Source organism: Exiguobacterium flavidum (genome assembly GCF_003344535.1).
Classification (GTDB): domain Bacteria; phylum Bacillota; class Bacilli; order Exiguobacteriales; family Exiguobacteriaceae; genus Exiguobacterium_A; species Exiguobacterium_A flavidum.
On the sequence record NZ_QPKS01000001.1, the window covers coordinates 1 to 230686 of the forward strand.

Sequence of the window (230686 nt, forward strand, 5' to 3'; positions counted from 1 at the left end):
CCGCGGCCGGACCGCACTCCCTGCGGCCGTGCCGGGTCTCGCCTGTCCCTGACTGAAGCGCTGATCGCGCTTCATCTTCCCGTCGGAGTCGAGCGGCGACTATGCCTGCCCTGTCTGAACAAAAAAATCCGACCGTCCCGATTTATTTCTCGGGACGGTCGGATTTTTCTATGCTCTGCCATCTCTTCCGAGACACTCTGCCGCGCACCTTTGGCGCGCATGAAAAAAGCCCTCATCCCTTGTACAATGGAGCTGCGAAACAACCATGAAAGGAATGAGGACCATGCGAGAGCAGACCGGAGCCGCCCTCTACCGTCACTATAATACGAACCGCCGTCAGAGCGCAATCACGCTCGACGAGTATGTACCAAAAGAGCATATGGCCCGGCTCGTCGACGCCGTCATCGAGGGGATGGACGCGGACCTTTTCCTCGCCCACTGCAAGACGATGGGCCGACCGCGCTATCACCCGAAAATGATGACGAAGGTCGTCGTCTACAGCTACGCCGTCGGCGTCTATTCCGGGCGACGGATGGAGCGCCTTCTCCACGAGCACCTCCCGATGATGTGGCTCGCCGCGCTCGAGAGCCCGGACGCGAACACGATCAACCGGTTCCGGACGGGACCGATGGCCGCGCTGCTCGGGGAGGTGTTCCGCGCCGTCCTCGGCCTCCTGATCGATCGTGGCGAGGTGAAGTTCGAGGACTACTTCGTCGACGGGACGAAGATCGAGTCCCGCGCGAACCGCTACACGTTCACCTGGAAACGAGGCGTCCAATCTCACCAGCGCAAGATGGAGGAGAAGTTCGACGGCTTGATGCGCCAGATCCTCGAGGAAGGCAACGAGAGCGTGGAGATGCCGGAGACGCTCGAGGAGAAACTCGGGCTCGGACGCGCACTGATCGGCGAGCGCCTCGCCGAGGCGCCGAAGGACCGGGAACTGAAGAAGGCCGCCAAGCAGGTCGACGGGTGGATCGAGCGGCAAGCGCGCTACGCCACGCAGCTCGCGACCTGTGGAGACGACCGGAACAGCTACAGCAAGACGGACCCCGACGCCACGTTCATGCGGATGAAGGATGATCATATGAGGAACGGCCAGCTCAAGCCCGCGTACAACGTCCAGATGGCGACCGAGAACCAGGTCGTCCTCTTCTACAGCGTCCATCAGCGTCCGACGGACGCCCGTTGCCTCGTCCCACACCTCGAGGGGATGGAACGTTTCTTCGCACCGCTCGGCCGACGGCCGAAACGGATCATCGCGGACGCCGGATACGGGTCCGAGGAGAACTTTCTCGCGCTGAATGAGCTAAGATATGATGCCCTCGTCAAGTACAACAACTATGCCAAGGAACAGAAACGGAGCTACGCGAAGGACGCGTTCGTGACGGAGAAATGGCCACACGACGAAACGACCGACACGCTGACCTGCCCTGCCGGCAAACTACTCCGACGCTCCGGAACCCGTCGCCAACAGACCGGTTCCGGGTTTGTCATCGAGCAAGCGGTGTACGTGTGCGACGAGTGTGTCGGCTGCCCGTTCCTCGATGACTGCATCCGCCATCGCCGTTCCGAGCGTTCCTTCGAGAAGCCCCGGAAGACGGTGCGCCGTTCCTCGAGATGGCTTCGGCTCAAACGCGCCATGAAGGAGAAGTTGGAATCCGGGACCGGGAGGGCCATCGCAGCAAGACGCAAGATCGAGGTCGAGCCCGTGTTCGGCTCGATCAAGTCCAATTGGGGCTTCCGGCGATTTCGGCTCCTTGGCCTCGAAGGGGCCTCTCTGGAGTTCGGACTGGCAGCCACCGCACATAACCTCCGGAAACTAGTTAATACAACCGTAGCGATGAGGTAAATCGATTGAAAAAGAGGCAAGGCAAGGAAAAAGACAGCGCGTTTTCGAGAAAAATCCTCGAAAACGCGCTGTCTTTCATTCATTAGAGAGAGGTGATCGTTCTACTTTTGAGTCACCCTCAATGAGAAATGCATTCAATTCGGCCAGAACGTGTGGAAGAAATCGAGTATGTACTCTTCGACATACTGGACGACCGGGCGATGGTGGATATGTTCGACGTGGCAGAGCGAGACATCCCAAGTCATCGGCGGTTCGAACGGCAGTATACAGATGTCTTCCGCGTGATGGAAAGTCAAGATCGGTTCCGGGAGAATCGAGACGACGTCGAGCTCCTGAACCATACCGATCAGCAAGTCCCAGGCTCCCGACGTAAAGAAGATCCGCGGATCGATTTCCGCCTTCCTGAAATGGTTGAGTATTTGATGATGAAGCATGAATGAATCGTTCAGGATGACGAGCGGCTGCTCTGCGAGCGCCTTCCAGGTCACCGTCTTTCCTTTTGCGAGCGGATGGGTCGGACGCACTGCCACGACGACTTCGTCCGCGACAAGCCGGTGCTGCTCGAGGCCGAACACCTTTTCAGGTTCGATCAGGACGGCGAGGTCAAGCTCCTCCGCGAGCAGCCGTTTCTTCAATTCATACGCACCTTCCTCTACGATTTCCAGGTCGATTCCCGGATGTTCGCGCATCAGCTTCGGAATGAGCGTCGAGAACAATGCCGGAAGGATGACCGGCGGAATGCCGAGCCGGACCTTCCCCCTGATCAACTGCGTCTCCTCACGTATGTGTCGCATCATCAAACTATGCATCGTCATCACTTGCCTTGCGTCCTCATAGAACTGGCTGCCGGCATCGGTCAGTCCGACGAGACGGCCATTCTTGCGCCGAAACAATTCGACCCGCTCACTCTCTTCGAACTCCCGGATCATCTGGCTGAGAGCCGGTTGCGAGACATGGAGGTGCCGCGAAGCCCTCGAGAGATTGTATCCATTCTCGACGACGGCCAAAAAGTAGTTGATTTGCCTGATCTCCATTCGCTTCCCCCTATTCCTCGAACCAGCGCTTCTTCTTGAACCAGATGCCCATCGAAACACCGATCAGCAGCATGGCACCGAGCGTCAGGAAGTAGCCGTACTTCCAGCGAAGTTCCGGCATGTTCTCGAAGTTCATCCCGTAAACCCCTGCGATGAACGTCAGCGGCATGAAAATCGTCGTGATGACGGTGAGCGTCTTCATGATGTTGTTCATCCGGTAGGAGTTGAGTGAGACGAAGTTCTCCCGGAGCTCTGACGTCATCTCTCGATTGTATTCGATCATCCCGCTGAGCTTGATCAGATGGTCATAGATGTCCTGGAAGAAGGCTTTTCGGTGTTCTTGGATCGACAGGCGCTTCGACTCGAGGACCCGGTACAGCAAGTCACGCATCGGGATGACGGTGCGGGCGAGTTCGAGCAGGTCGGAGCGGATGTCGAAAATGTCCTCGATGATCCCCTTATCGCCACCCTTGTTCTCATAGCGCCCCTCTAACGCGAAGATTTGATCCTCGAGCGAGTGGACGATCGGGAAGTAGGCATCGACGATTTTATCCATGATCTTATGCGTGATCTCAAGTGACAGGTGCGGGCGATGCTGATTCGTCTTCGAGAAGAGCTTCCAGACGGTATCGAGTTCGTTCACCATGTGTTCATGGTAGGAGACGAGGAAGCTGTTCGATACGAACAGGTTCACTTCAAGACTGTCGAGCGTCTCCTCCTCGATCGCATGCAGGACGAAGAAGCTGTGATCCTCGTAGTATTCAAGCTTTGGCCGCTGCAAGAAATGAAAACAATCCTCGATCTCGAGCGGATGGAAGTTGAATCTCGTCGCAAGCAGCTGGCGTTCCTCTTCCGTCGGCTGATTGAAATCGACCCAGTACCACTTCACGTCAGGCGCGAATATCCGGTCGAAGGAAGGGTCGAGGATCACCTCGTCAGCATCTGTGATCAGTAAAGTTCGAATCATTTATGTATGCTCCTTCATTTTTCTTTCATTATCCCATGATTCAAGAAAAAAGCCACGTCCCGTTATACGGGACGCGACTCGCTGGAGAGAAGCGCCATTCAACCCTTCTCGAAATAGAATCCGCTCCAGTAGACATGGCGGTACGTGTATTCCCGGCCGCTCTTCGTCGTGACGAGCATCTCGTCCTCCCCGACGACCGAAATCTTGGTCGGCGTCTCCCCTTGCTCCGTCAAGTATCCGAGTATCTCGATGTGACGACTGAGCCAGAGGCGATTGCGGAACCAGCGGAACCGGCTGAACGCTGCGGTCATGTGCAGGATCGACAAAAGGATGATGATCATGCCGAACGGGATCGGAATCTGGAAGTACCAGATCAAGTAGAAGTCAGCGATGATCAAAAAGACGGCGAGCCCCATCTCCGTCGCCTCCATGAATGATGCCTTGTTGCTGGCGAAATACGTCATGATGCGGAATGCGGCGATGATGAGCAGATACGGCACGAAGTAAAGACTGAACACATGATTTTCCGTGTTCGGCGAGAAAGCGAGCAGGGGCAGGAAGAAGAGCAACTTCCAAATCAGGATGGCAGAATAGAACAGAGAGTGATCCGTGTACCGTTTGCGTACGATGGCTTTTCCGATGTTCATTGCTTTCCCCTCCTTCAAAGTAGTTGAAGCTCGCCTGGAAAAATTTTTTCTATGCCTGTAAGGGTATGATTCCACTGGGTGAAACATTCTAACCATTTTAATTGTGTGAAATGCGCGTACCGAAACTCCATAGGACTTCCTCACTTTCCGGACATTGTAGTTTCTCCGGGCGTCCTATAATATGGATTACAGCACTTTAACATGAAAGGTTTGATTCTTTTGAAAAAAATCATCATCGTCGGCGCCGGCATTCTCGGCGCGTCGACTGCCTATCATCTCGCAAGGGACGGAGCGGACGTCACGTTGATCGACCGGGAAGAACCGGGCCGCGCGACCGATGCCGCTGCCGGCATCATCTGTCCGTGGATGACACAGCGCAGAAACAAGGCGTGGTATTTCCTCGCGAACAAGGGGGCTCACTTCTATCCATCTTTGATCGAGGAACTCGCTTCGCTCGGTGAGACACAGACAGGATACGCCAAGGTCGGCGCCCTCGCCATCCAGGACGCGGGTAAAATCGATAAGATGGAGGCGATGACCGAGTCGAGGATGGCAGAAGCACCGGGCATGGGACAAGTCGAGCGCCTTTCTCTCGCGGAATCAATGCGACGCTTTCCGTTGATCGAGACCGAGGAGATGGAAGGGTTGCACGTCGCAGGAGGAGCGCGCGTCGACGGACGCGCCTTGCGCGTTGCGCTCGTGCGCCAGGCGATTTCGCTAGGAACGCGCTACATCACGTCCGACGCGACTCTCGTCCAGGAAAACGGATGCATCACAGGTGTTCTCATCGGTGAGGAGATCTTCGATGCTGACCGTATCATCTTGACAGCAGGGGCATGGTTGCCTTCACTGCTCGCCCCTGCCGGAATAGAGATCGATGTCCGCTTCGAGAAGGCGCAGCTGCTCGAGTTGTCGATGCCTGAAGCCAGCGAGACCTCAAGTCCGGTACTGATCGCTCCCCACGCACTCTATGTCCTGCCGACCCAGAATGGGATCACGCTCGGCTCGACCCATGAAAAGACGACGAATTTCGACACCCGCCCGACGATCAAGGGGCAGGTCGAGCTGCTGCAGAAGGCGATCGCCCTGATGCCGAAGGCTGGCGATGCTGAACTGACTGCGACTCGCGTCGGCTTCCGTCCCTACACACCGGACTCCTTGCCGATCATCGGCCACCTGCCCGATCAGGAACATGTCATCGTCGCGAACGGGCTCGGCGCCTCCGGTCTGACGATCGGTCCGTTTCTCGGCCGGGAACTGTCCCGCCTCGCTCTCGGAGAAGAGCTTGAGATCGATTTATCGCTCTATCCTGTCGACCGTGCTATCTCTGCTCAGTGAGCAGACAGATTTTTTTCTCCTCCTCCGCCTTCTTGCGCGGAGGTTTTTTCATATCTGTCCTGGACGATAAGTTCGTAAGAGGAATTGAGACATTATTGTCAAATATTAGTATTATGAACTCTTATAAGAGGAGGACGTACATATGAAAAGGAACATGTTCACGCTTCTGATGGCAATCAGCACCCTGCTGCTCACTGGATGCGCAAGCTCCCCTGCCGCACTCAAACTGGAAGTCGACCCGAAGCTTTGGCGGGCGGAACATTTCGGAGACATGAACGAAACGGATTCCCGTCCCGCACTCGGTGAAAAATCGATCGCCTATCTGGTCGAGGCTTGCACTTCGAAAAAGGAATCGATCAAGTTGCCGGACGACCACCGTGTCCTCGACAGCTATTATCTCACAAGAAAACCGAGTCTGATGATGATGACTGATTACAGTTATTCCATGGTCACGTTCTTTGGCGCGGGAGAGAATTTCTATGTTTACTGCCGGGAGCGACAAAAAGATGGCTTCTATAAACGGATCGACCCGGATAAAATCAGCGGATTAAGAAGAGGTGAGCAGAAGGATGATCAGCTTTCACCGAACAAGGTCACCCTGCTACCGGTCAAGCCTGAGGCCAAACGTGAACTTGTAGAGCAAAACCGCTTCATGAAAGAGGACGAAATCAATCAGATCTTCGAAATAGACACGATGACTCGTTTCTCCCTGCCGGCTGAAGGACACTTGCTGATGACGGCAGAAGTCATCGAGAGCGCGGACGGTTTGATCAACAAGCCGGAATACGTCTATCACGTCCCACTTGCACCGACACTGAACGAGTTGACGCTTTGGCTTCGTTCAGATGGTGACGGCGTCAACGGGCTCACCGTCGAATCAGGGGGGTTCTATCCGGACGAACGGACGATCATGACGAATCCGGTCGCTTACTTCGATGAAGGGATCAACAAGAAGATCAAGCTTCTTCCGCTTCCCCCATCGCTGAACGCCGACGATGAGGTCGTATTCGCCGAGGTCACCTTGAAGAAGGATGGGGACATGGTACAGAAAATACAAGTGCGATTGCGCTACTCGCTTGAACTGCCTGAAGGTACAGTGACTGAACAACCTTCCTTCCCGGAGCGAAAGGTGGGGGTATACGCAGCTGCCCACAAGACGTCGCTCTCGACAGATGGACAACTCGTCTATCCGGACATCAACATCGTCACGACCGAGACGGCGAAGAAGCTTTATGTCGCCTTGAAGAAGGACGCGACAGAGGCTGATCGTCTCGGCGAACTTGCGGAGTTGCCTTATCTGACGATCGGGGACGGAGCCAAGACGCAGCAATTCGAGGTCTATTTGCATCCTCGAATGAAAAAGACCGACGTCTATCTGTATGATCGAAAGCGGGACTTGACGTTCAAGCTGGGCGGAGAAGACATGAAGTCGATCACCGATGAATTGTGGCCAGAAGGTCGATGATCACGAAAATGAGCACCATTACATCATCGGAGGGGTTACGAACGATGAAACCATTGAACGGCATGATTGCCGTCGTTACCGGCGCATCTCGCGGAGCAGGCAGAGGCATCGCCCTCGAACTCGGCAGTGCTGGCGCGACGGTATACGTAACGGGTCGAAGCATCACCGGCGCTACGACCGATGACCGGTCTGAAACGATCGAGGAGACTGCAGAAGGCGTCTCCTTGCGAGGGGGAAGGGGGATCGCGATCCGATGTGACCATACGGACGAGGATGACGTCAAAGACCTGTTTGATCAAATCGAGAGCGCGCACGGCCGCATCGATATTCTGGTCAACAGCGTCTTTGGCGGATCCGAGAGCTCCCTTCCGCCTGGATCCGGGCGACGCTTCTGGGAACGGCCGCCTGAGCACTGGGACGCGATGATGGTCGCCGGACCGAAGGCATACCTGATGACGGCTCGATACGCCGTCCCCTTGTTGAGACGAAGCGAACGTGGCCTGATCGTGAATATCACGTTCTTCATCAAGGATCAGATTTCAGGCAATCTCTATTATGATTTGGCCATGAACGGGATTAACCGCATGACACTCGGAATGGCGAGTGAGCTGAAAGAATTCGGGGTTTCCGCCGTAGCGGTCTGTCCGGGATGGATGAGGACGGAGCGCGTCGCCGACGCGGGGTATGGACCAAAGGACGGAACGACGGAGACGACCGCCTATGTGGGCCGGGCGGTAGTCGGACTGGCTGCAGACGCGGCAGTATCAGAGCTTACCGGAAGCGTGATGATGGTGGCTGATTTAGCGATGAAGTACGATTTCACCGACATGGACGGAACTAGGCCAATGCCGTTCGAGGGATGAATTCCTGCTTCATGACACGGACGATCTTTCCTGACGAGAAGAGGCTGCCCTTGACCGTTTGGTCTTTGGGCAGCCTCTTCTCGTTCATACTTTCACGACGATCGTCTCCGCATATTCATCCTGCGGCAGCCTTGCCCCCGCTTCCATGTAGCGTGAGCGGTCCTTGAAGAGCTTGAGCGGTGCGACCGTCTCCCGGTAGAGGATCCGTTTGACGATCTGCTCCGTCGTCAAAGGCAAACCGTTCGTGCTCTGCACACGAAGCTTGAGTGCCCGGTCACCGAGCGTCTGTCCGTTCATCAGTTTCAGCTGGACACCTTCGATGACCCAGCTGACGACGGTCTTCGTGACGAGCGCATGGAAAGTCTTGCTTTTGATTCGTTTCAGTACGACCTGCTCGACGACTTCAGAAGCGACATTATTGACCACCTCATCGATCACACCTGCCATCATTCGGCGTTTCATCACATCATCCATAGCTCTTCCTCCTCCACATGTTCAGCCTCGTAATGCATTCTTGAAGAACAGCACCGTCTCCAGTTCATCTTCCCGGTCTCGGAATAAACGAAGCGCCTTACTGACCTCGATCGCGAATTCGACGTAGGCATTCCCCTCCGAAGTGATGACTTTGCGGTCGATCGTCACGTCGCCTGCGCTGCGTCTTTCCCGCTCGAAGAAGGCGAGATGTTCGTCACTGTCGATGGACGTCGAATAGGGCCGGCCTTCAAGGATACCGGCTGCAGCGAGATATACCGTCCCGCCGCAGATGCCCGCCACCAGCTTGTCTTGCTGATGGAATGCTTGGATCAACGCTTTGATGTTCCCTTCTTTCGCGAGCGGCAACGGCTCCCCTCCAGGTATGATCAAGGCGTCGTATTGTGACGGGTCGACGTCGGCCAGCAGGTGATCGACCTCGACCTTGAAACCGCCGACGTGACGGACGTGCCGCGTGACGGCTACCGTATCGGCTTCCATCTGCGTCATCTTGAATATTCCACTCAGGACACTGATTTCCCAGTCTACGTACCCTTCGTACAGCAAAAACAGTGCTTTCATCCTGTTCCCCCTCCTGTCGCGCTCCATTCCTTCTTGAAGAAGATATCGCGCACCCTACTATACTTCCCGAAAATCAGGAAATATTCCTCCGTCTGCTCACGCCCTTTCTTCCACCTTTTCCTTTCTCTTCCGGATTCGGTACAATGAGATGAATGATCTCATGAAAAGGAAGTGTCGCCATGTATCTCCCATCATTTCGACTAGACGGCAAAACCGCCCTCGTCACGGGCGCAGGAAGAGGAATCGGCAGAGCGATCGCGATCGGCATGGCTGAAGCCGGAGCGGACGTGGTCTTGATTGCCCGCACGGAAAGCAACCTGCTCGAGACGGCAGAGCGCATCGAAACCCTCGGCAAAAAGGCATTCGTCATCAAAACCGACGTGACGGACCGCGTGCAAGTCGAACACGCCGTCAGCGAGGCGATTCGCCTGACGGGCAAGATCGACATTCTCGTCAACAACGCGGGCATGAACATCCGATCGAGTGCACTTGACGCGACGGATGAGGAATGGTCCCGCATCATGGACACGAACTTGAAGTCCGCCTTCATGTTCTCGCAGGCAGTCGGTCGCCATATGGTCGAGGCGAAGGCCGGCAAGATCGTCACCATCTCGTCCGTCGCCGGTCACGTCGCGCTTCGGACGGGTGTCGTCTATGCAGCCTCTAAGGCCGGCTTGATCCAGATGACGAAGGTGCTTGCGCTCGAATGGGGCAAGCATGGCATCAACGTCAACGCGATCGGTCCATGGTATTTCAAGACACCGTTGACCGAGAAGTTGCTTCAGGATCCGGACTACCTGGCGGAGATCCATGCCGTCACGCCGATGAAGCGTGTCGGCGAGCTCTCAGAACTCGTCGGTCCTGCCGTCTTCCTCGCCTCCGACGCGAGCAGCTACATGAACGGCCAGACGCTGTTCGTCGACGGCGGGATGACGATTCAAGGATTTTGAAATGAAAAAATAAGGACAGCCGGCTTGACGGGCTGTCCTTATTTTCTGCAGCGAGGCTCGACCTTTTTCTGCTTCTCATCCTCATTGCGCCCACTTCCCGGCTTCCTGATCCTTGACGTCTTTGACCACCGGAGATTGAATCGTTTGTCTCCCGGACCGTAGTGAGTTATCCTCATGAGACATGCAAACGAGATGGAGAGATGGAACGATGAGGACAGAATGGTTAGAGGCCTTTCACGCCACGGCTGAAACGAACAGTCTGACGAAAGCGAGCGAGCTGTTGCACATGACGCAACCCGCTCTCAGCAAACAGATCAAGAATCTTGAACAGTACTTCGATGCCCCGCTCTTGAACCGCTCGACGACAGGCGTCACGCTGACGCCTGCAGGTGAGCTGGTCTTTCAGGAAGGTGCGGTCCTGCTCAATCAGCTGCAATCGATTCATCGGAGGATTCAGTCGTCGAAGGAGCGGCATTCGCTTACGCTCGGTTCCTGGCCGAGCGTCGCCATGTCCTATCTGCCCCATCGATTCGCTGCTCGAACCTCTGCCGAATCAGCACCCGAGCTCAAAATCAAGACCGCGCATACGTACCAGGAGCTGATGGCAGGCCTTGAGCAGCATCTCTACGATGCCGTCCTGCTTGATGATCGACAAATCGAGCACCCCTATCCGTCGACCCACCTGTTCACGGAACGCTTCCTGCTGTTCCATCATCAGGATGACGACCGGTTCAGCGGCTGTTCGGATGTCGGCTTCGAACAGATCAAGGACGTTCCATTCCTGTCGCTCCCGGTCGACTGCGACTCGACGAACATCTTGCGAAGCGCGTTCGCTGAACGCGGCGCTTCCTATACCGCCGCTGCCGAGATGGAGTTCGGATCGAGCGTTCTCGGGTTCATTCGCGAGCAGCTCGGAATCGCCATCCTGCCGGAAATCTTCCAGAACGGGATGCCTTCAGAAATCAAGACGCTTTCGATCACGGGCTTTGAGGTCGACCGTGAAATCTCGCTCGTCACGCGTGATCAGACGCATCATGCGAGCTTGCTCGAACTGATCGGCTGACCCGCCATTCCATTTCGTTACCGCGACCGATCGAAATGGAAGTACACAACCCCAGTCCAAAGGTGTTTACTTAACGAGTAACGAAATCCTTGGAGGTGCTTGACATGATTGAACGTAATGTAGTGAATGGGGTCTGGTATGAGACGGAAGCGACGATTCCGGTCTATGATCCGGCGACGAAGGAATTGCTCGGACAGGTGCCGAGCAGCACGGAGACGGACGCACGACGTGCCGTCGACGCGGCAAGCGAGGCGTTCATCAGCTGGTCCGCTCAGACGGCAGACGAACGCGCGGATAAGATCGACGCGTGGTATCGCTTGATCACCCAACACCGGGAGGAGCTCGCGACCATCATGACGCGCGAACAAGGGAAACCTTACGCCGAGGCACTCGGTGAGATCGATTACGGGAACCACTACGTCCGCTGGTACGCGGAAGAGGCGCGGCGGATCTACGGGGAGACGATTCCGGCATCCGTGCCCGGGAAGCGGCTGTTCGTCGAAAAAGAACCGGTCGGCGTCGTCGCGGCCATCACACCCTGGAACTTCCCCGCTGCGATGATCACCCGCAAGCTCGCCCCCGCGCTTGCAGCCGGCTGTACGGTCGTCCTGAAGCCGTCGGAAGAGACGCCGTTCACGGCGCTCCGTCTCGTCGAGCTCGCGCACGAAGCCGGCATCCCCCCTGGTGCGGTCAATGTCCTGACCGGAGACGCCCAAACGATCAGCGGTATCTGGCAAGCCGACCGGCGCGTCCGGAAGATCACGTTCACAGGGTCGACGGCCGTCGGGAAGCTCATCATGCGCCAGGCGGCGGACACGATGAAGAAATTGTCCCTTGAACTCGGGGGTCACGCGCCCTTCATCGTCACGGAGCATGCGGACATCGAGAAGGCCGTCGCAGGCGCGATTCGCTCGAAATTCCGCAATGGCGGCCAAGCATGCGTCGCGACGAACCGGTTCTACGTCCAGGAATCCGTCCTCGATGCCTTCACGGAACGGTTCGTCGCCGAGGTCGAGCAGCTGAAGACGGGGAACGGCCTCGACGCGACGTCGACGATCGGACCGTTGATCAACGCGAAAGCCGTCGCGAAGGTCAAAGCCCATATCGACGACGCCGTCGCGAAGGGGGCGACGATCTTGACCGGCGGAACGATCGATGAATCGGTCGGTCACTTCGTTGCGCCGACCGTCCTCACCGGTGTGACTGAGGACATGCTGTGCATGCAGGAAGAGACGTTCGGACCGCTTGCGCCGATCTCCGTCTTCAAGACGATCGACGAAGTGATCGAACGCGCGAACGATACACCTTATGGGCTTGCCGCTTACGCGTTCTCGGAACGGATCGACGAGGCACTCCTGCTCGGGAAGAAGCTCGAATATGGCATCATCGGTCTGAACGACGGTGCGCCGTCCGCTGCGCAGGCACCGTTCGGCGGCTATAAGGAGAGTGGTCTCGGCCGGGAGGGCGGCGTCTACGGCATCGAGGACTACCTCGAGGTCAAATACCTGTCGCTCGGCTGAGCGGACCCGCTTCGCCATCTAGATAACGAACAAGAGAAGGTCCGGAACCCGACATGCACGCGGGTTCCGGACCTTCTCTTTGTCTGGTGCTCTTCGATATTCGAATCTCGTGAAGATGAACGCCTCCGCTCAATCCATCCAGCGGGAGACGATCCGCTCGGCCGAACGCAGCGCCCCTTCGATATGCCCGCCGAACTCGCCGTTCGTCTCCGTTCCAGCAAACGCAATCCTGTCTTGCCAAGAGTCATCACCCTCGATCGGTCGAAAGACAGGGAAGTCAGTCAAGGGCAGTGCATCTTCCGCTGTCGCCGTCGCAATGTCGGCCGACCAGTCATAGTAGAGAAACGCAATAGGATGATTCGCTTGCGTCCCATACAGTTGCACGAGTTGTTCAAGGACACGAGCCTTGACACCCGCTTCACCCACTCGCTGCCGCTCTTCTGGCGAGAGGCGGAGAAAACCGAACAAGGCGCCTGGTCCTTCGGTTGGGGAAGCATCATGGATTTCCTGAAGCGGTCCGACCCAACTGATGCCGAAGCCGGATTGCCCCTCCTCCCGCCAAAAAGGCGTCTCATAGACGGCGATCGCTTTCGCCTGTCCGGCCATCCATGTCGGCGTCTCATTCAACTTTGCGCGTAGTGTTCCGCTCAAGGCAGGTTCAAACGCGATGTGATCGACAAGACGTGGAGGCAGCGCTAAGACGACCCGGTCGTACAGTTCTGTCAAGGTGCCCTGCTCATCCGTATACGTGACGGCAACCCGGTCCTCAGCTTGTCGAATCGCAGTGACCTTCGTTCCGAGAAGAATCGTCCCGGGCGGCAACTGGCGCGCCAGTGCTTCGACGAGCGTCGTCATCCCCCCTTCGAGACGGTTCGAAGGGACAATGCTTTCCTTTGGCAATACATGGTGCTCGACCCTTCCCGCCTGACGCTCGAGTACCATTGCGCCTGCCGTCGGCTGCGAAAACGCCGTCAAGCCGTATTCGTCTACCAGTCTTGAGATCGTGTGCTCAGACTCCGGCCAGTACCAGGTCGGTCCAAGGTCGAACAGATGTGTTCCTCGGGCGCTTGAGACCGGTTCACTCAGGATACGCCCGCCGATCCGTTGCCTGGTCTCGAACACGGTGACGGCTTGTCCGCTTTTGTTCAACAAAGAGGCTGCGTACAATCCGCTCACCCCGGCTCCGATGATCGCAGTTGAAATTTTCATCTAATCATTCCTTTCGTTCTTGTTTCATGGCAATCGGCCCGCCGAATCATTGGATCTAGTTCACGGCCAACCCGGCAGCGCGTGCGATCAGCGCATATGATGTCAGGCGTGCCTCTTGACCGTGTGCGTTGTTGATCAACAGGAACTCGTCTGTCTCGTATTTCGCCGCGAGTGCTTCGAGTCCGCGGACGACGTCCTCGCCCGTCCCGACGAGCATCCGCCGCCTCTCCCGCGCCATCTGCCGCTCCTCACTGTCTGAACGCGTTACACCTGCCTTCTCAGGCGTCGGGACGATGGAATGGCCGAGCTTGATGTTCTGGACCCAGCTGTCTTGCGTACGCGCAAGCCGCTCCGCCTCCTCCTGCGTATCCGCTGCGACCGCGAAGACGCAGACGAGGACGCGCGGCGTCTCGAACAGACCTGCCTTGAAATGCGTGCGGTACGCGGAAAGCGTCGCTTCCCATTTGTCCGGATTGATGAAGTGGCCGAAGACAAGTCCGATTCCAAGTTCTCCCGCGAGCTTGCCGCTTTCGGGCGAAAGACCGAGCAGCCAGACCGGCGGCACTTCCTGCCCGCGTGGCGTCGTCTTGACCGTCCGGTAGCGATGCGTAAAGGACAGCGTATCCCCCAGGTAGCCGATCACGTCTGAAAGCTGACGCGGGAATTTTTCGAAGTCGTTCGGTGCACCGTCCGTCAGTGCGAGCCGGGTCCGTTCACTGCCACCGGGCGAGCGTCCGACGCCGAGGTCGATTCGTCCGGGGAAAAACGCGCAAAGCGTCGAGAACGTCTCTGCGACCTTGAGCGGATTGTATTGCGGGAGCAAAATGCCGCCCGCCCCTAGACGGATCGTCGACGTCTCCGCTCCGGCGCGTGCGATGAACAGCTCGGGTGCTGCGCTGAGCAATCCGTTCGTATTATGATGCTCCGCGAACCAATATCTCGAATAGCCGAGACGCTCCGCCTCCTTGACGAGCCGCAGTGTCGCTTCGACCGTCTCCTTGACATCCATCCCTTCATGCAACGGCACCTGATCTAGTATTCCAATCTTCACATCGTCACCCCATCCTTGCCTTATTCAATCATCATAGCTCGGCGAGCACGCGAAAGAAAAGCGCCCAGCTTGCGCTGGACGCTATCCGTTCAGTTCGCGGTTGCGAGCAGCTCGTCCAACCGGCGGAGCTGGCTGCTGAAGCCTTCGACGACCCCCATGTCAAGCACTTGCCGCAAGCCCTCCTCCGTCTTGAAGTCGGAGCGGAAGATGACGAGCGTCCCGCCATCCTTCTCTTCGAAATCGATTTCGATCTCGCTGCTTGGCAGCTCATCTGAAAGCGTTCCAGACGCGTCCGAGAAGTAGTCGGTATAGGCGAGGAATGTCGGCGCATCGATTTTCCGGAACACCGCTTTCCCCCACGATTCCATCCCGAAGAACTCTCCTTGCGTCTCGTCGACGCAACGCATGCAATAGTGCCAGATGCCACCAGGTCTGAATTCGAACTGGTGAATATCCGTCTCCCATCCTTCCGGACCCCACCACCGTTCGAGATGGTCTTGATTCGAATAGGCTTCGAATACAAGGTCGCGCGGCGCTTCGAACATCCGTTCAAGAATCAGGACCGCGCCTTCCGTTCGTGTGTTCAATTGCATCTCCTTCATCCTCCATTCCCCTCTCCCTCTTGATTTCCTTCAGGTAGTCATCGAGTCGGTCCAACCTGCCGCCCGCCACGTCCTTGAATCCACTCGCCCATGCCTCGAGCAGCCGGAACGGAAGCGGCGACAGATGGTAACGCCGCCGATTCCCGAGGATCTCCATCCCGACGATTCCTGCTTCGTTGAGCACTTTCAAATGCTTTGACGTCTGCGGTTGACGTATGTCCAGTGCCTCTGCGATTTCGTTGACCGTACGCGGTCTTTCCTTGAGCAATTCGACGATTCGCAAGCGAGTCGGGTCGGATAAGGCGCTCAGTGTCGTAAGCATCATGTCTGTCATTGGCCCTCTTCCCTTCCTTAACTATATACCCGATTCAGAATATTCTAATCAAGGAATATAAAACACATCGCTCAAACAAATCATTGGAGTCTCCACCTCACCTCCCCTACTATGATAGGTAGAGGCAAATCGCCGCAAATTCCATCGACGAGGAGTGTATGAGATGACTTCCATCCACGATTTCGAAGTACTGACAACCGGACACGAAACGGTTTCACTGAGACGTTATGAAAACCAAGTCGTCCTGATCGTCAACACGGCGACCGAGTGCGGTCTAGCCAACCAATTCGACAGTCTGGAGATGATCCACCAGCGATTCAAGGACCGGGGCGTTGCCGTACTCGGTTTCCCGAGCAACCAGTTCAACAATCAGGAACCGGTCGAGGACAAGGACATGACGAGCGTCTGTAAGCTCAATCACGGCGTGACGTTCCCGCTGTTCGCGAAGATCGACGTCAAAGGCGCTAATATCCATCCGTTGTTCGACTACTTGACGAACGCCAAGAAGGGTCTGCTCGGAAGTGTGATCAAGTGGAACTTCACGAAGTTCTTGATCGGCAAGGACGGTCAGGTCGTCAAGCGGTACGCCCCGACGACGAAACCGGAAGCGATCATCCCGGACATCGAGAAGCTGCTAGCGTCCCAGTCGAACGCCGCCGCGAACTGATGCAAGCACAAAAAAACATCGCCACTCTCTTCTGCTGACGGACAGCCGGAGAGGGTGGCGATGTTTTTCATTGGCCCGTCACGTACCGTTGCAGGAAAGCAAGTACCGCCATGAGCAGGAAGAGAACGATTGAGATCCGGCCAAATGACCGCCCGGCGAGTGACGCGACGCCGATCATCCCGCCAGTCCCGGCGAAGAACAGCATCACGTAGAGAATCACGATCGGCAAGTCGCTCCGAAAGTCGCTTTGCAAGCGGAAATCGAGGATGTACTCCATCAAGAGCCAGGCAAGCATCAGGCTGACTTGCAGGACATACAGCGTTGACCGATGAAACACGCGGCTCGTCCCGACTAACAACAGGAGCGGAAGGGCTAGACACAACTCGAACACGCCTAGCCAGTATTCGAGACGCGTCCCGCCGGACAGCCGGGCGAGGAAGACGAGAATCGCGGAGAGATAGATTGCCAGTGCGACATATGCACCGAGAAGGTCGAGTCGTTTTTTAGACAGCATCGGATTCCCTCCTTTGATCGCCTTACCGCCTCATCGCGGCAAAAATGTTTCTTATCATGTTGCCCCCGACGTCAGATCACCGGTTCACCCCGACATACGGAAAGAGCGGTCCGCGCAGTTCAAACGAATAATCTTCCGGGTTGACGATCCCGACGATCGCATCACTTTCGAGCAATTGATCGAGAAAGCCAGCCATCTCAGCAGCCGTATGATATTTCGCAACATTCTTGCTGTAATCGAAGCCGGACTGACCGCGAGATCTGTCGGCAAATTCCGTTTCCGTGGCAGCAGGCGCCAAGACTTTTGCCCGCAGCTTCGCACCGGACTGCATCAATTCTTGGGCGAGCCCTTCCGTATAGGCGCTGACGAAGAATTTCGTCGCGCAGTACGTGACGGCATTCGGCACGATTTGGTAGCCTCCGCCTGACGAGATGTTCAGGAGCGTCGTCCCCTCGACATCATGATGATCCCGCACGTAGAGGCTCGTCAGCACCGTCAAAGCCTCGATGTTCAGGCGCAACATCTTTTCGATTTTCGGGACGGAGACGTCCTTGACCTGATTGAAGTCCCCGAACCCGGCGTTGTTGATCCACGTCTCGATATCGAGCTCCTTCAGGGAGTCATAGAGGTCATGGACCTGTTTCGATTCGGTCAGGTCGACCGAGCGGATGATGACATCGCTGTCATCGGAAAGTGCCTTGACTTCATCACGCAACTTCTCCAGTTCGTCCGTTCTCCGGGCGACGAGGACCAACGATTTCCCTTTCGCCGCGAGCACTTTCGCCGTCTCATATCCGATTCCTGAACTTGCTCCTGTGATGACCGTGTATCGCATCGGCTATCCCTCATCTCTTTTTTGATTTGGTGAACCCTCGAAAGTGGTAGAGAGACTAGCGGACGACTGCCGGTTCACATCAGCCGATCGAGCTCCGTGAACAGATGATCGATGGCCGGGCCGTCAAGTTCGCGGTACGCGTCCCCCAGGCTGAGTTCTGTCGAACAATACCCGTTTTTTTCGACGAGGTAACCCGCCACGCCGATTCCGGTCGATCGCTGGAGTTCTGCGAGCTTCGTCGCAATCTCTTCCTTCGAACCGGTGATGTGCAGATGGAACATGTTCGACACCGGCACGTTCGGCATCGTCCGAATTCCCGGGACGGCGTTGAACCGTTCTGCGAGCTGCTTCGCGTCCTCATAGTACGATGCCATCCTGTCCTTACGCTTTTCATAATAATGGTCAGCGGACAGAATGTAGGGATAGAGGCTGATCAAATCGCCGCCGTGGCGCCGCTTCCACACTTTCGAGCGTTCCGTGAACCCTTCGCTCCCGGCAAGGATCGCCCCGGCGATGCCGCCGATCCCTTTGTAGAACGACAAATAGACACTGTCGAACAATTCGCAGACTTCACTCGCCGACTTACCGTAGTACGGGAGAATTTCGAGCAGTCGAGCCCCGTCGAGGTGGAGCTTGATGCCGCGTGCCTTACAGTGGGAGGCGATCGCCTCGAGCGTCTCGAAACTCGGCAACTGGCCGCCGATCTCACGCTGCGGGAGCTCGAGCAAGAGGCAGGAGACGTCCTCCATGGCGACGACATCCGCCAGCTCGACGAGACGCGTCTCGTCCGCGAGCAGCACCGTCTCGATGCCATGGAGCTCCTTCAGTCCGTCCTCCTCGTGGATCTCGAGGTGCGCGAGCGGGTGATAGGCGACCTTTTTCGTTCCCAACTCATCGCACCAGATTCGAAGCGCGATCTGTTGCGCCATCGTCCCGCTCGGAAAGAAGACGGTCGATTCCTTGCCGAGCAGTTGCGCCATCTTCCGCTCGAACGCTTCGATGACTTCGCCCTTGCCATACATGTCGCTCGACGTCTCCCCATCGACGTTGGCGAACGCTTCCTTCAACACGGAGACATTCCGTCTCCCGTGTCCGCTGAGCTGATGTTTCGTTCCGTTGAACGATTCTCTGAGTAGCTTCCCGTGATCCAACTTCACCGCCTCCTCCAAATATGTATGAAAAAAGCCTACCTCGCCAAAGGTAGGCCTGTCCGGCTCGAAAGCCGGGCGTAGGAAGGCGAAAGTGGCGACTCGCGTCTCCTGCGTCTTCCTGATTCCATTATACTACACAATGTGAATCATCACCATCAAAAGCGTTTTGCGATGATCCTACCCGCCCAAGTGATCCATAAAAAAAGAACCGCTCCACAGAGCGGTTCATGAGTTCCGGCAGAAAAAAATAAAAAGTGGGAACTGAGTGGGAACTGGTCACTTTGTAATCTCTAGAAATGGCTTAAGACTGCGGTCTTTTCCGGCGGAGACCATAATACTGGTAGAACTGGACCTCGATGTTCCCGTTATAGAGCTTACGGCGCTTCGTCGCAGGCAAGCCGTACGCCTTCTCGAACTCGGCGTAGGACGTGATCATATAGACGCTGTAGTAAGGATACTCCTTGTAGGCGTTGCCGAGGCGGCGATAGAGCTGACGGACTTCCCGCTCATCCTCGAGCCGCTCACCGTACGGCGGGTTCCCCATGATGACGCCGAAATCCTCTTTCGGTTTGAAGTCCGCGGCGTCGCGCAGTGAGACGTTGATCGCGTCACGTACTTCTGCGAGCTCCGCGTTCTTCTTCGCGAGCTTGACCATCTCAGGGTCCGCGTCGCTCGCATAGATCTTGAGCGGCTTGTCCCATTCCGCCTTCTCGTTCGCTTCCTTGATCGCATTCGTCCACGCTTGCTTCGGGATGCACTTCCACTCCTGCGAGACGAACTCTCGGCTGATCCCCGGTGCGATGTTGCGGCCGATCAACGCTGCTTCGATCGCGATCGTACCTGATCCGGTGAAGACGTCATAGAACGGCATGTCCGGCTTCCAATTCGACAGCATGATCATCGCAGCCGCCATCGTCTCCTTGAGCGGCGCCGCCGAATGGAACTCGCGGTAGCCGCGCTTATGGAGCGCTTCTCCTGACGTATCGATCGTCAAAGTCGCGATGTCCTTGAGGAGTGCGACCTCTACAGGGAATGAGGCGCCGGTCTTCGGCAACCACTCGTCCCCCTTGTTATAGGCAGCCTGCATGTGCGAGACGATCGCCTTTTCCGTGATCTTTTGGCAGTCGCGGATCGAGAACAGCTTCGATTTGACTGAACGGCCGTTGACGATGTAGTTCGCGTCCCATGGCATCAATTCGCTCCATGGCAGTGCTTTGACGCGGTCGAACAGTTGCTCGAACGTCGTCGCCTTGAATTCCGCGACGACGAGCTTGATCCGGTCTGCGGTACGCAGCCACATGTTCAAGCGCGGGATGTCCTCCATCTCGCAGTCGATATAGACTTTCCCGTCCTCGACCGTACATTCATATCCGAGCGCGCGCACTTCCTTTGCGACAAGCGCCTCGATTCCCATAGCAGCAGTCGCGATCACCAGCCGTTTAGCCATTGTCTGACACTCTCCTTCGTCAATTACCTTATCATTGAATTTCATCAAAAAAGGAGCCCAGTAGGACCTGGACTCCCGTTCATGTTTAAAAAACTGCCTATGTGGTCCTGTAAGCCATGTTCTGTTCCCTAGTGTTGCAAACGGTTTGAACCTCACACGCGGGCGACAATCATCTATCTCCGTACGAAAACTCGTACGCTCTCCTCGGCGTTCAGTTCCGCCTTGGAAATTCCCCTACCTAATTTGGGTTTCTCGCTCGTGGGGTTTACCTCGTTCCACCCTTACTGTTTCCAATAAGGCTCCGTCACTGTGGCACTTTCAAGAGGTTTCGGCCATATCCAAAGACTTAGGCGTTCCCTCTGCCGTCAGCACGACGCTGCCTGCACTTATCTTTTCGTGCAGCACGATCACTACAGCCATCGCAGGCTGTGCGAGCATGGACTTTCCTCAAAGTGTCGAAACACCCCGCGATTGTCCGAACCAACATAGTCACTGTTACACAGTTTACCCTATTTTATGAAAACAGGCAAGTGTTCTTCCTGGAATCATACAAGGAATCGGAACATTTGCGTTCATCCGGTCTACGCGGTATAGTACAATGGTTTAGAAGGGGGTCTGTTATTATGAAAAAACGACGTTCGAGCACGGATCGACGCGTTGTCAAACGACTGACGTTCTTGATCGAGATTGACGAGATCAAGGCACTGCATCTCCGGAACGGAATATTCGCCTTTTACCGGCAGGACGCGCTTATTCAAGCGTTCGAGCCGTTCAATGTCAAAACTCCAGATGAGCTGTCGAAACGCAGTTATCATTTCGACCAGCACGATATCGCACTGATGAACGAGCGCTTCCCGGAGTACATCCCACTCTATGACGAGGCGATGACGCTTCGCTCATGGGCGGATCAAGTACGATATGGCATGTTCGCATTGATCGAGGCTGGCAGACTGTCTTTCGTCCACGAGGATGACAACGGCTATAAGATGGAAGCGAAGATCACCTGGACAGGTCCGGTGATTGAAAATCCTGAAATCATCTATAAAAAAGGAAAAGGCCCAGCCGAGCGCTGAGCCTTTTCTCGTGGCCGCCTATATATAGGTGGTCATTTTTAAATTAGTTGACGATGACATCCCGAGCTGTCGTACGCACGTGACGTCCGAGTTTCGACGTAAACTCGATGCGATAAGTGCCTTTCGCTTGAGGTGTATAGGTGTGACTGTAGACCCCGTCTCTAATTTTTCTCTCGACGAATGTATTCAACAACTTTGAATCCTTGTAGATGCGGACGTACGAGACTGCCGTCGACCATTCTGAATAACTGAACTTGAAGCTCTGTTTTGCTTGTGCGGTCTTAGGGACGATGATTTTCGAGATCGGTGCAGGCACGGTCGCGATGACACCGGCGTTCAATCGGCCATTACCGTAACGTAACACGGTATCACCTGATTTCTTAGTCGCAGTCGCGTTCACCTTGCTGACGACTGTCGCGTTCGTCATGAACGGATTGATCGACTTCATGAGGGCGATCACGCCTGAAACGACCGGTGTCGCCATCGACGTACCGTCCATGAAGCCATAACGATTCCCGACGATCGAGGAGTACATGCCTTCCCCCGGAGCCATCAGATCGAGTCCGATTCCGTAATTGGAGAAGGCAGAGATGCTGCCGAACGTATTGATCGATCCGACGGCGATCGCTTCTTTCATCGTCGCCGGAAAGAGGAGACCCTTCTTGCCGTCGTTTCCAGCAGCCGCTACGACCGGGATGTTCCGGGCTTCGGCTTTCTTGACGGCACTTTCGATGTATTTATCATGCTCATATTGGCCGAGCGACAAATTGATGACATCAGCGCCGTTGTTGATCGCATACAAGATGCCGTTACCGACGTCGATCGAGCTCGCGTAATCGCCATCGAAAACATCGATGCCAATCAGTCGCACGCCAGGAGCGACACCGACGATACCTTTTCCGTCAGCCCGCGCTCCGATGATACCAGCGACATGAGTCCCATGGTCGTCAGCCTTCTTCGGACCAGAAAGCGTGGTCGTCTTGTAAATGGCGTTCTTGAACTCGTGGTGAGTCGTATCGATCGCATCATCGATGACAGCCACCCTGATGTCTGACTTGCCCTTCGTATATTTCCAATTCATCGGAATATGTGCTTGGTCCAAATATTTCTGTTTTAACTGACTCGTATCCATCGATTTCTCGACGGTCTTGATTTCAATCAATTCAGGATTATTCTTGCCGAACGGCTTGATCGGTTCGACGAGGCTGAATCCAGCCTGTTCGAGCGGCCGCACTTCCTGCAAGCCTTCAGAGGCCATCCACGCCTTCTTTTCTTCGTTCGTAAAGGACGCATCATACTTCACATAATATGAATTCGCGAGTGCTGAGGTCGGCATGCTGACGGCGAGTGTTAGCGTGAGTAGTGCGAGATGTTTTTTCATGGTGTCCCTACCCTTTCTCTCATTGATCAGTTCGATGGTGTGATGGAAGCACGCCGCAAGCTACATCAAAAAGGGACAGTGCCTTCCGATTCACCGCTCACTTGAAAAGGTATGATCCGACCAATCGTGACATAGGAATAATAACGAGCAAGCACGGCCCGCCACCGGGTGGCGTCAATCCCTTCGAGATCCTCTCCGAGGGGCGAACCGTCAAACGTCTCGAACTGTTGGCAGAAAAAAGCCTCTTCGTCCGGATCCCAGACGACGGCCTCACCGATGAAGCCTGTCGCAAAACGTACGAAATCCGCGATCGAAGGGCCAATCACCTCCGCCGGCAATCTCTCACTCATTCGACCCACCAATTCATAGCGTTCCCGAGGAGCCTTGTCTGCCTCGTCCAATGACTGGCAAAGCAAGACTTCCTTATTGATTTCAACGAGAACGACGTAATCCCCAGTCGGCAAATTGACGTGTACCATTCACTACACCCCTTGTCGCAAATTCGTGTAGTCACATGATGTCAAAAAACCTCTTTCAAGTCACAGCGTCCATTTCCGATCAAACATCAATTCAATCGGCTGATTCCTCTTTGACTCTAACATAAAGACGCGCGTCGTTTCAATTTGATCGAGTAATTTCGGATCTCTGATCGACCGGATGGAAGCGTCTTCCGTCTGGTCGATCCGCTCGAGGTATGGGCTGAGCAAATCCTGTTGGCCACTCGCCATCGCATACCAGGCAAGGCGGGCAAAAGCCTTGTCTTTCGCGGTCTCGATCGCATAGCTCTCGAAGATGTCCGGCAGATAGCTCGAGAACTGTTCGAGCGAGTCGACCCGCTCGGCGTAATCAAATATCGTCAGCCAACTTTGAAGTGACAATAGAGATTCACTTGACCACCAATCAATCAAATCGACATGTTCCTTGAATAATTGTTGTGCCTCCACCTCATCGATGAAGTGCGCAAGTGTCCGAATCAATTCGTTCCATGCGATCGTCCATGACTCTTCGGACGGGTTTGCAGTAATGAAAAACTGGCGAATGACGGTCGCAAGTTCACCGAACTCGTTCAGCTTTTCTGTCTCAAGACGCTGATTCGTCCGGTTGACAGCTTTCGTGAAGTATTCCGGTTCGAGTGTGAGTGCTGTATATAAGAACTTCGGGATTGTTCCGATTTCTCCTTTGTCGAGCGTCCAAAATAATTCTTGTATCCAATCAGGTTGTTGTTTAGTCATTATCATAACTCTCCTCTGCACAGTAAACTGATTTACTATACCCGAAAAGGATTTAAGTTAATCCTCTATTTTTACTTTCCACCCAGTTTTTTTGCTGTATCTGAGTGACACAATACAAACAAGGAAGAATTTGGAGGTATTTTTTCTAATAGTCGTTGATTAAGGTCGAGATGTTTTCCGTCTGAGATGAGTGTTGCGCCTTCATCAAGCAAGGCGATGAACGCATCACGGTACGTCAGCCATTCACGCCGAGCCTCGATCATGAACAGACCTTCACCGTCTTTCGTCAACATGTTCTGAATGACGCCGGTCATCCCGGGATGATGTGCGGCAAGGATGGCCATCCTTGAGATCGTCTCGTCACCGAGGAGCACCTCGTCGACTTTGACTTGTTCGAAACTGTCGAGGTGCTCCTCGAGCATCATTTCGACGATCGTATAGATCGACGGATTGGCCCGTTCGATGCTTGCTGCGATCAGCAACGTACGACCGTCGGCAAGCGCCGGATTCATGTCATGCTTAGCGAGGACGATCGCCCGTTTCGCTTCCTTGATGTTGGCGCGCGTAAGCGTCGACTCTAGCGCCGGGTCCCCGCAAACATAGTGGAAGTTCGGATGACTGAACGGCTCCCGCTCCAAGTCGTCGATCAGGACGACCTCCTCCTTCTCCAGCAGCGCGTCGATCACTTGACGTGACCTGCGTCCATATCCGAACACGATCGTATGGTTCGTTTCCTTCACATCCAACATCCCTTTCTCCTTTTTTTCACGAACGAGCTGCACTCCGTCGACGAGCTTTGAGATGAGTCCGCCGACGATTCCGATTCCGACGATATAGATGAAGATCGTCATGAATCTTCCTGTATCGGTTTTCGGGAAGAAATCCCCGTACCCGACCGTGACGACGGTCGTCATCGTCCAATAAAGTGCTCTGAAGTATGTAGTGAACGTTTCCGGTTCGACTGCGTACATGAACAGTGAAGCAAGTCCTACGAACAGGAGTGAAAGGATACCAAGCGTCCTCATCCTGACGAATGAGATCCTTCTTAAAAATCGAAGCCAAATCATTTTCCGTCCCCTTTCGAACATATTATTCCCAAGCCCTGTCAATAGGGGCGAAGGAGGTGATACACATGATGCAAAAAGAATTGAAGGCAAGTCTCGTCGTCGCTTACGAGCGACTTGACAAAGTGACGGCTAACGGTGACCAGGTCGTCGCGAAGCGCCGCTTTGCAGGTCTGCGGTCCGACCTTGCGCAAGATGTGATGGCTGCGATCGGCGCCGCGATCGGCAACGTCATCGAAGGTGCTTATCTGCACACGGAAGTCAGCCGAGAATACATCGTACTTAACTAAGGAGGAAGACCATGGAACATACTATTCTGCTAAGCTTCGACACCGCCGCAAAAAAACCATATCGATTACGGATCACAGGTGCGGACAAGGATGCCTCCCTCGAAGAAATTCAGGCACTCGGCTCATTGTTCGTCACCCATGACCCGTTCACGGGCGGAATCACGGCGCTCGTGTCGGCCGAGCTCCAAAACAGCATCGAGACGCCTTACGCCATCTGAGTACCATCGCCTATGCCGCACTGTTCCCTTCTCAGGAAGGAAGCAGTGCGCTTTTTTTGGTATACTGAGAACATCATAGCTAGAAAGGAAGTCACTCATGGCCAAACGCCCTTTAACGCCGCGTGAATGCGAGCTGATCGTATGCAGCCTCTACTGTATGGAGCTGATCCCTTTTGAAGGAATCATGGATCGGCTCGAGTCGATCACCTTGCGAGACATCATCGGACCCCTCGCTGAAAACAAGAAGACACGAGAGGAGGCAGCTGGTGAACTTGAGCAGTATATCAAAGTCCGCCGGCGCCGGTTCCGAAACGTCCCTCCCGAACATCTGTGGTCTCTGGACGACAGGATGGAGCAGGAGGCGCTCCGGATGATTCGGAAGCGTTCCCCTATCCCTGCCGGCGAAAAGCTTCAACCAAAAGCCATCCCGTACGAGATGGGCGACGTAGTCGAGAGCAAGATCACCGAAATCCAAGAAAGAAACGGGAAAGTCACCGTCTTCGGGAAAGTTGACGGCGTGACGACGAAGCTGCCGATCGGCAATCGCCAGCAACTGGCGTCAGATACGACGATCAACGCCTGGGTGACCGGTGTCGAAAAGAAACCGCCACTTCTTCACCTGTCGATTTCGGATTACGGTAAGCATCAGCCTTCAGACGACGTGCTCGCTGCCTATGCGACCTCCCTTTCGAAGCTGCTCGCCTATTTCGAAAGCGGTGAGTCACCGACTGCAGATGAGGCCGACCTGGCCCGTTCACTCTTCCAGCGTATCGTCCGCAGGGACCAGAATGACTGGTTCACGGTCTATCTCGCGATGGGCAAACCGCAACTCGACCATGTAAGGCGCTGGGTCAAGATACTACAGATGCTGACACGCTCGCTGCGCGGTGACGAGGAATCATCGAAACAGCTCGCCATCCAGGAAGATCGCTTCTTCAAGGATGCCCTGCTTCGTGCGTGCCGCACCGGGAAAGCGACTTGGGGGCAAGGTTGACCACTTCCCTCTCTATTCGACACCGTGGCCATCTTCTCCTCGCATCCCCTCACAGGTACACGAAAGGCAATGATCCGGATCGTCGGATCATTGCCTTTTTTAATGTTTCTTATGCCGCTTCGTCCGCCGCCCCCTTATACCGCTTTTTCCATTGAAGACGGAAATAGAGGTACAGGAAGAGGAGCGAGCCGATCGAGTAGAGGCCGAGCACAGCGTATGCTGAATGCAGGAAGCTTGCCGCGTCCCCCGAGATGATCGTCTTATATCCCGCTACTGAATAGGTCATCGGGAGAAGCGTGTTGAAAATTTTCAGTTCTGCCGGTACGAGCTCCACCGGGAACGTCCCAGCTGAAGATGTCAGTTGCAAAATCAGCAGCAGTACCGCGATGAATCGCCCTGGGTTGCCGAACGCCGTCACGAGGAACTGGATCATCAGCAGGAACGTCAGGCTGACGAGGAACGTGAACAGGTAGAAAGTAACCGGCTGTACGACCTCGATGCCTAGTCCATGTCGCATCAGTACCGCGACGAGGATCGATTGGATCACACCGACGAGAGCGAGCACGCCGCTCTTAGAGAGGAGCCAGCTCAGCGTCCGTTTCGGACGGCCGGCCGGGTCGAACATCGGATAGACGATCGACAGCATGAGTGCCCCGACGTAGAGACCGAGTGAGATGAAGTAAGGTGCGAATCCGGTGCCATAGTTCGGCACTTTCGTCACCGGTGCGTCGACGACTTTCACCGGTTTAGCGAACATCTCCTTCGTCGCATCCGTCGTCTTCAGCGTCGATTCATCGGCTCCTTCGACCAGCTTAGTAGCGAGGGTCGACGCACCGCCCTCGAGCTTCGTCAAACCGGAATCAAGACGCTTCGTCCCTGAAGCGACATCTTGTGCTCCGTCAGCCAACTTGCCTGCCCCGGCATCGACTTGTTCCGTCGCCTGAGCGAGCTTGCTGTTGCCGTCTGATACTTCATTTGCGCCGTCAGCGAGCTTCGCACTGCCATTCGACGCCTCGTTCAATCCGGAAGAAAGCTGGTTCGCTCCATCTGCAAGCTGAAGAGTCGCTCCGCTCGCCTTGCCGAGACCAGAAGCAAGCTCCCCGCTGCCGGATTCGAGTTTCGTCACACCAGAGACGAGTTCATCCGCTCCGGCGAGCAGACGGTCCGTTCCGGCAGATGCACTTTTCGCGCCCGCATCGACCTGCTTTGCGCCGCCGGCGAGCTGCCCGGCACCATCCGCCAGTTGACCTGCTCCGACATCGAGTTGACCGGCAGCGACAGCGAGCTGTCCAAGTGCACTCGACAACTTTTCGTTCCCTTGATCAAGTTGTCCGGCAATCGCCTGCAGGATGGCCGGATCGACCGGTTCTCCTTTTTTGATCAGCGCGTCAAGTTGCGCAGCCAACGCTTTCCGGTTATTCGCGACCTCTGTCTCGACAGCCGCGAGTCCTCCGGACAACTGGTGGTTCCCCGCCTGAAGCTTGAGTGCACCATCCTTCAAATTAGCGGCACCTTGTGCTACACCACTCGTCCCTTCCGTGAGTTGTGCCTGCCCTTTCGCGAGCGTTGCAATCCCGTCGCGGAGCTGTGTCGCGCCGCCTTTCGCGGTCGAAAGTCCGTCGTTCAGTCGCGCAGCACCTGAATTCAATGATTCCTGCCCGGCTGCGAGCTGGCCAAGTCCTCCGGAAAGGGACTGTGAACCGTCAGACAGCTTACCAAGTCCATCAGACAGCTCGCCTGATTTTTGCGCAAGCGTCGATGAACCGGTGGCCAGTGCCTCTGCCCCTGATTTCATCTCCGATGTCCCTGACTTCATCTCTTGTTGTTTCGAGGCAAGCAACGATGCGCCTGCCGACAGTTCGTTCGTCCCTTCCTTTGCAGCTGACAGACCGTCAGACAACTCACCCGCACCTTCTCCCGCTTTCGCAAGACCTTCAGATGCCTTGTTGATGCCTTCGAACATCGCGTCTGCATACGTCTTCGTGATTTCAGAAGCGACTTCCGATTTCACACGATCGACTGCCGTTCCACCGATTTGTCCGGCGAGGAAGTTGAAGCTTTCGTTCGGAAGGAAGTACATCTCGAGCTTTTCAGGATTTTCGTCAAGTAAAGTCGTCGCCTTCTTCGAGAACGACTTCGGAATTTCGACCGCGATATAGTAGTCGTGATTCTTCAGTCCATCGACCGCCTCTTTCTTCGAGACGAAATGGAAATCGAATTGATCCGATTTCTTCAGCTTCGTACTGAGCTCTCCTCCGATATCGAGCGGCGTGCCTTCCATTTCCGCACCCTCGTCTTCATTGACGATCGCGACAGGCAGATGCTCCATCTTTCCGTATGGATCCCAAAACGCCCAGAGAAACATCCCTGCATACAGCAAAGGAATGAATGCGACCGCGATGATCGGAACGAGCAGACGCCTGTTCGACAGGATCGCCTTCATCTCCGCCTTCAATAGTTGTAATCCGTTCATCCTTACCATCCTTCTTTCCAAATTATGACCAAAAAACTAAATTGGTCATTTATTCTTATGTCATCTTACCTATCTTTGTTAACAAACGCAACAGTAAAGATGAAATAAAAAAACCTCCGCTTTCGCGAAGGTTGGAAAGTCAAGGCTCAGATGACGATGATGTGGGATTCGAGCGCTCTACAGGTTCTTCTGATGGTCGGGAGGAAGTCAGTCCGCTTTGAGATGCCGCCTTCGACCTGGAAACGGTCGCCGCCGTGTTCGAGCTGGATCGCTGTCAAGACCGTGACGAGCTCAATGAACCACTTCGAGATCAAATCGACGACTTGTTCGTCAAACGCAGCTGCTCCGTAGACATCGTAACCGTTGTTGCATGTCTGATTAGGGAAAGCCTCCTTGAACCGTTTGATCAGCGTGTCGGTCGTCGGGATGTGATGGACTCCAAAGGCGAGTCGGCTCCACTCGTCGGTCTCTGTTCGAGCCACCTCATTTACGATCAGCTTAGGGCTACTTCCGATATCGAGCACCCAACTCGTCTTTTTTCGTTGGCCAGTGGAAGTGATCGTTCGCATGATACAGTCCATCTCCTTTTCCTTGTAAGCGTTTACCTGATTTCATTTTACTTGCCCCCGCTTTTTCCTGACAAGGGCTTTCTCGAGATTGTTCGAACCGGGCAGAGATTTTTCATTGATTCGTAGTTTTCTCATTATGCACGAATGTCGGCAACAGGTCGAGCAGGGCATGCAGAAGCATCAGCGGCCAGAGGATCTGCAACTTCACATAAAGGAAACCAAAACCGATCCCCATCGCCCCAGTAACGAAAATTGCAGACTTCCCTTGGTAGGCATGGGCCATTCCAAAAACGATCCCCATCAGGATCAGATGAATCGCAGAGGGCGCCGGCAAAAGCAAAGGTGCGGCGTAGAGCCAAAATCCCCTGTAGATCGCTTCCTCTGTCACTCCGGCTGTCCAGGCGACGGCACGCCACGAACGACGTTCGTCTTCGTTTCGAGGAAGCAATGCCCTCTCCGCTTCGGAGGAGAAGAGCGGGCGCAACATTTTTTTGATCCGATCAGATTTTCGCGACCTGATGAACAGGAAATAGAGCAGGATATTCGCTCCCATCACACAGCCGAACGTCAGCAAGTCCGTCTCCGTGCTCCAAAAGACGAGGCCAAGCTCCGCCGGACGTGTGCCGAACAGGAGTGACGTCAGAACGACACCGAACATGAGGATCCAACTCGATTTGACCATCTCAAGATAGAGCTGCGGGCGGCCGATCCGGATGAGCTCAGGCATCATGACACGGCTGGACAGGTATGGCAACGCAGCGAGGATGAGCAGGATGAGCCCATAGATCGCCTTTTCCATGTCGCACCTCCTCATATTTCTTGCTTCAAGGCTATCTCTAAATATGATACCATTCAGTGGAATGATAGTTGAGGAGGATTTTATGCGAAAAGCTCTATTCATCAGCAGTTTGCTGCTACTCTTCCTCGTGGCGTCCATGTTGTATTGGTCGAATCGTGACCGTGTCCAAAATGAGCTCTACCGGAACTACTACGGGGCGAACGGAATCCCATCCGCTCACATGCCGGTCTATAAGGAAGCAGCGGAGGCATACGACGTCGATTGGCGCCTGCTCGCGTCGATCCATCGTGTCGAGACGATCTTCTCGAAATCCTCTAACATGGAATCTTCGGTCGGTGCGCTCGGACCCTTCCAGTTCATGCCGAAGACATGGGTCGGATGGAAGTATGAAGGCGGTTCTTCGCTCGGCGACATCGAAAAGAATGGGATCGATTTGACGGATCCTTCTCTGATCGAGAAGTACGGCGGTCTTGGCACGGATGCGAATGCTGACGGAAAAGCCGATCCGCTCGATCTTGAGGACAGCGCACATACGGCGGCAAAATATTTGCGGCAACACGATGTCAGGACCACCTCCGAGGTCGGTACGCTCGAACAGGCTCTCTACGAATACAACCGCAGCAATCAATATGTCGACGACGTACTGAATCAATACGATCTGTATAAGCAGAAGGTCGTGAGCGTCGACGAGACAGACGTCCCTCTCGCGAAGATGCCGATTCATATGATGATCCAATTGAGCGAAAGATTGACGAGGAACGAGTGAACTACTCACCACTTTTTTGCTTCGCAAATGGAAGTGGGAACTTCTTGGGAAGACCGTGCTTCTGCCAGCCACGATTATTGACCAAGCTCGCCGGGCAGTCCCTGCCGTGAAGGGCCGTCAGTCGGCAAGCATCAACAGGTTGATGCTGGCATTGATGTCACGGTCATGATGCGCGCCGCAGGTACACGCCCATTCCCGGACGTTCAGCTTCTTCTTCTCGCCCTTTTCTCCGCACGAAGAACACGTCTGCGTCGACGCGAACCATTGGTCGGCCTTGATGAGCGTCCGGCCGTAGAACGTGGACTTGTATTCCAGCTTTCGGACGAACTCGTACCAGCCCACGTCTCCGACGGACTTGGCCAGCCGGTGGTTTTTCATCATGTTCTTCGATATCAGCGTCTCGACGACGATGACTTGGTTCTCGTCAACGATTCGTCGCGACGTCTGATGCAGGAAGTCGAGGCGCTGGTTCTTGACCTTCTGATGCCTCTTGGCGAGGATGATCCGTGCCTTCTCGCGGTTCTTGCTGCCGATCTTCTTGCGGGACAATGCTCTCTGCGCTTTCTTGATCTTCTCTTCTGATTTACGAAGAAAACGAGGGTTCGGGATCTTCTCCGAGACCTTCTCATCGTTCGTCATGACAGCGAAGTGCTCGAGACCGAGGTCGATCCCGATCTTGTGCTGTGCGGGAACCCACTTCTCTTCAGGCTGATTGACAAGGATCGAGATGAAGAACTTGCCCGTCTTCGTCATCGACACGGTCGCGGACTTGATTCGGCCATCGAATTTCCGATGTTGCTTCAATCGGACGAATCCAATCTTCGGGAGCCGGACCTTGCCGCCCTCTATACGAACGGTTCCATTCTGATTGTTCGTCGTGTAGGAGGGGCGGTCCTTGTGCTTCGACTTGAACTTCGGGAATCCGATCGACGTGTCGCGGAAGAAGTTGGCGTACGCCTTGTTCAAGTCCATCTGGGCGTTGGCGAGGGCGAGGCTGTCCACCTCTTTCAGGAAAGGGAATTCCGGCTTGTATTTTGCGGGGGTCGGGAGTTTCTGCTTCGCGCCAGGATTCAGTTTCGATTCTTCGTACAGACGGATCCGTTCTTCGAGCATCTTGTTGTAGACGAAGCGCACGCAACCGAACGTTTTCAGGAAATAGTCGCGTTGCGATTTCGTCGGGTACAGCCGAAAGTGGTATCCCTTCAGCACGAAGGTCACTCCTCTCCTTGTTTGTTTAATGTGTTGTTTGATGGCATCGTTGTCACTTTACTTCTATGAACGACCACCAGAACAAGATGGATGGCTCAGAAGGGAGACGGAATACTCGTTTGGATCGGTTTCACGGATACACCGTTACTTTGAATCGTTATACTGATTACATCGAACATTTGTTCTATTTTCAAGAATGGGATTCATCTCCCACCTACACTGGGCTTCGCCCCGAGCGTTGAGAGGTGGGAGAATTCTCGCCTAGTTTAGTTAAATAAGGAGGAAGATCGATGCAACATCCTAACCCATCAGAAGTCGAAATCGAAGAGACACGCATCGAGGTGGACACGGTCTTCGACAAATCCCGGACGAAACGCTACTTGCGGAGTTACGTCTTCACGGATATCATGGACGGCACACATGTCGCGGCGATGATCTATACCCCTCGCACCTCTGATGCCTTCTTGTCAGGGACGACGACTCAGCGTGCCTACAACCTGCTCAAAAAGCATGTCGATAAGCCGATTGCACGCTATGACATCATCAGCCTGATGCCCGATTTGGCAGCGAGTGATGACTTGCCGTTCGCCCAGGCCAAGTTCGATGAAACCAATTTCCACTACGTCGCAAGCGTCCTTGAGGACGTCAAGGCGCATGGCGGAATCGTCCTGTGCGGCTGGGGTTCGCCCGGTCGCCTGATGCACCACCTGCCGCAGTACGAAGAGTTGTTCGCGAAGTACGCAGACATCCTGTTCTGCACCGGTGTCACAGCTAAAGGTGAACCGAACCACCTGCGCCTCTCGATCGAGGACAGTCCGATGATCACCTATGCCGAACTCAATGCAAAAGCAAAAAAGCTGCGCAGGCACTAAAAGCAGCCGCATCCCGAGACAAGGGACCGCGGCTGCTTTTTTGTTCAGAGCAACATCAGCTCGAGCATCGCGTCGACGAGATCCTTCTCGATCGGCATCGCCTGAAGCTGGTGCATCAACGTCACTGGGTCCGGCTGCTTTTCGAGCATCCGGTAGAGGTCATCCTTCAAACCGAAGGAAATCTCTGCCTTGTCGAGGAAATAGTAGAGCCGCTCGAGGCGATTCTCGTTCTTCGTCACATCGACACCTAGTTCAAGGACGATTTCCTCTTCATAAGAGATTCGACCGACCTCGACCTCGAGCGTCAGCGTCTCCTCATCATAGTGGGTGATCAACCGGTTGCCGTTCGCCGTCACGCTTCCATCGGTCACTCCCCGCAAGTACAGGGTGAGGTAGCGGGATTCCGGCAAAAGGTCTTGATGCCCGGTCGGCGGGACGAGCGTCAAGCGCCGCTCCTCCCAGTCGAGCGCGAACGTCGTCAGCGCGTTCTCCCCTTCGCGGTGCGTTACATCGACGTTGTTGTCCTCGTAAAGTGTGAACGAATTATCCGCACCCGGGAAGACGACGAGTTCGAGATGATCCGGGGTCATCACGTCGTTCGAATGTTCGAGGTGACGCGCCATCGGGACGATCGCCCCGGCTTTCGCGAGGACCGCTTGCTCGGACAACCTGCGGAACATCCGGACATGCTTGTCGCCGTGGTACTTGTGGCCGCTGAAGAAATCGAACCACTCGCCTTCAGGCAGCCAGACCGTAGTCGCCGCGACGTGAAGCTTGTCGTTCATCTGTTCGACGATTGGCGAGACAACGAGCTCCGTTCCGAAGAAGTATTGATTCGGTACGTTATAGGCACGCTCATCGTCCGGATATTCGTAGTACATCGGCAGGACGAGCGGAAGACCATCGAAGTGATTTCGCGCGTTCATCGTGTACAGATAAGGGACGAGGCGGTGTCTCAAGCGCAAGTACTCCTTCATGACGACCTCCGCCTCGAGCGAATAGCGCCACGGCTCCTTGCCGTTGAAGATGCTGAAAGTGCTGTGAAGTCGCATGATCGGACTGAAGACACCGTACTGAAGCCAACGGGTCGCAAGCTCATCGTCCTTGACGCCACGGTGATGCCCCCCGATATCATGACTCCACCAGCCGTATCCGATGTTCGAGGCCGTCGCCGTGAAGTATGGCTGGAACTTAAGTGATGCCCACGAGATGATCGTGTCCCCCGAGAAGCCGATCGGATAGCGATGGCTGCCCGGTCCGGCGTAGCGAGAGAAGATGAGCGGACGTTTCCCTTCACGCGCGATGTCGATCGCATGATAGTGATTCAGCATCCAGAGCGGATCGAGACCCTTGATTTTCGAGGTCGCACCCTGCTGCCAGTCGATCCACCAGAAATCGACCCCGTCCGCCTCGTGCGGATGATGAAGATGGACGAAGTAGTTCTCGATGAACTCCCGGTCGGAGAAATCGAATGGGATCCGGTCACCGGACTCGGGATCGACTCCCATCGCTACTGCCATCGCCTCGTAGCTCTCTTCGAAAGCGCGGACGCCGTCAGCCGGGTGGAGGTTGAGCGTCACCATCCGGTTGTCCTTCTTCAGCCAGTCAAGAAAACCTTTTGGATCCGGGAACAGCTCACGGTTCCACGTGTACCCTGTCCACCCGCTTCCGTACTGTTCCGGAATGTTCGTCACGTGCCAATCCATGTCGATGACGCTTACTGAGAAGGGCACGTCTTCCTCCTTGAAACGGGTCATCAATTCCTTGTATTCCTTCTCATTGTATGACCAGTAACGGCTCCACCAGTTCCCGAGTACTTGACGCGGAAGCATCGGCGTCGGGCCAGTCAGATGGTAAAAGTCCTTGATCGCCTGCTTATAGTCATGACCATATCCAAAGTAGTAGACATCGCATTGCCCAGCCCGTCTCGGTTCAACGAAATGATCCTCGGTCATGATGAAGGAGGACGAGTCATCGATCGAGGCGTATCCTTGTTTCGATACGATTCCCTCTTCGAGCTCGATCGCTCCGTCAGCGTGGTCGAGCGTCCGTGCCGTCCCTTTGAGTGTCCGCTTCGGACCGCCGAACGTGTAGCGGCTGTAATAGGTACTGAAGTTCCCTTTGACGTCGACGTAGAGCGTGTTCTCTGCGAACGGCTCCTTCGAATAGTGAAGATGGACGTGTTCGGTGATGATTTGAAGCTCGTCCGCTTCATCGACGACGCGGAAATCGGGGACCGGAAAATCACGGTTCCAGACGGTTTGGGTCGGTCTGTCCTCGAACACGCCGTCTTCCGCATACTCCATCCGGATCATGCGGCTCGTCAAAACAGTGAAACGATAACGGTCGCCTTGGACGATCGCTTCCGCCCTCGCCTCGGGTTTGATATCACGTACGAAAAAGTGTGATTCATTCAAAGTGCGCATCGGAAAAGGGCAATAGCCCCGTCACATCCTTCCTGACAATTGAGTGCAAACGTTTACACGAACAGTGTATCGAACTTTAAGACACTAGTACAAGGCTAAACGGTTCCAATCGACCGATTCAATCAGACCGGAGCGACAAGTCCGCCTGATTTCCCATGATTTCCCCGTGACCAGCCAAACGAAACGGCTGTTGCCTGATAAAAACAAAAAGCAGCCCCATCAGACATGGGACCGCTCGGTATCAAAGCAATGGTGAAATCAGACGTGACAGCGACTCGAAAATCCGGAAGCGGAAGGAACGTTTGACGTAGTCTTGCGACGAAAGCTGGATCGACACCTCGAAATCATCGATGAAATCACGCTCAAGTTCCTTTGCGCTCTCCGTATCATAGAGGAAAGCCATCAGTTCATAGTTGAGGACAAAGCTCCGTATATCCATGTTCGCAGTTCCGACGACACCGATCTTCCCGTCGACGAGCACGATCTTCGCATGCATGAAGTGACGATTATACGTATAGATCTTCACGCCGTCCTTCAGAAGCGGCCCGAAATAGGATCTCGTCGCATAATAGGAAGTGAAGCTGTCTCCCTTGCCGGGCGTCAGGATGCGGACATCGAGCCCGGCCCGTGCAGCGAGTCGCAGCAGCGTCAACGTCTCGTTATCAGGGACGAGGTACGGAGTCGCGATCCAAATCGAGCGTTGCGCCGTGATGATCGCCGCGATCAAGGCGTTCCGAATCGCGGGATCCTTCGAAGTCGGGCCGCTCGTGACGATTTGGACGGCTCCATCGGTCTCGACGTCATGCGCCGGGAAGTAGAGAGGCAAGTTCGTCTCATTCGCGAACGTCTCCCACGTGTCATCCTTTTCGATTTGCCCGTAGAGCCAGTCATCGATGAACGTCGCTTGAAGTTCCTTGACGGCGCGGCCCTCGAGACGCAGATGGGTGTCACGCCAAAAACCGAACTTCGGATCCTTCCCGTCATATTCATTTCCGACGTTCAGCCCGCCAGTGAATCCGACCTTTCCATCGACGACGACGATCTTACGGTGGTTGCGGAAATTCGCGGTGAAGATGAAGAGCGGGCTTGAAATCGGATCGAAGGCGACGACCTTCCCGCCCGCCTCCTTGAGAGGACGAAGGAACGATTCGTTGAGACCGTAACTTCCGAGCCCGTCATACATGAAGCGCACTTCGACGCCTGACTTCGCCCGCTCGATCAGTGCGTCACGAATCGCAGTCGAGAGCTCGTCCGTCCGGTAGATGTAGTACTGGATATGGACGTGGTTCTCAGCAGACCGGATCGCCTCCAAGATGGCAGGGAACGTCTCGCCCCCGTTCGTCAACACCTGGCTCGACGTATGCACATCGACTCCACCGCCGCCGAAGTTACGTATCGTGTTCGCGAGCTTCAAATGGTCCGGCGAGAGGTCCGTGACTGCGAGGCTCCTGATCGGCCGGACTGCCTGTCGGAATAATTGTCTTTCTTCATGGGACCTTCTGCTACGGCGGCGACGGCGGGGATTACGGCCGAACATGGCCCAGATGACGACACCGATGATCGGCAGGAAGACGAGGACGAGAAACCAGGCGATCGTCGATTCGGCCGTCCTGTTCTCGATGAAGATGATCATGATGACGACGAGCGGGACGACGATCCCCGAGACCGTCAACACGTACCAGAGATATCCGAAATAGTGAAGTGCCCAGATGATGGACCCTGTGATCAGTAGGACGAGGGCAAATTGCAAAATCCTGTTCCGCAAATGAAAGCCTCCTTAACAGTACAATTGATGAACGATTCCCGTTCTCCTAAAAAAATATACCAAAAAAGGAACTCAAAAGCCTTCATTCATCAGATGTTGACTCATCTTTTGAAAAAAACAACTTCCTTTCAATCGCGTAGCTGACGGACCTTGCCCCCTCATCCGAAAAGCCGGCAATCGTGTAGTGGTTCAATCCTTCCATGACCTCGAATTGTCCGTTTGGCATGCTTTTCGCGAACGATCGGTGTGCTTCCTGGATATGTTCCCCGAGCCTCGCCTTGATCCAGTGTTCAGGAAGCCCGCCAGCCCATTCGCCGGCAGACAGGACGAGGACCGGCGTCTTGACGGAAGACGTCTTGCTGTCGATAAGCGCATTGTTCTCCTCGACCGTACGCCATTCATCGAGCGTCCCCCTCCAGTGAGAGGGCCGCGACAACGCGTGCCAGAACGGGATTCGCTCTTCGAGCGGCAGTTCGGAGAACAGTCTCGCCCCGATTTGATCCGGGACGATCCAGGCGATCGGCCTGACGTGCGTCAACAGGTACAGAAAACCATTCCAAATCTCCTGCATCCGCTCATACCAGTCCGGCAGATGTGCGTCGACGTCCGGATGGGAAGGGTCGAGCAGGACCGTCAGCTTCGTCTCGTCCTCGTATCGAAGCGACATCTCCAGGGCGATATATGCACCGAGCGAGTGACCGACGAAGACGAAGGGTCCAGACATTTCGAGAAAAGACAACAAACGCTGAAGCTCATCCGCCTGATTCACAAACAGCCGTTTCGTTCTGCCCCTGCTTGAGCGTCCATAGCCGAGGCGTGTATATTCGAACACCCTCCCGATTTTCGCCAGGCGTCTGCTCAGCCACCCCCATTGATGGTGGCAGGACATCATCCCGTGATCGAGCACGAATGTGACATCTCCTTCTCCGCTCATGCGCACATGAAATCTTCCGTCGGTCGTCTCTACGACTTTTTCCACAATTCATCCCCCTCATTCGAACAATTGAAAATCGATCACGTGACCGAGCAAAACGAGCTGGTCGAAGAATTGCGCACGGTGATGATAGAAATGACCTACCATCTCGATGCACCAACCGGCGTCCGTATCATGAACACCCCAATACGTCTGTCTCGTCTCAAATCCATTTCGCAGCGCTTCCTCGAATAGGACTGCCGAGGCTGACATGCGGTCCGACAGATCGGCAATCGGCACGTCCTGGTCATAAAATCGTCTCATTTCCTCGGCCGTCGCACCTTTTGCGATCATCAGATCAGCCTCGAACAGCAGTGCGAGATGTTTTGCGATTTCGTAAGGCGTACGTTTTCCGTCGATCACCTTTTTATGCCAATCCTCTTCATTTGGTATTTGAAATAAAATATGTGTCGTTTCGACTCCCTGACGGACATGTCGTGTTACTGCTTTCTTGAAATCCATTCGCCCCGCCCCTTTTACTCCATTCTAAACTAAAACAAGGAGCAGCGTCGCCGCTGCTCCTTCAAATCCTTATTTGACTGAAAGGAAATGTTCGTTTCCAGTGTGCACATGTTCTTTCGAATAGGACTTGATGACGTATGTTCCGTCAACGAGCATTTTTCTCAATTGCAGCGAGTAGTTGCCTTTCGCGTCCGCTTGATCAGTCGCGAGATGGACATATCCTGAAGCCGTCTTCACATAGAGACGGACGAATCCGCGCTTTGCCGTCTTCCCGCTGATCCGCTTCTTCCCGCTCTATTTCTTGAGCGGATGATTCGCCTTGAGGACGAACGTATCCGATTTGCTGACTTTCCCGGTGACATCGCTCGATTTCACCGTATAGTTACCGAATGAAAGTCCTTTCGCGAACTCGAATCGGAAACCGTTCTTCGCCGCGAACGTACAAACTTCGAGAACCGGTGTGACCATCGGTGCGATCAGCGTGGTCGCAATGACAAGCTTCGTCCATTTCTTCATATAAAACCCCATTTTTTTGATTTATAACATAATTTAACATAATTATTCGAGAATTCACCTACCACTAAACGCTCAATGCGAAGCCCAGTGCAAGTGGGAGATGAATCGCCCGTCTTGAAAACAGAACAAATGTTCTATATAATCAGTGTAATTAATAAAAGACTGGTAAATGAGTGTAATTAAATGCACCCAAACATTCCGTCTTCCTTCTGAATGACCACCTTGTTCTGGCGGTCAAATATAAAGGCTAGGTGAGAGACGGCGCTATCTCAGCGTTCGCGAGACCTGCGTTCGAACGAAACGGTGAATCCTATCACATCATAGTCACCGAGTGGAATCATGGGGGAGACCCCATCCATGTGTCGTTCAAAGCGCTTCCGGACACAAGGATGTCGAAATTCTTGAACGCCTACAAGAGCGCGAGCGGCCGATTGATAAACGAGCCGTTCCACACGTCAAAAAACAACTCTGGAAAGAAATGTTCTGGTCTTTCAGCTATTCCCTCATCACGATAGGTGGCGTGACGGTCGACGCCATCAAACGACACATTGAGAAGCAAGGAGAGGAGTGATCATCTTGCTGAAGGCGTACAAGTTTCGACTCTACCCGACTAAAGCGCAACGAGAGTCTTTCCTGAAGACATTCGGCTGTGTGCGTTTCGTCTACAACAAGATGCTCGAGGAGCGGATCCGTCTGTACGAAGAATCGAAGCTGAACCCTGTCGTAAAACAGAGGCTCCCGACCCCTGCGAAGTACAAGCTGGAATTCCCTTTCCTGAAGGATGTCGACAGCCTCGCCCTCGCGAACGCCCAGATGGACTTGAACAAGGCGTACGCCAACTTCTTCCGCGACAAGTCGGTCGGCTTCCCGAAGTTCAAATCGAAGCACAGGGACCGTCCTTCCTACACCACGAACAACCAGAACGGCAGCGTCCGCATCGAAGGCAGGAAGGTGCGGCTTCCCAAAATCGGTTTTATCCGCTTCAGACAGCACCGTTCTTTCGAAGGCGTCATCAAGTCCGTGACCGTGTCGATGACCAAGACGGGCAAGTTCTTCATCTCGATCCTTGTCAATCAGTCTGAAGAGAAATGGATCCCCGCAAAAAGCAAGGTCGGGATCGACCTCGGCCTCGAGCACTTCGCCATCATGACGAACGACGAGATGGTCTCGGAGAAGATCCCGAACCCTCGCTTCCTGCGTAAATCAGAGGAGAAAATCAAAAAAGCTCAGAGAGCATTGTCTCGCAAGAAAATTGGCAGCAAGAACCGTGAAAAGGCACGAATCATCCTCGCCAAGAGGCATGAGAAGATCAAGAACCAGCGCACCGACTTCCTCCATCGGACGTCGCGACGGATCGTTGACGAGAACCAAGTCATCGTCGTCGAGACGCTGAAATCGAAGAACATGATGAAGAACCGCCGTTTGGCGAAGTCCGTCGGCGACGTGAGCTGGTACGAGTTCGTCCGCCAACTGGAATACAAGGCTAGATTCTATGGCCGGACGTTCATCAAGGCCGACCAATGGTTCGCATCGACGCAGACATGTTCTTCTTGCGGTCAAAAAGGCGAGAAGAAGAAGCTGAACGTCCGGGAATGGACGTGTGCCTGCGGCGCGCATCATGACCGTGACGTCAACGCCAGCATCAACCTGTTGAAGCTGGCGTACTGACGATTCTTCAGGGTGGGGACCACCCGGCGAGCTTGGTCAACAATCGTGGCTAGCAGAAGCACGATCTTCCCAAGAAGCTCCCGCTTCAAGTTGCGAAGCAAATAAGCGGTGAGTAGTCCACCATGGTTAGGAAGTTGCTTGAAGTCTCTCCCAAGAAGTCCGACATCTGTCTTTAATCGAACTGAATCCCTCTGTCCCAAAATGGAATGAAAAATGAAAAACGCCCGGGAATCTTCTCCCGGGCGTCACTTCGTTACGTTAGTCAAACTCCTTCGTATGCGCTGATCATGATGTCGCGCAAGTCTGTGACAAGCGGCATTTTCGGGTTGGCCGTCGTACACTGGTCTTCGAACGCGTCGACCGACATCTTGTCGAGTTTCGCTTCGAACTCTGCCTTATCGATGCCCTGTGCCTTGAAGGACATCTTGATGTTGAGGCGTTGACCGAGTTCCGTCACTGCCTGGATGAGCGATTCGACCCCTTGTTCCGTCGTTTTCGCAGGAAGTCCGAGGTAGCGTGCGATCTCTGCGTATCTCTCGTCCGCGATGAACGATTCATATTTCGGGAACGAAGCGAGCTTCGTCGGACGTGATGCGTTGTAGCGGATGACGTGCGGCATCAGGATCGCGTTCGTCCGACCGTGCGGCGTGTGGAACTCCCCGCCGATCTTGTGTGCGATCGAGTGGTTGATCCCAAGGAAGGCATTCGCGAACGCCATACCTGCCATCGTCGATGCGTTGTGGACCTTCTCGCGTGCTTCAGCGTCGCTGCCGTTGTCGAATGCGCGCGGGAGGTAGTCGAAGATCATCTTGATCGCCTTAAGCGCCAGGCCGTCCGTATAGTCATTCGCCATGACGGAGACGAAGGCTTCAGTCGCGTGTGTCAGGACGTCCATCCCAGTGTCGGCCGTGATCGATGCAGGCACCGTCATGACGAATTCCGGGTCGACGATCGCGACGTCAGGTGTGAGCGAGTAGTCAGCGATCGGGTATTTCACGTTCTTCTCTTTGTCCGTGATGACCGTGAACGGAGTCACTTCTGATCCCGTACCGGAAGTCGTCGGAATCGCGACGAACTTCGCTTTGCGGCCGAGCTCAGGGAACTTGTAGGCACGCTTACGGATGTCGAGGAACTTCTGGCGCAAGTTCGAGAACGTTTCGTTCGGCTGTTCGTAGAAGAGCCACATTCCTTTCGCAGCATCCATCGCAGACCCTCCGCCTAGCGCGACGATCAGATCCGGATTGAAGTCGCGCATCGCCTGTGCACCGTTTTCGACCGTCGTCGTCGATGGATCCGGTTCGACCTGGTCGAAGATGCGGTAACTGACGCCTTGCGGCAGGTTCTTGATGACTTTGTCGGCATATCCGAACTCGACCATCGTCGGATCGGTGACGATGATGACGCGCGAGACGTCTTTCATCGATTTGAGGTACTGGACAGAGTTCTTTTCAAAGAAGATTTTCTCAGGTACTTTGAACCATTGCATGTTCACGCGTCGTTTCGCCACCTTCTTGACGTTGAGTAGATGTTTCGCCGTCACGTTCTCCGAGACGGAGTTCTTACCGTAAGAGCCGCAACCGAGTGTGAGCGATGGAGTCAATTCGTTATAGAGATCACCGATTCCACCATGTGCCGACGGGCTGTTGACGAGGATCCGGCATGCCTTCATCCGCAAACCAAACGCTGTCATCATGTCATCGTTCGTCGTGTGGATGACCGCCGTATGGCCGAGACCGCCGATCTCAAGCATCGTCTCAGCGACTTTGAACGCCTCTTCCGTCGACTGGACGCAGTAGGCACCGAGGACCGGGCTGAGTTTTTCATGAGAGAGCGGTTCCTCTTTGCCGACGCCTGTCAATTCAGCGACGAGCATGACCGTGCTTGATGGTACAGTGATACCGGCACGTTCCGCGATCCAGGTAGCAGGCTTACCGACGATGTCGGCGTTGACCGCGCATGTGTCCGTGCGGATGACGAGTTGTTCGAGCAGCTTTTTCTCTTCCGGCGTACAGAAGTAGCAGCCGAGTGCTTCCATCTCTTCACGCACCTCTTGATAGCGTTCCTGGTCGACGATGACGGCCTGTTCAGACGCACAGATCATGCCGTTGTCGAACGTCTTCGAGAGGACGAGGTCGCTGACTGCGCGTTTGATCTTCGCTGTCTTCTCGATGTAGCAAGGTACGTTACCAGGACCTACGCCTAGAGCCGGTTTCCCTGTCGAGTAGGCCGATTTGACCATTCCGGCGCCGCCAGTCGCGAGCACCATCGCGATGCCTTCATGGTTCATCAGTACTTTCGTCGCCTCGAGTGACGGTTCTTCGACCCATTGGATACAGTTTTCAGGAGCACCTGCACGTACCGCCGCGTCCCGCAGCGTCTTCGCTGCCGCGACCGAACATTGTTGGGCTGACGGATGGAAGGCGAAGATGATCGGGTTACGTGTCTTGATCGCGATGATCGCCTTGAACATCGTCGTCGATGTCGGGTTCGTGACAGGTGTAACCCCGCAGACGACACCGACAGGCTCAGCGATGTATGTGATGCCGTTCTGGACGTCCTCTTCGAGAACTCCGACTGTCTTCTCGCCGCGCAGGCTGTTGAAGATGTATTCAGTAGAGAAGATGTTCTTGATCATTTTATCTTCGAAGACCCCGCGACCTGTCTCCGTTACAGCGAGACGGGCGAGTTCGACGTGTTTTTCGAGACCTGCGAGCGCCATGTCGCGAACGATCGTATCGATTTTTTCCTGATCGAAAGTAAGGAGCGTCCGGAGTGCGCTTTGTCCGCCTGCGACGAGTTCGTTGATTGATTGCTCGACAGGTGTTGCTTCGACTTTAGTTTTTTCTTTGACGGCCATTGTTGGTTTCCTCCCTGTTTTTGAACACTTTTAAGTGAATGACAACAAGATGAATGCAGGAATGCCAGTCTTGAATCGAATAGTTTGTGCTTTCCTTCACAAATCAATCATAACCTGTTTTCATCGTTTTGTGCGTGAATAACTTGTGAACAATTTCACAATAATGTAAACGCTTTCTCCTGTTCAGGGCGTTGCGCTGTTTTCACCTGTCGGCCGACCAGTATCCCGTGATGTTTCTCACATCTTTTTCCTTCAATGCGTGTCAAACAGTTGTCTGTCCTCCCACTCTTCTTGTACGCTAAACTTAGAGTAATGAAAAACTTATCCGTTCGAGGGGGAAATGATATGTCAGTCGTAAAAGAAATTCTGTCCTTCAATGAAAAGTTCGTCGAGGAGAAGCAATATGAGAAGTTCGTCTCGGACAAGTTCCCCGACAAGAAAATCGTCATCCTGACGTGTATGGATGCCCGCTTGACGGAACTCCTGCCGAACGCGCTCGGATTGAAGAACGGGGACGCAAAGATCATCAAGAACGCAGGAGCCGTCCTGTCACATCCATTCGGTTCAGCGATGCGGTCGATTCTCGTCGCCCTATATGCACTCGGTGCCGAAGAGGTCGTCGTGATCGGTCACCACGATTGCGGGATGAGTGCGATCGATCCGGCGAAGATGATTCATGACATGGAAGAACGCGGCATCGAGCAGCAGACGCTCAAGACGCTCGAAGCGGCAGGTGTCGACTTGAAGAGCTGGCTCCGCGGATTTGATTCCGTCGAATCGAACGTCAGCCATTCGGTCGACCTGATCAAAAACCATCCATTGCTTCCGCCAGGTACGAAGGTACACGGTTTCGTCATCGATCCCGGTACCGGCAGACTCGACACGGTCGCACTCGCGGATTGAATGCAACCTGGGTCTATCAACTTCATGAGAGCCACATTCCAGGCACATCCCGTTTGAAAACGGGATGTGCTTTCCTCATTCAAAAGAATCCAACGTTCATCGATTCACCAGCTTGAGAAAAAATGACTGTCTAAAGGGTTGACAGGACAAGTCTCTGCTTGTATTATTCTTTAGTATATTAAAGTGATACCAAAAGAAAGTGTGGTCTTATTCATGTTCAATGCTGTCATCATCGCTGTGTTACTTCTATTCATCCTCGCGCTCAGCCGCGTCCATATCGTGCTCGCCATGGTTCTGAGCGCCCTCGCTGGCGGACTCGTCAGCGGACTCGGTTATGCGAAGACCGTCGAAGCATTCGTCGGCGGACTCGGAGCAGGCGCTGAGATTGCCCTCAGCTACGCATTGCTCGGCGCGTTCGCCGTCGCCCTTTCGAAGACGGGACTCCCTGACGCACTCGCACATGCGCTGCTTACGAAATCTAAGGGATCTGCGACAGGAAAACAAGTTCGGCAATTGAAGGGATTCGTCATCTTCGCCATCTTGCTCCTGTCGATCAGTTCACAAAACGTCCTGCCGATCCACATCGCCTTCATCCCGATCATCATTCCGCCGCTCCTCGGCCTGTTCACTGAGCTTCGGATCGATCGCCGGTTGATCGCTACCGTCATCACGTTCGGCCTCGTCACGCCGTACATGTTCCTCCCTGTCGGATTCGGTAACATCTACCTGAACGAGATTCTGTTGCCGAACCTCTCGAACAACGGGATGGATACAGCAGGCGGATCGGTCGTCAAGGCGATGGCGCTTCCGGCGCTCGGCATGGTCATCGGGCTGTTGACTGCGATTTGGCACTACCGCAAGCCGCGTCAGTATGATTTGATCGATATCGCTCCGGAAGACTACGAAATTCCGGTGATCACGAAGACGAAACTCGCCTTAAGCGGCGTCGTCGTCCTCGTAACGCTGCTCGTCCAGCTGCAGACGGAATCGATGATCATCGCTGCGACGACTGGCCTCGTCCTCTTCCTCCTGCTTCGTCTCGTCCGCTTCTCAGAGGCAGACGACGTCATCACTCGCGGTATGCGGATGATGTCCTTCATCGGATTCGTCATGATTTCAGCGAACGGCTTCTCGAACGTCCTTCGCGAGACAGGTGACATCGAGCCGCTCGTCGAGAACTCGAAGGCGCTGATGGGTGACTCACAGCTCATCGCGGCTTTCGTCATGCTGATGATCGGTCTGCTCGTCACGATGGGGATCGGATCGAGCTTCTCGACCGTCCCGATCATCGCAGCGATTTTCGTTCCGCTCTGCATCCAGTACGGTTTCAGTCTCGAAGCGACGATCGCCATCATCGGTACGGCCGGTGCGCTCGGGGATGCCGGCAGTCCGGCTTCCGACTCGACACTCGGACCGACAAGCGGACTCAATGCCGACGGTCAGCACGATCACATGCGTGAGACTGTCATCCCGACGTTCCTCCACTACAACATTCCGTTGCTCGTGTTCGGGACGATCGCGGCGCTCGTCCTTTGATCGTCAATCACCTCACCTCGCGTGGGGTGATTTTTTTCTTTCTTTTTTACAGCGACTTCTCTACACTGAATAAATGAATGTAATGGAAAGGTGTGTCCTAATTGATTTCATCACTCATCAATGATGTACTGTTGTTTCTGTCTGACTTTGGTTACCTAGGGATCGCTCTCGGCCTGATGATCGAGGTCATCCCGAGTGAGATCGTCCTCTCCTACGGGGGCTATATGATCTCGCAAGGGGTGATCGACTGGCCACTCGCGCTTGTAGCTGCGGTCATCGGGGGGCTCTTCTCCCAGCTCTTCCTCTACTGGTTCGCCCGCTATGGCGGTCGCCCGCTCATCCTGCGCTATGGTAAATACCTCCTGATTCGGGAGCATCATCTCGTCCTCGCGGAGCGCTGGTTCGAGAAGTACGGACAAGGCGTCATCTTCGGTGCCCGCTTCATCCCCGTCGTTCGTCACGCCATCTCGATTCCGGCCGGCCTCGCGAAGATGGACCAGGGCAAGTTCTCTTTCTACACGGTCCTTGCGATCATCCCTTGGTCGATCCTCTTCCTTTACCTCGGCGATTCGCTTGGTTCGAATTGGCGAGCGATCAAGGAGACAGCCGCGCCATACACGAATGTCGTGTTGGTCGCAGCAGCCATCCTGACGGTCCTGTACGTCATCGTCAAGAAGCGAAAGCGCCCAGCCGACGATCCGAGTAACCTCTGATCCGTTCTACAAAAAAAGACTCCTTGAGCCGTCGAATTCCGACAGCCCAGGGAGTCCTTTTTTCGTTCAATTCATTCCCGTCCAGCGAGGCGATAGAGCAGGTCGATCATCTCGATATAGAGCCAGACGATCGTCACGATGATTCCGAACGCCGCGATCCACTCCATCTTTTTCGGTGCACCAGCGCGGATCTGTTGGCTGATGAAATCGAAGTCGATGACGAGCGACAGTGAAGCGACGATGACGATGACGAACTGGACGACGATCGCGACCGTCGAGCTTCCCGTCATGAACGGAATGCTCGTTCCAAACAGCGCCATCAACAGGTTGACCGCATAAAGGATCAGGATTGCGAGGATCGCAGCCGAGACCGCAGCCCGGAAACGTTTCGTCACTTTGACGAGCCCGGTCGAATAGACGAACCACATCGCGAAGGCGACGGCGAACGTCGCAAGTACCGCCTTGCCGACGATGCCCGGATAGATCGACTCGAACAAGAGGGAGATCCCTCCGACCGCAAGCCCTTCAGCCAGGGCATAGAGCGGTGCGAGGACCGGTGCCGTCTTCGGCTTGAACGTGATGATCAAGGCGAGAATCAAACCGACTACAAGACCGCCGATCATCGCCGGGTAGACGAGCGCCCCGGATATCGTCAGTGCCGCGTACCACGTCGCGACGGCTGACGCCGTGACGAGCAGGAGCATCATAAAAATCTTGCTTGTCGTCCCGGCTAGCGTCATCGGCCGCTCGCCCGGTACGCTCGTTTCGAATCCGCGTCTGAGTGCGGGGTTGACTTTGAATCTTGATGCCATGATATAACTCCTCCAATATCTTTTTTCTTTCATACGCGGCGAAACTCAAAAAGGTTTCAGCCGATCAGCCAATTCCGCATGCTGTTCAGTTGAAGCATCACTTCCGGCATCGATTTCCGAGCAGATACGAGATGGATGTCCGCATTCCCGAGTCTACCTGAATTCACGTAGTCCTTCCCGTTGAGCGACGCGCCGATCGGTCCGAACATCTCACTGTCGATGTCGAGGTGACTGAACGTCTTGAAGACACGCTCACCGTCTTCGATCATCGCACAGCCATACTCGATTTCCTTGCCCTCGATCCCGTACTCGGCGTAATGCCAGACGGTAGTCGAATCCCAAGGCGATCCGAGATGCAGGACATGGCCGTCCCGGTCAAGGAACTTATCGATCGGCGAACCGGGGCCGAATCCGGCTTCGAGCGTATGGTCCGAGACGACCTCAGCAGCACCTTTCCCCCACGCCGAGACAGACCACATCGGATGTGCGCTCCGATGTACACCCGGGTAAGTGCGGAACAGCTCAGGGACGACACCGATCCCCCGGGTCACCGTCCTTGCCGGATCGTACGCCGGAAGCTCGTCCCGGATCGTCTGCCACCATTCCTCTGGCACAGGAGGGTTCATCCAGTTCTTCGGATCAGAATTATCCGTCGACTGGGCAGCCATCATGATCAGCCCCTCCTCACCGACCGTCTCCATCAGGGCAGTGATGAGCGTCTGTGCACCTCCAGGAATCCAGCCGATCTGTTTAAGGGATGTATGGACGAATAGTGACATCCCTTCCGTCACTCCCAGCTGTTTGAGCGACTCCTTGATCATGTCCTTCGTTACGAGCGGTCCTTTCAGCTCCATGGTCATCTCCCCTTATGTCAGGACGACTTCGATCGTCGACCCCGTTTTTTCCTGGCGTACTTCGATTCGCGCGTCGACACGCGATTTCAATTCAGCGACGTGGCTGATCACGCCGACCATCCGTCCGCTTGCCTGGACGGACAACAGCGTCTCGATCGCCTGTTCGAGAGACTCGGGATCGAGTGTCCCGAACCCTTCGTCGATGAACATCGTCTCGAGCGAGACCCCACCGCTTGCCTCCTGGACTACTTCGGACAAACCGAGCGCAAGCGCAAGCGATGCCTTGAAGCTCTCTCCTCCTGACAGCGTCTTGACGTGACGCGTCTGCGACGTATACGCATCGAAGACGTCGAGGTCGAGTCCGTGCGTCTTCTTCCTGTTTCCTGCTTCCTTCTTCCGCTCGAGCTGGAAGCGGCCCGATGTCATGCGGACGAGATGACGGTTCGCGGCATGCAGGATTTCATCGAAGTATGCCGTCTGGACATACGTCTCGAATGTCATTCGTTGCGCATTGCCCCCCATCCCGGCGTCCGCGAGGTCACCAAGCACGGCGTAGCGTGCATCCTCCGCGTCGATTTCCTGCTGAAGCGCCTCCCATGCGCGGATCAACTGTAGGATTTGATCGTACTCCTTTTCTGCACCTGCCCGCAGATTCGTCGCTTGAGCCGTGTTCGCCCGGACAGTCGAAAGTTCCATCCGTAGCGAGTCGAGCGCTGGTCGCCCTTCCTTCAACGCGATTTTCCCGAGACGATCGACCTCCCGGGTCAAGGCATTGAGCTGTTCATCATAGGCTTTCAAGTCCCGCTCTATTTTTTCCCGTTCCGCACGCGGAACGAGCGCAGTAAGAAACGCGGTTTCGTCCGCAAACCCTTCTGATTCGAGCGCTTCCGTGAACATCCGTCCACTCGTTTCCGCCTTCGACCGGGCTTGTGCCATTTCCTCAGCGATCATTTGCGCCTGACCGTTCACTAACTGAAGTTCGCGAGTGACCTTTTCATGTGCTTTCTTCGCCTCTACACTCGCTTCCGTGTGCTCCGAGATTTCCGATCGCAACCGCGCCAGTTCAGCCTTCATCGCATCGACCGGGAGCATCTCCTCACCAGGACGATTCATCGCGACAAGTCTCGCCTCGAGACGACTGACTTCAAGCAACGCCTCCTGATGCTGCGTCTCAGTGGCCGCGATTTTTTGCTCAAGTTCTGCTGTCTGCCGCTCTGCTTCCTCGACCAGCCGCTCAAGCTTCTCGCGCTCGGCTGCCTGTTCCAGCAAACTTTTTTCCGCTTCGTTCAAACGATTCGCTTGTTCCCTCAATGCTTTGGCATCCTTCGGCAATCCCCGAGCCGAGTCGTCGAATTCGCGTTCAAGGTCTTGCAGTTGTGCCGACAACGACCGGTAGTTCGTCTGCAGTTCCTGATGGGCCGAATGCTTCTCGAGATAGACTTGCTGCAGCGCGTCAGCAGGAGGCTTGGCTCGCGAAGACGCTTGAGCTTTGTGGGGGTGGTCAAGACTGCCGCATACCGGGCAGGCGTCGCCTAGCTTCATCGATTCGGCAAGCGTCACGGCGAGATGCGCACGCTCCGCTTGGATCGCCTCATTGTATGCCTTCTCTGCCTCCTGCTTCTCGTTGCGGACCTGTTTCCCGCGCGCGACGAGCCGTGAAAGCTCCCCTTCTGTCGCCTCCATCCTCTGTGCTATCCGTTCTGCCTGTTTGACGGTAAAGCCCTCCTCCTTCAAAAGGAGCAGTTGATGCTGGACATCACGGTGCGTCGCAAGCGCCTTCTTCCATTCAAGGATCTGTTGCTGCAGCACCCCTTTTTTCGCTTTGAACGGGGCAGGATCAAGTCGTTGCCCGTCATTTTTCAGGCGCGTCAGTTCTTCGTTCATGCGAATTCGGCTGTCTTCCTCTTCGATCAGCTCGGCGAGGCGTTCGATGCGCTGTTCTTTCGGTTTGATTGCGAGACCGGCTTCTTCGAAGAATCGGACGGATGCAGAGAGGCTGCGTTCGTCGGATGCGAGACGTTCCAGCTCCTTCGCCAAAGCGGAATGACGCGTCGTCAGCCGTTCGACCGTCGCCATGTCATCCTTCGAGCGGCCGTGGCTCGCCTCGAGACGAACCGCTTTGAGTGCCGCTTCGAGCTTGAGACGTCGCCGATCGACATCAGGACGCATGTCATTCAAGGAACGGATATCCGCCTCGGCCTGCTCGAGCTCGACGAACATGGCTTCGATCGTCTCGGCCGTTCTGAGCGTCTCTTCCGTTTTGCGCAAAACTTCAAGAGATGCCGCTTCATCTGTCCTCAGTTCACCGAGTTTCGCCGTCCATTCCGCCTGAAGTTGAACGAACCGTTCCAGGATATCCTCCTTCGTCAGTTCTTCCCAAGAGGCTTGTAGCGGCAGCTCCTCGAGCTTCGCGAGCTGTTTCGTCTTCGTTTCTTGGATTTTCGCCTTCAAGTCGAGTGCCTTCCGGTTCAGCCGAAACTGGAAATCACCGTATTGCTCCGTCTTGAAGAGCTGCTTCAGGATCTTCAGCTTGTCCTTCGATTCGGCAATCAGCAGTTCACGGAACTTGTTCTGAGGAAGCAACAGGATTTGTGAGAACTGTTTATGGTCGAGCTGCAGCAGTTCGCCGATCACCGCCTTGATTTCTGGAATCTTCGTCGCGAGCGGCTTCCAATCCGAACCGTCGTACCTCGAGAGGACGGCTTCATGTGCGATTCCCGTCTTGTTCTTCGGATGCGGTTGGGTCGGCTGCCGCCAAATCAAATAGCGTTCGCCTTTCAGGCTGAATTCGAGCTCAACTTCCGTTTTCAGCGTCTCAGCAGCGAAATGACTGCGTAAATCATTCATCTCGCGCTCTCCCCCGGACGTCTCCCCATAGAGCGCGAAGGTGAGGGCATCGAAGATCGTCGTCTTGCCCGCCCCGGTGTTACCCGAGATGACGAACATCGTCCTTCCTTCAAGCTTCATGAAGTCGATCGTCTCGCGGTCCGAGAACGGACCGAAAGCCTGCATCGTCAGTCGTTCTGGCCGCATGTCGCTTCCTCCTCCAGTATGTCTTTCATCTTCGATGTCGGTTCCTTCTCACGGACGTCCGCATAGAACTCGAGGAACAGGTCAGAGATCGATGCGGCCTGAACCTGATCCCGGGTCGCCTGAACCGCCCGACTCGCCTCGCGGACAAGACCTGTCCGCTCGAGGTGTAGAATGTTCGGATAAATCCGCTTGAGGGTGCCCATCGGATCGATCAAGGCTTCCGTATCGGTCAGATTGATCTTCAAATAGTCCTCGCGTGCCTGCTCCGCGTAGAAGAGCGGATCCGTCAATTCCAGCAGCGTCCCCGTCAACTCACGCAAATCACGTGCTGGTGCGATCGGTTCGAATCGTCTTGAAAAGACGCGCCCGTTCCATTCGAGGACGTCGACTCCCTTGACATGCGTCGCTTCTGAAAAAGAATATTTGAGCAGTGAACCGCTATAGCGGACCTTCTCCGAACGAAAGGCGAGCGGATTGTGCAGATGGCCGAGTGCCGTGTAGTCGAAGCGCTCAAACAGCGAGGCGCTCACTTGTCCGGCCGTCCCGATGGATAATTGTCGTTCTGAGTCCGTCTCAAGTCCACCCGTGACGAAGGCGTGCCCGACCAAAACGTTCGGACCTGTCGCGAATTCGATTTGCTTGATGATGCGCCGCATCGCGTCCTCATGCGTCCGAATGTCCGGGTCCCCGTATACGTAACGGGCGATTGACGGTTCAGCGAACGGGACGAGATGGAACGTCACGCCTTTGATTTCGACCGCGTCGATCCGCTCAGACAACTTTCCTGCCAGGTGGAGACCGGAACGCTTCAAAAGGGACGTCGCGAATTGGAGGCGTTCCGCCGAATCATGGTTGCCACTCACCGCGAGCACTGGAATTTTTCGTTCGAGAATCAGTTCTCCAAGTACTTCGTCGAGCAGTTCTACCGCCTCTGTCGGCGGGATGGCACGATCGTATAGATCGCCTGCGATGACGATCGCATCCGGCTTCTCCGCGTCCACGAGGGATAGGAAGGCTTCGAGCGCCTTTCGCTGGTTCGAGAGCATCGATTCGCCGTGGACGATTTTGCCGAGATGCCAGTCTGCCGTATGGATCCACTTCATTAAGTCACCCTCATTTCTTGAATTAGTATCGTGCCATTATTTTACCATTCTTTCTTATTCCGCGTCTTTTTCAGACGAATCGCCTCACATATGTTGCACTCGACGACGGCAATCGGTAAACTGTAAGAAAATTTCTAATATTTTAAGGGGGATTCCATTCATGAAGACTGCATTATTCGGTGGAGGTTGTTTTTGGGAGGTCGAAGAAGTGTTTCGCGCTCTTGACGGTGTGATCGATACGGAGGTCGGTTTCGCAGGCGGGGATGTCGACGCCCCGAGCTATGAGCTCGTCTATACGGACTCGACTGGCCATGCGGAAGTCGTCAAGATCGATTTCGACGAGGAGAAGGTCTCATATGAGGCGTTGCTCGAAATCTTTTTCTCGAACCACAATCCGACTGAACTCAACCGGCAAGGCGAGGATGTCGGTACCCGTTACCGCTCAGTCGTCTTCTTCTATGATGAAGAACAGCGTACAAAAGCGCAGGAAGCGAAGGATGCGCTCGCAAACAGCGGTCGTTTCAAACGTCCGATCGTCACATTGATCGAGCCTGCAGCCCCGTTCTTCAAGGCCGAGGAATATCACCAGAAATACTTCCATAAAAAAGGCATCAACTCGTGCTCCATCTGATATCAATTTGACCGGCCTTCTCGCCTGGCTGAATTCCAGACATCCAGTCTGGTTTTTCGGACAGGCCGAAGTGCCGGTTTTTTTTCATTTCCTCTTGCAATGAAGGTCAGATAGGTATAGGTTTTAGGTGTCAACAATTGCCAGGTTCATATAATCGAAGGAGGAAGTGTCATGAGACGTCGTCATCTGTTGTTCCTCATCCCAGTCCTTGGCCTGATACTTTTTTACCGCTCGATTCGCATGCCTGTCTGCCGATGTTTCCAAAAAACGGTCGACTCACGGATCCGTGACGCCGCGATCACGGATCGCACGATCGAGGAAACTGATCTAGAGGATTTGCCCAAAGTCGTAAAGCGCTATTTTCATGCCAATCATTATGTCGGTGCCCAGTTCTTTCAATATTCCCACACCCTCTACTTTCCGGTCTCGTTCATCCTCAACGGGGATAAACGAATCAAGATGGATTACGAGCATTACAACTTCATCGCCGGTCCTGAACGCTTTGCCCGGATGACCACCTCGCTTTACGGATTGCCGTTCGAGGGAGTGGATGCTTATCAGGCGGGCATTGGTGAAATGGTCGGTCGCCTTGGTGGAGTCATCCCGATGTTCGATGTGAAGGGCCGGGAAATGGACCAGTCGGCCCTCGTGACGTGTCTTGCGGAGTCGATTTTCCTTCCATCTTTCCTGCTCAGCCCGAACATCACCTGGACCGAGCTTGACGATCATCGTGCAAGAGCGGAACTTACGCAGGACGGGCTATCCGTCAAGGGGACATTCACCTTCAATGAGCATCATGAACTAATCCGCTTCGAAACCGAGGACCGTTACATGGAGAAAAATGGTGAGTTCCTGAAAATACCATGGGTCGTGTCGGTTACCAATCACCGTGCAGTAAAAGGATTGAAGTTCCCGACCCGTGTCACTGCCGCGTGGATTACACCAGACGGACGACAGACCTACTTCGACGGCAGGATTCGTAAGCTGACTTTACAGTAAGGCTCGTCATACTGCAAAACAGAAGAGGAGAGCGTCCGAAGTTATTGGACGCTCTCCTCTTTCTGTTTTCATCCCGTTTTTTTGTATTATTTTCTTGCATGTTTATTCGTATCGGTCTTTGGATGGTTCCGGTGTCTAAGCCTGTTCAATGAACCAATCAATGAGACCGATCCACCAATCAATGCTCCGACAAGCATCCCTTTTTTGAATGTTCTATTGCCTTGAGGAGTCTCTCCCTCATTATGATCAAAGAGCAGTTCAATAGGAGCGACTTTCGCTTCCACCTCTTCATAGCGTTTAGCCGTCTCATGCGAGGTGGCATCCCTGCTCTCGACACTGCAGGGAGAAAGAAAGAACGGATTCAGGTTCGTCCGGTATCGATCTGGATTCCAGTTCTGTCTCGGTTCTTGGACCGCACTTGTATCCTGTTCTCCTTCATCGACCTTGGCTACGGTAAGGAGCTCATCTTCTCGATCCATATCGGGATTGATGTTCATCGCTATCACTCCTTTTTCTGTGCAGATTCAAACAAACCCCAAAATCCCTCTTGATTATCCATTTACCTCTTTTTCAATAATAATAAACATCTATTGATCATTTCTTCATACAGAACAGGATTTGTAATTAAAATTACTTTAAAGAGAAATTTCCTTATTGCATTCAACAGTAATTTTGATTACTCTTTAAGGTAAGGGGGGGATGATGAATGGATGACCTTCAATTGAATGTCCGCTTACTCAGATCACGTGTACCAAATCTAACGGTAGCTGCCAAGGGGGCTGGACTCCGCCCGGCCACTGTCTCGAATCTTTGCACGGGAAAGATACCTGTCGGACGGGCAGAGGTAAGAACGATCGTCACACTCGCGACGCTCGCTAAATGCAGTCTTGACGAACTGATCATCAGAGGGGAGAAGAAGGATATGATACAAACCAACATCAAAACGCTTGATTTGTTTGCGCCTATCGTAAAAGGGGGCACGGTCGGCTTGATTGCCCGACCGAAGATGGGACAGCTTGTCGTCCTGATCGAACTATTCCATCGCCTGAAAAAAGAAGGCCTCCGTACGATCTTACTCTCGCCGGAAAATCATCACCCAGAAATCGAGGATCTTGTAGATCTTTCAGACATAACGGCCCGTTCCATCGATGAGGCTATCCGTGCCCTCTCCGATCTTTCGCGCGAAAATGATGTCCTGTTCGTCGCCGACCGTTCTCACGTCGTATCGGGAGATTTATATGATCTCGAGGCCGCTCTTCCGGAACACAGCAAGGATAGGATCACGACCTTCCTGCTCGACTTGACTGGCGGCGCAATGGATGAAGAGCTGCCTTACGGACCGCTAGACACCGTTTGGCATTTCGATCCTGACTTGAGCGCACGTCACCTCTATCCGGCCGTCAATCCGGTCCTGTCGACTTCCTCGTTGCTCGAAGGCGGACTTCTCGACCCGCAGCATGTCACTTTGAAGCTCGAGGCGCAAAAGTTGCTCCGCCGTTACCGGGAGCTCCGCTCAATCGTACAAGTACGTGGAATAGATGGTATTCCGTCGTCAGATCAATCAGTCTACGCCCGCGGCGAACGACTTGAAGCCTATCTGACCCAGCCATTCTATGTCGCGGAAGACTTCACGGGAATCAAGGGAGAGTCCGTCTCGTTCGACGAGACCGCCCGCGATGTCCGGAAAATCCTTGACGGCAGTGCGGACAGCCTTCCCGTCAAGTCGCTTGCATTCACTGGACAGCTCAGCATATGACACAAAGAGGCGGCATCCGGGTGGGTGCCGCCTCTTTTCGCCGTTATCTCGTTCTTCCGATCAGTTGCTCGGTCTGTTCGACAAGTGTCGAAGCCGCCTCCGTCGAAGCCGCCTCCGTCAAATCATACTTCTGTTTGACGCGGATGATCCGGAGCACCTTCTCGTCCAGTTCGCTCGCAGGGAGTTCCCCGTTTTCGACCGATTCCTTGATGGAGTGGATGAGCGACTCTCTGCTCTCGCTCGAAGCGTTCGAGAACATGACCATGTCCGTCCCGGCAAGCAGAGAGGTCAGTGCTGCTTCTTCCGTCCCGTACGATTCCGAAATCGCCCCCATCGCAAGGTCGTCCGTGATGACTACCCCATCGAATCCGAGGTCGTCGCGCAACAATCCGCCGACGATTTTCTTCGACAGAGAGGACGGCTTCTCAGGATCGAGGACCGGATAGAGGATATGGGCGACCATCACGACGTCCGCCCCGGCAGAAATCGCCTTTCGAAATGGTACGAGTTCCATTTCTTCGATCTGTTTTCGCGACTTCGATATTTTCGGCAGGCTCACGTGCGAGTCGACCGTCGTATCGCCGTGCCCCGGGAAATGCTTGACGACCGGAACGACGTCCGCTTCAGCAAGTCCTCGCATCCAGGCGATGCCGAGCCTTGCAACGGCCTCTGGATCCGAACTGAGCGCGCGGTCCCCGATGATCGGATTACCGGGATTGCTGTTGACATCGAGCACCGGGGCGAAGTCCATGTTGAATCCGAAGTGGCTCGTCGTCGTAGCGAGACCTGATCCGATGTCATATGCCAGCCGTTCGTCATTTTTCGCCCCGACGACTGCCGCTGCCGGAAACTTCGGTATAGGGGCAGGCAACCGCGTCACTCTGCCCCCCTCTTCATCGACACCGACGAATAACGGGAAGGGAGCTTCGTTCGCCTGATGGATCGCATTGACGAGTTGTTTCAATTGCCGTTCGTCCGACACGTTGCCCCCAAGCACGAGGACGCCGCCGACACCATTTCGAATCATCTCCGTATCCTCGGGCGTCAATTTCGTCCCGTCGACCCCGACATAAAGCAGCTGTTCGATTTTTTCTTCCTGATCCATCCTGCTGAGTGCTTCTTCGGCAGGATCTTTTGTTTCTTCTGTCTCCTTCGCTCGTTCGACTGTCGGCTCTCTTTTCTTCGTCCCGTTGTTCTCACTCTTCTTCTCGTTCACTTGTTCATTCCCGCAAGCCGCTAGCAACAGCATGCTGAAGATCAGTATGATTCGTTTCACCTTTTCACCATTCCTTCACTGGATTTCTCCAGCTATCATACCATTTCAGAGCTTGCGTTCACTCTTGATTCCATTGATCGAGTAGAAGGCGGTGATTTCGGCGTTCAACGAGTGGGCGACGGAGCAATACTTCTCCTTCGAGAGCTCGATCGCGCGGATGACCTTCTCTTCAGGCAAGTCGCCTTCGAACCGGTAGTGGAGTGAAATTTCCGTAAAACGTTTCGGGTGCTCAGCAGCGCGTTCCCCCTCTATGTCCATCTCGAACGAGGTCGGCTCAAGGCGCATCTTCTTCAAGATCGAGATGATGTCCATCCCCGTACATCCGGCTACGGCGTGAAGGACCAGCTCCGTCGGTCTCGGACCCGTATTCATCCCTCCGAACTCAGGTGCGGAATCCATTTTGAGTAGATGTCCGGTAGCCGTCTCTCCTGAAAATGCCATGTTCTTATCCCATCTCACTGTCGCTTGCATCACTCACACTCCCTTTCGTGTATATCCCTTCCTATTCCCGAAACACCATCTTCTTCACCGTATCTCGATTATTTCTGATTTTTCGGACTGTTGTTTCCCGAATTGCTCGGAGTTTCCTTCCCCGATAGATTCATGCTACTCTGAAAGGCGTGAATCTAACGCATGGGGACATGCCTTTTAAGAAGTGGGGAATCATCTTGAACCAATTACAACATCATACAGAACAAGGACAGGAACGCTTGACGCGTGCACATTGGTTTTTGATCGCGACGCTGTCGATGCTGACCTTCGTCCTCGGTACGAGCGAATTCGTCATCGTCGGCATCCTGAACGAGATTGCCGGCAGCCTGAACATCACGATTCCGAAAGCCGGTACGCTCGTTTCCGGATTCGCCCTCTCGTTTGCGATCGGGACGCCGATCGTCATGTCACTGACCGGACGGCTTCAAAAACGTAAACTGATGCTCGGCTTGATCAGTCTGTTCATCGTACTTAATCTGTTAAGCGCGTTATCCGGCGGCTATGCACTGCTTCTTGCGACACGACTGATGACTGCAATCGTCACAGGCGTCTTGATCTCACTCGCGATGCTCGTCGCAAGCGAGAGCGTACCACTCTCTAAGCGCGGCGTCGCGGTGTCGTTCATCTTCGGAGGATTTACGATGGCGAACGTCTTCGGCGTGCCGCTAGGGACGTTGATCGGTCAGACGGCCGGTTGGCAATCCACCTTCCTGTTGACGACAGCTCTCGGTGCAGTCGCGTTCGCAGGAGTCTACAGAGTCGTACCTTACGGGCTCTCTTCAGGTTCGAGTTCCCTCAAGGATCAGCTGATGCTGCTCGCGCACCCTCGGATCCTGATCGCCTTCTTCATCCCGGCACTCGGCTTCGGCGCGACTTATGCCGTCTTCACCTATCTCGTTCCGATTCTCTCGGGAAAGATCGGTCTTGCGGATGAATGGATCAGCCCTGCACTCTTCCTATACGGGATCGTCTCGATCTTCAGCAACCTGCTTGCCGGGAAGATCGCGTCAAGAAATGCAATCGGACGTCTGCGCTTCGTCTTCCTCATCCAGGGAATCGTCTTAGCAGCCCTATACTTCTCTTCCCGTGATTTCACGTTCGGCTTGATCAATATCGCACTCATGTCGCTGATGGCGATACTGCTGACGACATCGACGCAGCTTTATCTGATCGACTTGGCCGATAAGTTCAATCCGGATGCGAAAGGACTTGCCGCCTCGCTCATGCCTGTCGCAAGCAATGTCGGCATCGCCTTCGGTTCTGCGCTTGGCGGTTTCGTCGTCGCAAATGGACCGTTGATGAACGTCGCCTGGGTCGGCGGTCTCGTAGCTTTCGCTGCCGCAGCTTTGACAGCGATCAGTTATCGCCTCGACCGGAAGTGATTTTTTCTGAAATACTGCAAGAAGATCGAAGCCACCCGGCTCCGATCTTCTTTTTTTGTTCAATACGGATTCGGATCTTCCTGCGGAGTGTCCGGAATCTCATTCGGTTCTTTGAACGGATTGATGTCCGGATCACGGACCGGATCCTCCTGCGGAAAATCAGGAATTTCTGTAGGAGTTCCCGGAATCTCGTTCGGTTCCTGCTCTGGTACCTCATTCGGATTCTTCTTCATCTCAGTTCCTCCTCGCTTAGGAAGTCATGTAGTCCCCGCCGTTGACATGCAGCGTCTGGCCAGTGACGTACGTCGAGTCGTTCGACGCGAGATAGACGAACGCCGGAGCATTCTCAGAAGGTTGCCCACGCCGTTTCATCGGCGTATCGAGCCCATGTTTCGCGACTTTCTCCTTCGTGAACGTCGCCGGGATGAGCGGCGTCCAGATCGGACCTGGTGCGACCGCGTTGACACGGATCCCTTTCCCGACGAGGTTCGTCGCAAGTGAACGGGTGAACGTCGTGATCGCCCCTTTTGTCGCGGAGTAGTCGATCAAGGATTCAGCGCCCCGGTACGCCGTGACGGACGACGTATTGATGATCGTGTCGCCTTCTTCCATATGCGGAAGAGCTGCTTGCGTCAGGTAGAACATGGCGAAGATGTTCGTCTCGAACGTCCGTTTCAGCTGTTCCGGCGTGATGTCGAGGAAGTCGTCCTGCGGATACTGGACGCCTGCATTATTGACGAGGATGTCGATGCCGCCGAGTTTGCTGACGACCTCTTCGACGATTTGCTTGCAGTTCTCCGGATCGCTGACGTCCTTTGCGATCGTGACCGCCTTTCCACCGTACCCTTCGATGATCTCTGCCGTCTTCTGCGCGTCCCCGTGTTCATTCAGATAGACGATCGCGACGTTCGCGCCTTCCTTCGCATAAGCGATCGCGACGGCACGTCCGATTCCGCTGTCGCCGCCCGTGATGAGCGCGACGCGCCCTGTCAGCTTGCCGGAACCGCGATATTCAGGGTCATCGTAAACCGGCTCCGGATCCATCTTCGCTTCGATGCCGGGCTGGTGACTTTGTGTCTGTCCAGGTGTCTGTTCATGAATTTCCTCATATTGCTGTTCCTTCATAGCTGATCTCCCCTTTTGTATGATGGTCATTCTAGAAAAATATTCCCTGCATGATGATTGATAAACACGAAAAGAGACTAAAGTTAGGTAAATCAGGAAATACAAGGAGGAAGAGACTCATGAACCGGAAAGGGGACATATCGATGACCGAACAAAATAAAATCGCCTACGAAGTGAACGAGACGATCGAGACGCGGATGGGGCGCCATCCTGGATACCGTCGTGCCCACGCGCGAGGAATCCTTTTCAAGGCCCGTTTCATACCGAACGGGAAAGCCGCTGCCTTCACGAAGGCGGAACCTCTGCTGAAGGACACGGAAGCCATCGTCCGCTTCTCGCACAGTTCACCGGATCCGTCGATGACTGACGCCGCCTCTCCGATCAAAGGGATGGCTGTTCGCCTTCTGTCACAGTCCGGTCCGTTGAACCTCGTCATGGCGACCGTTCCCGTCTTCATCGCAAAACAGCCGGAGACGTTCCATAACATCATGAACGGTCTCGCACTCAAGGACGGGAAGATTCGTCCGTTGAACGCACTCAAACTGTTCATCAAAAAACCTGAGGCGCGTGCGTTCTTGCGCATACTTCAAAACAGCAGGCTTCCGGAGAGCTTCGCGACAGTCCCGTATCACGCGATCCATGCTTTCTGGTTGGTCGATGAGACAGGCAAACGGCAAGCCGTCCGTTTCCGATTCGTCCCTGAGAGGATCAGTTACGACAAGCCGAAAATCATCCCGCAAGAAGAAGAATTGAAACAGCGTGTCGCGCGCGGCCCTGTCCGTTTCCACCTTCAAGTCCAGCTTGCTGATGAGACAGACGCCGTAGACGACCCGACCGTCGAATGGCCAAACGACAGACCCCTGATCGAAGTCGGGACGTTGACGCTTGAGGAAGAAATAAAGGAGCAGGAGGACCTCATGTTCGATCCGACGCTTTTGCCTACTGGAATCGAGGCGACCGGAGATCCGATCTTCGCCTTCCGCAAACTCGTCTATGAAGAATCGATGCGGCGCAGACACCAAGAAGCAAAAAGAAATCGTCACGGCGATTGAACGCCAAGAAGCGGGACAGGCATGCCGATGCCTAACCCGCTTTCGTTGTATCGATTCAAGAGAGCAAATCCATCATCCCGATGATCAGCGCGACGACGAGCAGACTCGGCAACATGTTTGCGACACGAATCTTCGTGATGCCGACGAGGTTCAAGCCGATCGCGATGATCATGACGCCTCCTGTCGCCGTCATCTCGAGAATGAACTGATTCATCACGGCGTCCGGGACGAACTTCGTGATCTGCACGGCAAGCAACGCAATCGCCCCCTGATAGAGAAGGACTGGAAGCGCCGAGAACAATACACCGATTCCGAGGGTCGAGCTAAGGACGAGCGCAGTGAAGCCGTCGATCAGACCTTTCGTATACAGGACCTCATGATTCAACCGCAGTCCACTGTCAAGCGCGCCGACGACTCCCATCGCCCCGATGACAAAGATGAGCGTCGCGACGATGAACCCTTCCGCGACGTTCGATTCCCCGCCGATCCGGCGTTCGAGACGGTAACCGACGCCGTTCAGCTTCTCGTCAAGCCGGAGCCATTCCCCTACTGCTGAGCCGATGACGAGACTGCCGATGACGATCAGGAAGTTTTCGCTCTTCAGTCCCATCTGAACACCGAGCACGAGCACGGCGAGTCCGATACCGGCCGTGACCGTCTCCTTGACTCGTTCCGGGATTTTATGGAACAGCAGCCCGAGCAGCGTCCCGATGACGATCAGCACGGCGTTAACGATCGTACCTGTCAAAACCATTCAACATTCCTCATTTCAAGTGTTAGTCCATTTTCCGTGCGCAGACATCAGGAGACGTCAGCAGTGACACGGTTTCTTCCGTGTTCCTTCGACCGGTAGAGTGCTTGATCGGCCATTTCGATCAGCACGCTCTCTTTTTCGGCACCGGGAGTCAAGACCGCCACACCGGCGCTGATGCTGACTTTACGGAGCGGCAAGGAGGTTTCGTGCAGGATATCGAGTCGGATCACTGCTTGACGGAGCCGTTCTCCGATCATGACGGCTTGTTCCGTTCTTTTGTGATCAAGCAGGACGGCGAACTCTTCCCCGCCGTAACGGTAGACCATACCGTCATCCTGAAGTTCCTTCTTCAGCGTCCTTGCCACCGCGATGAGGCAGGAATCCCCGGACAGATGTCCGTAAGTATCATTATATGCCTTGAACGAATCGACATCGATCAAGATCAGGGCAGCTCGATACTGCTCAGTTCTTGCGACGCGCCACCTCACCTCCATATCCTCGTCGAACGCCCGCCGGTTCGCGATCTTCGTCAGCGGGTCGGTGAGTGAGCGCTGGACGAGGACACGTTTGCTGCGCTCCAGCTGGAACGAGTGGACAAATGCCATCAGGATGACGACTGCGACGCCACCGACGATCAAGATCATCCATTTTGCGGAATCGGACGCCTTCTTCCCCCGTTCCGAAGCTTCGCGAATGATTTTCGCGATGTCTGACCGGATTTTTTTGTCGACTTCTCGAAATTCATTGATGTTGCCGACACCGTCGTACCGTCTCACGTTCGCCTGCCCAAAATCGCCTTCCATGACGAGAGCGACCTGACTGTCATAAAACACTTTCATCTGATCGATCAGCGGCAACGCCTCCTGCCGGATGATCTGTTGCATGATCGGGTGGTTTCGGTCGAGCCGCTCAATTTGTCCGATTGCCTGATCGAGTGTCTTCTGTGATTGCTGGTACTGCAGGAGAGAACGAGGATCTTGATCATTTGTGTAGCTGCGCACCGTCAACTCCTGATCGAGGAGGATCGGAAACAGTTCCGATGCAGCATTCGAGATTGGAATCGCTTCTTCGACGATTCGCCTGTTTTCCTGTTCCATGTCCATGAAGGCACCATAACTCCAGACGCTCGTGATGAAGAGCGACAGCAGTGCGAGGAGCAGATAAAATTGTATAGCCGACAACCGTTTGTCCATTGCAACATCTTCCTTTTCCGTGTCTCTTCCTTTCAAGTTTAGGTGATGGAGAAAGTGAAGTCATCTCCGCAATGCGCCCTTCCCCTTCTTTACAAAAAAGAGCCTGAACCGATCCATGGGACCGGAACAGGCATCTTCACCCTCTCATCGCCTCTCCGAGCGAATCGATTTGTTGATGAATCAGCTCCCCGTTCGACTTCAGCATCCTCTGACTTTCTAAGCTGTGTTGAATGTTGGACGCGAGGGATTCACTATACACTTTCAGCTCTCGCAGCGATTCATGGATCGTCCCGAAGTGGTCGATCGCTGATTCGCTCAGCCGGTTCACTTTCTCCCTTTCTCGCATGACATCATTGATCGAGACTGCGATTTCCTCAGCACCTGTCACCATTCCGGTCACCCCATCTAGCGCAGCATCGAGCTGTACAGCAATCGCCGACAGCTGACCATTCACCATGGAGATCTCCTGGCCGACCCGGTTGGTACTTTCTGAAAGCTCTCGGTTCGCATTGCCGATTTCCTGCGTGATGCTTGCAATCTCGATGGCAAGACGCTGTACTTCATTCGCGACGACGCTGAATCCTTTTCCGGCTTCTCCTGCCCTTGACGCCTCGATCAGTGCATTGAGGGAAAGACGCCTTGTTGATTCAGCGACTTGATGGATCCGGTGAATCGACTTCTCCATGAATTGGCTCTTCACTCCAGTTTCCTTCAGTCGGAGCATGATTCTTCCCGATGCGCGCCTCATCTCATCGGTTCCTTCCGATAGATGCCGAAACACTTCATGTTGGCCAGATATTCCAGTAGAGAAATCGAGAGTGTTCTTGTGACTAGTCAGAAGGAAGCCATTCATCGCTTCGAGCGAGATACTGCTGTTGAGGAGCACCTTTTGTGAGTCCTCGAGCACATCTTCGAGCCGTTGCGAATCATCCGCAAGGGAGACGGCGACATGACTAAGGGCTTCAACCGACTTATCCGTCGAGATGAGCTGGGCCGAAAAATCCGGTTGGATCTTTGCAAGCTGTATGCTCGTCTGATTGATGTTACTTGTCAGCGCAGCGATTTGTCCTATCAGTTGATTGTAATGAAAAGCAAGTTTTTGAAGTTCAAAAACCCGACTCGTGAGTGCAATCGGTTCGTATCGTCTTGTCTCATGTGCATATTCCATCTGACGTGCAAGTTGCGAAAGCGTCCTCAGCTGCTTTCTTAGCAAAAGATGTATACCGAGGCTCGAAGCCAACAATAATGTACAACTCATCAGGACAAGCTGAAGGGCAAGCTCTTTTGCCGGTCCGACAATCGTCTCCTGACCGACCGACAGAAACAGGATGTCGTTCAACTCCTGACTAGACAACGCGATTATGTATCTCCCCTCTAGTCGAAGTGTCGTCGTTCTTGATGTCTTCAATTCTTGATCTAGTTTTTTCGCATCTTCTTCTGGCAAATCGAGCTTTCGAATCGCAGGCGTCGAAGCATTTTTGCTTTCGAACTTCGCATCATACCCGTCCCGTGCCATCTCTGAAATCTGCTGATTCTTCAAACGTTTAACGGCACGGTCCCGTTCCTTCGATTCACCCGGATAGGCGAGCGAGAGTGTTTTGACGTTCGCGTCGAACATCGACATCTCGCGTTCAAGCCTCTCTGATACTCCTTTTACCGATGATTGGTACAACTGTTGCACGCTCAGCGCGCTCAGCAGCACCAAACCTATTCCAAACATCGGGATCAACCATCTGTTCAATTGTTTCGCAAGCGAGATTTCCTGCGTCCTCTTCCTGGTCAATGCCAACATCCCCTCTCAATCTGCATATCGGACTTTTCGACGATTAATGTATGAAGGACATGTAAGGCTTGTGTAAATTTCCCTTTTCGGTAGCGCCCTGGCTAATCGAGCACGAAAAACACGGTCGATGCGAGAACTTTCTTCTCCCATCGACCGTGTCTGTTTGAGTTCATGATTCAGTTCTCTCTCCATCGTCTGACGACAGTCGCGACTCCTTGTCCGCCGCCGATGCAGAGCGTCGCAAGACCGTGATCCGCCTGTTCACGGAGCATTTCATGGATCAGCGTGACGAGTATCCGAGTACCGCTCGCACCGATCGGATGACCGAGGGCGATCGCCCCGCCGTTCTTGTTCAACTTGGCCGGGTCGAACTTCAACTCCCGGTCGACCGCGAGCGATTGAGCAGCGAATGCCTCGTTCGCTTCGATGACATCCATCTGTGAAAGTGTCAGATTCGTCTTCTTCATCACGTTCTCGACGGCTTGGACCGGCCCGATCCCCATGATGCTCGGATCGACGCCGGCGTTCGCGTTGCCGACGATCGTCACGAGCGGGGCGATCCCAAGCTCCTTCGCCTTCGATTCGCGCATGACGATGACAGCGGCAGCCCCGTCGTTGATGCCTGAAGCATTTCCCGCCGTGACCGTCCCGTCCTTTTTGAAGGCAGGTCGCAACTTCGCGAGCTTCTCTTGTGTCGAAAGACGCGGGAATTCATCCGTGTCGAAGACGATGGGGTCACCTTTTCGCTGCGGAATTTCGACAGGCGTGATCTCTTCCTTGAATTTCCCTTCTGCGATTGCGCGATGGGCTTTTTCCTGACTCGACGCGGCGAAAGCGTCCTGCTCTTCGCGCGATAGGTCGTACTTGGCAGCCAAGTTCTCCGCCGTGATGCCCATATGATACTCGTTGAAGGCACAGGCAAGTCCGTCGTGGATGATCGAATCGGTCATCTTCTGGTCTCCCATTCTCATCCCGTCGCGTGTACCGGACAACAGGAACGGTGCCTGGCTCATATTCTCCATCCCGCCTGCGACGATGACGTCGGCGTCGCCCGACTTGATTGCCTGATAGGCGAGATGGACGGCTTTCAATCCTGAACCGCATACCTTATTGATCGTCATGGCAGGGCACGAATCCGGGAGGCCGGCGTGAATCGAGGCTTGACGGGCCGGGTTCTGACCGAGCCCCGCCTGAAGGACGTTCCCCATGATGACCTCATCGACTTCTTTCGGGTCAAGGCCGATTTTCGCCATTGCATCGCGGATGACCGTCGCGCCGAGTTCTGTCGCCTTGACGTTTTTGAGACTGCCGTTGAAGCTCCCGATCGCCGTGCGGACCGCACTGACGATGACTACGTTGTCTTGCATGAATGAATCCCCCTTATTGGACGGTGTATCCGCCGTCGAGCACGTTCGCCTGTCCTGTTACGCCCTTAGCTTTCGGACTTGCGACGAACAAGGCGTAGTCCGCGATTTCTTCGACGGCAAGCAATCGTTTTTGCGGAACGAGCGGATAGATGACTTCTTCAAGTACTGATTCGAGCGGCACGTTCCGTGTCGTCGCGAGGTCCTGCAATTGTCCTCGGACGAGCGGCGTGTCGACGTATCCCGGGCAGAGTGCATTGACCGTGATGCCGTGCGTCGCGCCTTCAAGCGCAGCGACCTTCGTCAGACCAAGCAATCCGTGCTTCGCCGAGTTGTATGCGGCCTTGCCCGCGAATCCGATCAAGCCGTTGATCGAGGCCATGTTGATGATGCGGCCGTATCCTTGCTTCTTCATGATCGGGAAAGCGTGCTTGATCGCCATGAACGGCGCCGTCAGCATGATCTTGATCATCAGTTCGAACTTCTCCGTCGGGAAATCCTCGATTGGCGAGACGTGCTGGAGCCCGGCGTTGTTGATCAAGACGTCGAGCCGTCCATATGCTGCGATCGTCTTCTCGAACGCTTCGATGACGTGTTGCTCGTTCGTGACGTCTAGCTTCAGGCCGAGTACTTCGAACCCTTCCGCTTTAAGCAAGTCCGCTGCAGCAAGTGCCGTCTCCTCGTTGACGTCCGTGATGACGACCTTTGCCCCTTCCTTTGCGAACTCCTTCGATATTTCGAGTCCGATTCCACTGCCCGCTCCCGTGACGAGAACGACATGGTCCTTGATCATTGTCATCTGTCTCACTCTCCTACCGTTGTCTCAAGTTGCTTGCTGACCGTGAAGTTCGCTTCCGTCAGCTCCCGTACTTCTTCGATCGTCGCTTCGCCGACCGTCTCGACGAGCACCATCCCGTCCGGCGTGAAGTCGAACACGGCCTTATCGGTGATCAGGCGGTCGACGACCTTGCCGCCGGTCAGCGGCAACGTACATGCCCGCTTGACCTTCGATTCACCGTGTTTGTTGACATGTTCCATGATGATGACGACGCGTTTCGCCCCGTTGACGAGATCCATCGCGCCTCCCATCCCTTTGACCATCTTACCCGGGATCATCCAGTTCGCGAGATCGCCATCTTCAGACACTTCCATCCCGCCGAGGATCGCGAGGTCGATGTGACCGCCGCGGATCATCGCGAACGATTCCGCGCTGTCGAAATAGGAGGCACCTTTGACGGATGTGACCGTCTCCTTTCCGGCGTTGATCTCATCAGGGTCCGCCTCACCGGCGAGTGGATATGGTCCGATCCCGAGCAGTCCGTTCTCCGACTGGAGCATGACGGTGATATCGTCAGGGATTTCGTTCGCGATCAGCGTCGGCATGCCGATGCCAAGGTTGACGTACATCCCGTCCTCGACTTCCTGCAGCGCGCGTTTGATGATCAGTTCTCGTGTCGTTGCCATGATGTTTCCCCCTTATGCTTCCCGAACGGTCAGGCGTTCGATGCGTTTTTCATAGTCCGATGCGACGAGGACACGCTGGACATAGACGCCCGGCGTATGGATCTCGTTCGGATCGAGTTCGCCGACCTCGACGAGCTCCTCGACTTCCGCGATCGTGATCTTTCCTGCCGTCGCGACGACAGGATTGAAGTTACGCGACGTCTTCCGGAAGACGAGGTTACCCATCTTGTCCGCTTTCCATGCCTTGACGAGCGCGAAGTCCCCTTTGATGCCCTCTTCGAGGATGAACATCTTGCCGTCGAATTCCTTATGTTCCTTGCCTTGCGCGACAGGCGTGCCTACTCCAGTCGGCGTATAGAAGCCCGGGATCCCGGCACCGCCTGCACGGAGGCGTTCAGCGAGCGTGCCTTGAGGTACGAGATCGACCTCGATCTCGCCACTCAAGTATTGACGCTCGAAATTCTTGTTCTCTCCGACATAGGACGAGACCATCTTCTTGATCTGTTTCGTCTGGAGCAATAGGCCAAGCCCGAAATCATCGACACCACAGTTATTGCTGACGACGGTCAAATCTTTGACTCCGCTCTCTTGGATGGCTTCGATCGCCTTTTCCGGAATCCCGCAAAGTCCGAACCCCCCGACGACGAGCGTAGCGCCATCCTGGATGTCTGCTGTAGCTTCTTGGAATGAGTCATAAACTTTCCCTTGTTTCATATCTGTGTTCCCCTTTCGATGATGCGTAGCTTTTTTCATGAACTCAGTAGAGACCAGTCAGGCTGTAGAGACCGATCATCAAGAAGACCGTCACCGTCTTCAGGATCGTGATGACGAAGATATCCTTGTATGACTGGCGGTGTGTAAGACCGGTGACCGCGAGTAGTGTGATGACGGCACCGTTGTGTGGCAAAGTGTCCATACCCCCGGACGCCATCGACACGACACGGTGCATGACTTCAGGCGGGATGTTGTATTTCGCGATCGCTTCGACGTATTTATCAGACATCGCACTGAGTGCGATCCCCATACCGCCTGACGCGGAACCGGTGACCCCGGCGAGCGTCGTCGTCGTGACAGCACCATTGACGAGCGGATTCGTGAACGTCTCCGAGATGCTGCCCGAGACGACCTTGAAACCTGGAAGGGCAGCGATGACACCGCCGAATCCGTACTCGGCACCTGTGTTCATGACGGCGAGAAGCGCTCCACCGATGCTCAAGTTGAGACCGTCCTGGAAGTTCGTCTTCACTTTGTTCCAGTCATAGAGGATCGCAGCGATGATTCCGATCAAAAGTGCCATCTGGACGGACCAGATCGCGAGAACAGCTGGCGTCTCGATCTTTCCGAACGCTGGCAGACCAATCGCTTCGAAATCGAACCCTTGCGGATACCACTGCGGAATCGACATCGTGAAGAACTTGTTCATCACGGCGACGAGGATCAGCGGCACGAACGCGAGGATTTGACGATAGACCGGCTGTTCGCCTGCATCGAGCGCAGTCGTCGGTTCGTTCTTCAACTCCCACTGCGGTTCAGCTGAAGCGGCAGTCGCTTCGAATCCTGCGTATCCTTCGCCGTCACGTGCCGCTGCACGCTTACGAGACTCGAGATAGAGCAATCCGACGATCAGGATGATGATACCGCCGACCGTCCCGAGGATCGGTGCAGCATAGATATCCGTCTTGAAGAACGTCGTCGGGATGACGTTCTGGATTTGAGGTGTCCCTGGCAATGCGTCCATCGTGAACGTGAACGCGCCGAGCGCGATTGTTCCAGGAATGAGACGTTTCGGGATGTTCGCCTCGCGGAACAGGTTCGCAGCGAATGGATAGACCGCGAACACGACGACGAACAGGCTGACGCCACTGTAAGTAAGGATGGCTCCGAGCAACACGATGGCGAGAATCGCCCGTTTCGCCCCGATGAGCTTGATGATCGTCTTCGCGATCGATTCCGCGATCCCTGACATCTCGACGACCTTACCGAAGATCGCACCGAGCAGGAAGACCGGGAAGTAGGCCTTGATGAAGCCGACCATCTTCTCCATGAAGACGTTCGAGAAGAACGGAAGGACCCAGTCCGGGTTCGTCAGCAGCACTGCGAACAAAGCACAGATCGGTGCGAACAGGATGACTGAGAATCCTCGGTAGGCCACGAACATGAGAAGAGATAGAGATAATAGGATGATGACGAGTTCCATGTTGTTGACACTCCTTTGGATAGTTAGTAAGCGCTTTCAAAAATCTTCAAAAAAATTTTATCCGGCATCTTCTCTTCTCATTTAAACCGTCCGCTTATGAAGGGTCAAGGAAAATCATTAAATCTATAATCTATGCTTATAGTTATTATAAGTTCACATTATGGACACATTTTCGAAGAAAAAGAAGAACAAGGATATTATTACAAGTTTCTGTTTGTTGTTGTGACCTATGAAGAGGAAACGGGAAAAGACTAAGGTAGGCATATTCAGCGTGTCGGCACCCTGAATGGAGGGAACTATCATGAAGAAGAAATGGATCGCCTCTGGATCAGCCGCCCTTATCGTTTTGACGCTGGCTGCGCCAGTCAGTGCGACGTCAACTGCCGCCATCGGTTTTTATGATGCCCGACTCGACAATATGATCGAAGCCTCACGGTTCATGCAGGCCCGCAACTACATCTATGACGACCGGACATACAGCGTCTCCTTGCAGCTCGTCGTCTCGGACACGCTCCGTGAGGACGCCAATCGATATGCGAACGTCAATACGATAAATCGCCTCTACGCGATCGCGAGACCGGGTGACGTCAAGGATCAGCTTCTCGCCGTCCGCAATGCGCAACAGCGTCTGTCCCGCGAGATGACGGCTGTCGCGAATGAATTGACGAGAAATGCCGAGCTCGGCAAGACGATGTCTTACGCGACGATCAATTCGAAAGTTGGCCGGATCGACCCTTACTTCGATCGCGTCGAACGGCTTCTCGTCGCCCTCAAACCGACGAAGTATTATGCGGACCTGGAATTGATGCTCCTTGCCCCTGTCTCGAAATACAACTACGACAGCATCCTCAAAGCCGCGCTCAAGGACAAGGTCTTCTCGGCGACCGAGAAGACGAACCTCTTGAATGCCCTTGAAGCGATCAGTTCGAGCAGTTCGGCGAACAACGACACATATGTGCGTGCCGGTAAGATCTACCCTGCCTATGTGAACCTGCAAGCCTACAAGGACTCACTCAGTTTGAAAAAGGCGGCAGATGCCCGGTATGTCTCGATCAAGAAGGCACCACTCAACACACGCATCTATCTGAATACGACGGAGGAAAAGAGGTTGAATGACGCCTACCTGAAAAGTAAAGCATCGACCGCCTCCCTGCTCACGAAGACAGAGAGTGCGATCAATGCGTTCAAAACGGATTTCTATAAAAATTTCAGATGACCCGTCTACTGCCTTCGTAACGAAGGCAGTTTTTTCTTTCCAACTTTTTAGGAGATGGTAAGATAGACATATGTCTAACTTACAGGAGCTTCTATGTCCGAATTCCTTTTCGATGTCTTGAACAACATGACACTGATCTTGACCGGTTTGTATCTGTGCGGAAAAATCTCGAAACATCCCATCACCCCGCAATCCGAGCTTAAAACACGTATCTTTTACGGTTTCTGTCTCGGATTGATCAGCATGCTCTTGATGCAGATGACGATCCATCCGGCCGACGGGGTACTCGTCGACTTGCGCCACCTGCCCGTCATGATCGCCGCCTATTTCGGCGGACCGCTTCCGACCGTCATCGCGACGATGATCGTCGTTGTTTATCGTTTCACAATCGGCTTCTCCTATGCCTCATGGGTCGCCTTCAGCTTCATCTGCCTCGTTGCGATCGGCACCTCGTTGCTCGTCAAATACCGAGATCCTTACTCGCTCAGGACTTACTTCCTCGCGAACCTCTGGGGATCCTCGCTTCAGGGGATCGTCCTCTTCCTCGTACTTCCTGCGGAATTGTTCATGCGGACACTGCTGATCGTTTTACCGATTTCATTTACGACCGGGTGGCTCTCGCTTCTGATGATTCGCGACTTACGGATGACAAAGATCATGCTGCAGACGTATAAAGGTCGTGCCGCGCTCGATTATTTGACCGGGTTGCAGAATTTGCGGAGCTTTAATGATCTGTTCGAGAGCATGAAACATGCTACGATGCTGAACGATTCACGTCTTGCGGTAATCGTTCTCGATATCGATCACTTCAAGCGGGTCAACGATACGTACGGCCACGATGCAGGCGATGAGGTGCTCCGTCAATTCGCGACTCGTCTCTCTGAAGGTGTCGGGACGCAAGGAATCGTATCACGTAACGGCGGGGAGGAGTTCACCGTCCTCCTCGATGATCCTCATCCGGATACATTGTGGCCGCTCGCCGAGTCACTGCGTGAGCGAATCAAGCGGGATCCATTCATCTTGCCGGATGGAAATGACCTATCAGTCACCGCTTCGCTCGGTATCTCCTGTTTTCCGGAGACGACAAAACACGTCGACCGTTTGCTGAAGGATGCGGATACCGCCGTCTATACCGCCAAGCTTTCCGGTCGCGACCGGGTCGTTTTGTTCGATGCAAAAGAAGAAGTCGCCGTTTCGAACCACCCGTGAAAAAAGGGTGGTTTTTGATACTGCGGATGAAATTTCGGGAATAGGATATTGAAATCGATCAGGAGAGGGGAGATATGCATGACCCATTATGCCATCCAATTGCTCGATTACAATCGCTGGGCGATGAACCGCTATTTTGAACACTTGAAATCGTTGCCGGCCGAGACGCCTCTGCTCGAGGTGAATAGTGTCTTCCCTACCCTGTTCGACGTACTCGTCCACGTCTACATCATCGATCATGGTTGGCTGTCCGCCTTGAAGCACGAGGTGATCGAGGACGTCGCGGAATCCGTCGATCTGTTGTCGAAGAAGACGCAAGGAAAATCGATCCCCGAGATGGAACTGCTGTTCAATTCGCTCTGGGACAACTATTCGGCCTTCATTCTCCATCACCCCGATCTAGACGAGAAGGACGTCTTCTATGGCACGCTGCTCTGTTCGTACGGGGAAGTCATTCAACACATCGTCAATCATGCGAGTTACCACCGCGGGAACATGACTGCCATGCTGAGGCAACTTGGCTACACGGGAATCATGACTGATTTTTCACTGTATCTGTATCACAAAAATCAAAAAAATTGACGATTTCTCTCTCCTTCATGAGAAATCGCCTTTTTTATATGGACGGATGGAGACGGATGCGGTAGCGTTTAGATGAAGTGAGGTGGTAACGTTTGAAACTTGCAAAAGGTCCCTACATCATCATCGGCCTGCTGTTCGGCCTGATTTTCGGCTTGATTGGCGACAACATCCTGCTCTATATCTCTGCCGGCATCCTTGTCGGGGCGATCATGGAATGGGTCGTCGCGTACCAGGCGAAAAAAAAGACGGACAATCACTGATTTTCTGTCTGAGAAGGAAATTCCGACAAAACAGTCGAAATCAATTACATATCATTTGAAGGAGTTGTACCCATGGCTTTCAGTGAACTATTTTTATCTACGCTTACCTATATCGGCGTAGCTTCCGTGTTGCTGGCAATCGGCATCGTCCTGTTCGAGGTCACGACGAAATCAAAGGAGATGGAGTTGATCCGTCAAGGCAAGAAGGCAGCAGTCTATGCGTTCGGTGGCCGTATCCTGGGACTTGCGATCGTTCTATACTCGAGCATCACTAACTCCGTCAGCATCCTCGACATGGTGATTTGGGGGGCGATCGCGATCGTCATCCAGATCGCGCTCTTCTACTTGGCTGACTTGCTGATCCCGCGCCTCAGCATGACGCGCGAGATCGATGCGAACAACGAAGCAGTCGGATTGTTGCTGTTGTTCCTGTCCGTCTCGATCGGGTTAGTCATCGCAGGATCATTGACATATTGACTTGCATCAAAAATAAGGAAGGCATCTACGGATGCCTTCCTTATTTTTCGAGTTCTTCCAGCTCTTTTTGTGAACGCGGGAACCCGTTCGCTTGCCAATCCGCACGGTAGATTGAATCAAGCTGCGTCAGACCGACTTCATCGATGTCCTTGTCCGCGTCTTGACTCTCGCGCTTGTCAAGAAGGTTCAGATAATTCTCGAGCGGGCGCTCTTTTTTCGAATCCGCGATTTTTTTAGCCAGAATAACACCGGTCCCTGCGAGAAGGGACGCACCGAACAAATGACGTTTCTTCAACCTCTTCATCGTCATCAGCCCTTTCATTCAAGACATGCGACGGACTGTATTATCCTATTCCCGCTTTCAGGAAAATCATGTTCACCGGTTCGGTGATGTTGCCATCCTTATATACGTATGCCGTCGTCCACGGATCGCGATTGAAAGTGCCATGACGTTCTCCGGCACTGCTATGCCGGTGTAGCCTGCGTCCCCGATATGAAACGCATCCACGCCTGCCCGTTTTGCGCTGAGGGCGATCTGCCGGACCGTCTCGACATCGGCTCCCTCCTGACTCGTTCCGATAGCTGCGAGCGCAAGGACTCCTTTTTTCTTCGCGATGCTGACTGCTTCGGCAAGCGTCCTCTCCCTGACGCCAGGAACCGTCCCTGGAGCAGGAAGGAGAATGATGTCTGCACCAGCTTCGCAAAACGCAGAGACAGCCTCAAGGTCAAGGACGGATTCCGACACTCCCGCGCCGTGCATCTTCCCTGCGATGATCAGTCCGGTGAAATGCTGCTTCGCCATTCGCACGGCAGCCTCGATTCCTTCATTCGACACGCCCGTCTTCGGATTACCTGTCAGGCAGATGAAATCGAACCCGAGCTTACTTGCTTCTTCTAAAGTCTTTCTGGTGGGCGTTCTGCCCTCTTCGATTTGCAAGAGGTCTTCTCCCCCGTCACTCGGGACCGGTTCGAGGTTGATCCCGATCGGGACGCCGGTCATCCTCTTCAACTCATTGATGACCGAAAGTGATTCTCCTCCGCTCTTTGCTTGATTCAGTTCAAGACCTGCGACTTTCGGATTGAACACGTCGAACATGTTCAGCAAGATCATATCCGCACCGAATGCTTTCAGCAACTCAGCGTTCGTCACTTCGGGAAAGAGCGGCTGAACGGAACTAATCGTCTCACCGATCACGGTTCTTCCTTCTGTTTTCTCGATGGCATCTCTCAGCCCCTTTTTATCCATCCCCCTGAAGTCGGAGGCTCGGCAGTCGAGCAACCGCTTCATACCGGTCCGCCTCCCCGGCGCAGCGACGGATGCACCATCTCGACGATCTCACCATCGCGATAGGTGACGACGAGATCCGGTTGCCGCTCGAAATAACCAGTCTCGATCACACCGGTCGCAAGTTTCATCTCCCTGCTGAAATGCCGCACGTCCGGAATGTTCTGCAGGGAGACATCGATGATCCAGTTTCCGCCGTCGGTGATGAACGGCTTTCCGTCCGTATGCCGAATCTCCCCCTTCACCCCCCGGGCATGTAGCATATCAAGTAACCTCCGGTATCCGAACGGCTCGATTTCGACTGGAAGAATGTGCGGTTGCAAGCGTGCCACGAACTTCGATTCATCTGCCATATAGATGACTTCCCTGGCATAGAGTGCGACGATTTTCTCCCGGAAGAGCGCACCTCCTCCGCCTTTTAATATCGAGAAACCAGGATCGATCTGATCGATCCCGTCGATGATCAAGTCAAGGTGCTTGACTTCCTCGAGCGAAATCAAGGGAATACCGAGATTCTCTGCGAGACGTTCCGTTTTGATCGAGGTGGCGACCGCCTGTATGGCCAGTCCCTCTCTGACACGTTTCCCGAGCTCTTCGACCATCAATTCCGATGTGCTTCCTGTCCCAAGGCCGACAATCATGCCGTCTTTGACATGACGTACGGCCTCCTGTGCGATTTTACGTTTGATTTCGCTCGTCCCCATATTCTCACCTCATCGGTCACAGATTGTTTTTCGTCTTGTCTTCTGAAAGATGTTCGCGCTTGACGACCCGGTCACCGTTCTTCAGCATGAAACGGTGGAAGAACAGCAATTCGACAAGGAAGACTGCTAAAGCGCACAGCAACGCAATCAAACCCCGGTTCGAATCCTCTGGCACATCGACCATCATCAAAAGGAGCCAAGTCAGGAAATAGACGACGACGAGGTCAGCAGCAGCCGCGGGATAGGTGCCGACTTTAGGAAGAACGAATAAATCGAGAGCGACATATGTGACGAGACCGATCACAGCCGCGATCCATAGCGGATGATACCATGTGATTTCGTACAGGACGCTCTGAATCAGGAAGAACAGCAACATCATGATCGGCAATTTCAGCAACAACGCTTTTCCATGGTTTATATTCATAAAAATATCCCCTTTCCAGTCGGTTGATGGTTTTAGAGCGTGATAGCGATTCGTCAGTCTTTTTTCTCTCCTGGATGGTGTGGTGTTCCGATTTCGATTTCGACACTCGGTGTGAAAGGAATTGACAAGGCATCCTTCATGATGCCGACGGCGTGATCGTTCGCCTCCTTCGTTTCAGCCGCGATGCAGTCGATCGGGATGATCAACTCATACTCCCGCATATATGCATCGTTCGCCGTGAACAGGATACACATGTCGCTCGCCACCCCGGTAAGTACAAGTCGCTCTATGCGAAGTTGCTTCAGCAGAATCTCAAGCTGCGTCCCGAAAAAGCCTGAATGCTTAGGCTTGACGATGAAATAATCATCGTCATCCGGTCGCACGCGCTCTACGATTTCTTTCCCTACTCCCTTCAGGCAGGTCGTGATGACGTCCTCTGCACTTTCGTGCCACAGTCCAAAATTGTCATTCACATAAATGACTGGATGATCCCTTTCCTTGAATCGTCGCTTCAGCGAAAGAACCGGATCAATGATCGGACGCGTATTTTCAAGCAGCTCCTCCCCCCCGTCAAAATCGAAGTGATTGAGCAAATCAACGATCAGTAAGGCCGTCTTATCGTCATTCATGCTCTCCCCCCTTTCAGTACTGTAAAAAATACCCTCATCTATCGCTGCTAAACACTGCGTGACGGCGATTCGGATGAATGTACAGGGGGTATCGATAATTGAGGTGAAGGAGGGAGAACGATGAAGCCGAAACGGTTTTGGCTACTCGGATGGGATGAACATTACCCTAAGGGAGGAACTGATCAAGTCGAGATCAAGTTCGACACTATCGATGAGCTCGAGGACTGGAATCCGGTCGATTATACGTTTTCAGACTGGGTGGAACTGCTCGATTTGTCGACCGGCATGACATATCGCAGGGAGCTCGACGGCGGGACTACACGGGAACAACGCGCTGAAATCATCGACTGGATCCACAGTCTGCCGATTGACTGAAAAAAGCACTGATTCTTTGAGAACCAGTGCTTTTTTTTATTTATTTTGCTGTTCTTCGTCAGAATCTCCGACATCCGAATAGCCGGCCTCCTGGTCGGCTTCGTGCGAAAGATCAGGCTGTTCCTCCTTCGAGACCTCATCTTCAGGACGATTTTGATTCTTTTGGCCGTCCTTGCTCTCAACCGGCTCGTCCGAACCCATATTATTGCCCGAAGTGATCGGGTCCGTCTTCTTTGATTCTTCCGTCATTCGAATCTCCCCCTCTGAACTTTTAGAACGGCACCCCGTAAATATGACCGGTGCACATAGTTCAATAGTTCCCGCTGTCAGCGGGGCGAAACATCCTTTCCCATCTCTGACGTCATTTTCTGCCGATGCCTTCCCTCAGAAAGTGAATCAGCAGGTTCCGGATGATGCAGATGGAAGCCTTGGACGTAGAGACCATTCCCTTGTTCTCGAATCGTCTTCAACTGGTAAGAAGTCTCGACCTCCTGAATCACGAGATTCAGGCTGAACAGATTCGTCAAGGAATAAACGGAAGCAAGAATCGACTGATCCAGCTTGTTCCGCTCGATGCGACGGGTGAACAACGGATCAAGCTTGACCGTGTCGACCGGGAGTCTTCCTAAGCGGTTCAAGGATGCGTACCTGCTGCCGAAGTGATCGATCGTCAATCCGAATCCTGCTGAACGAAGGCGATTGAGTGTATCAATCGAGCGCGTCATGTCCTCGATCAGGGAATCTTCTCTAATCTCAAGAATGATCCGGCGTTCGGAAAGGCCTGACGAGATGTATTTTTGACAAATCAGGCCAACGAACGAATCGTTAGCGAAGACTGTCGAACCTAAGTTGATTGCGAGCGGTACTGAAAGCCTGCTGTCAGTGGACCAACTCCTGCTCTGCCCGACTACTTGGTCGAACACGAACAGAGTGATCGTCTCGAGTAATCCCAGCTTCTCAGCGACCGGCAAAAAATCGTTCGGAGGGACGAACCCGAGGATCGGATGATTCCAGCGCAACAGCGTCTCGAAAGCGACCACTTCTAATGTAGCGCCATCATGGACCGCCTGGTAGTGCAGCTCGAACTGGTTGCGCTCGAGAGCGAGCGGCAACTCTTTTTGCAGGATGAGGGCGAACGGATTCCGCTCCTTCTCGTTCTCCCCGTTGACGAACTGAACGCCGTTCTTTCCGCCCATCTTCACTTGGTACATCAAGGATTCTGCTGCGTATATTTGGCGCTCACGGTCAATCCTGTCTGGTGACAGGTAGCTCACCCCGGAGGAGGCCGTCAAGCTGATCGCGTCGGATGTGATGCCTTCAATCGGCTGGTTGATACATTCGATCACGCGTTTTGCAAGTTCTCGTCCGGTCTTCGTCACATCCTGATCATGGACTGGTACGAGAACGACGAACTCGTTGCCATCCGTTCTGCCGGTCGATTGTCCCGGAAGATCGAGCGCTGACAACCGTTTCGCTACCGTCTGCAGCACGATGTTCCCGACACGATATCCATAGGACGCGTTGATTTGATGGAAGTTATCGAGGTTGAGCACCATCAAGAAAGCAGGGACTTCGCCTGGCATCGCGATAAGCCGGTTCATGTAGCGCTCGTTGTAGAGATCCGTCAAGGCATCCTTTATGGCATAAGTCTCGACACTGATCGATTTGCTGATGATTTCGCCGAAATGACGGATTTCTTCGATTTGGTGCTCATCGAACTGGTATGGCTTGGAATCAAAAGCGCAGAGCGTACCGATCGTCTCATTGTCAGCATTCTTGACGGAGACGCCGAGAAACGCTCCGTCCCCAAGCGCGACCGTGATGGGATGTTCTTTGGTACCCGGATTGTTACGTAAGTCATCGATCACGAACACTTCCGATGATTCCTCGACGACCAGTTGGCATAGTACGTATTGGAAGACGTGAGTCGAGCCTTCCTCGATCAGCGTCTCGGATTTGTTGAGGGCTTTTATGATGAAGTTATGTTTCATATCGTTCAGCGCAAAGAAAATGCTGTTGACGCCTATCCGCTCCCCCAGCTGTTGAAGCGCATCCTCGACGAGAGGGTGCAGCGGTTCGTATCGCTCAAAATACTCTTTCATTGCAATGCCCTCCTCAAGCTTTACCTTTAGGTGCGAGTGGTAACAGGACTGTGAACGTCGTTCCTTCTCCGATTCGTGAATCGACCGTGATCGAGCCTTCGTGTTCCTCGACGATCATCTTGCAAATCGCCAAACCAAGTCCCGTGCCTCCGATTTTCCTCGTGTCGGAGTTGTCAGCGCGATAAAACTTGTCGAAGATGTAGGGAATGGATTTTTCCGAAATTCCGATCCCTTCATCTGCTACCTTCAACTCGATCGAGTCGGCAAGACGATCGATGGTGACCTTGATCGTCCCGCCATCCGGTGAATACTTGATCGCATTCATGATCAGATTGTTGAGCAGCTGCCGCATCTTTTCTTCATGGGCGATGATCGTACACGGGGAGCTTGGGACGTCGAACGTGATCGTATGCAGCTCACTCGACAGCGTGAATAGCGTCTCGACTTCGGCCAGCGTCTGTTTCATGTCAACTTCCGTCGCTACGTCCTGATAGTCCGACGTCTCATTACGCTGTATGTCCAAGATATCGTTGATCAGTTGGGACAAACGGACGGTCTCTGCGTGAATCGTCGACAGATACTTTCGCGTCCGCTCCGGGTCGATCTCCCGTTTAAGCAACAACTCCGTAAAGCCCATGATGGACGAGAGCGGCGTTCGCAATTCGTGTGAGACGATCGAGACGAACTCGGACTGTTTCCGGTCGAGTTCCTTCTCCTTCGTGACGTCGCGGAGCACGAGCATCATCCCCCACTCGACGTTTTGAATCGCGATGCGTTCCGCGTAGATGCGAAGGATCAAGTTTCCCCGGAAGGCCGTCAGCTCAATCGTCTCGCCTGGCAATTCGCCATTCATGAGACGGCCGATATAATCATGCAACTCTTCCGGTTGGTCAATGTGTTCGAACAGCGAAGTGGCCCGTTCGTAAGCGTGGCGGAACCCTTGTGCGCTGCTGAGCAGGATTGGCGGGAACATCTTTAAAAGTGCCTCGTTCGCGTAGACGTTTTCTCCACTGCTTTCGATATATAGAACAGACTCCCTGATCGAATCCAGCAGCTGATAGATTTTGATTTTTTCATATTGCATCTGGTCGAACAGCAAGTGACGTTCAAGCGTCATGCCGAGCTTCCGGGACAAATCGAGTATGTCACCGAACTGGTCGACCTCAAGCGCTTCTTCATGCAGGAGATAGACCATCCCGACGACGTCATCCGTGCTTGGCGCTTGAATCGGGACCGCCGTCTCGAATAATGGCTCTTTTGTCTCAAGCGGCAATTGAACGGATTTCCTCATGATCCGGGCGCGCCGGATGACACCATGTGGTTCGTGGACGGCATTCACCAATTGATTTTCCTCGAGTTGGACGAGGGCGACCTGTCTCGGTTCATCACCTTTGAAGGTCACGATGGCTCCTCTTTCGAGTCCGATCATCATCAGAAGCTTCTCGAGCGACGTCATGAGCGCCATCTCGAGTGGTTGTGTGGCAAGCGCCTCCATGATTTCATTGCGGCAACGCATCTGATTGGCTGCGCGGACGAGCTCAGCGTTGAACCCCGCCTTGCGATCATCGATCGTCGCCGTCATCTCGCTGGCTGACCGCAATCGATCAGACTCGATGGCTCGTCTTCTTTTATTCAAATGCGCCATCGGTCTTCTTTTGTAGTGGCGATGTTGCTTGATCACTTTGGTCAACGCTGGTTCCTCCTTGCCTACCTTCACATATTTCTGAAAATAATTTCGGTTATTTGAAATTATAGCATGTCTGAATTCATAATAAATGGCTAGCGTCTTCGTTTGCATGGGATTTCTCAGGATTTCGAATCACCTTTTTATCAAAATCAGGCAAGAATACTCCCACTTCTACACGAAGTGGAAGTGGGAGATGAATCGCTAGCTCTCCTTCAGGGTATGTTCCCTTCTGAGGAGGTGAGAACCATGTTGAAGCATAAGGCGTACAGATTCAGGTTGTATCCCACGAAAGAGCAGGAGATCCTGATCGCCAGGACGATCGGATGTTCACGCTTCGTCTTCAATGCAGCATCACCGCGAGCTGAGCAAGGCCATCTCGGACGTGGGCTGGTCAGCATTCCACCGGATGCTCGAATACAAGGCCGACTGGTAAGGGAAGACCGTCGTCAAGGTCGGCAAGGCCTCCGCCTCGAGCCAGCTCTGTTCGAGTTGCGGACATCAGTAAAAAGACGTGAAGCATCTCGCGCTACGTGAATGGAAATGTCCACGTTGCGGCGTCCATCACGACCGGGACGTGAACGCAGGAATGAGCCTCAAACAAGAAGCGGAACGCATCATAGATTCATCAACCGTCGGGACGACGGGGTTAGCCTGATCAGGTTTCGGCCGACCGGTCGGATCACTCAGGAATCCTCCACCTCCAAGCGAAGCGTAGGTGGGGGTAGGTGGGGGTAGTTCAACCGTGCTAGTCTTTCCAGGTAGGAATGAGTGTGTTCAAAGGTGTGCATGCAAGTTTCCTAACCACAAAAAAAGCGCCGCATGGACGCTTTTGCTGTCACTTAAGAGAACGGAGTCTTTCTAGCTCCTTCATACCTTTTTCCGTCAAACCGTGGAAGCGATAGGTAGGGAACTCCCCCTCACCGATATCCATCTTCGTCGCGTCGAGGAGCCCCTCTTCATACAGGTGGTGTGCACACTGCATCACTTCATTGCGACTGTAGTCTTCTAATCCGATCAGTGTCCGATCACTCGAATGCTGATTAGCAAGCGTTCCGGACTGAACATGCTCAAGCAGTCTTTTTTCAATCAATTCCATGAATTCTCCGCCTTTCACGCAGCTAATGTCTTACAGACTTCCAAGCAGTCGAAACATGCCTTGGCACACCGTTTGCAGTGGTCATGATCGTGACGGTCACATTCGTTGCCGCAAGCTTCACAAAGTTCCGCAGCAGCTGCCGCGTACACGGCGACGTTCTCCGATTTCCTTGCGACCGCACCCGCGAGGAGTCCACAGATTTCGGCGCACTCACGGTCCAGACGGATACATCCGCGCATCATCGAGATATCCTCTTCTTCCAGACAGGCGGCAAAACAAGCGTTGCACGCAGCAACACACTCTTCGATCGTTCGCAGTACAGCATCTGAATTCGTCAAGATGATTCCTCCTCACGTTTTTTCGTTCTGAGAACTAGTTCCCTGACCGCGCCCGTTTGAATCCTTCTTTCCTCTGAGAGACATCGAAGCTTATCCGCCGCTCTGCTTTTTTGATATAGTTAGAAACGAAAGGGGACAGGCCGACATGAGATTCAGAACTATTTTTTTTGCCTCGATGACGCTCTCAACGATTTTGCTCGGGGCATGTTCAAGTGAGGAGAAGACAGAGCATGCGACACATGCTGATTCACATACGGTCAAGGATTTGCGTGAGAGGACGGCAGCCCGCGATATCGCACCTGCTTTCTTGAAACAGCATGACACCTCGATGACGACGATCTATCTGGCAGCAGCTCAGCACCAGGAACTTCTGGAACAAATGCCGTGCTATTGCGGGTGTGGTGAATCAGCTGGACATACGAGCAACTACGATTGCTTCATCTATGAGAACGATCAGGACGGGGCGACGACGTGGGACGACCACGGCACGCGTTGCGGAACTTGCCTCGAAATCGCTGCCGAGTCGATCAATGCCTACTCTGCAGGAAAATCCGTCAAGGAGATCCGTAAGATGATTGACGAGAAGTATGCGGAAGGATATGCCGAACCTACTCCGACACCATCCATCTGAAAATACCCACTCGGTGGCCGAAGGGCCTACCTGAAAAAATCTATCTGTGAATGAAAGAGGATGACTCAAAAGTCGATCAGTAAACGAAAACCGGGAGTGGACTTCGAATCCACTCCCGGTTTCTCGTTCAGCCGACATCACTCGTTCCACTCGACTCCTGCAGGAAAAAGCGCGATAGTTCGCGCTGTCAGAGACAGACAAGCCTGAGGAAAGCGAGTGGAGGACGAGTGATGACTTTTGAGTCACCCTCTTCTCGTCAGGACGACCTTACTCGATTCACGCGGCCTCCCGAAGGAAACGCATGCTGTCAGAGAGAGACGGAAGCGTGAGTGATTTTCAGGCACCCTCTTAGTCGTCCTATCCTCTCATTTTGATTTTGCGGATCAGTTCGAACGTTCGATTCCAAGCAAATTTGACAGTCCTTCCTTGAACGTGAGATCGTCCGCCTTCGTTCGCTTCCGTGGACCTTTCGTTCGTCCTCCAGCCCTTCTGATCTTCTGTCCGAGATGTCTCGCGAACAGGAGTTGGTCCATATTATCTTCAGTGAAGGCCCGTCCGTTCTGGTCGATCGCGAGTCCGCGTTTCGCGAGTACCATCGCACCCAATCCGAAATCCTGCGTGACGACGATGTCGCCGGGAGCGACCTGGTTGACGAGCGCGTAATCGACCGCATCCGCTCCTTGGCCGACCGTGATCGTTCTTGCACCATCACGGTTCATCTCATGAGCCGTATCGCATACGAGAATCACCTCGAGCCCATTTTCCTTCGCAATGCTTATCGTTAAATCGACGACGGGGCACCCGTCTGCATCAATCAATATTTTCAATTCAACCTCACTCCTTCATCGGGTCTTCAAGATTCATCCTAAATGATTTCATGTTCATGCTTCTCGTTTGACTTTCTGGCGGCTTAAGCGAAAATAGAGGAAGAAAGGGCGTGATGCCATGCAGGAAGGCACGTGGAGATCCTTCATCAGACTGCTCAAGAAATCCAATCCGCCCCGAAAACTCATGGCGGCGGCTTTTTCGGTCTCTGTCATCCAGGCAATCGCCGCACTGGCCATCCCTTGGCTGCTCAAATCGCTCATCGACGGTTTTACCGTCGAGCAGTTGACGCCTCGTCTTATCGGCCTGTTCATCTTCATCTTCTTCGTCCAGGTCGTCACGAATGCGTTGTCGATCTATTGGCTCCATCTTTCCGGCCAGCGAATCGTCGCAAACCTTCGTCAGTCGCTTTGGAACCACCTGCTCCTGCTTCCCGTCCCGTTCTACGATGAGACGAAGACTGGTGAACTCGTCTCCCGTCTCAGCAACGACGCGACGACGCTGCAGCAGTTGTTGTCTGAGCAACTCGTACGGCTCGTCACCTCGGTCGTCTCCATCACGGGTGCGATCTCCATCCTGTTCCTTCTCGATTGGCAGATGACGCTCGTCATGGTGACTTCCGTGCCGCTGACGCTTCTCATCATCATCCCGCTCTCTCGCAAGCTGCATGCCATCTCCCGTGAGAATCAGAAGGAACTCGCCGGTCTTGCCGGCTTCTTCGCCGAGATGCTCAGTGAGATTCGGCTGATCAAAGCGCAGGCGACGGAGCAGCAGGAAGAGCGAAACGGTAAACTCCGGATCGAGAAGCTGTACGGATTCGGCGTAAAGGAAGGACGAATCCAGGCGATCCTCCTTCCGTTATTCAACGTCACCGTCACCTCGATGCTCATCCTGATCATCGGGTTCGGGGCATATCGAGTCTCGACGGAGCAAATCACGGCGGGCGAGCTCGTCGCGTTCTCCCTCTACCTGTTTCAAATCATCACTCCTCTCGTCTCGATGACTGAATTCGTCACGAAGCTGCAGAAGGCACGCGGCGCGACGGAACGTATCAGCGAACTGCTCGGAGTGGAAACGGAGACCGAACGCTCAAGACCCGTCCCATCACCGCTCGGAGACGTCCATTTCGAGAACGTATCGTTCAAATACGGCGAGACACCAGTACTTTCGGAATTGACGTTCTCGATCCCGAGAGGCAAGACGACGGCAATCGTCGGTCCGAGTGGCGCAGGCAAGACGACACTCTTCTCGCTTGTCGAACAGTTCTATTTGCCGACTGCCGGGCGCATCCTGCTAGGTGAAGCTCCGATTGATTCCTACTCGCTCAACTCTTGGCGCAGCGCGATCGGATACGTGGCGCAGGATTCTCCTGTCCTCTCGGGAACGGTTCGGGAGAACCTCGTCTACGGACTTGAAACTCCGCCGGCAGAAGAGACGATCAGACGAGCTGCGCAAATGGCGAATGCGGACGCCTTCATCGATCAGTTCGAAAAAGGGTATGAAACAGAGATCGGTGAGCGTGGCGTCAAGCTGTCCGGCGGGCAACGCCAACGCATCGCAATCGGGCGTGCGCTTCTCCGAGATCCGGAGCTCCTGCTCCTCGATGAGGCGACATCGAGCCTCGATTCCGAGTCGGAACATGTCGTCAAGGAAGCTCTCGAACGATTGATGGAGGGCCGGACGACGCTCGTCATCGCGCACAGGCTCGCCACCGTCAAGCATGCAGACCAGATCATCGTCCTTGAGAACGGACGCATCTCAGGTACAGGAACTCATGAATCGCTCATCCGGACGAACACGCTCTATCAAAAACTCGTGCAGCGCCAATTATTACAGCCTGCACCAATCGGGGGTAATCAATCATGAAAAAACAAATCGCATTCATCGGCCTTGGGGTCATGGGGCAAGGAATGGCCCGCAATCTCTTGAAAGCCGGCTATGCCGTCTCAGGCTTCAACCGGACGAAGAAAAAGGCGCTTCCGCTCGAAGCAGATGGAGCCGTCATCAAGGACACGGTCAAAGAGGCCGTCAAGGACGCGGATTTCGTCATCACCATCGTCGGCTATCCAAAAGACGTCGAGGAGGTCTACTTCGGCGACGAGGGCATCATCGCGAACGCGAAGAAAGGCGCCATCCTGATCGATATGACGACGTCCGCTCCTTCCCTTGCAGAGAAAATCGCGGCTAAGGCAACGGAGAACGGCATGTCAGCACTCGACGCTCCTGTGACCGGCGGGGATCTCGGTGCCCGTAACGGCACACTCTCGATCCTTGTCGGCGGCCAAAAGGACAGCTATGACGAAGCACTACCGTTGTTCGAAGTGATGGGCAAGTCGATCGCCCGCTTCGGCGAAGCCGGAAAAGGACAATCAGCAAAGCTCGCCAACCAGATCGCGATCGCAGGATCAATGATCGGTTCGTCCGAGATGCTGCTTTATGCGATCCGCTCCGGTCTCGACCCGGTGCTGTTCGTCGAGACGGTCAAAGGCGGTGCGGCGGGAAGCTGGTCGCTTGAGAACTTGATCCCTCGCGTCATCCGGGAGGATTACTCGCCAGGTTTCTTCATCAAACATTTCATCAAGGACATGCGCCTCGCGCTCGAGAGCGCAGAGGAGATGGGCCTCGCAACCCCGGGTCTCCGACTCGTCAAAGAGCTTTATGAAGAACTGGCCGCGCAAGGACACGAAGACAAAGGGACGCAGGCGCTCTACCTCCTCCTCGAACAAAAAGCAAAAGCAGCGAAGACATCTTGAATGTCCTGCTGCCTTGACGGACGAAGCTCAAACGGGCTTCGTCTTTTCTTGTCTGACGCGTTCGTAAAATGAGGCGATCGCCGTCTCGACGTACGGCGTGAGAAAGACGATGCCGATTTGACTGAGGAAAGCGATCACTCCCCAGAGGATGAACCCGGCGTACACCTTGATCAGCCGCATCTTCTCACCGCGCATCATCCGCCGGCTCTCAGCCATCACCTTGAAGACGGAGAGGTCCGGCCGGTCATGCAACAGGTACGGGACGAACCGGTAGGCCAGGAAGAAATAGATTCCCGGCAGGACCAGCAACATGCCGACGTTGACAAGCAGGATGACGATCCCGTAGGCGACGACGATCCGCAAGTATCCGCGAATCGAGCCGAACCCTTCGAATAGTACGCTGACACGTGTGACTTCCTCACGGCAGATCCGCAGGAATGCCCATGAACGACCGACTGATACCGGGGCGAGCACGATCGTCGCGATCGTGTTCGTCAGCGCGAACATCGCGACGCTTTCCGTGTCATCGATGTCGAGGATGAGGCGTGACGAGATGAAACCGAAGATCATGAAGTAGACGAGCGAGATCCAAAGCCCCGTCATCCACCGTCCCTTCAAGCGGGCAAGTGCGATTTCCTTATAAAATTTACTCTCCATATCTCTCTCCCTCTGCTCTATGTATACAGAGGAATTGTACCGCAAGGAAGTCGGAATTGACAGTCCGAGTCAAGCGCGTACCCAACTCGAATCGATTTCTATGCCGGCCGCGTGCAATGTCATATAGACAGGGCAACGCTGATCGGTCTTTTCTTTCAATTCTGCGATCCGTTCGTCCGGCTCGTCCGTCTTTACGCGGACTACGATCGAGACGTGTTCGAATTGCGGTTTTACCCCTTCGACGCCCATGAAACCTCGTGCGTCGAGCGTCCCTTTGATATCAAAGTCGAGACCATCGAACTTGAACCCGATCTCCTGAGCGACCAGGTTCGCGACGACGTTCTCGCATCCGGCAAGCGAAGAGAGCAGGACGATCAGCGGGTTCGGTCCCGTATCCTCTCCGCCGAGTTGCGGGGGTTCATCGATCGTGATCGAGTGCTTTCCAGCGGTCGAGACGGACTGCATCCCTTTTCCGGCTGCCTCAACATGTATGACTGTTTTTGCAGACATCAAAATCCCTCCTTTTCTCTTCCTATTCACCTTTTTATGAGAAATCAATCCCGCACTTGCTCCAAGGTTTGCGCAAACAAAAAAGGCCTTATCCCGAACTTGAGATAAGACCTGCCGATTTCGTGTTCATCAGTTGCCGCCAACAAGCTTTTTGAATGAGGCGATTGCTGCCTCGTCGAGCGTTCCGTTCGTACGAGCTCCCGTCCCTACGTGCAATTCATGCGCAGCAGTCAGGCGGAGCAACTCCCCTGCGTTCTCGAGCGTGATGCCGGCGCCAGGGAGAACCGTCAGCTCCGGATGCGCCTCGATCAATCGCTTGATCATCTCAGCCCCTTCTAACGCCGTCCGGGCGCCGCCTGACGTCAAGATGCGGTCGATTTCCGGGAAATCCGCGAGTACTTCGGCTGCTTCCATCAGATCAGCACTCGCGTCGAACGCCCGGTGGAATGTAAACGACAGATCGCCTTTATGTTTGATGACTTCCCCGATGAATCCTTCATCGATTCGACCGGCGTCCGTCAATGCGCCGACGACCACTCCGGCAGCCCCGAGCTCCCGGACGAGATCGATATCGCTGATGATCGTCTCCTTGTCCGTATCCGAATACGTGAACGACCGATCGTGCGGCCGGATAAGGACATGGACCGGTATCTCGACCGATGCGAGCACCGAGCGGATCAAACCGTAGCTTGGAGTCAATCCACCTAGCGGTAAAGCCGAGACGAGTTCAATCCGGTCCGCTCCCGCCCGTTCTGCTAAACGTGCCTCTTCTGTCGTCGTTGCGATGATTTCTAGCATGCTGATCCCTCCCAACGTCAGTCTATCACGAGACGACGGTCCAGTTCACATGTTCATTGAACAACTTCATCTCCCATGACGGCGGATAGGACGCGGGGCTCATGATGACCTTCGCCTGCTTGAACTCAGCTACCTTATATTTGCGACTACCCTCGAATTCGTCCGTCGCAAGGAAGGCATATACATCACGGGTGCAACGGATGACCGCTTTTTGGATCAAGGAAGATTCGATGTCATCACTGACGAATCCGCGTTCGATCTCCGCGCCTTCGAACGAGAGGAAACAGGCATCGAAAGCGTAACTGTCGAGTGCCTGCAACACTTCCGCGCCTGTCGTCTGCCCATGGGCATCGACCGTGCCGCCGAGCAGCCGGATTTCGCCCTTGAACGGGCCTGTCTCGCGAAACTGCTCAAGCAGTGTAGCGACGGTCAATGAATTCGTGACGACCGTCTCCTGACTCGTCAGAAAAGGGACGAGCTGTTCGACCGGCTCACCGCCACCGAGAAAAATGCACGAGTAGTTGTCGAGCCATCCCTTCGCATACCGTGCGAGACGCCTTGAAAGCTGGTCCGACCTGCGTGAAGGTACATGTACTTTCGGTCCTTGAGGAATGGCACCGCCGTACACACGCTTCAAATGCCGCTCCCGCTCAAGTTCCTCGAGATATCGCCTGACGGTCTCCCCGGAGACGTCGAGCCGCTCGATCAAATCCTTCGTCATCACCTTGCCCTCTTCTTCCAGCCACTTCATGATTTGTCGTTTACGCTCTTCACCTAGTAAGGACACACTTCATAACTCCCTTCACAGCCGATTACTTCTTCCTTCAGTTTAGCGAATCCATGTAAAGGTCTTGTAAATCAGATGTAAAAAAACGTGTATTTCTAGTGGAATGTCGTTGAGTTCCTCCAACTTTCTGAATCCAGACGAAAAAAAAGCATCCGGATTTCTCCGGATGCCGTCAGGTCAAGAAGTCGGGTGCTTCTCGAACATTTTGATTTTAGACTCAGTCCCGTTTCGAATCCGCTTGATGTTCTCACGGTGTTTGAAGATGACGAAGAAAGCCAGGATGCTGAAGAATATCGTCAGTATCCAGTCCTCTGTCCACCATCCGATGCCGATCGAGACGAAGATGCCAACGGCTGCCGCGACGATCGAGCCGAGGGAAACCATCCGGCTCAAGCGAAGGGTCAGCAGGAATGTCAGCAACAGAACGAGGAACAATACAGGGCTTGCTACGAGCAGCATGCCGCCCGACGTCGCCACGGCCTTTCCGCCCTTGAACTTCGCGAAGATCGGATATGAATGACCGATGACCGCCGCAATTCCGGCAAAAATCGGATGCAGGTCGACCGAAAGAAGAAGCGGCAACAGACTGGCGACCGCTCCCTTCCCGAGATCCCCGATGAATACGAGTGTACCCGCCTTCTTTCCGAGTACGCGAAACGTGTTCGTCGTTCCTAGGTTGCCGCTTCCGAGCTTGCGGATATCAATCCCATGGCCCCATTTTCCGACAAGTAAAGCGAATGGTATCGACCCGAGCAGATAGCCTAGAATCAGAATCCCAATGATTTCAATCATGATCGACCTCCAAGAATCAATGACCGACTTTCAAGTATTCCTCGAGCGTCTGTCCATTATTTGTGATTGTTTGAGCCGGCCCCACTCCGACGTAACGGATGTGCCATGGCTCATACATGTAACCGGTTCTTGCCTGCATGCCAGGACCGTAACGAAGAATGAAGCCGTATTTCGGTGCGTTCGCTGCGATCCATTTGCCTTCCTTCGTGTTGCCGAGTGCCTGTGTCAGACCGTTCCCGACGCTTCGTGCCGAGATGTCCATCGCGAGTCCCGTCTGATGTTCACTGTGGCCAGGGCGAGCAGAGTACGTATCCGCGGCCTTTTGTCCATCACGGGCGACATATCCGTCATAGAGCGTCTTTTGCCGTTCCCCGGAGCGGAATCCGCTGACTGCGAACAGTTCGATCCCGTCCTTGTCCGCCGCGTTGAACATCGCTTCGAGTCCACGTGCGGCAGATGCGCGCAAATAGCTCTGTTCGAGGGTTCCTGCGTAGGAGAAGCGGACTTTCGGAACCGTCAAATCAGGTGGGCGGTAACCGATTGGTAACGCGTACTTCTTGTTCGCGACGACGAGCAGCCCTTTTCCGAGGTCAGCGCTTTCCGCCTGCCCCTTCGTATCCGGAGTCTCGGTTTGCGGTTCTTCTTCCTTCTTCGGCTCAGGCTCCTGAGAAGAAGGCTTTTGCTCTTCTTGTTTCTGTTCTTCTGTCGTCTTCTTTTCAGTCTTCTCCTCTTCAGGGGTCGACTCCTCTTTTTCTTTTTCTGGAGGCGTCTTTTCCTGTTCTTCCTTCGCTTCTTCTTTTTCTTCTTCTGCCGGCGTTTCAGGTTTTTTCTCTTCTTCCGGTTTCTTAGTCTCTTGTTCTGAAGGTTTTTGCTCGCTTACTTTCTCGTCCTTCTCAACTGGCTCAGACGATTTCTCGTCCGTCTGGCATCCAGCCAGGACGAGTGCGAGGACGCTTGCTGTAAGTACTTTTTTCATGAATAATCCCCTCTTCCTGTATGCCTCTCTATGTTACATCGTATCGGGCAAAGTGAAAAGCCCCCGTCCGCCGGAGGCTTTGATATTCTTACTGACCGGTCAGCCGTGTGCAGTTTCCTGATTAAGCCTTTCATAGATAGAATGCCATTCGGGGAACACCTTTGGCAGACGGATCGGCCGGAAGTTCTCCTTCTTGACGACGACGTGCGTCGTCTCGGCACTCGCGGCAACCTTCCCTTCGGCATTCGTGACTTCATAGGCATAGATCGTCCGAAGTCCGTCATAGTACTTGACCCATACGGAGACGAACGCAGTATCGCCGTATGTCAGCGAACGTTTATAGTCGACGTTCGCGTTCGTCACGGGCGAGACATATCCTGCGTCCTCCATCTCCTTGTAGTCAAGCCCGATCGATTTGATCATCGAAGTGCGGGCCATTTCGAGATAGATCAGATAGTTCGCATGATAGACGACACCCATCATGTCCGTTTCAGCATACCTTACCGGCACTTCGATCATATGTTTCTTCACTGTGCATCTCCCCCTAAGAAATCCTCTTTTTCAAGGTACGTCCACCTTGAGCTGTCCTCTGCCCCGCTCCCGATCAGGCGGAGCGACTGACGTGCGATCGCCTGTTCGACGATCGTGATCGCTGAACGGGCGTTCCCGTTCTGTACGACACCGACCCTCTCGTTCAATTCAGTCAGCGCCTCACCCGAAATCGTATACCCGTACCGCTCCGCATATTGCGCGATAATCGTCAGCAGTTCCTCCCTCGAATAATCAGGGAAGTGGAACGTCCTCTTGAAGCGGGAGCGCAATCCCGGATTGCTGGCAAGAAGCGCGTTGATCTGTGTTTCATATCCTGCAAGTACGACGACGAGGTTTTCTGCGTGTTTCGTCATCTCATCGACGAGTGTATCGATCGCCTCTTTGCCGTAATCGTTCGCAGAACCGTTGAGCGAATAGGCTTCGTCGATGAACAAGACCCCTCCTAGTGCGTCCTGGATTGCCGCCCGGGTCTTCTCAGCTGTCTGTCCGACGTATCCAGAGACGAGATCCGCTCTGCTGACGACCTTCAAATGACCACGTTTAAGGTAACCGCACTGCTTGAGTACGTCTGAGTAAAGAGCAGCGACCGTCGTCTTCCCGGTACCGCTGTTTCCCGTGAAGACCGCGTGCAGCTCGACCGGCAGGACCGGAAAACCGGCTGCACGTCTTCTTTTCTGCATCGAGAGCAATGCTTTGATCTGGTTCAATTCTGCCTTCAGTTCATCGAGACCGACGAGAGCGTTCAGCCGTTCCTCGATCGAAGGATCAGCGGGCGTCGCGATCTCGAAATCGGAAGAATGGAGGAGGGCGAAATCCTCATGGCTTGCACTTTCTCCGAGCAACGCGCCTTTCTTGAATATCGCATCCATGACGATGTTCCGAACCGCCCGTCCGTTACCGAACGACGCATCGACACGTTCCCGCTCGAGACGAGCAAGCAATGCCCGCTCTGCGTCATCCGTCATGACGTAATCATTCTTCGACGCTATGAGGCGACCGATCGAAAGCAGTTCAGCGTCCGTATAATCGGCAAGCGTATAATGGTTCGCCTCCGGGAAACGACTTCGCAGACCGGGATTCGCCTTCAGGAAATCCCGCATCTCTTCCGGATAGCCGGCTAGGATGATCGCGAATTTCCCAGCGTACTCGCCGCTCGTCATCGCAGCGACGAGCGTGTCGATTGCTGCCTGTCCATAATCGTTTCCGCTCTGGCCTGCCCGCTTCAACGCATAGGCCTCATCGATGAACAAGACACCTCCGACGGCTTCCCTCACCTTGTTCATGACCTGCTCCTCGGTCTGACCGACATATGCTCCGATCAGCGAAGACCGATCCGTTTCGACGACTTCCGGACGTTCGAGCAACCCGAGTTCGAAATAGATTTTTGCGATCAGACGGGCAAGAGTCGTCTTGCCCGTTCCAGGATTGCCCATGAAAATCATGTGGAGAGCCGGCTGATCACTCGACCGGTATCCGTCAGCAGCCCGCTTCTGCTGATATTTCAGGAAACGGTAGAGCTGATGGACACGCGACTTGATATCATCGAGACCGATCATCTCGTCGAGCTCCTCCAGCGCAGAGCGTTCCTGCTTGATTTCTGCCGGCAGCAGCTGAAGGACGCGGCGCAAGTCTTTCGTCGCGCTCTCCTTCGCCTCCGTCATGCCGTGGAACGCTTCTCTCGAGTAGAACCGTTCCTGCAGACTGTCGAGGAACTCGGTCGCGATCGTCTCGAGCGTCGCCGTCGATAACAACAGTTCCTTGCTTGCCTCGAACAGGTCGTTCCACCTTTTAGGATCAGCTTTTCGAAGACGCTCCGTCACCTCGACGATCCCATCCACTTCCCCGAGAATTTGTTGGGCGTGCTTCAACAATTCTTCTGTCGCAGCACGCTTCGCTCCCGCATGATCCGTCTCGCGAATCGTCGGGTAGCTGTTCGCGACGAGCAGTTGATACGCACCTTGCAGCTCCTGCTCCGCGAGCAGCTCTTCGACCCGTTCCGGAAGTCTCCCATGCTGCTTGATTTCCTGGATCCAGCTTTGAGACAGGTTGTCGACCCGGCCAGTCGTGATGAAACGATGTTCGACGAGCAGGGCAAGTATCCGGACGAGTACGTCCGTCTCACCGATCATCCGGCTGCTCTTCGCAAAACGGAGCGCTTTTGCCTCCTCGACGCGTTCACCGCTCTCCCAGCGCTCGACCTCGTGTTTCATCTGCTCCTTCGAAAATGACTCCATTCCAATACCTCCTGTGATAGTGACACGAAAAAGACTCGACCCCGCTGAACGCGCGACGATCGAGTCGGTCCTTATTGCTTCGCTTCGAGCCACTCTTGATCGAATTCCTCAAGCGTTTCGATTTTTTTCATTTTGACTGAATAGAACAACTTCCCATTGTTGCGTGATTCTGCGCCGAGCACTTTCGAGCGGTCTGCAGCCACGTAATAGGTCGCCTGTTCCTCATTCCCTTCTTCAGAGAAGATGGATGGGTATTTCTCGATCCACTCGTCGGGCACGGTGCTTGAAGGTTCACGTTTGATGTAGACCTCGGTCGCGACGCCCGCAAGCTTCGCCTCTCCTTCGACTTGACCGAAGTCTCCTTGGTCGATGAAGCGCATGATCTGTTCGTTGAATCCTCTAGAGAGGAACGGGCGCGGTGCGCTTACGCTTTCGGCCGACTTCGTCTCGCTGACGAGCTTACCGTTCTCGTCATATTCACGGAACGTCTTGCCGTCCCAGATCGCCATCGTCCCTTCATTCGGTCCGTCGATGACTTCTGTCCGGAAGCGTCCGTCACCATCATAGATGACCTCGTACGTCCGAGCCTCGAGCTCATCCCTTGTCGTCGATAGTTTCTTCTCTTCGTATTGAAGACGCGTCATCGTGTAGAACGGTTTGACTGTCTGCGCTTTCTCTTCTTTCGCTGATTGGGTCTGGTTGAGCAAGTAAAAGTTGTACGCGAGAAGCATCGCCATCGCGACGATCGCCACTGCGATCCACGTACTTGTCCGTTTCGTCATACGTTGTACACCATCCTAAAAAGACTTCTTTCCCCTATTATCCTAGCTTTTTTCAAGGAAGAATACAAAGAGTTTGTTCAGTCCAGCGCAATCATGAGAGAAAATATGGCGAACTCTTGAAGAGAAGATTGCTTAGATGTCTTTCGGTTCCAGCGAGACGATCAGCGACTCGTCGACGAGATAGTACGGACGCTGCGGCAAATCACGAAGAAACCCCTCCTGCTGAAGCGCGGACAAATCGATCTGCATGTTTTTCGTGAAAGACTTGAGCGGCAACTTGCGTTTTTTCTCGAAGTAACGATCAAGCGCGACTTGGACGTGATCCAGCTCGTATGCGAGCTCCCGATCCTTCTCCTCGAGGATGGCGAACGTCTCCTGCGACATGTAGAACACCTGATCCGTTCTCGCTCCAAGATATTGGGCGAGCTGATTCATGTCGAGCCGCTGGTCCGCGTCGAGCAGGACGGTGCGGTTCGCTCCTTTAGGCAGACGTTTTTCGAACTCATGGGCTGCCGTCTTGACTTCCGCTAAGGTCACTTCGCGTATTGGCAAGACGTTCTCTTCCTTCTTCTTCCCGAACATCTTCTTGAACCGGTCCATGGCGAGCGCCTCCTTATAAAAATCCACCAAAAAAGGTGGGTTTCCCCACCTTTAACGGTAATGTAAACGTTTTATTTTTGCAAGCGTTCCCGAAGGACCATCGGCAGGATGCCGCCGTGGCGGTAGTAGTCGATATCGACTTCAGAGTCGAAGCGAGCGATCGCCTCGAATTCAGTCACCTTGCCGTCTTTTGCCGTCGCCGTCACTTTGACGAGGTCGCGCGGACGGACCGATTCGTCGACTTGGATGCTGATCGCCTCTTCGCCCGTCAGACCGAGCGACTCAGCAGATGCCCCGTTCGCATATTGGAGCGGGAGGACACCCATCATGACGAGGTTCGAACGGTGAATCCGTTCGAAGCTCTCCGCGATGACCGCTTTGACGCCGAGGAGGTTCGTCCCCTTCGCTGCCCAGTCACGTGAAGAACCCATGCCGTAATCCTTACCGGCGAGGATGATCAGGCCCGTGCCTTCTTCTTTATACTTCATCGCCGCATCATACATCGTCATCGTCTCGCCAGTCGGCCAGTATGTCGTGAATCCGCCTTCCGTACCCGGAGCGACCTGGTTACGGATCCGGATGTTCGCGAACGTCCCGCGCATCATGATCTCATGGTTACCGCGACGTGAGCCGTACGAGTTGAAATCGACCGGTGAGACACCTTTCGATACGAGGTACTGTCCAGCTGGGGTCGTTTTCGAGAACGATCCCGCAGGCGAGATGTGGTCAGTCGTGACCGAATCACCGAATTTCCCGAAGACACGAAGATCGTTCAACGGTTGGACCGTGCCTGCTTCCTTCGCCAAGTTCTCGAAGAACGGCGGGTTCTGGATGTACGTCGACTCTTCGTCGAAGTCATACTGATCGCCAGTCGGTACATTGAGATCGTTCCAGCGCTGGTTTCCTGTGAAGACTGAATCGTACTCCGCACGGAAGCTCTCCGGTGTGACGACCGTGTTGATGATTGTCTGGATCTCATCACGTGACGGCCAGATGTCAGCGAAGAAGACGTCTTGTCCGTCCTTACCTTTGCCGATCGGTGCGTTCATGATGTCGACGTCGACCGTACCCGCGAGCGCATAAGCGACGACGAGCGGCGGCGACGCGAGGAAGTTCGCCTTGACGAGCGGATGGACGCGTCCTTCGAAGTTACGGTTACCTGAGAGGACAGATGATACGAGCAAATCAGAACCCGTGATGGCTGCTTCGACTTCACGGTCGAGCGGACCTGAGTTACCGATACATGTCGTACAGCCGTAACCGACCGTGTTGAATCCAAGCTGATCGAGGTACGGCTGGAGTCCTGATTTCTCAAGGTAGTCCGTGACGACCTTCGATCCCGGAGCGAGCGACGTCTTGACGTAGCGCGGCACCTCGAGACCTTGCTCGATCGCTTTCTTCGCGACGAGTCCGGCACCGATCATGACGTACGGGTTCGATGTGTTCGTACAGCTCGTGATCGCAGCGATCGCGACGTCACCTGTACGCATCTCGACCGCTTCATCCTCGAACTGGACGACCGCGACTTTGTCCTTCTCATCTGCCGAGAGACCGAATCCAGCGTTCCCTTGCGGAGCTGTCAGTGATTTCTCGAAAGCAGTGTGGACGTCCGTCAGGTTGATCCGGTCTTGCGGACGTTTCGGACCAGCGAGTGCCGGTACGATCGTCGCGAGGTCGAGTTCGATGACCTTCGTGAATGTCGGGTCTTCGTTTTGCGGCGTGTAGAAGAGGCCGTTCGCCTTCGAGTAGTTCTCGACCTTCTCGATCAATTCCTCATCGCGGCCTGTCAGGCGGAGATAGTTGAGCGTCTCCGTGTCGACCGGGAAGAATCCGCAAGTCGCGCCGTATTCAGGTGCCATGTTGGCGATCGTCGCACGGTCAGACAGTGACATCGTATGGAGCGAAGGACCGAAGAACTCGACGAACTTGCCGACGACGTTCTCTTGGCGAAGCATCTCCGTGACGCGAAGCGCGACGTCTGTCGCAGTCGTTCCAGGATGCATCTCGCCCGTGATTTTGACACCGATGACTTCAGGGACAGGGAAGAATGAAGGCTGACCGAGCATGCCGGCTTCCGCTTCGATTCCGCCGACGCCCCAGCCGAGTACACCGAGTCCGTTGATCATCGTCGTATGCGAGTCCGTACCGACGAGCGTGTCCGGGAAGACGTCGACTGTACCGTCAGCTGCAGCCTTCTCAAGGACGACAGAAGCAAGATACTCGAGGTTAACCTGGTGGACGATACCTGTCGCAGGCGGTACTGCACGGTAGTTGTCAAACGCCGTAGTTGCCCAGCGGAGCAACTTGTAACGCTCTTCGTTTCGCTCGAACTCAAGATCCATGTTCTTCTCGAGTGCTCCGGCGAATCCGTAAGCGTCGACTTGGACCGAATGGTCGACGACGAGGTCGACTGGTACTTCAGGGTTGATGACCGATGGGTCCCCGCCAAGGTCCTGCATTGCCTTACGAAGTGACGCGAGGTCGACGACCGTAGGAACTCCCGTGAAGTCCTGAAGGATGACGCGTGAAGGTTTGAACGGAACGTCGATATCCGTCGAAACTTGCGCAGTACCCCATTTTGCCAAGTTCTCAACATGCTCTTTCGTGATCGAACGTCCGTCCTGCTGACGCAGTACTGACTCGAGCAGTACGCGAATCGAGTATGGAAGACGGTTGACGTCAGTCATACCCAATTCTTCGAGTTTTTGTAAGCTGTAGTAGTTGTAACTTTTCCCGTTCGCTTCGAAGGTACGGCGCGCGCCGAACACGTCTTGCGTAGTTCCAGTTTGTTTCATGCGATTTCCCCCTTGCAGATGTTGACGATATCAAGCCCCTGATACCGCTTACTTGTTCTGTTCTATCATAGTATAATATGCCGCTCGCGACAATTTGAAAGAACGAAACACCTTCAATAAGTTTTTATTATCACTAATCTTTTTCTAAATGATCATCGTTCTCAACGGATGCGCCTCATGTTTTCCGAAAGCCTGATTCGGGAAAAACTGTCATGAGCTTAAGAAAGACAGGAGGAATAGTACCATGCCGGATAGCAGACATTCACACATCGTCACCACCCTCATCTTCAATGAGGAGGAACAGGCACGCAACGCATTCGCGCTGATCGACGACCTCCAGAAAATCAAGGAAGTCGACCTCGAACAGATGGCTCTCGTCCACCGGGAAGAGGACGGAGAGTTTTCCTTTAAGGACGCAGTAGACTTCTCCGGGCAGGATCAGTCCTTCAAAGGTTCGCTGATTGGCATGGCCGTCGGTGTGGTAGGTGGGCCGTTCGGAATGCTTGTCGGTTCCGTGGCCGGCTACTTGATCGGTGCAAACCGGGACGAGAGACAGGAACGGGAGTCGTTCGACCTGTTCAATCGCACGCTCAATCAGGTGGACGGGACGAAATATGGTGTCATCCTGATCAGCGAGACGGACGAAGATCATAAAGCCATCGACGCGATTGCTCTGGAACTCGGTGGGACGATCCGGCGTTCCGGTGAGCAGCTCGTCGATACTTCAACAGATTGAACAGCGGAAAATCCGCTGTTTTTTTATTTGACGTCGCGCCACCAGTGTCTTCGCGGCGGAGGTGCATCCAGTTCGACCGACTCCCCGATCCGTGGTGTAGCGACCTCTGTTCTGCCTGCCGCCGCCGCGAGCGCCCGTTCGACCGGTTCGTGCCATGGATGAAAAGCAAGCGTGAACGCAGACCAGTGGACAGGCACCAGTAATTTTCCTTTGACATCAAGGTGCGCCTGCACCGTCTCTTCCGGCAACATATGCGAATCCTGCCAACGCGGATCATATTGTCCGCACTCCATCAGTGTCAAATCGAACGGGCCATACCGTTCACCTATCTCCTTGAAATGCGGTCCGTATCCGCTGTCCCCGCTGTAGAAGACGCTCCTGTCCTTCCCTTTGACGACCCAGGAAGACCAGAGCGTCGAGTACTGATCGAACCCTCTTCTTCCCGAATAATGCCGTGCAGGGGTACAGACGAAGCGGAGACCGTTTACTTCCGTTGTCCCGTGCCAATCGAGTTCGACCACCTTTTCAGGGGCGACGCCCCAGCCGATCAGCCGGCTGCCGACACCGAGCGGGACGATGAATCGACTTGCGCGGTCCTTGAGCAGCCTGATCGAGTGACGATCGAGATGGTCGTAGTGGTCATGGGAAAAGACGACGGCATCGAGCATCGGCAGTTTTTCGACGGCAAAAGGCTCGCCGAGTTCGAACCGGTTTCGCCCGATCTTCGGGAACGGAGACGGCGCTGTGCCAAGCATCGGATCAAAAAACACCCGGACTCCTTCAAGTTCGAGCAGGAACGCCGAATGTCCGAACCACGTCACCCTGTCGCCTTCTCCACCCGTATAAGCGAGTACAGGGAGCTTGTCTGCCGGTCGCAGCTGCGAGAGTCCTTGGAACTGATCCTTCAGGATTGAACGGAACGTCTTTGCGTCCGCGATTAGTTTGAACGGTTGTTCATTCACGAACCGGTCGTTCTTGAATTGTTTCGATTGACGGAATCTCGCTTTCTCTCTACGTCCCGGCGACTTGCCGAATTCAGGATAATATCTCATGAACAATGCGACGCCTGACACTGCACAAGCAAGTGTCATCAAACTTTTTTTCATACGAATCCCCACCTTCTGACTCTCTTTCTCTCAATCGACTTCGACGCGAAAAAGGAATGACCTTTTTTTCAGCTGAAAGGTCATTCCATATCTCTTCGATCAACGCTCAAGTTCGTCAGCATCCCACTTCGCCCGGTCACTGCGTTTTGCGCTCTCGCCGTCTTCCGGGAGCTGATCGGCATCCCATTTAGCCCGATCCGACTTGTCGATCGTATCGTGATTCTCGTAAGCATTCACTCCTGGACTCTCGACCTTCTTTCCATGATCCTCGGAGCGAGATGCACGCGTATGGAGATGATCACCTTTCTTATTGACGAAAAGGGCGAGACCGCCTTGTTCGATTTCCTTGTAGTGCCGCTCCGCCTCGTCCTCTGAATGGCCGACACGTTTCAGCGTCTCGCGGAGTGGCGATTCCTTAGTGAACTTCGCCTTCATCCGGTCCATCCACGACTCGTCCGTCGTCTTGACATCCGTATGCCCAAACGACTGCTCATCCCGTCCGACGACCGTGATATCCTTTTCGTCATGCCCCTCCGCCTTCAGTTCTTCTACCTTGCGAAGCAAATGCGACTCTTCATGATAAATGCCGATGAATTTCTTCTCCATTCTCGTCACCATCCTTTGATTATTTGACAATCCTGCTTGCGCTCATTTTTTACCCTCCTCCCAATGAGCTTAAACAGAAGACTTGAAATCATGATCCGAGCTGTTTTTCGTTCATCGCTCCAGACATCAATAAAGGTCCCCTCAAGACGTCAGCGACGGCTCAAGGAGACCTTTGTACTTCTCTTTACTTCAACTGTTGCGGCGAGTCGACGAGTGTGACGTCCTCGTTCTTTTGGACGAAACGCTCGTAGACGAAATCGTTCGCGAACAACAGCACCGGGTTCTCCCAGCGGTCGAATACGAGAACCGTCCGCGAGTCCGTCAACGACTTCGCACGGCCGAGATCCTCCGGCTTCACCCATTTCGCGACCTGGAAGTTCGCAGCATCCTTCAGGATATCGACACCGTACTCGCCTTTGAGGCGATGTTCGAATACCTCGAATTGAAGTTGCCCGATCGCACCGAGGATGATCTCGTTGTATTCGTTCCGGTAGACTTGGATCGCGCCTTCCTGTGCGAGCTGCTCGACCCCTTTTTGGAACTGCTTCGATTTCAGGGCGTTCTTCGTGTAGACCTTGAGGAACAGTTCCGGAGCGAACGTAGGCAGCGCCTCGTATTGAAGCGATGGGTCGCCGTTCGTGATCGTGTCTCCGATTTGATAGTTACCGGAATCGTACAGACCGATGACGTCTCCTGCGAACGCTTCGTTGACCGTCTCCCGCTCGTCCGCCATGAACTGTGTCGATTGGGACAGCTTCATCTTCTTGCCTGTCCGCGTCAGGACGACATCCATCCCGCGGTCGAACTTGCCGGTACAAATCCGGACGAACGCGATCCGGTCACGGTGATTCGGATTCATGTTCGCCTGGATTTTGAAGACGAAGCCGCTGAAGAAGTCCTGGGCCGGCTCGACCTTGCCTTTGTTCGACTCACGAGGCGTCGGTGACGGCGAGAGGTTCAGGTAATGCTCAAGGAGCGGCGTGATCCCGAAGTCGACGAGCGCTGAACCGAAGAAGACAGGTGTCAATTCGCCTTTTGCGATCAGTTCCTCATCATAGGCATTTCCTGCTCCGTCGAGCAGGTCGATCTCGTCCATCAGTTGTTCGTGCATCTCCGAGTTGATCGACTCGGAAAGCTCTTCTGAATGGAGTCCTTCCTCGCCGAGCTCGATCGTCTTCCGATCGTTCTTGAAGCAGTGGAACTGTTCCTTGATCCGGTCGTAGACTCCCTCGAACTGCATGCCTGAACCGGCCGGCCATGTGACGGCGACCGACGGGATACCGAGCACCTCTTCGAGTTCTTCCATCAATTCGAGCGGGTCGCGCGCCTGACGGTCCATCTTGTTCACGAACGTAAAGATCGGGATCCCGCGCATGCGGCAGACTTGGAAGAGCTTCTTCGTCTGTGCCTCGATCCCTTTCGCGGCATCGATCACCATGATGGCAGAGTCGACGGCAGTCAAAATCCGGTAAGTGTCCTCACCGAAATCAGAGTGACCTGGCGTATCCATGATTGAAACGATCTTTCCATCATATTCGAACTGCATGACTGATGACGTGACCGAGATGCCGCGTTGCTTCTCGATTTCCATCCAGTCGGATTTCGCGAACTTCGAGTTTTTACGGGCCTTGACCGATCCCGCTTCGCGGATCGCGCCTCCATGCAGGAGGAGCTTTTCCGTCAATGTCGTCTTACCAGCATCCGGGTGGGAGATGATGCCGAAGATTCGGCGTTTCTCCACTTCATTGAGTAATGTCTTATTCATATATCTACGTTCCCTTCACGTTTAAAGATTCGTATCACAACTAATCTATCATACCGAATCCCGCTTCATTCGTCCACGACGTCCATTGACCAAATCTTCAGAATGCAATTTGACATCTCCTTCCGGTGTCTTGTAATCTGACGAAGAAGTTAAACCATGAAAAGGAGGAGACGTACAATGAACCAGCAAATCATCGCACGACAGCAAAGCTCTGCATTTTCAAACACAATCGAAGTACGTCGACCTGCTGTTTAATGTAACCGTTAATCAGGGGTGTGCGTACGTGGTTACGCACATGCCTGCCCTTATACAGAGACGGGTATGCCCATTTATGTGCGTACCCGTCTTTTCGTATTTAAAAAATACAGCACGTCTAAGGGGAAATCTTCATGTTCAAAAAAGTAAGACAGCTCGATCGCAACATTTGGATCCGGTTCGGCGGGGAAACGATCACCGGTATCATGATGTTCATGATTGCACCATTCCTTGTCCTTTATTATGCGGATAAGCTCGACTCGTACATGCTCGTTGGAATCATCATGGCGACTGGCCCGATCGCCGCATTGCTCGGTTCGATGATCGGCGGCCGTCTCTCCGACATCTACGGGCGAAAACCGCTCATGGTCATCGCGATCGTCGGTGACGCAGCGGTGCTGATCGGCTTCGCCTTCGCCGAGTCGTTCTGGCCGCTCCTGCTGCTCAATGCGGCGCTCGGTCTGACCAATTCTCTTTTTCACCCTGCAGCAAGCGCGATGGTCGCTGATGTCACGGAGCCGGAGCAGCTGAACGAAGCGTTCGGCTTGCTCCGGATGGGGCACAACGTCGGCGCCGCATTCGGTCCGCTGCTCGGCAGTGCAGTCCTCTTCATCGACCGTTCCATCATCTTCTTCTCTGCTTCCGCTTTGTTCGTCGTCTATGCGATCATCCTCCTCGTCTTCATCGTCGAGACGAAGCCTGAGAATATCGAACGGAATCCCGAGGAAAAGCTAGTCTCTCCTTTCGTCATCCTGAGCAAGGATAAGGTGTTCCTCGCCTTCGTCGGCGCAGGCATCTTCATCTCGATGGGCTTCTCGCTCGTCGAGAGCATGCTGCCCGTCTTCTTGAAGGAGTCGTTGCCGGGACTTCCAGACTCACAAAACCCGTTCCCTTACCTGATGGGTCTGAATGGTCTGATGGTCGTCTTGCTTCAATTCCCGATCGCAGCAAAGCTTTCAGGAAAACCGTTCGGCAAGGTGATGCTCGCAGGCGCGACAGTGTTCGGAATCGGCATGATCCTGCTCGCCATCGTACCTGCCTTCCTGTTCGAACTTGGCACGAACTATTTCGCGCTCGTAGCGATCCTGCTTGTCATCTACGCTCTTTACACGTTCGGCGAGATGATCATGTCACCGGTCCAGATGACGTTCATCGCGCTCATCGCACCGGAAGATATGCGGGGAACCTACAACGGCGCGGCAAGCATCCAGTGGCTGATCGGCAGCGTGACAGCCCCGCTCCTAGGAAGCTTCTTCCTTGAAGGCGGAAGCGGAGGATATGTCCTCGCCGCTGTCGGTCTCGCCTGCATCGTGTCCGGCTTCGTCTATCTCGCTCTCGATCGAGCGATCCAGAAGACCGCTCGTATGAAGAAGACAGCTTGATCACAATTCAAAAAAGACACGCCCGGAATTCGACATCTTGACGAGTTCCGGGCGTGTTCATTGTGTTCTTAACAAATCAATGGGACTTCAGCAGTAAACGGACCGAAGATGACCGGAAGAGGCTCAAGCGCATCGCGAACGAAGTCGATGAATGCGATCGTACCGCTGACGAAGATGATCGGGTCATCGCTCGACAGCTCCTGCATGAAGTTCATCAGTTCGAGCGACAATACTTCCTCGCTGAACATATGGACGACTGCCCCTTTTTCGGCGAGACCTTCGAGGATCGAAGTATCGTACTCCTCCTCCTCGCTTCTGCGGATATGCAAGACCGTGATTTCCCTGCCTGTCTCGAATGCGTATTTCGACTCTTCGAGAACCGGCAGCAGATTTTCTCCTTCTGCAATCAACAAAAGCGGACGTTGCCGGTGAAGATGCCCTTGATCCGACTTGCTGAAATGGATGCACGTCTCGACGAGCTGATCATGGACGATCGACCAAGCCACGATGACGTCATCATCCTGCGCGCAGGACAGCCCTTCAGCCAGAGCGTTCAGCAGCTCTTCCCGGATGATTTCCGGGCTTCTGAGCAGAAACGATCCATTCTGATTGATTTCCCCCATCAAGATCGTCTTGAAGAGCTCACTCGGCTCGTTCTGGCTCGCGACGCGATACATCAGCTGTTCGAGACCACGAATCGCCTGTTCAAGGTGTTCGAGCGAGTACTTCAGTTCCACTGCATGCTCGGGATATTTTTGATGAAGCTTTCTATAGAAGGAAGTGGCGATCTCCTCGCCCTTCTCATGGATTTCAGGGGCGATCGTCTGGATCTTTTTTAATGCCTGATTGAAGTGCATACACCAACCTACCTTTCTCACTCGTCCATTATGGGTGATAGGCTGGATAAAAACAATATTCAACATGCATGTTTTCAAAATTCAAAGGTTACAGTTAGAATTTGAAATCGAAGTCAATATTCCTTAAAATGTCTTACCAAGAGGTGAAGTACTATGCGAATGACCCGCCATACAGACTATGCCATCCGTACTCTACTCTTCGCGAGCGTCCATCCGGACAGGCTCGTGCGCATCCAGGAGGTCGCGGATTGCTATGGCATCTCGAAAAATCATTTGACGAAGGTCGTCTACCGCTTGGCACAGCTTGGGTTCATCTCTTCCCAGCGCGGAAGAGGCGGAGGTTTTCGCCTCGCTGCTCCGGCGCGCGACATCTCGATCGGTCAAGTCGTCAGAACGTTCGAGCCGGCGAATCCTCTCCTGCGACCGAAAGAAGGATGCGAGGAACCGTCCCTCGATCCCGTCCGGCACGCTTTCGACCATGCGTTGACAGCATTTCACGAAACGCTTGATCCCTATTCACTTGAGGATCTAATCTCAGAGACTGCCTTGAAGGACGCACTCCTGGTTTCCCGTTGAAGGAACCGGGAGTTTTTCCGTTCCCGTTGGCTCATCACGCATTGTTCGAATCACAGCATGGTATAATGAATGATATATTAGAAAGGAGGGCTTGAGATGAACCCTCATGAGTTAGAAAGCCTGTATCAGAAGCTAAAAGAGGAGGACCCGAGTCAAAGACGGGGTGAGTCTCTCTGGGACATCTTTGAACAGGCCATCGATACGGACCTTCGTCCACTTGCCCTTTGGACCTTTTCACAAAATCAATTCGACCTCGGTCACTTCCGTTCGTTTCTTACCTCTTTTTCGATGTTGACGGAATGGATCCGGAAGGACGCGATTCAATTACCGGAAAAGGAGATGCTCGATCTCTTCTGGAACTTCAAGTCCTATCTGATTTTCTCAGCCGAACAATTCGACATGCCTGTCGCGACCATCGAACAAGATTTCAAGGTGTTCAGCGATTTTTGCGAAGAGCGAGGTTTCTTGAGAACGAAAGATTATGTCGGTTTCGTCATGTACAGCAAACTCGGTGACGAGGAACAGGCGGACGCCTTGCTAGAGTCGTGGGTCGACCTCGATTCTGACGAATTGAGTGATTGTCCGTCCTGTGAAGCGTTCAGCCGGATGACCTATGCGATCGAGCGCGGATATGACCAGCGTGCCCTCTTCATTTACGCCGCTCTTCGGCATGAAAAAGGCTGTTCAAGGATGCCGGAGCAGGCACACCCTTATATCTTGCCCCTCTTCATGTCAGAACTGCGCCATCAAGAAAACTGGACGGCGAAGCTGATCGAGGAAGTAAAGGCCGCGAAACCTGATTTTACGGGCGGTGACGCCCCTTATCACCTGTATGCGGAACTTTATTATGTCGAAAAACCGTTCTGGTCGATGCAGGAGATGCAATCGCTCATCCCTTTCTTGACGGACCGAGGCTATTTGCAGTTGCTGATAGCGCACTACCTGTTCACGTATCGGACGACTCGCCGCCAGGAAGTCGCCTACTTGACCGCTTTGCGGGCAAACGCATTCGAAGTCGCGAAAAAACTCGATCAGCGAGTCGAAAATTCATATTATGTCAAAATGACGGAACGGGAAATCGAGCGGATCCATCTTTTCGTCGCCTGATCCTGATCCGATTGAGGAGTGAGAGGTAGATGCTTGATCATGTCCAACTGGCTGCACCAGCCGGTAGCGAAGAGAAATGCCTTCGATTCTACCGCGATTTACTCGGTTTGAAGGAAATACGAAAACCCGACTCCCTCTCATCAAACGGCGGTGTCTGGTTCGACTCCGGAACGACCAGTCTTCATATCGGAATCGAGGAAGGCTTCTCGCCTCAGTCGAAGGCACATCCTGCCTTCACCGTCCCGGATCTGGATTTGATTGCCGGGCGTCTCGCAGACTCGGGACATGCGGTCATGTTCGACGAACGGCTCGCACCAATCCGTCGGCTTTATACGAAGGACCCGTTCGGCAACCGGATCGAACTGATCGAGGCACAGCTCAAAGCCCTTCATCCTGACAGACTGAAACCCGGTGACCATATCCGCCTGCTCGCTCCCGCCTCAAGCCTGTCCCTCGTCGAGGAACAAGTCGTCAGCGAGGGCATCCACGCGTTGGAGAGGCTCGGTTTCCACGTGTCGATCAGTTGTCATGCACGAAAGAAGAACGTGCTCGGGTCGAGCGATGTCGCACACCGGGTGAGCGATCTGCACCAGGCCTTCGGCGACCAATCCGTACAGGGGATCATGGCCGTTCGTGGCGGCTTCAACTCGAATGAGCTGTTACCCCATCTTGATTATGAGCTGATCCGCAGTAATCCGAAGGTGCTGATCGGCTTTTCCGACATCACAGCGCTCGCAAACGCCATCTTCAAAAAGACGGGACTCGTCACATACTCCGGTCCGATGCTGCGCGGTATCGGAATGAATCATGCCTATACGAAGAAACATTTCATCAAGGCACTGATGGAGAGCGCGGATTTCGAAATCGAAACCAGCGCCAATTGGTTCGATGACGGCATCACACGGCCGAATCAAGGTCCTGTCGTCCTGCAGCACGGGGAAGCGGACGGACGTATCGTCGGCGGCAACCTCTGCACCTTGAATCTACTTCAAGGGACGGCCTTCATGCCTGACTTGCGCGGTGCGGTCCTCTTCCTCGAAGACGATTATGAGGTCCATCCGGCGACCGTCGCACGCGATTTCCATTCGTTGATGCAACAGCCTGGTGCTGAACAGATCGCTGCAATCGTCTTCGGACGGTTCCAGGCGGCGAGCGGTCTTGAACTGGAACAACTCCGTTACATGATCAGCTATTACCCGTCCCTTTCAGGAGTTCCCGTCATCGCGAACCTCGATTTCGGACATACGCTTCCGATGTTCACCTTCCCGATTGGCGGGACGGCAAGCGTGTCGACCGAGCCGCCGCTACTCAAAATCCACTCGTCTTGATGTCCGCAACTTCAAGACGAATAAGAGGATGACTCAAAAGTAATCACTTCCCTTCACACGCTTTCCTCAGGCGAAACACGAGCCGTGACCCCTGTCCGAAAATGGACAGGGGTCCGGGGCTCATCGGTCTCTGACAGCGCGGTTCCACCGCGCTTTTTGCTGTAGGAGTCGCGNGGGGGCGGATTCCGAATCCGCCCCCGTATTTCGTTTATGGATCGACTTTTGAGTCAGCCTCTTACTTATTTACGTTCATCCTGTTTTCTCTTTTGAATACGATGAGCACGAAAGCAATCAATTGGGCAGAAATCAGTGCCGACAGCATCGGTGAGACGTCACCTGCCGCCGTATAGTTGAACACCGCATGAAACAGGATGGCGGGAATGATGCTGAAGCTCGCCTTTTCCGTCAGCCACCCGAGGAAATACGAACCGAACACGAGACCGATCGTCCACCCTGCTGTACCGAAAACCCCAATGGTGCTGAAATCGGGGTCGTACAAAAAGACCGGAGCATGCCAAAATGCCCAGAAGACGGATACAGTCAGCGCGGCATGATGACAGGACATTCGTTTCCGGAGTTCCGGAAAGAGATAGCCCCGCCAGCCTCCTTCCTCGCCGATTCCGTAAAACAGCAGCCACGTCAGAAAAATCATCGGTGCAGACTGGAGCGGCAACTTGTCGTCACGACCGATGTCCGACAACGGCACGGAATCATCCGAAAACAAGCGGACGACGATCAAACCGATGCCCATGAACATCAGCGGCAGAATCACCGCGAGCAACGCATATCGTTTTTTGAAAGGTTTCAGGAAGCGATCTTTGAAATACGCAAAAAGACCGTTCTTTCCGTCAATCACATACGTCGCAGCAAGCGCCCCGAGGAACGGCCCGAGACCACCTGCAAGATGCAGGAGCGGAATCGGCTCATGCAGCAGCAGATTCGGCAGCCATATCGCCCAGGAGATGACGTACGTGAAACCGACGAAATACGAAAGCCGCTTCTCCACCGCTCATCCCCCCTCAGATCAGAACGTCAATAATCGAGCAGCCGCGAGGCATCGATGCGCCGAATCGACTGATCGTCGAACATCTCGAGCGTCGCATAGATTTTGTCTCCATCGAGTTCATACCCGAGCAACAGGAAGTCCTCGAGCGTCGAAACGGTCTTGAACGTCTTCTCTGTCGTGAACGCCCGTTTACGGCTCGCGTCGAGAGAAGGCTTCGTGATCAGCACGACCGTGATGTTCTCTCCAGCCTTGTCATAGTAGAATTCGACGACGCGACCGTCTTCAGTCTGAGGCAGCGTCCCTTTGAGCGGACGACCATCGTCGTCCAGTTGCACATATGGTTTTAACATGTATATTCCCTCACTTTCTCCGTTTTTCATCATAGCATGCCCTTCTCGATTTGTGCTAAAGTTAATGGTGCGAAAGGGGGTTTTGGATGATGATGGATTGGTTCATGAACGGGATCGTCCTTTGGGGATTCATCATGGTGACGCTGATGGCGATCGGCGGTTTTTTCATGTTCCGCAAGTTTTTGAAGAAATTGCCGAAAGCTGACGGGAAATCGATGATGGACTGGGAGGATGAATACATCGACAGGACGCGTCATCTGTGGACGGAAGAGACGCTCGAACTGCTGAATGCCCTCGTACTGCCTGTACCGGCTGCGTTTCGTGATGTCGCCCGTCGTAAGATCGCCGGAAAGATTGGCGAGTTCGCGCTCAAGGAGCGTGCTCGCGTGATGACACCGGAGCTCGTCGTCAAGGGCTATATCTCAGCCACACCGAAACGGGATCATAAATTCTTGAAGAAGGCGCTGAAAGAACAGTCGATCGACTGGACGGAATATGCACCTTACTTCAATTGAGGAGCGTCTCACAACGCTTCTTTTTTTCGTCTTTTTTCCAAAAAGAAAAGGAACGGATGTCGTCCGCTCCTTTCTATCATGGCAAATGTCCGACCTGTAGAATACCGTCCCGCACCTGCTTATACTTCATATACATCGCGACTCGCCATGGCACGATCATCCCCCAGGCGACGAGATAGAACAGGCTTCCGGTTTTAAAGAGGTGGAATTCTCCGCCGATATAGAACTTAGCCGCCGTCCGGATGAACAACAAGCCAAACAAGACGATGAAGAAGGCTTTCGAGCGTTGAAGATAGACTTCGCCGCCTTCCTCATAGAAATTCGATGTCTTGATCAAAAAGATGCTGAAGATCATACCGATCAACAGTGCTTCCCCCACTTCGAGCCACGGAAGACGCGAAGGTTCATATAAAAATTGGAGCATTCCGGTCGTCATCATGACGGGCGGAATCAGAATTTTTTTTGCGTCCGTCGGTTTCGCCGACGCCTTGACACGGACGAAACTGATGAGCACGCCCATCACGATCGCAAAGATCGTCGTCAACCAAATCATTTCATCACTTCCTCGTTAAAATCCGGTGAATCCTACCAAGTCGCTCATCCACGCCGCGACTTTGCTGAGACCGTCGAAATAGAGCATGATTCCGAACATGACCATCAACGCGCCGCCGACTTTCGTCAACTTCATGCTGTATTTGACGAGGAGGCGCGAACGCCCGACATAAAATGCCATGATCAGGAATGGAATCGAGAATCCGAGTACATACGCCAGCATATAGAACATGCCTAGAGAAGGATTGGTCGCCGCGAGTGCTATCACAGATGCAAGGATCGGTCCGGTACACGGTGTCCATCCGGCCGCAAAACCGATACCGATCAGCACAGTCCCGAAAAAACCGCCCTTTCGTTCACCGAGATCAAGACGCTTCTCCCGCATGAGGAAGGTCGGCTGCCATACGCCGAGCAGGATGATACCGAATACGAAGATGACGAGTGCCCCGGTCATTCTCAAGACATCCTTATACGTGATGAAGAAGTCCGCGAACAGCGAGGTCGAAAGTCCGAGAACGAGAAAGACGATCGAGAACCCGACCAAAAAAGCAACGGTATGCATCAACGAGCGTTTTTCGCGAACCCCTTTTTCCTGCAGGTCCGTTACCGAGACACCCGTAATGTAGGATAAGAAGACCGGATAAAGCGGCAGCGTGCATGGTGAGACGAAGGACAGAAATCCCGCACCGAACGCGAGCCACAAGGTGAGCTCCATCAAAGCAGCCCCTTTCTATTATGAATTAAGTAGAAGTTCCTTCTCTATTTTGCCAAACTACTGACCATTTGTAACGAAGAATCTCTTATCCCCATTATTTTTTTCGTTTACAGTAAAATTACAGTTGGGTGAACTATCCGATTTTCCATTGCATCCCATAATCACTGTTGCTAGAATATGGTTACTATCACATCTGAAGGAGAACGGCATGACGAACCAGCAAGTCTTAACTTTAGAAATCGAATCGAAGCGAACTGAATTGTACAGGGAAGCTGAACGACTGAGCTTCACTTCGCCTACCGTCCTCCGATTGAGCCATGAGCTGGATCAGCTGTTACTGGAGTATGCACTGGCTTATGAATCACGTATATCACGCTATCCCCGAATCTCACCATCATGACGTCATCCGTTCAAACCGAGCGGATGACGTTTTTCTATTTTTTGGATTCATTGTGTCGAACCCATATCATCTGCATCAGTTCTGATACATAACCTCCGTTTCTCGCAACATGTGAAACACTAATGAAACATTGACCTGTTTTGTCACAATAATGCAATTGACTTGTAAACGCACGCCCCCCATTCGCCGTGTAGAGTAGGAACAGTAAACACAGCAAATGTCAGGAGGACATCAATAATGAAAAAAGCAGTTTTCGCTGCAGGTATCGCAGCAACAGCTCTATCAGTAGGATTTGCCCAAGAGACACAAGCTGCCTCAGAGACGGTAACGGTTAATACAGCAGTACTTAACGTACGGACAGCACCAACGACGGCATCGGCTGACGTCGGTAACCTATACAAAGGTCAGAAGGTATCTGTCGAAAAACGTCATGGCGCATGGATTGAAACGAACTTGAACGGCAAGAAGCGTTTCGTCCACGGTGCATATACTTCTTCGGCATCTTCTATTAAAACAGTATCAGTTACGACAGAGGTACTGAACATCCGTACGGCTCCGACAACGAAGTCGAAAGATGTCGGCAACCTTTACAAAGGCGATAAAGTACGCGTAGAAGGTAAAGTAGGCGCATGGATCAAGACGACGATCAACGGTGATGTCCGTTACGTTCACGGCGCTTACACTTCGTTGAACAACGGTGACAAGAAAGCCGCTCCGAAAGCTGCCGCAGCCAAGCCTGCAGCAGTGAAATCAGGAGTCTCTAAAGCGTCGACTTCAAGCCAAGCAGGCACTAAAGTCACGATGAACGTCAGCGCCTATACGAATGACCCGAGCGAGAATGGTTCATATGGCGGTCGCGTCCTTACAGCGAGCGGTTATGACGTCACGAACAAGACGACGTACAATGGTCTTCGCATCATCGCTGCACCACCGCAGTACCCAATCGGAACACGCATGTTCATCCCGGGAATCGGTGAAGCGATCGTACTCGACCGTGGAGGCGCGATCCAAGGAAACAAACTCGATCTTCTCGTCGAGACACGCTCTGAAGCACTCAACTGGGGCCGCCAAAATGTGACGGTCACTGTCTACTAATAAAAAAGAGCACACGAAAAACCTGCTGGGGCGGCGATCGCCCCAGCAGGCTTTTTTTGTTCATCTTTCGATTTTCGTGACTGCAGATTCGAAATGTCCGGACTGCAGCTCATACATTTTTTTGTAAAGTCCGCCTTTTTGGATCAGCTCGAGATGGTTTCCTCTCTCGACGACTTCCCCTTTGTGCAAGACAAGAATGAGGTCCGCGTCCTGGATCGTCGACAGACGGTGGGCAATCGCTATCGTCGTCCTCCCTGCCCGCATGCGCCGAAGCGCTTCCTGAACCTTCTCTTCCGTCTCCGTGTCGATCGAGCTCGTCGCTTCGTCCAGAATCAGGATTTTCGGATTGCGGGCCATCGTCCGTGCGAACGACACGAGCTGGCGCTCACCAGCTGAGAATGTCGCCCCGCGCTCAGCGACCGGACTGTCATATCCTTCCGCAAGCTGCTCGATGAAAGGTGCAGCCTGAACGAATTCAGCGGCTTGCTCGACTGTCTCGAACGGAATCGATTCATCGAACAGTCTGATGTTGTCGGTGACGCTCCCCGTGAAGAGGAAGGAGTCCTGTAAAACAAGTCCGACATGCTGTCGCAGCTTCTCCTCCGGAATCTTCTCCAGCGGCTCCCCATCGATCAGTATGCGCCCGCTTTGATAGTCATAAAAGCGCATCAAGATGTTGATGATCGATGACTTCCCGCTTCCTGTCTGACCGACGAGGGCAACCGTCTGTCCTTTTTTCGCCTCGAAGCTGATTCCTTTCAGGATTTCAGTCTTGCCGTCGTAGCTGAATCGGACATCCTCGAAGGTGATCGTCCCTTCCTCGATGTCGGCTTCTCCCGGCATCGACTTCGTCGGCTCAGGTTCGTCCGTATCGAGCACCTTGAAGACCCGGTCCGCCGAGACGACAGCTTGCTGAAACTCCGACAGGCGCTGCATGATCTGCTGGACCGGCTGGAAAATCCGTTCGAGGTAGCTGATGAATGCATACACGACACCGACTTGAACAGATTCAGAGAAAGAGAGCAGCCCGAAGTACGTCAGCAGTGTAACGATCGAGATGGCAAGGAGCAGCTCGATGACGGGACGCAGGAGCCAGATGTCGAGCTTAAGGTTTTTGTAGCGTCCATTCTGATGAGCCTCGTTCGTCTCTTCGAACTGGGCGATCAGACGTTTTTCTTGGCGGAACTGCTGAATGATCGCCATCCCGTTGATCGATTCATTCAACTGTGCGTTCAGCTTCGATAGCAGGTCCCGCACCTCCGCATAGTAGCGCGTCGAGTATCGGCGGTATACCCAGATGATCATCCAGAACACCGGCAGCAGCAGAAGCGCGATCGTCGCGAGCCTCGGCTCGAGCAGGTAAAGGAAGACGTATGTCCCGAGCAACTGCACCCCGCTCTGGACGAACGTCGATAGCACTCCGACATAGAGCTCCTTGACCGCTTCCGTATCATTCGTGATCCGTGAGACGAGTACACCGGCTGGCGTCCGGTCGAAGTAGCCGAGACGCAGATGCATCACATGGCGAAATACATCGATCCGCAACCGTTGGATGATTTGAAGCGCGATTTTTTGAAACTCATACGCCTGGAAGTAATCCACGATGATGCCTGTAATGTGAAGAATCAGATAGGCCGCGAATAACAGCAGTACCTGATTAATCGGATAGTCGTTCTTCGTGACGAACTCATCAATGAAGATCTTGACGAGATACGGCCCTCCAAGTTTTGCTGCGGTCGTGACCAGAAGCAGCATGAACGCGAACATCACTTGGCGTTTGAACGGTTTGACGAAACTGATCAGACGCTTTAGCACCGCTTTTTCATTCACATCATGATTCATTCGTTCCACCCCCTTGTTCGACGAGTGTCTCGAGCTGTTGCCGGTCATACGTCTCTTTATACCAGCCACCCCGTTCGAGCAGCTGATGATGTGTCCCGCGCTCGCTTATTCTCCCATCCTCGAGCACGATGATTTCATCCGCATGGGAGACGGCTGACAACCTGTGAGCCACGATGACCTGCGCTTGATTGTTAGAGGCCGTCCGGAAGTGCTCGATGATGCGCTCTTCCGTCTTCGCGTCGACCGCTGACAAGGCGTCATCAAGTATTAGGACAGGACAATCCGCGAGCAGTGCCCGGGCAATCGAAATCCTCTGTTTTTGCCCGCCAGACAACGTCACGCCGCGCTCCCCGACGACAGTCGCATACCCTTCCGGAAATCCGAGAATATCATCATGGACAGCTGCGGTCTTCGCCGCCTCCATGATTTCTTCCATCGTCGCTTCAGGGCAGGCGAATGCTATGTTGTCAGCGATTGATTCTGAAAACAGGAAGTGGTCCTGCGGCACGACCGCAACCTGCTCACGGACCGCTCGTCTTTTCAATTGTTTCAAGTTTCGTCCTCCGAGAGTGATCCTTCCCTTCGTGACGTCGTATTCACGGGAGAGCAATCGGACGAGCGTCGACTTTCCTGCGCCTGTCCGGCCGACGATTCCGAGCGAGCGTCCCGGCAAAATCTGGAGCGCGATGTCTGACAGTACCGGCTTCTCCTCATAACTGAATCGTTCGATCGCGATGTCGATTTCAGACGAGGCGACTGTGTCACCTGCGTGCAGAGCATCCTGAATTTCCGGTTCGATGGCGAGCATGTGCTCAATCCGGTCGTATGATGCCCGTCCCCGTTCTACGATGTTGAAGAGCCATCCGAACGCGAGCATAGGCCACGTCAACAATCCGAGGTAGGCCGTGAATGACACGATGTCCCCGATACTGATTTCCCCCTGGCGAAGCAGGTAGGCACCGTATCCGACTGCAATGATGTAGGATAGGCCGACGACCCCGAATATCGTTGGGTCGAACAAGGCATCTATCTTCGCGACACGCTTGTTCTTTTGAACGACATCACTCGACAAGTCCGTGAACGTCTCGACATCCGCCTCGACTTGCCCCGTCGCTTTCAGAACACGGATACCGCTGACGCTCTCTGCGACCTTGTCGTTCAAATCCGAAAACGCAGACTGAGCATCATGAAACCTTGTATGTAGCATCTTACCGTAACGCGATGTCAGGTAGACCATGATCGGCATCGGCAGCAGCGAGAAGAATGTCAACTTCCAGCTGATCGTCGTAACCATCGTGATGATGACGAAACTCCCCATCGTCACGGAGTCGACAAGCGTAAGGATTCCGGCCCCCGCCGTCATCGAGACCGCTTGCACATCATTCGTCGCATGTGCCATCAGATCGCCGCTTCGATTCTTTTTATAAAACGATTGGTCGAGTTCGGTAAAATGCGCATAGAGCTGACTCCGCAGCAAGCGACCGAGCCGAATCGAAGCTCCGAATATGTAGAATCTCCAAAAATAACGGATGACATAGTTCGCTATACCGACTGCGAGCAATGCACCGGCCAACTGCAACAACAATTCCTTCGTCAGCGTACCTTCGTTGATGCCGTTGACGGTCGCACCGATTAATTTCGGCGGGATGAGTTCAAGTGCAGCAACGAATATCAAAAATATGATTCCGAGACTATACGCCTTCCATTCCAGTTTGAAAAACCAGCTTAATTTTCTAAAGACTGCCATTCGCAATCCCCCATTCTCAAAATTATTCAAATTATCTCACATTTGAAAGTATCTCACTTAATGTCATAAAAAGAAAACAAAAAGGAGACCAATTGGTCTCCTTTTTGGAAAAAGTTAGTTTTTCGGGTTTTTCATCGAGCCACTCATCGAACGCATCACTTGGTTGACTTTCTTCTGTGACGGCTTTTGGCCCATTTGCATCATTAAAGTCTTGATCATGTCTTCGTTGATCGGTGGGTTTTGCTCCAAGTAGTTCATCATGTACCGACGCGCGATATAGAACCCAAGTGCAACACCAGCCACCAAGCAAAGTACAGCAATCAAAATCCAGATCCATGTGGTCAAGGTGCTTCCTCCTCTAACTTAAAACGTCGCTTTTTACTATACTATAATTTTAAGTTTTTGCATAGGTCAACCTTCGTCAATCGAAGGCTACCTAAGAAAAAGGCCGGATCATGAAGATCCAGCCCACTTCATTACATGTTTTTCAACGTCTCGAGGACGTTTTCGACGGACATGCCGTATTCCTTAAGAAGAAGGTCTCCAGGAGCCGATGCACCGAAGCGATCGATTCCGATGACTTGTCCTTCTGTCCCGACATATTTATACCAGCCGAGTGTCGCCCCAGCTTCGATCGCAAGACGTTTCGTGATGCGTTTCGGAAGAACCGATTCCTTATATTCTTTCGATTGCATCTCGAACACTTCCCATGATGGAAGGGATACGACCGCGACTTTCTCACCTTGTTCAGCAAGTTGCCTTTGCGCCTCGACGAGAAGGTGTACTTCTGAACCTGTACCGAGCAAGAGCGTGTCGCTCGTCTCGATATCCCCTGCGATGACGTATCCGCCTTTCGCAGCGCCTTCAGCAGAAGTGCCTTCAAGCTCAGGCAACCCTTGGCGCGTAAGAACGAGCAGCGTCGGTTTGTCCTTCGCTTGGACAGCTGTCTTCCAAGCTGCGATCGTCTCTTTGCCGTCAGCCGGACGGTAGATGTTGACATTCGGCATCGCGCGGAAGCTCATCAAATGCTCGACAGGCTCATGAGTCGGACCATCCTCACCGACTGCGATCGAGTCATGCGTCAAGACGAAGATAGACGGGAGACCCATCAACGCAGCGAGACGGACTGCCGGACGAAGGTAATCGGAGAAGACGAAGAACGTCGCACCGTAAGGAATGACTCCACCGTGCAATGCCATACCGTTGACAGCGGCAGCCATCGCGAATTCACGCACGCCGAACCAGATATTGCGGCCGCTCGGATCGATATCGAAGTCCGCCTCACCCTTCAAGAGCGTGTTGTTCGAACCCGCGAGGTCGGCAGATCCTCCGAACAGTGTCGGAACCTTCTTCGCAAGCGCGTTCAGCACTTCACCGCTCGTCTGGCGTGTCGCTTTCTTCGAAGTCAGATCGTATGTCGGCAGTTCACTTTCCCAGTCGCTTGGCAACTCATTGGCAATCGCACGTACGAGCTCTTGGTGAAGTTCAGGATGAGCAGATGCATACTTCTCCATCATCTCGTTCCATTTCGCCTCAGTATCGGCTCCGCGTTTCTCGATACGCTCCTCGAACAATTCCTTGACTTGATCCGGTACGTAGAATTCTTCGTGATCCCAAACGTAGCTTGCTTTCGTCAACTTGATTTCAGCCTCACCAAGCGGTGCTCCGTGAGAAGCAGATTTACCTGACTTGTTCGGTGAACCGAATCCGATGACCGTCTTCACCTCGATCAAAGTCGGTTTAGATGCTTCCGCTTTCGCTGCCGCAATCGCCTTCGAAATCGAATCGATATCCGTTCCGTCCTCGACCCGGATGACTTGCCAGTTATAAGCCTCGAAACGGGCTTGGACGTTTTCTGAGAACGATTTGTCGAGATCGCCGTCAAGTGAGATATCGTTCGAGTCATAAAGGACGACGAGCTTATTCAGACCGAGGTGACCTGCAAGCGAAGCCGCTTCAGCAGACACGCCTTCCATCAAATCGCCGTCGCCGCAAATCCCGTAAGTGAAATGATCGACGACATTCAAGTCATCTCTGTTGTACTTGGCTGCAAGGTGACGTTCGGCCATCGCCATACCGACCGCCATCGCAATTCCTTGTCCGAGTGGACCTGTCGTCGCGTCGACACCTGCTGTGTGACGATATTCCGGATGCCCTGGAGTCTTTGATCCCGCTTGACGGAATGCCTTCAAGTCATCCATTGAAAGATCATATCCTGATAGATGGAGGAGTGAGTAGAGCAACATCGAACCGTGGCCTGCCGACAAAACGAAGCGGTCTCGGTTGAACCATTCCGGATTTTTCGGGTTATGATTCATATGCTCCGTCCAAAGGGAAAACGCCATTGGAGCGGCACCCATCGGCATACCTGGGTGACCAGAGTTCGCTTTTTGGATGGCATCGATCGATAGGGTACGAATCGTGTTGATCGCTAGAAGTTCTACAGTTGTATTCGTCAAAACATTCATCCTCTCTTCATTCACAAATTCGTCCCTATTTTAGCATATCCCTTATTGTGATACAACTTTTCTAAATAGTATGTCACAATCAAACAAATACGCTCTCCAATGCTCAATTTGAACTGATACAGGACGTCAGATTAAGTGGCGAACCGCACAAAAAAGCACCGCTTCATCGAAATGAGCGATGCGAATGAGTCATTGCTTGCGGCGTTCGGCATCTTGAGCGTCTTTCAACTTCTGAGGGGTGACATCCGTTCCTTCCTCATCGACGATCTTCATGCCCATCAACTGGTTCTTGAACGAACCGCGGAACGCAGTCAGATATTCTTGGCGAAGTTCCTTTTGTTCTTGTATTTCTGCCTCGTCGAGACCTTCAGCCTTCGATTTGTTCGCAAGAGCATTGATACGGTCAAGCTTATCTGGTGTTAACATGGTATTCCCTTCTTTCTTACAGAGCCTAGACTAGTCTGACCCGTTGAATCGTACCCCTACTTTAATGGAAGGAGGCACAAAAAAGCAAGCTGAGCGCTTTTGCGCGCTTAGCTTGCAGATCAAGCTTGATTTTTACCTTGCACGTCTCGATATTCCAGGTAGCGTCGATTCACAGTAGCTTTTGAGATATCATGTCCCATCCCGCGAAGCGTGACGGAGATTTCAGCAAACGTCATTCCACGTTCGCGCAAGCGGACGATCTCTTCTACCGGGACCTCTATCCTGCTGCGTCCAGCATTTTCGCCTTGCCGATTGAGGTTACGTTCCGGGCGGAAACCATTTTCTACAGCCCTCCGCATTCCTCTGGCAATTTTTGCATTGTGCAACTTTCGTTGGTATTCCTCTACGAGAGCGACGATCTCAAGGACCATCGCTTCAGCATCAGCAAGCCGGTACTCTCCATCCTCCTCAAGCGTCATGAGCGACACTCCGTGTTTTCTCAACGTATGCAGAATGGCGATTTTCGCGTTACCCCTGCCGATCCTCGTGTCGTCAGTGACGAGCACTGCCTCGATACGTTCGTTCGTAGCTAGATCGAGAACCTGTAACATTCCTTCACGGTCGATATCGTATCCGCTGGCACGTTCAGATATCACTTCTGTTATTTCAATCCCCTTATCCCCAGCGAGCCGGGTCAATTCTTGACGCTGACGTTCAAGCGAACTGTCTTGCGCCTCCTTTTCAGTCGAAACCCTACAATAAATAGCGACCTTCACACACATCACACCTTTTCAATGTTCACGATTCCTCGTTCCCATTTTGTCACTGTTGCGCGATCGGGACAACGATTTTGTCTGTTTCCACTACATGACTTGGATCCAGTCCGTTTTCTTCGATGATCCAGTCAACATACTCCTCGTTCGTCATCGTGCCGTCATTATAGATTTCCGCAATTTGTTCGATCGTCGTCGACTCGTCGACTGTGACGGACGTCGTGATCACACTTTCCTCGCTCGCCTCTCCTTGAGGCATCATGAAGAAGATGAATGCTGCCAGACATAATGTATAGAAGATAATAGGAAAAGCTTGGTTACGGATCTGTTTGACCATGTGTAAACCCCTCCAAGTAATAGAATGGACGTTCCCGGAACAACTGTTCGTTATAATCAATAATAAACACAGAACTTCTGTTCGGTCAACACAAAAATGTCGAACAATTGTTTGTACGCTCATTTGTTCTATGTTATAGTGATTGTAGAAACAACTCGTTCAATTTTAAAGAATCCATTACAGAAAGAGGTGGCGATTCGAATGCGGAAAATGTCAAAACGTCAACAAGAAATTCTCGATTTCATCGTGTCTGAAGTGAAGGCGAAAGGTTATCCGCCGTCGGTCCGAGAAATCGGTGAAGCGGTCGGTCTTGCGTCGAGCTCTACTGTACATGGTCATCTCGACCGCCTTGAGAAACGCGGACTTATTCGCCGTGACCCTACAAAACCACGTGCGATTGAAATATTGCTCGATAAGCCGGAGGAAATCGACGAGCCTATCGTCCACGTCCCGGTGATAGGTAAAGTCACTGCCGGCCTGCCAATTACAGCAATCGAAAATGTGGAAGAACACTTTCCTCTCCCTGCACATTATGTCGGGAATGAAACAGTGTTCATGCTGACGATCGATGGTGAATCGATGATCAACGCGGGTATTCTTGACGGTGACCGCGTCATCGTTCGCCAACAGAACATCGCGGAAAACGGCGAAATCGTCGTCGCGATGACTGAAGACAGCGAAGCTACAGTAAAACGTTTCTTCTTAGAAAATCAACATGTGCGCCTACAGCCAGAAAACGACTCGATGGAACCGATGTATTTCGATAATGTCTCGATTCTAGGCAAGGTCATTGGCGTATATCGTACGATCCACTGATGGAGGGACCAGTTCAACTGGTCTTTTTCTATGCCTTCTGGAAATGTTCATGACACCGTCAACACAATCGTATTATCAGGATATGTCGCTTATGCGGTAGCGAGTGACCAACCGGAATGGTTTCCTGCCGCTGTCGGAATCGCAGTCGGAACACTCTGGCTCTCTCCGGATCTTGACTTGAAGTCTGAGCCTTACTATCGTTGGGGTCCATTTCGCGTCCTGTGGATACCATATGTAAAAGCGATGCCGCACCGGTCGATCTGGTCACATGGATTGCTGATCGGGGATGTCATTCGACTGCTCTATTTCTTCGCGCTACTCTTTCCATTCATCTTTTTCGGGATGTATGCCGAAGTGATTCATGCAGCCGATTTGGATCGTTATATCGAACAACTGCCACAGTTCATGACTGGCGTCGTCGTCGCGAGCACTATACACATCCTGCTCGATCACTTGAGCAGCATCAAGCGAACGAAACGCAGACGCGCCAGATGATACGACCTTTTAGAAAGCCTCCTTCACTCGGAGGCTTTTTTTCTTGGGGCGAGATGACAAGAGAAAGATTGATTTATCCATTTATCGCAAAATTAAACATAATTATTGAAAATTTTATATTTTTTATTTGGTGGATTTTTCTTGAAAACGTTATCAGTAGAAGGTAATTTAAAGTAGAAAGGCAATTATTCACTTTATAAAAGGAGGGTTTTTGCATGAGCAATTTTGTAAGTGAGCTCGTAGGTACGATGATCTTGATTTTGCTCGGTGACGGAGTCGTTGCGGGTGTCGTCTTGAGGAAGACGAAATCGGAGAACAGCGGCTGGATCGTAATCACGTTTGCGTGGGGTCTTGCCGTCATGACCGCAGTTTATGTCGCAGCCGCCAGTGGCGCACATCTTAATCCAGCCGTCACACTCTCACTAGCCTTGAACGATTCACTTGATTGGGCTCAAGTACCGGTGTACATCGGGGCACAACTGCTCGGAGCTTTCATTGGAGCCATTCTCGTCTATCTGCATTACATGAAACACTTCGCAGCTACTGAGGACCAAGCAGCAAAACTCGGTGTCTTCGCGACTGGTCCTGCAATCCGCCATACTCCTTCCAATCTGATTTCTGAGATCATCGGGACATTCGTCCTCGTCTTCGGAATCCTTTCACTCGGTGCCACGCAGTTCGCCGACGGATTGAATCCTCTCATCGTCGGTTTGCTCGTCGTCGTTATCGGTCTCTCTCTTGGCGGAACGACGGGATATGCCATCAACCCCGCTCGGGACCTTGGCCCACGTATCGCTCATGCAATCCTGCCGATTCCAGGAAAAGGCTCGTCCGACTGGGGATATTCTTGGATTCCGGTCGTCGGTCCTTTCATCGGAGGAGCAATCGCCGTCTTCTTCCACCAGTTGATCAACTGATTTCATCTTTTCTCACACACCACAACTAAGGGGGATCCACTATGGAAAAGAAATACATTCTAGCACTCGACCAAGGTACCACAAGCTCGCGCGCGATCGTGTTCGATCATGACGGGAAGATCGTCAACTCTGCCCAGCGGGAGTTCAAGCAATACTTCCCTAATCCAGGCTGGGTCGAGCATGATGCAAATGAGATCTGGGGTTCCATCCTTGCAGTAATGGCAGAGGTGTTAGGAACTGCAGACATCCGTCCCGAGGAGATCGCCGGTATCGGCATCACGAACCAGCGGGAGACAGCAGTCGTCTGGAACAAGGAGACTGGAAAACCAGTCTATCATGCGATTGTATGGCAATCTAGACAAACTGCTGATATTTGTGACGACCTGAAGGAGCGCGGTCTCAATCAAAAGTTCCGTGATAAGACAGGACTTTTGATCGACGCCTATTTCTCTGGCACTAAAGTCAAATGGATTCTCGATAACGTCGAAGGTGCTCGTGAGCAAGCTGAGAAAGGCGAGTTGCTTTTCGGTACGATCGATACTTGGCTCGTCTGGAAACTGTCAGGCGGCCATGCCCACATCACCGATTATACGAATGCCTCCCGTACACTTATGTACAATATCTATGAGCAGAAGTGGGATGATGAGCTCCTCGAGTTGCTGAGCGTCCCAAAATCAATGTTGCCGGAAGTTCGCCAATCAAGTGAGGTGTACGCACACACTGTTCCTTATCATTTCTTCGGCTTCGAGGTCCCACTCGCCGGTATCGCCGGCGACCAACAGGCTGCGCTGTTCGGACAGACTTGCTTTGAACCCGGTGAAGGAAAAAACACCTATGGCACTGGTTGCTTCATGCTCATGAATACAGGCGAGAAGGCCGTCGCTTCTGAACACGGACTTCTTACGACGATTGCCTGGGGCGTGGATGGAAAGGTCGAATACGCTCTGGAAGGTTCAATCTTCGTTGCCGGTTCTGCTATCCAGTGGCTGCGGGATGGCCTCCGGATGTTGAAAAATGCTAAAGATTCCGAAGGATATGCTTTGAAAGTCGATTCAACAGACGGCGTCTATGTCGTCCCTGCATTCGTCGGTCTCGGTGCCCCATACTGGGATTCCGATGTCCGCGGCGCAATCTTCGGCCTGACTCGCGGAACGGACAAGGAACATTTCGTCCGTGCAACACTCGAATCCCTTGCCTATCAGACACGGGACGTTCTAACGGCCATGGAACAGGATTCAGGAATCGAACTGAAGACGCTACGGGTTGACGGCGGTGCAGTGATGAACAACTTCCTGATGCAATTCCAGGCTGATATCTTAGGAGTTCCAGTCGACCGACCGGAAATCAACGAGACGACCGCTCTCGGCGCTGCATATTTAGCCGGTCTTGCTGTAGGTTTCTGGAAAGATAAATCAGAAATCAAAGCACAGTGGAAGCTCGATAAACAATTCAAGCCTGAGATGAAAGAAGAGGATCGTGAAGGACGATATGCCGGTTGGCAAAAAGCCGTCGAAGCGACGATGGCTTTTAAACCTCAAAAAAAATCGTCTGAAGTCAACGCGTGACTTCAGACGTCCCCTTGATGTAATGCATCATGGGGTTTTTCTTTTGTGGATGATTGGATATTGTTCGATTTCTTTAACGCTCAAGCCGCCGTCCGTCTCGATGACACGTATGAGCACGACTTCGACCGGCCTCACCTCGAACGGATCGATATCAAGGCAGAGACGAAATACCTCTGCCATCGACTCCCCTAGTCGACTTGCAACCGTCACATGTGGAACCCAGTGTTCCGGTGCATAGTGCGAATGAGGATTGCTGTTCCGCCCCAGCAAAAGATGCAGTTTCGAATGCCAGTCAAGCAATCTTTTACTCGGCACCGGTCCGATGAATAATGTTTGAGTCCCGCTAAAAGTTCCGACCGTCTTGCATGTTAGTTTGGATGGGAAAGGCGGCATATGCCTCATGACATGGTGAAGGGAAAAACCTTCTATATTCGTCATGTTGGCGAGCGTCAAATGCGGTCTTCTCCCCTCCACTTCGGAACCATATCTCGAAAGACCAAGCCTTTCCAAGTGATTCCACAATTCTTGGAAGCGGTAGTCTGTCTCTTCATCAAATTGTACAACCAATCCGTACATCGCACATCCTCCTCTATCTCTCCTGTCCTTAGACTTCTCCTCCAGTCGCCAGATGCCCTGCAAAAAAAAGCAGTCCTTCGAGTAAAGGACCGCGCGGAATTAATATTCGATTTTCATGTCATTCGGCTTGATTCTATTCCACTTCACGAGAATGCGGTAGACGATATAACTAAGTACCGCTGGTGCAAGAAATAGGAAGATGATGATCAGCACACCGATATTCCAGTCAAACCCCATCGTTTTCAACATCATCAGTGGCCCAACGAAACCGCTCGTCCCCATTCCGGCACCTTGAGCATTGTTCTGCAAGTCGAAGATGGTGATCGCGATTGGAGCGAGGACGACTGCACTGACTGTAGGGGGAATGATGATCCATGGGTTGCGTACGACGTTCCCAAATTGAAGTTTCGATGTTCCGATTCCTTGGGCGAACGCTCCACCAATTCCATTATCACGGTAACTCGTGACTGCGAATCCGATCATCTGTGCAGCACAGCCGACTGTCGCAGCCCCTGCTGCCAGACCACTCAACCCCAGCATGATTGACAGTGCCGCGCTTGAAATTGGTCCGGTCAGGGCAAATCCAAGAACGACGGCAACCAGAATTCCCATCAGGATTGGTTGCTGGGAAGTTCCCCATTCGATTGCATCCCCGAGCTTTTCCATAAAAATGCCGATATACTTCCCGACGAATCGCGCACTGAAATATCCGACAATCACGGTCGTGAACGGAGTGAGGATGATATCGAGTTTCGTCGATTTCGATACGAGCTTTCCAAATTCGATGGCAATCAACGCGGCGACATAACTTCCTGCCGGGCCTCCGAATTGATATCCGAATCCCCCGACGACGATGGAAGCGAACAAAATGAGCGGTGGCGCCTCGAGCGCAAATCCTACCGCGACTGCGATTGCCGGCCCGGTCAGACTGATTGCCATCTTACCGATTTCGATAAGTGTATCAATTTTCAATTGTTCACCGAGCGTGCTCATCATGACACCAATCACTAATGTACTGAAAAGTCCTAAAGCCATGTAACTGAGTGCGGTTATGAAGTAGAGTGACGGACTTAATGAAATACCTTTTTTCTTGAACACATGCTTCTCCCCTTACTGTCTTTACACCTGTATATGTATATGTAATCACAATATGTACAGTATAGCTTCTTTCATCAAATTTGCAAACCGGAATTCCGATTCGGAAGATGCCTTTTTTCATCACCACAAATCAAATGAAGTTTACCGATGCTAAAACCAAGTAATATAATAGGAGTTAATATTTGATATAAGTAATGGAAAGGACCGTATCCGAAAAAATTGGATACGGTCCTTTGATCGTTGACCATCACAGAGTCTGTCTGATCACTTCTTGAATTCAGCTTCAAGCGCTGTGATGATTTCATCGAGCGATTTCCCTTGACCGCTAAGAACAGCCGCGAGAAACCCTCCTTCGACGAGCGGAACATCGACGAACCGGATATCGCGGTCTCCCGCATACAGCTCGAGTGCGAGCTCCGCATTCATCGTCGCAGAGCCGATGTCCGTCAGAATCAAGGCATCATCTGAAATGTTCCCGAATGCCTGCTCGATACGTCCGACATCCGTTCCGATTTTCCCGTCAGCGAGCCCTGCTGCAAGCAAAATCGGTGTCTCAGCCGCCATTTCTCTAAGCAAGTCCTTCAATCCCTCGGCAAGCTTTCCGCTATGGGATACAAGAATCAAATTAATCATGCAGTGCCTCCTTCAGCTCATTCAGCAAGAGCGAGCTCGAAAGTGCTCCTGGATCCTGCACCCCTTTCGTCGCTTCGCCGAAATAGGATGCGCGGCCCTTCGTTGCCATGATCGTCTTCGAATGAGCGAGTCCTTCATCGATGGCATGTGACAGGTCGCCTTCTGACTTGAGGGCGTTGATGAATGGTGTCCAGACATCGATCATCGTCTTTTCGCCCGCATCGGCTTTCCCGCGCGTCTTGATGCCTTCAAGCGCTTCCTCGAAACCACTGACGAGTGCATCCCCTTCCGCCTCGCCGACCCCCTTCCACGTATTCGCGAACTTGACGAAAATCGTTCCGTAGAGCGGTCCTGATGCCCCGCCTACCGTTTTGATCAACGTCATGCCGACGAGTTTCGAAAGTTCTCCGAGGTCCGCGAAGTCCTGTTTCGCTTCAAGTTCCTTCTTTACTGCCTGGAAGCCGCGCGACATATTGATACCGTGATCCCCGTCGCCTATTTCCCGGTCGAGGTCAGTCAGCTCATCTTTATGTTCTTCCATCTTATCGGCCGCGTTCAAAAGTGCGGTCCGCAAATCATTCGTCGTCAGCTTCATCTAAATCACCTCATCATGAATGGAATCCAATCGCCTTCGTCGGTGCGTCGAGCAGACCGAGAATTTCGTCGTCGACAGGCAGAAGCGTCAACGAGAACCCGTGCATCTCGAGTGACGTCATATAGTTTCCGACATACGGCCGGACGATATCGTATCCTTTCGCAATCAATTGTTCATGCACATATTTGTACGTTAAATACAGTTCGGATATCGGCGTACCGCCCATCCCATTCAACATCAATGCAATTTTTTTGTCCGTCACTTCGTTCGTCAGACGATCCACGAGTTCACGGACGATGTCTTCGACCGGTGCGATTGCTTTTCGCTCGACGCCTTTCTCTCCATGGATCCCGATTCCGATCTCCATCTCATCCGGATGAAGCTCAAAGCCCGGTTTGCCGCTTTCAGGCATGTAGCATGGTGATAAGGCCATTCCCATCGAACGGACGCGGCTGATCACCTTCTCCGCCACCGCCTTCACTTCAGATAGCGAGCGGCCCTCCTGAGCAGCGGCTCCTGCGACCTTATGGACGAATACGGTTCCCGCAACTCCGCGACGGTCGCTTTCCTTTTTGATCGCAATGTCATCGTTGACGACGACCGTATCGACCTCGATACCTTCCATTTCAGCAAGTTCTTTTGCCATGTCGAAGTTCATCACGTCACCGGCGTAGTTCTTGACGACGAGCAGGACGCCTTTCCCTCCGTCCGCCGCCTTGATTCCTTCTAGCACCATGTCAGGCGTCGGCGATGTGAAAACTTCCCCGCATACGGCCGCCGACAACATCCCTTCGCCGATGAATCCTGCATGTGCCGGTTCATGTCCGCTTCCGCCGCCGGAGACAAGCCCGACCTTCCCTGATACCCCGTCCTTACGCTTGACGACGTTCACTCCCTCGACCTTCTCATAAAAATCCGGATGGGCAAGTACGAGCCCCTCTACCATGTCTGATACGAATCGGTTGGCGTCCTGCATCAATTTGTCCATTATTCGCGCTCCTCCACACATAGATTTTGGCAATACCTTGCATTTTGTTTATACCACCAACGCTCTCCTAATATGTCTATAAGGAACGGAAAAGAATGGCGATTTTCATCCGGCATGATATAGTTTGAGAACATATTGAAAAAAGGAGGCTTCGACTTTGACAGATTCATTCCGTTCCGGAGTCAAGGCATGCATCCCGACGATCTTCGGATATGTCGGAATCGGAATCTCAGCCGGCGTCATCGGGCGGGCATCCGGTCTCTCCCCTGCCGAGGTCGCCTTGATGTCGATTCTGATCTATGCCGGTGCAGCACAATTCATCATCACGAGTCTTTTGCTGACCGGGACACCCGCTTCCGCCATCATCCTGACGACGTTCGTCGTCAACTCGCGGCACCTGCTGATGAGCATGGCTACTGCCCCCCATGTCGAACGGGCGACTCTGTTACATAAAATCGGCATCGGCTCCCTTCTGACGGACGAATCATTCGCCGTCGCGATGACACGTGCTTCCGGCGGCGACAAGATTCCAGCGAACTGGTTCCATGGCTTGAACATAACGGCCTATCTGACATGGATCGCTTCGACGGTCCTCGGCGCCGTCCTTGGGGGACAGCTCGCGAATCCGGACAGGTTCGGTCTCGACTTCGCTCTGAGCGCGATGTTCATCGGTCTTCTCTATCTGCAGATCGAGAGCGAGCGGGCGAAGCGTCTTCTTCTTAACGGTGCTTTGATCGTGCTCGTCGGAGGCATGTTCGTCCTCTTATCGAAATTTACGTCGCCTGAGATGGCCGTGCTATGCGCGACGCTGCTCGGGTCGACGGCTGGGGTGGTGATTTCCCGATGGATATCCGTCAAGACGTCCTCATCCTGATCCTGCTCGCAGGGCTCGTGACCTGGATTCCGCGCGTCCTCCCCTTCATCGTGCTGCACCGTCTGAAGGTCCCGCAAGTAGTGGCGGAGTTCCTGTCGTTCGTACCAGTCTGCCTGCTTGGAGCACTCTCCATCCAGAGCTTGTTCGTCCACGAAGCAGGACAGTTTTCTCTTTCCAGTGAACACATCCTCGCGGCTGTCCCTACCATCCTGACCGCCATCTTCTCGAGGAGTCTCGTCTCGACCGTGATCGTCGGTGTTCTTTCAATGGCGCTCGTTCGCTATTTTTCTTAAGAAAAGGCTCCTCGCCCTGTCGATCATCGACGGGACAAGGGGCCTTTTTTTGTCGCGTGACTCATTGAAAGCTTAAGCATTCCATGTGGAAAGAGAGCCTGATTTCAAATGAGACAAGTCGTGCCGCTTCAACAAAATCAGCTGGAGGACGACAGAAACGGCGACGAATGATTGAACGATCAGCAGCGGAATAGTCAACTCGATATCGATTATGTCACCCCCTAAGCTGACGAAATCCCAAAAACCGTGCAGGATGATCAACGGCCATAAATTGTTCAGCTTGAGTGCGAGAAGTCCGAAGAAGAGTCCGAAGACGAACGTATTGCCGAGTTGATAAAGCATACTCGACAGAGGAATAAAGGCGAACAGATTCAACAGATGGAATGCAGAAAAGAAGGTTGCGCTAACGAACAGCGCCTTGAACGGGTGCGACTCTGGATGAAACGCCCGAATCAACACGCCGCGAAAAATCGTCTCTTCATTAAACCCGACGAGCATCGCGGTCACTAAGGCAATCCCGAGCAATTGAGTGGTTGAAGCAGACAGTTCGACAGAGGAAACGATGAATTCCCTGGCGATGAGCCCGACGGATAACAGAACGACCAGAAGAACCGGCACATACCAGACGAGTCCGCGAGACTTCAATTTCGAAAAGCCTACACTCTCAAACTTACTTTGCCTTCTGACCCATACAACGATCAAGAGCGTCATGAGCACTTCACCGAAAATAGCGACTCGCAGAATGTCCGGATTGCTGTACTCGAATTTGAAACCGAAACCGGCCGTCGCCATCGTGATACCCATGATCAAAAAAATGACTGCTGTCAGCATGAAAGATTGTCTTCGTGTCATTTTTCATTCCTCCCTTGCCTTATCGCACCGAACTCACTCGCTTCATACAGAGATATACCACGTGCTAGAGAAGCTTATTCCGATAGATATTCAGTCAAAAGAATCATGACGTTGCAAATCATCGCCAAAAAGCGGCCTTCCCCGGCTGCTGCCGGACGAAGACCGCCTATAGACAATTCGATTTACTGTTGACTTAGAAGAGAACCATGTACTGGTCGCGTTCCCATTCCGTGACTTGCGTACGGAACATATCCCACTCGATTTCCTTCAATTCGACGAAGTGCTCTGCGATGTGGTCGCCGAGGGCGTTCATGACGACTTCATCCGCCTTGAGGACTTCAAGCGCATGGCTCAGTGTCGACGGAAGATCGTCGATTCCGTTCGCGACGCGCTCCGGCTTGTCCATCACGTAGATGTTGCGGTCGATTGGAGCAGGCGCCTTCATGTTGTTCTTGATTCCGTCGAGACCTGACGCGAGGAGCGTCGCAAGCGCGAGATACGGGTTCGCTGCCGGGTCGACCGAGCGAACTTCGATCCGTGTCGAGAGACCGCGTGCTGCTGGTACGCGTACGAGCGGCGAACGGTTGCGTGCCGACCATGCCACGTAGCAAGGTGCTTCGTAACCTGGGACGAGGCGCTTGTATGAGTTGACTGTCGGGTTACAGACGGCCGTGAAAGCACGTGCGTGCTTCAAGATGCCCGCCGTGAAGGCACGCGCATCATCAGACAATTGCATCTCACCGTTCTCTTCGAAGAAGACGTTCTTGTCCCCTTTGAAGAGTGACATGTTCGCATGCATACCTGAACCGTTGACACCGAAGAGCGGCTTCGGCATGAATGTCGCGTGCAGGTTATGCTTCGCAGCGATCGTCTTGACGACGAGCTTGAACGTCTGGATGTTGTCAGCCGTCGTGATCGCGTCCGCATATTTGAAGTCGATTTCATGCTGACCAGGAGCTACCTCGTGGTGGGAAGCTTCGATCTCGAAGCCCATGTTCTCGAGCTCGATGACGATCTCCTTACGGCAGTTCTCGCCGAGATCGACCGGCGCGAGGTCGAAGTAACCACCTTGGTCGTTGAGTTCAAGCGTCGGACGGCCATTCGCGTCCTTTTTGAAGAGGAAGAATTCCGGTTCTGGACCGACGTTGAAAGCCGTGAAGCCGAGTTCTTCCATCTCACCGAGTACACGTTTCAGCTGACCGCGCGGATCTCCTGAGAACGGTGTACCGTCTGGATTGTAGATGTCACAGATGAGGCGAGCAACTTTCCCCGTTCCGTCTTCTGTCCACGGGAAAACGACCCATGTATTGAGGTCCGGGAAGAGATACATATCCGATTCCTCGATCCGGACGAATCCTTCGATCGAAGAACCGTCGAACATCATCTTGTTGTCGAGTGCCTTTTCGAGCTGACTCACCGGAATCTCGACGTTCTTGATCGTCCCCAGGATGTCAGTGAACTGAAGCCGGATGAAGCGGACGTCTTCCGCTTTAGCGATCTTCATAATGTCTTCTCGTGTGATGTTGCGTCGTGTCATGTGTAAAATCCCCTCTCCAAATTCTGTGTGTTGTGTATGGTAACAGGCCTTACTTGAAGAAACGACCGAGCTCACCTTGGATGAGCGACGTCTTTCCAGGTCGACCCGCTTCCTTCAATTGATTTTTCAGAAGCTTGTAGAGCTCCCCGTCCGTCATGTCTTTCTTGTCGATCTCCGGTACGACTGCCTCCCGAACGACTGTCTCGTCGAGAAGATGTCTGATTCCTGCGATGTTGAGCCCTTTATCGAGGTATTCCTTGGTCGTCAGCAGACGATCGACATCATTGAACGAGTAGAGTCTCCGCTTCGTCTCTGTTCGTTCCGGCTTGATCAAGCCTTGGTCTTCATAGTAACGGATTTGCCGCGCAGAAAGTTCTGTCAACTCCTGGACGACCCCGATCGGAAAGAGCGGCTTGGACTGTCGAGATAAGTCTGCCATGATGTTCCCCTTTCATCTTACTTCATGAGAATAACCCTCTGTCACACAAGATGTCAAGACATGTAAGAAAAGTTAACATCAACTTTACTCAAGTCAGACTTCTTGTCATCAGAGGGTCATTTTGTCATGCGATTGTCATGCAAGTTCCCGTTTGATCAGTCCCTTTTCAAAGAGAGTGTCGAGGGCCGTGATGATGGCGATCTTGACATGGCTGTAAGTCAATCCGCCTTGTACATAAGCCGTATATGGCGCCCGGATAGGACCGTCCGCAGAGAGCTCGATCGACGACCCTTGGACGAACGTCCCAGCCGCCATGATCACGTCGTCGGCATATCCCGGCATGTAGTCTGGAATCGGCAACGCATGCGCGTTGACCGGAGACGCTGCCTGGATCGCCTGGCAGAAGGCGATCATCTTCTCGGGGTCGAAGAACGAGACGCTCTGGATGAGATCGGTCCGCTCTGCCTCAAAGTGCGGAGATGTCGCAAAACCGAACTGCTCGAGCATGCTCGACGTGAACATCGCACCCATCAAGGCTTGACTGACCGTATGCGGTGCCATGTAGAACCCTTGATACATCTCGTGGAGCGAATAGAGTGAAGGACCAGCTTCAGCACCGATTCCTGGAGTCGTCATCCGGAATGAGGCACGTTCGATCAGATCCTTGCGACCGACGAGGTAGCCTCCCGTCTTCGCGAGTCCCCCACCCGGGTTCTTGATCAGTGAGCCTGCCATCAAGTCTGCTCCGACGTGGGTCGGTTCGATCGTCTCGACGAATTCACCGTAACAGTTGTCGACGAAGACGATGACGTCTGGACGAACCGCTTTGATGCGCGCGATCGCCTCTCCGATTTCCCTGACCGGGATGCTTCGCCGGTCCGCATAACCTTTCGAACGTTGGATACCGACGACTTTCGTCCTGTCATTCATACGCTCGAGCACAGCGTCGATGTCGATCGTCTTTTCGTTCTTCAATTCCACTTTGTCGTACGTGATCCCGAGCTCAGCGAGCGATCCGCGTCCGTCTCCGCGGATGCCGACGATCTCTTCGAGCGTATCGTAAGGCTTGCCTGTGATATAGAGCAGCTCGTCTCCGGGCAGGAGCGTGCCGAACAACGCGATCCCGATCGCGTGGGTCCCGCTGATGATCTGGGCGCGGCAAAGCCCTGCCTCCGCGCCGAACACGTCTGCGTAAATCCGTTCGAGCGTATCACGGCCTTCATCGTTGTAACCGTAACCGGTCGACGGCATGAAGTGGAAGTCGCTCACCTTGTGCTTCCTAAACGAGTTCAATACCCGGAACTGATTGATTTCAGCCGTCTCCCGCACTCGTCTGAATCCCTGTTCGATTCTCGCCTCGGCCGTCTCGATGAACGGCTTAAGCGTTTCGTAATGGTTCAATTGTTCAAACATCCTTACACCTCGTACTGTTTTAATGTCGCAAAGAGGCGCGTGTCGTTCCGCAAATATCCGCGCAACGTCACTGAGCCGTCCTCTTCATAGTTCTCCTTCAGGTTGATCATCGCTTCCTTTGCCGGATTGTAGTGGACGAACGCCTCTACCGGAATCCGGATCTCAAGGTATTCGAGGATCGTCGAGATCTCTTTTTCGATTTCTGCCGTCAGGCGTTCGATGTCTGCCGGATCGAGTGCCGAGATCAAAAGTTTCCCGCCAGTGAAATGCTCTGTCAGCCGGTCCTTCTTGTTGAAGACCTCGAGCTGCGGAATATCGCCTGCTCCGAGGTCGTCGAGGACTTTGTTCGTCGTCGCCATCTGTTCCCGGTAGTGGTCGCTCGATGCATCGACGACATGAAGAATCAGATCGGCTTCAAGCACCTCTTCAAGCGTCGAGCGGAAGGCTGCGATCAGCTGCGTCGGCAAGTCCTGGATGAATCCGACCGTGTCCGTCAGCAGCACTTGACCGCCTGACGGCAAGTCGAGCTGGCGCGTCAGCGGATCGAGCGTCGCGAACAGTTCATTCTTCTCATAGGTGTCGGCATTCGTCAGTCGATTGAAAATCGTCGACTTACCGGCATTCGTGTACCCGACGAGCGCGATTTGGAAGGCCTGGTTCTCCTTGCGCCGTTCACGGTAGCGGGCGCGGTGGGCGACCGACGTCTCGAGCTGCTTCTTGATCTCGTCGACGCGGCGCCGGATATGACGGCGATCAGTCTCAAGCTTCGATTCACCAGGACCCCTCGTCCCGATTCCGCCGCCGAGGCGCGACAGCTGCGTGCCTTGGCCGCTCAGGCGCGGCAGGAGATAGCTCATCTGTGCCAGTTCGACTTGAAGCTTCCCTTCACGCGACTGGGCTCGACCGGCAAAGATGTCAAGGATCAGCTGGGTCCGGTCGATCAACTTGATATCTTCCGGGTCACCGAGCGCGATCCGGATGTTCTTCAATTGTCCCGGTGTCATCTCCGCGTTGAAGATGATCAAATCCGGCGTAAGCTCTTCCGCGAGCGCGACGAGCTCCTCGACCTTTCCTTTACCGATATACGTCCGGCGGTCGACCGCCTGCCGTTTTTGGTCCAATCGGCCGATCACCTCTCCGTGCGCCGTCTCGACAAGCGCCTCTAATTCTGAAACGGATTCCTCATAGATATGTTCCGGGACGTTCGGAAGCTGACATCCGACGACGATTACGCGTTCTGCCATCTCATCATTCCTTTCTGAATTGCGTTCTGCGTCCTCTATCATACCATATTAAGGTGTGACATTCTTTGGACAGAAACGAACGTTCGGTTTACACTTGAGGCATAGACAGATTGAGGAGGAACAGCCATGGCGAAAGAGCGGACCGTCTACGTCTTACCTGAGTATATCGAGCGCTATCTCTATTTTCTCGAGGCAAGCGGCCGGCAGTCCTCGACTATCCGGCGTTACCGATACGACCTGATCGAGATCCACCGGTACATGACAGACGTCGATCAGCCCATTGATACGATCGAGGAATTCAAATCCGTGCCGGTCGAGACATGGAAGGCGTTCATCAATGAATACCTGATCGAGGAGAAGCTGTATAAGCAAGCGACAGTCGCCCGGATCGTCACGGTGCTCAATCAGCTGAACTATCAGCTACGCGCGACGAAGTCGAAATTGATCGAATACGCTCAACCGTCACATGAGCTGACGGCGAAACAGGTCGCTTCTGAAGAGGAGTTCGAACGGCTGATCAAGACGAACCGTTCAGACCGCGGGCTGACGGATCACCAGCTGCAGGCCCGTCCGTTCCTGATCGGGCGCAACGAATTGATCCTGCGCCTGTTCTACTCGTACGGACTGAGGATTCATCACATCATCGGACTGAGGATGGAAGACCTCAACTTCGCCCAGCATGAAATGCGTGTCCATGACCGGCTCGGCAATACGTACACGATTTCAATCAAGCATGAGGACCAGCTCCTGATGCTTGATTATCTCAAGACGATTCCGGAACCGGTCCGTCCGAGATACCATACGGCGGATCCGTTCTTCGTCGCCTTCGACTTCGCCCGGATGACATTCCGATGGCTGTACAGCAAGAATCAGCCGAAAGGGTTGTCGATCGTGATGATCACGAAGATGATGCGCGAATTGAACCTGCGCGTCGAAGGCGGCCGCGTCGTCACTCCCTCGATGCTCAGGAACGCATTCATCTTGAAGACGTACGCAACCGAATTGTCGAAGGAGGAACGCTTGAATAAGACCTGCCTCTATAAAGAAGCTTCACTCCGCCGCTATGCCGAAGCGTACGAGGAGCTGAAGGATCGCCTCTGACCCGTACGAAAAAAAGACCGCACGCCTTGCCGGAACGCCTTTTCAACAGGCGTGCGGCAGGTGTGCGGTCTTGTTCATCAGCGCGTGACTTCCGTCTCGGCTTCCTGTTCGTAGAGCGCCACGTTTCGCGCAGGCGCGAACGTCGAGATGGCGTGTTTGTAGATCAATTGCTGCTTGCCTTCCGACTCCAGGATGACCGTGAAGTTGTCGAATGACTTGATCAGTCCCCGAAGCTGATAGCCGCTGATCAAGAAGACTGTCGTCGGTACTGCATCCTTACGCAATTGATTCAAAAAGTAATCCTGAATGTTATACGATGCTTTCATCTGACCCGTTCCCCCTCCATATGATTCTGTTTCTGTCTTGAAACATCCGCAATGTCCCCTAGCCCTGATTTAGAAACCCTGCAACTCTATCATAGATTTTTTTGAAGTTTTGTTCAAATGAAAGCCTTCCCATTTCGACCCAAACTCCGTCGAATTGATGACGGAACCACGTCAATTGGCGTTTCGCGAACCTTCGTGTATTTCTCTTGAGCGCATCCGAAGCCTCGCTCAAGTCAGCTTGTCCCCGCACGACTGGTACCAGTTCCTTGTATCCGATTGCCTGCATCGCCTTCGTCTCCGCGTATCCTCTCGAGACGAGCGTCTCCACTTCGTCGAGCAACCCCTCTTCCATCATCTGATCGACGCGCAGATCGATTCGTTCATATAACTGATCGCGGTCCTCCATATGAAGGACGAAGATCAGACTGTCGTAATGAGAAGTCGGTTCGCTCGCCTGGGTCTGCTCCATCCCGGAGGAAGCGACCTCGATCGCCCGGATGACGCGCTGGACGTTGTTCGGATGGATTTGTGCCGCCCGTTCCGGTGAAAGGTGCGCAAGACGGTCATGCAGCGCGTCAACGCCCGCCTCAGCCGCGAAGCGTTCAAGCTCCGCACGCAGTTCCTTATCCTCCGCTTGCTCCGTGAACTGGTAGTCATAGAGGACGGAGCGAATATAAAGCCCTGTCCCGCCGACGATGATCGGTAATTTCCCGCGGGCAGCGATGTCGTCGATCGCGGCGCGTGCGAGCGTCTGGAAACGGGCGACGCTCATCTCCTCATCCGGCTCCTGGATGTCGATCAAGTGGTGCGGGATGCCTTCCGTCTCATCCTCACGCACCTTCGCCGATCCGATGTCCATTCCCCGGTAGACCTGGACCGAATCGCCCGAGATGATTTCTCCATTCAATCGTTTCGCAAGTTCTATCCCTGTCTTCGTCTTACCGACCGCTGTCGGTCCGACGATGACGATCACTGGTTGTTTCACATTCATCACCATACCTAAATCATTTCGGCATGCGCCGTTTGTCGTATAGTGTATCACAGCACACGAGAGCTTCGCGATGCAGAGCGGACATCTAAATGAATCTATTGTTCGCCGATTCCGCTCCACCCATGAAAAATACCGCTCAATCACTTGAGCGGCAAGAATCAGACCCTGCGAATGAAATCATCATAGATCGCGCTGAACATACACCAGAGACAAATCACGAGCCCGATCGCCGTGATGCCCCACTCTCCTGCAACAGACACCGTCATTCCTCCTCCCGATTTCGCCGTTACTGAGTTTATCGCACAGTTCAGGGAGCTTTAAACGCTTCCGTGTGCGTTTGACACCAATTAATGGAATCGCTATGATGGAAGTACGATCGTTACATAGTGCAAAGACCGGCCTGCATCGGTCTTGATCGGACGTTTGGCCATCCCGTACCAGCGTCTGACAGAGAAAATCCCCCGACCTTTTCCGGTCGGGGGATTTTTTCGTTTCAATAGATATCCTTCTGTGTGAAGTTCCAGAAGGCGACGATGAGCGCTCCAATCGTCCAGCAAGCGAGGACCGCAAGCGAGAACGCGAGTGTCATCCCTTCGATCGGTGGTGCCTGACCATCAAGGTAGCTGATCAGATTGAAGTTGACGTTTACGAGGTATTTCGAGCTCGTCCAGCTGGAACCGAGTGACGACAACAACGTTCCTGAGATCAGGACGGCCATCATGATACCGATGCCGGTCGCCGTGTTTTTGACGAGAACGGACACCATCAAGGCGATCGTACCGACGACTGCCGTGACGATCCATGCGAGTCCGACAGCCATCAACAAGTACTCCCACATCGGCAGCGTATGGACGAACTCCGTCGAGAACGCGCCTGAAGGTGAGGCTTGGAATCCTGTAAGAATCGGTGCCGTCCATCCATCGTATCCGAGGACGATGCCAGAGATCGCGTAACAGACGATCGCCGTAGTCGCCATCAAGACGGACGTATAGAGCAGCACCGTCAGCCATTTCGCGAGCAGAATCTTCCATCGTTTGACAGGACGGGACAACAGCGTCTTGATCGTTCCGTCATTTTGCTCCCCGCTGACGATGTCAGCCATGATCACGATGATGAACAGCGGCAAGACGAGCGTCAAACCTTGCGAGAAGAAAATCCGGATGAACGTCGGGGCTCCCGGATAGTTCGGGTTGATGTCGTTATCGAGATAATATTGGTTCTGCTTCAGGTCGAACTCGAGGAACTGCCTGAATTCATCCTGGATGCTGCTCGAGGCAAGACGGTTCTGCGTGTCGACGATGTCCTGCTGCAATTCCACCCGCCAGTCGAGCGTCCCCTGCTTTTCAAGCTGCTCCTCGATCTGCCGGTACTGGGCGTACGTGAACATCGAGACGAGGATGACGAGAATGATCGAGACGACCGCGAAGCGTCGCTTCGAACCGATTTTCATGACCTCGTTTCGGACGAGGCCGAGCAAATTCGGATTACGCAATATGATCGCCCCCAGTCAATTGGATGAACAGGTCCTCAAGCGTCTGGACGCGCCGTTCGACCGTCCAGACCTCGATTCCGCTGTCGAGGAGGGCCCGGTTCAATCCGCCGGTCTTCCGGATGTCCATCAAAGTATGGACCGTATGTTCATCCTTCACCTCGGCGAGCTGGACGTCGGGTGAGGAGGCGAGCAGTTTTTGAGCCGCGAATGCATCGCTGACACGCCAATCGACGCCAGGCGAGAGCGAATCGACGAGTTCTCTGACAGTGCCGACCTGTACGATCTTTCCATAGCTCATGATAGCGACGCGATCGGCGAGCAGCTCGATCTCACTAAGTATATGGCTCGAGACGAGGACCGAAAGATTCGTCTCCTCCACGAGTTTTCGGATGAATAGGCGAAGGTCGCGAATGCCCATCGGGTCAAGGCCGTTCGTCGGTTCGTCGAGGATGAGGACGTCCGGGCGTCCGAGCAACGCCTGTGCGATGCCGAGCCGTTGCCGCATCCCGAGCGAATATGTGCGAACCTGATCGTCGACCCTTGCCGTCAGGTCGACGAGATCGATCACTTCCTGAATGCGCGCCGCGTCGACGTCAGGCAACATACGGGCGAACACCTCGAGATTCTCCCGGCCCGTCAGATATTTATAGAGTTCCGGGTTTTCGACGATCGACCCGATGTGCTCCATCGCCTTGACGAACTGTTTGCGCACGTCATGTCCGCAAATCGTGATTTTTCCTGATGTCGGTTTGATGAGACCGACGAGCATACGGATCGTCGTCGTCTTTCCCGCACCGTTCGGTCCTAAAAATCCGAACACTTCCCCGGGCTGAATCTCAAACGAGATATTATCGATGATCGTCTTCTTCCCGATCACTTTCGAGACTGATTCCAGTTTTACTGTTGGTTCCATGTTTTCACCTCTTTCTATCATCTTAACCAATCGGCACCCGAATTGACGCTTTCGAACACTTCATTTCGGCACATTCATCCTGATTTTGCTACAATTCAGCTATATAAGAAGGGAGCATGATTTATGAAACGATTGAAATGGCCGTTCTTTCTGACGGTTTCCGTCCTTCTTACGGCGTTATTCGGCTACGGTTTCACTTCAGCCTACCAGGACGTCGTCAATCCGCCTAAGAGAGCGGTCCTGACACCGACGAAAGAGGAGCCGGCTGCAGACGGAAGCACGTACGTCGCGCTCGGTGACTCGTTGACGCGCGGCGTCGGTGCCTCTTCCGGAAACAGCTACGCTGCAATCGTCAGCAAGGAATTGAAGAAAGACGATGAAATCGAACGATTCCAAAACCTTGCCGTCAGCGGCGCACGGACGGAAGACCTCCTGAAACAGCTCGAGCAGAAGGAAGTACGGCGTTCCTTATCAGAAGCGAAAGTCATCTCGCTGACGATCGGCGGCAATGACCTGTTCAACCGCGGTGAAGGCGTTTCGAACTTTGATCCGAAGAAGACGGCGAAGACGATCGTCGCCGCCCAAAAGAACATCGACCGGACGTTCTCCCTCATCCGGAAAGAGAACGAAGATGCCGTCATCTTCTATGTCGGGCTATACAATCCGTTCCGTGCGAATCCGAATGGCGAGGCATTCGATGAAATCGTCCAGGAATGGAATGCCTCGATCAGACAGCTCGGTCTCGCATACGACATTGAAGTCATCGACACGTTCAATCTCGTAACGGACGTCAAACGCGATTTGTCGAGCGACCAATTCCACCCGAACGACAGCACGTATGAACAAATCGCCGAGCAGTCTTTGCTGGCAGTCAACAAGAATCTCTGATTCCTGCTTCACGCCGAAATACCCGGTGACTTCCTCCGTTGAAGTCTGCCGGGTATTTTTTCGTGTCATTTCAAACGCCGTGCCCAAGCAATCAGCACGCCTTGCAGCGGCAAGCGAGCGACAAGGAGCCATTTCGGCAACAGCTTCCCATTGATCGGTTTCGGGTGGGTCAACATGTTGACGTTCGCCGGGAAGACGGCGACGAGGAAAGCTGGCAAGAACTTGCGCACGGACGCGACGCCCCTCCCCGTCAACAGCTGTAAGCCGAACACGACCTCGATCATGCCGGTCAAACGGACGATTCCCCGTTTGAAAGGGATGATTTCGGGCATGATAGTTGTAAAACCTTTCTCGTTCTTGAAATGGCCGATTCCAGCCACCGTCATCAAAATCCCGTACGCGATTCGTGACACCTTTTCCATTATGTACACCCCCATCTTTTCCTCAGTGTACGAGAAGCGAATCGTATACTCAAGTAATGCACGATTGTGGGGAATGATGAGTTATTTTGAGAAACGCACCGCAATCGATTGTTTCATAAACGCTTTTGATATAGTAAAGATATAAATATGTTCAGCGAAAGGATGTATGTGTCGTGAAGAAACAGATTCTTCCTGGAATCACCGGGGGCATTCTCGGATCCGTATTGACAGGAATGCTCGCGTTCCCTTTTTTGGCCAGCGACCTCTCTCCCGTCGCAGATACGCCGCTTCTGAACGGTATGCCGAAACAAGTGTCCTCGACGTCGAACGATCCCTTGACGAACACGGTCGCGACCGCTCAAAAATCCGTCGTGACCGTGACGAGCTTTTCGAACAATGGCACGTTCAACACATCTGACGAGGCATCGGGTTCCGGTTCCGGCGTCATCTATAAGAAATCATCCGGAAAAGCGTACATCGTCTCGAACCACCACGTCGTCGATGGCGCGGACAAACTCGAAATCACGACGAACGACGGCACAAAGCTTGAGGCGAAGCTGCTCGGGAGCGATGCGACCTATGATTTGGCCGTCCTCGAGGTCGACGGCTCAGCGGTAAAGGATGTCATCAAGATCGGTGAATCGAGCGAGCTGAAGCAGGGGCAGACCGTCTTCGCGATCGGCAACCCGCTCGGCGAATTCCAGAACTCGGTCACGCGGGGCATCATCTCGTCCGTCGATCGAACAGTCCCGGTCGATACGAACGAGGACGGACAAAACGATTTCAACACGGAAGTCCTCCAGACCGACGCAGCAATCAATCCAGGCAACTCGGGAGGAGCCCTGATTGACGCAAAAGGCAGACTTATCGGAATCAATTCGATGAAAATCGCCGAGACCGGCGTCGAGGGGGTCGGTTTCAGCATCCCGATCGATGAGGCGTTCCCGATCATCAAACAGTTGGAGGAGAACGGGAAGGTCGCACATCCGACGCTCGGTGTCTCCCTTCAGGACGTCAGTGCATTTCCGTCCGGCTACCTCGAAGAGCAGATCAACCTGCCGAATAGTCAAACGACAGGGGTCGTCATCCTCGCAGTCGAGCCGGACAGCCCAGCAGCGGACGCGGGGCTTCAATCAGGTGACGTCATCATCTCGATCGACGGCAAGAAGGTCGAGAGCTTTGCGGACGTAAAGACCGCACTCGTCAAATCGGACGGGACAGTCGATGTCGAGTTCCTGCGAAACGGGAAGGCTCGTACCGTCACAGCTACCGTCTCTTCGACCAATCAGCTCTGAACAAACTGTATGCCCGAAGTTTGAATCGCCTCCTTGCATGGGTATTGTTTTAGAACAATATCATTTAACAGGAGGCTTCTTCATGTATGACATCATAGGCGTAGGCATCGGACCGATGAATCTCGGACTTAGCGCGCTCGCCCATCCGACTGAGCTAAAGACAGCATTCTTCGATGAGCGCCAACAATTTTCATGGCACCCGGGCATGATGATTCGTGACACGATGATGCAGACGAGCTTCATCTCCGACCTCGTCACGCTCGCCGACCCGACGAGCACGTTCACCTACTTGAATTTTCTTCACTCCGAAGGGCGGCTCCATGCCTTTTATTTTTATGAGAAATTATTGATCTCACGCCGGGAATATAACGCTTACCTCACCTGGGTGACGAAGCAGCTCCCTGACCTGCATTTCCACTCACGTGTCGTCGATGTGTTCGATACCGGCGATAGTTACGAAGTCGTCGTCGAGTCGACGGCGAGCGGTGAGCGGACTACTTATGAGACGAAGCATCTCGTGATCGGTACCGGTTCCGTCCCATCGATTCCGGACTCGTTCGAAGATGTTCTTCATAACACGGAGTACTTGACCAACAAACAGGAATTGCTCAAGCAGGACCGCATCACGATCATCGGTTCCGGCCAGAGTGCAGCTGAGATTTTCCTCGACTTGCTCGTCGAGCAAAAGACTGCCGCGTTCGAACTCGAATGGATCGCACGGTCGACGCTGTTTGAGACGCTCGAGACGGGAAAACTCGGCGAGGAGATTTTCTCCCCGAATTACATCGAATACTTCAACCGGCTTCCGCTCGAAGTCAGAAAGGACAGCGTCAGCGATTTCGCCCGTTCTCAGAACGGCATCAGTCCGGAGACGCTCCAAACGATCTACGAACAGCTCTACAACCTGGACCCGGAACAGCAGGAACGGATCAAGATCCGAACGAACCTTGAAGTCGACGCCGTTCGCAGAGGGGACGGCTATGATATCGAGGTCACCCATACGCAACTTGGTGACCGGCGCGTCCTGCACACAGACGCCGTCATCGCTGCGACCGGCTTCAAGCCGTCCCTCCCCTCCTTCACACAACACCTTGATATCGTCTTCGAGACGGATACGGGGTGGAAAGTGAACGATGCCTACCGAATCGAGCGGAAGAAGGGCGGGAGCCATCATCTGTATGCGACAGCGAACCTTGAATTGTCACACGGTCCAGCCGCAGACAATCTCGGGATGTCGGTCTCGCGGAATCAGGCGATCCTGAACGACGTCGCACAAAAAGAGCTCTATCCGATCGAGCGGCGATCGACTTTCACGATTTTCGACTGATCAGACACATGAAAGGGATGGAGCACCGGTCTGGTCCGGCGTCCCATCCCTTTTTCAATCGCACCATCATTCCGTCATCGCTTCATAGACTGCAGTCGCTGCCGCGAGCAACGCGACATGTTGTGCTTCGAGCAGCAAATCCCCTCTTTCATGGTATGCGAGCTGATCCGCGTCCTTCAACAATCTTCGCGCGATCAACAGGTGGAGTGCGATCGCAAGATCCTGCGGTTTGCTAAAGCGACGCCGGGAGTTCTCCCGATCGGCGAAGATTTTGACTGCGTTCATATCCCGTTCGAATGAATCCTCGACTGTCGCGGCGAGTGCGAGCAACGGCAGATGCGCGAGCGTCAAACCGATTTTTTCACGTTTCAGGCGAGCCTGCCATGTCCCGATCCGCTCGACTGCCGTCTCAGGTGAAAGTTTCGTCAAGGCAAGGAGCTGAGCGGCGAGCTGAAGGTCGTTCGTCCGTGTCTGCCCTGCCCGTCGCAGTGCCTCGTGGAAGGATTCGACCCGGTCGATCGTCAGCGTCTCCGGCTCATCCAGATCCCCGAGCAGCAACGCCGCGATCCTGTCATCCCCGTTCGTCAGCCACGGATGTGCCTTCCGAAACGCCAGATAGATCGCTTCGCCCTTCTCGAGCGCACCTTCTTGCGTCCTCGTCAGCGTCAGTGCGAGGAATGGGCGCCGCGCAAGATGCCGGTACGGTCTCCGGTCGAGCCGCTTGTCAGCCGCGAGCAACTGCTTCAGCTCGTCCTCGGCATTTCCCGTCCGACCGACCCGCGACAGGATCAAGGCTCCGAACATACCGCGAAACGGCGAGAAGACAGACGTTTGTTTCTTCAACGAGCGGACGAGCCGGCCGAACTCTTCCGGGTCGAACGTCCGGTCCTGAACCGTGTAGGACAAGGCGAGAAAGCGATTGAAATCGTATGTCAGCTTATGTTTGAGGGCCGGGCTGATCGAATCGAAGTTGTCACAGAACAAGTCATACATGCCGCCATCCCCTTTCTTTGAATCCACTCTTCTATCCATTTCCCGTTTCCGCCGAGACAAACGCAGATACTAGAGAGCTCCGCCGTTTTTTTCGGCGGAGCTCTCTTATTCATTCGGTTCGCGAGCCATTCATACGCGTTGACGCTCAAGCAGTCCGGCGAAGAAGCCGCCTCTTTCGACAAGTTCCTCGTGCGTCCCGTCCTCGACGACCCCGTCCTTCGTCACGACGAGGATGCGGTCCGCTTTTCGAATCGTCGCGAGGCGGTGCGCGATGATGAGCGTCGTCCGGTCCTTCGACAGCTCCTGCAGCGACTCCTGGATGATCGACTCCGTTTCTGTATCGAGCGCGGAAGTCGCCTCGTCAAGAATCAGGATCGGCGGATTCTTCAAGAACATCCGGGCAATGGCGAGGCGCTGTTTCTGACCGCCTGACAGCTTCAGCCCCCGCTCACCGATCTCGGTGTCGTAGCCGTGCGGCAGACCTTCGATCATCTCGCTGAGATGCGCCCGTTCGGCCGCCAGCTCGATTTCTTTCTGCGTCGCGTCGAGCTTCCCGTAAGCGATGTTCTCCCCGACCGTTCCAGCGAACAGGAAGACATCCTGCTGCACGATACCGATCTGCGAACGGAGCGAGCGCTTCGTCATTTGACGCACGTCGAGCCCGTCGATCGTGATCGCACCGTCCGTGACGTCATAGAAGCGAGGGATGAGCGAACAAATCGTCGTCTTGCCGGCACCTGACGTCCCGACGAAGGCAACCGTCTGACCGGGCTCGATCGTCAGGCTGAGCTGATCGAGAATGAGCTGGTGCGCATCATAGCCGAAGCTGACGTCTTCGAAGACGATTCGTCCGCTCAACTTCGTGACGTCGATCGCGTCCGGTTGCTCCTTGAGATCTGGCTCCTGGTCAAGCAGCTCCGCGAAGCGCTTGAATCCGGCCATCCCTTTCGGATAAAGCTCGAGCAGTGCCGTGATCTTGTCGATCGGTTTGAGCAGAATGTTCATGTAGAGGATGAATCCGACAAGCTCACCGTAGCTGAGCTGTCCCATGAAACTGAGATAGGCGCCATAAACGAGGACAGCTAGTGTCATCAGCCGCGTCATGATGTAGATGCCGGCGTGCCCCTTGCTCATCACCTGATAGGCGCGCAGTTTCGACTTGCGGAACGTCCGGTTGTCTTTTCGGAAACGAGCGATCTCATGCTCCTCGTTCGTAAACGACTGGACGACGCGCACACCTGATACGCTGTCTTCGACGCGGGCATTGACTTCCGCGATGTCTCCGTACATCCGGTCCCAGGAGCGGTTCATCCTCGAGTTCGCATAACTGATGACGGCGATGAGGAACGGGACGAAGACCACCGTGACGAGTGCGAGCTTGACGTTGATCGTCATCATGATCCCGAATGCACCAAGCAGCGTCATGACAGCGATGAACGCATCCTCCGGTCCGTGATGGGCAAGTTCGCCGATGTCGAACAAATCGTTCGTCACCCGGCTCATGATGTGTCCCGTCTTCGTGTTGTCGAAGAAGCGGAACGACTGACGTTGAACGTGGGTGAACAGTTCCTCACGCATGTCCGTCTCGATGTTGATCCCAAGCTTGTGGCCGTAGTAGTTGACGACGTACTGCATCGCCATGCTCATCAAGTAGAGGGCGAGGAGCCCTGAACTGACGATGAAGATCAGCTTCATGTCCCCTTCGGGAAGGAGAGAGTCGATGAACCACTGGACGGCCAGCGGAAAACCGAGTTCGAGCAGTCCGACGAAGAAGGCGCTCGCGAAGTCGATCGCGAACAATTTCCGGTGCGGCAAATAATAACGGAAAAATCGTTTAATCATATGTATCCCCCTTTTCTTCCATGATTTCCATTGTACGACATCAATGTGAAAAATCGTAAGAAATCGCCTTGAATCATTTCACCTGATTTCTCCGGAAAATATCTTTTGAAAAATGGGGAATCGAGATTTCGATATGACAAAATGAGATGGAAGAATGGACAAATCGACTTTGGAAGGAGCAACGCTTCGTGAAGAAAACCACCCTTGCCCTCACTGCCGCCGTACTGATCGGTACGGCCACGAATACGTCGAGCGTTTCTGCCGCGACGACGCAAGTCACGCTGACCGACAATGTCAATATCCGTGCCAGCGCGACGACTTCTTCTAAAAAGCTCGCGACCTTGAAAAAGGGGACGAAGTTGACGGCCTATAAGCAACTTAGCGGCTGGTATCAAATCAAATATGCCGGAAAGACTGCCTATGTCTCTTCCGCCTATGCGAAGACGGTCGCAATCAAACAGACAGCAGCTACATATGTAACGAATACGGAGAACGTAAACGTCCGTGAGAGACCGACGACCGTCTCGAAGGTGCTCGGCAAACTCAAGCTCGGTACGAAGGTCACCATCAAGAAGACATCGAACAACTGGCACGAGATCAGCTACTCGAACAAGACGGCGTACGTCCACGCACCACTCGTCTCGCTCAAACAATCTAAACCAAACGCCGCAAAACCGGCCACGCCATCGCTTCCTTTGAAACTGTCAGTCTCACCTGTCGACGCATCGAAGACATACAGCGTCGATTCAGCATCAGGGCTTAACGTCCGCACAAGTCCGGAGATGGGCAACAACATCATGACGACTGTCGCGAACAAGACGGTACTCGATGTGACCGGCAGTCTGCCTGGCTGGTATCAGATCAAGCTTTCAGGCAAGACGGTCTATGTCGCGTCGCAGCTCGTCAAGACGACGAATGCAGTCATCGCTCCTCCTGTTACCCAAGCTCCAAGTACACCGGCCGTCCCGGTCATCGCAGTCGACACGTCGAAGACGTATCGAGTCAACTCATCGACCGGTCTCAACGTTCGCCGGACACCGGATACCACACTTGCGCCATACACCAAGCTTGCCGACGGGACCGTCCTCACGGTCACTGGCGAGACGACTGGAGCGAGTAGCGGGTGGTACCAGATTCAAATCAACGGTGTATCTTATTACGTAGCGAAAGACTATGTCGTCACGGGAGCAATCCCGCCTGTCGTACAGCCGGTCGGTGCGACGGTAATGGAACGCGCTATCTCCGTTGGTCAGGCGTACATCGGCACACCTTATATCTGGGCGTCCTCGTCTCCTCTCAATGGCGGCTTCGACTGCTCAGGGTTCATCGCCTATGTCGTCAACCAGGGCGGCAAACCCGTCGGACGGACGAATGTCGCAGGTTACTGGTCGAACGATGCTCATTTCGGTCCGAAGCTCTCGAAGCTGACGGCACCGAAGCGCGGCGATCTCGTGTTCTTCGAGAACACATATACGTCCGGTCCGTCTCACATGGGCATCATGGTGAACGACCAGGAATTCATCCATGCGGTCGAACCGCTGCTGACGATCACGAAGCTCAGCAGCAGTTACTGGACAGGTCACCTGCTCGGCTTCAAAAGAATATGAATGTAAAGACGCCTCAAGAAAGCAAAAGCTTCCGAGGCGTCTTTTTCATGTCAGCTGATCGAGCAGCTGCTGCGTATCTTTCTTGTAATGACCTTCCGGGAACTTGCTGACGATCTCACGGATCGCGTCGACACGGTCCGTCCCGATTCCTTTCCGCGCTGCCTGGAGCAACCCCTGACAGAGGTAACCCTGATCGAGTACGCTGTGTTCGAGCCATCTCTTGCGCTGTTCCCAAAGTGAATCGAATGCCGAAGAAGCAGAGTCAATGTCCTCTTCAAGCAAGGCGAGCATGCCTGTCGCAAAATCGATGAACGGCTGGAGTCCTTTGGAATCGAACTTCCGCAGGATATCGAGTTGCTTTCTGATGTCGGCTGCGTCTTCGCGGAAAACCGCAATCAACGATCTCGACAAACTGATCCGCACCCGGGCGACCTCGTCCTCTGTGAAGCTGACATACTGGAGAGCCTTATCGATCTCCCGCTCGTATGCCTTCTCCTCCCCGTTGAGGAAATATGCCATCGCCAGAAGACGGTGTACCTCATCCGCCCGGTAGAAGGTCTCTTTTCGTTTCATATACCGGAGAGCATCGTTCAATACGGAGATCGCCTCCGGGAAATGATCATAATAAATCATCGCCCGGAAGGCGAGGAGCATTTGAAATTCGATTTGTGTCGCCGGTTGGAGCGGCCGGTCACGCGGGGTCTCGAGTTCCGCGATCACATCCATCGCAGCGTCGAACCGGTTCCACTTCAACAAATAGAACGCTTTTGAAATACGTGCCATCATCATCTCGTCGTCATCCGCAAGGCGCATCGACAGCTTCTCTGCTTTGTCGATGTAACCGAGAATCTCTTTGCGCTCGCTGTCAGGCAAGGAGTCGGCATATTCAAGGTAGACACGCCCCTGCCAATAGGAATCAACCTGACCATTCGCGAACGGCTGAAGGATTTCACGCCTTTTCTCCTTATCATGGCGGATGTTCGATCTCTCGATTTTTTCAACTGCTTCCTTCATCACTTCCGCTTCCTGGTCGATCGTCAGCTCCGTCGTCGTCACGCCGAGCCGGACGGCAATCTCCCGCAGCGCGTTAGCAGACAGTTCCGCCTTGCCGTTCTCGACCATGCTGAGCATCGATTTCGTCACGATGCCTTCCGAAAGCTCCGTCTGCGTCATCCGCTTCCTCTTTCTCAGTTCCTTGATCCGACTGCCAATCATGAAGACCCTCCTTAAAAGTTAAAAAATATTTAACTTTTATCTTTACATCGTCCTAACCTTGTTATATCATAATGTTAAATCAAATTGAACTTTTAGTCAAAGAGGAGGATTTATATGAAACGCAACCTGCCTTATCTGCTAGTCGGCAAATTCAGCTCTCTGTTCGGTTCTGGACTGTTCGCCTTCGTCGCCGGTCTGATCGTCTTGAAGGAGACGGGTTCAGGTCTTCAGTTCTCGCTCGTCTTGCTCGCCGGCATGTTACCGCGTGTTCTCTTTTCGCCGGTCGCCGGAGCGTTCGCTGATCGTTTTGACCGAAAGAAAATCATCGTCTCGATGGAGATCGCCTCGAGCGTTCTGCTCTTCCTGACGATGACGCTCAGCACGCTCTTCACATTCCACTATTACCACTTCATGATCGTCTCGGGTCTGTTGACACTCTTCTCGACATTTCTCTCCGTCACTCTGACTTCATCCATCCCGTCACTGTTCGAACAGGATGATCTCCAAAAAGCCAACTCGCTCATGCAATCAGTCGGTTCGGCCTCAGGCATCTCGTCACCGCTAGCCGCCGGCTTCCTCTATGCGCTCATGCCGTTCCACTTCTTCGTCATCCTGCCAGCCACGCTCTTTCTTCTAGCAGCCTTCCTCGACTCAAGGCTCCTCTTCCTTGAGCGTGTCGTCGAGAAAAAAGAGGACACGAGTATGGTGAGTGAAATAAAGGAAGGGTTTCACTATTTATTGAACCAGCGTACGCTTTGGACGTTGACGCAGCTCGCACTTGTGCTGAATTTCTTCTTCATCGCACTTGAAGTGCTCTTCCCGATCATCGCGCTTGAACGGCTCGAACTCTCATCCGTTCAGTTCGGCTTCATTGAAAGCATGTTCGCCGTCGGCCTGCTCGTTGCCTCGGTCCTCTTGTCGACACCGCGCTTCAAGATCAGACGGCCGCTCGCGACGACACGGATTTCCCTCTACCAATCTGCTCTCCTGTTCGCGCTGCCGGCGTTGCCGCTCATCTTCCCATTCCCGGGAGACACTTGGATCGTCGCCTACTATGTAACGCTCTTCCTCACGTTTGGTTTCGTCATCCTGCGCGTCAACATCCCGATCCAAATCTATATGCAGACGGAGACGGACCCGCGTTACCTCGGACGCGTCATGGGCGTCATCGAATCGATGGCGCTCGGCATCGCCCCGCTCGGCACCGTGCTGTTCGGCTTCCTGAGTGACTATGTCCCGCTGCAATGGCTCTTCCTGTTCAGCTCGGTCTCGATGCTTATCGCCATCACTATTGCGATGGGTCGGCTCAAGACGGTCGTCCGCTCCGAGATGGCGAAGGCCGGCTGATTCATCACGAAAGGCCCGTTCCGCGCTGCTGACGCAGCTTGGGACGGGCCTTTTCTTAGATTTCGAGCTGCTTGACAGCCTCCATGATCAATCGCAGCGAATTCTGTTTCGCCTTTCGGTCCGGAATCATCGATGCGATCATCACCTCGTCCGTACCGTACGATTCGGCCAGTGTTTTCAGTTCCTGTGCTACCTTGTCCGGCGTGCCGACGATCATCCGCTTCCGGTTCCGGGCGATGCGGAACTGGTCCTCGAACGAATACGGGTAGTTCCGCGCCTCCTCGATCGTCGGTGTCGTCTCGCGCGGTTCCCCTTTCTCAAGCAACAGGAGCGACAAATCGAGCGTCGACGCGAGGCTCTCTGCCTCCTCCGCCGTCTCGGCAGATGTCACGAAAATCGAGACGAGCGTCTGCGGCTGCTCGTTGAAACGGGACGGAACGAACTGTTCGCGGTAGTAGTCGAGGACCGCTTCTCCGCCTTCCCCGTTGATGAAGTGGGCGAACGCAAGACCGAATCCGCGCTCAGCGGCATTCAATGCGCTGCCGCCGCTCGAGCCGAGCAACCAGGCTTCCGGCATCGTCTCGACTTCCGGCGTCGCGACGAGTCCCGCGAATCGGTGATCGGCAGGCGCGCCTTCCCCTAAGTATTCAATCAGGTCGTCGAGCTGATGGCCGTAATCGTCACCGCCGAATCGCGGAGACTTCCCGTCCTGCAAGGCACGTGTCGCGAGCGGCATTCCGCCTGGCGCGCGGCCGAGTCCGAGGTCGATCCGGTTCGGGGCAAGCCCTTCGAGGACACGGAAGTTCTCAGCGACCTTATACGGGCTGTAATGCGGCAACATGACACCGCCTGACCCAAGACGGATCCGTTCCGTCACGGCAGCCATATAGCTGATCAGCACTTCCGGGCTCGAGCCTGCGAGCGTACGGGCGAAGTGATGCTCGGATACCCAAAAACGATGATAGCCAAGCTGCTCAGCGGTCTTAGCGAGCTCGACCGTCTCTTTTAATGCGTCTGATGCGCTTTGCCCCCGGGAGATCGGGGATTGATCCAAAATACTGAGTTTCAACAGATACACATCCTCTTTTTCTAGGTTCTGTCCTCACTCTACGCCTCATGCCATGCGCGGCGCAATCAACTTGCTCAAAGGCCACAGACTCGGATACGATTAGCTTGAGGTGATTGAATGTATACACAGTTCACGTGCGACGTCATTGATTTGATCAAGCGGATTCCACCCGGCAAGGTGATGACGTACGGACAGATCGCAGCATACGCCGGAAAGCCGCGAGGAGCTCGTCAGGTCTCAAGGATCCTCCATTCGCTCAGCAGCAAGGAACGTCTGCCTTGGCACCGCGTCGTCAATGCACGGGGTGAACTCTCGCTCGAAGGCGAGGAGCAGCGGATCGCGCTCGAAGCGGAAGGTGTCGTGTTCATCGGCAAACGGATCATTCTGACTGATCATCTCTATGACATTCATCCATGAGAATCGACGATCCACATACGAAAGGCACCCGTGTACGGGTGCCTTTCGTCCATATGATCAACTTTTCGCCTGTTCGATCGCCTTCTTGCGTTTAAGACGGCTGAACGTCTTGTCACGAATCGTCTTCTGCTCGATCGACAGCGAAGCCGCGTGCCGCTTCAGCGCCGTCTCGAGTCTGCGCTCGAACTGCTCGATCTCACGGATCCATTCGTTCATCGCGACGACGACCGGGAGCACTTCCATGATGATGCCCTCCTCGATTTCGTCACGGTCGAGGAACGAATGTTTGACGAAGGCGATGTTCTCCTTGACGAGGTCCTCCATCGCGAGCGGCTCATCCTCGAGCAGCAGGTCATACGTCAACAACACCTTCTCCTGCCGCTGTGTGATGTGCATCAAATGGAAGAACAGCTCACTTCTCAGGTCCGGGGCGATCTTGACGAGCGACTTCTCCTTCTCACGGAAGCGCTCTGCCGTCCGCACGCCTTTCTCGAGACATGATTGCATATGTTTCAGGATGACGAGATTGCGCAGGAGCGAGGCGTGCTTTTGCCGCGTCCCCTTCACTTCCTCCTCATGCAGGTCGAACAGGTTTCTTGCCTCCTGCTTCGTCTTGCCCATCTTATCGATCGCCGGACGATACGGCGCGATGTTCCCTTCGAAGGCGATGGCGCGCGTGACGACGAGCACCTTCTCGAACAGTTTCGTCGCCTTCTGGTAATAGGCGCTGCCGTAGCGTGGCGGGAAGACGACGGCGTTGACCCCGAGGGCACAGGCGATGCCGAGCATCACCATCAGGTAACGCGTCAGGACGACCTGCCAGACCGGGTCCGTCGCCGTATCGATGCTTTCGAGGATGATGATGACCATGAGCACGACGTTCGGAATCGTTCGGCCGAAACCGAACGCGAGCAAAATCGAGATCGTCGCCATGATGACGATGCCGATCGTCAATGGATTCGCCTGGTTCGTCCCAAGCAGCAGAATCGTCAGGAACGTCAGCACTGCCCCAATCAAGTTCGCCTCCGCTTCCTCGAGGAACTGTTTCCACGTCTGATAGACGGAAGGCAGGAGCGTCGATGCCGCAGAGATGGCAGGCAGGATCGGACTGAGTTTGAAAAGCTCGCTGAGGAGGAGCGCAAGGGCTACGGCGAGACCTGTCTTGATCGTCCTCGGGCCGAGCTGGAGCGATTGTCCCATCGTAATTGTTCCCCCTTTTTCTTCGGTATGTCCCTATCCTTCTATATCTACCCGAAAATTACAACAAAAAAATCACTTCGGCGGACCGAAGTGATTTCATTTTCATGAAGCTTGCGTTGCATCCGTCTCTGCCGTGACCGGAGCCTTCGACTCGAGTGGACGTTTCCAAAGCGAGAGGATGACCGCTCCGACGAGCGCACCGATCGCGATGGCGGCCGCATAGAGCCCCATGCTCATGAAGACGTTGCCTGCTCCCGAGAGGAGCGGGAAGACGAACACGCCGCCGTGAGGTGCAGGAAGCAGGACTCCGAAGAAGATCGTGAGTGCACCGGCGATCGCAGAACCGATCACAGAAGACGGGATGACGCGCAATGGGTCTGCTGCGGCGAACGGGATGGCACCTTCCGTTATGAAGGACGCACCCATCGCATAAGCTGCGATACCTGCTTCACGCTCTTGAGGCGTGAACTTGTTGCGGGCGAACAGTGTTGACGAAAGCGCTACGATGAGTGGCGGTACCATCCCGCCTGCCATGACAGCAGCCATGATTTCCTGGTTACCGGCAGTCAATGCTGCCGTACCGAACACGTAAGCCGTCTTGTTGAGCGGACCGCCCATGTCGATCGCCATCATACCGGCGACGATGAGGCCGAGCAGAATCGCGTTGCCGCCGCTCAAGCTGTTGAGTGAATCCGTCAGCCACTTCATGAACCCGGCGATCGGTTCGTTGACGACGAGCAACATGATCATACCGGCGATGAACGAACCGAACAGCGGGTAAAGCAGAACCGGCTTGATTCCTTCGAGTGCTGCCGGGAGCTTGCTGAATGCCTTCTTCAGAAGAAGGACGACGTAACCGGCAAGGAAACCGGCGATCAATCCGCCAAGGAAGCCGGCGTTACCTTGTGTCGCAAGAAGGCCTGCGACGAGACCTGGCGCGAGACCCGGTTTGTCAGCGATCGACATCGCGATGAAGCCTGCAAGAATCGGGACGAGGAAGCCGAATGCCGCCTTGCCGATCGTCATGAGCTGAGCAGCGAATTCATTATACGACGCATCATCCGGATTCGCCGAGTTGATACCCCAGAAGAAGCTGATCGCGATCAACAGACCACCGGCAACGACGAGTGGCAACATCGCAGAAACCCCGCTCATGAGATGTTTGTAGAAACCGCCGCGTTCCGAAGTCTTCGTTGCGCCTGATCCGCTCCCTTTATAGACCGGTGCATCCTGTCTGACGGCGCGATCGATCAGTTCCTTCGGTTTACGGATACCTTGTGCGACCGGCACCTCGATGACGCGCTTGCCGTCGAAACGGTCCATCTCGACTGCTTTGTCGGCAGCGACGATGACAGCTGTCGCATTCGCGATGTCGTCTGCTGTCAAAGGATTCTTGACGCCAGTCGATCCATTCGTCTCGACCTTGATCCGCACGCCCATCTCTTCTGCCTTCTGCTTCAGAGCATCTGCCGCCATGTATGTGTGGGCGATGCCTGTCGGACATGCTGTGACGGCGAGGATGTAAGGCGCATTCTCCGCCGGAGCTTTCGCAGTGACAGGTGCTTCGACGTGACCCTCCTCCTCCCGTTCCTTCCGCTCGATTGCCGCGATGACGGAATCCTTCGTCTCCGCCGCATAGATGCTCTTACGGAAATCCTCATCCATCAGGTAGACGGACAGTTTCGAAAGCGTCTCGAGGTGGGCGTTATCCGCCTTTTCACCTGCTGCGATCATGAAGAAGAGTTTGCTCGGCTGACCGTCAAGCGCTTCGTAATCGATTCCTGTCGATCGTCCGAAGGCGATTGACGGTGTCTTGACCGCAGCCGTCTTCGCGTGCGGGATGGCGATGCCTTCCCCGAGTCCTGTCGTGCTTTGCGCTTCCCGCGCAAGAATCGCCTCGCGGTAAGCATTCCGGTCGTTCAGCTTTCCTGCACCGTGCAGGACGTCGACGAGCTCATCGATGACGCCCGCCTTCGAAGTCGACGCGAGATCGAGCTTGATCGTGTCGCGTGTGAGAAGATCCGTGATTTTCATATTTCCCACTCCTTTAGGATTGTATGAGTTCAGTGACATGGACGTCATCGACAAGGCGCATGATGTCCTCTTTCGTACAGAGTCCGAACGTATAGGCAGAAGCGCTGCCTGTCGCTACGGCATAGCGGAAGGCTTCTTCCGGCCGTCTGCCGAGCGCGATACTCGCGACGAAACCTGCGACGAGCGAGTCGCCGGCACCGACTGAGTTGACGAGCTGACCTTTCGGCGAGCTTGCACTGTATGCACCGTGCCGATTGACGAGCAACGCTCCTTCTCCTGCGAACGAGATGACGACGTTTTCCGCTCCCTGTTCGACGAGTTTCTTCGCATAGGGAATCGCCATTTCCTTCGACGTGATGTCGACATCAAACATCTCTCCGAGCTCATGGTGGTTTGGTTTGATGAAGAACGGGTGAAGCGGCAACACTTCGAGCATCGCCTCCTTCGTCGTGTCGAGAGCGAACTTGACGCCTTTTCGCTTCAACACTTCAGCGATTCTCCGGTAAAGGTCGTGCGGCAGGCTGCTCGGGATGCTGCCGGCAAGGACGACGATGTCGTCCCCGGCCATCTGTTCGAACCGCTCCATCAAATCGCGCAGTTCCGCCTCCTTGACGGCCGGTCCGGCCGCGTTCAGCTCGGATTCCCGGTCTGCCCTGATTTTGACGTTGATGCGCGTCTCGCCGCCGATCGGCGTAAAATCGGTCAGTACGCCGCGTTCACTCAGTTCACGTTTGATGAATTCTCCAGTGCTGCCACCGATGAAACCGAGCGCCTTCGCCTCGACATCGTAGTTCTTCAACACGATCGCGACGTTTATCCCTTTCCCGCCGGCGACCTGCTTCGCCTCCTCGACCCGATTGACTTGACCGGGTTCGAAGCGAGGGAGTGTCACATAATAATCGATGGATGGATTGAGTGTAAGTGTGTAGATCATCGTACGTTCACCACCTCTGTGAATTGTCTGTATTTCGCCGCAGCTTCCTGCGACGTCCCTGTGATGATAGATGCTGCTTCGAGCGGCGCCACCTTGCTGAAGCTGATTTGGTCGAGTTTCGTCTCATCGACGAGTACATAAGTCCTCTTCGCTAGTTCGATCGCCGTCTTCTTGACGAGCGCCTCTTCCGGATCCGGCGTCGTGAAGCCATGCGCGGGATGGACCCCGTTCATTCCAAGAAATGCGACGTCGAAGTGATAGATCATCATCCCCTCCCGTGCATTGAAACCGACCATCGCTTGTGTCGAATGTTTCAGTTGGCCGCCGACGACGAACGTCGGGATCCGGTGATAGAGCAGCGTGTTTGCGAGCGGAAGGCTGTTCGTGACGACTGTGATCATCTTTCCTTCTAAATAAGGGACGATCGCGAGCGTCGTCGTTCCGGCATCGAGATAGACATACATCCCATCCTCGATTCGTTCCGCTGCGACACGGGCGATGGCATCCTTCTCCTCGATGTGACGGTCACTTTTCTCGAGGTAACTCGGTTCGTCGATTTGCATGTGGTTCGCCGTCGCGCCTCCGTGGACGCGTCTGAGATAGCCCGCTTCCTCGAGCCGGGTCAAGTCGCGGCGAATGGTCGATTCGCTCGCTCCGGTTCGTTCGACGATCTCCTGCATCTTGACGATTTCATTTCTTCCTACCAGTTCTAGAATTACTTGATGGCGCTGCTTGGTTAACATGAATTTCCCTCCGCACTCTCAATATAAAGCGTTTTCATTCGAAAATCAATCAAAATCATTCAAATTTATTAAAATAACAACCATAAACAGTCACATTCAGTAGTTCATTCGCTTGACCTTAATCAATTATACCCGAAAACGGTCAAATATTGACCGTTTTTCCATGTTCCCCCGTCATCGTTTGACCGAAATGGCGTACTAAAAAGGCGAGCGTCCGCGCTAGCGGACCTCGCCCTTCTTCAATGGATTGTATGACCGATTTCATTCGACATGGTTTCGCAAGCTGCCGATCCCTTCGATCGACACCTCGACGACGTCTCCTGCCTGCAGGTATACAGGCGGTTTCATACCGTGCCCGACTCCGGCCGGCGTGCCGGTCGCGATGATGTCTCCCGGCAAGAGCGTCATCCCGCGTGACGCTTCAGAGATGATCGTCTTGACGTCCCGCAACATCAAGTTCGTCGAACCGGATTGCCGGACTTCACCGTTGACGCGTGTCTCGACGAGCAGGTCGCCCGGGTCGAGCGAGTCGGCCGTGACGATCCACGGACCGAACGGGCAGAAGCCGTCGAGCGATTTCCCCCGGAAGAACTGGACATGCTCCTTTTGCAGGTCCCGCGCCGTCACATCGTTGATGATGCTGTAGCCGAAGACGTGATCGAGCGCTCGCTCCGGATCGATGTCGCGTCCCGGTTCCCCGATGATAACGGCGAGTTCGCCTTCGTAGTCCAGTTGATCCGTCAAATCCGGATGGCGTTCGATTGCCTCGAACGGCCCGACGATCGACGTCGGCGACTTCGTGAACAGGACGAACTTGCCTGCCCCTTCCGTGTCCATCTCCTTGATATGATCCGCATAGTTCTTCCCGACGCAGATGACGTTGCGATGCGGCACGAACGGCGCGAGAAGAACCGCCTCCTTCACATCGATCCGAGGTGCGACATCAAGGTCGATGTCCGGCTCGAACTCGAGCATGATCACCTCGAGCAGCGACTCCGAATAGACTTGCTTCGTCACGTCGTAGAGCTGTCCGTCGCGGATCACTCCGACCCGTTCTTTTCCTTCATGTGTAAAACGGCACCAATTCACAGAACATTCCCCCTTTTCCTGCAGTATACCAAAACGCGCCTTCAATTCGAAGACCATCGGACCTTCTTCCTTCAGCGCGACAGGAACGAACGGACGATCTCCGTGTCACGCGTTGCGATGAAACGGTCGAAATAGCCGGGTGACCTTTTCGTCTCGAGGAGCCGAAGCGCCTCCTCCGGGGTCCTCCACTCGAGCGTAAAGCCGGCCGCTTCCTCGTCTGACGTCAACACCGGCTGCCCGTGCCGGACGACTTCTCCTGTATAGATCGTCGAGACCTGATGCATCGCGGTTTTGCTCATGAACTCCGTACAGCTTCCGAACAACTCGATTAGACCGAACGTCGCGCCTGTCTCCTCCTCGATTTCGCGTTTTAACGCCTCCTCATGGGACTCCGAACCTTCAATCCCCCCGCCGGGCAGCTTGTAATAGCCGTCCCGCGCGACGAACATCAGGGCAATTCGTCCTGCTTGATCGAACAGCAGCATGCGGACGGCATTCCTCGTGCTCCACTCCTTTACGTCGAACATCTCCTCGTTGACGTCCTGATCCGTGATTTCACGTATGTACATACTCATTCCCCCTAAAAAAGACCCTCGTTTCAAAGGGTCCCCGTAGTATCAGCCGTGCCGCGCAAGGCGAGCGAGCAGGGCATCCGATTCTCTGTTCAATTCGATGAGCTTGACTTCCAGTCCTTGCGCCTCATACTTCTCGACGACCGTCTCGATCGCCTTGACGCCGGAGTCGTCGAAGATGTGTGCCTCGCTGCAGTCGATCGTGACGTGCCGAACGTCCTGGTCCATCGCAGGGTCGAACTGTTCGAGGAACGTCGTCGTCGAAGCGAAGAACAGCGGTCCCGTAACCTTGTACGAGACAGTGCTTTTTCCGACGCTTCGATCGATCGTGATGTTCGCCGCCTTCGAAGCGAACAGGACGGAAGCGAGCAGGATGCCGGTCAACACGCCAAGCGACAGGTCGTGTGTGACGAGCGTGACGAACACGGTCGAAAGCATGATCGCCGAATCACTTTTTTGTGCCTTTCTCAACATCGCGATCGACTTCCAGTCGAAAGTCGCGTATGAGACGAAGAACATGACGCCGACGAGCGCCCCCATCGGAATCATCATCAGCAGGTCGTTCATCGTCACCATCAACAAAAGCAGGACGGTGCCCGCCGTGAATGTCGACAGTCTTCCTCTGCCGCCGGAAGTGACGTTGATGACCGATTGGCCGATCATCGCGCAACCCGGCATGCCGCCGAAGAAGCCGGCGACGATGTTCGCGATCCCTTGACCGCGCGATTCCCGTCCTTTGTCAGACGACGTATCCGTCATCCCGTCGATGATGCGTGCCGTCAACAGCGACTCGATCAATCCGACGAACGCGAGCGACAACGCGTACGGGAAGATGATCGCGACCGTCTCGAGACTCAGCGGCACGTTCGGCAGGAAAAACTGCGGAAGTGCTGATGAAATTGTCCCCATGTCCCCGATCACGCGTGTATCCAGCGTGAAATAGAGGCTGATTCCCGTCATGATGACGATAGCGACGAGCGGTGCCGGAATCGCCTTCGTGATGCGCGGGAAGATCAGGATGATTGCGAGCGAGGCGAGCGCCATCGCGTACATGATCCAGTTCTCGCCTTTGAATTGCGGCAGCTGTGCCGAAAAAATCAGGATGGCGAGTGCGTTGACGAACCCGACCATCACGGCATTCGGGATGAAACGAAGCAGCTTCGCGACCCCGAGATAACCGAACAGGATTTGCAGGAGACCTGCCAGTATCCCTGCAGCGAGCAGATAGTCGAGACCATGGTCCTTGACGAGGTCGACGACGACGAGCGCCATCGCTCCGGTCGCGGCAGAAATCATCGCCGGTCGCCCGCCGGCAAGTGAGATGACGATCGCGATGATCACCGAGGCATATAGACCGACCATCGGATTGACGCCCGCGATGAGCGAGAACGCGATCGCCTCCGGGACGAGCGCGAGCGCGACGACCAAGCCCGACAGCAGGTCAGCTCGCGGTTGACCGAGCCAGTCGTTTTTCCAGTTTTTCATGTTTTGTGACTCCTTTTCCATTAAAAATGCTTTGATACCAGACTCTCACTGGCATCAAAGCAGTTCATCCGTTCATTCCATTTACAAAGTATAGCGACATGGTACCTGTAAGACAAGCCTCACCCCTTCTGTTGAAGGTCCACTTTCGCGATGATCCGTTGGTTCGTACTTCCCCGATATGGCAGAGACAGCGTCCGCTCAGCCAGGACGAACGGTCCGTCGACCAGTGCATCGATCGTGTTCAATATGCGCTTCACCGAATCAGAAGGCATCTGTCGCAATGCTTCGAGCGTATACCCCGTATAGACCCAGATGTCGTACCCTTCCCTCGCCAGGATGTCTGTAAGTTCCGCCAGGGCGTCTGCCTGGAGGAACGGTTCCCCGCCTGAAATCGTCAACTTCCGGTGTCCGGATGTTTTGATCCAGTCGAGGACTTCGGACATTTCCCATTCCGTTCCTCCCCTCGCGTTCCAAGAAGCAGGGTTATGGCAGCCATCGCAGCGATGCGGACAGCCGGCGAAGAATAACACACTCCGCAAACCCGGACCGTCGACGACGGAATCAGGGACGAGTGACAGAAGCCGCATCGTGCGTCACCCGGTCCCTTTCCTCCATGCGCTTCGCCTCATTCCATCGCTCCATCGTCCCGACGAGATACCCCGTGATCCGCCGAATCCGTTCGATCTCCCGTCCGCCGCAGACCGGGCACACCGATTCGATCGTCTGTTCCGTCGCGCAGTCGAGACAACGGTCGACCGGATGATTGATCGAACCGTAACCGATTCCCGCATCGAACATCAATCGGACGATGTCCTCGATCGCTTCCGGATTCGCAGCGAGCGCACCATCCACCTCGACGTACGTGATATGCCCCCCGTCGCAAATCGCGTGGAACGGGGCTTCGCGCCTGATTTTCTCCCGAATCGTCAATCGCGAGGACACCGGGACGTGAAAAGAATTCGTATAGTAGGGCTTATCCGTGACGAACGGGATCTCACCGAACCGTGCTCGATCGAACGGGACGAATTTTCCGGACAGTCCCTCGGCAGGCGTCGCGATCAGCGAGTAGTTCATCTTCATGACATGCCCATACTGCTCGACGACGCGGCGCATCAACTGGACCCAGGCGATGCCGGTTTCATGTGCGACGTCTGACTCTCCATGGTGAAAGCCCGTCAACACTTTCAATGCTTCCGCGAGTCCGATGAATCCGACAGAGAGCGTCCCGTGCCGAAGGACGTCCTTGACTACATCCTCAGATGCGAGTTCCTCCCCTTCGAGCCAGACGTGGTGGTACAGGAACGGGAACTCACCAGCCGTCCGTTCCGCCTGATAGAGATACCGCTCATACAGCTGAGTGCAGGCGAGCCGTGTCGTCTGTTCGAGTCGTTCGAGGAAATCGAATTCATCTTCAGCAAGGAGAGCGATGCGGACGAGATTGACGGTCGTAAACGAAAGGTTCCCTCGCCCAGCCGCACTCGAACGACCGTGCCTGTTCGAAAGCACGCGGGTCCGACATCCCATATAGGCGACCTCGGAGTCCGGATCGTCATCGATCGCCCGGTTGAACGGGGCGTCAAGGAAAGAGAAGTTCGGGAACAGCCGCTTTCCTGTGACACGTGTCGCGAGTTTGAACAGATCGTAGTTCGGATCCTCCGGCTGAAAATTCATACCGTTCTTCACCTTGAAGATTTGGATCGGGAAGATTGGCGTCTCCCCTTTTCCCAGACCGGCTTCCGTCGCAAGAAGCAACGAGCGGATGAGCATCCTGCCGAACTTCGAGCTGTCCGTTCCATAATTGATCGAGACGAACGGCACTTGCCCGCCGCCACGCGAATGCATCGAATTCGCATTATGAATGAACGCCTCACACGCCTGATCCGTGATGCGTGACGTCTCCTTCAGCGCATAGGATTCAAGCTCCGCTTCAGACCAGGCGTAGGGCAGTCGTTCGAGCTTCTCTTTTTCACGGAGGAACGTCTTCTCGACGTATGGTGCAAGGTCATGGTCGAAGGTCGCGTATGCCTGCCCGCCATGCTGCATGTTCTGATTCGCCTGAAGAATGATCGAGGCGAGCGCGAGCGCCGAACGAATGTCCTGTGGGGGACGGATCGACCCGTGGCCGGTATGGAATCCGTCCTGCAATAACCTCGCAAGCGGGATTTGCGCGCACGTCGTCGTCCCGGTCACGTAATAATCGGCATCATGGATATAGATCAACTGTTCATCGAGCGCCTCCTTGACCTCAGGAGTCAACAACTGTTCATGCATCATCTCCTTCGATACGACGCTCGCAATCCGGTTCAGTTTCGCAAGTGGTGTCCGTCCATCGACGTTCGCGTTCTCCTGAGCGAGGCTTGAGTCCGGCTCAAGTATGACTTGCTGGTAGAGCAACTGTGTATTCATGCTGTCCATCTCCCGTATTTAGTATGAATTCCTCTTTTAATCCGTCACAATATCTATATATGGGATTACAAGGACCGTTTTCAAGAAGGCACGATTTTAAAAAAATGCAAGGACTATGTGCCATTATTCACGAATTCGCTACGAAATAATCCTTCAAAAGGTGATTCAACCAAGGAAAAGGGGAATTCATTAACACTGTGATTTTTTCACGCGAAGGGGGAACCGTGCGATGATCGTGATGAAGAACGTCAGCAAAATCTACAGGAGCGGAGATATCGAGACCGCAGCGCTCAAGGACATCGACTTGACGATCGCTGAAGGCGAGTTCGTCGTCATCCTTGGTCCAAGCGGCAGCGGGAAGAGCACACTGCTCAACGTCATCAGCGGACTCGATTCCGTCACCTCAGGAACGATCCAGTTCAGGGATGTTCGTCTGACCGACTTGACGGAGCGTGAGATGACCGCCTTCAGACGCCAGCATCTCGGTTTCATCTTTCAGCAATATAATCTGCTGCAGAACCTGACCGTCTATGAAAACATCCAAATCGGCTCGGACATCGGAACGAATCCCCTGCCGATCGACGAGCTTCTCGAATCGATCGGCCTGACAAACGCACGCGACAAGTACCCACACCAATTGTCCGGAGGCGAGCAGCAGCGTGTCTCCGTCGCCCGCAGTCTCGCGAAGAATCCGGACATCATCTTCTGCGATGAACCGACCGGATCACTCGATGAGGAGAACTCGAAGAAGGTCCTGCAAATGTTGCAGGACCTGAACGATACCTTTCATAAGACGGTCGTCGTCATCACCCATAACAACGGGATCGCCGAGATGGCCGACCAGGTCATCCGAATGAACTCCGGCCGTATCCTGTCGGTCACACGCAACCCGGTCCGAAAAGCAGCGTCAGCCATCCATTGGGGTTAGGAGGTAGATGATATGCTTCTCAAGAACGTATTCAAGACACTCCGCGGAAGATGGCTTCAGCTTATCGCGATCGGTTTGATCATCATCCTCAGCTCGCTGACATATACGATGATGTTCTATGGCTTGAGCGGCATCGAGGAGCCGACCGAAACTTACTTGGAGAAGTATCGCCAAGAGGATTTCGCGGTCGAGTTCTTGAACCGGGTCACGCCCGAGGAGGCAACGGATCCGAGAATCAATGCACTCGCATCCCGTGGACGCTATACGCTGAATGATGTCAAACTGGCGGACACCAAACTCTTCGACACGTTGATTGCCGGTCGGCGCTCCCAGTTCCTCAAGGAGTATCCAGACACCCAAGTCGAATTACGCCAGTTCAAGACCTTCCAGTACGATTTCAAAGGACGCGATCACCAGGCGCTGCTCGTCAAAAACGGATCGACGATCAACCGGTCCTACTTCGAGGAAGGACGCACTCCCGGATCGGATGACGAAGTCGCTTTGACGAAAATCTATGCGGATAAGAATGACATCTCGATCGGCGACAGCTTTCGTCTCGCCGGAAAGACGTACCGTGTATCGGGCTTCGTCCTCGTCCCGGACTATACGTTACCGGTCTTTCAGGAATCATTCTTCAACATCGATACGGCCCTTCAGACGATCGTCGTCACGACCGACGACGAATACGAGCAGATTCGTGCGCCTGAGAACTACCGATTCTCAGGGACCAATGCCGGTGAACGGGTCGAGACGACGTTCGACGCGAAGAAATTGCCGTTCGTCACGAACGTCGAGAATACGGACAGCATCATGCGCAGCGGAGCCATCTACGACGAAATCACGGAAGGAAAAGTAGTCGCTCTGGGACTCAGCATCTTCATCGCGACGCTTGCCGTCATCATCGTCGCCCTGATGATCTCGAACTTGCTTCAGGCGGAGCGCGGACAGATCGGCATCCTGAAGGCGATTGGATACCGACGGATCGAAATCGCACTCCCCTACCTTGCCTCGATGATGTTCCTCGCCTTCATCATGCTGATCATCGGCTACATTGCCGGCTCATTCCTCGCCGAACCATTGAAGGCGCTCTATCTAGACTTCTATCTTCTTCCTTCCGGTTCGATCAGCCAGCGCCCGGTCGTCTTCGCGACAGCGATCCTCGTCCCGCTCGCCTTCTTCGCTCTCATCTCAGGCCTGCTCATCTACAAAATTTTAGGTGCAAGCGCCCTGTCGCTCCTCACCCCGCAACAGAGCAAGTCTCTCAACCGTCTGAGCCGTTCTGTCAGCAGGCTCCTGTCCCATGCAAGGAGCATCACGAAATTCAAATACCTGTATGCGATCCGGAGTACGAGCAGCTTTCTGCTCTTCTTCGTCGGAATCATGTTTTCGACGCTCTTGATCACCTTCTCCTTCATGATGGTCGGGATGATCGACCGGATGACTGTCGAATCCTTGAAAAAATATGAGTACGCCTACGAGGCATACATCGATCCGGCGGCTCCACCCGCCTTAGCTGCATCTCAGGAGAAGTTCTTGACGTACCCTTATGCGACCGTCGATGGTGATCTCGTGACACTGCATGGTCTAGAGAAGGACAATCGGCTTCATCGGCTCTATGACGGGAAGACTGACATCTCATCGCAGACGGAAGAAGGGGTCGTGCTGACGAAGCAGCTGAGCATGAAACTCGGTCTTGAGGCTGGTGATATGATCGATGTCACGGTCGATGACGAGACGTTCGAATTGAAAGTAGCAGGAGTCGCCGACGAATATGTCTCGAAAGAAATCTACCTCGACATCGAGACTCTCAGCGAGATGCTCACGGAAGGCCGGACGACCACCCTGTTCAGCGGCATCTACTCGAAACAGCGTCCGGCAGCAGCGAACTTCCCGGTCATCATCGAAAAGGCCGGTGTCATCGATCAGGCGAAGGCGATGGATGATTATGTCCAACTCATCACCCGGGTCATGATCGGTGCGGCAGCCGTCATCGCGTCAAGCATCCTGTTCGTCCTGACATCCTTCACCGTCGAGAAGAACTACTTCACCATCTCCTTGCTGAAGGTGATGGGCTATACAAGGCGCGAAGTCAATGCGATGGTGCTGAACAGCTATTTCGTCTACACTGTCCTGAGCTGCCTGATCAGCATCCCGCTTGCCTACCTGATCCTTTATACGATGATGCGGTTCTTCCTGTCGGAGTATGACGTCATCCTGCCGCTGCAGTTCGAACCGGAGTTCGTCCTCTACACGCTCGTCATCATCCTCTGCCTCTTCTTCGCGAGCACTGCCGTCAGCCGGCGCAAGATCGAGCGCATCCCGCTGCAGGAGGTGCTGAAGACGTACGGTGAATAATCAGGTAGGTCTTTCCATCGTTCTCTGCTATAATCGATGACGAGAAAGGCTGTGAGTGACATGAGAGAAATCATCGTCTATATCCGGACGAGTTACGACTTCAAAGCGGACGTCGGACGGGCCATCCGCGTCATCGAGTTCCACGGACGCCGTACGACCGTGATCGATACGATCCCGAAGTCGAATCCGAAACGGATCATCCTGCTTGAGATGATCCGTGCCGTCCAATCGTTCAAGGAACCGTTCGCGATCACGTTCTTCGTCGAATGCAATTTCGGGTTCAAGTATTTGACGAACGATAAGAAGTGGGAGAACCGAGACCTCGGAGACACGTTCAACGAGTTGGTCGAGGCAGGCGGCCATACGGTCGAATTCAAGGATTGTTCGTTCGTCGAGAACGGCAAATCGATTCAGAAGTGGCTTGGCAACACGTTGAAGAACGCCCAATGAAAAAAAACGGTTTGAAGGTGAATTCACCTTCAGACCGTTTTCAATTCCTCCGTATGCTCCGTCTCTTGGCGGACCGGCAACTCGAAGCTGAACGTACTTCCTTCCCCGTAAGTCGACGTCACGGACAACTCACCATCGTGCGCACGGACGATTTCCCTGCAGATGGCGAGACCGAGACCAGTCCCGCCGATTTTCCGGCTGTCGGAGTTATCGACACGGTAGAATTTGTTGAACAGATTCGGAATGGCTGCGGTCGGTATTCCGATTCCATGATCGCGGATCGATACCGCGATCCGGTCCCTTCTGTGTTCGATCGTCGTCAGGACGTTGCCTCCTTCAGGCGAGTATTTGATAGCATTGCTGAGTAGGTTTCCAATCAACTGCCTGATGCTGTCTGCGTCTCCCTCGATCTCGTACGATCGGTCGAAGTCTGCATCAATCTTCAACTGATGGATGGATGAGGAGCCTCCGTAGAAATCGGATGCTTCCTGCACGATGTGAAGCAGATCTATTTTTTGGATCATGTATGACTGTTGACCAGATTCCATGCGCTGCACGTCAAGGAAGTCATTGACGAGGTGGGTCAGCCGTTTCGCCTCTGAATGGATCGTCTTCAAGTAGTTCGTACTCCGTTCTTCGTTCAAATCCCGCTCGAGCATCAGTTCCGTAAAGCCATAGATCGACGAGAGCGGCGTCCGCAATTCGTGCGAGACCGTCGAGACGAGTTCCGATTTCATCCGGTCGACCTCCGTCTCGGCCGTGACATCGCGGAGCACGAGCATCGTCCCTTTTTGCTGGTCGCTGCGCTCGATCTCCTCCGCATAGATTTGCAGGAAGTACTCCCCTTGATCGATCGTCACGGACAACAAATCTCGCGGCGTTTCGCCGGAAAGAACCTGTTCAAGGTAGGAGAGGAAGCTTTCCTTCTGGTCGACCCTTCCTGCGATTTCCTCCGCCGAGACCTCTAGCAGCGCTAGGGAATGTTCGTCCTGCTCCTCGACTTCCTGTGTCTCAAGGTTCGCGAACATTCGAAGCAACGCGCGGTTTCCAAGGATTCGTCCTTCTTCCTGTTCGACGTAGAGAATCGCTTCCCGGATTGAATTAAGCAGTTGCGTCGTTTCTTGCCTTTCCTGCTTCATCTGGTCGTACAGCGCCATCCGCATGAGCGAGATGGCGATCTGTTTGGAGTAGGACTCGAGTTCATCGATGTCGTCCTCATCGAACGGCGCGTCGAAACGCGCCAGATAGAGGCAGGCCATCAATTGATCATCAGACGGATTTTTCACCGGGATGACCGCTTCATTGATGTAATAAGGGTGCGGCAGCAACAGGTCGTCCGTCACCTTTTTCGAGGATTCCGCCGTCACTTTCGACATCATGACCCGTTTCAACAACAGTGACTGTGTCTTCAAGCTTTCCTGCTGCTCTTCCGTCATCTCCTTCGGCACGACCGAAGTGATCTCCCCGTTCTTGACGAGCAGCAACGCACCGAACTCCGTCTTCGTCAGTTTGACGATTTTTCCGATGACTGATGAATAGTCAAAGAGGCTTTCCTTTGACGCGAGCGTCTCGATCAGTTCGTTACGGTCCTGAAGGTGCATCTCGCTCCGCTTAGTCTGATCGAGTATTCGCTCGAGTTCCTCCCGTTTAATTTCGAGCTGTTCGTTCTGACGCGACAACTCCTCCCGCTGGTCTTCGATCGACCGTGCCATCCGATTGAATGCCTTCGTCAAATCACCAACTTCGTCATCCATCTCGACGTCATGCGAGAGCGAGATCGACTTACCTTCTGCGAGTCGCTTGCTCTTGACGCTCAATTCCTTCAACTGATTGGAAAGGGAAACGACCATCGGTTTGATCACCAGGAAAAACGCGAGGACAGACAGCCCGATTTGGCCTAGAAGGAGCCAAAGCGGCCAGTCCGTCCCATCCCCCGGATTTCGGGCATATCGATAGACGGCAAGCGACGTCAGGATGCTCAACGTGATGATTGCATAAAAAATCGTCAGCAGCTGACGACTGATTTTTTGTTTATACCAAGTTCTCATGTTACCGGTAGTACCTCCTCTTATTCGACCCTCTCTTCTCTCTTCAGTGTCGAATTCTCTAGAAGGACTATACCCCGATTATGTTCATCTCACTCAAAAAGGTGGAGAGGAGCACGGATTGAATCACCTCTCAAAAAAAGGTATCCGCAACCGTCCTTGTCGTGTGCTCGACAGACGCAACCCGAAGCGCAAGGCGAGTGCCTGAACGACTTCCTCTTTCGACATGTCATCCGTTTCGAGATGAAACGCGAACCAATCCGACGCCAGTGCCGCTAATCGCGTTTCAGCCTGCTGATAAGCCCAGGAATTTCTGCCTTCGAGCCGCTTATGCAATCTCCGCCGAATCGTCTTCTTCGATGTCATGAGCGTCACATGATGGACTTCGTGACCCTTCTCCCGCAAACGCCCGACGATTTCATCGAAATATTGTGTATTCGTCAGCGTCATCGGCACGAACGTCACCTGTTGCCTGCTTGCGATTTCGTCAATCGCATCGAACGTCCATTGCCGCCATAGCGGCTCGTCCTGAAAATCAGGTTGCAGGCTGCCCGGCGTGATACGCCGAAGCAGGAACCCGATCTCTTCCGGGTCGAACAAGCCTGCCCCCTCCACACGTGCTGAAAGGTTTTTCGCAGCCGTCGTCTTACCTGCCCCGAAAGACCCATTGATCCAGATGATCATCTTTCTTCCTCCTTTAATTAGTCATGTCGTATTTCCAGAAAAAACGGGAAAACCTAATGTGCATCGTTAATCCCACACCGAAGGAGGAATCATCATGAAAATCGGCATCATCGGCGCGACAGGGAAGGCTGGCAGCTATATCGAGGACGAAGCCGTCGAGCGCGGCCATCAGGTCGCCGCAATCGTCCGGAATCCATCCAAGGTAAAGGATGACCGCGTCTATATCGTCGAACGGGACCTCTTCGATTTGACGGAGGACGACATCGAGCCGTTCGACGTCATCGTCGACGCATTCAATGCGGCACCCGGCGATGAAATCGCCCATGTCGAATCGATTCGATTATTGATCAGCCTGCTCAGTCGTCACCCTTCAAAGCGCCTCATCGTCGTAGGCGGTGCCGGAACATTGATGTCAGGCAGCAAGAGGCTGATGGATACGCCTGAATTCCCGGAAGCATATCTTCCTGTTTCACGCCAGATGGCACGCGCGTTCGATGAACTTCAGGCCACCGATGTTCTCAACTGGACATACATCAGCCCGTCCGTCGTCTTCGATCCAAACGGGAACCGGACAGGCCGATATGAAATCGGTACGGATGACGTATTGACGAACAGTGCCGGCGAGAGTTACATCAGTTACGCCGACTATGCGATCGCCGTCGTCGACGAGATCGAACAGGGAAAGCATATCAAGAAACGTTTCACGGCCGTATCGGAACGAAGCTGATCAATCGACAAGACTTGAGAACTCCTCGATCAGCTGCAACCGTTCACCTTCACTCCTAATCAACAGATCACCGAATTCCGGTATGACGGTATACCACCCTTTTTCCGCGTACGTCCGCGTCGCAAAAAAGTATGTTTCTCCCGGAACGAGCATCGTATCCCCTTCCCGTACCAGATAGCCATCTTTCATTTCGTAATCCTCCACTGCCTCGACAGCTTGCGGAGCTCTCCCGCCTTCCTGGTTGACCGTGATAGTTCGAGGAACCTTCCCTTTGACGACTTCCTCCACCGATACTTCGTACTGTGTCTCCGGCAAGCCGTCTGCATCGTTCGTTCCGACGCGACGTGCGACCTTTCCGACGAACAGTTGATCAGCGAATGCGACAAGGTCCTCTCTCGCCGACAAATCGATTGCGTTACTGCTGCTGAGCCTGACAGGCTCGTCGTTCAGGATGTAGAGTGCAGTCAACAGAAGGCAGACGAGCGGGATTGCAGCAATAAAATAACTTCGTCTCTTCCGTTTGTTGTTCTTGATCCGAATCGTACTGCTAGAGAAGCTGTATTGTTCAGCCGCCTCTTTGAACGCAGCCCGCAGCCGTTCATCCATTTTCCCTCGCCTCGCTTTCTGTCAGAAGATGCCGCAGCTTCTTGCGGGCATGATGCAGTCTGGACTTGACGGTTCCTTCTTTGACGCTCATGATATGCGCGATCTCCTTGACCGAAAAATCATGATAATAATGGAGGAGCAGGATCGGCTCATATTTGCTCCCGAGGGAATGGACCGCTCGCAGGAGATGTTCCGTCTCCTCCTTCAGCTCATAGCGGCGCATGACGGACGGACCCTCGTCCCTCTCCATCCCCGTGAACGGAAAGAGAAGGCGTCTCCTCCTTCGCACCTTCAACGTCATATGGATGACGATCTTGAAAAACCACGTCTTGAACTGCGCTCTCTGCGGATCGAACTTATGGAGCGACCGGAATGTCTCGAGCAAGGCGTCCTGGACGGCATCCTCCGCGAGGGCGTGGTCTCTCAGCAAGAGATAGGCCGTCTGTCTCGCTTTGACGATCTGGGGCTCGACGAGGAGCTGGAACGTCTCTTCTTGAGTCTGCCTCATTTCCGCACGACACCTCCTTTTCTTACGTCTTATTACCATTTTCTTCCCATAAGGTTCATTTTTCTCTTAAAAGACGCAAAAAACCTGTCCGAGCTGAAGGATTTCTTCAAGTCGGACAGGTTTTTTCCTTACATGACGCGTTTGAACAGCTTCTCAAGCTCATAGTTCGTCCACTGGATGAGAACGGGACGCCCATGCGGACAGGTGAATGGCATCTCCGTCGCCTCGAGGTCCTCGATCAGGCGGCGCATCATCTCGTGATTGAGCGGATGGTTCGCCTTGATCGATTTCTTGCAGGCCATCATGATCGCTGCCTCCTCCCGGTAGGTCGCGAGGTCGACCTTGCGTTTATCGAGCGCCTCGTCCAGCAGTTCCTGGATCGTCTCCTCCTGCTTGCTCGACGGGAACCATGTCGGGATTTCGCGGACGATGAAGCTTTGCGGTCCGAACGGCTCGAGTTCCACCCCGACATCCTTCAGCAAGGGCAACGCCTCGTCGATCCGTGTCATATCGTGTGAAGCGACCTCGAACGTGTAGGGCAAAAGCAGTTGCTGCGAATCCGCGTGCGGCTTGCCGAACGAATGCTTATATAGTTCATATTTGATCCGCTCCTGTGCCGCGTGCTGGTCGATCAAATAGAGACCTTCCTCTCCGCCGCATACGATATAGGTGGAATGAAGCTGACCGATCACATCGAGCTGCGGAAACTTCCGCCGTGCTTCGACTTGTCCGCTTTCGCTCGTCCGTTCTGCTTCATTCTTCTCCTGACTGACCGGAGTAACCAGTTGCTCAGTCCGTTTCGGTATCGGATAGTTCCAGGCGGATCCGAACGTCGACTCGCTGTTGGTCGTCGCTTCGAACGGGTCTGCAACGACCGAAAAATCGATTTTTTCCTGTTCTGTCTTCTGCTTGGCCGGCTTCTCGACGACTTTCGGGATGAGCGTCTGCTTGCTGAGCGACAGACGGATCGTCTGCTCGATCAACTGGCACAGCTCCTGCTCTTTCGACAGTCGCACCTCCCGCTTCGTCGGATGGACGTTGACGTCGATCAGGAGGGGATCCATCGTCACCTCGATGACGGCGATCGGGTAACGGCCGATCGGCAGAAGCGTATGGTAACCGTTCAATACCGCTTGTGTCAGCGCGAAATTCTTGACCGATCGTCCATTCAGGATGAGTGTGACGTAGTTTTTCGAAGCGCGCGTCACTTCCGGCTTGACGAGGTAGCACCGCAACTGATAATCAGCGTTCGAACCAGTTGCGACGACCGCTCCACTTACCGTCTGATGACCGTATACACTCGCAAGCGCCTGCCGGACGTCACCTGAACCGTTCGTCTGGATCAGCACCTTATCCTCGTGGACTGCGCGGATCTTGACGTCGGGATGAGCGAAGGCGATCCGGTTGAGCGTGTCGGTGATGGCAGCAAGCTCCGTGTGCGTCGTCTTCAAGTACTTCAAGCGGGCAGGCGTATTGAAGAAGAGCCCTTCGATCGTCAGTTCCGTCCCAGTGTTCATCGCAACCGGATTCCGCTCCGTGACGCTCCCGTAGTCGAGCACGAGTTCGAGGCCGTCCGTCTCCTTGCGCCGCGTCCTGAGCGTGACCTTGCTGACCGAGGCGATGGAGGCGAGGGCCTCCCCACGGAAACCGAGCGTCTTGATCCGGAAGAGGTCGTGCTCGTCCTTGATTTTGCTTGTCGCATGCCGAACGAAGGCAAGCTCTGCGTCTTCCGGATAGAAGCCATGTCCATCATCACGGACCGTGATCCGCTTCATGCCTGCTTCCTCAAGTTCGACATCGATTTGGCTCGAACCGGCGTCAAGCGCGTTCTCGACGAGTTCCTTGACGACCGATGCCGGTCGTTCGACGACTTCCCCTGCCGCGATTCGGTTAGCGAGCGAATCCGACAATTCCCGAATGATTCCCATGTGTCACCTTACTTTCTCGCCTCCGCCTGTAAGCGGTAGAGCGTATTTAGCGCCTCAAGCGGCGTCATGTTGATCAGATCAAGGGTCGCGACCGACTCCCGGAGCGGATCGGCCTCTGCGAACAGGCTGAGCTGATCGATGTCCTCATACCCCGCCTTCTTTTCCGGTGGACCATGCTGGACGTGGCGCTCTTTTTTTTCGAGCTCCTCAAGCAGCACCGATGCCCTGTCGATCAGAGCCGTCGGCAAATCCGCCAGCTTCGCGACGTGAATGCCGTATGACTTGTCCGCTTTTCCGTCACGAACCTCGTGAAGGAAGACGACCCGCCCGTCCTGCTCGACGGCACGGACATGGACGTTCGAGAGGTGTTCGATCGACTCCTCTAGCACCGTCAGTTCATGATAATGGGTCGAGAACAACGTCTTCGCACCGACTTCACTCGCGATGTGCTCGACGATCGCTTGTGCGAGCGCCATTCCATCATAGGTCGACGTCCCGCGTCCGATTTCATCGAGCAGGATGAGCGATCGATCAGTCGCCCGCTTCAACGCCTCTTCCGTCTCGACCATCTCGACCATGAACGTCGACTGCCCGCTGACGAGGTCGTCCGCTGCACCGATCCGGGTGAAGATTTGATCAAAGATCGGCAACCGCGCCCGCTTCGCCGGAACGAACGAGCCGATCTGGTGCAGGAGAGCGATCAAAGCGAACTGCCGCATGTAGGTCGATTTCCCTGACATGTTGGGTCCGGTGATCAGGAGCATCTCGCGATCCTCATTCAGTTCGAGCGAGTTCGCGACATATTCCCCCCGCGGGAGCACTGTCTCGATGACCGGATGCCTGCCAGCCTCGATCATCACTTCACGGGAGTCCACCGTCTCCGGACGGACGTAATCATGTTGCTCCGCCACATCCGCGAGGGCGACGAGGACATCGAGTTCCGCGATTCGGCGGCTGACCCGCTGGAGTGACTGGATATGTTCCTTCACCGTGTCCCGGACTTCACAGAACAGTTCGTATTCGAGCGAGACGCTCTTCTCTTCAGCACCCAGGATAAGGGCTTCTTTTTCCTTCAATTCAGGCGTGACGTAACGCTCCGCGTTCGCGAGCGTCTGTTTTCGCTCATAGCGGCCTTCCGGAAGCAGTTTCGCATTCGCACGCGACACTTCGATATAGTAGCCGAACACACGGTTGTAGCCGATCTTCAGCGTTCTGATACCGGTCGCCTCACGCTCCGAAGCTTCAAGCGAAGCGAGCCACGACTTCCCGTCCTTCGAGGCGAGCAACAGCTCGTCAAGTCCCGCGTCATAACCCGGACGGATCATTCCCCCTTCCTTCGAAGAGATCGGAGGGGCATCGACGAAGGCACGGTCGAGCAGGTCGATTAGCTCCTCATGCGGATCAAGCTCCGCTGCCAGCATTCCGAGCCGTTCGCTCAGCAGATCTTCGAGCGCCGATTGGATGGTCGGGATTTGGACGAGCGTCGTCTTCAATTGGACGAGGTCCCGTGCTGACGCCGTCCCGTATCCGACTTTTGCGACGAGTCGCTCAAGATCATAGACGTTTCGGAGCGTTTCCTTCAATTGCTGGCGTTCGAAATAATGGGTCAACAGCTCCTCGATTGCATCAAGGCGCTCTTCAATCCGATTCTTCGACAAGAGCGGCTTCTCGATCCAGCGTTTCATCATTCGTCCGCCCATCGCCGTCCCTGTCTGATCGAGCAGACCGAGCAGTGAACCTTTCTTATCTCCTGTACGCGCCGAACGGAGAAGCTCAAGATTTCGGACAGTGTTCGGTTCTAACTGCATGAAGTCGCTCGCCTCGTAGACGACTGCCGGCTGAAGGTGGGTCAAAGCCCGCTTCTGTGTATCGTGCATGTACGCGTAGAGCAGGGAGAAGGCCTCCTCCTGAGCAGCGTCGATCGCTTCGCTTCCTGTCGGATGGGATTCTTTCCGCTCTGACCGGGTGATCGGGATGCGAAGGGATGACAACGCCTGCTCGTCCGTCTCGTTCGTGACGATGATTTCGCGTGGCAGGATGACGCTCAGCTCCTTGCACACCTCATCGATCGAGTGGACACTCGTCAGGGCGCTCTCCCCGGTCGATACGTCCCCCCGGGCAATCCCGTAGCGTCCTTCCCGGCTCGCGACGGCGACCAGGTAGCGGTTCTCCTTCTCCGTCAAGGACGACATGAGCGTCCCCGGTGTGATGACCTGGATGACTTCCCGCTTGACGAGTCCTTTCGTCAGCTTCGGGTCCTCCACCTGATCACACAGCGCGACCTTGTAGCCGCGTTCGATCAGCTGTTCGATGTACCCTTGTGCCGCGTGATGCGGCACGCCGCACATCGGAATCGGGTGCTCCGCGTTCTTTCCGTTCTTCGCTGTCAGTGTCAGCTCGAGTTCGTGCGCGACGCGCTTTGCGTCCTCGAAGAACAGCTCGTAAAAATCACCGAGCCGGTAGAACAGGAACGCATCCGGGTAATCCGCCTTGATCGAAAAATATTGTTTCATCATTGGAGTCGTGTGGACTGTTTCCATTTCTCATTCACCTCATTATAAGAGTAAAAGCCGACGGATATCCGTCGGCCCCTCCTGTAGCTGTCATCAGTAGCCGCAGCCACCGTTTCCTTTTTCAGCGACCATGCCGCTTCCTGTCTTGCCTGCGAGCACGTCCCCGTCCGTCGCCTCGATGATTTGATCCGTGATCCCGTTCGAGATCGTGACCGTCACGTACTGAAGAAGTTCATTCACTTCCTGCTGCGATTCCTGGAACTGCTGGACGACCGGCATCTCCTCGAGTTCAACGAAGAGCTTGTCGAGCTTCGCCTCGACACGCGCGAGTGCTTCCGTCTTGCCATAATGCTGGCAGTTGACGGCTTCCTTTTGCAGGAACTTGATCTGCTTCATCATCTTTTGAACCTTCTCGTTGCCGTTGATGTTCGCTTCGGCTGCCTTGAAGCGCTCGACTTCAGGCGTCTCTGCGATCATCTTCGCGATTTCGCCGGCTCTTTCAATAATCTGCTCTTCTGTGTACATGCTACAAGTCCCCTTTATCTAAAGCAGCGCGCTGCTTTTACGTCGATTGCTTGAGCAGGATGCTGCTCACTATTCATTCGCATTCATTATACCGTGCTAGTTTATCGGTTACAAGAATACTTCCTCATTCCTCGACTGATCGCCAAAGCAGGTACGCCGCCTTGCTTCTGAAGGGTGTATAGCGTTCCGAATAAGCAGTCGCTTCTGCGACCGAGGGACGTTCCCCTTCGATTTGCCCGATCGCCCGAAGAATTCCGATATCGGACGCCGGGAACAGGTCCGGTCTGCCGTAGCCGAACATGAGGACGTTCTGGACCGTCCATGGTCCGACTCCCTTCAACGCAATCAGCTGTTCGGCGATTTCCGCATCGGAAGCAACGTGCAGATCGTCGAACGATATCCCGCTCCTTGCTGCCGTCAGCAAATATTCGGCCTTTCGGGTCGAGAGCTGGAGGGTGCGCAGATCATCGATCGTCGCTTCCGCCATTTGTGCCGGCGTCGGTGGATGGATGATCCCGCCGACGTTCGCTCCATATTTTTCGAACACGCGGTGCGTCAGCGTCTTTGCGAACGACATCGTCACCTGCTGATGGATGATCGAACGGATCAGGGCGGAAAACGGATTGATGTCGAGCACGAGCATCTCGTTGCCGAATCGTTCATAGATGCCCGGCATCACGTTCGCAAGTTCACCGGCCGTGTCGCTCCCATCGAACCGGAAACGTCTTGCCACTTCCCGGATCGTCTCCCCCTTTCCTCCATCCCCCTCGATTTCGAAGGTGCGAAGATCAAGGGCACGAACTATGGCCACGCGCGGTCCTTCCGCCAAGGTGAGCGGGACGATCAAAGCGTCTCCCCTCGTCTGCTGCAACGGATCGCTGACCAGTCTCCTCGTCACCCCCTCGAAGTCATAGTCGAACGTCAGTGTGATTTGCTCTCTCCACTCCATCATCTTTCCTCCTGCTTTCAATTCAGTCTTTTGAACGATCCTCGCTGAAGAGCGGCCAGACCGGCTCAAGCTTCGCGAACGCCGGCCAACCGCTGTTTCCGATTTCAATCTGCCCGAGCCGGAGTGGAAAACGTCTTGTCAATTTCGCATGGTAGAGCGGAAGGATGTACGATGTCTCCTGCATCCATCGCTCAACGGCCAGGTGAAGCGCTTTCCATTCAGCGCGGGACGTCGTATTGTACGCCGCGAGCAACTGCTTCAACCCTTCCATCTTACCAAAACGACGACCGACGAGCGTCCGCGGGCTTTGCCAAAATTCGACGAACGCAAGGTCCGGGTCACTGTCAAGCATCTCCCCGCAAAGCATCAGGTCCGCTTCGTCGAACGTACCTTTTTTCAAATCAGCCAGCTCGTACCGGACGAGTCTTGACGCAATCCCAGATCGTGCAAGCTGTCGTGCGAGCTCGACTGCGTCGAGACAGGCACTGTCGAACGGCAGATGATAGATGCTGAGCGGACGGTCGAATTCGAAGCGTTCCGGCGGCAAGACGACCTGCCGTCTGCTTAATGAAGGCAGGAAACCGTATGCGGTACGTAGCCGATCTTCCCCAAGTTCCAGGAATCTCTCCTTGTCGATGCACCACGCAATCGTCGCACGCTGCTGATAGGACAATTTCGGGTTGAGAATCAGGTAGCGGGCACCCTGCTCCTCGATACTCGTCTCCTGTACATCTCCCGCTTCCCCATTTACGCTCCATCCCCACGCATCGGCCTCGAGGTCAGGCAGATATCTGAAGTCGATCACATCGAGCAATGGCCGTCCGAAGTGATGATGCCCAAATGCCCGAAGTTTGATCCTGCTCGCTTCGCACCGTTGAAGTTTGAAAGGACCAGTCCCGATCTCTCCGTCCGGTGTGATGGCACTTGTTTGACGAGCCAGGTAGGACAACAGGAGTTCAGTGCCCCCGGCAGTCTCGATTTCGACGACGAGCGGATGAGGCGTCCTGATTTCCTTCACCTGATCGAACAGGAAAGACAAAGATGATGCCTCCATCAAACGGATATAAGACTGTTTGATGATTTCGCCCGTCAGCGGGCGGCCATCGTGGAGCTCGATCCCTTTGCGAATATAGAACCGTAGCAGTTGATCTTCCTGTTCAAACCGGTAAGCCAGATGAGGGAGAATTTTTCCATTTTCGAGCCGGACGATCGGCTCGAAGACCGCCTCGCTGATTGCCACTTCCCTTGAGATGTTGGCATAGAGCGGGTCGATCGATGCGAACTTACGTCGTGAAGGAATCAGGATCTTGTCCTCGAGACCGTCTCGAATCGAGAACGACTGCTCCATCTTCGCAAGGAGTCGTTTATGCAAGGAGACCGGCATCTCATCGTTCAGCCAGTCGAAAATTAGTTCCACTCGCCCTTCCTTGATCAGTCGTTCCGCCTCTTTGACCATCCAGTCCTCGAAATCGACGAGACATTCGATCCGCGACGTGTTTCCTCTCCCTCTTCCTGGCAGGTAGCGAATCAATCCAAGTTCCTCAAGACGCCGAAGCTTCGTCTTCGCATGTTTCGACGTACAAAACCAACGCTTCGATAATTCATCGAGCTTGATGCCCTGCGTCCCTTTCAAATCGATTAAAGCGATCAAATCCTTCATCATGGTTCTCCCTTTCATTTCTGTCACCCATCTCTTTCGCTAAAAGGGGAACAACTCCTGCAAACGCATCCCTTTTTATCTACCCTTTTCCCCCGTATAGTGGAAACAGAAGGAGGGATTCACATGTTTTTCCAATTACATCGAAATGTCCAGTTGCGTATTCTCACCTCTTTCTTGATGAGAATGGTCGGTTTTACGATATTCCCGTTCATGGCCATCTATTTCTCTGACGAGTTCGGCAAGATCGCCAGCGGAATCATCCTTGGATTGACGGTTCTAGTTTCCGTCATGGCAAGCCTTTACGGCGGGTATATCGCCGATCGTCGCCCGCGCAAGAAAGTGTTGCTCATCGGCCAGCTCGGACAGGTCGCTTCTCTTGTCATGATGACGACGTCCGTACTGCCACAAATCGACTCCCCAATCCTCATGTTGATCGGCTTCGTCGGCAATACACTGTCGAACGGTCTCTCGAACCCCGCGACGGAGGCGATTCTCGTCGACAGTTGTCCGCAGGAGCAAAGACGAGTGATGTATACGATCAACTACTGGTCGATCAACCTGTCGATCGCAATCGGTGTCATGCTTGGCGGCCTGTTCTATCAGTCTTCGAAGCTCGGATTGCTGATCGCCTTGACGACCGTCGCGGTTTTCACGCTCATCCTGCTGCAGCGCTATTTGATCGATGAATTCATCCCGAAGCCGCAGAAGGAGAAGACGGCAGTCCTCAGCTCCTACCGCCCCGTATTCGCCGACCGCCGCTTCGTTCTGTTTCTGCTTGGCTCCCTGCTCGTGTTCGCCCTCGAGTTCCAGCTCGCGAACTATATCGGTGTCCGGTTGCATGAGTCGTTCAAGACAGTGAACGTATTCGACTTCGACGTGACCGGCGTCAGGATGCTGTCGTTGCTCCAACTTCAGAACACCTTACTCGTAGTCGGCCTGTCACTCTTCCTGCCAAAGCTTCTCAAAGCGATTCCAGAGCGCAGGGCGCTGATAGGCGGGTTACTATGTTACGTCGTCGGCTTCTCATTGTTCGCTTCCGTCAACACGCTTTCGCTTCTCCTTTTACTCGGACTGGTTCAGACATTCGGCGAGCTCGTCTATAGCCCGATTCGTCAAACGAAGCTCGCTGATCTGCTCGTCGAAGACAAACGGGCATCGTACCTCGCCGTCAGCGGCTTCGTCTTCCAAGGTGCGAAATATGCCGGAGCGATGGGGCTCGTGATCGGTGCTTTGATCGGACCATTCGGCATGACAGGACTGCTTCTTGTATGCGGACTACTTGGGATGTTTCTGATGGATTACACGCTATATCGCTTTCCTTCGCCTTCTGAAGAGAACTACCAGAAAATCAGTTGAATATGCATCGCAAAAAGAGAGCAGCCGGCTATTCAAGTCGGCTGCTCTCTTTTGGATACATGTCCTCATCTCCTCTCAACGGGAGATTTCCTCATACATCTGTCGACCAGGCAATGGATCATCCAGCTTCGACCACTCGCCGTCAGACGAATCGACGAGGCAGGAATCGAAGAGTCGTTCGATTTTCGAGCGGTCGAGTCCGATCCCGATCAGGACGAGCTCCGTCCGGCGGTCCTGCATCGTCTCGAAGCGGCCCGCGTATTCGATAGCCGATGCATAGCCCGCCTGGTTGAACAACAAGGCGAATTCAGGACGCGTCGCGACGTATAGAAACCCCTTCGCCCGAACCACAGCTTCCGGCCAGTCATCGATCAGCTGCAACAGTCGTTCCGGATGGAAGGGCTGCGCGTTCCGATAGACGAAGGAGCTGATCCCGTATTCTTCAGTTTCCGGCAGATGCTCCTCTGCGTTCAACTCCCGAATCCATCCGGCGCTCCCAGCGGCTTGCTCGAAGTCAAATAAATCGACATCCAGGATTTCGGAAGGATCGACCTTCCCGTAGGTCGTTTCGATCACACGTGCGACCGGGTTGAGTGCTTTCAAGTATGAGAGGAGCTCCTGTTTCTCCCTGTCCGTCAAGCGGTCCACCTTGTTCAACACCAGGATGTCCGCGAATTCGACCTGGTCGACGAGCAAGTCGACGACTTCCCGGACATCGCTTTCATCGACCGCCTCCTTTCGCTCGATCAGCGATTCTCCCGAGTCGAAATCCTTCAAGAAACGGTATCCGTCGATGACGGTGACCATCGCATTGATTTTGACAGATTTCGTCAAATCAACCCCACTTTCGTCATCTGCATAGGAAAAGGTCTGGGCGACAGGAATCGGCTCTGAGATCCCGCTCGATTCGATGATGATCCCGTCAAGTTCACCAAGGTCGACAAGCCGTTTCACTTCAAACAACAAATCGTCCCGAAGCGTGCAACAGATGCAGCCGTTCGAAAGCGTGACGAACGATTCTTCCGTCCGCGAAAAGCCTCCCTGCTCGATCAGCGCGGCATCGATATTGATCTCACTCATATCGTTGACGATGATGGCAAGCTTCTTGCTGTCGTTGTTTTTCAGCAAATGGTTCATGACAGTCGTCTTTCCTGACCCGAGATAACCGGACAGCACTGTGATTTGGATCGGTTTCATTTTGTCCCACCTCTTAAATCGTAATGATTACGTTTTAAATGATAGTTAAGACGTTTTCGACTGTCAACATATATTATTATATTATTATTTCAGGAGTGCATTTGCCCTCTGTCCCATTACCTCAAAAACGCTGACGGACCAAAGTCCGCCAGCGTTTTCAGAACAGATCCTCGTACGATCAGAAAAACAGCTTGATTCCGCCAAGGAGCAGCCCGATACAAAAGCCGCAAAGTGCTCCGTTGACCCGGATCCACTGCAGGTCATTCCCGACCTTATCCTCGATCATTTGAATCAGCGTCTCCGTGTCGAAACGGTTCAAGTTCTCGCGGACGAGTTGCCCGATCTTTGCGTGATTCTGGTCGACGAAGCGGACGAGCTGTTCCTTTAGCCATTCGTCACTCTTCTGTTTGAACGTCGGGTGCGCTTCCCAGTCATCGATCGTCCGGCTGAGGAATGGAATCGCCCGCTTTTCCCAGAACGAGTCGGATGAGAGATAACCTTCCAGTTCACGCTTTCCACTGTTCATCGCACGTTCGAGCAAAGGATAAAGATCGAAGCGCACGACCTCGTCCGCCTTCCACTGTTCGATTTTGGCAAGCCGCTCCCCGTCCGTCGAGAGATGAGCGAGGTTCCGCCGCAGATGGTCGAGAATCGAGAGTCGATTCGGATTGTGCGTCTGTTTCATATCCTCGATGACGTTCAATAAGACTCCCTGGATGACGATGCTCAGTTTCTCCTCTGAATAGACCTTCTGGACGGTTTTCGCCGTCACGCGAAGGAAGGTGTTCCTCTCCTGATCAATCATCGCGTGATAGGCGAGGCGCCCGATTTGGTCGCGAATCACAGGATCCTGAAGCAACCCTTCCGTATAATCAAGCAGTCTGTCCATCGCCTCTTCGTCTAGATTCCGTTCCTCGACGAGCTGAAGAAAGCGTCTGACGAGACTCGAGGCAGGGACATCGATCACACCCTGCTTGATACGTCCCTCTAACGCCCGCAATATCTGCTCTCGCGGCAACTTCGCGAGGAAACCGAGCAACAGATCGGTAGCTGACTGACGGAATGCCGGCATTTCGAGAATGCGGCGCGACACATCGATCAGCTTATCCGCCAAGTTCAAATGCCGTAGCTTTTCGACGATGCTCTCTTTATTCAGCAAGTCCTTCTCGAGCATCTGGACGATCGAGTCGATGACTCGCTCCCGGTTTTGCGGAAGGAGGTTCGTATGCGGAATCTTCAACCCGAGCGGATGACGGAATAGCGCCGTGATGGCGAACCAATCGGCGATACCACCGACAAGACCTGCTTCAAATCCACTTTGAAGCCAAAAAATGAAATCATTTTCCTTGAACGGCAATGTCCCGAAAAAGCCGACTGCCATGAAAATCAAAGATACGGTAGCGAGACGCCGTGTCGAAGGACGCGGCATGTTATCTTGCTGCAAATCACATTCCCCTCTCCTGCTCATTGCGTCGACTGACATCGACCGCAATTATATACTTTGTTTACTGCTACTAAAAACATATACGAACGTGTTCACGTCCTGTTTTAGATAAGTTCCTGCTTCGTCCTATGTCTCTCGTGTGAGAGTTTTCTCCATGGTCCACAGGCGTAGATTCCGATGTAGCCCACCGTATGTGAAGCCGTATATGTTGCGTTGTATTACCAGCAGTTACTCTCCCTTTTTTTACACCAACACCGTGTATTCTTTTGAGTTCTTTAAGTTGATCGCTGCGTTCAAATCTCGGTCTAGGCTGTTTCCACAGTCATCACAGTCGTACGTTCTTACATGCAGGGGCATTTTCTTTCTGGATCCGCAAGACGAACACATTTGGCTTGATGGATAGAAGCGATCCACTTGTCGCAATCCGATCTCGTACTCCAGGCACTTCACTTTCAGCCAGTCGACGAAGTGTCCGATGCCGATCTGCTGGAAGGCGTTCGATAGCTTGCGGTTTTTCATCATGCCCTTCACATCGAGATGCTCGATCGTCACGAACTGCGGGTTTCGTTTGACGATCTCGAGGACTGTCTTTCGTTTCAAGTCTGTTTTAAGGTTCTTGATCCGACGGTGCAGTCGTTGGACGATGACCTTCTGCTTCTTGAAGTTCTCAGACCCTTTGACGCGGCGAGACAGCTTGCGCTGCTGACGCTTCAGGATCCTCGTCAGCTTGATGATCTGATTCGACCTATTGATGTTCGCGACAGTGTTCCCGTCCGAGTCGAACAGCAGCTCTTTGATCCCCATGTCGATACCGATACCATCTGTCTGGCCATGCTTTCGAACGACACGAGAAGGCTCTTCGACCAACACAGAGACGAAATACCGATTCCCTTCGCGGGAAACCGTCGCGCTCTTCACGCCGTCGAAAGGAATGTATCCCTTCTCTTTCAACTTCACTTTCCCAAGCTTAGGCAGCTGAATGAGATGCCTCTTCACATGAATCGTACCGACCAGGTAGAACGAACCATAGTCGCTCTTTCTTTTGGAGCGAGGGGAAGAGGACAGCTTCTTGAAGAATCGTTTGTAGGCTGCGTCCGCGTTCATGATGGCTTGTTTGACCGCCTTGCTGGGCACTTCCTTGATCCAGGCGAACTCATCCTGCGTCGCGTGTTCGTTGTTCAACCATTTCGAGAAGTCATACCCGGAGAGGAACGAAGAAGTTGCCTCATGCGCTTCTTTATTCTTTTGAAGGTACAGGTTGTAGACATAACGACAAGTGCCGATGGTCTTATGGATCAGAATGATCTGCTCTTCAGTCGGTCGGATCTCTGTCTTGTATGCTCTCAACAACTTCTTCGTCCTCCTTTATCTGACTTTTATACTTTCGAAGACCGTAAATCCGGCAAGAGAACACATGTATGATAGAAATTAAATCTTGCACAAGTTCTTCTTGAGGTGATAAATCTTCATTGTTGACAACGATTAGTTTTGTTCCATTTTTTTCGAGTAAGGATTCAAACCAATCAAACCCAAATCGGACGAATCGATCTTTGTGTGTTACATACACATGGGAAGCCTTTCCATCCATCACTTCATCTAGTAGGATGTTCCACTTTTTTCGCTTATAGTTTAATCCGCTTCCGATGTCTTTGATTACCTCGTCGGGAATAATGCCTTTAGCGTTCACATAGTTTCGAAGAAAATCAACTTGATTAGACATGTCGTCTTTTTGTCCATAGCCTGAAACTCTTGTGTACAAGACGATTTTCCTACTTTGACTTTTATCTGATGCGATACCCATGTATTCTTCATACTGACCATACGTATAAAACCTTCGTCCTTTGGGATTTCTGTTTACAATGAGAGTCTTCTCTTCGTCCCATCGTTGTAATGTTTTGACCGACACCCCGATTAGCTCGGCAAATTCCTTGGGCTTCATGTTTTTGCTCATGTCTATATTTGAACACATTTAGAGTTATTTGTCCGCTTTTCGCTTACTATGAACATCTCCCCCCCTCCGTGCCTCAAACTTCTTTGACATCATCCTGATTATCGGTCATGATTATTTTGTAAAGCGTTATCATCATAGGGGAAAAGAGGGGATTTTCGATGAACATCGGGGTAGTATTGTTTCCATCGAAACGCATTCAGGATTTCGCGAACTCATATCGGAAACGTTATGATACGAAGTATGCACTCATCACGCCGCACGTCACGATGAAGGAACGGACTACTGTAGAGGAAGGCGACCTCGAAGCAGTCGTATCTTATCTGAACGAGATCGCTTCGAACACGAAGCCTCTTACGCTCCATATTCAAGGAGCACGATCGTTCCATCCGACGAACAATGTCTTGTTCCTGAAGGTCATGCCGACTGATGAGCTCGATCGCCTTCACAAAAGTCTCCACGAAGGTGTACTCGCGCAGAAACCGAAGTATGACTTCTTGCCGCACATCACGATTGGCCAGGAACTTTCAGACGTAGAGCTGTTCGACGTGCTCGAACGGCTCAAAATGGAGGATATCCGCTTCGATGAGGAAATCTCGAAGATGGCCCTTCTCTATGAACTTGAAAACGGTTCGTGGACGGTCTATGAAACATTCCGGTTCACCGGTCGCTGAACATCAAACTTCCCGGTCGAAATTTCGACCGGGAAGTTTTTGATTATTCGATTCACCGTAGTGATCGATTCTGTCTTCGAGTGCCTCCCATTTCGATCTGACGGGTTCGACTGGTCTGATTCGGACGATCGGTTCGATCTGTTTCATCTCATGCCGGACTTGCCTATTTACGTATTGTACGACAGTGAAGTCTGTCTGAATCATCCCGAGTGCCCCTTTCCTTAGCGCTTTGTTGCTTGTCTTTTCCCACATTTCTCAGACAGAAAACAAAAAAAACCAAGGTTCCCCTTGGTTTTCGACTCCTTGCCAATTATTAGAGTATGTGGAAACCGCTGTCGACGTGCAGAATTTCACCTGTCACGCCACTCGCCATGTTCGACAGAAGGAACAGGCCGCTTTGTCCGATTTGCTCTGTCGTGACATTGCGATGGAGCGGTGCACGTTCTTCGATGCTGTCGAGAATCGAGTTGAAATCGCCGACGCCTTTCGCAGAGACCGTACGAATCGGACCAGCAGAGATCGCATTGACGCGAACACCCTGTTTGCCGTACTCTGCAGCAAGATAGCGGACGCTTGCATCCAGAGCAGCTTTTGCCACGCCCATCACGTTATAGTTCGGCACCATCTTCTCGCCGCCGAGGTACGTAAGCGTGATGACTGAAGCATCTTCCGTGAAGTATTCCTTTGCGGCCTTCATGACGGCTGTCAGGCTGTATGCTGAGATGTCGAGTGCCTGAGCGAACTGGGCACGTGTCACGGTCGAGAATTCACCGCGAAGCGCCTCTTTGTCCGCAAAGGCGATTGAATGGGCGATACCCGAAATCTTGCCATGTTCTTCATGGATCGTATGGAATACTGCCTCGATTTCTTCATCGTTCGTGACGTCACATGCGTGATAGCTCGCTTCCCGTGAAAGTTCCTGTCCAAGCTTCTCGAGCGGCGCCTTGAAACGTTCCCCTGCGTATGTGAATGCGAGTGTAGCACCGGCCGCATCGAGGGCACGTGCGATTCCCCAAGCAATCGAGCGTTGGTTCGCCACGCCCATGACGACATATGTCTTGCCTTCGAGCGAAGGATAGATGTTCATGTTATAAGTTCCCCCTCATAATTAGTACCTGGTTATAATACCTATACACAGATTACAAAAACGTAACGCTTCTGTCAACCGCTCCTCTCACATATTGCGGAATCAGTAAATTAGGGTAATATAGAATGTGAGAGAAAGTAGGGATCATTCAATGAATCGTTTCAAATCATTCACACAGCGTTTTGACTACACGCTTCTCTTCTTCCTCGGCTGCCTGATGGTGATCAGTCTCGTCGCGATCTACACGGCACAGCCGCTTCTGGCAGAGAAAATCCAAGTCATCAATTTCACTATGAAACAATTGCAGTGGTACGTGATCGGTTTCATCGCCATGACGTTCGTCGTCATGATCGATTATGAACAGCTGAAGCGTCTTCACTGGTACTTCTACGGTTTAGGGATCATGGCACTGATCGGGCTCATTCCGTTGCGCGACACCCCGCTCGTTCCGGAAATCAAAGGAGCATACGGCTGGTATATCTTGCCTGTCATCGGTCAGGTCCAGCCGGCCGAATTCATGAAATTCTTTCTGATCATCTCGCTGGCTGCCGTCATCTCCGAGCATAACGCCCGGTACATCCGGCACGAACGGGATGGGTTGCTCCTGTTCAAGATGGTCGGCCTGACGCTTTTGCCGCTCGCACTCGTCATCATCCAGCCCGACCTCGGGATCGGACTCATTCTCTGTGTCATCCTGGCCTCTTCGATGTTACTTTCCGGATTGAATTGGCGCTGGCTGCTCACCCTTTTCGGTGCGTTCGGACTGGCAGTCATCACCTTCTTCTATCTGTTCTACTTCCAGAACGATTTTCTCGCGAAGTTCTTCCCGGGACACGCGATGAACCGGATCATGGCTTGGTTGCAGCCGTTCGAGTTCGCAGATGACTTATCTTATCAGCTCGTCCAGTCCATCAATGCGATCGGTTCGGGACAGATGTTTGGCGTCGGTTACGGAAAACTTCAGGTGTCCGTGCCGGAGCTTCACACCGATTTCATCTTTACGACGATTTCTGCCCATTACGGTTTCATCGGAGCAGCCGTCGTATTGATCGTCCTGTTCCTCTTCGTCTACCGGATGATCCAGATTGCGCTCGAATCGGCCGATCCGTTCGGGACCTACATCGTTACCGGATACGTCGCCATGCTGACGTTCCAAATTTTTCAGAACATCGGTATGACGGTCGGCGTTCTGCCGATTACAGGTCTTCCGCTTCCGTTCGTCAGCTACGGCGGTTCGACGATGATCGTCAACCTGATCGGTCTTGGACTCATCATGGCGATCGCTTCACAGTCCCGCGTGTCGATGTTCGACGAAGATTAATTATTTTCACGCCTGGTCCAAATCGGACCGGGCGTTTTTTGTGCATACGAAAAGGCGATACGCCAGACATGCTGGGCGTATCGCCTCAAACGATGATCCATTTTAGCCCATGATCAGGCTGTGGGACCGCATATCTTCCGGAAGTGCAGCTTCGAACACGCATGGTTCACCCGTCCCCGGATGATCAAACCTGGCCACCGCGCTATGCAGTGCCTGGCGGCTGAGAATCGGCCTTCCGCCATACAGCGTATCGCCGACTAGAGGGTGTCCGATATACGCCAAGTGGACACGGATTTGATGGGTCCTTCCTGTCTCAAGCTTGATCCGAAGAAGCGACAACTCATGCCCTGCGGCAGTGAACGGCTCCACCTCGAGCAGATGCGTCACCGCATGTTGTCCTTCTTCGGTAACACAGCGTTCGATGAAGGAACCCTCAGCCCGACCGATCGGTGCGTCGATCGTCTGGGGGGCGACCTGCCCTTCAATCAGGGCGATATAGTTACGGTCGATTTTGCCGTTCTTCTGCTTGCGACTCATCAGATGGTGACAAAACGCATGTTTCGCGAACACGACGAGCCCGCTCGTATCACGGTCGAGACGATTGACGATGTGGATCGCGTACGGGATCCCCTTGCTCCGGTAATAACCGAGGACATAGTTCGCGAGTGAGTTGTCCGGATGAAGCCTCGATGGAATCGATGCCATACCCGGCGGTTTATTGACGACGAGCAGCCAGTCATCCTCGTAGACGATGTCGACCGGACCTTCCGTGACCATCATGTCCTCAGCGGGCGCCTCCAGCGGAAAGATCAGGTGGACTTCGTCGCCTTCCTTCACTTCCTCATAGACATTGACGTGCTTCCCGTTGAGCAAGATATCCCCGTGGTGCTTGATCGAGGTGAGCATCTTGCGCGATACGCCGATGACAGCCGTACAGAAGTGACTGACCGTGATGCCGCATTCCCTTGATGCGACTCGTCGTTTTAGTTGAAAAGATTTCATGATCTGCTCTTCCTCTTCTTAAGTGCGCTCTTCTGCCAGGAATGACTCCCGCACTCGCTTCCAGAATGGGAACGAGCGGAATCGCGCGAATTTCACTTTTTGATTCGATACACGGCAAGTGATTGCCGTGACGTTCTGATGGACGATTGACGCGAAGTGATCGTATGTGAGCTGAAAGTCAATCGGGTTCACTGGTCTGATTTCTACGTCATGGTGTTTAGGCAACAACATCGGTGAACCGATCGTCCGGTAGACCCGGTTGTTGATTGAAGCCATCTCCGTGATTTGGATTGCTTCGAGCGCCGGGTGAACGATCGCCCCGCCGAGCGCCTTGTTATAGGCTGTCGAACCCGATGGGGTAGAGATACAAAGTCCGTCTCCTCGAAACGTCTCGAAATAATCTCCACGAATCGAGAGATCGCAAACCATCGTCTGATTGAAGCTCTTGATCGTGCATTCGTTCAGCGCGAGCAGTTGATTCTTCGATCCGTCCGCGTAGTCGATCTTGAGTTCGAGCAGAGGATACTCGACTGCCTCGAACTGTTTGCCGTCAAGGTGATGAATCAGTTCCTTCATCTCTTCCGGTCGCCAGTCTGCGTAGAAACCGAGGTGACCTGTATGGATTCCGACGAGGGTGATATGCTCGACCTGATCGAGGTATGTGTGGAATGCCTGCAACATCGTGCCATCCCCGCCAATCGAGATCACGATTTCGGGATTTAGAGACTCGACATGCCCTCTTTGCTCAAGTTCCGAAGTCAATTCATTTTTTAGCGCCCGAGAGCGTTCATCGTTCCGTTCTACGATCGCGAATCGCATAGTTCACCCCCTACTCTTCATCCTGCTTTTGTCGAAGATCCGAATCCCGTTCATGGAACGCAATCTGAGCGTCCTGGATTTCGACCTTCAGTTGGCTCATCTCAGCATCCAGCAGGAAAGCAGCTTCCGCCGCCCGGCGAAGCCGTTCTCTCGTCTCATCCGGAATGTTTCCCTGGTACTTATAATTGAGCGAATGTTCGATAGTCGCCCAGAAGTTCATCGCAAGCGTCCTGATTTGAATCTCGACAAGCGTCGGGATCTCACCTTCGATCGTCTGGACCGGGTAGGCGATGATCACATGATAAGAACGATATCCACTATCTTTCTTCTGCGTGATGTAGTTGCGTTCCTCAACGATCCGAAAATCAGACCGGGAACGAAGCAGTTCCAGCACGTGGATGATGTCATCGACGAATTGGCACATGATTCGTAATCCGGCGATGTCCTGCATCTCCTCTTCGAGTGCCTCGATCGCGATATTCTTTCTCTCCGCCTTCTGCAGGATGCTTTTGACTGGTTTGACACGACCAGTGACAAACTCGATCGGCGAATGTTCGCCGCGTTGCTGAAATTGTTTTCGAATCGCTTTCAGCTTTACTTTCAGTTCATCCACCGCAATTTGGTACGGTGCAAGAAATAAGTCCCAGTTTTCCTTCGTCATCGTCGTCGTCACCACTTTTAGTCTGATTGAGGTCTTTCGATTTGCTTCATCATTCATGGTATCATATTTTCAGTAGTTCAACTAGAAAGGCGTGATGATATGAGACAGGAAATGGAAATTGAGTTCAAAAATCTATTGTCGGCGGAAGAATACGATCGTCTGCTTGATTCGTATGCGGACGGTTCAGACATCGTTTGGCAAGCAAATGATTATTTCGATACCCCCTCCTTTGAAATCCGGGCTAAAGGGGCCGCGCTGCGAGTCCGCGAGAAAAAGGACGGTCTCGTGTTGACACTGAAGGAGCCAAGTGGTGATGGCCTTCTTGAGACGCACGTCACCCTGTCCTCCTCAGAAGCGGAGGACTTGTTCAAATACGGTCTGATCCACTCCGTGGCGATGAACGCACAACTCAAACGCTTCGGTTTGACTGAACCACTCGAACACCTGGGACGCCTTGAGACAGAGCGTTTCGAGAAACAGCTCGCGGACGGACTGCTCGTCCTCGATAAGAGCCATTACCTCGGAGTGACGGATTATGAGCTCGAATTCGAGACGACGGACTTCAAACGAGGTGAAGCCGCCTTCCATGTGCTGCTTGAACAAAACAACATCGAAGTACGAAAAACGAAAAATAAGATCGTCCGGTTCATGGAGAGAAAAGCGTTTTCAAAATAAACGTGTAGCAATGAACAAGCATAACCGTTGCTCTTTCTTTTTTTTCGTTGCTAGAATATAGACAACGCAAAAAAACAGGAAGGGGTGAACTGATGGAGAACGAACAATGCAACGGCACCTACTGCTCATTGGGCGATGATTCCATTCAGCATCCGCCAAAGCCGCTTGAGATCTATCACTTTCTCGACGTGACCCAGACGGATGGGCTCAAGCTGATACCCACTCTAAAAAAGTTGGACTTAGAATATGGTCACTTATTCCGGCTGCGGACGATCGCGACGATTCCTTGCGCACCGTCCCGGTCTGTATCCGATATGTCCCCTTTGCTCATTCTCAAGGCGATCGAGTTGCAGGGAAAATCGTTCGGGACCCGTTTCTTGCGCCGTCTCCGGATGTTGCATAACGTCGAGGGTGATGCGGCATATGACCGTTCGTCCTTGATCCGGCTCGCAGAGACGCTGACAGAGTTCGGTCTCGATATCGAGGAGTTCGAACGTGATATCATCTCGCCCGTCATCGAAAATATGTTGAAAAAAGAGACAGAACTGGTCACTGACTGGGATGTACGCCTCTTGCCGACCGTGACGTTCATCGGCGACGAGGAAGCAATCAAGGCGGAGGGAACGTATGAGTACTTCGTCTACGAATCAATTTTGAACGAACTGCTTGATGTTCCGATCAAGAAGAGGGAGAAGCCTTCCCTAGAGCAATTTCTTCAGCGATTCGAGACCGCTACGACGGCTGAAATCGCATTTATTTACGATTTGACTGAGGGTCAAATCGAGCATGAACTAAAAAAGCTGGTTCTTCAGCAGAAGTGCGTATCCCTTCCCTACTGCGAAGGGAAAGTATGGCGACATATCAGAACGTCGCACGAAACAGCATGAAAAGACGGCCTGTCGATGGGGTTCGACAGGCCGTCTTTTTTTGTCTTTACGACAAAAGGGATGGGGGAAAAGAGAATTTCAGGGGATTGTGATTCTCTTCACGTTCTTATCATACCCCTTCTCTTTCACCTTCACCATGATTTTGCTCACTTTGTCACAAAATCGTCATTCTCCGAGCAGGGCTTCGAATTCATCAAGCACCCGTTCGAATTGTTTGAGTGCAGCTTCTACCGGCTGTTTCGTCGTCATATCGACACCAGCGGCCTTCAAGACTTCGATCGGGTAGTCGCTCGAACCGGCCTTCAAGAAGTTGTTGATGTACCGTTCGACGGCAGGTTCGCCTTCTTCAAGGATCTGAGTCGTCAAGGCAGCGGCCGCGGAAATTCCTGTCGCGTACTGATAGACGTAATAATTGTAGTAGAAGTGAGGGATACGAGCCCACTCGAGGCCAATTTCCTTATCGATCACAAGCGCATCACCGAAATACTTCTGATTGAGAGCGTAGTATTCTTCTGTCAGCATCTCAGGCGTCAGCGCCGTACCGAGTCGGGCCTTCTCATGTATGATGTGCTCGAATTCCGCGAACATAGTTTGACGGAAGAGCGTCCCCCGGAACGTTTCAAGTTGATTGTTGAGGAGATAGAGCTTTTCTTTTTTATCCGTCACACGGTTGAGCAGGTAGTCGTTTAAAATCGCCTCATTCGTCGTAGAAGCAACCTCTGCGACGAAGATCGAGTAGTCGCCGTATGGGTAAGGCTGATTGTCGCGCGTATAGTAGCTGTGGACGGAATGCCCGAACTCGTGAGCAAGCGTAAAGAGGTTGTTGACGTTGTCCTGCCAGTTCATCAGGATGAACGGTTGTGTGTCGTAAGCTCCCGACGAATATGCTCCGCTGCGCTTTCCACGTGTCTCCCGGACATCTACCCAGCGCTCTTTCAACCCGTTCTCAAGAATCTCGCGATATTCGCGGCCGAGCGGCGCAAGACCGTCCACCATGAGCTGTTTCGCTTCATCATAAGTGACTTTCATGTCGACTTCCGCTACGAGCGGTGTGTACATGTCGTACATGTGAAGTTCCGGCAGTCCGAGCACCCGCTTGCGCAGTTCGACGTAACGGTGGAGAAGGTGGAGATTGTCGTGTACAGCTTCGACCAACCCATCATAGACCGACTCCGGAATTGCATTATTGTGCAACGCGGAGGCGCGGGCCGAATGGAATTTGCGTACGTCGGCATAGAAGTTGTCCTTCTTGATTGATCCGGCAAGTGTCGATGCGAGCGTATTCGTATATTGTCCGTATGTCCCGTACATCGCCTCGAATGCTTGACGGCGAACTTCACGGTCACTTGATTCGAGGAACGTGATGTACCGGCCATGTGTCAGTTCGACCTCTTCTCCATTCTCGTCACGTATTTTCGGGAACTTGAGATCCGCATTGTTCAACATGCCGAACGTCGTCGAGGATTGCCCGAGCACTTCTCCCGCCTTCGCGAGAATCGCCTCCTCCTGCTCGGTCAGGACATGTTCGCGTTCGCGGTTCAATTCATCAAATGCATGACGATAGACTGCAAGGTCAGCGTTCTTATCCAGGTAGTTCTCAATCGTCTCGACCGGAATCTCTAGCAGTTCCGGAGTCATGAACGCGAGAGCCGCCCCGATTTGTGAAGCCAGCGTACGCGCACGGTCGTTCATCGCCTGATAAAAGCTGTTCGCCGTGTCCTCGTCATAGCGCATGTGAGCATATGTATACAACTTATGCAGACGCCGCGAAATCTCATCACGCAACTGAAGACCTTGGTGCAGTGTCGTATCGCTCTGTCCGAGATGACCCTTGTACTCGAGCATGGCCGGGATGAGTGCCTTGACTGATTCGAACTCTTCCTCCCAAGATTCGTTCGTTTCGTAAATCGATTCCAAATTCCACTTCTCTTCCAGCGCCACGTCTTGGCGTGTCAACACTTCTGCCATTTCATTCACTCCTTTAAGATTGTATGTCCGTCCTATTCCCTTTCGACGTTTCCTTGAAGCAGTCCTGCCATGATCCAGTCACTTCGTCTCGCAGCTTCAATCGATGGATGTGGGGGTCCAAAGAAACGGGTCCCTACTATCGATACGAGTTCTGCCCACTCCGAGGCAATCCGGTCGATCGAGGACGAATCTGTCTCCTTTTTAACGCTTTTTAGAAGTCTCGTCAAAAATGAAGCGATCCTCTCTTTCTCGAACGGTCGATCACCGAGCTGCAGATATAAGGCAATCTGAAGCTCGAACGGATGGAATGGCAACAGGACGAGGGCGGGAAGAGGCAGGAAACAGATCGAGGGCAATAGTGACGGGGCAATCCCCTTCTTGTAGAGAGGGGTGCGAAGCACATTCATCGGCAAACTCGAGTAGAACGGTCTCAGTCTGTACCGCGCGACGATCTCTGACCAACGTCGAGGCATCCCATGCGGTAACATCCTATATACGAGAAAGTCGTTCAAAGATAAGGAATGGCGCTGGCAGATGGCAGCACGAGACGAGAATGGAATCGACCCTGTAAATCGGTACAGTCGTTCCTCATCGACCAGATCGATGAATCCATCATGAAAGAACGCTGTCTTCATCCAGCCGTCCAGCCTAACGATATCCCCGCGCCCTTCTTTGAAACCGATCCAGCGGGTCGTCACACCAGCCGCCTGATCAAGAGCCCTTCTGCGCAACCACTCGGCACTGTCCATCTTCGAGCACTGGATCTCGACAGCAAGCGACGCATCCGTTATCAGCAAGTCGTAGCGGCGGGCCTCCCCCTTCGCTTCCGGAACGACCTCCAATCCGCGCTGTTCAAGAGTAATCCGGATTCTGTCCTTCCATGCTTTGTGTAAGGCCGACTCTCCTCCACATTTTGATACATGAGCAAAAAAGGGGCGGCGTCGCCCCTGCTTCAAACGCATCTCTCCTTTACAGAAGATACAGCTGAACGGTCCTCTTTGTCTCAATTGATCAATCGTCTCTCCTCGCACAAAAATCTTTTTGCCAGTCGCGTCATTTGCTTCGAACAAACAGATCCTCCCTCTCAGGGCTCACAGTAGTGGAGAAAACAGCCGTGCCGTAGATTCCGTCAGTCGCCTTACGAATCCTCTGCCCGTGAAATGGCTGAGGTGGACTTGTCTCGAGAAATTGAAATCCTCGTAGAAATCGCGTGTCAATTCTTGTACCGAATTCGTTCCGTACAGAAAGGCGTTGACCTCGAAATTCAAGTGAAAACTTCGAAGGTCCATGTTCGCGGTCCCAATCGTCGCGATTTCGTCATCGACGACGATGATTTTCGAATGCAGGAAACCTTTCTCGTATTCATAGATCTTCACGCCTGCCCGGAGAAGGTCTTCGAAGTAGGAGCGGCTCGCATAGAAGACGATCTTATGATCAGGAAAACTCGGTAAGAGTATCCTGACGTCGATCCCCGACATCGCTGAAGTCTTCAGTGCCGTCATCAAGTCCTCATCCGGTATCAAGTACGGCGAAGCGATGTAGACCGACGAGCGGGCAGCTGTTATCAGTCCGAAATAAAGGGACTTCATCGTCTCCTGGGCCTCATCCGGTCCGCTCGCGATGATTTGAACCCCGCCAGTCGCCTCCTCGACGACCTCGAGTGGCTCCATGTAATAAGGCGTGAATAACCTCTCTCCGGTCATGTAGTACCAATCCTGGAGAAAGATCAGTTGGAGCTCCGAAACAGCCTCGCCGCGGACGAGCAGATGGGTATCCCTCCAAAAGCCGAACACCATGTTCTTTCCTACATATTCGTCACCGACGTTGATGCCTCCAGTGAAGGCGACCGTCCCGTCGATGATGACGATTTTACGATGATTGCGGTAGTTCGACTTGTTCGAGATGAATGGTAGAAAGACCGGGAAGAAGGCGGTCACCTCGATTCCAGCCTCTCTCATCTCGTCAAAGAAACTCCTCGCTGTCGAGAAGCAGCCGACCGCATCATACAGAAAACGAACTTCGACACCCTCGCTCGCCTTCCTGATCAACAACTGCTGCAACTCTCGCGATAGTGCATCATCACGCACGATGTAATATTCCAAGTGGATATGACGGGTCGCCTGACGAATCGACTCGAGCAGAATCGGAAACTTTTCATCCCCGTTCGTCAACACCCGCGTATGCGTATTATACGAGATCGGCAACCGGCTGATTGATTCCGTAAGCCGCAGTACCTTATCGAAACGATTGTCTGGGAACACCTTTTCCTCACTCGAATGATCAAACTGTGTCCGATATTTCAAATATGACTCTTCATCGAGCATCGCTTTGAGACTGAACATCTTCTTTCGTCTATAATTTTGACCAAAGATGAAATATACGAATATCCCGACAATCGGCAACGCCATCATGACGAGCGCCCACACAAGCGTCCGCTGCGGATCGCGATTCTCGAGCAGTATGATGACGAACACGCTGAGCACGACCAGGATGATCGCGATGGACAGCCAGCCTACCATGTAGACGCTCCAGTAGTAGGAAAGGAAAGCGATCAATCCGATCGTCAAGAAAGCCGTCAACAGCAATTGGATTCGCCGCATCATTCTTCCCCACCCCCTTTTTTTCTTAAGTCTAATTTTGACATCCCGCTGCCTTATTCCTACTTGCGAAAGGAAGAAGTCGAATGAAAACCTACTTGATCACAGGCGCTACGAGCGGAATCGGCCGTGCTACTGCATTGTTGCTTGCGAAAGAAGGTCATCAGGTGTTGGCACTTGGAAGAAACGAAGCGAAGGGCAGGGAGCTCGAGAGCGAAAATTCATTGATCCATTTCTTTCAGGTCGATCTGATGGACGAGACGGCAATCAATCGCTTTTTTGAGGAGTCGGCTGAAGCATTCCCGACGATCGACGGTCTCTTCAACAATGCCGGCACGTTCGGTCGTCCTGCCGCACCGGAACGCATCCGTCCTGATCAGGAAGATGTCTTCCGCGTCAATTATCATGCTGCCGAGGAAATCATCCAGCATGCGCTGAAACGCTTCGCTCCTCGCGCGTCTGTCGTCAACAATAGTGCGATCGTCGGCCATTCGAAGTATCCCGCCATGCTCCTTCCCTATGCGGCATCTAAAAGCGCTCTGCTGACGTTGACGAAGACCTACGCCGTCCGTTTTCACGGTAAGTATCGTTTCAACGCTATTTGCCCGGGCCCTGTCGACACACCGCTCAGCCATGCCCTGTACGGCGGCAAGGATAAATTCGATAATGCGATGCGTCATCACCTCCGCGGCACGCCAGGACGACCAGAGGAGATCGCCTCTGTCGTCTCGTTCCTGTTGTCGGACGGATCGAGCTATATCAATGGACAAGCGATCGTCGTCGACGGGGGCTATACGCTCGGATGAGCTGATACGACAGATGAAAAAGCGCACACCCTGTCTTCTTTCCGACAGACCGAGTTACCGCTATGGCGGTATCAGTCTTTCAGCTGAAGCAAGGTGTGCGCTTTCGAATGCTTTTTCATTTAATGACCTGACGTCCGGTCGACATGAAGCAGATGTTTCTTGTTCAGCTCGATACAGAAGACCGCTGCAACGACGAATCCTGCCCCGACAAGGAACGGGACGTGCGGGTTATAGATCTCTGCAAGTTTACCCGCCATGAATGGCGCGATCGCCGCGCCGAGGAAACGAAGGAAGCTGTATGCAGCGGACGCCGTCGACCGGTCGACAGGCGACGCTTCCATCACGGCCGTCGTAATGAGTGTGTTGTTGTTCCCAAGTACTGCCCCAGCCAGGATGACACAAACGATCACTACGGCAGATACGTTCACGAACACTCCCATCAAAAACAACAGGACCGCAAATAGGCCGAGCATGAACATCATCGATTTCACCGTCCCGAACCACTCACTGAGCTTCGGAGCCGTCAGGACTGATGTCAAGGCAAGCAAACTGCCCCAGCCGAGGAAGACGAATCCGAGCCCTCTCGGTTCGAGTCCCATGACGAACGGCGCGTATGCCATGATCGTAAAGAAACCTACGTTATACAGGGCGGCGACGATCCCAAGAGTCAGCAGCGAGCGGTGGCGCATCGCACGAAATGGTTCCAGCACGGATGTCTTTTTCCGTTCAGATCGTTTCATTTTCGGCTCCGGCATCAAGAACGCGAGAAAAACGAACGCAGACACCATCAAGGCCGCCACACCGAAGAAAGGAGCTTGCCATTTGATCGAACCGAGTGTGCCGCCGAGCAATGGTCCGATCGAGATACCGATTCCGACTGCCGCCTCGTACAAGATGATCGCCTTTGCCGTTCCGCTCGTCGAGAGCGTGACGATCGCAGCCAGCGCCGTCGCGACGAACAAGGCGTTCCCGAAGCCCCATCCCCCGCGCAGGGCGACAAGCGTCCATATGTCATCGGCAATCGTCGCACCGAGCCCTGCGGCAAGCGCGATGATCGAAATCCCGAGCAGCAGTGTCCGTTTTTGTCCAAGACGCGACGATAACGTTCCCGTGATCAGCATCGCAAACGCCATTACGGCATTGTAGCTCGTAAACAGAAGCGTCACTTCGCTTGGCGACGCCTCTAGGTTCTCAGCGATCGAGGGCAACACGGGATTGACGAGGCCCATACCCATGAATGCCGTGATGCTCGCGAAAAACACTGCCCAAACTGAAATCGGCTGGTTCAACAATTTATTTCTCCCATCGACTTCAGTGTTCCTATCCGAAAATGTCTTTCTCTCTGTCATTGCCATCGTAATATCCTTCTCCCTTAAAAAAATACGTCCGAACGTCTCTCCGATTACGTTTCCTCCGCTGATGAAGCCGAGAAGGTCGCCTCTAGTTTCAATTCGGAAGCTTCTTGATGATCTTCTTCCTCGTGTGCTGTTCCTTCATGATTCTGCTCCCAGACTCGATAGTACGATTCTACAATTATTTAATTGCACAATACAACTATATGCTCACCAAATGAATGGGACACTCCATTTCAAGTTGAGATGCAGTACACTATACGTGAGGTGATATAGTTTGGGAATAGAACAGCATGAACAAATCGAGCTTGAACTCGCCATCCTGATTCGCCGCCTCGGCAGCATGACAAGCGAGCATGCGATGGATCGCTCTGCCTACTTGCTGCTTCGTCAATTGAGTGCAGTCAAGACGGCCGGAGTAAAGAGTTTGGCAGAAGCTCTGCAGCTAGACGTCTCGACCGTCAGCAGACAGGCGACTGCGCTCAGCCGAAAGGGCTGGATCACGAAATTGGCGGATCCACTCGATCGGCGTGCCTTCTCCTATGAATTGACCACAGCGGGTCAGGAGATGCTGTGTGACTACCGACAAAAGCGGACCGACAGCATCGGACGCCTGCTTGAAGGCTGGACGGAAAAGGATCAAGAACTGTTCAGCCGTCTGCTCCACCAGTTCAACCATTCGGTACGGGAGGACAGCAAGAAATCGACATGAAAAAGACGCCTTGTACGAGACAAGGCGCCAGGCGGCCCATCGAAAGATGGGTCTTATTTTTTGAAGTGGCTTCTGACCGTCGCGAAGACGTGGTCCTTCATGACCACCTTCCCATACTCCTCAAGGAGATGGACGGTCTGATCACTGAAATGGAGGTACTCAGCAATCAAACTCATTACGTTCTCTTGTTCTTCGACTTCAGTATCCGCCTCGAAATGGACATGAAGATAGTAATGTCCGTCCTTCTGGTAGAGAGCGGTCTCGACTTCCTCGAATATAGGTGCATCAGCATATTGACTGAGTGAAATGATATGCTCGAAATCCGTCGTCTCGAAAATGACGTCTTGGTTCAATTCCGTTTCGGGTTCATCGTCGGTCATCGCTGAACGTAGCAACGCGTCGAGCTCTTCCTCGTCGACATGCTCACCATCCACCATCGTGCGAGCGATCGTGACCGTGACCTCTAATCCTTTTTCGAATGCTTGCACTTGAATCCATAGTGGACCTTCGAAGGAGATGGACTCTTTTTCATTCGCCTCATCCATCATCTGCCAGAATAGCTGTTCTCCACGCTCACGATTGTACCAAATCTCGTCACGTGCGAAACCGCGACGCTCGATGTCGGTATAGGTGATGAAGAACTTGACTGTGTTGTCATTGACGCGTTCGATTTTCAATCTGTCCACCCCTTTCATCATCTCGTCCGCCAAAGTACAGGAGCGAGTGATCAAGAACATCGCCCAAAAAATATTGGCCGATTGTTACTGTGTATATTCCTTTGTTATCTCTATTTTAACCTTTTTCGTCTGTAACAAAAAGCACACTGCTCAGGATGCAGTGTGCTTCGCTCTCTTACTCGTTGACGAGTCGTTGAGCTTCCATCAATTGGAATGTACGAACCTTCCGAGGAAGGAAACGACGAATTTCATCTTCATTATATCCGACTTGCAGACGTTTTTCATCAATCAAGATTGGACGGCGAAGCAGTCCAGGATACTCTTGAATCAAGTCATACAGATGTTGAAGCGACAAGTTTTCCACGGAAATATCTAGTTTCGAAAAAATCTTCGAACGGGTCGAGATAATTTCATCGGTACCATCTTCCGTCATACGGAGAATTTGTTTGATTTCATCGAGCGACAAAGGCTCAGAGAATATATTGCGTTCTACGAACGGGATTTCATGCTCTTCGAGCCATGCCCGCGCCTTACGACAAGAGGTACAACTTGGTGAAGTATAGAGTGTGACCATTTGAAAAACATCCTCTCCCCTCGACTATGCGTCCCCTTCGTGCCTCTTCGTTCTGCATCTGTGAAGAGACGCCCTATTACGTGTCAGTTTACACGAAATCGATATCGAATTATAGTGATTTTTTGAAGATGACGCACATCTGTAAAAAAACTTGCCGCAGCCGTTTAAGGCTTCAGCAAGCTGGTGTGTGATCAAAAGGTTGAGAGATCGTTTCTTTCGCCTTCGGAAGTTTGAGGTCCTTCAGGCGTTTTTCGAAGATTTCCCGTAAAAGTCTTTTTTTCAACTTCTTCTTTTTGTCACGTTCTTTCATGCTCGTCACCTTCCTAGGTCCTGAACAAAAAAGCACCAATGTTAAACTTGTCTATCATCCTCTACATATGATATTATACCACGTTTTCCAATTTTCTATACCGGATGAGGTAAATTAAATATGTGAGATTGTGAGGGATTGCCTGGGCAATTCCCGTCAGGCCGATATTTCTTGAAATACCTCTTTTGATTTGCATTCTATTTCAAAATCCGGTAGTGTATATAGAAATACAGAAAAAACGGAAGGAGTAATTCCTATGGCTTTGACTCTAGTAGAAATCATCGAGCATCCAATTGCTCAGAAATACCTTCGACGCTCGGGATTGAACCATGCCATCCGTGTCGCAGAACAGGCACTGACTCTCGCATCGCGCCGTGGTCTCGATGCAGATCTTGCCACGAAGGCGGCACTCCTGCACGATATCGGACATTATGAATGGTACACAGACGGTACGTGGAACTATGAAATGTATCGAAAGAACGACATCCATGCAATAAAAGGAGCAGAGCGGGCACATAAGCTGCTTATCCGCCTCGGAGAAGATCCGGCGCGCGCCAAAGAGATTTCGCTCGCTGTCCTTCTTCACACTGATTCCTACTTGCCGCCTGGCGCAATCAACCGGACACCACTGCAGCAACTCGTCCATGAGGCGGATACGCTTGAGGAGCAGCCTGGTGGATTGCACCATTATGAAGGACTCACGCAAGAAGAGGCGGTTCACCGCCTTGCGGGCATCGATGCGATCGTCCATCGATTGTCGCACTTCCCGCGTCTGGCTTCGGAAGTTTAATAATTCAATGATGACAAAAAAGCACCTTGGCGGAAATTTACCAGCCAAGGTGCTTTCGTGTTAGACGAGTTGTGCTTTATACGCTTCGTATTCAGCATCAGTGAGTGATACATAATGTCCCGGCTCAATTTCGCGAAGCGGCGGGATGCTCGTATCATCTGTCGATTTCCCGACTGGTCCAGAAGTCGGACGGTCGAAGATGATCCGTTTACGTGTGCGCTCATGCTCTGGATCCGGTAGAGGGATTGCAGAGAGGAGTGATTTCGTATAGGCATGGACAGGATTCTCATACAAGCGGTCTGCGTCACACAGTTCGACGAGGTGACCCTGATACATGACACCGATCCGGTCCGAGATGTACTTGACCATCGAAAGATCGTGAGCGATGAAGAGGTACGTCAAGTTGCGTTCACGTTGAAGCTTCTTCATCAAGTTGACGACCTGCGCCTGAATCGACACGTCGAGTGCTGAGATTGGCTCATCGGCGATGATGAAGTCCGGCTCTACAGCAAGCGCACGCGCGATCCCGATCCGCTGGCGCTGACCGCCAGAGAATTCGTGCGGATAACGGCTTGCATGCTCTTTCGTCAAACCAACCGTTTCAAGGAGATCGTATACACGGTTGTTGCGGTCTTCAGAAGACTTTGCGAGACCATGGATATCGATTCCTTCAGCGATGATGTCTCCGACAGTCATACGCGGGTTTAGGGACGCATACGGATCTTGGAAGATCATCTGCATCGCACGGTTGAATTTCAACTTCTCTTTACGTGACTTCTTGCCGTGTACATTCTCATCCTTGAAGATGACATCTCCATCCGTCGCGTCATAAAGTCCGATGATCGTACGGCCAGTCGTCGACTTACCGCAACCTGACTCACCAACGAGACCGAGTACTTCACCTTCGTAGATGTCGAACGATATGCCGTCGACTGCCTTGACGACACGGCCGCGGCCGATATTGAAATGTTGCTTCAAGTTTTTTACTTCAAGTAGCTTTCTACGGTTTTCCATTAGACTTGACCGCCTTTCAGTAGCGATTTAGCGAACGCGCTATCCGGACGATACTTGAGCGCGAGTTCACGGATGGCTGGAGGCGGCTCGACTGCCGGTGCTTGTGGATGCAACAGCCACGTCGCTGCTTCATGCGTTTCAGAGATCGGGAACATTGGCGGTTCCTTCTCGAAATCGATTTTCATCGCATATTTGTTTCGTGGTGCGAATGCGTCACCCGCTGGTGGGTGAAGGAGGTTCGGTGGTGTACCCGGGATTGCCGGAAGATCGAGCGTCCGGTCATCCGACGGACGTGGCATCGAACCGAGAAGTCCCCATGTATATGGGTGGCGCGGCTCGTAGAAGATCTCATCGACCGTCCCCTTCTCGATCAATTTACCCGCATACATGACAGCAACGCGGTCCGCCATGTTCGCTACGACACCGAGGTCGTGCGTGATGAAGATGATGGCAGTACCAGTCTTTTGCTGGATGTCTTTCAACAGCTCAAGGATTTGCGCCTGGATCGTCACGTCGAGTGCAGTCGTCGGCTCATCGGCGATGAGGACCTTCGGGTTGCACGCGAGCGCGATCGCGATGACGATACGCTGACGCATACCACCAGAGAGTTGGTGCGGGTATTGCTTCAGGCGGGCTTCCGGATTCGGGATGCCGACGAGTGTCAACAGCTCGAGCGTACGCTTCTTCGCTGCGTCACCTGTCAGTCCCTGGTGGCGTTTCAATCCTTCAGCGATCTGTTTGAAGATCGTCATCGTCGGGTTGAGTGACGTCATCGGATCCTGGAAGATCATCGCGATGTCGCGTCCACGGACTTTTTGCATCTCTTTATCAGAGAGCTTGACGAGGTCACGTCCTTCGAACAGGATTTCACCCTTCGTGATCTCACCAGGAGGGTTAGGGATGAGGCGCATGATCGCTTTTGAAGTCACGGATTTACCAGAACCCGATTCGCCTACGATCGCGAGCGTCTCACCTTTTTTCAAATCGAATGATACACCGCGGACTGCTTGGACAGTTCCTGCGAATGTATGGAAAGCGACGTTCAAGTCGCGTACGGATAGAATCGTTTCCATTTTGAGTTGCTCCTCTCTAATTTTCGTTATCGACGAAGTCGTGGGTCAAAGGCATCGCGTAGTCCATCAGCCAACATGTTGAAGCTGACCATGAGGAGTACGATGACTGTCGATGGAACAACTAGGAGGAATGGGAAAGTCTTCAGTTCCCTGTATCCTTCGTTGATCAGTGTACCCAGTGATGGTTGCGGTGGAGCAAGTCCAAGACCGATGAAGCTGAGGAAGGCCTCGAAGAAGATCGCACCCGGAATCGTGAACATGAGCGAGATGATGATCGTACCAAGCGTGTTTGGAATCAGGTGTTTGAAGATCAAGCGTGTGCTCGATGCTCCGAGCGTACGTGCAGCAAGAACGAATTCCTGGTTTTTAAGCTTCAAGATCTGACCGCGGACGAGTCGGCTCATACCGATCCAGCCGGTGATCGTCATGGCTAGGATGATCGTCGTGATACCCGGTTCGAGAATCAGGATGAACAGGATGATCAAGATCAAGTTTGGTACACCCGTCAAAACCTCGACGATACGCTGCATGATATTATCGACTCGGCCGCCGTTGTATGCGGAAATACCGCCGTACGTGACACCGACGATGACATCGATGATCGCGGCCATCAAACCGATGAAGAGCGAGACGCGTGTTCCTTCCCAGACACGCGACCAAAGATCACGGCCAAGGTGGTCCGTACCGAACCAGTAGTTCTCCTCAACTTTTTTCGTTTCATAGAAGTTGATTTCTTTCTCACCAAGCGTCGAGACACCGTCGAAGCCGGCCCACTCTAGACCTGTGACTTTAGGTGGCAGTTTCGCCTTCGTGATCGATTGTTCGTAAGCATCGCGACCGGCAAGCATCGGTCCGAAGATCGACAGGAGAGACAGGATGAGGATGATGATGAGCGACATGATCGCAGCCTTGTTCTTACGAAGGCGCATCCATGCATCTTGCCAGAAGTTCAAGCTCTTCCCGCTGATTCGTTCAGCCGCTTGTTCATTGAGTTCGACTTGTTGGAACAGCGACGAGTCGTACTGTTCCATTTTCATGTTTTGTTCAGCCATTATTTGTTACCCCCTAGACGGATACGTGGGTCGACGACGCCGTACAGCAAGTCGACGATCAAGATCATGACGATGAAGACAGCAGAGAAGAAGAGCGTAGTACCCATGATGACCGTATAGTCATTCTGTGTGATCGAGGATACGAACAATTCTCCAAGTCCCGGAACAGCGAAGATCTTCTCAATGACGAAAGTCCCGGTGATGAGGGCTGCCGTCATAGGTCCTAGAATCGTGATCGCCGGGATAAGCGCGTTACGCACCATGTGTTTCCAAGTGATCGACTGACCATCGAGACCTTTCGCTTTCGCAAGCGTCACGTAGTCTTGACCAGTTACCTCAAGCATCTCCGTCCGGACGAAGCGCGCAATCGATGCCGTTACACCGAGCGAAAGTGAAATCGTCGGCAGAATCGTATGTGCCGGTGATTCCCAGAACGCTACAGGAAGCGCGCCCCACTTTACGCCTACATAATACTGTAGAAGCGACGCAAAGACGAACGACGGGACCGAGATCCCGATAACCGAGATGAACATCGCACCGTAGTCAATCGATGTGTTGTGGCGGAGAGCCGCAACGACGCCTAGAAGGAGACCGGCCAGTACACCGAGAATAAGTGCCTGTGCACCGAGCTGAGCCGATGGTCCGATACGTTCCATGATCAAGTCCGTAACAGGGCGGCTGTCATACTTGAACGACACACCGAGGTCTCCTTGGAACATATTGACCATATAAGTCGCATATCGCTGCGGAAGTGGGTCATTTAGACCATACTTGTCCTTCAGGATAGTCAATTGTTCAGGAGAAAGTTTTTCCTGGTTTTGGAACGGAGAACCTGGTAACAGATCCATCAAGAAGAAAGTGAACGAAGCAATGAGTAAGAACGTCAGTACGCCGTAAGTCAGGCGTTGAGCTAGATATCGGCCCATAGATGGCACCCCCTGTGATTATTTTTCTGTTTTTTTCGAAACACCAACAGCCTTAGTATGACGTAAAATTGTCGGAACATTCAAGATTTTTGCTGTAAAAATTAAAATCCTGACCTTCATTTTTTGCGCCCTACTAGAACTGCGGTCTTCGCTGGCAGCTGATTATTTCCAGTTAACCAATATTTCAGAATTTTCGCTTGAGTTCATTATACTTTGCTGGCAAAATAAATTGAACAACTTTTTTACGGAAAATTCACAAATACGCTACTTTTTTGAGCGTTCATTCAGAATAGAAGTATAAAACAGGAGCGTACACCTAAATCATTAGGGACGCTCCGGTTCTTTTGACAGGGACAGTGTTACTTCTTGACGTCTACATATTTGTACTGATAGTCAGCACCGAACACTTGACGCTTGAAGTCAACGATCGTCGGACGGGCAAGGTATGCTGAACCCGCTTGATAGATCGGTGCGATCGCTTGGTCTTTCGCGATCAGCTGTTCTTCAGCCTTTTTGAAGAGTTCAAAACGTTTTTCCGTGTCACTCTCTTCGTTTGCAGCGAACAACAGCTTGTCGAACTCACTCGACTTGTAGTTCACATCGTTTTGACTGTTCTCAGACGAGAAGATACTGAGGTTCGTCATCGGATCCTGGTAGTCCGGGCCCCAAAGTGCATAAGAGATTTGGTAATCGCCTTTTGCTTCGAGGTCGAGCTTGTTCTTGAACGGTTGTTGCTTGATGCTGACCGTCACGTTCGGCAAGTTCTTTTCGATCTCGCCTTTCATGTACTCGCCGATTTTCTTGGCATCTTCGCTGTCGAACGAAAGGAGTTCGATCGTGACTGCTTTGTCACCGTTCGCTTTCTTCCAGAGATCAGCTGCTTCCTTCGCGTCGCGATCGAACCAGTTGATTCCTTCTGTATAGTCTTTTCCAGACTCGTCTTTTGCGAATTCTTTCGGAATGAAGCTAGTCGTCGGAATCGAACCGTTCGAAAGGAGCGTGTCCGTGATTCCAGCAGGATTGATTGCACGGGCGATTGCCTTACGCGCGTCAGCGTTCTTCATGACGTCGTCTTCATTGTTGAACTTCAGGTAAGCGATCGACGAACGAAGCGCCGTCTTGAAGTCCTCTGAGTCTTTATATGCCGCTACTTGCTCTGACGTCAGACCTGTGAAGTCGATTTCGTTCGCATCATACAGGTTGACTGTAGTCGAAGTATCCTTGACGACTCGGATGTCGACGGAATCAAGCTTGACTGCATCTTTATCCCAGTAGTTTTCGTTTTTCGTCAGAACACGCTTTTGGTCCGTCTTCCACTCACTCCAGACGAAAGGTCCGTTGTAGAGGAGTTTGTCCGGTTGGAGAGAGAAGTCTTTTTCGTTCTTCTTATAGAAGTCTTCGCTGATCGGTGTGAACGTACCGAACGAAGTCAACGATAGGAAGTATGGTGCCGGGCGTTCGAGTGTGACGACGAGTGTCTTGTCGTCTGTAGCTTTGACGCCGAGTTCGTCCACAGGTTTCTTGCCTTGTGAGACGTCCGCGCCATTTTTGATCGACTCGAAGATGTATGCATAGCCTGAAGCAGTATCAGGGTCGATGGCACGTTTCCATGCGAATTCGAAATCCTGTGCCTTGACCGGCGTTCCGTCCGACCATTTCGCATCGCGAATCGTGAACGTGTACGTCAGGTTATCTTTCGAGATATCCGTTTTTTCTGCGAGAGCAGGTACTGCCTTGCCTTCGACATCGAGGCGGTAAAGCCCTTCCATCGTGTTTGCGATCATGCCGAATGCAACTGCATCCGTTGCTTGTGCAGGGTCTACCGTCGTGATGTCTGAAGTATCCGTCAGGCGGAGTACTTTCTTTCCATCAGTCGATGAACCTGAATCCTTGCTGTCTCCGCCGCCAGTTGAGCATCCGGCGAGTGCCGCGCTCACGACGAGAAGGAGTGTAAGGACGAGACCGAGTGTCTTTTTCTTCATCGGTTGTCATCTCCTATTCCAAAATCTGGTGCTAAAACCAACGGAATTAGCGTCAGCGACGTCTTCTCCGGTACCGAAATGTATTCCCCAAAACACATTGACCTGGTTTCCGAAAAATCCGAGTGCGTGATATGTTGATTTTATGTGAGAATAGCTTTTGCGTCAAGCGAATATTCACACTATTCACGTAGCGGACGCTTCCCTGTCGAAAGGCACGAAGGAATTGCGTATACTGAATGTATCTTATATTTCGAGGAGGAAAACAATGCGTTCGACATATGGACGTCCTTTGATGGTTGGCGGCATCATCGCCATTATCTATACGGTCTCAAAGATGTTCACTGACGAGACACGATCTTTATTGTTTCATTTTTCAGGGGGATTATTCTTCGCGGGATTCATCCTTTTCGCAATCGGCTTCTTCTCGAGCATGAGCGCGAACGGCATCTTCCGCGGATTTAAATCGGGATTCAAAAAGCAGCAGTCACAAAAGCTTCGTGACATCGATGCCGATTATACGGATGACGAGCCGGACGAGGAAGAAACGTCGGTTCGTGTCCAGTCCGCCCGTAACAGGACGGCTCCCTATCTTCTTTCGGGTATTTCCTGCATCGTCTTCTCCGTCTTGATTTCCTTCTTTTCCTAAAAGAGTTGTCGCTTGAAAATCGAGTATGATATCATGAATGAAATATAAGAACACGGCGATGAAGAGTAGTAGGTCGTCCCCCTCTTTCAAGAGAGCCCATGGGTGGTGAGAATGGGTAAGAGGCGCGATTGAATGGACTTCGGAGTGGCTGTCCGGAACTTCAAGTATGGACAGACGGGTGCGCCCGTTACAGCGAATGAAGCGGCTAGCGATAGCAACTTGGGTGGCAACGCGATGATTCGTCCCTTGACCAAGGGGGACGTGTCGTCGTTTTTTTGTATTCTATCATATTTTTTTGGAGGGATTATTATGGCGACCATCTTCTCAGGCATCAAACCGACCGGCATCGTCACGCTGGGCAACTATATCGGCGCGATGAAACACTTCGTGAATCTCCAGGATGAGCACGATGCGTTTTATTGTATCGTCGATCTTCACTCGATCACCGTCGAGATCGACCGTGTAGAATTGATGAACAACACTCGTTCACTCGCTGCACTCTACATCGCAAGCGGACTCGATCCGAAGAAATCGACGATCTTCGTTCAATCGGAAGTGAAGGCGCACGCACAGCTCGGCTGGATGATGACATGTATCGCAGGCATGGGAGAACTCGAACGCATGACGCAGTATAAGGACAAATCAAAGGGACAGGAGCGGATCGGTGCCGGTCTCTTCGTTTATCCGACATTGATGGCTGCGGATATTCTTCTCTATGATGCTGGCCTCGTTCCGGTCGGAGATGACCAAAAACAGCATATCGAATTGACACGGGATCTCGCACAGCGATTCAACAGCCGATATTATGAAACGTTCATCATGCCTGAGCCGATGATCGCCGAGACCGGGGCTCGTATCATGAGCCTTACGAATCCGGAAAAGAAAATGTCGAAGTCAGATGCTAATCCGAAAGGTTTTATCTCGATGCTCGACGCTCCTGATGTCATCCGAAAAAAAATCAAGTCCGCAGTCACGGATTCTGAAGGAATCGTCAAGTTCGACCGGGAAAACAAACCGGGCGTCTCGAACTTGCTTGAAATCTATTCACTGCTCGCCGGCATTCCGATTCCTGAACTCGAAGAAAAGTATGCCGGTTCGAACTACGGCGTCTTCAAGGCAGATGTTGCCGAAACGATCATCGCTGAGCTCGAGCCGATCCAACAGCGCTACCACGAGCTTCTCAATTCAAAGGAACTCGATGAAATACTCGATCAAGGACGCGACAAGGCAGAATTGGTCGCCAATAAGAAACTCGCTAAAGTGGAAAAAGCGATGGGTCTTCAACGCAAACGCTCCAAGTGACTGGTGATGAACAAATCCCCCTCTCTTCCTCCTGATTTCCAGAGGTAGAGAGGGGGATTTTTTGGGATGCGAATGCGTGTTCCCGCAGTAAAAAACAGACCGCTTTCGCGGCCTGTCGTTTGAATCGATTATTTCCCTTCGATTGAAGCCCACTTGTACGAGAAGTCTGCGCCGAAGTTGTGCTCGACGACACCTTTGACATATGGCTTGACGAGGAATGCGCGTCCGCGCTGGTAGACTGGCGAGATAGCAGCTTCATCGAAGAGGATTTTCTCCGCTTCTTGAAGGTCAGACCAGCGTTTTTCAGCATCAGTAGAAGTTTGTGCCGATTTGATGAGCTTATCGTACTCATCGTTCGACCACTTACCGCGGTTGTAAGGCCCATCAGTAAGGAAGAGGTCGAGGAACGTCATTGGATCCTGGTAGTCAGGGCCCCAGCCTGCGAACGAGAACTCGAATTCGCCTTTGTTTTCTAGGTCAAGTTTGTTCTTGAACGGCTGTTGCTTGATTGATACTTCCATACCTGGAAGGTTCTTCTCGAGCTCGCCTTTGAGGAACTCACCGATTTTCTTCGCATCGTCGCTGTCATAGTTCAAGAGTTCGAGTTTGACCGATTTAGCGCCGATCTCCTTCAAGCCCTCTTCCCAAAGTTTTTTAGCTTCTTCTGCGTTGAACGTGTTGAACTCCGGATATTTCTCACGGAAGTCAGCTCCGCTAGCATCCTTAGCGAAGTCCTTCGGTACGAGGTAGTTCGCTGGGATCGAACCGTTCGCCAAGATGACATCCGTGATGCCCTTCTTGTCGTAACCCATGTCGATCGCCTTACGGATTTTCGCGTTTTCGAGCGCTTTGACTTTAGTGTTCAAGTAGAGGTAGAAGATCGTAGACTCACCCTTAGTCTTGAACTCTGGGTTGTCTTGATACTGAGCTACGAACTCAGAAGTAAGACCTGTGCGGTCGATGTCGCCTTTTTCGTAGAGGTTGACAGCAGTCGAAGTTTCTTTTACGACCTTGACGTTGATCGTCTCGAGTTTGACTGCATCTTTATCCCAGTAGTTTTCGTTCTTGACCATTTTCCAGCCTTGCTCGCGTGTCCAATCAGTGAGTTTGAATGGTCCGTTGTAGAGTGACTTATCAGCAGTCGATCCGAATCCTTCACCGATTTTCTTCGAGAGTTCTTCTGATTTCGGCATGAACGGACCGAATCCAGTGAGACCGAGGAAGTAGTCAGCAGGCGCTTTGAGTTTGACTTCGAAAGTCTTGTCATCTACTGCTTTGACGCCGACAGCATCGCGCTCGCCTTTTTTCGTGTTGTATTCTTCCGCTCCTGCGATGTTGTAGAATACGTATGCATATTGTGAAGCATTCTCAGGGTTAAGAACTTCTTTCCAAGCGTACTCGAAGTCTTTCGCCGTGATTGGCGTACCGTCAGACCATTTCGCGTCGCGAAGTTTGAACGTGTAAGTCAACTTGTCCTCTGAGACTTCGTGGCTTTCAGCGATACCTGGTACCGGTTGCTGTTTGTCATCAAGACGGTAGAGACCTTCCATCGTGTTGTTCAACACGTTGAACGATACAGCATCCGTCGAAGTCGTCGGGTTAAGCGTCGGGATGTCCGAGCCTTCGATCAAGTTAAGGACTTGTTCGTTCGACTTTTTGTCGCCTGACGTGTCATTCGATCCGCTCTTCTCTTCATCACCTGTCGAACAAGCAGCGAGGAACGCGCTTGATACGAGTGCTACGGAAGTAGCAAGTGCAAAACTTTTCTTCTTCATGTTACGATGACCCCCCTAAATTATGAAAAGCTAGCAATTCACGACTCTGTACACAAAAAAATAAACTCTCTCTAAGGTATACAGACCCGTTCGTTACAGATAGTTTACAATGTTCTGATTATTTTGCAAACCCTTATGTGTGATTTTTCTAAATATTTTTTCAAAAGAAAATAGGTTCCCTAATCAAAAGGAACCTATTTTTACAGTTATTTTAACGTATCATTCCATCTTCTTGACGGTCCGTAACTGATATTCCGGTCCGTAGACGGGCAGGGTCAAACCGCGGTAACTGCTCTTCAGCGCGACGGCTTCCGCGTTCTGATAAAGAGGGACGATGATGGCGTCTTCTTCAAGCAGAATTCGTTCCGCCTCCTCGAAGGCCTCATATCGCTGTTCTTCCCCGACAGCTGCCTTCCCTTTTGCGAGTGCGTCATCGAACGCTTTCGAGCTGTACTTCGACACGTTGAGCGGATTTCCGGTCGAGAACTGATTCAAATAAGCTACCGGTCCCGGTGAATCCGGCATCCATCCGGATAATGCGAGGGCGAAGTCGCCAGCAGACTCACGCTTGACCTTCTCATCAAGGGAGGCGGGTTCGAGGACGATCTCTATGCCAGGCAGCTCTGACTCGAGCTGATCCTTCAGCTGTTCTCCGATCAATTTCGCCTTGGCATCGTCAAAGTTCAACAACGTCAAACGCAGTGGTTCGCCGCCGCGATCCTTCCACCCGTCGCCTGCTTCAACCTCGGCCCTGAAAGACTCGCGTCCGGTCACGACGAACCGATCAGTCGCTGACTCTCCGCGAGAAAGTTCGAGCTCATCTCGTTTCCCCGCGACGGCAGCTGCGATCGCCCGGCGAACATCGGCATTTTTCATCTGTCCGTTCTCCGCATTGAATTTCAGGAAGAAGACGCCGCTTCGCGCCTTCTCATAGATCGGGTCGATCTTCTTGTCATCCATCTCGCTGGTCACAGAGACAAGATCGACTTCTCCGTTTCTGAACGCTTCCGTACGAGTTGCCGTATCCGCGATCACAGTCCCAGTTATTTTCTCGAGCTCGACGATTTTTTCCTGATGATATTTCATGTTCTTCGAAAGCGTATACCCGTCACTTTCCATCGTCTCGATCGCAAACGGACCGTTCGTCTTCAACTCCGTCCAGTCACGTGCTTGTGCCTGGGGATAGAACGCCGGCATCGCGAGGAGTTCCGGGAGGCTCGTCACCGGTTCAGACAATTTGATGATGAGTGTCTCGTCATCAGGTGCCTCTACGCCAAGTTCGCTCGGCGGTTTCTTCCCATCGTTGACATCCTCCCCGTTCAAGAAAGTCTCGAACAGGAAGCCGTACGGGGAAGAAGCTTCGTTCGAGGCGACACGGCGGAAGCTATCGACGAAGTCACCCGCAGTCACAGGAGTGCCGTCCTGATAGACGGCTTCTCTCAACTTGATCGTGTGTGTCTTTCCGTCCTCGGAAGTCGAAATCGACTTCGCGAGGCCTTCCCGGACGTCCTTCGTCTGTGTGAAGACATAGAGTCCTTCATAGATTTGGGCGAGCAGTGTCTGTGAACGGATATCTGTCGCTTTCGCGATATCCGGTTCGCTTGGAAGCTCTGACTCTGCCACCTTCAGCACTTGTTCTTTTTTCGGGGCGACACGTTCCTCCGTCACTTTGGTCTCGCTCGGGAATATCCATCTCAAGGTCACGACTGCGAGAAGGACGATCGCAAGGATCATAATCGGTTTTTTCTTCATATTCGTCACTCCACTTTCTAGGGTTTCTTACCTGACTTCCCTTCCATTCAAACAGAAAAGACGAAAAAAAGCGACCGGCCGGAATTATCGGCCAGTCGAATCCATCAAGCTTCGTATCGTTTGAAGACGAGTGTCGCATTATGTCCGCCGAAACCGAGCGAGTTGCTGATCGCGTGCGTGATCGGCATTTCACGTTTGCCTTCCCGCACGTAATCGAGAACGCAACCGTCGCCCGGATTCTCGAGGTGGATCGTCGGATGGACGATCTGATCACGAAGCGACAGGATCGTCGCAATCGCTTCGACGCCGCCGGCTGCCCCGAGAAGATGACCGATCATCGACTTCGTCGAGTTCACTGCTAGTTTATCCGCATGCTCCCCGAACACGGTCTGGATCGCCTTCGTCTCGAGGACGTCGTTCATCGGCGTGCTCGTCCCGTGGGCATTGACGTACTGAACATCTGACGGGTCGATCCCCGCGTCTTTTATCGCCATCGCCATCGCACGGGCTCCGCCGTCTCCGTCCGGATCCGGTGCTGTGATATGGTAGGCATCCGATGTCAGGCCGTATCCGCTCACCTCTGCATAGATGCGAGCTCCGCGCCCGATTGCATGTTCATACTCTTCAAGGACGAGAATACCGGCTCCTTCCCCCATCACGAAGCCGTCACGCCCGCCGTCGAACGGGCGGCTCGCAGATTCCGGATCCGGATTGGTCGACATCGCCTTGTTCGCGCAGAATCCTGCAAACGAAAGGTTCGTGATCGGCGCCTCCGCGCCTCCTGCGATCATGACGTCCGCGTCACCGCGTTCGATGACCCGGAGTGCTTCGCCGATCGAGTTCGTGCCGGATGCACAAGCCGTGACCGAGCAGTTGTTCGGGCCTTTCGCGCCTGTATAGATAGACACCTGGCCGCTCGCCATGTTCGGGATCATCATCGGGATGAAGAACGGGCTGACCCGTCGGTGACCTCGTTCGAAGTAGGTCTTCGCCTGGTTCTCGATCGTTTCGACGCCACCGATTCCTGAACCGATCCAGACGCCGGTGCGTTCAGCCACCGGTTCGATCTCGAGTGAAGCGTCCTTGACGGCTTCGAGACTCGCCGCGATCGCATAATGGACGAAACGATCCATCTTGCGCGCTTCCTTCGGTTCGACGAACTGGGTGACATCGAAGTCCTGCAGCTCCCCTGTCACCTTCGTCGGATACTCATCGATGTCGAGGCGCTCCATCGGACGGATGCCGTTCTTTCCAGCAAGCAGCGCATCCCAGAATGTGTTCGCGTCATTACCAATCGGCGTGACTGCCCCGATTCCTGTTACTACAACTCGTCTTCTCATGCCTGTTCCTCCCCTTGTGTCCATGTGATATGACTTGCTCCCCATGTCAATCCCGCGCCGAAGCCGGCGAGGACGACTTTCGTCCCGTAACGTAAACGACCCTGAGACCGCGCTTCTTGCAGTGCGAGCGGAATCGATGCCGCTGAGGTGTTCGCATGCTCGTCGATCGTGACGATCACCTTCTCCTCCGGAATCCCTAGACGCTCCCGTGCCGCGTCGATGATTCGCAAGTTCGCCTGGTGTGGGATGAGAAGGTCGACATCTGCAAGCGTGTCTCCCGCCTTCTCGACAACCTTCTCGACGATTTCCGGAAGCTTTCGGACGGCGAACTTGAATACTTCGCGTCCGTTCATCTCGATCGGTCCATCGAGTTCCTTGAACAGCAGCGCACTACCTCTTCCGTCCGTCCCAAGCTCGAACGCGTTCAATCCCTCGATCTTCGTCTCTCCGAGGACGACTGCGCCGGCTCCGTCACCGAACAGGATTGCCGTCGAACGGTCCGACCAATCGACGATACTCGACATCTTCTCTGCTCCGATCACGAGCGCATAGCGCTTATCCATCGAATCCATCATGCTCCTTGCCGTCTGAAGCGCGAAGATGAATCCGCTGCATGCCGCGCTGATATCGAACGCAGTCGCGTTCAATGCTCCAAGCTTCTGTTGCACGACACACGCTGTGGACGGAAAAGCACGTCCTGTCGCAGTTCCGACGACGATCAGGCCGATGTCTTCTGCCGTAAGGCCTGCGTCCTCAAGCGCATTTCTCGCCGCTTCCGTCGCGAGGTCCGTGACATCGATGTCATCGCTCGCAATGCGCCGTGCACCGATTCCCGTCCGTGTCCGAATCCACTCATCGCTCGTGTCGAGCGTCGACGCCAGATCCTCATTCGTCACTCGCCGTGACGGAAGTGAAGTCCCAAGTCCAATGATTCCTTTGTTCATAATGTGCAGCCCCTCACTTTTAGTATCTGGTACTAATATAAAGCGTTAATTCATTTTTGTCAAAAGAAGAGTGCGCGTCTCCTCAGATAGTGTCGGGCTGTTTGCTGCACATCACAAAAAAATAGGATGGAGCACCGCCTGATTTGCGATGTTCCATCCTAAAAGTGGTCATTCACTCTGCCGTCTCTGCAAGCGTCTTGACGATTTCCATGACCATCTTCGCCGAGTTGATCGATGCGATTGCGAGGAACTCGTCGAACGACAACGAGGCTTCCTCGTCCGCATTGTCCGAAATCGAGCGTGTCACGACGAACGGGACGCCGAACTGATGACAAACTTGCGCGATCGGCGCAGCCTCCATCTCGACCGCAGCGACTTCAGGGAAATGTTTGCGAATATCGGCTGCACGCTCTGAATCGTGGATGAAAGAATCACCCGTCGCGATCAGACCATGGACGACCTGGACATCCGTCAGGCGATGGATGACCTGTTCTGCCGTTTCGATCAGATGCTGATCCGCAGTATAAGCGGCAGGCATCCCGGGAACTTGGCCGTATTCATAGCCGAACGCCGTTACGTCGACATCATGATGACGAACTTCCGTCGAGACGACGACGTCGCCGACCTTCAGGCCTGCCTTGAACCCACCGGCTGATCCGGTATTGATGACCGCATCCGGTTTGAAGCGGTCAAGCAGCAATGTCGTGCCGACTGCTGCGTTCACTTTTCCGATGCCCGACTTCAGGATGACGACAGGTACGCTATTGAGTAACCCTTCATAAAAATGGTAGCCGGCGATGACGGTGTCCTTCCGCTCCGACAATTCGTTACGAAGCAGATTGACTTCTTCTTCCATCGCACCGATGATCGCGATACGCATAGTACTTCCTCCTCATTCAGAAAGACAGCCGGAAGTCCGGCTGCCTCGCTGATCACTTATTTGATTGATGTGATTTTTACTGCGAAATCTCCGCCTGGTGCTTGTACGGTCACTTGCTCACCGACCGAACGGCCGAGCAGGCTCTTCGCGATCGGCGATTCGTTCGAAATTTTCCCCGTGAACGGATCCGCTTCCGCGCTTCCGACGATCGTGTATGTTTCTTCCTCGTTGTCTTCGAGCATCAGGAAAGTAACAGTCCGGCCGATCCCGACGACTGACGTGTCTTCTGCATCCTCAGAGATGATCGCTGCGTTGCGGAGCATCTCTTCGAGTTGTGCGATCCGTCCTTCGACCATCGCCTGCTCTTCCTTTGCTGCGTCATATTCCGCGTTCTCGGACAAGTCTCCGAACGAACGGGCGATTTTGATACTCTCAACGACTTCTTTCCGGCGGACGGTCTTCAGCTCGTTCAGTTCATGCTCGATTTTCGCTTTTCCATCGAGTGTCATGTAATGTTGTTTTTCTGCCATTTAGGTCACGCTCCTTTTTATTCCATTAGTATAGTATATGCACGCTAATTTTGGAATCATTATCCCTTCTGATCAAGTGCTGTACGGATATCGAGAATTGCACGGATCTTCGTCACGAGAAGATCGATCGCGACATGGTTCTCTCCGCCTTCCGGTACGATGATGTCGGCGTAGCGTTTCGTCGGCTCACAGAACTGCAGATGCATCGGCCGGACGACTTGCGTATATTGCGCGACGACCGAGTCGATCGTACGTCCCCGCTCGTTGATATCACGCTGCATCCGACGCAAAATACGCACGTCGGCGTCCGTGTCGACGAAGACCTTGATGTCCATCAGGTCACGCAGACGCTCGTCCTCAAGCGCGAGAATCCCTTCGACGATGATGACGTCTCGCGGCTCGAGATGAATGGAATCATTCGACCGCGTATGGGCGACGTAGTCATAAACAGGTTTCTCGACGGACTTGTTTTCACGCAGGTCCTTGATGTGTTCGATCAGCAAGTCGTTATCGAAGGCGAACGGGTGGTCATAGTTCGTCTTATACCGTTCTTCCATCGACAACTCGCTTTGATCCTTATAATAGGCATCCTGTTCGATCATGACGATCGATTCGCTCGGGAACGCTTCGACGAGCGAACGCGCCACTGTCGTCTTACCAGACCCAGTGCCCCCTGCTACTCCAATTACGACCGGTTTTTGCATCGGTTCTTTTCCTCCATTTCAATCCTTGATTTTCCGGCTGACGGCAAGGCCGTCTCCAAGCGGAAAAATCGTCGTGCTGTATCGATCCTGTTCCATCACCCAGACCGTGAATTCCTTGACGAGACGCACGAGACGGCGTCTGCGCCGGTCGAACACTTTCGGGTCTTCTTCGAGCACATCGCCGTGCAGGAACAGATTGTCCGTGTAAAGAACTCCGCCTATTGGCACAAGTCGCCCATAGCCGTTGAAGAACTTCTTATACTGTCCCTTGGCAGCGTCGACGAAGACCGCATCGAACTCTCCCTCTAAGGTTTCGGCTAATTCTACTGCATCTCCGAAAATGATGTCAATCCGGTCTGCGACATCGGAACGGCTGATGAATTCTTTTGCCTCCGCAAATCGCTTCGGATTCCGCTCGACCGTCGTGATGTGCGCGTCCGGAAGTGCTTTTGCCATCCGGATGGCGCTGTAGCCGATTGCTGTGCCGAGTTCGAGTATCCGTTTTGGCCGTTGCAGCGAAAGAAGCGACAACAGCACCTCAGAACCGGTCAGTTCGATGATCGGGATATGATGTTCCGCGGCGTATGCTTCCATCTCCGAAAGAAGCGGATCGCGTGTCGGGATCATGTTCTCGACATACGCTGTATAGTCTTCAGGCACGCCATTCATTCCTTTCCACATAACAAGGTTGGCTCAGAGACGCGAACTGCGCGCCGTGAGCCAACCCGTCTTACAAATTCTTGTTCTCTTCGTACTCTACCCATTCCGGTTTGTATTTGACCACATTCTGCTGGTGGGCCTCATACGTCTCTTCATAGAGGATCTGTCCGTTTGGATTCTTTTCGCTAGGCGGCCGGGCGAAGAAGTAGACATTTTTCGTCTTATTCGGATTCAGGACAGCGATGATCGAGTCCTTGCTCACGGTCGCGATCGGTCCGATCGGGATCCCTTCGTATTTATACGTGTTGTATCTTGATTCGTTCTCGAGATCCTTAAGCGTCGTCAGGGCCGTGTTTCGTCCCGTTCCGTACCAGACCGTCGGATCCGATTGAAGTTTCATGCCCGTATCGAGACGGTTCTTGAAGACGCCTGCGATTTCACGGCGATCATTCGGTGTGGCAGCCTCACGTTCGACCATCGCGCCGAGCGAGAGGACTTCATGGAACGTCATGCCGGAAGATTCGATTTCAGACTGATTCTCCGAGTAGACCTTTTCCATCTCGTCAAGCATCGACTCGACGATTTCCGTGACGCTCTTTCCTTTGTCGAACTCATACGTCGCAGGATAGAGGTATCCTTCCAGAGGATAGAGGACGCCCTTTTTCTGGATTTCAGAAGTCAACATCTCGTAACGGTCGACGAGGGACTGGATGTATTCTTCATCGGTCAGCGTCTTCTCGATATCTTCCGCCTTGAAGCCGGTCGCCTTCGAGATGATCGCGATCTGACGCGTCATCGTCACGCCTTCAGGAATCGTCATCTTGACGTCGGCGGCCTTCATGACGGTACCCGTCTTCAACTCGCCGATGATCTCATCCGGTGTCATCGCCTTCGACAATGCATATGTCCCGGCCTGGAAGGCTGATTCATTCTTATAGCGTACATAGTAACGGAAAATCGTCTCGTTCGCGATCAGGCCTTTTTCTTTCAGGATGTTCGCAATCGTGCTCGTTCCTGCACCAAGAGGAATCTCGACCTTTACTGACTTCGTCGAGCTCTCGTCGACTGGAGCAAGCGCATTTTTAAAGAAGACGTATCCGACACCGGCTGCCGTCAACAGGATTGCCAGTATGACGGATACGATGATGAGGGTGATACGGCGCGAGATTCGCCGGCGGTCGTTTTGCGCGTCGGCGTTGTGCTTCCATTCGTTCTCCATCTTTTCCTCCCCTGCCCTGAAAATAAGGTGACACGGGAGAGGGTACCCTCTCCGTGCCACCTCATATTATAGCGGACTCGCTTATTCCAGTTCGTCTTCGATCGTGTTGAAGACTTCTTCGATCTCATCCCAAGTCTCAGCATCGTCTTCCGGGATCGGGACGAGGTTGAACTCGTCGTCGCCTTCGCCGTACTCGTCGAGTTCGTAGACGAAGATGTCGACTTCCTCAGCATCGTCGTAGTCCTCACCGATCGGCTCGAGGAAGATGTAGGTCTTGTTCGAACGCGGGCTGTCGTAACGGAACTTCTCGATGAATTCGAATTCGTTTCCTTGGCCGTCTGGAATCAGATAGCGGGTTGGTTCATTCTGTTGCATGGTCGATTCGCTCCTTTAGTGCAGACTCGAGTTCATCCCAAGTCTGTTCGTCATTTTCATCGATCGGATGAAGGTCGAAGTCATCTTCGCCTTCTCCGAATTCGTCGAGTTCGCAGATGATCAGATCATCTTCTCCCTCTTCCTCTTGACCGACACGGTCGAGGAAGACATACGTCTTCCCGGTCCGTTCGCTGTCATATCTGTACCATTCTTCGAAGAGGTGTTCTCCCCCTTCTTCATCAGGGATGAGATAATGGCGCTTTTCTTCCATCATCGAACCTCCTCACATACGTCCCGCTTGATCCAGATGTGTCTGCAGGATCATAACGGCAGCCATCTTGTCGATGACCTGTTTACGTTTTTTGCGGCTGACGTCTGCGTCGATCAGCATACGTTCTGCTTGCATCGTCGTCAACCGTTCGTCGACGAGCTTCGTCTCCAGTCCGGTATGTTGTCCGATTTCCCGGGCGAACTGTTCGCTCGCTTCCGCGCGCGGACCGATCGTCCCGTTCATGTTCTTCGGATGACCGATGACGATGAGTTCGACGTTGTACTGCTTCACTAACTGGTCGAGTCGTTTGAAGGCGGTCTCGTAATCCGGTTCGTCCCATTTGACGGTCTCGACGCCTTGCGCCGTCCAGCCCATCGCATCACTCACCGCGACACCGATCGTCTTCGTCCCGACATCGAGCCCCATTGCTCGTTTCATTTCTTGTCTCCACTCTCCGCCAGATAGGACTTGACGAGTTCTTCAAGCAGCTCGTCCCGTTCGATCTTGCGGATCAGATTTCGTGCATCGTTATGACGAGGGATGTAAGCAGGGTCTCCGGAAAGCAGATAACCTACGATTTGATTGATAGGATGATATCCCTTTTCTTCCAAAGCTTGATAGACAGTCAGCAACACTTCACGCGTAGCCGTCTTGCTCTCATCTTCTGGGAAATTGAATTTCATGGTTTGATCCATCTGGCTCACACCGTTTCACCTCTTTCATTTACACTCCACTCTATTATGCCAGTGATTGGACATATTGTGAAGCGTACGAGAGAGCTTCGTTCAATTTCGCAGGATCTTTTCCGCCGGCTTGCGCCATGTCCGGACGACCACCACCGCCTCCGCCGCAACGCGTCGCAACTTCCTTGATCAATTTACCTGCGTGGAATCCGCGTTCGTTCAAGTCCTTCGAGACCGAAGCGACGAGGTTGACCTTGTCTCCTTGCGCACTGCCGAGGACGATGACGGCCGACCCGAGATTCGCCTTGAGCTCGTCCATCATGCCGCGGAGAGCGTCCATGTCGGAGACGTCGACGCGTTTCGCGAGAAGTTTGACTCCGTTGATTTCATCTACAGCTTCCGTAAGCGCAGCCGCTTCGATGTTCGAAAGCTTCGACTGGAGCGACTCGTTCGCCCGCTCCGTCTCGCGGAGTTGCGCCTGGAGTGCCTCGACGCGCACCGGTACTTCGCTCGCCTTCGTCTTAAGGAGACGCGCCGTCTGCTCGAGCGTCTCGAGATGACCGTTCATGACGCGGTAAGCGCCTGCCCCTGTGACCGCTTCGATGCGGCGTGTCCCTGCCCCGATACCGGATTCAGACAGGATCTTGAAGAGTCCGATTTCAGCCGTGTTCGAGACGTGGCATCCTCCGCAAAGCTCGATCGAATACGTCCCAGCCGAGACGACACGAACCGTTTCACCGTATTTCTCACCGAACAGTGCCATCGCGCCTTTTGCTTTCGCGTCCGCGATGTTCATCTCCTCGATATCGACCTCGATCGAGTCCCAGATCGCCTGGTTGACTTCACGTTCGATTTGAGCGAGTTCGTCCGCCGTGACCGCACCGAAATGCGAGAAGTCGAAGCGGAGGCGGTCCGCCGAGACGAGTGATCCTGCCTGGTTGACGTGCGTGCCGAGCGTGTCTTTCAGCGCCTTATGGAGCAAGTGTGTCGCTGTATGGTTCTTCGTGATCGCCTTGCGGGAAGAAGAATCGACCGTCGCCTTGACGTTTACGAGCGTCGCGACGCCCGTCCGGACGACGACCGTATGAAGGTTCTGTCCGTTCGGCGCCTTCTGGACGTCCTTGACGTCAAGGATGAAGTCCGGTCCTTCGATGACTCCTGTGTCTGCGACCTCGCCGCCGCTCTCTGCGTAGAACGGTGTGACGTCGAGGAGGAGTTGCGCCTCTTCGCCTGCTCCGACCTCTTCGACGAGCTCTCCGCCATGGAGAAGTGCCGAGATGTTCGCCTCAGTCGACAGATGCGTATAGCCGATGAACTCGCTTGGTGTCTTGAGTGTCGCGAGCACTTCCGACTGCTGTTGCATCGACCCCGACTCCTCACGGGCAGAACGAGCACGTTCACGCTGTGCGTCCATCGCCCGTTTGAAACCGTCCTCGTCGACGCTCATGTGATGGTCTTCCGCGTACTCGACCGTCAGCTCGAGCGGGAAGCCGTATGTGTCATACAGGCGGAATGCGTCTTCGCCGCTGATTTGCGTCTCGCCGTTCGCCTTCGCGTTCTGCGCGACCGTGCTGAGGATCGCGAGACCGTCGTTGAGCGTCTCGTGGAAGCGTACTTCCTCGTTCTTGATGACGCGTTTGATGAAGTCAGCCTTCTCCGGAACTTGCGGGTAGAAGTCTTCCATGACCGAGCCGACCGTGTCGACGAGCTCGAACATGAACGGACGCTCGATACCGAGCATCTTCGCGTAACGGACCGCACGGCGGAGCAAGCGACGAAGGACATACCCACGGCCTTCGTTCGAAGGCAACGCTCCGTCACCGATCGCGAACGCGACCGTCCGGATGTGGTCCGCGATCACCTTGAACGCGACATCGATTTTCGCATCCACACGGTATTTACGATCGCTGATTTCTTCCGTCTTGCGGATGATCGGCATGAACAGGTCCGTATCGAAGTTCGTCGGCACGTCCTGCAAGACGCTTGCCATCCGTTCGAGCCCCATCCCTGTATCGATGTTCTTACGAGGCAGCTCCGTATAGTTGCCGTGTCCGTCATGGTTGTACTGACTGAAGACGATGTTCCAGATCTCGAGGTAGCGCTCGTTCTCGCCGCCCGGATAGAGTTCAGGATCCGTCGGGTCGTCGCCGAATTCAGGACCGCGGTCGAAGAAGATTTCCGTGTTCGGGCCGGACGGGCCTTCACCGATCTCCCAGAAGTTGTCTTCAAGCGGGATGATCCGATCTTCCGGTACGCCGAGCCCGAGCCAGACTTGGCGAGCCGCGTCGTCTTCCGGATGGATCGTGACCGACAGGCGGTCCGGATCGAGACCGTACCACTCATCGCTCGTCAATAGTTCCCAGCCCCACTTGATCGCATCTTCACGGAAGTAGTCGCCGACCGAGAAGTTCCCGAGCATCTCGAAGAACGTATGGTGGCGAGCCGTCTTCCCGACGTTCTCGATGTCGTTCGTCCGAATCGATTTTTGCGCGTTGACGATGCGCGGGTTGTCCGGAATGACGCGACCATCGAAATACTTCTTGAGCGTCGCGACGCCCGAGTTGATCCAAAGAAGCGACGGATCGTCGATCGGGACGAGTGAAGCGCTCGGCTCGACCGAGTGGCCTTTTGATTGGAAGAAGTCGAGATACATCTGGCGAATCTGTGCGCCAGTCAATGCTTTTAACGGTTTCATGTAAATTACCCCCAATTGGAATTAGTTTCGAACGCAAAAAAGCGATGCCTCCGCCCTGGTAAAGGGACGAAAGCATCGCTTCGTGGTACCACCCTCGTTCGCGACGCATACGCGTCGCCTCGAAAATCCGCTAACGGGGATCAGCCGCGAGTGTTTGCACCCGACTCCGGATTAGCTTCCGATGCGTCCCGTGAAGATGCTTCCAGCCCAGGCACCTCTCTCTTGACACGGTCCATTCATCGTACTCGGATCCATCGACGTTTTCGCGTTCATTTCATCTGCCTTTGATTATCGCTTACAGACAAGGAAACGTCAAGACGTCTTTCCCCCCAATCGCTCGACGAGCCGGGTCCGGCGCTTCGGCTCCTCCTCTTGCGATGCCTTGTGAAAGGCACGGGGATCGCCGAACAGTAGCAGGCTGGTCTTCGCGCGGGTTACGGCCGTGTAGATCAGGTTCCGGGAGTTCTTGAACGCTCCCGTATAGAAGACCGGCATCAGGACGACCTTGAACTCCGAGCCTTGCGCCTTGTGGATCGTGATGGCATAGGCATGCGTGAACTGGTCCCAGTCGCTCCGGTTGTACTCGACCTCCGTCTGGTCGAATCGGGCGATGATCTTGTCGACCTTGTCGACGTTCTCCTTCGCGAAGAAGATGTTGACGATTTCACCGATATCACCGTTATAGACATTCTCCTCGGCATTGTTGACGAGCTGGAGGATCTTGTCGCCCCGGCGATATGTCCGGTTTCCTTGCTTCACTTCGCGCTTCTTCGCTTCCGGCGGGTTGTAGACGGCCTGGAGCGCGACGTTCAGTTCATCTATCCCGACCTGTCCCTTATACGTCGGCGCGAGTACCTGGACGTCGAACTTCGAATAGCCCTTCTCGAGCGCCTTCGCTGCGAAACCGGCGATTCCTTGCATCGCGCCTTGCGGAGGGACCGAGTAGAAGCGGCGGTCCGGCAACGCAGCGAGCAGGTCGCTCGACGTCGTCCGGTTCTTCAAGTCATGGGCGAGACGGAGAATCGAAGAGTCCTCCGCCTGCCTGTGGACGACGTTCAGCCGGACGACCGGGATGCCTGACGTGTCCATCAAGTCAGCGAGCACTTGCCCCGGTCCTACAGACGGCAGCTGGTCACGGTCGCCGACGAACAGGATCTTCATCCCGCTCGGTACAGCACGGAGCAGGCTCGACAGCAGGTAGATGTCGATCATCGATGATTCGTCGACGATCAGCACCTTGCCGGTGATCGGCTGGTCCTCATTCATCTGGAAGTTCGTCCCGTCATACTTCAACAATCGGTGAATCGTCATCGCCGGCACGCCGGTCGCCTCCTGGAGGCGTTTGGCAGCACGTCCGGTCGGAGCGGCGAGGACGTATGGATAGACCTCACCTGCCTTGACGGCACTCTTCTCGATCGGCCAGCCGTGTATCTCCTCGAGCGCATGGAGAATTCCTTTGATGACGGTCGTCTTCCCTGTCCCCGGTCCACCGGTCAACACCATCAGCGGCGCCTTGACGGCAAGTTCGATCGCCTCACGCTGCTGTGCCGCGTACTCCATCCCGAAGCGCTCCTCGAGCGTCCCGATCGCACTCAGCACGGTCGCGACATCGACCTCCTGCTCTGTTCCGCTCGCCATGACGCGCGCGAGCTCCTTCGCACCTCTGACCTCGGCATGATAGATCATCGGCAAGTAGAGGCATCCCTCTTCGAGCTTGACCTTATCTTCCGCCAGCAAGAGCTCGATCGCCTGTTCGAGCCGTTCGCCAGGGTCCTCCCCGAGCAGGCGCGGTGCCCGCTCGAGCAAGGATTCGACCGTCGCGAAGGCATGTCCTTCGCCCGCCTCCTGTTCAAGGATGTGCATGACGCTCGCCGCGATCCGCTCCGGATGCAACCCGATCAGTCCGAGATGGGCTGCGATCTGATCGGCCGTCTTGAAGCCGATCCCGTTCACCTCGTACATGAGCGAATACGGGTTCTCCTGGATCCGCGCCATCGCATCGCCTTCATACGCCGCATAGATCTTCGCGGCAAGCTTCGGCGTGACATCGAACGGAGACAAGAACAACATCAGCTGATCGACGCCGTAGAGCGTCGCGAGCCGGCTGAAGATGACGTCCGCTTGTTTCTGCTTGAGACCCGGCACCCGGTCCAGCGCCTTGCTGTCCCTGAGGATGACGTCGATCGCGTCGTCCCCGAGGGCTTCGACGATGTTCTTCGCCGTCTTCGGTCCGATGCCCGTGAATGTCCCGTTCGTCAGGAAACGGGCTGCCGCCTGCTTCGTCATCGGGACGGAGCGCCGGATCATATCCGCTTTCAGCTGCTTGCCAAAGCGCGGGTGCTCGACCAAATGGCCGAACGCCTGGTACGTCCCGCCGAGCTCGATCCCGACGCCCGTCCCCATGATGACGAGCTCCGTCTCCTTCAACTCGAAATTCTTCTCTTTGACCGCTACCAGGACGATCGAATGCGCTTCTTCCTCGGAGGAGAAGAGCACGCGTTTGACGCGCCCGACGACATGATGTGGGTGCTCCATGCCTCCACCTGCTTTCCTTAGTTCTCTCGTTTCCATGATAGCATTCGTTTCAACGTTTTTGTATCGGGGAAACTAACGGATGAAACGGAAGAGGAGGATGAACGATGGAACGACTACCGATTGCAGGACTGTGCGAACTCGTACTCGAGGTCGAAGACATGGAACGTGCCGTCTCGTTTTGGAATGGGACGCTTGGCATCCCGGTCGTCGAGCAATGGGCACCGGACGACGCTGAACCGAGCGAGGCGCAGGAATCGCAGAATGGGCCGTGGGCGACATGGCTCTACATCGGCGGCAACACGCGTCTCGGCCTCTGGCTGAAGCGCGACTTCACGCCGGACGAGGCAAAAGAGAAGGCGGAGCCCGTCACGGAGTGGGAGACGCTTTTCGATGAAGGAGGGGCTCACGTCCACTGTGCCTTCTTCGTCGAGATGGACGCGTTCGAACAGGCCGTCGCCTTGCTTCAGGCGCGCGCCATCCCGGTCAAGGAACGTGTCTGGGACGAACAGGAGACGTCGAACGTCAAGGAACGGTCCGCCTATTTCAAGGATACGGAGCATAACGTAATCGAACTCTATACGAAGAACATGGATGAAGCGTACCGGGATTTCTCCGGTCCTCCCTTGCGCGTCATCCGTCCGGTCCGTTATTAGGCGACCATAAGACGCAGAGTCCATACCGGGCTCTGCGTCTTATTGCTTCAGCCTTGCAACACCTTCTCCAAGTCGTCATCAAGTGTGAAGGTATCGCTCCTTCCGACCGTCTCGATGAACAGCCGTTCGACGAGAGAAACGGCATCCTCGAGACTTTTGCGCGTGATTTCAGAAGGATACGTCGCGAGATAGGACTGGATGAATTCCGGGTCGAGCGTTTCGTATGCCTTGAACTGATGCAGCTTCTTCCCTTCATTCAACACCTGGATCATCGATGCATATTCCCTCATCTTCTCGAGCAGGCGGAGCGGATAGATCAGGTTATCCCGCCTCAATTCCTTCCGAAGGGCGAGCGATGCAAACGCGAACTCGAACACGATGTCCCCTGTCTCATAGCGATCCGGTTGTCCGCGGAACATTTCGTCCTCTTCGTGCATCTTTTCTGACACCCTGCCCGTCTTATCCGAGACGACCTGATGAAGCGGGGAACGGACCGACAGCAGCTCCGTCGGCACGATCGAGATGTTGAACTCGAGTCCGTCCTCAAGGAAGACGATCAGCAAAAAGACGTTCGCCTTGAACAGTTTTTCCTTCACGTAAACCGGCTTGAACGCGTCTAGGCTTTGCCTGATCGCATTCTTCGCCGCTTCCGACTCCTCGCCGGAATGGACCGCGACCATCAGATCGATGTCCGAGTAAAGGTCCTTGTATCCGGCGACACCCGACCCGATTCGGACGATGCCTTCGACTTGTTCGACCGATTCGATCATCTGGATCGTTTTCGTATAATACGTATCTCTCTCTTCGACTGTGTACATGATTGACCCCACCTTCTTTAGCTCGTCCTAACTGTATTCGCTTATTTCCGCATTTTTCCTGTTAAAAAAACGACCGGTACTATGAGCAATTTCGCCCATGAGTCCGGTCGTCGGAAAAACGTTCAGTTATCACCAAGCAGGTGGTCCATCTTCTCTTTCGCGTCACGCGCTAGACGGTGTTCAGGCTGATAAGCAAGTACCGTTTCAAGCTCCGCGTAGCACTCATCCTGCCGTCCAAGGAAGGCGAGCGCGATCGCATAGTTGTAGCGGGCGTCCGTATGTTGCTCGTCAAGCAGCAATACCTGTTCGAGCACTTCCGCCGCTTCCTCGATCTGCTCATTTTGCGCGAGCGCGAGACCGTACTGGAACGCGATCTCGACGTCGACGGCGTTCAATTCCGTCGCCCGTTCAAGGCGCGGCAAGCCGCGCACCGGGTCACCGAGTTGCTGGTACGTCATGCCGAGCATGAAGTGCAGATCAGCGTCATCGAGGCCGTTCAGGAGCGCCGTCCGAAGTGCAGCTTCCGCGTCGACGAACAGACCGGCTGCGTAGTAGAGCGCACCTTTCGCGTAATAGGCACTCGCGAACGTCGGATCGAGTTCGAGCGCCTTGTCGTAGAAGCGCAGGGCCCGGTCCGCGTCGTTCATCGACTGGAGCAGCGTCCCCATGTTGACATAAGCTGTCGGGTCTTTCGGGTCAGCCTCGATCGCATCCGTGAATGCTTTTGCGGCAAGTTCCATCTCGCCCGCCTCTAAATGTTTGAAGCCTTGTTCATTGAAATCCATCAGTTTCCCACCTTCACGCCAGATATGCGAGCACTTCGCCCGCTTTATATGCTTGATCGATCGTTGCCCCGCCAAGGCAGATGTCGCCGTCATAGAAGACGACGGCTTGCCCCGGTGTGATGGCGCGCTGCGGTTCGTCGAAGCGGACGTCAAGTCCGTCCTCGAGCACACGTACCGTCACGCCGGAGTCGGTTTGACGGTAGCGGAACTTCGCCGTGCAACGGAATTCCGTGCCAGGCGCAGCCGTCGTCCAGCTGACGTCCGAAGCAAGGAGACCTTCCGAGTAGAGCAGCGGATTATGGAATCCTTGATCGACGTAGAGCACGTTCTCGTCAAGATTCTTCCCGACGACGAACCATGGATCGCCGTCGCCGCCGATGCCGAGTCCGTGGCGCTGCCCCATCGTGTAGTACATGAGTCCGTCATGCTTACCCATCACCTTGCCGTCGAGCGTCTTCATCTCACCCGGTTGCGCCGGCAGGTACTGTCCGAGGAACTGTTTGAAGTTCCGTTCCCCGATGAAGCAGATGCCTGTCGAGTCCTTCTTCTTCGCGGTTGCAAGGCCTGCCTCTTCCGCGATTTTCCGGACCTCGGACTTCTCCATGTGACCGATCGGGAACATCGCCTTCGCGATTTGTTCCTGCGAGAGCTGGTTCAGGAAATAGGTCTGGTCCTTGTTGTTGTCGACGCCGCGCAGCAGTTTATGCTCCCCGTCCTGATAGACGGCACGCGCATAGTGCCCGGTCGCGACGAAATCCGCCCCGAGGCGCATCGCATGGTCAAGGAACGCCTTGAACTTGATCTCCTTGTTGCACATGACGTCAGGGTTCGGCGTTCGGCCCTGCTTGTACTCATCGAGGAAATACGTGAACACCTTGTCCCAGTATTCCTTCTCGAAGTTGACCGCGTAATACGGGATACCGATCTGGTTCGCGACCGCGATGACATCTTCATAGTCCTCCGTCGCCGTACAGAAGCCGTCCTCGTCCGTATCGTCCCAGTTCTTCATGAAGATCCCGATGACGTTGTAACCTTGTTCCTTCAATATATGCGCCGTCACGGACGAATCGACGCCGCCGGACATGCCGACGACGACCGTCGTCTCGCTTGGTGCCTTTGCTCTTGTGTTCATTTCACTTCACCTCAAATTTCCGATTTCACCTGAAACGATTTTACGACATCCGAAAGCGCCTGTGCGAGCAGTTCGACTTGAGAAGCATCATTGCCGTAACCGAAGCTGATCCGGACAGACTGGCGCGTGCGCTCCTGCTCCCCGTACATCGCGCTCAGGACGTGCGACGGTTCGATTGAACCGGCCGTGCATGCGCTGCCGCTCGAGACCGCGAATCCGCGCATGTCGAGCATGATCAGGAATGGCTCGATCTCGATTCCACTGAAATAGAGATTGATGACGTGCTGTAAGCCGTCCGTCCCGTTCACCTCGTAGCGTACGCCGTTTTCGTCGAGTACCGTCAACAACTGATGCCGAAGAACGCTGAACTGATTCTGTACGGTTTCCCGTTCGCCTGAAGCGAGCACGACGGCTTCCGCGAACCCGGCGATGCCAGGGACGTTCTCCGTCCCGGCCCTGCGTTTTCGTTCCTGTTCGCCGCCGAACGTCTGCGGCGCGACCTTGACACCGCTCCGAATGTAGAGCAATCCGACCCCTTTAGGTCCGTTGACCTTGTGCGCCGATGCCGACAGCAGATCGATTCCGAGCGTGTCGACATCGATTTCGAGTTTGCCGAAGGCTTGTACGGCATCCGTGTGGAACAGGATAGCTCGCTCCTTAAGAAGTCTGCCAATCTGTTCGATTGGTTGAATCGTTCCGACCTCGTTGTTTGCGAACATGACGGAGACGAGGATCGTATCGGTCCGGAGCGCTTGCTCGAGCGCAGACAACGACAGTACGCCGCTCTCCGGCACGTCGAGATACGTCACCTCGAATCCGCGGCGTTCGAGCTCTTCGAACGCATGGAGGACCGCGTGATGCTCGATCCGCGTCGTGATCACATGCCGCCCTTTGTCTTCGTTCGCGATCGCAGCGCCTAGGATGGCGTAGTTGTCCGATTCCGTCCCGCCGCTCGTGAACACGAGCTCATTCGGTTTCGCATTCAACTCCTTCGCGATCACACGGCGTGCCGCGTCGATCGCCGCCCGTGCCTTGCGCCCCTGTCCGTGGATGCTTGACGGATTCCCGAACTCCTCGAGCATGTAGGGCATCATTTTTTCTAATACTTCCCGGCGCATCGGTGACGTCGCCGCGTGGTCAAAATAATTCATCTGTGCACCTCTCATATATAGAACATGTAGCCAGTATCGTCCTCTTTCGCCAATTCTTCAAGCGTCGTCTCGTCAAGGACACGGTCGACGGCCTGCTGGATCTTATCCCACAGCATCCGTTTCGTCGTCTCGTCACAGTTGTCTCCTTCGACGACGACGAGCGGCCCTTCGAGCAGGCGGATGATATCACCAGCCGTGATCTCATCTGCCGGACGTCCGAGACGATATCCGCCGTACGCTCCGCGGATGCTCTTGACGAGCCCTCCGTTCCGGAGCGGCGAGATGAGCTGCTCGAGATAATGTTCCGACAGTTCATACATCTGTGCGATTTTCTTTAGCGAGAGCGGCTTTCCTTCGCTCCCTCGCGCAAGCGCGATCATGATCGTCAGACCATATCGGCCCT

The 230686-nt window shown here is 53.6% G+C and carries 226 protein-coding genes, 1 other RNA gene, 3 pseudogenes and 1 other annotated feature (1 of these 231 cut by a window edge); of the genes and pseudogenes, 71 read left to right on the forward strand and 159 right to left on the reverse strand.

Annotated elements, in window-relative coordinates:
- Positions 1-283 precede the first annotated feature (283 nt).
- The gene (locus DFG60_RS00005) at positions 284-1849 is read left to right on the forward strand and encodes an IS1182 family transposase (RefSeq protein ID WP_157964450.1); all 1566 of its coding nucleotides are present in this window, start codon (positions 284-286) and stop codon (positions 1847-1849) included.
- Between the two features lie 134 nt (positions 1850-1983).
- On the opposite strand, the gene DFG60_RS00010 is transcribed toward DFG60_RS00005, so the two are convergent.
- From DFG60_RS00010 to DFG60_RS00020, 3 genes are all read right to left on the reverse strand, one after another.
- Positions 1984-2883, reverse strand: a complete 900-nt coding sequence (locus DFG60_RS00010; RefSeq protein ID WP_114569682.1) for a LysR family transcriptional regulator — start codon at positions 2881-2883, stop codon at positions 1984-1986.
- Positions 2884-2893: 10 nt separating this feature from the next.
- On the reverse strand, positions 2894-3850 hold the full coding sequence (gene corA / locus DFG60_RS00015) for a magnesium/cobalt transporter CorA (protein WP_114569683.1): 957 nt from the start codon (positions 3848-3850) through the stop codon (positions 2894-2896).
- Positions 3851-3948: 98 nt separating this feature from the next.
- Complete coding sequence (locus tag DFG60_RS00020; protein WP_114569684.1) at positions 3949-4497, reverse strand: hypothetical protein; 549 nt, start codon at positions 4495-4497, stop codon at positions 3949-3951.
- Positions 4498-4716: 219 nt separating this feature from the next.
- Between DFG60_RS00020 and DFG60_RS00025 the strand changes: the two genes are divergently transcribed.
- From DFG60_RS00025 to DFG60_RS00035, 3 genes are all read left to right on the forward strand, one after another.
- On the forward strand, positions 4717-5835 hold the full coding sequence (locus DFG60_RS00025; protein ID WP_114570000.1) for an NAD(P)/FAD-dependent oxidoreductase: 1119 nt from the start codon (positions 4717-4719) through the stop codon (positions 5833-5835).
- 142 nt (positions 5836-5977) lie between these two features.
- The gene (locus tag DFG60_RS00030; protein ID WP_114569685.1) at positions 5978-7300 is read left to right on the forward strand and encodes a hypothetical protein; all 1323 of its coding nucleotides are present in this window, start codon (positions 5978-5980) and stop codon (positions 7298-7300) included.
- A 44-nt stretch (positions 7301-7344) separates the two neighbouring features.
- Positions 7345-8163 (forward strand): SDR family NAD(P)-dependent oxidoreductase, encoded by an 819-nt coding sequence (locus DFG60_RS00035; protein WP_114569686.1) that lies wholly within the window; start codon positions 7345-7347, stop codon positions 8161-8163.
- Between the two features lie 84 nt (positions 8164-8247).
- On the opposite strand, the gene DFG60_RS00040 is transcribed toward DFG60_RS00035, so the two are convergent.
- Positions 8248-8637, reverse strand: a complete 390-nt coding sequence (locus DFG60_RS00040; protein WP_114569687.1) for an RDD family protein — start codon at positions 8635-8637, stop codon at positions 8248-8250.
- A gap of 21 nt (positions 8638-8658) precedes the next feature.
- Entirely contained in the window at positions 8659-9216 is a 558-nt protein-coding gene (locus tag DFG60_RS00045; protein ID WP_114569688.1) for a DJ-1/PfpI family protein, read from the reverse strand.
- A 179-nt stretch (positions 9217-9395) separates the two neighbouring features.
- Here DFG60_RS00045 and DFG60_RS00050 point away from each other — a divergent pair, with 179 nt between their 5' ends.
- The 3 genes from DFG60_RS00050 (at position 9396) to DFG60_RS00060 (ending at position 12749) form a co-directional block, all read left to right on the forward strand.
- Complete coding sequence (locus tag DFG60_RS00050; RefSeq protein ID WP_114569689.1) at positions 9396-10166, forward strand: SDR family NAD(P)-dependent oxidoreductase; 771 nt, start codon at positions 9396-9398, stop codon at positions 10164-10166.
- A 208-nt stretch (positions 10167-10374) separates the two neighbouring features.
- Positions 10375-11229, forward strand: a complete 855-nt coding sequence (locus DFG60_RS00055; protein WP_114569690.1) for a LysR family transcriptional regulator — start codon at positions 10375-10377, stop codon at positions 11227-11229.
- A gap of 104 nt (positions 11230-11333) precedes the next feature.
- On the forward strand, positions 11334-12749 hold the full coding sequence (locus DFG60_RS00060; RefSeq protein ID WP_114569691.1) for an NAD-dependent succinate-semialdehyde dehydrogenase: 1416 nt from the start codon (positions 11334-11336) through the stop codon (positions 12747-12749).
- Positions 12750-12878: 129 nt separating this feature from the next.
- Here DFG60_RS00060 and DFG60_RS00065 read toward each other — a convergent pair whose 3' ends face one another.
- From DFG60_RS00065 to DFG60_RS00080, 4 genes are all read right to left on the reverse strand, one after another.
- Positions 12879-13958, reverse strand: a complete 1080-nt coding sequence (locus DFG60_RS00065; RefSeq protein WP_114569692.1) for a flavin monoamine oxidase family protein — start codon at positions 13956-13958, stop codon at positions 12879-12881.
- A gap of 55 nt (positions 13959-14013) precedes the next feature.
- Positions 14014-15009 (reverse strand): LLM class flavin-dependent oxidoreductase, encoded by a 996-nt coding sequence (locus DFG60_RS00070; protein ID WP_114569693.1) that lies wholly within the window; start codon positions 15007-15009, stop codon positions 14014-14016.
- An 89-nt stretch (positions 15010-15098) separates the two neighbouring features.
- Positions 15099-15611, reverse strand: coding sequence for an SRPBCC family protein (locus tag DFG60_RS00075; protein ID WP_114569694.1), 513 nt, complete (start codon positions 15609-15611; stop codon positions 15099-15101).
- On the reverse strand, positions 15559-15936 hold the full coding sequence (locus DFG60_RS00080) for an ArsR/SmtB family transcription factor (protein WP_114570001.1): 378 nt from the start codon (positions 15934-15936) through the stop codon (positions 15559-15561). Before DFG60_RS00080 ends, DFG60_RS00075 begins: the two co-directional genes overlap by 53 nt.
- 172 nt (positions 15937-16108) lie before the next feature.
- On the opposite strand from DFG60_RS00080, the gene DFG60_RS00085 reads away from it, so the two are divergent.
- Positions 16109-16612: a glutathione peroxidase gene (locus DFG60_RS00085; protein WP_114569695.1), complete on the forward strand. Its 504-nt coding sequence runs from the start codon at positions 16109-16111 to the stop codon at positions 16610-16612.
- A gap of 67 nt (positions 16613-16679) precedes the next feature.
- Here the strand turns inward: DFG60_RS00085 and DFG60_RS00090 are convergent, their stop codons facing one another.
- The 5 genes from DFG60_RS00090 to rnpB form a co-directional block, all read right to left on the reverse strand.
- Positions 16680-17126 (reverse strand): hypothetical protein, encoded by a 447-nt coding sequence (locus DFG60_RS00090; protein WP_114569696.1) that lies wholly within the window; start codon positions 17124-17126, stop codon positions 16680-16682.
- A gap of 76 nt (positions 17127-17202) precedes the next feature.
- On the reverse strand, positions 17203-17961 hold the full coding sequence (locus DFG60_RS00095; RefSeq protein WP_114569697.1) for an SDR family NAD(P)-dependent oxidoreductase: 759 nt from the start codon (positions 17959-17961) through the stop codon (positions 17203-17205).
- 74 nt (positions 17962-18035) lie between these two features.
- The gene (locus tag DFG60_RS00100) at positions 18036-19112 is read right to left on the reverse strand and encodes a threonine aldolase family protein (protein ID WP_114569698.1); all 1077 of its coding nucleotides are present in this window, start codon (positions 19110-19112) and stop codon (positions 18036-18038) included.
- 301 nt (positions 19113-19413) lie between these two features.
- Complete coding sequence (locus DFG60_RS00105) at positions 19414-20559, reverse strand: THUMP domain-containing class I SAM-dependent RNA methyltransferase (protein ID WP_114569699.1); 1146 nt, start codon at positions 20557-20559, stop codon at positions 19414-19416.
- Positions 20560-20664: 105 nt separating this feature from the next.
- Positions 20665-21042, reverse strand: an RNA gene (gene rnpB, locus DFG60_RS00110) — RNase P RNA component class B.
- Positions 21043-21182: 140 nt separating this feature from the next.
- Between rnpB and DFG60_RS00115 the strand changes: the two genes are divergently transcribed.
- Positions 21183-21632, forward strand: coding sequence for a hypothetical protein (locus tag DFG60_RS00115; RefSeq protein WP_114569700.1), 450 nt, complete (start codon positions 21183-21185; stop codon positions 21630-21632).
- A 43-nt stretch (positions 21633-21675) separates the two neighbouring features.
- Here the strand turns inward: DFG60_RS00115 and DFG60_RS00120 are convergent, their stop codons facing one another.
- From DFG60_RS00120 to DFG60_RS00135, 4 genes are all read right to left on the reverse strand, one after another.
- On the reverse strand, positions 21676-23013 hold the full coding sequence (locus tag DFG60_RS00120; protein WP_114569701.1) for a S8 family peptidase: 1338 nt from the start codon (positions 23011-23013) through the stop codon (positions 21676-21678).
- Positions 23014-23078: 65 nt separating this feature from the next.
- Positions 23079-23492 carry a hypothetical protein gene (locus DFG60_RS00125; RefSeq protein ID WP_114569702.1) on the reverse strand — a complete coding sequence of 138 codons (414 nt, stop codon included), beginning with the start codon at positions 23490-23492 and terminating at the stop codon, positions 23079-23081.
- A 60-nt stretch (positions 23493-23552) separates the two neighbouring features.
- On the reverse strand, positions 23553-24245 hold the full coding sequence (locus DFG60_RS00130; protein WP_114569703.1) for a hypothetical protein: 693 nt from the start codon (positions 24243-24245) through the stop codon (positions 23553-23555).
- A gap of 71 nt (positions 24246-24316) precedes the next feature.
- A complete protein-coding gene (locus DFG60_RS00135) occupies positions 24317-25312 on the reverse strand; it encodes a potassium channel family protein (protein WP_232818568.1) in 996 nt (331 codons plus the stop codon).
- Between the two features lie 65 nt (positions 25313-25377).
- On the opposite strand from DFG60_RS00135, the gene DFG60_RS00140 reads away from it, so the two are divergent.
- From DFG60_RS00140 to DFG60_RS00150, 3 genes are all read left to right on the forward strand, one after another.
- Positions 25378-25599: a DUF1659 domain-containing protein gene (locus tag DFG60_RS00140; protein WP_114569705.1), complete on the forward strand. Its 222-nt coding sequence runs from the start codon at positions 25378-25380 to the stop codon at positions 25597-25599.
- A gap of 11 nt (positions 25600-25610) precedes the next feature.
- The gene (locus DFG60_RS00145) at positions 25611-25817 is read left to right on the forward strand and encodes a DUF2922 family protein (RefSeq protein ID WP_114569706.1); all 207 of its coding nucleotides are present in this window, start codon (positions 25611-25613) and stop codon (positions 25815-25817) included.
- 97 nt (positions 25818-25914) lie between these two features.
- The gene (locus DFG60_RS00150; RefSeq protein ID WP_114569707.1) at positions 25915-26811 is read left to right on the forward strand and encodes a hypothetical protein; all 897 of its coding nucleotides are present in this window, start codon (positions 25915-25917) and stop codon (positions 26809-26811) included.
- Between the two features lie 109 nt (positions 26812-26920).
- On the opposite strand, the gene DFG60_RS00155 is transcribed toward DFG60_RS00150, so the two are convergent.
- The 3 genes from DFG60_RS00155 to DFG60_RS00165 all read right to left on the reverse strand — a co-directional run bounded on the left by DFG60_RS00155 (position 26921) and on the right by DFG60_RS00165 (position 30652).
- Complete coding sequence (locus DFG60_RS00155; RefSeq protein ID WP_198661512.1) at positions 26921-29284, reverse strand: YhgE/Pip domain-containing protein; 2364 nt, start codon at positions 29282-29284, stop codon at positions 26921-26923.
- A 146-nt stretch (positions 29285-29430) separates the two neighbouring features.
- Entirely contained in the window at positions 29431-29853 is a 423-nt protein-coding gene (locus tag DFG60_RS00160) for a hypothetical protein (RefSeq protein WP_114569709.1), read from the reverse strand.
- 112 nt (positions 29854-29965) lie between these two features.
- Positions 29966-30652 carry a CPBP family intramembrane glutamic endopeptidase gene (locus tag DFG60_RS00165; RefSeq protein WP_157964451.1) on the reverse strand — a complete coding sequence of 229 codons (687 nt, stop codon included), beginning with the start codon at positions 30650-30652 and terminating at the stop codon, positions 29966-29968.
- Between the two features lie 82 nt (positions 30653-30734).
- On the opposite strand from DFG60_RS00165, the gene DFG60_RS00170 reads away from it, so the two are divergent.
- A complete protein-coding gene (locus DFG60_RS00170; RefSeq protein ID WP_114569711.1) occupies positions 30735-31418 on the forward strand; it encodes a lytic transglycosylase domain-containing protein in 684 nt (227 codons plus the stop codon).
- Between the two features lie 117 nt (positions 31419-31535).
- Here DFG60_RS00170 and tnpB (DFG60_RS00175) read toward each other — a convergent pair whose 3' ends face one another.
- Positions 31536-32627: an IS200/IS605 family element RNA-guided endonuclease TnpB gene (tnpB, locus tag DFG60_RS00175; protein ID WP_114569712.1), complete on the reverse strand. Its 1092-nt coding sequence runs from the start codon at positions 32625-32627 to the stop codon at positions 31536-31538.
- A gap of 290 nt (positions 32628-32917) precedes the next feature.
- On the opposite strand from tnpB (DFG60_RS00175), the gene DFG60_RS00180 reads away from it, so the two are divergent.
- A complete protein-coding gene (locus DFG60_RS00180) occupies positions 32918-33499 on the forward strand; it encodes a DUF1643 domain-containing protein (RefSeq protein WP_114569713.1) in 582 nt (193 codons plus the stop codon).
- 44 nt (positions 33500-33543) lie between these two features.
- Here DFG60_RS00180 and DFG60_RS00185 read toward each other — a convergent pair whose 3' ends face one another.
- The 5 genes from DFG60_RS00185 to DFG60_RS00205 form a co-directional block, all read right to left on the reverse strand.
- Positions 33544-35925, reverse strand: coding sequence for a glycoside hydrolase family 31 protein (locus DFG60_RS00185; RefSeq protein ID WP_114569714.1), 2382 nt, complete (start codon positions 35923-35925; stop codon positions 33544-33546).
- Between the two features lie 241 nt (positions 35926-36166).
- Positions 36167-37690 carry a cardiolipin synthase gene (locus DFG60_RS00190; RefSeq protein WP_114569715.1) on the reverse strand — a complete coding sequence of 508 codons (1524 nt, stop codon included), beginning with the start codon at positions 37688-37690 and terminating at the stop codon, positions 36167-36169.
- Between the two features lie 82 nt (positions 37691-37772).
- The gene (locus DFG60_RS00195; protein ID WP_114569716.1) at positions 37773-38669 is read right to left on the reverse strand and encodes an alpha/beta fold hydrolase; all 897 of its coding nucleotides are present in this window, start codon (positions 38667-38669) and stop codon (positions 37773-37775) included.
- Positions 38670-38681: 12 nt separating this feature from the next.
- Entirely contained in the window at positions 38682-39125 is a 444-nt protein-coding gene (locus DFG60_RS00200) for a DinB family protein (protein ID WP_114569717.1), read from the reverse strand.
- Between the two features lie 294 nt (positions 39126-39419).
- Positions 39420-39641 (reverse strand): hypothetical protein, encoded by a 222-nt coding sequence (locus DFG60_RS00205; protein WP_114569718.1) that lies wholly within the window; start codon positions 39639-39641, stop codon positions 39420-39422.
- 209 nt (positions 39642-39850) lie between these two features.
- On the opposite strand from DFG60_RS00205, the pseudogene tnpA reads away from it, so the two are divergent.
- Together tnpA and tnpB (DFG60_RS00215) are read left to right on the forward strand one after the other, a co-directional pair.
- Positions 39851-40212, forward strand: a pseudogene (gene tnpA, locus DFG60_RS00210) (IS200/IS605 family transposase).
- A 5-nt stretch (positions 40213-40217) separates the two neighbouring features.
- Positions 40218-41309 carry an IS200/IS605 family element RNA-guided endonuclease TnpB gene (tnpB, locus tag DFG60_RS00215; RefSeq protein ID WP_114570002.1) on the forward strand — a complete coding sequence of 364 codons (1092 nt, stop codon included), beginning with the start codon at positions 40218-40220 and terminating at the stop codon, positions 41307-41309.
- A gap of 262 nt (positions 41310-41571) precedes the next feature.
- On the opposite strand, the gene adhE is transcribed toward tnpB (DFG60_RS00215), so the two are convergent.
- Positions 41572-44166: a bifunctional acetaldehyde-CoA/alcohol dehydrogenase gene (gene adhE, locus DFG60_RS00220; RefSeq protein WP_114569719.1), complete on the reverse strand. Its 2595-nt coding sequence runs from the start codon at positions 44164-44166 to the stop codon at positions 41572-41574.
- A 345-nt stretch (positions 44167-44511) separates the two neighbouring features.
- Here adhE and DFG60_RS00225 point away from each other — a divergent pair, with 345 nt between their 5' ends.
- The 3 genes from DFG60_RS00225 (at position 44512) to DFG60_RS00235 (ending at position 47318) form a co-directional block, all read left to right on the forward strand.
- Positions 44512-45069 carry a beta-class carbonic anhydrase gene (locus DFG60_RS00225; protein ID WP_114569720.1) on the forward strand — a complete coding sequence of 186 codons (558 nt, stop codon included), beginning with the start codon at positions 44512-44514 and terminating at the stop codon, positions 45067-45069.
- Between the two features lie 213 nt (positions 45070-45282).
- Entirely contained in the window at positions 45283-46605 is a 1323-nt protein-coding gene (locus tag DFG60_RS00230) for a Na+/H+ antiporter family protein (protein WP_114569721.1), read from the forward strand.
- A 104-nt stretch (positions 46606-46709) separates the two neighbouring features.
- Positions 46710-47318: a DedA family protein gene (locus DFG60_RS00235; RefSeq protein ID WP_232818581.1), complete on the forward strand. Its 609-nt coding sequence runs from the start codon at positions 46710-46712 to the stop codon at positions 47316-47318.
- A gap of 71 nt (positions 47319-47389) precedes the next feature.
- On the opposite strand, the gene DFG60_RS00240 is transcribed toward DFG60_RS00235, so the two are convergent.
- The 4 genes from DFG60_RS00240 to DFG60_RS00255 are packed head-to-tail and all read right to left on the reverse strand — an operon-like array spanning position 47390 to position 53120.
- Positions 47390-48130 (reverse strand): Bax inhibitor-1/YccA family protein, encoded by a 741-nt coding sequence (locus DFG60_RS00240; protein WP_114569723.1) that lies wholly within the window; start codon positions 48128-48130, stop codon positions 47390-47392.
- A gap of 56 nt (positions 48131-48186) precedes the next feature.
- Entirely contained in the window at positions 48187-48984 is a 798-nt protein-coding gene (locus DFG60_RS00245) for an aminoglycoside N(3)-acetyltransferase (RefSeq protein ID WP_114569724.1), read from the reverse strand.
- Between the two features lie 12 nt (positions 48985-48996).
- Entirely contained in the window at positions 48997-52017 is a 3021-nt protein-coding gene (locus DFG60_RS00250) for an AAA family ATPase (RefSeq protein ID WP_114569725.1), read from the reverse strand.
- Positions 51999-53120 carry an exonuclease SbcCD subunit D gene (locus DFG60_RS00255; protein ID WP_114569726.1) on the reverse strand — a complete coding sequence of 374 codons (1122 nt, stop codon included), beginning with the start codon at positions 53118-53120 and terminating at the stop codon, positions 51999-52001. The genes DFG60_RS00250 and DFG60_RS00255 overlap by 19 nt, the downstream gene beginning before the upstream one ends.
- 160 nt (positions 53121-53280) lie before the next feature.
- Between DFG60_RS00255 and msrA the strand changes: the two genes are divergently transcribed.
- Both msrA and DFG60_RS00265 read left to right on the forward strand, forming a co-directional pair.
- On the forward strand, positions 53281-53751 hold the full coding sequence (gene msrA, locus DFG60_RS00260) for a peptide-methionine (S)-S-oxide reductase MsrA (RefSeq protein ID WP_114569727.1): 471 nt from the start codon (positions 53281-53283) through the stop codon (positions 53749-53751).
- Positions 53752-53922: 171 nt separating this feature from the next.
- Complete coding sequence (locus tag DFG60_RS00265) at positions 53923-54750, forward strand: DUF6544 family protein (protein WP_114569728.1); 828 nt, start codon at positions 53923-53925, stop codon at positions 54748-54750.
- Between the two features lie 86 nt (positions 54751-54836).
- Here DFG60_RS00265 and DFG60_RS00270 read toward each other — a convergent pair whose 3' ends face one another.
- A complete protein-coding gene (locus tag DFG60_RS00270; protein ID WP_114569729.1) occupies positions 54837-55247 on the reverse strand; it encodes a hypothetical protein in 411 nt (136 codons plus the stop codon).
- Positions 55248-55456: 209 nt separating this feature from the next.
- Between DFG60_RS00270 and DFG60_RS00275 the strand changes: the two genes are divergently transcribed.
- The gene (locus DFG60_RS00275; protein WP_114569730.1) at positions 55457-56506 is read left to right on the forward strand and encodes an ATP synthase beta subunit C-terminal domain-containing protein; all 1050 of its coding nucleotides are present in this window, start codon (positions 55457-55459) and stop codon (positions 56504-56506) included.
- Positions 56507-56549: 43 nt separating this feature from the next.
- Here the strand turns inward: DFG60_RS00275 and nagZ are convergent, their stop codons facing one another.
- Together nagZ and DFG60_RS00285 are read right to left on the reverse strand one after the other, a co-directional pair.
- On the reverse strand, positions 56550-57782 hold the full coding sequence (nagZ, locus tag DFG60_RS00280; RefSeq protein ID WP_114569731.1) for a beta-N-acetylhexosaminidase: 1233 nt from the start codon (positions 57780-57782) through the stop codon (positions 56550-56552).
- Positions 57783-57827: 45 nt separating this feature from the next.
- Positions 57828-58253, reverse strand: a complete 426-nt coding sequence (locus DFG60_RS00285) for an OsmC family protein (RefSeq protein ID WP_114569732.1) — start codon at positions 58251-58253, stop codon at positions 57828-57830.
- A 278-nt stretch (positions 58254-58531) separates the two neighbouring features.
- Between DFG60_RS00285 and DFG60_RS00290 the strand changes: the two genes are divergently transcribed.
- Positions 58532-59656: an MFS transporter gene (locus DFG60_RS00290; protein ID WP_232818582.1), complete on the forward strand. Its 1125-nt coding sequence runs from the start codon at positions 58532-58534 to the stop codon at positions 59654-59656.
- Positions 59657-59715: 59 nt separating this feature from the next.
- Here DFG60_RS00290 and DFG60_RS13690 read toward each other — a convergent pair whose 3' ends face one another.
- Positions 59716-59889, reverse strand: coding sequence for a hypothetical protein (locus DFG60_RS13690; RefSeq protein ID WP_198661513.1), 174 nt, complete (start codon positions 59887-59889; stop codon positions 59716-59718).
- 16 nt (positions 59890-59905) lie between these two features.
- Positions 59906-60781: an SDR family oxidoreductase gene (locus tag DFG60_RS00295; protein WP_114569734.1), complete on the reverse strand. Its 876-nt coding sequence runs from the start codon at positions 60779-60781 to the stop codon at positions 59906-59908.
- Positions 60782-60924: 143 nt separating this feature from the next.
- Between DFG60_RS00295 and DFG60_RS00300 the strand changes: the two genes are divergently transcribed.
- Positions 60925-61833: a catalase gene (locus DFG60_RS00300; RefSeq protein WP_232818569.1), complete on the forward strand. Its 909-nt coding sequence runs from the start codon at positions 60925-60927 to the stop codon at positions 61831-61833.
- 55 nt (positions 61834-61888) lie between these two features.
- On the opposite strand, the gene DFG60_RS00305 is transcribed toward DFG60_RS00300, so the two are convergent.
- From DFG60_RS00305 to DFG60_RS00340, 8 genes are all read right to left on the reverse strand, one after another.
- Positions 61889-62587 (reverse strand): DUF554 domain-containing protein, encoded by a 699-nt coding sequence (locus tag DFG60_RS00305; protein ID WP_114569736.1) that lies wholly within the window; start codon positions 62585-62587, stop codon positions 61889-61891.
- Between the two features lie 47 nt (positions 62588-62634).
- Complete coding sequence (locus tag DFG60_RS00310; protein ID WP_198661514.1) at positions 62635-63780, reverse strand: diguanylate cyclase domain-containing protein; 1146 nt, start codon at positions 63778-63780, stop codon at positions 62635-62637.
- Positions 63781-63916: 136 nt separating this feature from the next.
- Entirely contained in the window at positions 63917-65563 is a 1647-nt protein-coding gene (locus tag DFG60_RS00315; RefSeq protein WP_232818570.1) for a methyl-accepting chemotaxis protein, read from the reverse strand.
- A gap of 176 nt (positions 65564-65739) precedes the next feature.
- On the reverse strand, positions 65740-66930 hold the full coding sequence (locus DFG60_RS00320; RefSeq protein ID WP_114569738.1) for an acetyl-CoA C-acetyltransferase: 1191 nt from the start codon (positions 66928-66930) through the stop codon (positions 65740-65742).
- 13 nt (positions 66931-66943) lie between these two features.
- Positions 66944-67720 (reverse strand): 3-hydroxybutyrate dehydrogenase, encoded by a 777-nt coding sequence (locus DFG60_RS00325; RefSeq protein WP_114570004.1) that lies wholly within the window; start codon positions 67718-67720, stop codon positions 66944-66946.
- 11 nt (positions 67721-67731) lie between these two features.
- The gene (locus DFG60_RS00330; RefSeq protein WP_114569739.1) at positions 67732-68391 is read right to left on the reverse strand and encodes a 3-oxoacid CoA-transferase subunit B; all 660 of its coding nucleotides are present in this window, start codon (positions 68389-68391) and stop codon (positions 67732-67734) included.
- Positions 68392-68403: 12 nt separating this feature from the next.
- Positions 68404-69105, reverse strand: a complete 702-nt coding sequence (locus tag DFG60_RS00335; RefSeq protein WP_114569740.1) for a CoA transferase subunit A — start codon at positions 69103-69105, stop codon at positions 68404-68406.
- A 43-nt stretch (positions 69106-69148) separates the two neighbouring features.
- Positions 69149-70588, reverse strand: coding sequence for a GntP family permease (locus tag DFG60_RS00340; protein ID WP_114569741.1), 1440 nt, complete (start codon positions 70586-70588; stop codon positions 69149-69151).
- Positions 70589-70889: 301 nt separating this feature from the next.
- Here DFG60_RS00340 and DFG60_RS00345 point away from each other — a divergent pair, with 301 nt between their 5' ends.
- The 5 genes from DFG60_RS00345 (at position 70890) to DFG60_RS00360 (ending at position 74332) form a co-directional block, all read left to right on the forward strand.
- On the forward strand, positions 70890-71804 hold the full coding sequence (locus DFG60_RS00345; protein WP_114569742.1) for a hypothetical protein: 915 nt from the start codon (positions 70890-70892) through the stop codon (positions 71802-71804).
- Positions 71805-71897: 93 nt separating this feature from the next.
- Positions 71898-73013 carry a GGDEF domain-containing protein gene (locus tag DFG60_RS00350; RefSeq protein ID WP_114569743.1) on the forward strand — a complete coding sequence of 372 codons (1116 nt, stop codon included), beginning with the start codon at positions 71898-71900 and terminating at the stop codon, positions 73011-73013.
- Between the two features lie 78 nt (positions 73014-73091).
- Positions 73092-73595, forward strand: coding sequence for a DinB family protein (locus DFG60_RS00355; RefSeq protein WP_114569744.1), 504 nt, complete (start codon positions 73092-73094; stop codon positions 73593-73595).
- Between the two features lie 92 nt (positions 73596-73687).
- Positions 73688-73855: a hypothetical protein gene (locus tag DFG60_RS13695; protein ID WP_198661515.1), complete on the forward strand. Its 168-nt coding sequence runs from the start codon at positions 73688-73690 to the stop codon at positions 73853-73855.
- 72 nt (positions 73856-73927) lie between these two features.
- On the forward strand, positions 73928-74332 hold the full coding sequence (locus tag DFG60_RS00360; RefSeq protein ID WP_114569745.1) for a DUF350 domain-containing protein: 405 nt from the start codon (positions 73928-73930) through the stop codon (positions 74330-74332).
- Positions 74333-74372: 40 nt separating this feature from the next.
- On the opposite strand, the gene DFG60_RS00365 is transcribed toward DFG60_RS00360, so the two are convergent.
- The 5 genes from DFG60_RS00365 to DFG60_RS00385 form a co-directional block, all read right to left on the reverse strand.
- Positions 74373-74636, reverse strand: a complete 264-nt coding sequence (locus tag DFG60_RS00365; protein ID WP_114570005.1) for a hypothetical protein — start codon at positions 74634-74636, stop codon at positions 74373-74375.
- A gap of 72 nt (positions 74637-74708) precedes the next feature.
- A complete protein-coding gene (locus DFG60_RS00370; protein ID WP_114569746.1) occupies positions 74709-75620 on the reverse strand; it encodes a DUF7916 family protein in 912 nt (303 codons plus the stop codon).
- On the reverse strand, positions 75617-76321 hold the full coding sequence (gene rpiA / locus DFG60_RS00375) for a ribose-5-phosphate isomerase RpiA (protein WP_114569747.1): 705 nt from the start codon (positions 76319-76321) through the stop codon (positions 75617-75619). Before rpiA ends, DFG60_RS00370 begins: the two co-directional genes overlap by 4 nt.
- Before the next feature lie 16 nt (positions 76322-76337).
- Positions 76338-76745 (reverse strand): DUF2512 family protein, encoded by a 408-nt coding sequence (locus DFG60_RS00380; RefSeq protein WP_114569748.1) that lies wholly within the window; start codon positions 76743-76745, stop codon positions 76338-76340.
- 53 nt (positions 76746-76798) lie between these two features.
- Complete coding sequence (locus DFG60_RS00385) at positions 76799-77374, reverse strand: cysteine hydrolase family protein (protein WP_114569749.1); 576 nt, start codon at positions 77372-77374, stop codon at positions 76799-76801.
- A gap of 120 nt (positions 77375-77494) precedes the next feature.
- Between DFG60_RS00385 and DFG60_RS00390 the strand changes: the two genes are divergently transcribed.
- The gene (locus DFG60_RS00390; RefSeq protein ID WP_114569750.1) at positions 77495-77749 is read left to right on the forward strand and encodes a P-loop NTPase family protein; all 255 of its coding nucleotides are present in this window, start codon (positions 77495-77497) and stop codon (positions 77747-77749) included.
- Between the two features lie 36 nt (positions 77750-77785).
- Here DFG60_RS00390 and DFG60_RS00395 read toward each other — a convergent pair whose 3' ends face one another.
- The 3 genes from DFG60_RS00395 to DFG60_RS00405 all read right to left on the reverse strand — a co-directional run bounded on the left by DFG60_RS00395 (position 77786) and on the right by DFG60_RS00405 (position 81532).
- Positions 77786-77998 carry a hypothetical protein gene (locus DFG60_RS00395; RefSeq protein ID WP_114569751.1) on the reverse strand — a complete coding sequence of 71 codons (213 nt, stop codon included), beginning with the start codon at positions 77996-77998 and terminating at the stop codon, positions 77786-77788.
- A 77-nt stretch (positions 77999-78075) separates the two neighbouring features.
- Positions 78076-79851: a bifunctional diguanylate cyclase/phosphodiesterase gene (locus tag DFG60_RS00400; RefSeq protein ID WP_114569752.1), complete on the reverse strand. Its 1776-nt coding sequence runs from the start codon at positions 79849-79851 to the stop codon at positions 78076-78078.
- A 13-nt stretch (positions 79852-79864) separates the two neighbouring features.
- Positions 79865-81532, reverse strand: a complete 1668-nt coding sequence (locus tag DFG60_RS00405; RefSeq protein WP_232818583.1) for a sensor histidine kinase — start codon at positions 81530-81532, stop codon at positions 79865-79867.
- Positions 81533-81784: 252 nt separating this feature from the next.
- Here DFG60_RS00405 and DFG60_RS13870 point away from each other — a divergent pair.
- Both DFG60_RS13870 and DFG60_RS00415 read left to right on the forward strand, forming a co-directional pair.
- Positions 81785-81883 (forward strand): annotated as a pseudogene (locus DFG60_RS13870) (helix-turn-helix domain-containing protein); the annotation flags it as partial.
- A pseudogene (locus DFG60_RS00415) lies at positions 81879-82193 on the forward strand (zinc ribbon domain-containing protein); the annotation flags it as partial. The pseudogenes DFG60_RS13870 and DFG60_RS00415, both read left to right, overlap by 5 nt.
- Positions 82194-82373: 180 nt before the next feature.
- Here DFG60_RS00415 and DFG60_RS00420 read toward each other — a convergent pair.
- Both DFG60_RS00420 and DFG60_RS00425 read right to left on the reverse strand, forming a co-directional pair.
- Complete coding sequence (locus DFG60_RS00420) at positions 82374-82634, reverse strand: hypothetical protein (protein ID WP_157964455.1); 261 nt, start codon at positions 82632-82634, stop codon at positions 82374-82376.
- A gap of 14 nt (positions 82635-82648) precedes the next feature.
- Positions 82649-82972, reverse strand: coding sequence for a four-helix bundle copper-binding protein (locus DFG60_RS00425; RefSeq protein WP_232818571.1), 324 nt, complete (start codon positions 82970-82972; stop codon positions 82649-82651).
- Positions 82973-83117: 145 nt separating this feature from the next.
- Between DFG60_RS00425 and DFG60_RS00430 the strand changes: the two genes are divergently transcribed.
- Positions 83118-83603 (forward strand): PCYCGC motif-containing (lipo)protein, encoded by a 486-nt coding sequence (locus tag DFG60_RS00430; protein ID WP_114569754.1) that lies wholly within the window; start codon positions 83118-83120, stop codon positions 83601-83603.
- Positions 83604-83986: 383 nt separating this feature from the next.
- On the opposite strand, the gene DFG60_RS00435 is transcribed toward DFG60_RS00430, so the two are convergent.
- Positions 83987-84430 carry a YaiI/YqxD family protein gene (locus tag DFG60_RS00435; RefSeq protein ID WP_114569755.1) on the reverse strand — a complete coding sequence of 148 codons (444 nt, stop codon included), beginning with the start codon at positions 84428-84430 and terminating at the stop codon, positions 83987-83989.
- 118 nt (positions 84431-84548) lie between these two features.
- Between DFG60_RS00435 and DFG60_RS00440 the strand changes: the two genes are divergently transcribed.
- Positions 84549-86294 carry an ABC transporter ATP-binding protein gene (locus DFG60_RS00440; RefSeq protein ID WP_114569756.1) on the forward strand — a complete coding sequence of 582 codons (1746 nt, stop codon included), beginning with the start codon at positions 84549-84551 and terminating at the stop codon, positions 86292-86294.
- Positions 86291-87181, forward strand: a complete 891-nt coding sequence (locus DFG60_RS00445; protein ID WP_114569757.1) for an NAD(P)-dependent oxidoreductase — start codon at positions 86291-86293, stop codon at positions 87179-87181. Before DFG60_RS00440 ends, DFG60_RS00445 begins: the two co-directional genes overlap by 4 nt.
- Positions 87182-87208: 27 nt before the next feature.
- Here the strand turns inward: DFG60_RS00445 and DFG60_RS00450 are convergent, their stop codons facing one another.
- From DFG60_RS00450 to acnA, 11 genes are all read right to left on the reverse strand, one after another.
- The gene (locus DFG60_RS00450; protein ID WP_114569758.1) at positions 87209-87838 is read right to left on the reverse strand and encodes a DUF975 family protein; all 630 of its coding nucleotides are present in this window, start codon (positions 87836-87838) and stop codon (positions 87209-87211) included.
- A 69-nt stretch (positions 87839-87907) separates the two neighbouring features.
- Positions 87908-88348, reverse strand: coding sequence for an OsmC family protein (locus DFG60_RS00455; RefSeq protein ID WP_114569759.1), 441 nt, complete (start codon positions 88346-88348; stop codon positions 87908-87910).
- Between the two features lie 129 nt (positions 88349-88477).
- Positions 88478-89146: a copper homeostasis protein CutC gene (locus DFG60_RS00460; RefSeq protein WP_114569760.1), complete on the reverse strand. Its 669-nt coding sequence runs from the start codon at positions 89144-89146 to the stop codon at positions 88478-88480.
- A 25-nt stretch (positions 89147-89171) separates the two neighbouring features.
- Positions 89172-89933, reverse strand: a complete 762-nt coding sequence (locus DFG60_RS00465; protein WP_114569761.1) for a DeoR/GlpR family DNA-binding transcription regulator — start codon at positions 89931-89933, stop codon at positions 89172-89174.
- Positions 89934-90110: 177 nt separating this feature from the next.
- Entirely contained in the window at positions 90111-90725 is a 615-nt protein-coding gene (gene plsY, locus DFG60_RS00470; RefSeq protein WP_114569762.1) for a glycerol-3-phosphate 1-O-acyltransferase PlsY, read from the reverse strand.
- Positions 90726-90741: 16 nt separating this feature from the next.
- On the reverse strand, positions 90742-91701 hold the full coding sequence (locus DFG60_RS00475) for a M15 family metallopeptidase (RefSeq protein WP_114569763.1): 960 nt from the start codon (positions 91699-91701) through the stop codon (positions 90742-90744).
- Positions 91702-91800: 99 nt separating this feature from the next.
- On the reverse strand, positions 91801-92220 hold the full coding sequence (locus DFG60_RS00480) for an acyl-CoA thioesterase (protein WP_114570008.1): 420 nt from the start codon (positions 92218-92220) through the stop codon (positions 91801-91803).
- An 8-nt stretch (positions 92221-92228) separates the two neighbouring features.
- Positions 92229-94487 (reverse strand): AAA family ATPase, encoded by a 2259-nt coding sequence (locus tag DFG60_RS00485; protein WP_114569764.1) that lies wholly within the window; start codon positions 94485-94487, stop codon positions 92229-92231.
- 71 nt (positions 94488-94558) lie between these two features.
- Positions 94559-95269 carry a hypothetical protein gene (locus DFG60_RS00490; protein ID WP_114569765.1) on the reverse strand — a complete coding sequence of 237 codons (711 nt, stop codon included), beginning with the start codon at positions 95267-95269 and terminating at the stop codon, positions 94559-94561.
- A gap of 132 nt (positions 95270-95401) precedes the next feature.
- Positions 95402-95869, reverse strand: coding sequence for a DUF3939 domain-containing protein (locus DFG60_RS00495; RefSeq protein ID WP_114569766.1), 468 nt, complete (start codon positions 95867-95869; stop codon positions 95402-95404).
- Positions 95870-95940: 71 nt separating this feature from the next.
- Entirely contained in the window at positions 95941-98664 is a 2724-nt protein-coding gene (gene acnA / locus DFG60_RS00500) for an aconitate hydratase AcnA (protein ID WP_114569767.1), read from the reverse strand.
- Between the two features lie 244 nt (positions 98665-98908).
- On the opposite strand from acnA, the gene DFG60_RS00505 reads away from it, so the two are divergent.
- The gene (locus tag DFG60_RS00505; protein WP_114569768.1) at positions 98909-99400 is read left to right on the forward strand and encodes a hypothetical protein; all 492 of its coding nucleotides are present in this window, start codon (positions 98909-98911) and stop codon (positions 99398-99400) included.
- Between the two features lie 23 nt (positions 99401-99423).
- Here the strand turns inward: DFG60_RS00505 and DFG60_RS00510 are convergent, their stop codons facing one another.
- The 3 genes from DFG60_RS00510 to DFG60_RS00520 all read right to left on the reverse strand — a co-directional run bounded on the left by DFG60_RS00510 (position 99424) and on the right by DFG60_RS00520 (position 102877).
- Positions 99424-100506: an MBL fold metallo-hydrolase gene (locus DFG60_RS00510; protein ID WP_114569769.1), complete on the reverse strand. Its 1083-nt coding sequence runs from the start codon at positions 100504-100506 to the stop codon at positions 99424-99426.
- A 99-nt stretch (positions 100507-100605) separates the two neighbouring features.
- Positions 100606-101112 carry a general stress protein gene (locus tag DFG60_RS00515; protein ID WP_232818572.1) on the reverse strand — a complete coding sequence of 169 codons (507 nt, stop codon included), beginning with the start codon at positions 101110-101112 and terminating at the stop codon, positions 100606-100608.
- 184 nt (positions 101113-101296) lie between these two features.
- Complete coding sequence (locus DFG60_RS00520) at positions 101297-102877, reverse strand: peptide chain release factor 3 (protein WP_114569771.1); 1581 nt, start codon at positions 102875-102877, stop codon at positions 101297-101299.
- Between the two features lie 389 nt (positions 102878-103266).
- On the opposite strand from DFG60_RS00520, the gene DFG60_RS00525 reads away from it, so the two are divergent.
- On the forward strand, positions 103267-104514 hold the full coding sequence (locus DFG60_RS00525) for an MDR family MFS transporter (protein ID WP_114569772.1): 1248 nt from the start codon (positions 103267-103269) through the stop codon (positions 104512-104514).
- 68 nt (positions 104515-104582) lie between these two features.
- Here the strand turns inward: DFG60_RS00525 and DFG60_RS00530 are convergent, their stop codons facing one another.
- Positions 104583-105371, reverse strand: coding sequence for a hypothetical protein (locus DFG60_RS00530; RefSeq protein WP_114569773.1), 789 nt, complete (start codon positions 105369-105371; stop codon positions 104583-104585).
- Positions 105372-105524: 153 nt separating this feature from the next.
- Between DFG60_RS00530 and DFG60_RS00535 the strand changes: the two genes are divergently transcribed.
- From DFG60_RS00535 to DFG60_RS00545, 3 genes are all read left to right on the forward strand, one after another.
- Positions 105525-105947, forward strand: coding sequence for an RrF2 family transcriptional regulator (locus DFG60_RS00535; RefSeq protein WP_114569774.1), 423 nt, complete (start codon positions 105525-105527; stop codon positions 105945-105947).
- A 96-nt stretch (positions 105948-106043) separates the two neighbouring features.
- A complete protein-coding gene (locus tag DFG60_RS00540) occupies positions 106044-107054 on the forward strand; it encodes a hypothetical protein (RefSeq protein ID WP_114569775.1) in 1011 nt (336 codons plus the stop codon).
- Between the two features lie 29 nt (positions 107055-107083).
- A complete protein-coding gene (locus DFG60_RS00545; RefSeq protein WP_114569776.1) occupies positions 107084-108382 on the forward strand; it encodes an LD-carboxypeptidase in 1299 nt (432 codons plus the stop codon).
- Positions 108383-108617: 235 nt separating this feature from the next.
- Here DFG60_RS00545 and DFG60_RS00550 read toward each other — a convergent pair whose 3' ends face one another.
- Both DFG60_RS00550 and DFG60_RS00555 read right to left on the reverse strand, forming a co-directional pair.
- A complete protein-coding gene (locus tag DFG60_RS00550) occupies positions 108618-109388 on the reverse strand; it encodes a CPBP family intramembrane glutamic endopeptidase (protein ID WP_114569777.1) in 771 nt (256 codons plus the stop codon).
- Positions 109389-109414: 26 nt separating this feature from the next.
- The gene (locus DFG60_RS00555; RefSeq protein WP_157964456.1) at positions 109415-109738 is read right to left on the reverse strand and encodes a hypothetical protein; all 324 of its coding nucleotides are present in this window, start codon (positions 109736-109738) and stop codon (positions 109415-109417) included.
- Between the two features lie 86 nt (positions 109739-109824).
- Here DFG60_RS00555 and DFG60_RS00560 point away from each other — a divergent pair, with 86 nt between their 5' ends.
- Positions 109825-110253 (forward strand): DUF2621 family protein, encoded by a 429-nt coding sequence (locus DFG60_RS00560; RefSeq protein ID WP_198661516.1) that lies wholly within the window; start codon positions 109825-109827, stop codon positions 110251-110253.
- A 76-nt stretch (positions 110254-110329) separates the two neighbouring features.
- Here the strand turns inward: DFG60_RS00560 and DFG60_RS00565 are convergent, their stop codons facing one another.
- Together DFG60_RS00565 and DFG60_RS00570 are read right to left on the reverse strand one after the other, a co-directional pair.
- Positions 110330-110806, reverse strand: a complete 477-nt coding sequence (locus DFG60_RS00565; protein ID WP_114569779.1) for a CcdC family protein — start codon at positions 110804-110806, stop codon at positions 110330-110332.
- A 15-nt stretch (positions 110807-110821) separates the two neighbouring features.
- Positions 110822-111520, reverse strand: coding sequence for a cytochrome c biogenesis CcdA family protein (locus DFG60_RS00570; protein WP_114569780.1), 699 nt, complete (start codon positions 111518-111520; stop codon positions 110822-110824).
- A gap of 208 nt (positions 111521-111728) precedes the next feature.
- On the opposite strand from DFG60_RS00570, the gene DFG60_RS00575 reads away from it, so the two are divergent.
- On the forward strand, positions 111729-111920 hold the full coding sequence (locus DFG60_RS00575) for an aspartyl-phosphate phosphatase Spo0E family protein (RefSeq protein WP_114569781.1): 192 nt from the start codon (positions 111729-111731) through the stop codon (positions 111918-111920).
- A 237-nt stretch (positions 111921-112157) separates the two neighbouring features.
- Positions 112158-113015, forward strand: coding sequence for an SH3 domain-containing protein (locus DFG60_RS00580; RefSeq protein ID WP_114569782.1), 858 nt, complete (start codon positions 112158-112160; stop codon positions 113013-113015).
- Between the two features lie 60 nt (positions 113016-113075).
- Here the strand turns inward: DFG60_RS00580 and DFG60_RS00585 are convergent, their stop codons facing one another.
- From DFG60_RS00585 to DFG60_RS00615, 7 genes are all read right to left on the reverse strand, one after another.
- Positions 113076-114857, reverse strand: coding sequence for an ABC transporter ATP-binding protein (locus DFG60_RS00585; RefSeq protein ID WP_114569783.1), 1782 nt, complete (start codon positions 114855-114857; stop codon positions 113076-113078).
- On the reverse strand, positions 114847-116604 hold the full coding sequence (locus tag DFG60_RS00590; protein ID WP_114569784.1) for an ABC transporter transmembrane domain-containing protein: 1758 nt from the start codon (positions 116602-116604) through the stop codon (positions 114847-114849). Before DFG60_RS00590 ends, DFG60_RS00585 begins: the two co-directional genes overlap by 11 nt.
- Positions 116605-116718: 114 nt before the next feature.
- Positions 116719-116949, reverse strand: a complete 231-nt coding sequence (locus tag DFG60_RS00595; RefSeq protein WP_114569785.1) for a YneF family protein — start codon at positions 116947-116949, stop codon at positions 116719-116721.
- Positions 116950-117080: 131 nt separating this feature from the next.
- A complete protein-coding gene (tkt, locus tag DFG60_RS00600; protein WP_114569786.1) occupies positions 117081-119072 on the reverse strand; it encodes a transketolase in 1992 nt (663 codons plus the stop codon).
- A gap of 189 nt (positions 119073-119261) precedes the next feature.
- The gene (locus DFG60_RS00605) at positions 119262-119498 is read right to left on the reverse strand and encodes a DUF896 domain-containing protein (RefSeq protein WP_114569787.1); all 237 of its coding nucleotides are present in this window, start codon (positions 119496-119498) and stop codon (positions 119262-119264) included.
- A gap of 119 nt (positions 119499-119617) precedes the next feature.
- The gene (locus DFG60_RS00610) at positions 119618-120274 is read right to left on the reverse strand and encodes a YneB family resolvase-like protein (protein WP_114570010.1); all 657 of its coding nucleotides are present in this window, start codon (positions 120272-120274) and stop codon (positions 119618-119620) included.
- A gap of 46 nt (positions 120275-120320) precedes the next feature.
- On the reverse strand, positions 120321-120608 hold the full coding sequence (locus DFG60_RS00615; protein ID WP_114569788.1) for a hypothetical protein: 288 nt from the start codon (positions 120606-120608) through the stop codon (positions 120321-120323).
- Between the two features lie 201 nt (positions 120609-120809).
- On the opposite strand from DFG60_RS00615, the gene lexA reads away from it, so the two are divergent.
- The 4 genes from lexA to glpK all read left to right on the forward strand — a co-directional run bounded on the left by lexA (position 120810) and on the right by glpK (position 124401).
- Positions 120810-121424 (forward strand): transcriptional repressor LexA, encoded by a 615-nt coding sequence (lexA, locus tag DFG60_RS00620; RefSeq protein ID WP_114569789.1) that lies wholly within the window; start codon positions 120810-120812, stop codon positions 121422-121424.
- Between the two features lie 30 nt (positions 121425-121454).
- Positions 121455-121919 (forward strand): metal-binding protein, encoded by a 465-nt coding sequence (locus DFG60_RS00625; protein WP_114569790.1) that lies wholly within the window; start codon positions 121455-121457, stop codon positions 121917-121919.
- Between the two features lie 215 nt (positions 121920-122134).
- On the forward strand, positions 122135-122836 hold the full coding sequence (locus tag DFG60_RS00630; RefSeq protein ID WP_114569791.1) for an MIP/aquaporin family protein: 702 nt from the start codon (positions 122135-122137) through the stop codon (positions 122834-122836).
- A 41-nt stretch (positions 122837-122877) separates the two neighbouring features.
- Positions 122878-124401: a glycerol kinase GlpK gene (glpK, locus tag DFG60_RS00635; protein ID WP_114569792.1), complete on the forward strand. Its 1524-nt coding sequence runs from the start codon at positions 122878-122880 to the stop codon at positions 124399-124401.
- 27 nt (positions 124402-124428) lie between these two features.
- On the opposite strand, the gene DFG60_RS00640 is transcribed toward glpK, so the two are convergent.
- The 5 genes from DFG60_RS00640 to dhaK form a co-directional block, all read right to left on the reverse strand.
- Positions 124429-124977, reverse strand: coding sequence for a 2'-5' RNA ligase family protein (locus DFG60_RS00640; RefSeq protein ID WP_114569793.1), 549 nt, complete (start codon positions 124975-124977; stop codon positions 124429-124431).
- 99 nt (positions 124978-125076) lie between these two features.
- Positions 125077-126075: a PTS transporter subunit IIC gene (locus DFG60_RS00645; protein ID WP_114569794.1), complete on the reverse strand. Its 999-nt coding sequence runs from the start codon at positions 126073-126075 to the stop codon at positions 125077-125079.
- Between the two features lie 264 nt (positions 126076-126339).
- Complete coding sequence (gene dhaM / locus DFG60_RS00650) at positions 126340-126708, reverse strand: dihydroxyacetone kinase phosphoryl donor subunit DhaM (RefSeq protein ID WP_114569795.1); 369 nt, start codon at positions 126706-126708, stop codon at positions 126340-126342.
- Entirely contained in the window at positions 126701-127303 is a 603-nt protein-coding gene (dhaL, locus tag DFG60_RS00655) for a dihydroxyacetone kinase subunit DhaL (RefSeq protein ID WP_114569796.1), read from the reverse strand. Before dhaL ends, dhaM begins: the two co-directional genes overlap by 8 nt.
- A gap of 13 nt (positions 127304-127316) precedes the next feature.
- A complete protein-coding gene (gene dhaK, locus DFG60_RS00660) occupies positions 127317-128291 on the reverse strand; it encodes a dihydroxyacetone kinase subunit DhaK (RefSeq protein ID WP_114569797.1) in 975 nt (324 codons plus the stop codon).
- A gap of 157 nt (positions 128292-128448) precedes the next feature.
- Here dhaK and DFG60_RS00665 point away from each other — a divergent pair, with 157 nt between their 5' ends.
- Positions 128449-129165: an AzlC family ABC transporter permease gene (locus DFG60_RS00665; protein WP_114569798.1), complete on the forward strand. Its 717-nt coding sequence runs from the start codon at positions 128449-128451 to the stop codon at positions 129163-129165.
- On the forward strand, positions 129135-129458 hold the full coding sequence (locus DFG60_RS00670; protein ID WP_114569799.1) for an AzlD domain-containing protein: 324 nt from the start codon (positions 129135-129137) through the stop codon (positions 129456-129458). Before DFG60_RS00665 ends, DFG60_RS00670 begins: the two co-directional genes overlap by 31 nt.
- Positions 129459-129530: 72 nt before the next feature.
- Here the strand turns inward: DFG60_RS00670 and DFG60_RS00675 are convergent, their stop codons facing one another.
- The 5 genes from DFG60_RS00675 to hflX all read right to left on the reverse strand — a co-directional run bounded on the left by DFG60_RS00675 (position 129531) and on the right by hflX (position 134943).
- On the reverse strand, positions 129531-130310 hold the full coding sequence (locus DFG60_RS00675; protein WP_114569800.1) for a CPBP family intramembrane glutamic endopeptidase: 780 nt from the start codon (positions 130308-130310) through the stop codon (positions 129531-129533).
- 193 nt (positions 130311-130503) lie between these two features.
- On the reverse strand, positions 130504-131847 hold the full coding sequence (gene glnA, locus DFG60_RS00680; RefSeq protein WP_114569801.1) for a type I glutamate--ammonia ligase: 1344 nt from the start codon (positions 131845-131847) through the stop codon (positions 130504-130506).
- 49 nt (positions 131848-131896) lie between these two features.
- Positions 131897-132286: a MerR family transcriptional regulator gene (locus DFG60_RS00685; RefSeq protein ID WP_114569802.1), complete on the reverse strand. Its 390-nt coding sequence runs from the start codon at positions 132284-132286 to the stop codon at positions 131897-131899.
- A gap of 135 nt (positions 132287-132421) precedes the next feature.
- Complete coding sequence (locus tag DFG60_RS00690; protein ID WP_114569803.1) at positions 132422-133699, reverse strand: methionine gamma-lyase family protein; 1278 nt, start codon at positions 133697-133699, stop codon at positions 132422-132424.
- 2 nt (positions 133700-133701) lie between these two features.
- Complete coding sequence (gene hflX, locus DFG60_RS00695) at positions 133702-134943, reverse strand: GTPase HflX (protein WP_114569804.1); 1242 nt, start codon at positions 134941-134943, stop codon at positions 133702-133704.
- A 126-nt stretch (positions 134944-135069) separates the two neighbouring features.
- Between hflX and DFG60_RS00700 the strand changes: the two genes are divergently transcribed.
- Positions 135070-136044 (forward strand): site-specific integrase, encoded by a 975-nt coding sequence (locus DFG60_RS00700; RefSeq protein WP_114569805.1) that lies wholly within the window; start codon positions 135070-135072, stop codon positions 136042-136044.
- A gap of 77 nt (positions 136045-136121) precedes the next feature.
- On the opposite strand, the gene hfq is transcribed toward DFG60_RS00700, so the two are convergent.
- The 4 genes from hfq to DFG60_RS00720 all read right to left on the reverse strand — a co-directional run bounded on the left by hfq (position 136122) and on the right by DFG60_RS00720 (position 139766).
- Positions 136122-136370: an RNA chaperone Hfq gene (hfq, locus tag DFG60_RS00705; RefSeq protein ID WP_114569806.1), complete on the reverse strand. Its 249-nt coding sequence runs from the start codon at positions 136368-136370 to the stop codon at positions 136122-136124.
- A gap of 58 nt (positions 136371-136428) precedes the next feature.
- Positions 136429-137361 carry a tRNA (adenosine(37)-N6)-dimethylallyltransferase MiaA gene (gene miaA, locus DFG60_RS00710; protein WP_114570011.1) on the reverse strand — a complete coding sequence of 311 codons (933 nt, stop codon included), beginning with the start codon at positions 137359-137361 and terminating at the stop codon, positions 136429-136431.
- 493 nt (positions 137362-137854) lie between these two features.
- On the reverse strand, positions 137855-138853 hold the full coding sequence (locus tag DFG60_RS00715; RefSeq protein ID WP_114569807.1) for an ABC transporter permease: 999 nt from the start codon (positions 138851-138853) through the stop codon (positions 137855-137857).
- Positions 138846-139766 carry an ABC transporter ATP-binding protein gene (locus tag DFG60_RS00720; protein WP_114569808.1) on the reverse strand — a complete coding sequence of 307 codons (921 nt, stop codon included), beginning with the start codon at positions 139764-139766 and terminating at the stop codon, positions 138846-138848. The genes DFG60_RS00715 and DFG60_RS00720 overlap by 8 nt, the downstream gene beginning before the upstream one ends.
- A gap of 123 nt (positions 139767-139889) precedes the next feature.
- Between DFG60_RS00720 and DFG60_RS00725 the strand changes: the two genes are divergently transcribed.
- A complete protein-coding gene (locus tag DFG60_RS00725; protein ID WP_114569809.1) occupies positions 139890-140654 on the forward strand; it encodes an SGNH/GDSL hydrolase family protein in 765 nt (254 codons plus the stop codon).
- A gap of 65 nt (positions 140655-140719) precedes the next feature.
- Here the strand turns inward: DFG60_RS00725 and DFG60_RS00730 are convergent, their stop codons facing one another.
- A complete protein-coding gene (locus DFG60_RS00730) occupies positions 140720-141076 on the reverse strand; it encodes a DoxX family protein (protein WP_114569810.1) in 357 nt (118 codons plus the stop codon).
- Positions 141077-141249: 173 nt separating this feature from the next.
- Here DFG60_RS00730 and DFG60_RS00735 point away from each other — a divergent pair, with 173 nt between their 5' ends.
- Both DFG60_RS00735 and DFG60_RS00740 read left to right on the forward strand, forming a co-directional pair.
- The gene (locus DFG60_RS00735) at positions 141250-142371 is read left to right on the forward strand and encodes a S1C family serine protease (RefSeq protein ID WP_232818573.1); all 1122 of its coding nucleotides are present in this window, start codon (positions 141250-141252) and stop codon (positions 142369-142371) included.
- 82 nt (positions 142372-142453) lie between these two features.
- Complete coding sequence (locus DFG60_RS00740; RefSeq protein ID WP_114569811.1) at positions 142454-143698, forward strand: lysine N(6)-hydroxylase/L-ornithine N(5)-oxygenase family protein; 1245 nt, start codon at positions 142454-142456, stop codon at positions 143696-143698.
- 66 nt (positions 143699-143764) lie between these two features.
- Here the strand turns inward: DFG60_RS00740 and DFG60_RS00745 are convergent, their stop codons facing one another.
- Both DFG60_RS00745 and DFG60_RS00750 read right to left on the reverse strand, forming a co-directional pair.
- Positions 143765-144691, reverse strand: a complete 927-nt coding sequence (locus DFG60_RS00745) for a DUF4003 family protein (protein WP_157964458.1) — start codon at positions 144689-144691, stop codon at positions 143765-143767.
- Positions 144692-144820: 129 nt separating this feature from the next.
- Positions 144821-146533, reverse strand: coding sequence for an ABC transporter ATP-binding protein (locus DFG60_RS00750; RefSeq protein ID WP_114569813.1), 1713 nt, complete (start codon positions 146531-146533; stop codon positions 144821-144823).
- Between the two features lie 188 nt (positions 146534-146721).
- On the opposite strand from DFG60_RS00750, the gene DFG60_RS00755 reads away from it, so the two are divergent.
- Complete coding sequence (locus DFG60_RS00755; RefSeq protein WP_114570013.1) at positions 146722-148140, forward strand: C40 family peptidase; 1419 nt, start codon at positions 146722-146724, stop codon at positions 148138-148140.
- Between the two features lie 45 nt (positions 148141-148185).
- On the opposite strand, the gene DFG60_RS00760 is transcribed toward DFG60_RS00755, so the two are convergent.
- A complete protein-coding gene (locus tag DFG60_RS00760; RefSeq protein WP_114569814.1) occupies positions 148186-149355 on the reverse strand; it encodes a helix-turn-helix domain-containing protein in 1170 nt (389 codons plus the stop codon).
- 114 nt (positions 149356-149469) lie between these two features.
- Here DFG60_RS00760 and DFG60_RS00765 point away from each other — a divergent pair, with 114 nt between their 5' ends.
- Complete coding sequence (locus DFG60_RS00765) at positions 149470-150702, forward strand: MFS transporter (RefSeq protein ID WP_114569815.1); 1233 nt, start codon at positions 149470-149472, stop codon at positions 150700-150702.
- A 55-nt stretch (positions 150703-150757) separates the two neighbouring features.
- Here DFG60_RS00765 and DFG60_RS00770 read toward each other — a convergent pair whose 3' ends face one another.
- Positions 150758-151774 (reverse strand): LLM class flavin-dependent oxidoreductase, encoded by a 1017-nt coding sequence (locus tag DFG60_RS00770; RefSeq protein ID WP_114570014.1) that lies wholly within the window; start codon positions 151772-151774, stop codon positions 150758-150760.
- Between the two features lie 114 nt (positions 151775-151888).
- Here DFG60_RS00770 and DFG60_RS00775 point away from each other — a divergent pair, with 114 nt between their 5' ends.
- A complete protein-coding gene (locus DFG60_RS00775) occupies positions 151889-152188 on the forward strand; it encodes an MGMT family protein (protein WP_114569816.1) in 300 nt (99 codons plus the stop codon).
- Between the two features lie 57 nt (positions 152189-152245).
- Here the strand turns inward: DFG60_RS00775 and DFG60_RS00780 are convergent, their stop codons facing one another.
- The 9 genes from DFG60_RS00780 to DFG60_RS00820 all read right to left on the reverse strand — a co-directional run bounded on the left by DFG60_RS00780 (position 152246) and on the right by DFG60_RS00820 (position 162651).
- Positions 152246-153388: an FUSC family protein gene (locus tag DFG60_RS00780; RefSeq protein ID WP_114569817.1), complete on the reverse strand. Its 1143-nt coding sequence runs from the start codon at positions 153386-153388 to the stop codon at positions 152246-152248.
- Positions 153389-153490: 102 nt separating this feature from the next.
- Positions 153491-155422 carry a PTS fructose transporter subunit IIABC gene (locus DFG60_RS00785; RefSeq protein ID WP_114569818.1) on the reverse strand — a complete coding sequence of 644 codons (1932 nt, stop codon included), beginning with the start codon at positions 155420-155422 and terminating at the stop codon, positions 153491-153493.
- Between the two features lie 13 nt (positions 155423-155435).
- Positions 155436-156356 (reverse strand): 1-phosphofructokinase, encoded by a 921-nt coding sequence (pfkB, locus tag DFG60_RS00790; protein WP_114569819.1) that lies wholly within the window; start codon positions 156354-156356, stop codon positions 155436-155438.
- Positions 156353-157099: a DeoR/GlpR family DNA-binding transcription regulator gene (locus DFG60_RS00795; RefSeq protein WP_114569820.1), complete on the reverse strand. Its 747-nt coding sequence runs from the start codon at positions 157097-157099 to the stop codon at positions 156353-156355. Before DFG60_RS00795 ends, pfkB begins: the two co-directional genes overlap by 4 nt.
- A 261-nt stretch (positions 157100-157360) precedes the next feature.
- Positions 157361-158188, reverse strand: coding sequence for a fumarylacetoacetate hydrolase family protein (locus tag DFG60_RS00800; protein ID WP_198661518.1), 828 nt, complete (start codon positions 158186-158188; stop codon positions 157361-157363).
- 71 nt (positions 158189-158259) lie between these two features.
- Entirely contained in the window at positions 158260-158757 is a 498-nt protein-coding gene (locus DFG60_RS00805; RefSeq protein ID WP_157964459.1) for an NUDIX domain-containing protein, read from the reverse strand.
- A gap of 48 nt (positions 158758-158805) precedes the next feature.
- Positions 158806-160245 (reverse strand): SulP family inorganic anion transporter, encoded by a 1440-nt coding sequence (locus DFG60_RS00810; RefSeq protein ID WP_114569823.1) that lies wholly within the window; start codon positions 160243-160245, stop codon positions 158806-158808.
- A gap of 119 nt (positions 160246-160364) precedes the next feature.
- The gene (gene nrdG / locus DFG60_RS00815) at positions 160365-160832 is read right to left on the reverse strand and encodes an anaerobic ribonucleoside-triphosphate reductase activating protein (RefSeq protein WP_114569824.1); all 468 of its coding nucleotides are present in this window, start codon (positions 160830-160832) and stop codon (positions 160365-160367) included.
- Positions 160807-162651 carry an anaerobic ribonucleoside triphosphate reductase gene (locus tag DFG60_RS00820; protein WP_114570015.1) on the reverse strand — a complete coding sequence of 615 codons (1845 nt, stop codon included), beginning with the start codon at positions 162649-162651 and terminating at the stop codon, positions 160807-160809. Before DFG60_RS00820 ends, nrdG begins: the two co-directional genes overlap by 26 nt.
- A gap of 229 nt (positions 162652-162880) precedes the next feature.
- On the opposite strand from DFG60_RS00820, the gene DFG60_RS00825 reads away from it, so the two are divergent.
- The 3 genes from DFG60_RS00825 to DFG60_RS00835 are packed head-to-tail and all read left to right on the forward strand — an operon-like array spanning position 162881 to position 166384.
- Entirely contained in the window at positions 162881-163579 is a 699-nt protein-coding gene (locus DFG60_RS00825) for an ABC transporter ATP-binding protein (RefSeq protein WP_114569825.1), read from the forward strand.
- A 12-nt stretch (positions 163580-163591) separates the two neighbouring features.
- Positions 163592-165934 (forward strand): ABC transporter permease, encoded by a 2343-nt coding sequence (locus DFG60_RS00830; protein WP_114569826.1) that lies wholly within the window; start codon positions 163592-163594, stop codon positions 165932-165934.
- 60 nt (positions 165935-165994) lie between these two features.
- Positions 165995-166384 carry a hypothetical protein gene (locus DFG60_RS00835; RefSeq protein WP_232818574.1) on the forward strand — a complete coding sequence of 130 codons (390 nt, stop codon included), beginning with the start codon at positions 165995-165997 and terminating at the stop codon, positions 166382-166384.
- Positions 166385-166413: 29 nt separating this feature from the next.
- Here DFG60_RS00835 and DFG60_RS00840 read toward each other — a convergent pair whose 3' ends face one another.
- On the reverse strand, positions 166414-168432 hold the full coding sequence (locus DFG60_RS00840) for an ATP-binding protein (protein WP_114569828.1): 2019 nt from the start codon (positions 168430-168432) through the stop codon (positions 166414-166416).
- A 123-nt stretch (positions 168433-168555) separates the two neighbouring features.
- Positions 168556-169113, reverse strand: coding sequence for an AAA family ATPase (locus DFG60_RS00845; protein WP_114569829.1), 558 nt, complete (start codon positions 169111-169113; stop codon positions 168556-168558).
- A 94-nt stretch (positions 169114-169207) separates the two neighbouring features.
- On the opposite strand from DFG60_RS00845, the gene DFG60_RS00850 reads away from it, so the two are divergent.
- Positions 169208-169840, forward strand: coding sequence for an NAD(P)-dependent oxidoreductase (locus DFG60_RS00850; RefSeq protein WP_114569830.1), 633 nt, complete (start codon positions 169208-169210; stop codon positions 169838-169840).
- On the opposite strand, the gene DFG60_RS00855 is transcribed toward DFG60_RS00850, so the two are convergent.
- From DFG60_RS00855 to DFG60_RS00885, 7 genes are all read right to left on the reverse strand, one after another.
- Positions 169841-170446, reverse strand: a complete 606-nt coding sequence (locus DFG60_RS00855; RefSeq protein ID WP_114569831.1) for a hypothetical protein — start codon at positions 170444-170446, stop codon at positions 169841-169843.
- Positions 170439-170954 carry an RNA polymerase sigma factor gene (locus DFG60_RS00860; RefSeq protein ID WP_157964460.1) on the reverse strand — a complete coding sequence of 172 codons (516 nt, stop codon included), beginning with the start codon at positions 170952-170954 and terminating at the stop codon, positions 170439-170441. The genes DFG60_RS00855 and DFG60_RS00860 overlap by 8 nt, the downstream gene beginning before the upstream one ends.
- A 128-nt stretch (positions 170955-171082) precedes the next feature.
- Positions 171083-172882 carry a DNA mismatch repair endonuclease MutL gene (gene mutL, locus DFG60_RS00865; RefSeq protein ID WP_114569833.1) on the reverse strand — a complete coding sequence of 600 codons (1800 nt, stop codon included), beginning with the start codon at positions 172880-172882 and terminating at the stop codon, positions 171083-171085.
- A gap of 8 nt (positions 172883-172890) precedes the next feature.
- A complete protein-coding gene (gene mutS, locus DFG60_RS00870) occupies positions 172891-175422 on the reverse strand; it encodes a DNA mismatch repair protein MutS (protein ID WP_114569834.1) in 2532 nt (843 codons plus the stop codon).
- A 66-nt stretch (positions 175423-175488) separates the two neighbouring features.
- Positions 175489-175920: a RicAFT regulatory complex protein RicA family protein gene (locus DFG60_RS00875; protein ID WP_114569835.1), complete on the reverse strand. Its 432-nt coding sequence runs from the start codon at positions 175918-175920 to the stop codon at positions 175489-175491.
- A gap of 124 nt (positions 175921-176044) precedes the next feature.
- A complete protein-coding gene (locus DFG60_RS00880) occupies positions 176045-176869 on the reverse strand; it encodes a DNA-3-methyladenine glycosylase family protein (protein ID WP_114569836.1) in 825 nt (274 codons plus the stop codon).
- 22 nt (positions 176870-176891) lie between these two features.
- Positions 176892-178529 (reverse strand): ABC transporter substrate-binding protein, encoded by a 1638-nt coding sequence (locus DFG60_RS00885; protein WP_198661519.1) that lies wholly within the window; start codon positions 178527-178529, stop codon positions 176892-176894.
- Between the two features lie 123 nt (positions 178530-178652).
- Here DFG60_RS00885 and DFG60_RS00890 point away from each other — a divergent pair, with 123 nt between their 5' ends.
- The gene (locus DFG60_RS00890; RefSeq protein ID WP_114569838.1) at positions 178653-179885 is read left to right on the forward strand and encodes an MDR family MFS transporter; all 1233 of its coding nucleotides are present in this window, start codon (positions 178653-178655) and stop codon (positions 179883-179885) included.
- A 75-nt stretch (positions 179886-179960) separates the two neighbouring features.
- Here DFG60_RS00890 and DFG60_RS00895 read toward each other — a convergent pair whose 3' ends face one another.
- From DFG60_RS00895 to DFG60_RS00910, 4 genes are all read right to left on the reverse strand, one after another.
- Positions 179961-181082, reverse strand: a complete 1122-nt coding sequence (locus DFG60_RS00895; protein ID WP_114569839.1) for a GTP-binding protein — start codon at positions 181080-181082, stop codon at positions 179961-179963.
- 178 nt (positions 181083-181260) lie between these two features.
- Positions 181261-182526, reverse strand: coding sequence for a DUF445 domain-containing protein (locus DFG60_RS00900; protein ID WP_114569840.1), 1266 nt, complete (start codon positions 182524-182526; stop codon positions 181261-181263).
- A 243-nt stretch (positions 182527-182769) separates the two neighbouring features.
- A complete protein-coding gene (locus DFG60_RS00905; protein WP_114569841.1) occupies positions 182770-183876 on the reverse strand; it encodes an RNA-guided endonuclease InsQ/TnpB family protein in 1107 nt (368 codons plus the stop codon).
- Entirely contained in the window at positions 183839-184465 is a 627-nt protein-coding gene (locus tag DFG60_RS00910) for an IS607 family transposase (RefSeq protein ID WP_114569842.1), read from the reverse strand. The genes DFG60_RS00905 and DFG60_RS00910 overlap by 38 nt, the downstream gene beginning before the upstream one ends.
- 170 nt (positions 184466-184635) lie before the next feature.
- On the opposite strand from DFG60_RS00910, the gene DFG60_RS00915 reads away from it, so the two are divergent.
- The gene (locus DFG60_RS00915) at positions 184636-185148 is read left to right on the forward strand and encodes a YjcG family protein (RefSeq protein WP_114569843.1); all 513 of its coding nucleotides are present in this window, start codon (positions 184636-184638) and stop codon (positions 185146-185148) included.
- 3 nt (positions 185149-185151) lie between these two features.
- Here DFG60_RS00915 and DFG60_RS00920 read toward each other — a convergent pair whose 3' ends face one another.
- A complete protein-coding gene (locus tag DFG60_RS00920; RefSeq protein WP_114569844.1) occupies positions 185152-185352 on the reverse strand; it encodes a hypothetical protein in 201 nt (66 codons plus the stop codon).
- Between the two features lie 109 nt (positions 185353-185461).
- Positions 185462-186235, reverse strand: coding sequence for an enoyl-ACP reductase FabI (fabI, locus tag DFG60_RS00925; RefSeq protein WP_114569845.1), 774 nt, complete (start codon positions 186233-186235; stop codon positions 185462-185464).
- A 151-nt stretch (positions 186236-186386) separates the two neighbouring features.
- On the opposite strand from fabI, the gene DFG60_RS00930 reads away from it, so the two are divergent.
- Positions 186387-187556, forward strand: coding sequence for an FtsW/RodA/SpoVE family cell cycle protein (locus DFG60_RS00930; RefSeq protein WP_114569846.1), 1170 nt, complete (start codon positions 186387-186389; stop codon positions 187554-187556).
- A 102-nt stretch (positions 187557-187658) separates the two neighbouring features.
- On the opposite strand, the gene DFG60_RS00935 is transcribed toward DFG60_RS00930, so the two are convergent.
- Genes DFG60_RS00935 through DFG60_RS00945 form a run of 3 tightly spaced genes read right to left on the reverse strand, consistent with a single transcriptional unit; the run spans position 187659 to position 190038 of the window.
- Entirely contained in the window at positions 187659-188558 is a 900-nt protein-coding gene (locus tag DFG60_RS00935) for an RluA family pseudouridine synthase (RefSeq protein WP_114569847.1), read from the reverse strand.
- 18 nt (positions 188559-188576) lie between these two features.
- Positions 188577-189377, reverse strand: a complete 801-nt coding sequence (locus DFG60_RS00940) for an NAD kinase (RefSeq protein WP_114569848.1) — start codon at positions 189375-189377, stop codon at positions 188577-188579.
- A gap of 10 nt (positions 189378-189387) precedes the next feature.
- The gene (locus DFG60_RS00945; protein WP_114570016.1) at positions 189388-190038 is read right to left on the reverse strand and encodes a GTP pyrophosphokinase; all 651 of its coding nucleotides are present in this window, start codon (positions 190036-190038) and stop codon (positions 189388-189390) included.
- Positions 190039-190149: 111 nt separating this feature from the next.
- Here DFG60_RS00945 and DFG60_RS00950 point away from each other — a divergent pair, with 111 nt between their 5' ends.
- Both DFG60_RS00950 and DFG60_RS00955 read left to right on the forward strand, forming a co-directional pair.
- On the forward strand, positions 190150-190713 hold the full coding sequence (locus tag DFG60_RS00950; protein ID WP_114569849.1) for a CYTH domain-containing protein: 564 nt from the start codon (positions 190150-190152) through the stop codon (positions 190711-190713).
- A gap of 92 nt (positions 190714-190805) precedes the next feature.
- Positions 190806-191600 carry a DsbA family protein gene (locus DFG60_RS00955; protein WP_114569850.1) on the forward strand — a complete coding sequence of 265 codons (795 nt, stop codon included), beginning with the start codon at positions 190806-190808 and terminating at the stop codon, positions 191598-191600.
- Positions 191601-191765: 165 nt separating this feature from the next.
- On the opposite strand, the gene pepF is transcribed toward DFG60_RS00955, so the two are convergent.
- Genes pepF through cls form a run of 3 tightly spaced genes read right to left on the reverse strand, consistent with a single transcriptional unit; the run spans position 191766 to position 196168 of the window.
- Entirely contained in the window at positions 191766-193568 is a 1803-nt protein-coding gene (gene pepF, locus DFG60_RS00960) for an oligoendopeptidase F (RefSeq protein WP_114569851.1), read from the reverse strand.
- Positions 193569-193600: 32 nt separating this feature from the next.
- Positions 193601-194599 carry a competence protein CoiA family protein gene (locus tag DFG60_RS00965; protein ID WP_232818584.1) on the reverse strand — a complete coding sequence of 333 codons (999 nt, stop codon included), beginning with the start codon at positions 194597-194599 and terminating at the stop codon, positions 193601-193603.
- Between the two features lie 60 nt (positions 194600-194659).
- Positions 194660-196168 carry a cardiolipin synthase gene (cls, locus tag DFG60_RS00970; RefSeq protein WP_408608643.1) on the reverse strand — a complete coding sequence of 503 codons (1509 nt, stop codon included), beginning with the start codon at positions 196166-196168 and terminating at the stop codon, positions 194660-194662.
- A gap of 83 nt (positions 196169-196251) precedes the next feature.
- On the opposite strand from cls, the gene DFG60_RS00975 reads away from it, so the two are divergent.
- Positions 196252-196971: an SDR family NAD(P)-dependent oxidoreductase gene (locus tag DFG60_RS00975; protein WP_114569854.1), complete on the forward strand. Its 720-nt coding sequence runs from the start codon at positions 196252-196254 to the stop codon at positions 196969-196971.
- 119 nt (positions 196972-197090) lie between these two features.
- On the opposite strand, the gene DFG60_RS00980 is transcribed toward DFG60_RS00975, so the two are convergent.
- Positions 197091-198320: an MFS transporter gene (locus DFG60_RS00980; RefSeq protein WP_232818585.1), complete on the reverse strand. Its 1230-nt coding sequence runs from the start codon at positions 198318-198320 to the stop codon at positions 197091-197093.
- A gap of 280 nt (positions 198321-198600) precedes the next feature.
- Here DFG60_RS00980 and DFG60_RS00985 point away from each other — a divergent pair, with 280 nt between their 5' ends.
- Positions 198601-199035, forward strand: coding sequence for a MarR family winged helix-turn-helix transcriptional regulator (locus DFG60_RS00985; RefSeq protein WP_232818575.1), 435 nt, complete (start codon positions 198601-198603; stop codon positions 199033-199035).
- A gap of 53 nt (positions 199036-199088) precedes the next feature.
- Here the strand turns inward: DFG60_RS00985 and mecA are convergent, their stop codons facing one another.
- Positions 199089-199712 carry an adaptor protein MecA gene (gene mecA, locus DFG60_RS00990; protein ID WP_114569856.1) on the reverse strand — a complete coding sequence of 208 codons (624 nt, stop codon included), beginning with the start codon at positions 199710-199712 and terminating at the stop codon, positions 199089-199091.
- Positions 199713-199887: 175 nt separating this feature from the next.
- On the reverse strand, positions 199888-200286 hold the full coding sequence (gene spxA, locus DFG60_RS00995; RefSeq protein WP_114569857.1) for a transcriptional regulator SpxA: 399 nt from the start codon (positions 200284-200286) through the stop codon (positions 199888-199890).
- Between the two features lie 566 nt (positions 200287-200852).
- Here spxA and DFG60_RS01000 point away from each other — a divergent pair.
- Positions 200853-201386, forward strand: coding sequence for an HD domain-containing protein (locus DFG60_RS01000; protein WP_114569858.1), 534 nt, complete (start codon positions 200853-200855; stop codon positions 201384-201386).
- A gap of 60 nt (positions 201387-201446) precedes the next feature.
- Here the strand turns inward: DFG60_RS01000 and DFG60_RS01005 are convergent, their stop codons facing one another.
- The 5 genes from DFG60_RS01005 to DFG60_RS01025 form a co-directional block, all read right to left on the reverse strand.
- Positions 201447-202400, reverse strand: coding sequence for an ABC transporter ATP-binding protein (locus DFG60_RS01005; protein WP_114569859.1), 954 nt, complete (start codon positions 202398-202400; stop codon positions 201447-201449).
- Positions 202400-203473, reverse strand: coding sequence for an ABC transporter ATP-binding protein (locus tag DFG60_RS01010; protein ID WP_114569860.1), 1074 nt, complete (start codon positions 203471-203473; stop codon positions 202400-202402). The genes DFG60_RS01005 and DFG60_RS01010 overlap by 1 nt, the downstream gene beginning before the upstream one ends.
- Before the next feature lie 26 nt (positions 203474-203499).
- Positions 203500-204525: an oligopeptide ABC transporter permease gene (opp3C, locus tag DFG60_RS01015; protein WP_114569861.1), complete on the reverse strand. Its 1026-nt coding sequence runs from the start codon at positions 204523-204525 to the stop codon at positions 203500-203502.
- Positions 204525-205451: an oligopeptide ABC transporter permease gene (gene opp3b / locus DFG60_RS01020; protein WP_114569862.1), complete on the reverse strand. Its 927-nt coding sequence runs from the start codon at positions 205449-205451 to the stop codon at positions 204525-204527. Before opp3b ends, opp3C begins: the two co-directional genes overlap by 1 nt.
- Before the next feature lie 359 nt (positions 205452-205810).
- Positions 205811-207433, reverse strand: a complete 1623-nt coding sequence (locus DFG60_RS01025; protein WP_114569863.1) for a peptide ABC transporter substrate-binding protein — start codon at positions 207431-207433, stop codon at positions 205811-205813.
- 265 nt (positions 207434-207698) lie between these two features.
- On the opposite strand from DFG60_RS01025, the gene DFG60_RS01030 reads away from it, so the two are divergent.
- Both DFG60_RS01030 and trpS read left to right on the forward strand, forming a co-directional pair.
- Positions 207699-208079, forward strand: coding sequence for a DUF3899 domain-containing protein (locus DFG60_RS01030; protein ID WP_114569864.1), 381 nt, complete (start codon positions 207699-207701; stop codon positions 208077-208079).
- 46 nt (positions 208080-208125) lie between these two features.
- Positions 208126-208329: a binding site (T-box leader), on the forward strand.
- A 59-nt stretch (positions 208330-208388) separates the two neighbouring features.
- Positions 208389-209381 carry a tryptophan--tRNA ligase gene (trpS, locus tag DFG60_RS01035; RefSeq protein WP_114569865.1) on the forward strand — a complete coding sequence of 331 codons (993 nt, stop codon included), beginning with the start codon at positions 208389-208391 and terminating at the stop codon, positions 209379-209381.
- A 128-nt stretch (positions 209382-209509) separates the two neighbouring features.
- Here trpS and DFG60_RS01040 read toward each other — a convergent pair whose 3' ends face one another.
- The 15 genes from DFG60_RS01040 to recD2 form a co-directional block, all read right to left on the reverse strand.
- Positions 209510-211156, reverse strand: a complete 1647-nt coding sequence (locus tag DFG60_RS01040; RefSeq protein ID WP_114569866.1) for a peptide ABC transporter substrate-binding protein — start codon at positions 211154-211156, stop codon at positions 209510-209512.
- A gap of 219 nt (positions 211157-211375) precedes the next feature.
- On the reverse strand, positions 211376-212908 hold the full coding sequence (locus DFG60_RS01045; protein WP_114569867.1) for a peptide ABC transporter substrate-binding protein: 1533 nt from the start codon (positions 212906-212908) through the stop codon (positions 211376-211378).
- Between the two features lie 104 nt (positions 212909-213012).
- A complete protein-coding gene (gene fabF / locus DFG60_RS01050; RefSeq protein WP_114569868.1) occupies positions 213013-214248 on the reverse strand; it encodes a beta-ketoacyl-ACP synthase II in 1236 nt (411 codons plus the stop codon).
- Positions 214245-215192 (reverse strand): beta-ketoacyl-ACP synthase III, encoded by a 948-nt coding sequence (locus DFG60_RS01055; RefSeq protein WP_114569869.1) that lies wholly within the window; start codon positions 215190-215192, stop codon positions 214245-214247. The genes fabF and DFG60_RS01055 overlap by 4 nt, the downstream gene beginning before the upstream one ends.
- A 172-nt stretch (positions 215193-215364) precedes the next feature.
- Positions 215365-216072 carry a 5'-methylthioadenosine/S-adenosylhomocysteine nucleosidase gene (gene mtnN, locus DFG60_RS01060; protein ID WP_114569870.1) on the reverse strand — a complete coding sequence of 236 codons (708 nt, stop codon included), beginning with the start codon at positions 216070-216072 and terminating at the stop codon, positions 215365-215367.
- A gap of 56 nt (positions 216073-216128) precedes the next feature.
- Complete coding sequence (greA, locus tag DFG60_RS01065; RefSeq protein WP_114569871.1) at positions 216129-216602, reverse strand: transcription elongation factor GreA; 474 nt, start codon at positions 216600-216602, stop codon at positions 216129-216131.
- Positions 216603-216661: 59 nt separating this feature from the next.
- The gene (udk, locus tag DFG60_RS01070; RefSeq protein ID WP_114569872.1) at positions 216662-217306 is read right to left on the reverse strand and encodes a uridine kinase; all 645 of its coding nucleotides are present in this window, start codon (positions 217304-217306) and stop codon (positions 216662-216664) included.
- Positions 217307-217324: 18 nt separating this feature from the next.
- Positions 217325-217975, reverse strand: coding sequence for an O-methyltransferase (locus tag DFG60_RS01075; RefSeq protein ID WP_114569873.1), 651 nt, complete (start codon positions 217973-217975; stop codon positions 217325-217327).
- A 61-nt stretch (positions 217976-218036) separates the two neighbouring features.
- Positions 218037-219185 carry an endolytic transglycosylase MltG gene (mltG, locus tag DFG60_RS01080; RefSeq protein WP_114569874.1) on the reverse strand — a complete coding sequence of 383 codons (1149 nt, stop codon included), beginning with the start codon at positions 219183-219185 and terminating at the stop codon, positions 218037-218039.
- Positions 219186-219266: 81 nt separating this feature from the next.
- On the reverse strand, positions 219267-219560 hold the full coding sequence (locus tag DFG60_RS01085) for a DUF1292 domain-containing protein (RefSeq protein WP_114569875.1): 294 nt from the start codon (positions 219558-219560) through the stop codon (positions 219267-219269).
- Positions 219547-219831: a DUF1292 domain-containing protein gene (locus DFG60_RS01090; protein ID WP_232818577.1), complete on the reverse strand. Its 285-nt coding sequence runs from the start codon at positions 219829-219831 to the stop codon at positions 219547-219549. Before DFG60_RS01090 ends, DFG60_RS01085 begins: the two co-directional genes overlap by 14 nt.
- 12 nt (positions 219832-219843) lie before the next feature.
- Positions 219844-220269 carry a Holliday junction resolvase RuvX gene (ruvX, locus tag DFG60_RS01095; RefSeq protein WP_114569877.1) on the reverse strand — a complete coding sequence of 142 codons (426 nt, stop codon included), beginning with the start codon at positions 220267-220269 and terminating at the stop codon, positions 219844-219846.
- Positions 220266-220535: an IreB family regulatory phosphoprotein gene (locus tag DFG60_RS01100; RefSeq protein ID WP_114569878.1), complete on the reverse strand. Its 270-nt coding sequence runs from the start codon at positions 220533-220535 to the stop codon at positions 220266-220268. The genes ruvX and DFG60_RS01100 overlap by 4 nt, the downstream gene beginning before the upstream one ends.
- 34 nt (positions 220536-220569) lie before the next feature.
- Positions 220570-223209 carry an alanine--tRNA ligase gene (alaS, locus tag DFG60_RS01105; RefSeq protein WP_114569879.1) on the reverse strand — a complete coding sequence of 880 codons (2640 nt, stop codon included), beginning with the start codon at positions 223207-223209 and terminating at the stop codon, positions 220570-220572.
- A gap of 312 nt (positions 223210-223521) precedes the next feature.
- Positions 223522-225744: an SF1B family DNA helicase RecD2 gene (gene recD2, locus DFG60_RS01110; protein WP_114569880.1), complete on the reverse strand. Its 2223-nt coding sequence runs from the start codon at positions 225742-225744 to the stop codon at positions 223522-223524.
- Positions 225745-225848: 104 nt separating this feature from the next.
- On the opposite strand from recD2, the gene DFG60_RS01115 reads away from it, so the two are divergent.
- The gene (locus tag DFG60_RS01115) at positions 225849-226397 is read left to right on the forward strand and encodes a VOC family protein (RefSeq protein ID WP_114569881.1); all 549 of its coding nucleotides are present in this window, start codon (positions 225849-225851) and stop codon (positions 226395-226397) included.
- A gap of 47 nt (positions 226398-226444) precedes the next feature.
- Here DFG60_RS01115 and DFG60_RS01120 read toward each other — a convergent pair whose 3' ends face one another.
- The 5 genes from DFG60_RS01120 to cymR form a co-directional block, all read right to left on the reverse strand.
- Entirely contained in the window at positions 226445-227215 is a 771-nt protein-coding gene (locus tag DFG60_RS01120) for an aminoglycoside 6-adenylyltransferase (protein ID WP_114569882.1), read from the reverse strand.
- 122 nt (positions 227216-227337) lie between these two features.
- The gene (locus DFG60_RS01125; RefSeq protein ID WP_114569883.1) at positions 227338-228000 is read right to left on the reverse strand and encodes a tetratricopeptide repeat protein; all 663 of its coding nucleotides are present in this window, start codon (positions 227998-228000) and stop codon (positions 227338-227340) included.
- 13 nt (positions 228001-228013) lie between these two features.
- Positions 228014-229132 (reverse strand): tRNA 2-thiouridine(34) synthase MnmA, encoded by a 1119-nt coding sequence (gene mnmA / locus DFG60_RS01130; RefSeq protein WP_114569884.1) that lies wholly within the window; start codon positions 229130-229132, stop codon positions 228014-228016.
- Positions 229133-229143: 11 nt separating this feature from the next.
- Complete coding sequence (locus DFG60_RS01135; protein WP_114570018.1) at positions 229144-230283, reverse strand: cysteine desulfurase family protein; 1140 nt, start codon at positions 230281-230283, stop codon at positions 229144-229146.
- Positions 230284-230294: 11 nt separating this feature from the next.
- On the reverse strand, positions 230295-230686 hold the 3' portion of the coding sequence (cymR, locus tag DFG60_RS01140) for a cysteine metabolism transcriptional regulator CymR (RefSeq protein ID WP_157964465.1). It continues 16 nt past the right edge of the window; only the last 392 of its 408 coding nucleotides appear in the window; its start codon lies beyond the right edge, outside the window; it ends in the stop codon at positions 230295-230297.

Excerpts from the sequence above, each read along its gene's own strand:
- DFG60_RS00005 (WP_157964450.1), top strand. The coding sequence starts at position 284 with ATGCGAGAGCAGACCGGAGCCGCCCTCTACCGTCACTATAATACGAAC.
- DFG60_RS00010 (WP_114569682.1), bottom strand. The coding sequence starts at position 2,883 with ATGGAGATCAGGCAAATCAACTACTTTTTGGCCGTCGTCGAGAATGGA.
- corA (WP_114569683.1), bottom strand. The coding sequence starts at position 3,850 with ATGATTCGAACTTTACTGATCACAGATGCTGACGAGGTGATCCTCGAC.
- DFG60_RS00020 (WP_114569684.1), bottom strand. The coding sequence starts at position 4,497 with ATGAACATCGGAAAAGCCATCGTACGCAAACGGTACACGGATCACTCT.
- DFG60_RS00030 (WP_114569685.1), top strand. The coding sequence starts at position 5,978 with ATGAAAAGGAACATGTTCACGCTTCTGATGGCAATCAGCACCCTGCTG.
- DFG60_RS00035 (WP_114569686.1), top strand. The coding sequence starts at position 7,345 with ATGAAACCATTGAACGGCATGATTGCCGTCGTTACCGGCGCATCTCGC.
- DFG60_RS00040 (WP_114569687.1), bottom strand. The coding sequence starts at position 8,637 with ATGGATGATGTGATGAAACGCCGAATGATGGCAGGTGTGATCGATGAG.
- DFG60_RS00045 (WP_114569688.1), bottom strand. The coding sequence starts at position 9,216 with ATGAAAGCACTGTTTTTGCTGTACGAAGGGTACGTAGACTGGGAAATC.
- DFG60_RS00050 (WP_114569689.1), top strand. The coding sequence starts at position 9,396 with ATGTATCTCCCATCATTTCGACTAGACGGCAAAACCGCCCTCGTCACG.
- DFG60_RS00055 (WP_114569690.1), top strand. The coding sequence starts at position 10,375 with ATGAGGACAGAATGGTTAGAGGCCTTTCACGCCACGGCTGAAACGAAC.
- DFG60_RS00060 (WP_114569691.1), top strand. The coding sequence starts at position 11,334 with ATGATTGAACGTAATGTAGTGAATGGGGTCTGGTATGAGACGGAAGCG.
- DFG60_RS00065 (WP_114569692.1), bottom strand. The coding sequence starts at position 13,958 with ATGAAAATTTCAACTGCGATCATCGGAGCCGGGGTGAGCGGATTGTAC.
- DFG60_RS00075 (WP_114569694.1), bottom strand. The coding sequence starts at position 15,611 with ATGAAGGAGATGCAATTGAACACACGAACGGAAGGCGCGGTCCTGATT.
- DFG60_RS00080 (WP_114570001.1), bottom strand. The coding sequence starts at position 15,936 with ATGATGCTTACGACACTGAGCGCCTTATCCGACCCGACTCGCTTGCGA.
- DFG60_RS00085 (WP_114569695.1), top strand. The coding sequence starts at position 16,109 with ATGACTTCCATCCACGATTTCGAAGTACTGACAACCGGACACGAAACG.
- DFG60_RS00090 (WP_114569696.1), bottom strand. The coding sequence starts at position 17,126 with ATGCTGTCTAAAAAACGACTCGACCTTCTCGGTGCATATGTCGCACTG.
- DFG60_RS00095 (WP_114569697.1), bottom strand. The coding sequence starts at position 17,961 with ATGCGATACACGGTCATCACAGGAGCAAGTTCAGGAATCGGATATGAG.
- DFG60_RS00105 (WP_114569699.1), bottom strand. The coding sequence starts at position 20,559 with ATGGCTAAACGGCTGGTGATCGCGACTGCTGCTATGGGAATCGAGGCG.
- DFG60_RS00115 (WP_114569700.1), top strand. The coding sequence starts at position 21,183 with ATGAAAAAACGACGTTCGAGCACGGATCGACGCGTTGTCAAACGACTG.
- DFG60_RS00120 (WP_114569701.1), bottom strand. The coding sequence starts at position 23,013 with ATGAAAAAACATCTCGCACTACTCACGCTAACACTCGCCGTCAGCATG.
- DFG60_RS00125 (WP_114569702.1), bottom strand. The coding sequence starts at position 23,492 with ATGGTACACGTCAATTTGCCGACTGGGGATTACGTCGTTCTCGTTGAA.
- DFG60_RS00130 (WP_114569703.1), bottom strand. The coding sequence starts at position 24,245 with ATGACTAAACAACAACCTGATTGGATACAAGAATTATTTTGGACGCTC.
- DFG60_RS00135 (WP_232818568.1), bottom strand. The coding sequence starts at position 25,312 with ATGATTTGGCTTCGATTTTTAAGAAGGATCTCATTCGTCAGGATGAGG.
- DFG60_RS00140 (WP_114569705.1), top strand. The coding sequence starts at position 25,378 with ATGATGCAAAAAGAATTGAAGGCAAGTCTCGTCGTCGCTTACGAGCGA.
- DFG60_RS00145 (WP_114569706.1), top strand. The coding sequence starts at position 25,611 with ATGGAACATACTATTCTGCTAAGCTTCGACACCGCCGCAAAAAAACCA.
- DFG60_RS00150 (WP_114569707.1), top strand. The coding sequence starts at position 25,915 with ATGGCCAAACGCCCTTTAACGCCGCGTGAATGCGAGCTGATCGTATGC.
- DFG60_RS00155 (WP_198661512.1), bottom strand. The coding sequence starts at position 29,284 with ATGAACGGATTACAACTATTGAAGGCGGAGATGAAGGCGATCCTGTCG.
- DFG60_RS00160 (WP_114569709.1), bottom strand. The coding sequence starts at position 29,853 with ATGCGAACGATCACTTCCACTGGCCAACGAAAAAAGACGAGTTGGGTG.
- DFG60_RS00165 (WP_157964451.1), bottom strand. The coding sequence starts at position 30,652 with ATGGAAAAGGCGATCTATGGGCTCATCCTGCTCATCCTCGCTGCGTTG.
- DFG60_RS00170 (WP_114569711.1), top strand. The coding sequence starts at position 30,735 with ATGCGAAAAGCTCTATTCATCAGCAGTTTGCTGCTACTCTTCCTCGTG.
- DFG60_RS00180 (WP_114569713.1), top strand. The coding sequence starts at position 32,918 with ATGCAACATCCTAACCCATCAGAAGTCGAAATCGAAGAGACACGCATC.
- DFG60_RS00185 (WP_114569714.1), bottom strand. The coding sequence starts at position 35,925 with ATGCGCACTTTGAATGAATCACACTTTTTCGTACGTGATATCAAACCC.
- DFG60_RS00200 (WP_114569717.1), bottom strand. The coding sequence starts at position 39,125 with ATGGATTTCAAGAAAGCAGTAACACGACATGTCCGTCAGGGAGTCGAA.
- DFG60_RS00205 (WP_114569718.1), bottom strand. The coding sequence starts at position 39,641 with ATGAAGAAATGGACGAAGCTTGTCATTGCGACCACGCTGATCGCACCG.
- adhE (WP_114569719.1), bottom strand. The coding sequence starts at position 44,166 with ATGGCCGTCAAAGAAAAAACTAAAGTCGAAGCAACACCTGTCGAGCAA.
- DFG60_RS00225 (WP_114569720.1), top strand. The coding sequence starts at position 44,512 with ATGTCAGTCGTAAAAGAAATTCTGTCCTTCAATGAAAAGTTCGTCGAG.
- DFG60_RS00230 (WP_114569721.1), top strand. The coding sequence starts at position 45,283 with ATGTTCAATGCTGTCATCATCGCTGTGTTACTTCTATTCATCCTCGCG.
- DFG60_RS00240 (WP_114569723.1), bottom strand. The coding sequence starts at position 48,130 with ATGGCATCAAGATTCAAAGTCAACCCCGCACTCAGACGCGGATTCGAA.
- DFG60_RS00245 (WP_114569724.1), bottom strand. The coding sequence starts at position 48,984 with ATGGAGCTGAAAGGACCGCTCGTAACGAAGGACATGATCAAGGAGTCG.
- DFG60_RS00250 (WP_114569725.1), bottom strand. The coding sequence starts at position 52,017 with ATGCGGCCAGAACGACTGACGATGCAGGCTTTCGGTCCGTTCTCGGAC.
- DFG60_RS00255 (WP_114569726.1), bottom strand. The coding sequence starts at position 53,120 with ATGAAGTGGATCCATACGGCAGACTGGCATCTCGGCAAAATCGTCCAC.
- msrA (WP_114569727.1), top strand. The coding sequence starts at position 53,281 with ATGAAGACTGCATTATTCGGTGGAGGTTGTTTTTGGGAGGTCGAAGAA.
- DFG60_RS00265 (WP_114569728.1), top strand. The coding sequence starts at position 53,923 with ATGAGACGTCGTCATCTGTTGTTCCTCATCCCAGTCCTTGGCCTGATA.
- DFG60_RS00270 (WP_114569729.1), bottom strand. The coding sequence starts at position 55,247 with ATGAACATCAATCCCGATATGGATCGAGAAGATGAGCTCCTTACCGTA.
- DFG60_RS00275 (WP_114569730.1), top strand. The coding sequence starts at position 55,457 with ATGGATGACCTTCAATTGAATGTCCGCTTACTCAGATCACGTGTACCA.
- DFG60_RS00285 (WP_114569732.1), bottom strand. The coding sequence starts at position 58,253 with ATGCAAGCGACAGTGAGATGGGATAAGAACATGGCATTTTCAGGAGAG.
- DFG60_RS00290 (WP_232818582.1), top strand. The coding sequence starts at position 58,532 with ATGCTGACCTTCGTCCTCGGTACGAGCGAATTCGTCATCGTCGGCATC.
- DFG60_RS13690 (WP_198661513.1), bottom strand. The coding sequence starts at position 59,889 with ATGAAGAAGAATCCGAATGAGGTACCAGAGCAGGAACCGAACGAGATT.
- DFG60_RS00295 (WP_114569734.1), bottom strand. The coding sequence starts at position 60,781 with ATGAAGGAACAGCAATATGAGGAAATTCATGAACAGACACCTGGACAG.
- DFG60_RS00300 (WP_232818569.1), top strand. The coding sequence starts at position 60,925 with ATGACCGAACAAAATAAAATCGCCTACGAAGTGAACGAGACGATCGAG.
- DFG60_RS00305 (WP_114569736.1), bottom strand. The coding sequence starts at position 62,587 with ATGGTTTTGACAGGTACGATCGTTAACGCCGTGCTGATCGTCATCGGG.
- DFG60_RS00310 (WP_198661514.1), bottom strand. The coding sequence starts at position 63,780 with ATGGACAAACGGTTGTCGGCTATACAATTTTATCTGCTCCTCGCACTG.
- DFG60_RS00320 (WP_114569738.1), bottom strand. The coding sequence starts at position 66,930 with ATGCAAGACAACGTAGTCATCGTCAGTGCGGTCCGCACGGCGATCGGG.
- DFG60_RS00325 (WP_114570004.1), bottom strand. The coding sequence starts at position 67,720 with ATGATCAAGGACCATGTCGTTCTCGTCACGGGAGCGGGCAGTGGAATC.
- DFG60_RS00330 (WP_114569739.1), bottom strand. The coding sequence starts at position 68,391 with ATGGCAACGACACGAGAACTGATCATCAAACGCGCGCTGCAGGAAGTC.
- DFG60_RS00335 (WP_114569740.1), bottom strand. The coding sequence starts at position 69,105 with ATGAAACAAGGGAAAGTTTATGACTCATTCCAAGAAGCTACAGCAGAC.
- DFG60_RS00340 (WP_114569741.1), bottom strand. The coding sequence starts at position 70,588 with ATGGAACTCGTCATCATCCTATTATCTCTATCTCTTCTCATGTTCGTG.
- DFG60_RS00345 (WP_114569742.1), top strand. The coding sequence starts at position 70,890 with ATGAAGAAGAAATGGATCGCCTCTGGATCAGCCGCCCTTATCGTTTTG.
- DFG60_RS00350 (WP_114569743.1), top strand. The coding sequence starts at position 71,898 with ATGTCCGAATTCCTTTTCGATGTCTTGAACAACATGACACTGATCTTG.
- DFG60_RS00355 (WP_114569744.1), top strand. The coding sequence starts at position 73,092 with ATGACCCATTATGCCATCCAATTGCTCGATTACAATCGCTGGGCGATG.
- DFG60_RS00360 (WP_114569745.1), top strand. The coding sequence starts at position 73,928 with ATGGCTTTCAGTGAACTATTTTTATCTACGCTTACCTATATCGGCGTA.
- DFG60_RS00365 (WP_114570005.1), bottom strand. The coding sequence starts at position 74,636 with ATGAAGAGGTTGAAGAAACGTCATTTGTTCGGTGCGTCCCTTCTCGCA.
- DFG60_RS00370 (WP_114569746.1), bottom strand. The coding sequence starts at position 75,620 with ATGAAGCGGTTGCTCGACTGCCGAGCCTCCGACTTCAGGGGGATGGAT.
- rpiA (WP_114569747.1), bottom strand. The coding sequence starts at position 76,321 with ATGGGGACGAGCGAAATCAAACGTAAAATCGCACAGGAGGCCGTACGT.
- DFG60_RS00380 (WP_114569748.1), bottom strand. The coding sequence starts at position 76,745 with ATGAATATAAACCATGGAAAAGCGTTGTTGCTGAAATTGCCGATCATG.
- DFG60_RS00385 (WP_114569749.1), bottom strand. The coding sequence starts at position 77,374 with ATGAATGACGATAAGACGGCCTTACTGATCGTTGATTTGCTCAATCAC.
- DFG60_RS00390 (WP_114569750.1), top strand. The coding sequence starts at position 77,495 with ATGAAGCCGAAACGGTTTTGGCTACTCGGATGGGATGAACATTACCCT.
- DFG60_RS00395 (WP_114569751.1), bottom strand. The coding sequence starts at position 77,998 with ATGACGGAAGAATCAAAGAAGACGGACCCGATCACTTCGGGCAATAAT.
- DFG60_RS00400 (WP_114569752.1), bottom strand. The coding sequence starts at position 79,851 with ATGAAAGAGTATTTTGAGCGATACGAACCGCTGCACCCTCTCGTCGAG.
- DFG60_RS00420 (WP_157964455.1), bottom strand. The coding sequence starts at position 82,634 with ATGGAATTGATTGAAAAAAGACTGCTTGAGCATGTTCAGTCCGGAACG.
- DFG60_RS00430 (WP_114569754.1), top strand. The coding sequence starts at position 83,118 with ATGAGATTCAGAACTATTTTTTTTGCCTCGATGACGCTCTCAACGATT.
- DFG60_RS00440 (WP_114569756.1), top strand. The coding sequence starts at position 84,549 with ATGCAGGAAGGCACGTGGAGATCCTTCATCAGACTGCTCAAGAAATCC.
- DFG60_RS00445 (WP_114569757.1), top strand. The coding sequence starts at position 86,291 with ATGAAAAAACAAATCGCATTCATCGGCCTTGGGGTCATGGGGCAAGGA.
- DFG60_RS00450 (WP_114569758.1), bottom strand. The coding sequence starts at position 87,838 with ATGGAGAGTAAATTTTATAAGGAAATCGCACTTGCCCGCTTGAAGGGA.
- DFG60_RS00455 (WP_114569759.1), bottom strand. The coding sequence starts at position 88,348 with ATGTCTGCAAAAACAGTCATACATGTTGAGGCAGCCGGAAAAGGGATG.
- DFG60_RS00460 (WP_114569760.1), bottom strand. The coding sequence starts at position 89,146 with ATGCTAGAAATCATCGCAACGACGACAGAAGAGGCACGTTTAGCAGAA.
- plsY (WP_114569762.1), bottom strand. The coding sequence starts at position 90,725 with ATGATTGAAATCATTGGGATTCTGATTCTAGGCTATCTGCTCGGGTCG.
- DFG60_RS00475 (WP_114569763.1), bottom strand. The coding sequence starts at position 91,701 with ATGAAAAAAGTACTTACAGCAAGCGTCCTCGCACTCGTCCTGGCTGGA.
- DFG60_RS00480 (WP_114570008.1), bottom strand. The coding sequence starts at position 92,220 with ATGATCGAAGTGCCGGTAAGGTATGCTGAAACGGACATGATGGGTGTC.
- DFG60_RS00485 (WP_114569764.1), bottom strand. The coding sequence starts at position 94,487 with ATGGAGTCATTTTCGAAGGAGCAGATGAAACACGAGGTCGAGCGCTGG.
- DFG60_RS00490 (WP_114569765.1), bottom strand. The coding sequence starts at position 95,269 with ATGACGAAACGGACAAGTACGTGGATCGCAGTGGCGATCGTCGCGATG.
- DFG60_RS00495 (WP_114569766.1), bottom strand. The coding sequence starts at position 95,869 with ATGGACCGGTTCAAGAAGATGTTCGGGAAGAAGAAGGAAGAGAACGTC.
- acnA (WP_114569767.1), bottom strand. The coding sequence starts at position 98,664 with ATGAAACAAACTGGAACTACGCAAGACGTGTTCGGCGCGCGCCGTACC.
- DFG60_RS00505 (WP_114569768.1), top strand. The coding sequence starts at position 98,909 with ATGCCGGATAGCAGACATTCACACATCGTCACCACCCTCATCTTCAAT.
- DFG60_RS00510 (WP_114569769.1), bottom strand. The coding sequence starts at position 100,506 with ATGAAAAAAAGTTTGATGACACTTGCTTGTGCAGTGTCAGGCGTCGCA.
- DFG60_RS00515 (WP_232818572.1), bottom strand. The coding sequence starts at position 101,112 with ATGGAGAAGAAATTCATCGGCATTTATCATGAAGAGTCGCATTTGCTT.
- DFG60_RS00520 (WP_114569771.1), bottom strand. The coding sequence starts at position 102,877 with ATGAATAAGACATTACTCAATGAAGTGGAGAAACGCCGAATCTTCGGC.
- DFG60_RS00525 (WP_114569772.1), top strand. The coding sequence starts at position 103,267 with ATGTTCAAAAAAGTAAGACAGCTCGATCGCAACATTTGGATCCGGTTC.
- DFG60_RS00530 (WP_114569773.1), bottom strand. The coding sequence starts at position 105,371 with ATGCACTTCAATCAGGCATTAAAAAAGATCCAGACGATCGCCCCTGAA.
- DFG60_RS00535 (WP_114569774.1), top strand. The coding sequence starts at position 105,525 with ATGCGAATGACCCGCCATACAGACTATGCCATCCGTACTCTACTCTTC.
- DFG60_RS00540 (WP_114569775.1), top strand. The coding sequence starts at position 106,044 with ATGAACCCTCATGAGTTAGAAAGCCTGTATCAGAAGCTAAAAGAGGAG.
- DFG60_RS00545 (WP_114569776.1), top strand. The coding sequence starts at position 107,084 with ATGCTTGATCATGTCCAACTGGCTGCACCAGCCGGTAGCGAAGAGAAA.
- DFG60_RS00555 (WP_157964456.1), bottom strand. The coding sequence starts at position 109,738 with ATGTTAAAACCATATGTGCAACTGGACGACGATGGTCGTCCGCTCAAA.
- DFG60_RS00560 (WP_198661516.1), top strand. The coding sequence starts at position 109,825 with ATGATGATGGATTGGTTCATGAACGGGATCGTCCTTTGGGGATTCATC.
- DFG60_RS00565 (WP_114569779.1), bottom strand. The coding sequence starts at position 110,806 with ATGATTTGGTTGACGACGATCTTTGCGATCGTGATGGGCGTGCTCATC.
- DFG60_RS00570 (WP_114569780.1), bottom strand. The coding sequence starts at position 111,520 with ATGGAGCTCACCTTGTGGCTCGCGTTCGGTGCGGGATTTCTGTCCTTC.
- DFG60_RS00575 (WP_114569781.1), top strand. The coding sequence starts at position 111,729 with ATGACGAACCAGCAAGTCTTAACTTTAGAAATCGAATCGAAGCGAACT.
- DFG60_RS00580 (WP_114569782.1), top strand. The coding sequence starts at position 112,158 with ATGAAAAAAGCAGTTTTCGCTGCAGGTATCGCAGCAACAGCTCTATCA.
- DFG60_RS00585 (WP_114569783.1), bottom strand. The coding sequence starts at position 114,857 with ATGAATCATGATGTGAATGAAAAAGCGGTGCTAAAGCGTCTGATCAGT.
- DFG60_RS00590 (WP_114569784.1), bottom strand. The coding sequence starts at position 116,604 with ATGGCAGTCTTTAGAAAATTAAGCTGGTTTTTCAAACTGGAATGGAAG.
- tkt (WP_114569786.1), bottom strand. The coding sequence starts at position 119,072 with ATGAATGTTTTGACGAATACAACTGTAGAACTTCTAGCGATCAACACG.
- DFG60_RS00605 (WP_114569787.1), bottom strand. The coding sequence starts at position 119,498 with ATGTTAACACCAGATAAGCTTGACCGTATCAATGCTCTTGCGAACAAA.
- DFG60_RS00615 (WP_114569788.1), bottom strand. The coding sequence starts at position 120,608 with ATGGTCAAACAGATCCGTAACCAAGCTTTTCCTATTATCTTCTATACA.
- lexA (WP_114569789.1), top strand. The coding sequence starts at position 120,810 with ATGCGGAAAATGTCAAAACGTCAACAAGAAATTCTCGATTTCATCGTG.
- DFG60_RS00625 (WP_114569790.1), top strand. The coding sequence starts at position 121,455 with ATGCCTTCTGGAAATGTTCATGACACCGTCAACACAATCGTATTATCA.
- DFG60_RS00630 (WP_114569791.1), top strand. The coding sequence starts at position 122,135 with ATGAGCAATTTTGTAAGTGAGCTCGTAGGTACGATGATCTTGATTTTG.
- glpK (WP_114569792.1), top strand. The coding sequence starts at position 122,878 with ATGGAAAAGAAATACATTCTAGCACTCGACCAAGGTACCACAAGCTCG.
- DFG60_RS00640 (WP_114569793.1), bottom strand. The coding sequence starts at position 124,977 with ATGTACGGATTGGTTGTACAATTTGATGAAGAGACAGACTACCGCTTC.
- dhaM (WP_114569795.1), bottom strand. The coding sequence starts at position 126,708 with ATGATTAATTTGATTCTTGTATCCCATAGCGGAAAGCTTGCCGAGGGA.
- dhaL (WP_114569796.1), bottom strand. The coding sequence starts at position 127,303 with ATGAAGCTGACGACGAATGATTTGCGGACCGCACTTTTGAACGCGGCC.
- dhaK (WP_114569797.1), bottom strand. The coding sequence starts at position 128,291 with ATGGACAAATTGATGCAGGACGCCAACCGATTCGTATCAGACATGGTA.
- DFG60_RS00670 (WP_114569799.1), top strand. The coding sequence starts at position 129,135 with ATGGATATCCGTCAAGACGTCCTCATCCTGATCCTGCTCGCAGGGCTC.
- DFG60_RS00675 (WP_114569800.1), bottom strand. The coding sequence starts at position 130,310 with ATGACACGAAGACAATCTTTCATGCTGACAGCAGTCATTTTTTTGATC.
- glnA (WP_114569801.1), bottom strand. The coding sequence starts at position 131,847 with ATGACACGACGCAACATCACACGAGAAGACATTATGAAGATCGCTAAA.
- DFG60_RS00685 (WP_114569802.1), bottom strand. The coding sequence starts at position 132,286 with ATGGCAGACTTATCTCGACAGTCCAAGCCGCTCTTTCCGATCGGGGTC.
- DFG60_RS00690 (WP_114569803.1), bottom strand. The coding sequence starts at position 133,699 with ATGTTTGAACAATTGAACCATTACGAAACGCTTAAGCCGTTCATCGAG.
- hflX (WP_114569804.1), bottom strand. The coding sequence starts at position 134,943 with ATGGCAGAACGCGTAATCGTCGTCGGATGTCAGCTTCCGAACGTCCCG.
- DFG60_RS00700 (WP_114569805.1), top strand. The coding sequence starts at position 135,070 with ATGGCGAAAGAGCGGACCGTCTACGTCTTACCTGAGTATATCGAGCGC.
- hfq (WP_114569806.1), bottom strand. The coding sequence starts at position 136,370 with ATGAAAGCATCGTATAACATTCAGGATTACTTTTTGAATCAATTGCGT.
- miaA (WP_114570011.1), bottom strand. The coding sequence starts at position 137,361 with ATGAATGTGAAACAACCAGTGATCGTCATCGTCGGACCGACAGCGGTC.
- DFG60_RS00720 (WP_114569808.1), bottom strand. The coding sequence starts at position 139,766 with ATGGAACCAACAGTAAAACTGGAATCAGTCTCGAAAGTGATCGGGAAG.
- DFG60_RS00725 (WP_114569809.1), top strand. The coding sequence starts at position 139,890 with ATGAAACGATTGAAATGGCCGTTCTTTCTGACGGTTTCCGTCCTTCTT.
- DFG60_RS00730 (WP_114569810.1), bottom strand. The coding sequence starts at position 141,076 with ATGGAAAAGGTGTCACGAATCGCGTACGGGATTTTGATGACGGTGGCT.
- DFG60_RS00740 (WP_114569811.1), top strand. The coding sequence starts at position 142,454 with ATGTATGACATCATAGGCGTAGGCATCGGACCGATGAATCTCGGACTT.
- DFG60_RS00745 (WP_157964458.1), bottom strand. The coding sequence starts at position 144,691 with ATGTATGACTTGTTCTGTGACAACTTCGATTCGATCAGCCCGGCCCTC.
- DFG60_RS00750 (WP_114569813.1), bottom strand. The coding sequence starts at position 146,533 with ATGATTAAACGATTTTTCCGTTATTATTTGCCGCACCGGAAATTGTTC.
- DFG60_RS00760 (WP_114569814.1), bottom strand. The coding sequence starts at position 149,355 with ATGATTGGCAGTCGGATCAAGGAACTGAGAAAGAGGAAGCGGATGACG.
- DFG60_RS00765 (WP_114569815.1), top strand. The coding sequence starts at position 149,470 with ATGAAACGCAACCTGCCTTATCTGCTAGTCGGCAAATTCAGCTCTCTG.
- DFG60_RS00775 (WP_114569816.1), top strand. The coding sequence starts at position 151,889 with ATGTATACACAGTTCACGTGCGACGTCATTGATTTGATCAAGCGGATT.
- DFG60_RS00780 (WP_114569817.1), bottom strand. The coding sequence starts at position 153,388 with ATGGGACAATCGCTCCAGCTCGGCCCGAGGACGATCAAGACAGGTCTC.
- DFG60_RS00785 (WP_114569818.1), bottom strand. The coding sequence starts at position 155,422 with ATGAAAATCACGGATCTTCTCACACGCGACACGATCAAGCTCGATCTC.
- pfkB (WP_114569819.1), bottom strand. The coding sequence starts at position 156,356 with ATGATCTACACACTTACACTCAATCCATCCATCGATTATTATGTGACA.
- DFG60_RS00795 (WP_114569820.1), bottom strand. The coding sequence starts at position 157,099 with ATGTTAACCAAGCAGCGCCATCAAGTAATTCTAGAACTGGTAGGAAGA.
- DFG60_RS00805 (WP_157964459.1), bottom strand. The coding sequence starts at position 158,757 with ATGTACATACGTGAAATCACGGATCAGGACGTCAACGAGGAGATGTTC.
- DFG60_RS00810 (WP_114569823.1), bottom strand. The coding sequence starts at position 160,245 with ATGAAAAACTGGAAAAACGACTGGCTCGGTCAACCGCGAGCTGACCTG.
- nrdG (WP_114569824.1), bottom strand. The coding sequence starts at position 160,832 with ATGCGGCTTCTGTCACTCGTCCCTGATTCCGTCGTCGACGGTCCGGGT.
- DFG60_RS00820 (WP_114570015.1), bottom strand. The coding sequence starts at position 162,651 with ATGAATACACAGTTGCTCTACCAGCAAGTCATACTTGAGCCGGACTCA.
- DFG60_RS00825 (WP_114569825.1), top strand. The coding sequence starts at position 162,881 with ATGATCGTGATGAAGAACGTCAGCAAAATCTACAGGAGCGGAGATATC.
- DFG60_RS00830 (WP_114569826.1), top strand. The coding sequence starts at position 163,592 with ATGCTTCTCAAGAACGTATTCAAGACACTCCGCGGAAGATGGCTTCAG.
- DFG60_RS00835 (WP_232818574.1), top strand. The coding sequence starts at position 165,995 with ATGAGAGAAATCATCGTCTATATCCGGACGAGTTACGACTTCAAAGCG.
- DFG60_RS00840 (WP_114569828.1), bottom strand. The coding sequence starts at position 168,432 with ATGAGAACTTGGTATAAACAAAAAATCAGTCGTCAGCTGCTGACGATT.
- DFG60_RS00845 (WP_114569829.1), bottom strand. The coding sequence starts at position 169,113 with ATGATCATCTGGATCAATGGGTCTTTCGGGGCAGGTAAGACGACGGCT.
- DFG60_RS00850 (WP_114569830.1), top strand. The coding sequence starts at position 169,208 with ATGAAAATCGGCATCATCGGCGCGACAGGGAAGGCTGGCAGCTATATC.
- DFG60_RS00855 (WP_114569831.1), bottom strand. The coding sequence starts at position 170,446 with ATGGATGAACGGCTGCGGGCTGCGTTCAAAGAGGCGGCTGAACAATAC.
- DFG60_RS00860 (WP_157964460.1), bottom strand. The coding sequence starts at position 170,954 with ATGAGGCAGACTCAAGAAGAGACGTTCCAGCTCCTCGTCGAGCCCCAG.
- mutL (WP_114569833.1), bottom strand. The coding sequence starts at position 172,882 with ATGGGAATCATTCGGGAATTGTCGGATTCGCTCGCTAACCGAATCGCG.
- mutS (WP_114569834.1), bottom strand. The coding sequence starts at position 175,422 with ATGGAAACAGTCCACACGACTCCAATGATGAAACAATATTTTTCGATC.
- DFG60_RS00875 (WP_114569835.1), bottom strand. The coding sequence starts at position 175,920 with ATGTACACAGAAGAGCAGATTATTGAAAGAGCCGGCGAAATCGCGAAG.
- DFG60_RS00880 (WP_114569836.1), bottom strand. The coding sequence starts at position 176,869 with ATGGAGTGGAGAGAGCAAATCACACTGACGTTCGACTATGACTTCGAG.
- DFG60_RS00885 (WP_198661519.1), bottom strand. The coding sequence starts at position 178,529 with ATGAAGGATTTGATCGCTTTAATCGATTTGAAAGGGACGCAGGGCATC.
- DFG60_RS00890 (WP_114569838.1), top strand. The coding sequence starts at position 178,653 with ATGTTTTTCCAATTACATCGAAATGTCCAGTTGCGTATTCTCACCTCT.
- DFG60_RS00895 (WP_114569839.1), bottom strand. The coding sequence starts at position 181,082 with ATGAAACCGATCCAAATCACAGTGCTGTCCGGTTATCTCGGGTCAGGA.
- DFG60_RS00910 (WP_114569842.1), bottom strand. The coding sequence starts at position 184,465 with ATGAAGCCCAAGGAATTTGCCGAGCTAATCGGGGTGTCGGTCAAAACA.
- DFG60_RS00915 (WP_114569843.1), top strand. The coding sequence starts at position 184,636 with ATGAACATCGGGGTAGTATTGTTTCCATCGAAACGCATTCAGGATTTC.
- DFG60_RS00920 (WP_114569844.1), bottom strand. The coding sequence starts at position 185,352 with ATGATTCAGACAGACTTCACTGTCGTACAATACGTAAATAGGCAAGTC.
- fabI (WP_114569845.1), bottom strand. The coding sequence starts at position 186,235 with ATGAACATCTATCCTTCGCTCGAAGGCAAGACATATGTCGTCATGGGC.
- DFG60_RS00930 (WP_114569846.1), top strand. The coding sequence starts at position 186,387 with ATGAATCGTTTCAAATCATTCACACAGCGTTTTGACTACACGCTTCTC.
- DFG60_RS00935 (WP_114569847.1), bottom strand. The coding sequence starts at position 188,558 with ATGAAATCTTTTCAACTAAAACGACGAGTCGCATCAAGGGAATGCGGC.
- DFG60_RS00940 (WP_114569848.1), bottom strand. The coding sequence starts at position 189,377 with ATGCGATTCGCGATCGTAGAACGGAACGATGAACGCTCTCGGGCGCTA.
- DFG60_RS00945 (WP_114570016.1), bottom strand. The coding sequence starts at position 190,038 with ATGACGAAGGAAAACTGGGACTTATTTCTTGCACCGTACCAAATTGCG.
- DFG60_RS00950 (WP_114569849.1), top strand. The coding sequence starts at position 190,150 with ATGGAAATTGAGTTCAAAAATCTATTGTCGGCGGAAGAATACGATCGT.
- DFG60_RS00955 (WP_114569850.1), top strand. The coding sequence starts at position 190,806 with ATGGAGAACGAACAATGCAACGGCACCTACTGCTCATTGGGCGATGAT.
- pepF (WP_114569851.1), bottom strand. The coding sequence starts at position 193,568 with ATGGCAGAAGTGTTGACACGCCAAGACGTGGCGCTGGAAGAGAAGTGG.
- cls (WP_408608643.1), bottom strand. The coding sequence starts at position 196,168 with ATGCGGCGAATCCAATTGCTGTTGACGGCTTTCTTGACGATCGGATTG.
- DFG60_RS00975 (WP_114569854.1), top strand. The coding sequence starts at position 196,252 with ATGAAAACCTACTTGATCACAGGCGCTACGAGCGGAATCGGCCGTGCT.
- DFG60_RS00980 (WP_232818585.1), bottom strand. The coding sequence starts at position 198,320 with ATGACAGAGAGAAAGACATTTTCGGATAGGAACACTGAAGTCGATGGG.
- spxA (WP_114569857.1), bottom strand. The coding sequence starts at position 200,286 with ATGGTCACACTCTATACTTCACCAAGTTGTACCTCTTGTCGTAAGGCG.
- DFG60_RS01000 (WP_114569858.1), top strand. The coding sequence starts at position 200,853 with ATGGCTTTGACTCTAGTAGAAATCATCGAGCATCCAATTGCTCAGAAA.
- DFG60_RS01005 (WP_114569859.1), bottom strand. The coding sequence starts at position 202,400 with ATGGAAAACCGTAGAAAGCTACTTGAAGTAAAAAACTTGAAGCAACAT.
- DFG60_RS01010 (WP_114569860.1), bottom strand. The coding sequence starts at position 203,473 with ATGGAAACGATTCTATCCGTACGCGACTTGAACGTCGCTTTCCATACA.
- opp3C (WP_114569861.1), bottom strand. The coding sequence starts at position 204,525 with ATGGCTGAACAAAACATGAAAATGGAACAGTACGACTCGTCGCTGTTC.
- opp3b (WP_114569862.1), bottom strand. The coding sequence starts at position 205,451 with ATGGGCCGATATCTAGCTCAACGCCTGACTTACGGCGTACTGACGTTC.
- DFG60_RS01025 (WP_114569863.1), bottom strand. The coding sequence starts at position 207,433 with ATGAAGAAAAAGACACTCGGTCTCGTCCTTACACTCCTTCTCGTCGTG.
- DFG60_RS01030 (WP_114569864.1), top strand. The coding sequence starts at position 207,699 with ATGCGTTCGACATATGGACGTCCTTTGATGGTTGGCGGCATCATCGCC.
- trpS (WP_114569865.1), top strand. The coding sequence starts at position 208,389 with ATGGCGACCATCTTCTCAGGCATCAAACCGACCGGCATCGTCACGCTG.
- DFG60_RS01040 (WP_114569866.1), bottom strand. The coding sequence starts at position 211,156 with ATGAAGAAGAAAAGTTTTGCACTTGCTACTTCCGTAGCACTCGTATCA.
- DFG60_RS01045 (WP_114569867.1), bottom strand. The coding sequence starts at position 212,908 with ATGAAGAAAAAACCGATTATGATCCTTGCGATCGTCCTTCTCGCAGTC.
- fabF (WP_114569868.1), bottom strand. The coding sequence starts at position 214,248 with ATGAGAAGACGAGTTGTAGTAACAGGAATCGGGGCAGTCACGCCGATT.
- DFG60_RS01055 (WP_114569869.1), bottom strand. The coding sequence starts at position 215,192 with ATGAACAAAGGAATCATTGGACTTGGGACTTCACTTCCGTCACGGCGA.
- mtnN (WP_114569870.1), bottom strand. The coding sequence starts at position 216,072 with ATGCGTATCGCGATCATCGGTGCGATGGAAGAAGAAGTCAATCTGCTT.
- greA (WP_114569871.1), bottom strand. The coding sequence starts at position 216,602 with ATGGCAGAAAAACAACATTACATGACACTCGATGGAAAAGCGAAAATC.
- udk (WP_114569872.1), bottom strand. The coding sequence starts at position 217,306 with ATGCAAAAACCGGTCGTAATTGGAGTAGCAGGGGGCACTGGGTCTGGT.
- DFG60_RS01075 (WP_114569873.1), bottom strand. The coding sequence starts at position 217,975 with ATGAATGGCGTGCCTGAAGACTATACAGCGTATGTCGAGAACATGATC.
- mltG (WP_114569874.1), bottom strand. The coding sequence starts at position 219,185 with ATGGAGAACGAATGGAAGCACAACGCCGACGCGCAAAACGACCGCCGG.
- DFG60_RS01085 (WP_114569875.1), bottom strand. The coding sequence starts at position 219,560 with ATGCAACAGAATGAACCAACCCGCTATCTGATTCCAGACGGCCAAGGA.
- DFG60_RS01090 (WP_232818577.1), bottom strand. The coding sequence starts at position 219,831 with ATGGAAGAAAAGCGCCATTATCTCATCCCTGATGAAGAAGGGGGAGAA.
- ruvX (WP_114569877.1), bottom strand. The coding sequence starts at position 220,269 with ATGAAACGAGCAATGGGGCTCGATGTCGGGACGAAGACGATCGGTGTC.
- alaS (WP_114569879.1), bottom strand. The coding sequence starts at position 223,209 with ATGAAACCGTTAAAAGCATTGACTGGCGCACAGATTCGCCAGATGTAT.
- recD2 (WP_114569880.1), bottom strand. The coding sequence starts at position 225,744 with ATGGAGCACCCACATCATGTCGTCGGGCGCGTCAAACGCGTGCTCTTC.
- DFG60_RS01115 (WP_114569881.1), top strand. The coding sequence starts at position 225,849 with ATGGAACGACTACCGATTGCAGGACTGTGCGAACTCGTACTCGAGGTC.
- DFG60_RS01120 (WP_114569882.1), bottom strand. The coding sequence starts at position 227,215 with ATGTACACAGTCGAAGAGAGAGATACGTATTATACGAAAACGATCCAG.
- DFG60_RS01125 (WP_114569883.1), bottom strand. The coding sequence starts at position 228,000 with ATGGATTTCAATGAACAAGGCTTCAAACATTTAGAGGCGGGCGAGATG.
- mnmA (WP_114569884.1), bottom strand. The coding sequence starts at position 229,132 with ATGAACACAAGAGCAAAGGCACCAAGCGAGACGACGGTCGTCGTCGGC.
- DFG60_RS01135 (WP_114570018.1), bottom strand. The coding sequence starts at position 230,283 with ATGAATTATTTTGACCACGCGGCGACGTCACCGATGCGCCGGGAAGTA.